This is a genomic window from Amycolatopsis heterodermiae, from assembly GCF_034929455.1.
GTDB classification, from domain to species: Bacteria; Actinomycetota; Actinomycetes; order Mycobacteriales; family Pseudonocardiaceae; genus Amycolatopsis; species Amycolatopsis heterodermiae.
The window spans coordinates 917,131-1,140,658 of record NZ_JAYFSI010000002.1 but is presented as its reverse complement, the minus strand read 5'-3'; the positions used below and the strand labels follow the sequence as shown (position 1 = coordinate 1,140,658).

The following is a 223,528-nucleotide window of genomic DNA, read 5'->3' as shown; positions in this document are numbered from 1 at the left end:
CGTGGCGGCTGACCGTCACCACCGCGTGCGGCAAAGGAGTGACACGGGCTTTCGCGGGTACCCGGAGTGTCCCAGCACCCAGGAGGATCCATGCGCCTGCCCCACCCTCGCGGCCCGGTCAGCACCGCGGTCGTCGACCGTCTCCGCCGGGTGCCGGACGACTTCACCGCCGGTCCCGCGCCGGCGGACAGCGACCGTCCCGTGCTGCACGACGATGACCTGCAGCTGACCTTGTGGATTTGTTACGAACTGGGCTACCGCGGGTTCGACGACGTCGACCCGTCTTGGGAGCACTCCCCGTTCGTCACCGGCCTCAGAGGACAGCTGGAACGGCGGTGGGAGGCCGGGCTTCGCGACCTTGTTCCCCCGATCGACGTCGAGCCGGAGGACGTGCCGAAGGCGCTCGTCGAACTGGTCCGGGCCGACGACGGGCCGTCGCTGGCGAAGTTCCTGCAACGCCGGGCTTCGACTGCGCAGTTCCGCGAGTTCGTCGTGCACCGTTCGGTGTACCACCTCAAGGAAGCCGACCCGCACAGCTGGGCCATCCCCCGGCTGTCCGGCGCGGCCAAGGTCGCGCTGCTGGAGATCCAGTCCGACGAATACGGCGAAGGCCGGCTGGACCGCATGCATTCCGAGCTCTTCCGCGCCACCATGCGCGGACTGTCCCTTGACGACGGTTACGGCCACTACGTCGACGACGTCCCGGCGGTGACGCTCGCGGTGAGCAACCTGATGTCGTTCTTCGGGTTCCACCGGCGCTGGCTCGGTGCCACACTGGGGCACCTGGCGGCGTTCGAGATGACGTCGTCGCTGCCGAACCGCCGCTACGGCAACGGATTGCGGCGCCTCGGCGGCGATGAGCCGGCGACCCGGTTCTACGACGTGCACGTCGAAGCCGACGCCGTCCACGAACAGATCGCCGCGCACGACCTCTGCGGCACGTTCGCGCGGGAAAACCCCTCAGCCGCAACCGACGTCCTCTTCGGCGCGGCGTGCGGCCTCGCCGTGGAAGCGGAGTTCGGCCGGACGCTGCTGACGCACTGGGGGAACGACCGCTCAGCGCTGGTCACCACCGGCGGCGCGGAACCCGCGGACCTTGTGGGTGCCGTCGCAGAACGGTTTGACGGCGGACAATCCGCATCGGCAGAGCGCGACCGTACCCCGGCCGGGATCGATGATCTCGCCGTCCGGTGAGCGGATTTCGAACGCGCCGCGGACCAGCGGCCCGTCTTCGTACGGGGTGATGGTCGCGGGTGCCGCCGTGGTTTCGTTCACCGGCCCCGGATACCCCGGCCGGACCGGGTTCACGCCACCGGAGCCGGTGTGACGGCCGGGCTCACCGTGGGCGTCGAGGAGGAGTTCCTCCTCGTCGACGCCCGGACGCGCCGGCCCGTCTCCCGGGCGTCGGAGGTCCTCGCCCGGGTCCCGGCCGCCGACGGTTTCAAACCCGAGCTGTACCAGTCCCAGCTCGAAACGACGACCGACGTGCTCGCGGACCTGGGCGACGTCGGCCGGGCGCTGACCGCGTCCCGCACCGTCTTGGCCGCCGCGGCGCGCGAAGCGGGCACGCTGATCGTGCCGATCGGGACCCCGCCGCTGGCCGGCGACCGGCCCCGGCTGACCGACGGCCCGCGGTACCGTGCCATCGGCGAGACCTACCGCGGTGTGCTGGCCGACTACGAGACGTGTGGCTGTCACGTCCACATCGGAGTCCCGGACCGGGCGCACGCCGTCGCCGTCGTCGACCACCTGCGGCCCTGGCTGCCGACGCTGCTCGCGCTGTCCGGCAACTCCGCCGTCCACCACGGACAGCACACCGGTTACCAGAGCTGGCGGGTGATCCAGCAGGCGCCGCTGCCCGGCGGCGGGATTCCACCGCGGTTCGGCGACCTCACCGGCTACGACCGGTGCCTGGCGCGGCTGGTGGACAGCGGCGTGCTCGTCGACGACCGGATGACGTTCTGGGCCGCCCGTCCCTCGGCGGTGTACCCGACGGTGGAGGTCCGGGTCGCCGACGTCGCCGGCACCGTCGACGAGGCGCTGCTGCAAGTCGCGCTCACCCGTGCCCTGGTCCGCACCGCGCTCGCCGACCTGGACCGCGGCGTCGAAGCACCCGACGTCGACGGCCAGCTCGCCGCGGCGGCGCTGTGGACCGCCGCCCGCCACGGCATCCACGGACCAGGCGTCGATCCCTTGACGGGACAACGAGTCTCGGCCACGACCCTGCTCGACGACCTCGTGACGCACGTCCGGCCGATGCTGGCCGCATCCGGCGACGAGGCACTCACCGAAGCCCTGCTTCTCCGCGCCCTCACCGGGGAAACCGGCGCTGAGCGCCAAATCCGCCTCGCCGAAGACGGTCTCAGCACCATAGTGGACGACGCCGTGAGCAGACTGCTAGTGCTTTCCCTTGCATCGCAACCGGATCCGGCGATCAGCTGAACAGGTCGAACGCCCGCAGGATGAAGAACGCGGCCATCCCGACGACGAGCACACCGACGATCACGAGCGCCACCACCGGAATCGTCTTCGACGGCATCGGCTGCGGGTGGGACAGCCCCGACGTCTGACCGGCATCGGGTGGGGTGTCGCCCGGGGTGACCGAGCCACCCGCTTCCACGCCCGGCACCTCGTCCGGTTCCGGCCCCGGCGCGGTCATGAGCTCGTCCCGGCGTGCTGGGTCATCGGTGTCTCCTGTCGTGGTGCGGGCCAGTGCCCGTGCACTCGTTCGTGGGCGGGCACGGGCCGGTGCACGTTGCCCGTCGTGGGACGCAGCCGCGCCCGGGTCAGGGCGGCCAGCCGGAACAACGGCCCGACCAGCCGGTCACAGGTTCGCGGCAGGAGCCGGAATCCGGCGACGACGACCGGGTTTCCCGGGCCGGTGATCACCTGGCGCGGGTCCGTTTACCCGCCTGCGGCTCCGACAAACGGGCGCACACCGGATCGGGGCGCGCCGGTTAAGCGGGGGCGCCTCGGGTACCCGCGCCGCACCGACCCCTGGGAGAGGAGCACCGTGCGTGCCCCGATCGAGGCCGAAACCCTGCGCCGCTACCGGCGAGCGGCCGATTACCTCGCCGCCGCGATGATCCACCTCAAGGACAACGTCCTGCTCACCGAGCCGTTGCGCCGCGAGCACCTGAAACCGCGCCCGCTCGGCCACTGGGGCACCTGCCCCGGGCTCACGCTCGTCTACGCCGGATTGAACCGGCTGGTCGCCGAGACCGGGCAGCGCACCCTGCTCATCACCGGACCGGGTCACGGCGCCCCGGCGATCCACGCCAACCTCTGGCTCGAAGGCACGCACGCCGAGTACGACCCGGCGCTTTCCGTGAACGGCCACGGCCTGGCCGAGCTCGTCCGCCGGTTCTCCTGGCCGGGCGGCTTCCCCAGCCACCTCTCCCCCGAAGTCCCCGGTGTCATCCACGAAGGCGGCGAACTCGGCTACGCCCTCGCCACCGCCTTCGGCGCGGCCTTCGACGACCCCGGCCTGCTGGTCGCCTGCGTCATCGGCGACGGCGAGGCCGAAACCGGCCCGACCGCGGCGTCCTGGCACAGCCCCAAGTTCACCGGCCCGGACGACGGCCGGGTGCTGCCGATCCTGCACCTCAACGGCTACAAGATCGCGTCGCCGACCATCTACGCAACGATGCCGGACGACGAGCTCACCGCCTACTTCACCGGCTGCGGCTGGACCCCGCTGATCGTCGACGTCCGTGGCACCGGCGACCCCGACACCCCGCTCGCCGACGCCCTCGCACGAGCCCACCGCCAGGACACCGGGCCGCCGCCGATGATCGTCCTGCGCAGCACGAAGGGCAGGGGCCTGCCGGCCACCTCGCCGGACGGCACCCCGCTGGAAGGCACCTTCCACGCCCACCAGGTCCCACTGCCCGGCGCGGCCGAGGACCCGGACCAGCTCGCCGAGCTGGAGCGGTGGCTGCGGTCCTACCGGCCCGAGGAGCTGTTCGACGCCGACGGCGTCCCGGCCGGCGACCTGCTCACCGTGCCGCCGGAACCGTCGCTGCGGCTCGGGCGTGTCCCGCAGGCCAACGGCGGCACGCTCCGGCGGGATCTGCCGCTGCCGGACATCGGGAAGTTCGCGGTCGCGGTCGCCGGCCGCGGTGCCGTGGAGGAAAGCCCGACGGGAGTTCTCGGCGGCTGGCTGGCCGAGCTGGTGCGGCAGGCGCCGCAGACGTTCCGCGTCGTCTGCCCGGACGAACTGGAATCCAACAACCTCGGCGCGCTGCTCGACGTCACCGACCGGCAGTTCGCCCGGGACGTCCCCGGCTACACCGAGCACCTCGGCAAGCGCGGCCGCGTGCTCGAAGTGCTGTCGGAGCACCTCTGCCAGGGCTGGCTGCAAGGGTACCTGCTCACCGGACGCCACGGCCTGTTCCCGTGCTACGAAGCCTTCGTGTCCATTGTGGACAGCATGGTGAACCAGTACGCCAAGTTCCTCAAGATGTCCGGCGAAGTGCACTGGCGGGCGCCGGTGGCGAGCCTGAACTACCTGCTCACCAGCGACGGCTGGCGCCAGGAACACAACGGCTACAGCCACCAGGGCCCCGGGTTCATCAACCAGATGCTGACGAAGAAGGCCGACACGGCCCGGATCTACTTCCCGCCGGACGCCAACACCCTGCTCGAAACCATGCACCGCTGCCTGTCCTCGACCGGCCTGATCAACGTCGTCGCCGCCGGGAAGCAGAGCGGGCCGGTGTGGCTGTCCCCCGACGAGGCCCGCGCCCACTGCCGCGCCGGCGCCGCCGTGTGGCCGTGGGCCGGTGACGAGGGCGAGCCCGACGTCGTGCTCGCGTGCGCCGGGACCACGCCAACCGTGGAGACGCTCGCCGCGGCGCAGCTGCTGGCCGACGCGGCTCCGGACCTGCGGGTGCGCGTGGTGAACGTCGTCGACCTGCTCTCGTTGTGCCCGCCCGGCCGGCACCCGAACGGCCTGTCGGAAAAAGCGTTCGCGGAGTGCTTCGGTGAGGACGTGCCGGTGGTCTTCGCCTTCCACGGCTACCCGTCGGCGGTCTACGAGGTGCTGCACGGCCGTCCCGCCACCCAGCGGTTCCACGTCCACGGTTACCGGGAGGAAGGCACGACCACCACCCCGTTCGCCCTGCTCGCGGACAACGGAATGACCCGGCACGACCTCGCCGCCGACGCCGTCGGCCGGGCCCGCGGCTGGTCCTCGGCGGGCGGCGACCTGGCCCGGGGCTTCCGGCACCGCCGCGACGAACTGCTCCGGCTGTCCTGTCGCGACGGTGAGGACCCGGCCGAGATCACCGGCTGGCGGTGGTCACGATGAAGGTGCTGACGGTCAACCCGGGCTCGGGCAGCCTGCGCCTGCACGTGGTGGACGGCGACGACGCAACCGAAGTCGGCGACGTCGAGTCCGTTGTGGACAGGCACGGCACGGTCGACGTGGTCGCCCACCGGCTCGTGCACGGTGGCGCGGACGTCGTCGAGCCGGCCGTGGTCACCTCGAAGGTCCGTGCGGCGATCGCGGCGGCCGAATCGCTCGCCCCGGAGCACGTGCCGAAGTCCGAAAAGCTGCTCGACCAGCTGACGGAACTGCTTCCCCGCGCAACGCACGTCATCTGCCCGGACACCGCGTTCCACCGCACGATCCCGGCCGTGGCCCACACGTACCCGCTGCCCGCGCGCTGGCGAGCCCGGTGGGACCTGCGCCGCTACGGCTTCCACGGCTGGTCCTTCGGCTGGGCCGGCCGGCGAGCGGCGGTACTCCTGGACCGCCCCGTCACCGAGGTGAACCTGCTCGTGGCGCACCTTTCCGGCGGCTGCTCGGTGTGCGCGGTCTCCCACGGCCGCAGCGTCGACACCTCCATGGGCTTCACGCCGCTGGAGGGCACGATGATGGCGAAACGGTCCGGCACGGTGGACCCGGGCATGCTGCTGTGGCTGCTGCGCGAAGGCAAGCTGACCGTGGACGAACTGGAAGACGGGCTCTACCACCACTCCGGGCTGCTGGGCCTGTCCGGGACGTCGGACGACACCCGCGACCTCGTGCGCGACGCCCGCGAAGGAAACGTCAAGGCCCGGTTCGCGCTGGCGGTGTTCGAGCACCGCACCCGCCGGGAACTGGCCGCGGTCGCGGCGAGCCTCCCCCGGATCGACGCGCTGGTGTTCACCGGCGACATCGGCTGGGACCAGCCGGAAACCGCCGAGGGCGTCGCCGGCGGCCTGGGCGTGCTCGGCATCACCGGCGGCCTCAGCCGGCAGCGTGCACAGGACTCGGTGATCAGCGCACCGGACGCGAAGGTGCCGGTGCTCGCGGTCCGCTCCCGGGAAGAACTCGAACTGGCGAGGGCCGCGGCGCACACCGTCCGGTGAGCGAGCCTGTCCGGCCGCGGGAGCGACGGAAGTCAGTCCACGACAGCGGTGCGAGAGTGAGCGACCCCCACGACGTCCAAGGCCGCGGCGAACCGGGGGTCGGCGGTGAGGACGCGGACGTCCTCGCGACCGGCCTCGTGCACCGCGCGAGCCAGCACCTCTACCGGAAGCGCGCACGCGGACGCGTCGAAGAAGAGGTCGTCGCGACCGTCGGCGCGGCGCAGTTCGTCGGTCACCGGCCCGGCGTCGCCGGACGGCGATCCGCCGCTGGCGACCACGAGCACCGCCGCGTCGGTGACCACTGTGTTCATCCGCAGGCGGGCCGGGACGGCGCCCTCGCGGCGGCGGCGCACGTTCAGCAACCGGTCGGCGCCGGTCAACGACAAGGGGCGCCAGGCGGCCTGTGACGGCGCGGCCACGACCATCCGGGTCGTCGTGCCGGCCAGCTGGTGCGCGGCGACCAGTACCGACACTCCCTGACACGACAGGAAGTGCACGAGGCCGAGGTCCACGACGAGCAGTGGCGGCCGTCCGGCGATCGCGCCGGCCAGCACCGTGCTGAAGAAGTCGGTGGTCGCGAGGTCGATTTCGCCGTCTGCTCCCAGCACCACCGCGGTCGCGGTGTGCTCCATGGTGATGCGCAAGGGTGCGGCAGCGGTGTGGTCCACGATCAGCTCCTGAACACGCCGGCCCACCTGCGAAGCGCGGCCGGCTGTTGATGGCGATCGTCGCGAGCGCGTGGTCTCGGCCCTCCCGGCGCTGTACCCCCACCCTAGCCCCGTGCGGCCGATCACGCCACGAACGAGCCTGCGCCGTCTGGATCACCCGCGTACGATCGGACGCCCAGCCGCACGTTTTCGGGGAGATCAGCGATCATGACCGAACCGTCGCCGGAGGCACTGGCGGAGATCCAGACCGGCCGGGAACGGCGGGTCTCCCGGGCGTTCGTGGCCCTGGCCGACACGCTCGTCGCGGACTTCGACATCGCCGACTTCCTCACGATGGTCACCACGCAGCTCGTCGACCTGCTCGGCGTCACCGCGGTCGGGGTCATCCTGCGTGCCTCGGACGGCAGGCTCCGGGTGGCGGCGACCTCGTCGCACCGGTCCGAGCTGCTGGAGCTGTTCGCGGTGGAGACCGACGACGGCCCGTGCATCGACTGCGTCCGCAGCGGTAAGGCCGTCTCGAGCCGGGACCTGCGCGCCGAATCCGGGCGCTGGCCGCGGTTCGCCGCCGCGGCCCACGAGTGCGGGTTCCGCTCCGCGCAGGCCTTGCCGATGCGGCTGCGCGCCACCGTGATCGGCGGCCTGACCCTCCTGGGCAGCGAGACCGGCGCGGTCGGCGGGGACGATCTCGCCCTCGCGCAGGCGCTGGCGGACGTGGCGACCATCGGCATCCTGCAGCAGCGCACGATCGAGCACGGCGGGGACGTCGCCGACCAGCTGCAGGCCGCGCTCGACAGCCGGGTGGTGATCGAGCAGGCCAAGGGCATCCTGGCCCAGCGCGGCCGGGTGTCGACGAACGAGGCGTTCGCCCGGCTGCGCGGGTACGCGCGGGCGCGGCGCACCCGGCTCACCGACGTCGCCGCCGCGGTCGTCGACGGCCGGACCGACCTCGCTGCCGTGCTGGGTCATCCCCATGCCTGAGCCCTCACCCCACGGCTTCACCGTCGCGGGTGAACCGCAGGGTCCGGGCCACGACCTGGCGCGCGACGACAGTCACCGTCTCACCCCGGATGAACGCCTGCCCGCGTAGCCGCAGCAGGGCCGCGTCCGCCGTGGTGCCGAGCTGGATCGAGACCATGCCCACCGCCTGGTGGACTTCCACGTGGACGTCGGCCACCCAGGTCAGATCGGTGCCGGCGTGGCCGTCGAGCCGGTCGGTCACGGCCCGGGTGGCCAGCTCGGCCAGCAGGAGCGCGTCGGCCGTCTGCTGCCGGGTCAGGGCGCCGGGGCGGTTCCGGTACAGGTCGAGCGACCCGAGCCGGGCGGCTCCGGCCTGCAGCGGGAAGGAGAAGACCGCCGCCACGCCCAGCCCGGCCGCGCCCGGGCCGAACGCGGGCCAGCGGCCGCATGCGGCGGCGAGATCGGCGATCAGGACGCGCCCGCCGGCGTAGGCGTCGTGGCACGGACCTTCCCCGACCGTGAGCTGCAGCTCCTCCAGGGCGCGCCCGGTTGCGTCGCCGGCGTGCACCAGACCGCGGAGCTGCCGGCCGCCCAGCACGCTGACCACGGTCACCGCGGCGCCGGAGACGTCGAGGACCGGTGCGCAGGCGGCGCAGATCCGCTCGACGCCCACTCCGGCGTGGCGGCCCTCGGCGAGCAGCCGGTCCAGGAGGCCGCGCCGGTCCTCGGTCACGGCGCGCTCCCCTTCGCGTCCGCGCGCAGCCACCCGAGAACCGTGTCGTAGACGGCGTCGGCGTGCTGCAGCGCGAAGTGGTTCAGCCCGCCCAGCCACGCGACGTCGGCGCTTTCGGTGGGTTCCGCCGCGGCGACCGGCGTCACCAGGAGGTCGCCGATCAGCCTGCCCCACCGGCTGCCCTCCGTGTGCGACAGCGTCGCGGACACGAACAGCCGGCGGACGCCCGGTGGCGCCCGCAGTTCCGGCCCGGCCTCGGCGCCGGCCCACTGCTCCCGGTGGATCCAGCCGTCCCCGAGGTCGCGGATGCCGTCGCTGCGCAGGGCGAGAACGCGGGTGAGGGGCGCGGTCCAGGCCGAGTTCCCGAGCAGGCTCACGAGCCGGGCGACGTGCCGTTCCAGCGGTGCGCCGCTGTGCGGGGTGCCGAGGCACACCAGCCTCGTCACGCGGGACAACCACGGCGCGCGGCGCTCTTCGGCCTGGTACAACGCACTTCGCGCCACCAGGCCGCCCATCGAGTGTCCGATGAGGACGATGTCGGTGACCGGGACCGGCCACGCCGCGACCAGCCTCGACACCAGCGTGACGAGGTCCCGGCCGTTCTCGGAGATGTGACGGCCCGAGTTGTACCGGACGTAGAGCGGGCTGGCACCGAGGTCGCCGGTCAGGCGAGCCCCGAAGTCGGCCTTGCCCCGGAACCAGCTGCGCTCGGTCTCGGTCAGGCCGTGCAGGAACACCACCAGCCGGCCGGCCGCGCCGGGGAAGGCACCGGCGAGCGACCGCCGGTCGACCCCGACCGGCCGGCGCCGTTGCCGGATCGTCATCCCGTCGGCGAAGCGCGGGCCGGCCACCGGCAGCCCGGCACCGAACAAGCCGTGCGCGACGCCGGCGGCGTAGTGCCCGACGGCGGATTCGAGGACCGTGGCGGGCACCTGGGCGACCGCCACGGTCAGGGCCGCCGCGACCGGCGATCTCGTCATCGGCTCACCGGTGAAGCCATGAATCCCGCCGGTTTCACCGGACTTTCCGGAACGTCTTCTCGGATTCGACCGCCCCGGCGCTGTCGTGGACGACGTGACCGACTTTGCGCTTGCGCGCCATCGCGCGTCCCGAGTGGAAGGCGTCGGTGCGCCGGATCGCGGTGTTGGAGGCTCGCGAGCCACCTTCGACCCGGTTCTTCCACTCGCCGTCTTCGAAGTAGGTGTGCACGTCTCCCTGGGCCACGGCAGTCCTTCCACGGGGCCCGGCCACGCCGGACCGGCGAAATCGGGTGGATCGAGCGCCAGGGTCCGGGGCGAGATCTCCAGAGTAGGGCATCCGGGCGCCCCCCGCTTGCTGCCGGTGGACGCGCTGTCGCTCGTCCCCGCAGGTTTGGCGGCCTCCGCCGATTGGTACTACAAGGTCATGACGCAGGCTGGCGGCCGGCGGGAAAGGACGTCCCCCACGTGAGCCCGGATCCCGAGCGGAGCCAGCAGGAACAGGTCGCCGCGTGTTTCCGCCGCAGCCGGCTGACCCTCGAGCAGCTGTGGACGCGCTACTTCGCGCTGGGCGGCGCCCAGACCCGGCTGGACGTCGACGCCTACCTCCACGGCCTGGTCCCCCTTCCCCGGATCGACCGGGACATGCTCGCGCACGCCGTGAACGAGCGGCTCGACGAGCTCAGCGGGCCACGCCGGGCGCCCTACAGCCGTCCGCTGCCGGCCACCAAGCCGGAGCACGGCCCGCTCCGGGCGCTCGTCGACCTGCTCGAGGGGACGCACCTGGCCCCGCCGGAACGGCTGCCCTCGGTGGTCGCCCGGGCCGGCCGGGCACTCGACCTGCGCATCCGCGTCTACCTGGCCGACTACGACCAGCGCCTGCTGGTGCCGCTCCCTTCGGCCGGCTCCGGCCCGCTCGACATCGAGACGACCGTCGCCGGTGACGTCTTCCGCCGCGCCGGCACGGCGGTCGAGAGCGGGGTTCTCTGGACGGTCCTGCTCGACGGGGTCGAACGGCTCGGCGTCCTCGAGATCGAACCCACCGCCGGCACCGACCCGGAGGACCCGGTCCTGCGCCAGCAGAGCGACTGGCTCGCCACGCTGATCGGCCACCTGGTGACCGTCATGACGCAGTACGGCGACGGCCTGGACGTCCAGCGCCGGCAGCAGCACCGCGACTCGCCCGCCGAACTGCTCTGGCAGGCTCTGCCGCCGCTGACCGGGGCGACCGAGGCCGTGGTCGTCGGCGCGAGCGTGCGCCCCGCCTACGAACTGTGCGCCACCGCGTTCGACTACGCGCTGTCCGAACACCGGGCGCACCTGGCGCTGTTCGACGCCGAACCGGGCGGCAGCACGTCCGGGCTCGCGATCGTCGCGGCCCTTTCCGCCTACCGCGCCACCCGCCGGGACGGCGCGGCCCTCGCCGGGCAGCACGAGGCCGTCGGGGAGGCCGCGGGTGCGCCGGCCATCTCGGGTGTGGTGGCCGAACTCGACGTGCGCACGGGCGATCTTCACGTGCTCGCGACCGGACCCGAAGCCCCGGTCCTGATCCACGGCGGCGAAGCCGGCGGGACACACGAGCGGCTGCGGCCCGGCGAGCTGGTCGCGTTCAGTTCCCGCTGGGCGGTCGACGGCGAGTCGGCGTTCGGGCGCGCAGGCGTGGCGGAAGTCCTGCGCCGGTACGAGGATCTGCCCGTCCCGGAGATCGCGCACCGGATCACCGAGGCGGTGGCGGGCCACTACAGCGACGAGCTGCCCCGGGACCTCGGGGTCGTGGTCGTCCGCTGGACCCCGTCGAGCTGACCGGTCCCGATCCGGTTCGGGTGGACCAGGCCGGGTAACCGGCCCGCCATGGCAGACGTGAAGCGCATCGTGGTGACCGGCGCGACGGGCAACATCGGCACCGGCGTGATCGCCGCACTGGCCGCCGACCCGCGGATCGAGGCGATCACCGGGCTGGCGCGGCGACCGGCACCGGAAAACCCGCCCAAGACCACGCTGGTGCGGGCCGACGTCGAACGCGACGACCTCGTGCCGTTGCTCCGCGGGGCCGACGCGGTCATCCACCTGGCCTGGCTGTTCCAGCCCGCGCGGCGGCCCGAGCGGACTTGGCGGGCGAACGTGCTCGGTTCGATCCGCCTGTTCGAGGCGGCTGCCGAAGCCGGCGTGCCGAAGCTCGTCCACTCGTCGTCGATCGGTGCCTACTCACCGCGGGAGACCACCGAGCCGGTCGACGAGAGCTGGCCGACCCACGGCTGGCCGGGCGCCGCCTACACCCGCGAAAAGGCGTACCTGGAACGGTGGCTCGACGCGTTCGAGCACCGGCACCCCGGCGTCGGCCTGGTCCGGATCCGGCCGGGTTTCGTCTTCCAGCGGGCCGCCGCCTCCGAGCAGCGACGCCTCTTCGGCGGGCCGTTCGTGCCCGGCAGCCTGGTGCGGCCCGGCCTCCTGCCGGTGCTGCCGCACCTGCCCCGGCTGCGCCTGCAGGTGGTGCACACCGCGGACCTCGCCGACGCGATCACCCGCGCCACGCTGCGACCGGTCACCGGCGCGTTTAACATCGCCACCGAACCGGTGATCGGCACGAAGTTCCTCGCCGGCCTGCTCGGCGCGCGCACCGTTCCCGTTCCGGCCGGCGTCGTCCACACGGCGCTCGGCGCCGCGTGGCGGCTGCACCTGGTGCCCGCGACACCGGGACTTTTCGACGCGGTGCTGCGGCTGCCGGTGCTGAGCACGGGCCGGGCGCAGGCCGAGCTGGGCTGGCGGCCGCGGCGCGACGCGGCCGAGACGATGACCGAGTTCTTCGCCGGGCTACGAGCCGGAGCCGGCGGCGAAACCGCTCCCCTGGCCCCGGACGACCAGCGCCTGCACGAGCTCGCAACCGGCGTCGGCCGCCGCCCGTGACGGGGCCCGGGCGTGGTGGCACGCCCGGGCCGGGGTTCACGCGTGCGCGCTGGCGATCTTCAGCGGGTCGTCCGGGGCTTCCGGGCGCGCGTCGAGCATGCGCTGCCCGACCTCCTGCAGGCGCTTGCGGCCGAGCGCCTTGCGCACCTCGGGGAACCACTCTTCCTCTTCTTCTTCGACGTGGTGGCGCACGTTTTCGGTGAGCACGGTGACCTTCGCGTCGAAGGTCTCGTCCTGCGGGTCCAGATCGCGCAGTTCCGCCATCAGCCACACCATCACGTGGTGCTCCTCGACGCTTTCCAGCACGTGATCGCGCGTCTCCGGGACCGCCTCCCGGGCCACCGGGTAGAAGATCTCCTCTTCGATGTAGGTGTGGGCCGTCAGCTCCCGGATGATCGCGTCGACGATGGTCCTTTTCTCGGGTAAATCCTCTTCACCGGTCTTTTCGAACTGCTTGAACAGCTTTTCGACGGTCCGGTGGTCGTTCTTCAGCAGCACGATCGCGTCGGTGGACACGGCAGCCTCCTCGGGGTTTCGGCGGGGATACCCGGCCGCGTCCGCCCCAACCGGCCGTCCGCCGACGCCGTGACACGTGATCGGCTACGGTGGAGGGAGCGGTCGAGCCAACGGCCGGCACGTGGACAACCCCCGCGCTCGGGGCATCAGTTGTCGCGCGGCCCCCACTCGCCGCGGTCTCCCTTCAGCGTTGTACCCAGGTGTGGCCGTCGAAAGCAGGCCACCATGACCACCGACGCACCGCCGTCACGCACCATTCCCCTGCCGGCCGGGCTCCGGCTGACCACGCACCGGCCCGAACGCGGCACGGCCGTGGTCGCCGCCGTCGGCGACGTCGACGCCCACACCGCCCCGCGGCTGCGCGAACTGCTCGAGAACCGCGCGTCCAGCGCGCTGGATCACCTGGTGATCGACCTTTCCGAGGTGGACTTCATGACCTCGGCCGGCCTGGCGGCCGTCGAACACGGCTACCTCCGGGCCACCGGCCGCGGGATCGCCTGCACCGTGCGCGTCGGACCGGGAAGCCGCCTGCTCCGGGTGGCCCGGCTGTTCCCGCTGCGCTTCCTCGACGCCGTGGCCGACCACCCTCACGGATGAGGGTCGACGTCGCTCCCCAGCAGCCGGTGCACCGCCTCCGCGTCGGCGTAGTGCTGCTCGGGGAGCTTGCCGAGGTGGCCCAGGACGTCTTCACCGGCGCCTTGGGCGGTCGCGCTGCGCAGCAGTTCACCCCGTTCGCACGGGTATCGGACTTCGGACAGGTACCGGCGGACATCGGGCACGGGGTATCGCCTTTCTCTCGGGTCGGCCTTCGCGTACCCGGTTCACGTCCGGGTACGCCCCCGTTTAGGCGTCATTTCCGCGGGCACCCGGTGCCTTCGCGGAAATCACGGCAACGGAGGAATTCATGCGCGTCCTGGCTCTCGTCTGCACCCTGAAACCGTCGCCGGCGAAGTCGAGCAGCGACCTGATCGCCGCCCAGCTGCTCGAACTCTTCGCCGAACAGGATGTCACCGGCGAAACCGTGCGCGTCGTCGACCACAACGTCCGCCCCGGCGTCGAGGCCGACATGGGCGACGGCGACGAATGGCCCGACATCCGCCGCAAGATCGCCGACGCCGACATCCTCCTGGTCGCCACCCCGACCTGGGTCGGGCACATGTCCAGCGTCGCCCAGCGCGTGCTGGAACGCCTCGACGCCGCACTGTCCGAAACGGACAACGAGGGACGTCCGGCGATGTTCGGCAAGGTCGCGGTCGCCGCGGCCGTCGGCAACGAAGACGGCGCCCACAAGATCATCGCCGACCTCTTCCAGGCCCTCAACGACACCGGCTTCAGCATCCCGGCCCAGGGCGGCACCTACTGGAACGGCGAAGCCATGCAGGGCGGCGACTACAACGACCTGAACGAAACCCCCAAAGCCGTCGCCTCGACGAACGCGACGCTCGTGCGCAACGCCGTCCACCTCGCACGCCTGCTCGACACCGCGCAGTACCCGGCCAGCTGACCCCTCAAAGAAAGAAGCACTCGATGAAGGCACTTGTTTACCAGGGACCGTACGACGTCACCGTCAAGGACGTCGCGGACGCGCGGATCGAGGACCCCAAGGACGCCGTCGTCCGGATCACCACGACCAACATCTGCGGCTCGGACCTGCACATGTACGAAGGCCGCACCGACGTCGAAGAGGGCAAGGTCCTCGGCCACGAGAACATGGGCGTCGTCGAGTCGGTCGGGGACGCCGTCGAGCGGATCAAGGTCGGCGACCGCGTCTCACTGCCGTTCAACATCGCGTGCGGCACCTGCGCCAACTGCTTCAAGGGCCTGACCGGCTTCTGCCTGCGCGCCAACCCCGGCAGCGCCGGCGCCGCCTACGGTTACGCCAGCATGGGCCCCTACAACGGCGGCCAAGCCGAGTACCTCCGCGTCCCGTGGGCCGACTTCAACGCGCTCGTGCTGCCCGAAGGCACCGAGCACGAACTCGACTACACGATGCTCTCGGACATCTTCCCGACCGGCTGGCACGGCGTCGAACTCGCCAAGATGCAGCCTGGCGAGACCATCGTCGTCTACGGCGCCGGGCCCGTCGGCCTGATGGCCGCGCACGCCGCGAAGATCAAGGGCGCGTCCCGCGTCTTCGTCGTCGACCAGCAGCCCGACCGGCTCAAACTCGCCGAGCAGATCGGCGCGATCCCCATCGACCGCTCCGCCGGCGACGCCGTCGAGCAGCTCACCGACCTCACCGGCGGCGGCGCCGACCGCGGCGTCGACGCCGTCGGCTACCAGGCCCACGGCGCCGACGGCGTCGAGCAGCCGGAGATCGTGCTCAACGAGCTGGTCGCCGCGGTGAAACCGACCGGCGGCATCGGCGTCGTCGGCGTCTACGTGCCGCAGGACCCCAACGCCGAAGGCGAGCTGGCCAAGCAGGGCAAGCTCGCGTTCGACTACGGCACGTTCTTCTTCAAGGGCCAGTCCATGGGCACCGGCCAGTGCAACACCAAGCAGTACAACGCCCAGCTGCGCGACCTGATCACCGAAGGCGTCGCCACCCCGGGGTTCCTGGTGTCGCACGAGCTGAACCTCGACCAGGCCGCCGAAGGCTACGACCACTTCGACAAGCGCGAAGACGGCTGGACGAAGGTCGTCCTGCACCCCTGATCACCGCACGGTGAACTCACCGTCGTCCACCAGCGCCAGGGCACGGCCGGCCACGACGTCGGCCGTGGCCTGGTCGGCGAAGACCCGGGCGCCGGTGGCGTCGTCGACGTACACGGTGTCCGTGTCGGTCGCGGTGGCCGCGACCGACACCGTCACGTCCGGGCGGTCCGCGGTGGCGGAGGCGAGCGCCTGCACCCGCAGGCCGCCTTCCGGGGCCACGCCCGCCGCGGCCACGAGATCCACGATTTCACGGGCGGCGTCGGGTTCCATCGTCAGATTCGGCATCCCGCCCGGCTACCCGTTCCGGGCGGGACTACTCCGGCCTACTGTCCTTGCATCTCCGGCTCCGGGTACCGGCCCCGGCTCCGGTCGAGGGCCGTGGTCCCGATTCCGGCGGCGACCATCGCGATGCCGAGGCCGAGGTGCAGCCAGTCGTCGGCGTCGTCCATCGGGACGAAGTTGGCCGGGCTGTCGTGGTTCATCGCCAGGCCGAAGACGAACAGCAGGACGTAGAGCCCGCCGCCGGCCATCAGGAACAGCCGGGACGCGCCGTTCGACCGGGCCACCGCCACCCCGGCCACCCCGAACGCCAGGTGGATCAGGTTGTGCAGCACGGACACGGTGAACAGGCCGAACAGGCGGGCACCCGAGTGCGGTCCGGCGACCCGCAGATCCGCGTAGCCCGCGGTGATCCCCGGGACGAACCCCAGCACGCCGACGAGCAGGAACGCCAAACCGAACAGCAGCGCGGCGGTCCGCGCCGCGCTTCGTCGTGATCGGACTTCCGTCATGACACCTCCGTACCGGTCGAGGAGGTCGGCGGCTTCCCGCGTCGATCGCGGATAAACGCGCGCTCCCGCCGGTGACACGGCGTCAGCTCCGGGCGAGCAACCGCGCGCACGCCTTTTCCAGCACCGCCCGGGCGTCGTCGCCGTCGAGCCTCGCCGCCCGTTTCAGCGCGGGCGCGATCGTGCGCTCCCCGCGGTAGGCCGCCACCAGCCGCGGGTCCACATAGGACGACCGGCAGACCGCCGGGGTGTTGCCGAGGGCGGCCGAAACCTCCTTCATCACGCGGCTTTCCGCACGCTTGCGGACGCTTTCGGACGTCGGCGGGTTCGCGGCCGCGAAGGCCGTGGCCGCGAGGACCGTCGCGTTCCAGGTGCGCAGGTCCTTCGCCGTGCAGTCCTGGCCGGCGAGCTCCTTGAACCGTTCGTTGATGTCGGCGGCGTGCACCTCGTGCCAGCTGCCCCCTTCCCGGTAGACCAGCAGCCGGTCGCTGTCCGTCCGGGCCCGCAGCAACGATTTCAGCACCTTCGCCAGCTCGGCGTCGCGGATCGACACCTCACGGTCGAGACCGCCCTTGGCGACGTAGCAGAACCGGCATTCGTCCCCGCGGACCGCGACGTGGTCACGCAGCAGCGTTGCGACACCGTGCGTGCCGTTCTCCTCCGCGTACTCCTCGCCCCCGGTGCGGAAGATCCCCCGGTCGAGCATCCGCAGCGTCGCGCCCAGCACCCGCGGCCGCGTCAGCCCGCGCCCGTTCAGATCGGCTTCGACCGCGGCCCGCCACTGCGGGAGCCGGCGAGCCATCGCCAGCACCCGATCGTGTTTCTCCTCGTCGCGGTCCCGGCGCCACTGCTCGTGGTAGAGGTACTGACGGCGACCCGCGTCGTCCGTCCCGACGGCCTGGATGTGCCCGTTCGGGTGCGGGCTGATCCAGACCTTCCGCCAAGCCGGCGGGATGACCAGAGCTTTGATCCGGGCCAGCGTCGCCGGATCGGCCAGCGGCTCGCCGTCACCGGTGGCGTACGAGAAACCCCGGCCGCGGCGGGTCCGCCGGAGACCGGGGGTGCGCAGGTCGCTGCGCCGGAGTCTGATGTGTCCCACCGCCGCGTCATACCCCTTCCGCATCAGGAAAAACCCTCCTGACGTGACACCGGATCGCCGTTTCGACGCCGGATCAGCGGGTAGCCACGCCGGGTTCCCGCCGGCCGACGAAAGGTGCACCGCGATGACCACGACCACCGCGGACCAGTCCCTGTGGCTGCACACCGTGCCGGACGCCCCCGCACACCCGCCGCTGTCCGGTGCGCACCGCGCCGACGTCGTCGTGATCGGTGCGGGCATCGCCGGTCTCACCACCGCGCTGCTGCTCGCCCGCGACGGGGCCGACGTCGTCGTCCTCGAAGCCGGTCGTATCGGCGCCGGGGTGAGCGGCAACAACACCGCGAAGGTCAGCGCGCTGCAGTCCACGATGTACTCCACGCTGGAGCGCACCCACGACGCCGAGGTGGCGGCGGGCTACGCGGCGGCGGCCACCGCCGGCGTCGACCTGGTGGCCCTGCTGGCCGAGGAGATCGACTGCGACCTGCAGCGCGCGCCCGCGGCGACCTTCGCCTACTCCGAAGCCGAGGCCGACACCGTCCGCGCCGAGGCCGACGCCGCCGTGCGGGCGGGACTGCCGGCGGAGTGGACCGACCGGCTCGACCTGCCGTTCCCGACGTTCGGCGCGGCCCGCCTGGCGGAGCAGATCGTGCTGCACCCCGCGAAGTACGTCCGCGGCCTGGCCGCGGCGTTCGTCACCGCGGGTGGGCGCGTCTTCGAGCACAGCCGGGTGGGCGACGTGTCCCTCACCGCCCCGTACGACGTCGGCACTTCGACCGGAACCGTGACCGCGGCGCAGGTCGTGGTGGCCACCCACTACCCGATCCTCGACCGGGGGCTGTTCTTCGCGCGCCTCGAGGCCCAGCGGTCCTACTGCGTCGCCGCCCGGCTCGCTTCCGGTGCTCCCCCACGGGACCTGGCCATCAGCGCGGGGAGTCCGGCCTGGTCGTTCAGCCGCCACGGCGACCTGCTGATCGTCGGCGGGCAGAGCCATCCGGCCGGTCAGCGCGACGTCGGCTTCGACCGCTACCGCACGCTGGCCGACTTCGCGCAGCGGCACTTCGACGTCGCCGAGATCACCCACCGGTGGTCGGCGCAGGACGTCGTGGCCTACGACGAGCTGCCGATGGTGGGTCCCTACCTGCCCGGGCAGCCGAGCCTCCAGCTGGCCACCGGCTTCGCCAAGTGGGGGCTGGCTATGGGCACCGTGGCCGGGCAGGTCCTGGCCGACCGCATCTCCGGCGCGGGCAGTGCGTACGCCGGCCTGTTCGGCCCGCACCGGGTCAGCCTGTCGAGCACACCGACGCTGCTGCAGCAGAACGCCAAGGTCGCGACGGACCTGATCGGCGACCGGCTGGTGCCGGCCGAGGCGGCGGACACCGACGACGTCCCGGTGGACACCGCCCGCACGCTCCCCGACGGCGTCGGCAGGAAGGGCGTGTACCGCGACCGGGAGGGCGTGGTCCACGCGGTCTCGCTGCGCTGCACCCACCTGGGCTGCCTGCTGCGGTTCAACGGTGCCGAACGCAGCTGGGACTGCTCGTGCCACGGCTCCCGCTTCGACGTCGACGGCGCGGTGCTGGAGGGGCCCGCGACCCGGCCCCTCCCCCGCCGCGACCCCTGACGCGAAGGTTTCAGCCGCCGGCGTGCTCGACCACGAACGCGGTGAGGAACCCCAGCGTGGCGATCAGGCCGGTGTACAGCTCCGTGCGTTCGAACGCCTCGGGAATCATCGTGTCGGCGATCATCGCGAGGATCGCCCCCGCGGCGACCGCGGTGATCACGGCGATCGTGGCCGACGAAGCCGTCCGCAGCGCCAGGTTCCCCAGCAGCGCGGCGAGCCCGCTCACCTGCGCGATGCCGGACCACACACCGAAGACGTAGCGCGCGCTCCGCCCGGCCGCCTTCATCCCCGCCGCGCTGGACAGCCCCTCCGGCACGTTCGAGATGAAGACCGCGGCCGCGGCGCCCACCCCGCCACCGCCGATCAGCGAGACGCCACAGGCCCGCCTCGCCCCATTCCGGCACCTCACCACACCCTTCCCCTCGATCAAGGCCGAGATCCTGTTCCGTGGCCGCCGGGCCTCATCCGCCGATCTCCGAGCTGACGCCACTCGGGCCGTCGTAGGTCCGGTCGGGCCGCGCACGCACCACCTTCAGCACGTCCTCACCGGCGTTGTTCCGCTCGGCCGCGCGCACGAGATCGGCCCGCCCCGGCCGGGTAGTCGACGCCGGCGAGGTACTTCTGCAGTTCGATCGGGTTGACCTGGCACATGGGAGTCCTTCCGTTCGGGAACCGACCGGCTGCCCGCGAATGCGGCGGACACACCCGCGTGGCACGGCCCTTTCAGCGGTCCGTAGTGCGCCGGGTCCTTGCGCACCAACGCGGACCGGTGGCTGCGACGTACCGCGTCGTCCCCCAGCCACGGCGGGAGTTCGCCGGCCGCCGCCAGCCCGGCCTGCGTCCGGGCCTCGCCGTGCGCGTACTCCTCGACGAGCTTCACCGCGCAGGTGTCGGCCGCGCCGGTGGCGCACCAGGCCGCGCACACGTCGAGACCGTAGCGGGTGAGCGCTTCGGGATAGCCGGTCCACATCTTCGCGGCCGGGTGGTGCCGCCAGCCGTAGCCCGGCACCACCAGCGCGCGCAGCACCTGCAACGCCTCGACCCGCTGCTTGCCCAGCCGCCGCCGGTCGAGCACGCGCGCACTGCCGGCGAAGTCGGGTACGGGAAGAAAGGTCTGCATTCCGGCGCGGGTACCCCGGACCGCGCGCGGCAACCCGGAGAGTCCGCCCCACCGCGCGGTTAGCCGGCTTCGGCGAGGGTAGCCCCGGCGGATGACCGAGATCACCGCCCACCACGGGCTTTTCCGCGACACCACCCTGCACGTCGACGACACCGGCGGCCCCGGCCGTCCGGTCGTGCTGATCCACGGCTGGCCACTGTCGGGCGAATCCTGGAAATACCAGGTACCCGCCCTCGCCGAGGTCGGCTACCGCGTCATCACCTACGATCGGCGCGGTTTCGGGCGCAGCGACAAACCGCTGCTCAAGTACAGCTACGACACCCTGGCCGAAGACCTGCACGTCCTGTTGACCGAACTGGACCTGCGCGACGTCACCCTCGTCGGCTTCTCCATGGGCGGCGGCGAAGTCGCCCGCTACTTCGGCACCTACGGACCCGAACGGCTGCGCAGCATCGTCTTCGCCTCCTCGGTGACGCCCTACTTGATGTACTCGGGCGACAACCCCGACGGGCCGCTGGCCAAGAAGCAGGCCGCCGACATGGGCGCATCGCTCACCAAGGACAAGGACGCCTTCTACGACGAGTTCGTCACGGAGTTCTTTTCCGCCGACGGCGAGCTGAAGGTCACCGGCACGCAGTGGCGCGAAGCCCGTGAACTCTGCGACCAGGCGGACAAAAAAGCCGCCTTGACCTGCCTGACACTGTTCGGTACCACGGATTTCCGGGACGACCTCGCCAAGATCACCGTGCCCACCCTCGTGCTGCACGGCGACACCGACGCCACCGTGCCCTTCGCCGGCTCCGGCGCCCGCACCCACGCCGCGATCCCCGGCAGCACGCTGCACCTGGTCACCGGTGGACCGCACGGGGTCAACGTCAGCCACGCCGACGAATGGAACCGGGCGCTGCTGGACTTCCTCGCCCGCTGACCGGTCACCGAGCCGGTGTGTCCTCGGCTCGGCCGGGACGGTCCCGGCCGAGCCGAGGCTCAGTTCTTCTTGCCCGGCAAGAACTCCTGAAGCTTCGTCTTGATCCCCTGGGTCACGAGGTGCATCGCGTCCGGGTCCCCTTTCAGGACGGCTTCGGTCGCCGACTTCATCTGCTCGAACGTCGCGTGCGGCGGGATCGGCGGCACCTCCGGATCACAGCGGACGTCGAGCAACGCGGGTTTCCCCGCGGTGAGCGCGGTGTCCCACGCCGTCGCCAGCCGGCCGGGCTCGTCGACGGTGATCGCGGTGAACCCGAGGGAACGCGCGAAGCCGGCGTAGTCGACCTCCGGCAGGCTCTGGGACGCCTCGAACTTCGGCGCCCCGCCCATCGCGCGCAGCTCCCAGGTCACCTGGTTCAGGTCGTTGTTGTGGAAGACGCAGACGACGCAGGTCGGGTCGCTCCACAGGCTCTGGTAATGCGCGATCGTGATCAGCTCGGCGAGGCCGTTCATCTGCATGGCACCGTCGCCGACCAGAGCGATCACCGGCCGGTCCGGGCAGGCGAACTTGGCGCCGAGCGCGTACGGCACGGCAGGACCCATCGTCGCCAGCGTGCCCGACAGCGACGCGCGGATGTCGCCGCGGATGCGGAGGTTGCGGGCGTACCAGTTCGTCGAGGAGCCCGAATCCGCCGTGACGATGGCGTTGTCCGGGATCCGCTTCGACAGCTCGGAGACCACGGCCATCGGGTTCACCGGCTTCGCTTCGACGGCGGCTTCGCGCTCGACGGTCTCCCACCACGAGACGACGTTCTTCTCGACGGTCTCGCGCCACGACCGGTCCGGCCGGTTCGTCAGCTTGGGCAGCAGCGCGCGCAGGGTGGCCGCGCTGTCGCCGACGAGGGTGACCTCGGCCGGGTAGCGCATGCCGATGAGCCGGCCGTCCAGGTCGATCTGGACCGCGCGGGCCTGCCCGAAGTCCGGCAGGAACTGCGCGTAGGGGAAATTCGACCCCACGATGAGCAGCGTGTCGCAGTCGCGCATCAGCTCGTAGCTCGGCCGGGTGCCGAGCAGCCCGATCGAGCCGGTGACGTAGGGCAGGTCGTCGGGCAGGACGTCCTTACCCAGCAACGCTTTCGCGACGCCGGCCCCGGTCACCTCGGCCACCTGCCTGACCTCTTCGGCCGCGCCGCGCGCGCCCTGACCCACCAGGATGGCGACCTTCGTACCGGCGTTGAGCACTTCGGCGGCGGCGTCGAGATCGGGCCCGGCCGGGACCGGCCGCGGCCAGGACGTGCCCGGCGGGCTGGACGGGACGTGCTTGAACGCGTGCTGCGGCGGCGAGTACGGCTCCTCCTGCAGATCGGCGGGGATGATCAGCGCGGTCGGGCAGCGGGCCGACAACGCCGTCCGGATCGCCCGGTCGAGGGCGTTCGGCAGCTGCTCGGCGACGTTGACCTCGACGAGGTATTCGCTCGCGACATCCTTGTAGAGCGACTGCAGGTCGACTTCCTGCTGGTAACTACCGCCCATCGCGCTGCGCGCGGTCTGCCCGACGATCGCGACGACCGGGACGTGGTCGAGCTTGGCGTCGTAGAGGCCGTTGAGGAGGTGGATCGCCCCGGGCCCCGAGGTGGCCAGGCAGACGCCGGGTTTACCACTGAACTTCGCGTAGCCGACGGCGGCGAAGGCGGCCATCTCCTCGTGCCGCGTCTGCACGAACCGGGGCTGGTTGCCCGCTTTGCCGAAGGAGGCGACGATCCCGTTGATGCCGTCACCCGGATAGGCGAAAACCTGCTCGACACCCCACTCACGCAGCCGCTGGAGCAGGTGGTCGCCGACCGTCTGAGCCATGAGTTCTCCCTGTTCATCGCGGATTCGCAACCCCGGTTACCCGGGAAGGGGCCGATCACACGGAAACGGTTGAACCGGCGTCTGCCGGGTAATCGCGGCCACCATGAGCATGCTGATCAAGGGACTTGCCCGGGGTGTCACCGCGGGCGCGGCCGGCACCACGGCGCTGAACGCGGCCAGCGGTCTCGACGCCTTCGTCCGCGCCCGGCCGGCCAGCGACGCGCCGCAGCGGCTGGTGGCGGAGCTCGCCGGCGACGCCGACGTGTCCGTGCCGGGAAACCGCAAGCAGCGACGCCGGCGGGTCGAGGCGCTGGGCCCGCTGTCCGGCACCGCGACCGGGCTGGCCCTCGGCGCGCTCGCCGGCGGCCTCCGGGCAGCCGGGCTGCGCCTGCCCACCGTCGTGGGCGGACCGCTGCTGGCCGTCGTGGCGATGCTGGCGACGGACGGCCCTCTCGCTCTGACCGGCGTGTCCGACCCCCGGGAGTGGACCGGGGCGGACTGGGCCGCCGACGTGCTGCCGCACCTGGCCTACGGCGTCACCACCCACCGCACGCTCGTCGCGCTGACCCCCGGCGAAGAGCGGCCCGCACGGCTCACGACGCTGGCGCGGGCGGCCGCGCTCGGTGCCGCGAGCGGCGCCCGCAGCTCGGCCGGCGTCACGGCCCTGGCCCTGACCTCCTGTCGCGACGATCCGGGCGCGGTCGCGAAGCGGCTGGGCTCATCGGCCGGGAAGGTGGCGAGCGGCGTGCTGGCCCTCGGCGAGGCGGTGGCGGACAAGCACCCGGCCACCCCGGAACGCACGGCGCCCCAGGGCACGGCCCCCCGGGTACTGCTGGGCGCCACCGCGGCGGGCGGCGTCGCCGTCCGCGAAGGCGACGACCCCGACCTGCCCGCCCTGATCGGCGCCCTCGCCGCGATCGGCGCGACGCTCGCGGGACTGCGCCTGCGCACCGCCGCGCACCACCGGTTCGGCACCGACCTGCCGGGCGCGCTGGCCGAAGACGTCGTCGCGGCGGTACTCGGCTGGCTCGGCGCTCGCCGATCCCGCTCCACGCCGGGAGAATGAGCCGGCTCGGGCACGATCACGACGCCGACGCGGCCGACGTCCCCGCAGGGCTGCCGATCGAGGGGTTGCCTGGGGATCCGTCGTGGGTACCTCCGCCGCGACGATAAGGAGATCGCATGCCGGCGAGCAGCGTGACGACCCCCGTTCCCCGCCTTTCGACGCCCATCACGGCCGATCGCCGCAGTGGGCGGAAGAGTGACGGCTATGCGCACTGCCGGCCGCTGTTCGACGAACTGGCCGCGCTTCCCGCCGGCCACCCGGACCGCCGGCGGTTGCGCGAACTGCTGATCCTCGAACACCTGCCCCTCGCCGAGAACATCGCGACGCGCTTCAACGGCCGCGGGCAGCCGCGCGACGACCTGGTGCAGGTCGCGCGGATGGGCTTGGTGAAGGCCGTCGACCGGTTCGACCCGGCCCAGGGCGCGGACTTCCTGTCCTTCGCGGTCCCGACCGTGATGGGGGAGATCCGGCGGTTCTTCCGCGACACGGGATGGGCGATGCGGGTCCCTCGCGCCCTGAAAGAGCTGCGTGGCCGGCTCAACCAGGGCACCACGGACCTGGCGCAGCTGCTCGGCCGCGCCCCGACTCCCACCGAACTCGCCGGTCACCTCGGCATCGACGTCGAAACCGTCCGCGACGGCCTCCACGCCGCGAACTGCTACGAGACGTCGTCGCTGGACCGGCCGGCAGGCGACGCCGGTGGCGCGACCGTGGCCGATTCGGTCGGCGAAGTCGACGCGCGCATCGAACTCGTCGAGGACCACCAGACCATCGCACCGTTGTTGCAGGGGCTGCCGTCGCGGGAGCGGGCGATCGTCATGATGCGGTTCTTCGACGAGATGAGCCAGTCGCAGATCGCCGCCCGCGTCGGCGTTTCGCAGATGCAGGTCTCCCGCATACTCTCGAAGGTCCTGAGCGACCTGCGCGCGCAGCTCGGCGGCCCGGCGTAGTCAGCCGGCGGCGATCTCGGCCCAGACCGTCTTGTACTCACTGCCGTGGGTGACGACGCCCCACCGGTGGCTCAGCGCGTCGACCAGGAGAAGCCCCCGGCCCCGCACCTCTCCCGGTGACGACTTCCCGGGGTGCGGGGCGAGGTCCGGACGTTCGTCGTCGACCTCCATGCGGTACGAGGACGCCGAGTCCCGGAAGATGAGCCGCATCGCCCGGACGCCTTGGGCGTGGTCCAGCGCGTTCGTCACGAGCTCCGTGGCCAGGAGCACCGCGTCGTCGGCGACGTCGGGCGAGACGCCGTCCAGTACGGACCGCATCCAGTGCCGCATAGCCGCGAGGTCGGACGGCCCGCCGACGTCGAAACGGAACTCGTGAGTGCTGCGACTGGGAGCGTTCATGAAGTCCTTCGGCCGACGATTCCGGCGCTCGAGCCGATCTGCGTAAGCTTACCCGGGCAAGCCGCTGACCACACGTGGACCGAGTCACTCGTCAACCAAGGTGTCCAGGCAAGCGGGCCAGCGCCTCGCGAGCATCGTCGTCGGCGTGATGCGACCGGGATCGTCCGTTATTCTGCCGACAACACGATCACCAGCCGGCGTGGACGACAAGGGGTGCCCGAGTGCCCGAGGACCAGCGGCCACGGGGCGACGAGGAGATCCGGCTGGCGGCGTTGCGGGACACCGGCCTGTCGGCGGTGCCCGACCCGGGCATGGAGCGGTTCGCCCGGCTGACGGCCGGCGTGCTCGGCGTCCCGCTCGCGCTGGTGTCGCTGGTGGAGTCCGACCGGCAGGTGCTCCCCGGGCTGGCCGGTCCGTGGGCCGGCACCCGCAGCGCACCCCTGACGCACGCGCTGAGCCGGCACGTCGTCCTCTCCAGGGAACCCCTGATCCTCACCGACACCCGCGACGACGAACGCCGGCGCGCTGATACCGCCGCCGGTGTTGCCTCGTATGCCGGAATGCCGCTGACCGACACCGACGGCCACGTCCTGGGCTCCCTGGACGCCATCGACACCCGGCCCCGCGCCTGGACCGGCACCGAACTGTCGTACCTGGCCGACCTGGCCGCGGCGTGCAGCGCCGAGCTCCGGCTGCGGATCGTGTCCCGGCGTTCCAGCCAGGCCCATCAGCGCGCCGATCAGCTGGCCGCGCAGGCCCGTACCGCGCTCAGCCGCTCCGAGCTGCTGCTGCGCGCCGCCGAAGACCTGGGCGGCACCTCGGGCCTGGCCGAGGTGCGCCGGCAGGTCCGGGACCTGGTCACCAGCGACCTCAAACCCAGCTACGTCGGACTCGTCCTGGTCGAAGGCCGGCGGCTGCGCCGGTTGGTGGACGTCGACCACGAAGCCGCGGCCGCCATGGAAAACACCTACGAGCACTACGGCGTGGACGACGACTGGCCCACCGCCCGCGCCGCCCGCGACAACACCACCATCGTCATCCAGGGCGCCGGTGACCTCGTCGCCGGCGGGTACACCGACGACGCGGTGGCCGCCTGGCACGACCTCGGCCTGCACACCGCGATCTGCGTTCCGCTGCCCGGCACCCACATCCCGCTCGGCACCCTGGTGATCGGCTGGGACACCGACCACGACCTCGGCGTCGTCGAGCGTGCCGTGGTCACCGCGCTGGCCGGCTACGCCGCCCGCGCGGTGGAACGGGCTCAGTTCCTCGAAGACCGGATCAGCGCCGCTCACCGGCTGCAGCAAGCCATGCTCACCGAACTGCCGGAGATCACCGGCCTCGACACCGCCGCGCTGTACCGCCCCGCGGCCGAACAGGACCTCGTCGGCGGCGACTGGTACGACGCCTACCTGCTGCCCGGCGCCGGCGACGGCGGCGAGGACTCCGCGGCCCCGGCCACGGTCGCGATCAGCATCGGCGACATCACCGGCCACAACCTCGAGGCCGCCACGCTGATGGGACAGTGGCGCAGCATGCTGCGCCAGGCCGACCTCGACCACCCCGGCGCCGGACCGGCCCGGGTCGTCTCCGCGCTCGAACACGCGAATCGCGCCCTCGGCATCAACGCCTCCGGCACGCTGATCCACGCTCACCTGCGCCCGGCCGAGGAGGGGAGCTGGCAGCTGACCTGGACCACGGCCGGGCATCCGCTGCCCTTGCTGTGCCAACCGGACGGCACGGTCGAGGAGCTCGAAGCCGGCGACGTCATGCTCTTTCCCCGCACCGCCTTTCAGGACCGGACCGAGCAACGCATCATCCTGCGGCCGGGAGCGCTGCTGCTGTGCTACACCGACGGGCTGGTCGACCAGCGCGGTCGCGACGTCAATGCCGGAATCACCCGCACCGGAGAGCTGCTCTCCGCCTTCCGCCGGCGGCCGCTGCCGGCCGTGCTGGACACCATCGCCGACAAGGTCGGCGGCTCGAACCCCGAAGACGACATAGCACTGCTGGTCATCCGGGTCCCTGCGGCGCCTTCGTTGTAGTTTCGTAAACCTGTCACCGGATCGGCCAAACCGAAGGTGGCCGGTCACCGAATCACCAGTGAACCCGATACGCCTGATCCGCCGCCCAGACCCCAGCGGCCCCTACGGGAACGCTGGAGTTCGCCATGAACAGCCCACAGAAACCACGCGGATGCAGGACGGCCGGCGCGCGCCCATCGGTGCAGCCGTCCGGTTGGGCGGATCGATGGGCCGTCGGCCTGCTTGCGCCGACGGCTCCCCGCCGTACCCGGGAACAGCGTCGCCAAGACGCGTTCGGCCGTCGTCCCGGCAGGTCCTGGTGGCGACCGATCGCCACGCTTTTCGTCAGCCGTCAGCGAATTCCCGTGCGCGCCGGACCGTCCACAGGGGACATTGCGATGACCGCCGATGTCGATCAGCTCGCACGGTCGTGCCAGAAAGCCTCCGTTCCAAACCGGGATTCCCAGCCGTAGACCCGGCGGCGCACCGCGCGGTACTCGGCCGTCGCGGATTCCACGAAGACGCGGTACCTCGCCGCGGCGCCGTCCAGCAGCACGGCAGGCACCTGGCTGCCCGTCTCGAACGCGAACGCCGCGCCGCCAGAAGACAGCGGATCGACCGCCAGCGCGGCGTCACCGACCGCGATCCAGCCCGGACCGGCGGCCGGCGTCAGGTACCGGCTGGCCGCGCTGACCACACGCAACCCGCCGAGCGGCGCGCCGGTGACCAGCGCCGCGGTGTGCTCGGTCCCGCGCAGCGCCGCCGACCAGCCGGAATCGGTGGTCAGCCGGCTCGCCGCGACGCGCCGCGAGTCGGCGAAGCGGGCCACCAGGCGACGGCCCGCGGGCAACGGCGAGACGTACCACCAGCCGTCGGCGACCGCCTCGAGGAACGTGTCGCTCGGTGGCGTGCCGTCCGGCAGGCCGAACACCCGCGCGACGCAGACCAGCCGGTCGAGGCTCTCCCGGTGAGCACCGAGGGCCCGCGCGATCCGGGCCGACCGGCCGGTCGCGTCGACGACCGCGCCCGCCCGCACCGGCTCGCCGGCGTCCACCACGAACCCGTCCGGCACCCGGCGCACGCCGTGGACCGCGGTTCCGGTGCGGACCTCGGCGCCGGCGTCCGCCGCGGCCTCGGCCAGCATCCGGTCGAACCGGGCGCGGTCGGTGTGCCAGCCGTGCCCGTGCGGGCTGAACACGAAGGACCGCTCGGCCACCTCGGTCCCGCCCCACGCGCTGGCCGTCTGGTACGACGGAACCGGCTCCAGCGCGGCGAACCGGTCCCACAGCCCCAGGGCGCGCAGCAGCGGGTTCACCGCCGGCGGGAGGGTCTCCCCCATCCGCAGTTCGCCGAAGCGCGACCGCTCGAACAGCGTCACCCTGGCGCCGCGGCGGGCGAGTTCGAGCGCGGCGACGGCGCCGGCCGGACCACCGCCGACGACCGCGACGTCACTGGTCATCGCCGACCGTCCGCCGCAGTTCGGCCACGAGCCGGCGCACCTCGTCCGGAGTTCCGGCGCCGCGGTCCGGCACGGCGCCCTGGCGAAGAAACTCCACGCACTTCAGGAAATCCTTCGGGTCGAGCCCGTATTCGCGCCACCGCTCCATCAGCCGGTCGTTGCCGGACAGGGTGAGCAGGACGCACCGCAGCAGCGCGCACCACCGCCGGTCGTGCTCGGCCAGCGCGCCCCCGACGTCGCCGGGCCCGCCGGGCGGCGGGGTGTCGCCGCCGCGCCAGACACCGGCCCAGAGCGTGCGCTCCCGGGTGTAGGTGTTCCCGCGGCCGGTTCGTCCCGCGGCACGAACCCGGATCTCGTGATCGCCGATCGTGGTCGCCACGAAGGATCCGGTGAACTCGTCGTCGCCGGGAACCAGCTGCAGCGTGCTGCGGCCGCCGCCGGGACGGGTGACCTCCGCCCAGACGGTGGCGTCCGCGGTCACCGGGATGCCGGAGTCGGCGAGCGCGGCCACCACGGTGACCGTGGCACCCGGCTCGTGACTGCTCTGCCGGACCGACGCGGTGAACGACACGTCCGACCAGGCGTGCACGAGCACCGAATAGCGCTGGGGCGGAACCCGGCCCTGCTCGTGGTCGTCCGGTCCGCGCCGCCGGTCGTAGACCAGCACGGCGTTCCAGCTGCCTTCGTGGCTCGGCCGCCCCGGATCGACCAGCAGGGGCATCGGCACGCGGTAGTAGGAAACCTGGTCGGTCACGACGAACGAGCCACCCAGCGAACGCGCGAGCACCGGGTCGATCAGCCGGCCGTACGGGGTCTCCAGCAGGAACGTCAGGCCCCGGCGATCTTCCGCGGTCAGGACGACGTCCACCAGGTTGTCCGCGTCGCACACGGAGAACTGCACCCGCACCGCCTGGCGGTAGCCGACGTACCCGGCCGGGTCCAGCACGACCTCGGCGTTGCTCACCCCAGCGAGGATCTGCAGGAAGAACTTCTTGAGCAGGAACTGGTTGTCCCCACCGAGCGCCGACCCGGTGAGCCGCAGGTAGCCGCCGTGGTTGCCGGAAATCGTCTCCAAGGCCGCGGCGCTGGTGTTCGCGGACGTGCCGAGCCCGATCGAGTAGGTGGTCTCGTCGATGGCCGCGGCGACGTCGGAGATCCAGCGCGACCGGTTCTCGACGCCGTCGGTGAGCACCACGAGCGAACGAACCTGCGTGCCGGCCGCCGACAGCGTGCCCCGGCCGGTGAAGATCCCGTCGCCGATGGAGGTGTTGCCGCCGGGGTCGAGACCGGGGCCGTAAAGAGCGGTGCGCAGGTCGCTGCGGGTGGTGTCGAACGGGTCGTCCACGGCACCGAGCGTGGTCAGTCCCTTGACCACGACGGCGTTGTCGTCGAACGCGGTGAGCGACAGGGAATCGCCGGGCAGCATCACGTCCAGGAACGTGCTCGCCGCCTCACGCAGGCTTTGGGCCTTGCTCCCGAGCCCGTCGCCGCGGTCCTCGCCCATACTGCCGGACTTGTCCAGCACGAGAGCGGCGGCCACGGTCTTGCGCGGCACCGAGTTGGCGGTGATCGGGATGGTCCAGGTCTGGCCGGTCTCGGCGCAGGAGGCGGTCAGGCTGTCGGTGACGCTGTGCGCGGTGTTCGGTGCGGCGTAGACGATCCACAGCCGCACGGTGGTGATCGCGCCGCCGGTGGGCGGCACGCTGACCGGCGTCGGGGTGTAGCGGGACAGGCTCGGGTCGGCGGGCCCGGCGGTGAAGGTCAGGGTCACCGCCGTGGCCGACTGGACTTCGAACACGACCGCGCGGGCGGCCTTGCGGGTGGTGCCGTTGGGGCCCTGAGGCACGTCGCGGAAAACGAGCGACGGCGTGACGAGGTTGACGGTGGTGTCGGCGCTGTCGCACCGGTCGGTCTCCACCAGCGTCGCACCCTGGCGGGTCACGAAGCCCATTTTGGCCCACTTGCCGGCCACGAAGTCCGCGGTGCCGGCGACCGAGCGGGCCCAGTCCTTGCTGCCCTGCCCGGCGACGTCGACCTGGTTGGGTCGCGGCACCGGCCACCAGTAGGTGCTGCACGCGTAGAAGTCCGTCTGCCACGGCACGGCCATCTGCGCGGTGATGTCCCCGGCGGCCACCTTGGCGTGGTCCAGCCGGAACGACGGGACGCCGTCGGTGGTCACCACCGGCAGGTACTTCGAGGTGTCGGCGAGGACGATGCCGCCTTCGATGCCGGGGAAGAACGCTCCGCCGACGCAGTTCTCCAGCGCCGCCTTGTCGAGACCGCCCGGGGTGACGACCGCGTCCGGTGGCGGGCTCTGCCCCCAGGCCGGGTTCCAGTCGGCGGTCACCGTGCCGGCCGCCCACTTCTGGACCAGCGCGATCTGGGAGCCGGTCAGGTTCTGGTCCCAGCTCCCGTTGTTGGACATCGAGTACAACCGGGGCATGTGGGCGGGCCCGGGTGGCGTGGTGAGCCGGTCGGCCACCCACTGCGCGCCGGCCACCGGGTGGCTGAACCCGTGGTGGCCCTTGGCGTCCGAATTCACGGCGGCCGTGTCGACGGCCGACTGCAGCACCGGGAAGATGTCGTCGGTGTAGGACGGCGACGGCGGCAGGCTCAAATGTCCGGCCTGGACGTGGGCGTCGTACACCGCGTCCCACAGTCGGATGGTGTTGTCGATCGGCGGCGCGAACTTCGGCGGCCCGACGATCACCCAGGCACCGGCCGCGGTGAACGTCTGGCCACCGATCTCGACCGTCGCCGTGACCGGCCCGTCCGCGGTGTCGTCGTACCAGCCGCTGTTGTCGGCGAAGTGCTGCAACCCGGCGTTCGACGGCGAGCCGGACTTCCCGAACCCGCCCAGGACCAGCAGGTGCCCGTCGTCGTCGGTACGCACCTCTCCCAGCGGCACGGTCACCGCCGCATTCCCGGGCACCTCGAACGTGCCGGTGTCGAACACCTGCCGCTGGTCCGGCCCGGTGAGCGTCCGCGCGCCGGGGTCGATCACCAGCTTCTGCCGCGCGGCGCCGGTCACGGCGCTGTTGCGCGGTCCCGCGACGTCGTAGCTGTCGGCGTCGGCCTTGCGGTTGACCAGCCGCACGGTCCACTCGATGGTCGCGTCGGCCGCGGTCAGCTCGGTCGGCACGCCGTTGTCGTAGCCGAAGATCCGGAACCGGGCCGCCTGCCGCTTGATCCGGCACTGCGGATCCTTGTAACCCCCCGGCGGCGCCGACCGGTCCCACCGGCGCTCCGGGCCGACGAAGAACTCCGTGTCGCTGTTGCCCACCCTGGCGACGCCGATCGCCGGATGGATGCGGACCTCGGTGATCGCCATGCTGACCCCTTCCCTCGGTGTGTGGCTCCCGTGAAGTGAGGTCAGGCCGCGGGCAGATACTTCACGGCCCGACGGGTGTTTCCGGCTGTGGAGGGCCAAAGGGCGTTAGTCACCGACGTGGTGTCCGTGTTTGTCGGCCAACCTGATGAGCACACCGATCACGACTATCCTGAGCACGTGGACCAGTCGGATCACGAGCCGGCGGACGACCGGCAGGCGATGGGTGCCCCTGAGGCGACCGCTGACGAACGCGACCGCATCGCCGACGAACGCGACCGGATCGCCGACGAACGCGATCGCATCGCGGATCGACGGGACGCGGTTGCGGATGAACGTGACCAGATAGCGGATCGACGTGACTCGATCGCCGACCACCGTGAACAGACTGCCGATGAGCGGGACGGACAACTGCTGTCGGTCGCGGAACGGCTCGAACAAGCCAAGAAACTGGGGCTGGCCACCGACGACCGGGTGAGGCGCAGCATCGAGGCGATCTGGTCGGCGCGGGAGTCCCTGAACCGAGCCCAGGCGCGGTTGGACCGGGCCGAAGCGGCGCTGGCCAGGAGCGAGCAGCGGACACAGAGGGAGCAGGCCGAGGTGGACCACGAAGTCGCGCGGACCGAGAGGGACACCGCCCGGCAAGACGGGTGAATTCCGAACCCGGCGGACAGTTGGTGCGTCCGGCGGGAGCTTGTCCTCACGCCGGGTGGATGAGGCGGCTCTCATAGGCGACCACGGCCTGGATCCGTTCGCGGAGCTCAATCCGCCCCAGGTGCGACTTCATGGTCGCCTCCGCGAGGTGCAACGTGGCCGCGATCTCGGAGTTGGACAAGCCGGCACCCACCTGGACGAGCACCTCGTGCTCGCGGGCGCCGAGCCGGCTCAGCCGCTCGTCGCATCCGGCGCTGCCGCCGGTGTTCCGCAAGCACGGGTGAGCGATCGCATGAATCAGCACCAGGAGGTACTCCGCCAGTCGCGTTAACTGCCGTCATGACGACCTCGTCCATGTCGCTGTTCGACGAACTGGCCGCGCACAGATCCGGCGGTCGCCCGGCGACGACAGCTGGAGACAACGCAGAGGAAATAGCCCCTCCGAGGAGCAACCCGAGCCTGCAACCTGCACAGATGTGCATCCAGACTGGTGAACCCGGGTGTCCCACTTCCCTGACACGGAAGAGGTCACTGGTTCAATCCCAGTATCGCGCACCACCTGAAACTGCAGGTCAGAAGTCGACAATCCGGCGACGGCACCCCCGCGCCGGAACGGACCGCCCGATACAACGACGCCAACGCTCCTGCAGGACGTCCGGGATCTGGTTCTCCATCGCCGGAGTGACGCGGGCCATGCCTTTCCTCTTCTGACCCGGCCGCGCCCGACGTGCGACCTCCGGGAGTCCGTCCTCGGTCTGCGACGTGCTGGCCTACAGAACCAGATTCGGAATCCGACCGCCGTCCGGCGTGGACAGAGCGAACGCATCCCGGTGGCTGTCCATCAGTTTCTCGTAGAGCACCGCGATCCCCGGCGGCAGTGCCACGAACCGAGTCCCTGCGGCGGTTTCGTCCGCCCCTTCCTGGGTCGGCTCTTTCCGCGCCTGGTCGGCGGCGGCCATCCGAGTAATGATCATCACTCTTCCGGTCTTTTTGCGGACCTTTCCGCCAACCTCCTTCAACGGCGTCCGGATCTCGACGCGTCGCCGTTCGGAGTCGTATTCGTGCCGCTGCCGCCCAACAAGTTCACCCCATCGGGCGCCGGTAAACACATCCATCCCGACATCCTCGACTCGTAGAGCCGCATCGCGGCACGCGGCGCCTGGGTGGCGTCGCCACCAGCCGCTCGGTGTCACGGCCCCCTGAGAATGGTGGAGAAGAGCACGATGTACGCCGACTCGGTGAACTCACGTCATCGCAGTCCTCTGCTTTCTCGTTGAAACCACCTCAGGCGGCCGACGAATACACGGCAGCACGACATCCGCTCGCGGGCCGGCGATCACGCTTACGATGTAGGCGCCCCAGGATGGAACCCGCTGACGTCAAAGCTGGCAATCCAGCGCTGCAGGTAGTACCTGCCACATCTCCAACTCCGGCAGCCAACTCTTCAGGAGACAAGCGGTGGACAGGTTTCGACCGATGAACCCACCACACAGACGGGTCAGCTCGTCATGACCAAGTTGTCGAAGTTCAGGGTAACAGCGCCGCACGGCTCTTCGGTCGCGACCGAAGAGTCGATCGTGAAGGTGACCCGGTCACTTCCCGCGAGGGGACCGATCGACGACGGCACGGCGACGCTGCTGCCGGCACCCATGCCCACGTGCAGCGTGACGAAAGTCTTGCCGGTCCCGACGAGCACGGTCAGCGGGCCGCACATCTTCGCTTTCTCGTCCACGCTCAATGTGCCTCGCAGGTATGAAGTGGCCGGCAGGGTCCCGTGCGCTCGCAAACCCATGGTCAGCTCCGGGCGAACAGCCGGGGAGCCGAGGGTGACCGGCACGTGCCGAGCCACGGTCGCTCCGGCGCTCTGCCCGTCCGGTGCACCGCCGGCTGCCCAAGCCAGCTCGTAACCGTTCTCGGGGACGACAGGGCCGTCCTCGACCGACAAGTACCAGCTCACAATGATGATCGCGACCAATCCGATGACGGACGCGACCACCAGAGCGACTCGCACCATCCGCTGGGCCCTGCTGTGCGTTCCGAGGTCTTGACGTGACAGCAACGTCGCTTTCCGCGGCCGGTCGAGGTCTCGCTGCAGATCGCGCGATGGATCCGATCGGCGCCGACCAAGGCGCCACCGAGTGCGTTTCGCCGAAGGCGACAACGGACCGGACAATGCTGCCGGCTTTTCGCTGACGTCGGCGTTCGGCGCGCCTTCCACGTCGCCACCGGCCGATTGCCGACCGGTCGGCACACCGGACAAGGCCTTTTCCCTGCTGAGCCGGACCGGCCCCGAGGTGACCGGCTCCGGCGCGGACGGCACGAGATCCCGTGCAAGTTCGTCGTTGCCCAATCTCCGCAGCGTTTCGATGGCAGTCACATCGCCGGCCGCCGCGGTCTCATGCAAGACCTGCCGTGCCTCGAAGCGGATGCTGTCGTACTTGCTGAACAGTGCCGCGCGCAGCTCGGGATCCAGCTCGTGGGGCAGCGACTGTCCCTTCCGGCTGTGCGCCAGGTAGACAGGCCCGCTGCCTCGGTCGTTCCGGGTCGGCGTCTGATGAGGGGTCCGGGACCGAACACGGTCGTAGACGTAGTTGTAGAGTTCGGCCGCTTCTATCCGACCGTCCGAATCCAGGTCCGCGTCGCCGCTGCGCAACCCCGCAACGATGGCTTCGGTGAAGATCGAGGGAACCGACGGTCCGATCGGAGAATGCTCACTTCCCGTCTCGAAGGCGTACTCGAGGTGGTTCGACGCGGTCATCACCAGGCAACCACGGCTGGGTTTCGCCGCCAGCTGGTCCACCACGTCGAAGCGAATCCCCGATTTGGGCACGTGCCCGGCGGGAAAAGCACCGCTGAAACAGCAGTCCAGCCACAACACCACCTGCCGCGCGGCACTCCGCTCCACCTCGTCACGGACGAACTCCGCTGGAAGGCCGGTAGCACTCAACAGATCGAGCCTGGTGTCGCTCGCGGCGAAATGAAGCCTGCCACCAGCGTCTTTGACGCCGTGCCCGGAGATGTGCAGCAACAGCAGATCATGCCTGGTGGCCTCACTGAACAACCGGCCGATGGCCACTCGCAGGTCCTGGGTCGACCGGTTCGCGACAACCCTCACCTCGAACGCACCGATGTCAGGATCCGCCAGCAGGTCGCGCAGTTCGTCGACTTCTCGCAGCGGCCCCCGCAGCGGCTTCAAGCCTGGGTCGGTGTAGTCACTGGTGGCGACGAGCAGGGCCAAGCGCCGTCCGTTGGGCGTCACCCGAGCACCTGCGCGGTCCGTCGCGCATGGGATATCGTGCGAAGCGTGACAGATATTTCGGTGACAGTCGTCGATGACGATCCGGCAATCGCCGACGAACAAATCCGGCAACTGCGCGAGGAACTGCTCGGGCTCGAGGTGGATTCAGTCGAGTTCGCCCCCGGCCAGGCTCCACCCGAAAGCGCGAAGGGGGTCGACGCCTCGACGTTGTCCCTGGTCGTCACCCTCAGCTCCTCCCCAGTGCTGATCATTGTCGGCCGTACCTTGCGCGATTGGGTCAACCGGGCGAAGGACCGTTCCTTGATCATCCGCAAAGACGGCCGATCGCTGGAAATCACCGGTGCCCGCACCAGCCAAGATCGCAAACTCATCGAGGCGTTCCTGCGGGACGAGCAACTCTAGCGCCCCCTGTCAGCCAAGCGCTCCCGGGGCAGCGCGACGTCCGAGACCGGACGCTGATCATGACAGCGTTGAAGCGAGACCAAGTCCGCGGCAAGGGAACTCGGAGTGCCCGCGGCGCGGTGACATGACCGTCGATGCCGACCGGACGTCAGGCCGCCGACCGGTGGCGAAGCGCGCGAGATCCGCCTCGCGGGTGCGTGCATCCTTCGTGAGCCTCGAAACCAGCGCCTGGTCCTGGGATGTGACAGCCAGGTGAATCGAGGCTCACCGGGAAGCTGCCCAGTGGATCGCGAGGTCGCATGAGCGAGTGGCGAGCACCGATCGTGGACAGCACCTGGTTCGCGAGGAAAGCGGCCCACCACCAGGAAATCAGCTCGGCGCCCGGCGTCGGGTACAGCTGCCCCGCACCGCGCGGCCGTTGGGGGTTGCTGGCGTTCCAGACGTCTCGGACGACCATCTGCGGGAACCAGAAGCCGACGATCGGCACGATCCAGCAGAGTACGGCCCACATGGGTGAGTGCCGGTGCGGCGCGGGTTCGATCACCTTGGCATTGGTGCGGGCGAGCCACAGCCACCGCATGAAGACGATCCCGGTGACGGCCTGGATCCCGAGGTAAGTCCAGTCCACGGCCAACCAGACGGAACCAGGGAAGGCACCCCACTCACCCGCGACGTCCGCAAGGCCCACCACGATGATCAAGATCGCGGACGCGCTTTGCCACCCAGCGAGCGGCCGAACTCGCGGAATCGGTCTCTGTGGAACGGGCGCGTAGAAGTGCGGTTGCACAGGTCCCCCCAGTGCATTACGTGAATCACGAGAAAAGCAAGTACCGCGATGCGTGTCAAGGGACCTCGACGGCGCGAACCTCGCAGGCGGTCTGTGCCTGTCACCTCCCGACCCTGCTCTGCCGACCATTCGGGTGGTGGCGTAGACCGCAGCTAAACGGCCCAGGCACGCCGAGCGTCGTGTGGATGGTTGATCACTCGGCTCGGATGCCGCAGGTTCGAGAGTTCTGCCTGTTCTACTACCCGGTGGGGGTATCCGGCGGTGTGGTGTCCGACTTCGCCGTCGGCGACATTCCCAATCAGGTCCGACCCAACCGACATGTTACGAGTTCCGTGGAAGCGGAACCGGCAGCGGCCTGTGCGTCTGGCAAACGCCAGGTCGGCGCGAAACCGCACGGGCCACAACGTCCGGGTGTTCACCAACGTCAACTACAAACACCTCGGACCTGTTTCTCGATGAGTTGTTCGCGGTACTCGCCGCCCACCGCACGACTCATCCGGACCGGGGCCGCAGCCGCCCGAGCGCCGCACGCCCCCTTCGTCCTGGCGTCGCCGCGTGACGATGTCCGCCGCGGCGGCTAGATCGGCCGACGTCCTCGCCCCGCGCCGGCCCCGCAGCACCTGCCGGTCAAGGCCTCATCACCCAAGACGCGGCTGGTGGACTTGGCGGCGCAGTCCGCCAAGTGAACGTGATCTTGCGGATTGTGCTGGTCGTGATGACGATCACCTGCTTCACCTCGCCTTGCGTCGACACCACCGCTCGGCGGTGGAAGACCTGGACCGTCGTAGTGCTCCAACCCATGGTCCAGCCAGGGCGGAACACCAGGCCAGGCGACGCGGCCGACGCGACACCGGTCGTCGTGGCGGCAATGACCGCCATCAACGCAATGGGCACTCCCAGCAGAGCAGCCGTTCGCAACATACCGTTCCTTTCGACGGCCGGGCAGCGCCACGGCGCTTCGCGACGCACGCATATCGGTGTAGTGCGTACGAGTTGTCCGGCGCCGGAGCCTGGACGCCGGACATCAACCTCCGGACAATCGGCAACTGACTCGGGGAGGGGTTGGGCAAGCCATGCCACGTGCAGAGCGACCGTTGGATCGAGATGGCTCGGTTCTCACACAGTTCGCCGCTGACCTGCGGAAACTGCGAGAAGCAGCGGGTGGTCCGTCGTATCGGGACCTGGCCCGGCTGGCCCATTTCTCATCGACGACGTTGTCCGATGCCGCCGGCGGTCGCCGGTTGCCGAGCCTGGCGGTCACGCTGGCGTACGTCACAGCCTGCGACGGCGACCACGTCGAATGGCAACGCCGGTGGCACCTGGTCTCGGCCGAGTTGAACAACCTCGAACTCGAGCACGCCGACCAGGTCGCCACCGCAGCTCCCTACGTCGGCTTGGCGGCGTACGGCCCCTCGGATGCCGAGCGGTTCTTCGGGCGCGAGCGGCTGGTCGACGACCTCGTCGCCCGGCTCCGGCGGCAGCGTTTCCTGGCCGTGTTCGGACCGTCCGGAGCGGGCAAGTCGTCCGTATTGCGCGCGGGACTCGTCCCGGCCCTGCAGGCGATGGAGGCCTCTGGGCCGGTCGTGCTGTTCTCCCCGGGCACGCACCCGGTGCAGGAATTCGCGCTCCGGCTCGCTCCGCTCGTGGGCACCACCACGTCGGTGATCGAGGCGGAGCTGTCCGGTGGGCCTCGTGTCCTGCCGGGTCTCGGCAACCAACTGCTGCTCGACCGGCCATCCTCCGCGGAGAACGTCATCGTCGTCGACCAGTTCGAGGAGGTCTTCACGCTCTGCGCCGACCACGAGGAACGAGCCGCGTTCCTGGACCTGCTGCTCGCCGCATCGTCTCCCGGATCGCGGTGCCGGGTCGTGCTCGGGGTGCGTGCCGACTTCTACGCCCACGTCGCGCAGCACGAAGGCCTGGTCACGGCGCTGCGGGACGCGCAGGTCACGGTCGGGCCGATGACTGCCGAAGAACTTCGCCGGGTGATCACCCGGCCCGCGACCGATTCCGGTTGTGCGGTCGAGAGCGACCTGTTGAGCGTCCTGATCGCCCATACCCACGGTCAAGCCGGTGCCCTGCCGCTGCTGTCGCACGCGTTGCGCGAGACGTGGCGCCGCCGCAAGGGCAACACGCTGACCCTCGCGGGATTCCAGGCCACCGGCGGCCTGGACGGCGCGCTCGTGCGCACCGCGGAAACCGTGTTCAGTGGGCTGACGGTTCCCCAGCAGCACCTCGCCCAGCAGCTGTTCAAGCGCCTGGTCGTCTTGGGCGAGACCACCGAGGACACCAAGCGCCGGATTCCCCGCGCCGAGCTCGACGATGATGACGACACCGCCGCCGTTCTGCAGGTTCTCGGTGACGCGCGGCTGCTGACGCTGGACCGGGAGACGGTCGAGATCACCCATGAAGCGCTCATCGGCTCGTGGCCGCGGCTGCAACGGTGGCTCAACGCGGACCGCGAGGGACATCGGATCCACCGCGAACTCGCCGAGGGAGCCACCGACTGGGAAGCCCACGGCCGGGACCCTGCCTCCCTGCTCAGGGGCAATCGCCTGACCCTCGTCGCCGACCGGATGCAGCCGAGCGAGGAGCTGACGTCCCGGGAGCGCGCCTTTCTCACCGCCTCGCTCTCCGCTCGTGACCGAGAACAATCGGCGAGCCGGCGACGGATCCGGCGTCAGCGGGCGCTGATCGCCGCGCTGGCCGTCATCGCTCTGGCTGCCTCGGCCATGCTGGTCTTCGCCCTCAACGCCCAGCACGACGCCACCCGGCAGCGCAACACCGCATTGGCACTGCGCGCGGCTGCCGCCGCGACCGATCTCCTCACCCGCGACCCGAACCTGGCCGCCCAGATAGCTCTTGCCGCCTATCGCCTGCTGCCATCCCGAGAGACCGAGGAAGCGGTCATCAGCACTGCGGGAATGGCGCACGGCAGTCAGCTCACACAATCCAGGGCGAAAATCTCGGACGACTCCCGGATGATCATTTCCGCAGACGGCGCCTCACACACGACAACAATATACAGGTTAGGCGACAAGGGGATCGCAACAACGATCACCGTTCACAACTCTGGAGCACCCAAAGATGCGACTTTGAGCCCTGATGGACGGCTTTTCGCCGTGCCTGTCACGGGAAACATGATGGAACTGTGGAAACTCGGTACCCCAGGTGGCCATCCGGTATTGGCGTCCACCCTCAAGGGCGCGTCCGAAGTACGGTCTTGGACCCCGGATGGCCGATTCGCCCTCATCGGCAATACTCCTGAGTACCCGCCCGGCCCGACCGGCTCGCCAGTGGCCTACCCGAGCAGTCCCGTGATCTGGGACCTTGCGGATCCGACCGTTCCGGTTCCCGGCAGGACCATCGACGGCGACGGAACGTTCGTCGGCAATTCGCATACGCTGGCGATGACGCCGCCACTGGAGGCCGTCGACGGCGTACAGGCCATCGAACTCGAGACCTTCGATCGACCCCAGCCGACCCGGAGGCCATGGCTGGCCGGTGACCAGAACTGGTCTTTCATGGAAATGCGTTTCCTGCATGGCGGCACTACTGCACTCCTGTCGCAAACCACGGGAGTCGGAAAGTTTGCGGTCGTCAAGTGGGATGTCTCGAACAAGGAAAAGCCGGTTCGACTCGGAAAGTTCATCCTCCCCGACGGGGCCTTTATGAGGCCGGAAGCGGCAAGTGATCTCCCTCCGGACCGGATTGTCGTCACCGAAAACGGAACTCTCACCGTCTGGGACGTCGCAGACATCACTCACCCGAAATTGGTCTCGACCATAGTGACGGATGGCACTCAAGGAGAGGCTTTTCGACTCACTCCTGACGGAACCGCTCTATTGGGTGTCGTGATCTTGGGCGGCAACACGCACACTGTGGTGCGCTGGGAGTTCGATCTGAACAAATCAGCCGCGAACGTCTGCGCAAGCGGGGACAAGTTCCCGCTTGCGTTGTGGGACCAGTACTTTCCGGAGTTGCCCTATCAGCCACCCTGCTGATGCCGAGGCCCGGCATCCACTTCGGCGCAGACCTGTCCGCACGTCGTGTTCCGCTTCTTGAGCGCTCTGGGAACGCGCGCCTTCCAGGGGGCGACAGCAAGTACGTGCTGGCCAATTCCTCAGGCTCGTGCGGATGGCGGCCGCGGGAAGAAGAATGCCACTCGTTTCTGGTAGTTGCGGTAACCCGGGCGGTCCTCCATGCGCTTCTCGGTGCGCTTGGCTCCCGTGGCGAACATCAGCAGGTAGCTCATCAATGCCGGCGCCGGCAGGGTCCACAGGCCCGGTGACGATGCGGCTGCGGTCAGCCAGGCGCCGTCCCAGACCAGGGAGTCGCCGAAGTAGTTCGGGTGGCGGGACCAGCTCCACAGGCCGGTGTCGAGGACGTCCGGACGCTTGTCCTTGTCCTGCTTGGTGTACGTCGTTTTCTGGTGGTCGGCCAGTGCCTCCACCACAGTCCCGCCCACCATGACGGCCAGGCCCGCCGGGGCCAGCCAGCGGCGTGCGCCGCGCGGGAGGGCGCTGGCGGCGGCCAATTGCACCGGGGCCGACACCAGCAGCTGGCTCAACCCCTGGGTGAGGAACACCTTGCCGACGACCGCCGGTGTCGACGCGCCGTCCAGGAACTCCGTGTAGCGCGGATCCTCCTTCTCGCTGCCGCGCAGGCGGGTGAGCATCTGACGCTCCAGCCGTGCCGCCCAACCCACGGTGAGCGCGGCCAGTGCCCAGCGTCGCCGGGCGTCGCCGCGACCGACGAGCGCGCTCGTGACGGCTACCGCCGCCAAGCCGGGGCCCCAGACGGCGTCGGCGTAGTCGCGGCGGCCCTTCCGCAGCGCGACGACCGCCGTCGCGGTCTGTGCCGCTGCCACGACGGCGGCCGACAGGCCGGCCACCTTCCGCAGGTTCGCGGTGTCCAGCGTGCGCCGTGCCATCTAGTGCGCCAGCCCGTTGAGCACGTCGGTGAGCTGCTTCTCGGTGTCGTTGCCGAGCTTTTCGAAGACCACCTTGCCCAGCGGTGCCGCGACCTTGGCCAGGCCGTGGAACTGCAGCTCGTTGGTGTAGGTGATCTCGGAGCCGGTGCCGCTGGGCGTGACCTCGATGGTCTCGGTGGAGGTGGCGGTGTCGTTGCGCCCGACCAGCACGACGCGATCGCCGGCGAGCTGCTCGAGGGTGTACGTCAGCTCGGTGCTGACCCCGGCGATCTTGGAGGTGTTGTGCCACGACGAACCGACCTCGACCGGGCCGCTGTCGTTGCGGACGCAGCGTTCGGTGCCGGGATCCCACTGCTCGGCGTGGCCGAAGTCGGCCAGGTAGGGAACGACGACGCCGGGAGCGGGGTCGACGGTGAACGTGCGGGAAACCGTGGTCATGGATCCACCCTTTCGGTCAGCTCGAAGAACTTCGATGACACCTGCAGCGTCCGGTCAGTTCAGCACGACGATCGCGGCGTTGAGCGCCGTGGCGAACACGGTCCAAGTGAGATAAGGGACCTGCAGCGCGGCGGCCACCCGCGAGCGGCGCCAGAACAGGGCCAGCGCGCCGGCCACCGCGATGTCGAGGAGCACGATCTCGACCAGCGCGAGCGTGTAGGCGCCGGCGGCGAAGAACAGTGGCGTCCACGCCGCGTTGAGCACCAACCCGACCGCGTACCAGGTGAAGCCGGCGCGGGTGCCGCCGGCGCGCCAGTACAGCCAGCCGGACACGGCGATCAGGAGGTACAGCACCGTCCACACCGGACCGAACAGCCAGGACGGCGGCGCCCAGGGCGGCTGTTCGAGCCCGGCGTACACCTCGCGCGAGGACGACGCGGCGAGGCCGCCGACAACGGCGACGACGGCCACGGCGGCCAGGAAACCGGCCAGGACGACCGGTGCCGGGGCGGAACGGTGCACCGTGGTCATACCGGTTCTCGCACGTTCGAGGTGGCCGTGCCGAGCAGGTGCGCCAGCGCGTCGCCGAGCCGGGTGTGCCGGAAGACGTGCCCGGCCGCGAGCAGCCGTTCCGGTTGCACGCGCTGATCGGCGAACGCCAGTTCGCGGGCACCGTCCCGGCCGAGCAGCAGCCGCGGGCCGAAGTGCGGCACCTTCAGCAGGGCCGGACGCTTGAGGACGCGGGCCAGGACCCGGGTGTACTCGACGTTGCGCACCGGCTCGGGGCTCACGGCGTTGACCGGCCCGTCGAGGCCGCGGTCGGTCAGCGCGCGCAGGTAGACGTCGGTCAGGTCGTCGAGGCCGATCCACGGCGTCCATTGGCGGCCCGCGCCGAGCGGCCCGCCCAGCCCGGCGGCGAACAGCGGGTACTGCAGCCGCAGCAGGCCGCCGCGCGGGCTCATCGCGAGGCCCGTGCGGACCTGCACCACCCGGATCCCGGCCGCCTCGGCGGGTTCGGTGGCCGCCTCCCACTCGGCGACGATGTCGGCCAGGGCGCCCTCCCCCGGCTTGCTGTCCTCGGTGAGGACGTCGTCGCCGCGGTCGGGGCCGTAGTAGCCGACGGCCGAGGCCGACACGAACACGCCGGGGCCGTCCGGGGTGCGGGCCGCCAGTGCGGCCAGCGCCCGGGTCGGGCCGATCCGGCTGTCCCGGACGGCGGCCAGGTGCCGGTCGTCGAACCGCCCGGCGACGGGGGTGCCGGCCAGGTGGACGACCGCGTCGACGCCGGCCAGCAGCCCGGTGGCCGGCGCGGCCGGGTCCCACGTCCGTTCGTCGCGGTGGCGCGCGGGCCGCCGCACCAGCCGGATCACCCGGTGGCCGCCGGTGGTCAGCAGCGCCGTCAGCGCGGACCCGACCAGCCCGCTCGCGCCGGTGACGGCCACGGTCAGCGGTTCGTGCCAGTACCGGTGCTGGGCGGCGAGATCGGCGGCGAGCTGACGGTGGCGGTAGGCGAACATGGACCGGAGCAGCGCCGCGGGCACCGGGGTTTCGACGAGGTCGGTGACGACCGTCCGATCAGGACCGTCGGCGGCGAAGCGGTGGGTGTGCCGCCAGGACACCAGGTTCGACAGCACGGGCGTGTCGAGCCGGTCGACGAACTGGTGCGGCGGCCGGTAGCCGTCAGGGTCGTGGGCCGCGACCCAGCGCAGGCCCGCGGGCAGGTTCAGCCGCGCCCGGCCGTCGCGCAGGGAAGCGGCTTCGGCACCGACCTTCACCGGCTGCCACGGCGGTGTCAGCCGCACGATCGCCCCGGGCAGGCCGTGCCAGGCGAACACCTCGTCGAGCGGGGCGGCCACCACCGTGGAGAACTCGAGAGCCACGCGATCACCTCCGCGACGCAACTGCAGTTCGGGTACCCGCGGAGCCTAAATCGCGTACGGAACCGTTGCACTCCGAGCGCGATGCAGATGCGATGCAAACAAGGTTCAGACTTCGGACAGGCGTGGTCGCCGCGCCACCACCGGCGGCCGTGACCACGGGGTGCGGCCCCAGGGCTTGGCGACCGACAGCCACGTCATGGCCAGGAAGGCGACGATGTTGAGCGCCGCGCCGTAGGCGAGCTGACCCGCCACCGGGCTCTCGACGCCCGCGGCGGCCGCGGTGATGCTCTGCTCGACCCACACCCCGAGGCCGAACGTGCTGTAGACGATCACGGCGACGGTCAGCACCAGCTTCACCAGCACCCACCAGAACCGGGTCAGTCCCCACTTCGTCACCGCCCCCAGCACGATCCCGCCGACCAGGGTGAGAAACGCCGCCGGGATGACCACGAAGTCGTCGATGCGCTCGATCAGCCGGTAGGCGACCTCGCGGACGCCGGGCTCGCCGGTGTACCCGGCGGTCATCGCGAGCACGACGTTCGCCGCGCCCGCCCCCAGCCAGCCGACGGACACCGCGACGTGCACGAACACCATCACCTGCCGCAGCCGCTTCCCGGCCGTCCAACGCCCCATTTCCCCATCGTGACCGACGGCGGCCGCGCCCGCAGCGCGATCCGGCGAGGACGCGCCGTGCGCGATCCAACTTCGATGCACGGGCCCGGTCTTCGTTGCGGCGGCGACGCGGCGGGGTGACGATCGCCGGGCGGGCCACCGCCGAGGAGGATCGCCGATGAGTTCACTGACCACGCCGACCAAGGGGCCGCGCGCGATCGAGCGAGCGGCAGTCTCCGCCGCGGACGACGCCGATCAGCGGTATCGCCTGGCCAAGGGCCTGCGGCACCAGATGAACAAGGTGTTCCCGACGCACTGGTCGTTCCTGCTGGGCGAGATCGCGCTCTACAGCTTCATCATCCTGCTGCTCACCGGGGTCTACCTGACGCTGTTCTTCGACCCCTCCATGCAGGAGGTCATCTACCACGGCAGCTTCAAGAACATGCAGGGCCTGGAGATGTCCCAGGCGTTCCGCACGACGCTGGACATCTCCTTCGACGTGCGTGGTGGCCTGTTCATGCGGCAGCTGCACCACTGGGCCGCGCTGATCTTCGTCGCGTCGATGGCCGTGCACATGCTGCGGGTGTTCTTCACCGGTGCGTTCCGCAAGCCGCGTGAGGCCAACTGGGTGATCGGCGGTCTGCTGCTGGTCCTGGGCTGTTTCGAGGGTTTCTTCGGGTATTCGCTGCCGGACGACCTGCTCTCGGGTACCGGGATCCGGGCGACGCTGTCGGGGATCGTGCTGTCGGTGCCGGTGATCGGGACGTGGATCCACTGGGCGTTGTTCGGTGGGGAGTTCCCCGGCGACCAGATCATCCCGCGGTTGTACACGCTGCACATCCTGCTGCTGCCGGGCATCATGCTGGCGCTGGTCGGGGCGCACCTGGCGCTGGTGTGGTACCAGAAGCACACGCAGTTCCCGGGGGTGCGCCGCAAGGAGACCAACGTCGTCGGCGTCCGGATCATGCCGTACTTCGCCCTCAAGGGCGGCGCGTTCTTCGTCATCGTGCTGGGTTTGCTGGCCCTGATGTCCGGGCTGCTCCAGATCAATCCCGTGTGGAACTTCGGGCCCTACAACCCTTCCCAGGTCTCCGCCGGGTCCCAGCCGGACTGGTACATGGGCTGGGCCGACGGCCTCCTGCGGATCTGGCCGGCCTGGGAGCTCTACCTCGGCAACCACACCGTGCCGCCGGTCTTCTTCGCCGGCGCCCTCGGCATCGGCGTGCTCGTGACGCTCCTGCTGAGCTATCCCTTCATCGAACGGAAGCTCACCGGCGACCACGCGCACCACAACCTGCTGCAGCGACCGCGGGACGTCCCGGTCCGCACGTCCATCGGCGCGATGGCCATCACGTTCTTCCTCGTGCTCACGCTCTCCAGCTTCAACGACATCCTCGCCTTCGAATTCGACATCTCGCTCAACGCCCTGACGTGGGCCGGCCGGATCGGGCTGCTCGTGGGACCCCCCTTGGCCTACTTCGCGGCCTACCGGTTGTGCGTCGGCCTGCAGCGGGCCGACCGCGAGGTGCTGGAGCACGGCGTCGAGACGGGCATCATCAAGCGGCTGCCGCACGGTGAGTTCATCGAGATCCACCAGCCCCTGTCCGCGGTCCCGCTCGAATACCAGGGCGCGCCCGTGCCGAAGAAGATGAACAAGCTGGGCACCGCCGGCCACGCCGTCCCGGGTTCCCTGCTGCGCCCGGACCCCGACGACGAAACCCGTGCCCTGCACCGAGAACGCCGGTGACCGCGAGGCCGTTCAGCTGCTGTAAACGCCCAGCGCCGCCGTGAACGACGGCGGGAGCGGCTCGCCCACCGTCGGCAGCCCGCGCCACCCCGGGCCCGCCGGGCGGACCGGCACCCCTTCGGCGCTCAACACGCGCAAGAACCGCACGTCGGCCGACTGCGCGGTCATCGACCACACCACGACGTCGCGCGGCGCGAACCGGGCGGACATCGCCCGCAGGACGTCGACCGAAACCGGCCCGCTCAGGAACGCGGCCGCGGCGCCGTCGTCGCTCAACGCCGCGCTGAGCATCTTGACCGGCAGTTCGTGCCGCTCGGTCGGGCCGCAGACGAACAGCACCGGCGCCGAGCCCGCGGGAGTGGCCGCCGGGGCCGCGTACCGGTCGATCGCCGCGGAGGCCGTGGTGGCCAGCGCCCACTCGGCGACCATCGCGTTCCGGTCGTCGTGCTCGGCCCAGCGTTCACCGATGGCGCGCAGCACCGGTGCCACGACCTCGGTCCACGTCTTGGCCACGCCCAGGCTGGTGAAGGCGTCGTCGACCAGCGCGCCGATCGTGGGCAGGTCGAAGGACTCCGCGGCTTCGGTGAGCCGCTCCCGGCGTCGCCGGACGGTCGTCCCGGCGGCCGACCGCGCCAGCACGAGCCGGGCCGCGTCCCGCGCGCTGGTCCCCTGCGCCTGCAGCGCCCGCATCCGGCGCAGCCGCTCGACGTCCTCCGGGGTGTAGCGCCGGCGGTTGTTGTCCTCCCGCTGGGCCGCGCCGATCCCGTACCGCTTCTCCCACGTCCGCAGGGTCACCTGGGACACCCCGAGCGCCCGTGCCACTTCGCTCGAGCCGAGCGAACGTGCTTCGGACGTATCGGTCACGCCGTCTCCCGGTGTTCGCCTGCTGGTCGCGCCACAGCATACTGCCCGCGAGCGAGACTGCCGCCGTCTCGCCGAATCGCATCTTCGATGCAACTGCGATGCAGATTCGGCGCACGGCCGACCTGTCCTCACTCGGGCCCACCTGCAGGAATGCGGCAACCAGGCCATGTCGTCAGGGTCTCCGCCGTGGACGGACGCCGACGGCCGCCGGATCTTCCGCCTAGATTTGCATCGTCCTTGGATCGACGGCCGGAAGGTGCCCCATGGCCGAGAGCAAGCCTCGAGCCGCCTCGCGCGGGCCACGCCCGGCGAGCAGCCGGTGCGCCGCCGCCCGGGTTCGATGAGCCGTCGCGAGCACGTCGGCCATGGCGTCCGCGACGGCCTGCGGGGTCAGGCCGTGCGGGTCGAGCACCCGGCCGGCCGGGATCCGCTCCAGGTCGTGGGCGACGGCGAACTGGTCGCTGGAAAACGGCAACGCGAGCGCCGGCACGCCCGCGGCGAGGCACTCGGTGAACGTGTTGTTGCCGCCGTGGTGCACCACGGCGGCGACCCGGGTCAGCAGCGCCCGCTGTGGCACCTGGTCTTCGACCTCGACGCGGTCGTTCCCGGCGAAAGCCGCCCGCACCGGCGCGGCGCGGTCTCCGGCCGCCACCAGGACCGCGACGTCGGGAATCCGGAGCAGGCCGGTCACGACGGTGCTGAGCACGTCGTCGCGGGCCGAGAGGAACGTGCCGAAGGAAACCAGCACGAGCCGGCGCCGGCCGTCGCCGGTCAACCGGCCGATCCGCCGCTCCCAGTCGCCGGTCAAGGGCGTCTTCCCGACGTCGCTGCAGTGCCCGGCGAACCGCAGCGCCGGGCCGCGCGGGAGGTCCGGCAGCCACGGCAGCTCGGGGTAGTTGAACAGCACGGCCTCCGCGGACGTCAGGCCGAACGCGCTGGGCGGCGCCGGCCGGTCCGGCGCGTGCTCGGCCAGGAACGCCGCGAACAGCTCGGTGAACTGCCGGTCGTTGGCCGCCGCTTCGGCGTGGAGGCGAGCCAGGTCCCCGGCGCCGGGACGGATCGCGTCCGGCCAGTACGGCGGCAGCCCGAAGAACCGCCCAGGACCCTCCAGGACGTAACTGGGGTGACCGGGACAGTAGGCCGCCCAGCGCCGGCCGAGGGCGTGGAGCGCCAGCGTGACGGCGTAGGCCAGCTGGTCGACGAGGTACCAGTCCGGCCGGAACCGGTCGTCGAACTCCCGTACCGAAGCCAGCACCGCGGCGGGATCGGGCAGCATGTCGGCCCGCCGGTGCCGAGCCTGGGCCAGCAGCGCCGGGATCGCGCCCGCCCGCGTCGCCTCGAGGAACTCGGCCAGCCGGGCCGCGCCGGCGGCTTCCTGCCGGGTGCGTTCCGCGATGCCGGTGTTGGCGTTGTCCCCGAACGCGAGAACGCCGAAGGGCAGCCCGTGTTCCTCGGCCAGGCCCGCGAACGCCGGCGCACACGCGAAAGTCACGTCGGCACCCTCGGCCGCGAGCGCGGCACCGACCGTCGCGAGCGGACGCGCGTGCGACGCGAACGGCGGGCTCACCACCGCGATCCGCGGTCTCGTGGACGCGGTCATCCGCACCTCCTTCTCCGTCCCCACCGACCCTACGGCCTGAGCACGGGAGCCCAGCTGTGACGATTTCGGCGACCACGACCACCACGCACCCCGCCGACGCGGTGGCCCGGCTGCGCGCGCTCGGCCCCGGGGCGTCCCCGGACCGGCTCGACGACGTCCGCCGCGCCTTCCACCCGTCGTTCGCCGGTCCGGCGCTGATCGAGTACGCCGGTGTCCGTCCGGCGCTGCCCGACCCGGACTCCGCGTTGGCCGCCCTGCGCGCACTCGCTCGCGCACAAGTCACCCCCGCGCCCGCCGAAGTCCTCGCGGCCATCCCGGAAACCGGCGACGAGCTGATCGACTCCCTCGCGACGGCCGTCGCCGCGGACGTCTTCGGTGACGCCGTCGCCGCCCACGGCTCGGAGGCCGCCGCGGCGGCGATCGCCGCGGCGTCACCACGCCGCCGGGTCCTGCTGCTGGACCTCGCCGAACGCCACGCACTCCGCTGTTTCGCGGTGGCCGACGTGATCGCCGACCTCGACCGTGACCGCGGCCACCGGCACGCGGCGCTGCGCTACCTGTCCCAGTGCGCCGGAGACCCGGCGGCCGCCGAAGCCATCGCGTCGGCCCGCGAGAGCACGGACGACCCCTACGAGCGTGTCCTCGCCTCGATCTGCCTGGCCCGCCTGGCCGACGTCCCCGACGGCGCTCCCTTGTGGACGGCCCCGCCGCCGGCCCGGCCGGGGCTGACCGTGGCCCAGTCGATGCTGCTGGGCTCGTTCGACCACCCGGGCGCCGGCGCCAGCGGCGGGCTGACGGTCCTGCTGCGCCACCTCGGGCACGCCCTCCCCCGCCGTCCCGGGATCGCCCGGGTGGTGACCCTGACCCTGCTGGGCCGGGACCGGCTGACCGAGCGGCCCGCGCTGGCCGAGGCCGACGGGACCGGGCACGTGGTGCTGCGGCTCCCGGTGGACGCGCCGGGAGCGCCGGCCCAGATCGACCTGTCCCGGCACCGCGCGGCGATCACGTTCCTGGCCCGGCAGCTGCTGTGGCTGTCGGGCTGCACCCCGGACGTCGTCCACGTGCGGTACTCCGACGACGGCTCCGCCGCGATCGCCCAGGCCGCCCGCGCCCTCGGTGCCCGCACCGTGTTCACCCTCACCGCCGATCCGCACCGCTCGCTCGCCGAGCGGTACGCCGCCGGTCCCGCCGATCCGGTCGCCGCCCGGTTCGACCTGCACCGGATGTACACCGCCGACCGGCTGGTCGCGACCGCGGACACCCTGCTGGGGTTGCCCGGACGGCCCGGCGGCGAACTCCCCGGGTACTTCCCGCGGCTGCGAGGGCGCGAACCGGAGTCCGTCGCCGAAGGGATCGCCCTGCTGCCGCGCGTGCCCACGGCCGAAGCCCGCCAGCAGCGGCTCGCCGAGTCCCTGTTCGCGCCGTCCCCCGGCCTGCCTCGGCTGGACGACGCCGCCCGCGGCCTGCCGGTCATCCTGTCCGTGGGGCGGCTGCACCCGGTCAAGCAGCAGGACCTGCTGGTCGAGGCCTGGCTGACGCGCGGCCTGCACCGGCACGCCGCACTTGTGCTCGTCGGCGGTGACCCGGCCGCTCCGACCGCGGAGGAAACCAGCGTCCTCGACCGGGTCCTGGCCCTGTCCGAACAGCACCCCGAAGCGGCCGGCCGGCTCGCGGTGCTGCCCGCGCTCGGCAACGACGACGTCCGCCTGCTCGAACACGGCCTCACCCGGTGGCTCCCGGCGCCGACACCCCACCTCTACGTGTGCCCGAGCCGCAAGGAGGAGTTCGGCATCGCCGTGCTCGAAGCGATGGACGCGGGCCTGCTGGTGCTCGGCCCGCGCCGCGGCGGGCTCGGCCACTACGTCGAGCACGGCCGCAACGGGATGCTGGCCGACACCGCGACGCTGAGCCGGTTCGCCGACGGGCTGACCGCGTTCGTGCGCGCCGCGGCCGGTGATCCCGTCCGGGCGCGGGCCGCGGCGGCCGCCGGCCGCGCGACCGTGGCCCGGCGGTTCGGCATCGACCGGGTCGCCGGTCGCTTCGCCGACGTCTACCAGCACAGCGTCGCCACGCCCCGGACGGTGCAGCCGTGAGGCCCGGCAGGCGCGATCACCCGGTTCGGCCTAGCGTGCCCAAGATGTCGTCCGCCACCAGCACGCTCAGCTGCACCGTCCTCGGCGGGACCGGCTTCGTCGGAACGGCGCTGGTGACCGACCTCGCCGCGGCGGGGCACCGCGTCCGCGTCCTCAGCCGCGGCCGGGAGCACCCCTTCCCCGCGGGGGTCTCGGTGGTGCGCGGAGACGCGACGGACGGCGACGCGCTCGAAGCCGCCGTGCGCGGCGCGGACGTGGTCTTCCACCTGGTCCATTCCCTGCGCGAACCGGACTTCGCCGAGCGGGACCGCGCCATCGCCGAACGCCTCGTCGCGCTGAGCGCGGCCGCCGGGGTCCGGCAGCTCGTCTACCTCGGCGGCCCGCGCCCGGGCGCGGCGACGTCGCCGCACCTGGCGTCCCGCTCCGAGGTCGCCGACATCCTGCTCGCCGGGCCGGTCCCGGCCGTGGCGCTGCAGGCGTCGATGATCCTCGGCCGCGGGTCGGCCGGGCTCGAACTGCTCTCCCGGACGGCGCGGCTGCCGATCCGGCCCCGGCCGGGCTGGACCGCCCGGCACAGCCGGCCGGTCGCACTCGCGGACGTCCGGCACTACCTGCGCGCCGCCGCCACGGCCGCGCCGGTGCGCGGCCGGCTGGACGTGAGCGGTCCCGAAATGATCAGCTACGACGACCTCGTGCGCCGCTGCGCCCGTGTCCTGCGCCGGCCCGCTGGTCTCGCCCTGCCGGCGCCGCTGTGGTCGCACGCGGCCGCCGCGCTGGTCGCGGGCCTGGCGTCACCCGTGCCCGCGTCGGTGGCGGCACCCTTGTTCGCGTCCCTCGACCACGACCTGCTCCCGGCCGACGTCCCGGTGGAGACCGTGCTGCCCGCGCCGCCCGGTGGCCCGACGAGCCTCGACAACGCGCTGCGCGCCGCGCTCGGTGCCCCGGCCGCGACGGCGCCGGCGGGGCGCTCGTACCTCGGCGAGCACACCGTGCGGACCGACGCCGGGCCCGACCGGGTGTGGCGGACCGTCACCCGCCTCGGCGGCGAGCACGGCCGGTTCGCCCCGGCACCGGCCTGGGCGCTGCGCGGCCTGCTGGACCACGCTCTGGGCGGCGTCGGGCTCTACCGCGGCCGGCCCGACTCCCCGGTGCCCGGCGACGTCATCGACTCCTGGACCGTCCGGCACCGCGACGACGCCGCCCGGGAACTGGTCTTGGGGGCCGACATGCGCCTGCCGGGCGACGCGGAGCTGACCTTGCGCGTCCAGCCCGCGGCGACCGGGACGGACCTGCGGCAACAGGTCCGGTTCACCCCGTCCGGACCACTCGGGGACGCGTACTGGTACGTGCAGAAACCGCTGCACGACCTGGTCTTCGCGGTGCTGGCCCGGTCGATCGTCCGCGAGGCGAGCCGCTCGGCGGAGTGAGCCTTCGAGACGCGCGCGAGCCCGGTCCTCCCTACACTGCAAGGGAAGCCGGGGAACGGGGGGATCGCGCGTGCGGGTGGCCGAGCTGGTGCAGTCGCCGCTGGTGCCGCCGGGCCGGCCTGTCCGGCGCTTGGGCCAGCTGCTCTACGGGCTCGTGCTCTACGGGTTCAGCGACGCGCTGGTGGTGGCCGCCGGGCTTGGGGTGGAACCGTGGGACGCGCTCGCGCAGGGGCTGACCCGCACGGCCGGGCTCAGCATCGGCGTCTGGACCAACCTGATCGGCGCCGCCGTGCTGCTGCTGTGGATCCCGCTGCGGCAGAAGCCGGGGCTGGGCACCCTGTGCAACGTCCTGCTCGTCGGCACCTCGATGGACCTCACCCTGGCGCTGCTGCCGCCGTTCGGGCAGCTGTGGCTGCGCTGGGCCGTGCTGGTCGCGGGCATCGTGCTCAACGGGTTCGCGACCGGCTGCTACATCGGCGCGCAGGCCGGGCCGGGGCCGCGGGACGGGCTGATGACCGGGCTCGCCCAGCGCGGGTACCCGATCTGGGCGGTGCGCTGGGGCATCGAGATCGCCGTGCTGGTCATCGGGTTCCTGCTCGGCGCCACCGTGGGCATCGGGACCGTGCTGTACGCCTGCGCGATCGGGCCGCTCGCTCAGCTGTTCATGCCGATGCTGGACATGGGACGGGGTAAGGGAAAGCCCTGATCCCGGCGCATGGCCGCCAGCCGGGCCGCGACACCGAACTCGTGGAAGATCGCCGTGGAGACCGGGTCCGTCCCGGCGTACCACTCCGGATGCCATTGCACGGCCAGGCAGAACCCGTCACCCGCCGAACCCGCCTCGACCACGCCGTCCGCGGCCACCGCCTCCACCCGCAGGTCCGGGGCGACCCGGTCGATCGCCTGGTGGTGCAGCGAATTGACCGGCACGTGCGGGTAGCCCAGCAGCTGCCGCAGCAGCCCGCCTTCGCTGAGGTGGACCTCGTGCACGGGCCGGTACTGCCGGTCCCGGGGCTGCGAGAGGTCCTCGCGGTGCGCGTCGTCGGGCAGGTCGCGCAGCGTGCCGCCCAAGGCGACGTTCAGCTCCTGCAGGCCGCGGCAGATCCCCAGCACCGGCACACCGGCCCGCAACGCGGCCGGCAGCACCCGCAACGCGAGTTCGTCACGGGCCGGGTCGGCGGGTCCGCCACGGGACGGGCCGCCGTAGCGGGCCGGCTCGACGTCGGTCTGGTGGCCGCCGAAGACGACGCCGTCGAACCGGCCGAGCAGCTCCGCCAGATCCGGCGCGGGCCCGCCGACGACGGCCACCGCACAGCCGGAAACCCGTTCCAGCGCCCGGACGTAGACCTCTCGCACGGCGACGTGCGGGACGCCGTCGACGAATTCCTCCGACGCGGCGAGCGCCACCAGTGGCCGCGCGCTCACCGGGCCCGCTCCAGCGCCTGGGCGAGGTCTTCGAGCAGGTCGTCGGGGTGCTCCAGGCCCAGCGACAGCCGGATCGATCCCGGCGTCACCCCCGCGGCGAGCTGGTCGGCTTCGGGGAGCTGGGCGTGGGTCGTGGACGCCGGGTGCGTGGCCATCGAGCGGACGTCGCCGATGTTGGTCACGTGCGCGAACAGGCCGAGGGCCTCGATGAACCGGCTGCCGGCTTCCTGGCCGCCGGTCAGCTCGAACTGGACCAGCGGGCCGCCGTTGCCACGCAGGTAGCGCCGCAGCAGGTCCTGCTGCTCACCGCCGGCCAGGCTCGGGTGGCGGACCGACGACACCGACGGGTGCGCGTCGAGGAAGCGCGCCACCGCGGCCGCGTTCTCCCCGTGCGCGCGCATCCGCAGCGGCAGGGTTTCGATGCCCTGGATGAGCAGGAAGGCGTTGAACGGGCTCAGGCACGGCCCGAGGTCGCGCACCACCGTCTCCCGCGCCTTGAGCAGGTAGGGGCTGCGGCCGAGCGCGCTGTCGAGCCCGGCGCCGGCCTCGGTCCACACCTCGCCGCCGTGCGCGGGGTCGGGCTCGGTCAGCAGCGGGTGCCGCTCGGCGTGGCGCGTCCAGTCGAAGGTGCCGCCGTCGACGATGAGCCCGCCCAGGGCGCTGCCGTGCCCGCCGATGTACTTCGTCGCCGAATACACCAGGATGTTCGCGCCGAAGTCCAGCGGGTTGCAGACCATCGGGAGCAGCGTGTTGTCCAGCACCAGCGGCACCCCGGCCTGCTCCGCGAGCCCGGCGACGTCTTCGATCGGGAAGATGCGCAGCTTGGGGTTGGGCAGGGTCTCCCCGAAGTAGGCGCGGGTGCGCTCGTCCGTGGCGGCGGCGAAGTTCTTCGGGTCCTCCGGGCTGACGAACCGGGTTTCGACGCCGAACCGGGCGAAGGTGTTGGCCAGCAGGTTCCACGTGCCGCCGTAGAGCTCGTCGGAGCTGACGATGTTGTCCCCGGCCTGGCACAGGTTGAGCAGCGCGACGGTGGTCGCGGCCTGGCCGGTGGACACGGCCAGCGCCGCCGGGGCACCGTCGACGGCCGCGATCCGTGCTTCGAGGACGTCGCAGGTCGGGTTGTTGAGCCGGGTGTAGGCGTGCCCGTCCTCGCTGAGGTCGAAGATGCCCGCGGCGGCCCCGGTGCCGGGCAGCTCGTAGGCCGCGGTCTGGAAGATGGGCGTGACGACCGGCGCGGTCGGGCCGGCGCGCAGCTCGGCCCCCGCGTGCATCACGGCGGACTCCGGCCGCAGGAAGGTCTTCGGTGTGCTGGCGGGCCGTTCAGTGACCGGCATGGGAAAGCTCCCTCGGTTCGGACATGGACGTGACGATCGCGCTGACGGCGCTGGGCTGGCCGTCCGGCCCGCGGGTGAACAGCCCGCCCAGCACGGCGTCGACGGCGGCGTAGTCCGGGTCGGCCAGCCGCACCCGCCTCGCCTTGGCGAGGTTCCAGAACGGCGTGCGCGGGTCGAGGTGGTGTTCCAGGTGGTAGTTGTCGTTGTGGATGCCGGTGAGGAACTTCTCCCAGCCGCGGCTCTTGCGGTTGCGCGTCATGTGCAGGTCCACCCGGGCGTCCCGGACGAGCGGGGTGTGCTCGGAGAGTTCGATGTACCAGCCCAGGATCTGGAAACTGGTCAGGTACGGCACGAACCAGAACAGCACCAGTTCGAGCGTCTGCCCCTGCGACCAGCACACGCCGGCGACGGCGGCCCAGAACAGCCAGAACCCGGCGCGGTCGAACGCCCGCCGCGGTCCGCGGACCGCGGGCCCCTCCTCGGCACGACCTTCGCGCAGCACGCGGTACCGGTTGCGCACCAGGTACTTCAGGTAGGCCCAGGTCTGCGTGCCGAACAGCGGCATCAGCACCACCCGGCGCACGTAGGCCCGCGGCGAGGCGGCCCGGTAAGCGCCCTGCTCGATGAAGAACCGCAGGTCCGGGTCGCGGTCCGGGTCGCCGAGCCGCGGGTGGTGGGTGAACACGTGCGAAACCTTGTAGGCGTAGTGCTGCTGGAAGATCGGGTACGCGGTGAGCACCGTGCCGAGCAGCATCCGCACCCGGTGGTCGGCGGCCCCGACGCCGTGGGCGCAGTCGTGCAGGATCGTGGAAAGCCCCCGCTGCCGGGCGCCGATGATCAGCACCGCGAGCGGGTAGCACCACCACGAGACCGCGACGCACAGCCAAATGCAGGCCGCGATCCAGGCGACGTCCTCGAGCCACGCCAGCCCGGCGTGCCAGTTGTCGCTGCGGTTGAGGGGTTTCATCAGGGCCCGCACGTCGGCGGGGAAGCGGTGCGTCCGGTAGCGCTTCCCGTCGTAGGCCCACTCGGTGTCGGACACGCGTACTCCCTGGAGTCAGACGAGGGCGGTCAGCGGCACGCCGATGAACGTCGGGTCGAAGCGGCTGACGCCGTCGAGCAGCTCGTCGATCTTCTGCATCACGGCCGGGTCGAGCACGACGTCCACGGCCTTGAGGTTGTCCGTGAGCTGCTCGGGCCGCGACGCGCCGGTGATCGCGGTGGCGACGTTCGGGTTCTGCAGCACCCAGGCGAGGGCCAGCTGGGCCATCGTCAGGCCGAGCTGCTCGGCGACCGGGCGCAGTTCCTGCACCCGGCGCAGCACGTCGTCCTGCAGCCAGCGGACCATGTAACCACTGCCTTCGCCGTCGGTGGCGCGGGAGCCGGCCGGCGGCTGCTCGCCCGGCAGGTACTTCCCGGTCAGCACGCCCTGGGCCATCGGCGACCAGACGAGCTGGCCCATGCCCTCGCGCTCGCACGCCGGGATGACCTGGGCCTCGATGACCCGCCACAGCATCGAGTACTGCGTCTGGCTGGAGATCAGCGGAACCCGCAGCTCCCGTGCCAGCGCGGCGGCGCGGGTGATCTGCTCGGCGGTCCACTCCGAGACGCCGACGTAGAGGATCTTCCCCTGCCGCACGAGATCGGCGAAGGCCAGCATGGTCTCCTCGAGCTCGACCGTCGGGTCGAACTGGTGGGCCTGGTACAGGTCGAGGTAGTCGGTCCCGAGCCGGCGCAGGGAGCCGTGGGCCGACTCCATGACGTGCTTGCGGCCCAGGCCCTGGTCGTTGGGGCCGCCGGGGCCGGTCGGCCAGTAGACCTTGGTGCAGATCTCCAGGCTTTCCCGCCGGTGGCCCGACAGCGCGCGCCCCAGCACCTCTTCGGCGCGGGTGTTCGCGTACATGTCGGCGGTGTCGAATGTGGTGATACCGGCGTCCAGCGCCGCTTCCACGCATTTCCTGGCTTGTTCCTCGGCCACTTGCGAACCGTGGGTGATCCAGTTGCCGTAGGAAATCCTGCTCACTGAGAGGCCGCTCCGGCCCAGTCGACGATGCTCCATGACCGAAGACACTCCAAGGAATTTTCTTCGTAGTCAACGTTTAGAACCGCGAAAAAGGGTCCCCCTGATGGGGTCATAGAAAATCTTTATGAGGCGATCAGCGGGGCCATGATCACATTTGCCCCGCGCATTTCCCGGTGAGAGCGTGAGGCATCTGCCCAGTAAATCACCGGAATCGCCACGGCCCCCACCACGGCTGGAATCCGGTTCGAGATCGGGAGAACAATGGTCGACAAGATCGTCAGTGAAGCACGCGCGGCGACCGTCGCGGCACCGCCGCTGGGCGACGAAGCCTACGGGCGTTTCTGCACCGGGCTGGCCCGGCGGCTGACCGCGGCCTGGCCCCGGATCCGCGCGGCGAACCACACCGATACGAGCCAGGCACAGGAGAAGGGGCTCCCCGCCCCGCTCGTCGACCGGCTCCGGCTGACCGAGGCGCACCTCACCGACCTGGTCGCCCTGACCTCGACGGTCGCCGGGGAGATGCGCGAGCTGACCGAACGCCCGCCGGGCACCCCGATCGGCGACTGGGGCGTGCGGCACCGCGTGCCGCGACCACTGGGCGTGGTGCTGATGATCTTCGAGGCCCGCCCGACCGTCACCGTCGAGGGCGCCCTGCTCAACGTCGCGGCCGGCAACGCCGTGATCCTGCGTGGTGGCAAGGAGATCGCGCGGACCAACGCCGCGCTCGCCGCCGCCGTCGCCGCCGCGCTGGCGGACGCCGGGCTGCCCGCGGGCCTGGTCACCGTGCTGGACGACCCCAGCCGCGCGCTGCTGCGGGACCTGCTGCACCGGCCCGACGCGATCGACGTCCTCATCCCGCGCGGCAGCCCGTCCCTCATCGACTTCTGCCACCGCGCGAGCACCATCCCGGTGCTGGCCAGCGGCGGCGGCGTCAACCACCTCTACGTGCACTCGAGCGCCGATCTGGCCCAGGCGGTCGCGATCGCGCTGGACAGCAAGCTGCCCGCGCCGGCCGGCTGCACCTCGCTGGAGATCGCGCTGGTCGACCGGCCGGTGGCCGACGAGTTCGTGGCGGCGCTGCTCGAGGGCGCCCGCCGCGACGGGCGGCCGCTGACCGTGCGGGTCGGCGAAGGCATCCACCGCCCCGAAACCACCGGGCACTGGCAGGTCGACACGCTGGCCGAGCACGACCTGGGCCGCGAGTTCCTCGACAGCACGATCGGCGTGTTGGCCGTCGACACCCCGGCCGAGGCGGTCGAGTTCATCCAGCGGCACGGCTCCGGGCACAGCGAGGCGATCGCCGCCACCGACCCGGCGGTCACCGGCGAGTTCACCGGCCGGGTCGACGCGGCCACCATCGTCGTCAACGGATCCCTGCGGCTCAACGACGGCCCCACGCTGGAGCTGGGCTCGGAGATCGCGATCAGCACCAGCAGGCTGCACGCCCGCGGGCCGATCACCCTGGCCGCGCTGGTGAACTACGGCTGGGTGATCGAGGCCAACGGCCGCCTGCGCGAGGCGAGCTGATGCCCGCCACGGCGACGGCGGCACCCCCGCTGCTGCTCCCGCTGAGCCGGCGGCCGGACGCGCCGCAGGCGGTGCTCGTGCACCCCGGCGGTGGCGGCCTGAGCCCGTACACGCCGCTGGCCCTGCGGCTGGCCCGCCGCGGCGGGGTGAGCGGGATCCGCGCCGGCGGCCTGTTCGCCGGCGAGCGGCCGGACGACGACATCGAGACGATGACCGAGCGGTACCTGCCGCTGCTGGACACCCTCCCCCGCCGCCCGGACCTGCTGGTGGGCTGGTCCATGGGCGGGGTGCTCGCCTGGGAGCTGGGCGCCCGCCTCTCCGCGACCGGGCCGGCCCCGGCGGTGGTGATGATCGACAGCTTCACCCGCCGCGACGAGTTCGGCGCGGCGCACCGGGACGTGGTCGTCGAGCGGATCATGCGCTCGGTGCACGCCAAGGTCGCGCCGCCGGACCAGCCCTGGGCCGAGGCCACCGCGCACGCGCACGTCACGGCGTCGGGCCGGCACCGGGTGACCAGCGCCCACCCCGGCCGCGCGCTGCTGATGGCCTGCGCGAGCCCGCAGCGCCGCACCCAGGTCGAGAGCTGGGCCCGGTTGTCCGGGCGGCTGCGGGTGCGCGAACTGGACTGCGGCCACTTCGACGTGTTCGACGGGAAAGCGCTTCCCGCCGTGCTGGCCCACCTCGACGACTTCCTCACCGGAGAACGCAACCGATCCCCGAAACCCCTTGGAGGGCAACGATGACGACCGGACCAGACCACACGACGGTCTCCGACTCGGTGAAGCGCGTGGTGATCGCCGAATCCCGGCTTTCGCTGGCACCGGAGGAGATCCCGGACAACGAGCCGCTCAGCGGCGACCTGCTGCGCCTCAACTCGCTCGGGTTCGTCGGGATGCTCGTGCACCTGGAGGACGCGCTCGAGGTGGAGCTGCCCGACGACCTGTTCGTCGGCCGCACGTTCAAGACGGTCAACGACCTCGTCGAGGTCGTCGCCGAAGGCGCTCGCGAGACGGAGGAACTGCGATGAGCCACACGTCCCTGCCCGCCACCTGGCGCAGCGTGCTGCCGCACCTGGACGAGCCGCTGCCGCCCGATGAGAGCCCGGAGTCGCCCGCGGGCGGCTCGGACGGCGGCGTCTCGGTGAACCTGCCGTTCGCGCTGGTGCGCCAGTCCACCCAGAACCGGGAGTTCTGGGAGATCCCCGCCGAGGTGCTCGACGCCTACCGCAGCTTCCGGCCGACCCCGCTGTGGCGGGCCCGCCGGTACGAGGAGGCGATCGGGGCGCGCGTGCCGATCTACGTCAAGTACGAGGGCGGCAACATCTCCGGCAGCCACAAGCTGAACACCGCGCTCGCGCAGGCCTACTACTACGCGAAGGCCGGGGTGAAAGAGCTGGTCACCGGGACCGGCGCCGGGCAGTGGGGCACCGCGCTCGCCGCCGCCTGCTCGATCTTCGGCCTGCGCTGCCGGGTGTTCATGGTCGGCACGAGCCTGCAGAAGAAGCCCTACCGGGGCACGCTGATGCGGACCCTCGGCGCCACCGTGCACGCCAGCCCGAGCAACCTGACCGAAGTAGCCGCCCGCACCGGTGGCGGCGTCAACAGCCTCGCCCTGGCCATCGGCGAAGCCGTCGAATACGCCGGGCGCACCGAAGGGGCCGCGTTCTGCATCGGCAGCGGCGAGACCTACAGCATCCTGCACCAGTCCGTGATCGGGCTGGAGACCATCGACCAGCTCGCCGAGCTGGAGGCCACTGTGGACAGTGTGGTCGGCTGTGTAGGCGCCGGGTCGAACTTCGGCGGCATCGCGCTGCCGTTCTTCGCCGACGCCGCGACGACCGGGGCGGAGTGCCCGCGGCTGGTGGCCGCGGAGTCCAGCACCACCCCGAAGCTCACCCGCGGCGTCTACGCCTACGACAAGACCGATGCCACCGGGGTCAGCCCGATGGAGGCGATGTACACGATCGGCAGCAGCTACCCGATCCCCGACTCGCACTCGGCCGGCCTGCGCTTCCACGGCGCCGCGAAGGTCATCTCGGCCATGCGGCACCGCGACCAGGTCACCGCCCAGGCCGTCGGCCAGGTCGAAGCGCTGGAGGCCGGTCAGACGTTCACCCGGGCGGAGATGGTGCTCCCCGCACCGGAGTCCGGGCACGCGCTGGCCGTCGCCGCCCGCCTGGCCACCGGCGGCGGGTCGTCCCGCGGTGTCGTCGCCTGCGTGAGCGGGCACGGCTACCTCGACCTCGCCGCCTACCAGCAGCTCGCCGACGGCGAGCTCACCAGCGACCCGCCCGAGGAGCAGGCGCTGACCACGGCCATGGACCGGTTGCGGCCCGTCGCCGAACTCGCGACCACCGGGAGCCGTCATGCCTTCTGAGCCGATGGACCACCGCCTCTTCGACTGCGTCCAGGTGAACCTGGCCAAGCTGGCCGACCGCCGGCACGGCGACGGCACGCACCTCGCGCTGGGCCGGGTCCTGCGCTTCTGGCCCCGGCCGGGCGTGGACGGGCTGCCGACCGTCGAGCCGCGCGTCGACGGGCACGTGGCCGAATCCGCCGCCCTGCTGGGACTGCGCGTCACCCGTCGGCAGCGGATCACCACCGCCGGCGAGCTCGAACCCGGCCCCGGCTGTTACGTCGTGGCGGACGCCTACCACCTGCCCTGGGTCCCGTACTTCGGCCGGAAGCACCTGGAGCACAGCTTCCTGGTGGAACCGGCCGAGGACGGCGTCACGATCGTCGACGGCTACCACAACGACACCGAGTGGGGCGCGGCCCGGCCGGGCCGCTGGACGCTCGGGCACGCCGAGTTCGCCGAAGCGCTCCCCGAGGGTGCGCTGACGTTCGACCTCGCCGCCGGGGACCCGCCGACCGAGCGCACGCCGCTGGTGGAGCTGGCCGACGCCGACACGTTCGTGGCGACCTACGCCGACCACCCCGACCGGGTGCGGGCGCTGCGGGGACTGACCCTGCAGACCTGGCTGCTCACCCGCAGCCGCCGCCTGCACGCCGCGGCGCTGGGCCTGGACACCGACGCGGTGTGGGCGCACCTGGCGGAGTGGGACGCGCTCGCCAAGCAGGTCTACCTGTCCGGCCGCCGGGTCGCCGCCGGCCGGGAGGAGCCACGGGCGCTGTTCCCGCGCCTCTGCGAGTGCCTCGCCGCAGACCACACGGCGTTCGGCGGCACCATCGAGATCGCGGCGAAGTCCACAGTGGACGTCGTCGACGTGCCGGTGGCGGTCCGCGACTCCGTCACCGCGGTGATCGGGACGGTCCTGGGCGCCGAGCCGCCGTCCGACGCCCGCACGCTCGGCGAGATCCCCGGCTTCAGCTCCTTCCGCATGATGGAGATCGTCGAGCGGATCGAGAGCGACCTCGGCGTCGAGTTCGCGCCCGAGGACCTGGTCCCGGAAAAGCTCACCCACGTCGACGGCCTCTGCCGCGCCGTCCTGGACGCAGGAGGAACCCGATGACCTACTCCCCCCGAGTGCTCCACGAGCTGCTCGACCACGCCGCCCGGCTGTGGCCGAACCGGACCGCGCTGACCTGCCGGGGCACCTCGGCGACCTACGCCGAGCTCGCCGACGCCGCCCGGCGCGTCGCCGCTTCGCTCGCGGCTCGCGGCGCCCGCCGCGGCGACCGGCTGCTGATCAACGCCCCGGCGAGCACGCTGCTGCCCGCCGTCGTCTTCGGCGCCGCCCGCGCCGGGGTCGCGTTTTCCCTGCTGCACGAACAGGTGCGCGGCACCAGCCTCGACCACGTGCTGGCCGACTCCGAGCCGGTGCTGATGGTGACCGGCGACGACGAGGTGCGCGGCTCGGCCGAGGCGGCCGGTGTTCCCGCCGTCTCGGTGGAGGACCTCGCGGCCGGCCCGGGCGAGGACGTCACACTGCCCGCTCCCCCGCTGCCGGTGGACGTCGTGTGCCTGATCTACACCTCGGGCACCACGTCGCTGCCCAAGGCCGTGGTGAGCACGCACCAGCAGCTGCTGTTCGCGGCGGGGGCGATCAGCTCGGTGCTGGAGTACCGCACCGAGGACGTCGTCTACAGCCCGCTGCCGCTGTCCTTCGACTACGGGCTGTACCAGGTGTTCCTGTCCGTCACGGCCGGGTCGAACCTGGTGCTGGGCGCGCCCACCGAGGTCGGGCCGTCGCTGGTCCGCAACCTGGTGCGCGCCGAGGCGACCGTGCTGCCCGCCGTCCCGGCCGTCGCGGAGGCGCTCAGCGCGCTGCTGCGGCGCCGTCCGAAGCCCGCCCCCGCGCTGCGGCTGCTCACCAACACCGGCGCGGCGATGCCCACCGGCACCCTGGAGTCCTTGCGTGAGGCCATTCCCGGCCTGCGGGTGCAGCTGATGTTCGGGCTGACCGAGTGCAAGCGCGCCACCATCATGCCGGTGGACGGCGACCTGGACCGGCCCGGTTCCAGCGGCCGCGCGCTGCCCGGCACCGAGGTCTTCGTCGTCGACGACGCCGGGGAGCGGCTGCCCGCCGGGGAGATCGGCGAGATCGTGGTGCGCGGCCCCAACGTGATGGCCGGGTACTGGCGCCGCCCGGAGCTGACCGCGCAGAAGTTCCCGCGCGTGGACGGGCTGTTCCCGGAGCTGCGCACCGGCGACTACGGCCGGCTCGACGAGCAGGGCTACCTCTACTTCGACGGCCGCCGCGACGACATCTACAAGGAGCGCGGGTTCCGCGTCAGCGCGACGGAGGTCGAAGCGGCCGCCCGCCGCGTGCCCGGCGTCCGCGAAGCCGCGGTGCTGGTCCCGAAGGACACCCGCCCGGCCTGGCTGTTCGTCACCGGCGAGCTGGCCGCCGAAGGCGTGCTCGACGGGATGCGCACCCGGATCGAGGAGTTCAAGATCCCGGCGAGCTGTCTGCGGGTCGAGACGCTTCCCCTGACCGGCAACGGAAAGGTCGACCGCAAGGCGCTGGCCTCGATCGCGGAGGGGGTGCCCGGTGGAGCTGCTCGCTGAGCGTCCCGCGCTCGCGGACCTGCCCGGCGACCTCGCCGGGATGTCCACCCCCGCCTACGTCTACGACCTCGCCGAGGTCCGCCGCAACCACCGGCGGCTCGACGGCGCCCTGCCCGCGGGCACCGGGCTGCTGTACTCGCTCAAGGCCAACCCGCACCCCGACGTCCTGAGCACGCTGCGCGAAGCCGGCGCCCGCCCGGAGGTCTGCTCCTCCGGCGAGCTGCGGGCCGCGCTCGACGCCGGCTGGGCGGGCGGGCAGGTGCTCTACACCGGCCCGGCCAAGCGGGACGCCGAGATCGTGGCCGCGCTGCGGGCCGGGGTGCGGGAGTTCTCCGTGGACTCCCCGCACGCCGTCGCCCAGCTCGACCGGCTCGCCGGCGAGGCCGGGGTCCGCGCCCGCTACCTGCTGCGCGTCAACGACGACCAGCCGGTGCCGGGCCAGGGCCTGGCGATGACCGGCGTCCCGTCGCAGTTCGGCGCCGACACCGGCTGGATCCTCGCCGAGCCGGAGCGGTTCGCCGGCGGCGAGCACGCCGAGGCGTCGGGGCTGCACCTGTACATGGGCACCAACCTGTCCGAAGTGGACGACCTGCTCGGGCAGTTCCGCCGCTCGCTGCACACCGCCGCGCGGCTGCGGGAAGCCTTGGCGCCGCACGGGGTTCGCTTCCGGACCCTCGACCTCGGCGGCGGCTTCGGTGCCCCGTTCGCGAAGGACGGCGTCGCGGGCGACCTGTCCGGCCTGTGTGAAGGGCTCGAAGCGCTGCTCGGCGAGGAACTGCCCGGCTGGCGCGAAGACGGCCCGGACGTGGTGTTCGAGTCCGGCCGGTACCTGGTCGGCACGGCGGGCACCCTGGTCACGGCGGTGCTGGACGTCAAGCGCTCGCAGGGCAAGGACATCGTCGTGCTCGAGAGCGGTATCAACCACCTCGGCGGCATGTCGGGGTTGCGGCGGCTGCCCCCGCTCGCGCCCCGCCTGCTCGGCCCGGCCGGCCCGGACGCGCTGGACGCGCTCGTCACCGGCCCGCTGTGCACGCCCCTGGACACGTGGGCGCGCAGCGCGAAACTGCCCGAACTGAGCCCCGGCGACCTGGTGGCGGTGCCGAACGTCGGCGCCTACGGGCTGTACGCCAGCCTCGTCGCCTTCCTGGGCCACCCCCTGCCGTCGGAGGTCGTCGTCGACGGCGACCGCCCCGGCACCCCCGCGCGGACCTCCCGCGTGGACCTGGTCAGGACCACTGACCGCAACGATGAGGAGTGAACCGATGGACCCCCGCATGGCCGAACTGCTCACCCCGTACCTCAAGTTCCTCAACGGCCGCGACCTCGGCCCGGACGACTCGCTGCGCGAGCGCGGGCTGGACTCGATGCAGTCGATCAACGTGCTCTTCGAGATCGAGGACGTCTTCGGCGTCTCCCTGCCGGACGAGGACATCACCGACGCCACCTTCGCCACCGGCGCCACCCTGTGGACCGCGGTGAACGCCCAGCTGGAGCGCCAGGAGGTCTCGTCGTGACCACCACCGCCGTGCCGCTCGCCGAGCTCGTCGGGCGCGTGACCAAGGTCGCCGGGGAGCACGTCCGCCGGACCGACGACGAAGCGGCGTTCCCGGTGGAGGCGCTGGACGAGCTGCGCGCGACCGGCCTGCTCGGGCTGCTCGTGCCGGCCGGGGACGGCGGGCTCGGCGGCTCGCTGGCCGACGTGCTCGAGACCAGCGCCGAGCTGGGCCGCGTCGACATGTCCCTGGCGATGATCTTCGCCATGCACTGCCAGCAGGTCGCCGCCGTGCTCGCGCACGCCGAAGGCAAGCTGCGCGCGGAGCTGCTGCCCGAGATCGCCGCGGGCCGGCTCTACCTCGGCTCGGTCACCACCGAGGCGGGCAAGGGCGGGCACCTGCTGACCGCCGAGTCCGCCGCGGCCTGGCGCGACGGCGGGCTGCTCGTCGACCGCTTCGCCCCGATCGTCACCGGGGGCAGGCACGCCGACGGGTTCCTGATCACGATGCGCGCCCCGGACGCCGACGCGGACAACCAGGTGTCGCTGGTCTACGCGGCCCGCGACCAGCTGGAGATCGAGCAGGCCGGCGGCTGGGAGCCGCTGGGCATGCGCGCCAGCGACAGCGGTGCCCTGCGGCTGCGCGGGCGCGTGCCCGCGCACCAGGTCGTCGGGCGCCACGGGGACTTCCACACGATCGTCACGACCGTGTTCGGCCCGCTGGCCCATCTCGGCTGGGCGTCCTGCTGGCTCGGCACGGCGGCCGGGGCGCTGTCTCGGGTGATCGCCTCCCTGCGCGGCAGCCGCGGCAAGACGGACCTGAGCTCGGAGCTGCTGATGACGCGGCTCTCGCGGTCACGCCAGCGGCTGGACACCGTGCACGCGCTGATCGATCGGGCCCGCCACGTCGTCGAGACCGCCGCGGACCTGAGCGTGCCGAAGGTGCAGCTGCTGATCAACGCCGTGAAGATCACCGCCGCCGAGGAGTGCTACCGGGCCGTCGACGAGCTGGTCGACGCCGTCGGGATGCGCCACGGCTACCTGCGCGACTCCCCCACGCGGCTGGAGCAGTCGCTGCGGGACCTGCGCTCGGCGGTGCTGAACTACAGCAACGACCGGCTGCACCTCGCCGACGGCCGGCTCACCCTGCTCGACCAGGAGGTGCGTTTTGCCTGAGGCAGCGCTCCTCGACGTCCCGCCGTCCACTGTGGACGCTGCACGGGTGTGGCAGTCGCTCGGCTCCGCCGGCGTGCTGCGCGAGCAGTACCGCCGTCGGACGCCGACCGGGCTGGTCGCCGACCCGGGCCGGCTCGCGGCCACCCTGCGCGCGGTCGACGCCCGCGGGGACAACGGGAGCACGCTGAGCGTGCTGGTGCAGTCGGCCAGCGCGCTGCCGATCCTGGCCGCCGGCACCGGGCCGGAGTTCGACCGGGTCGCCGACGGCGAGTGCGAGGTCGCCCTGGCCGCCACGGACGCCGCGGCGGCCGGGTCCGACCTCACCGGGCTCGGCACGGAGGTCGAGGTCGACGGCGACACCGTCCGCCTCGACGGCGGGAAGCGGTGGGTGACCACGGCGACCCGCGCCGCGTACTTCCTGGTGCTGGCCCGGCACCGGCCCGGCCGTCACTTCACGGCGTTCACCTGGGTCCTGGTCCCGGCGGACGCGGCGGGCGTCCTGGTCACCCCCGCGACGACGACCCTGCTCGCGGGCGCGGGCCTCGGGCACGTCGAGTTCACCGGCGTCCGGCTGCCCGCGTCGGCGGTGCTCGGCCGGCAGGGACGCGGCCTGGCGCTGTTCGCCCGGCACATGGGCACCGAACGGCTCGCCGGCGCCCAGTGGGCCACCGCGTTGACCAGCCGCGTGCTGGCGGAGACCCGGGAAGCGTTGCTGCGCCGGGAGATCGACGGGCGCGCGCTGTGGGACCACGACTCGGTCCGCCAGGAGTTCGCGGGCTGCCTGGTGCGGGTGCGCGAGCTGCGCGCCCTGTACGAGGCGCTGGGCGAGCGGGTCGTGGAGGACCACGACACGACGAGCGCGGCGATGCTGAAGGCCGCGGTCGGGCTCACGGCCGACGACGTGCTTGCGCGCTGCGCGCGGTGGCGGGGCGCCGACGGGTTCGCCGACGACGGCCTGCAGCTCGTGCGGGCCGAGGCCGCGGTGTTCGGCATCGGCGGCGGGGTGACCGAGCTGATGCTCGGCGCGGTCGCCGACGGCGCCGAGGCCGTGCTCGCGGAACTGCGCGCATGAGCACCCCGGCCGAGCTGGACCTCGACGGCACCGAGGTCGCGCCCGGCGTGTGGGTGGCTTCGGCCACGCACGCGGACCTCGGTGCCCCGCCGGCTCACGCGGGGGATCTCGCGGAGGCCGGGGCGCGGCCGGGCTGGCGCCGCGCGGAGTTCCTGGCCGGGCGGCAGCTGCTGCGGCGCCTGCTGCGGCGGGTGCGGCCCGGCTCGGCGGAGCTGCCGCTCGGGACGGACCCGGCGGGCAAGCCCCGCCTGGACCCCGGCGGTCCAGCGGGTCTCGCGCTCCCCGGCGTCACGATCTCCCACGACGGCGACCACATCGCGGCCGCCGTGTGCCTGCACGGCGACATCGGCGTCGACGTCCAGCTGCCGCCGGACCGGCTGGCCGACTCCACCGTCCGGCGGTGCCTCGGCTCGCACGCCCCCGCGGTCACCGCCCTGCCCCGGGCGCGGCGGGCCCGGGAGTTCGCCTGGGTGTGGACCGTGCAGGAGGCGTGCGTCAAGGCCGCCGGCACCGGTATGGCCGGGCGCCCCTGGTCGATCGACGTGCCACCCGGCGTCCTGGCCGGGCACTGGGGCGGATTCGCCTGGCTGAGCCTGCGCACCCGGTCGCCGGTGCCCCTCAGCTGTGCCTTCCAGCCCGCTCCCCGGTGACCCGGGCGCGGGACCCGACCACGACGACGGAGGTCGCCATGCACCTCATCAACGCCCCGGACGTAGTCCCGGAACTCAGCTGCTACACCACCAACCTGGTGGCCTACCTCGAACCCGGCGAGCCGGGGGTGCAGTCGCGCCTGGCGCACGCCGTGCGCCTGGCCGTCCGGCTCGACGGCGGCCCCGGGGACCTGGTGTTCTCCCAGCACGCCCGGGTCGACGCCGGCGCCGCGCTCGGCTACCGCGGCGCGGCGGACTGGGCGGCGGCGGTCGCCGACCTCCAGGCCGAGCTGACCCGCTCGGGGCGGGTGCTGGCCGTCGCCGACACCTTCCACCTGTCCTGGTCGCCCGCCCACGAGGTCGCGCACTCGCCGCACTGGCTGCTGCTGCTCGGCCGGCGCGACGGGCGCTGGCTGGTGGCCGACCACTTCCGCGCGCTGACCCCGCTCGGCGAGCAGGAACCGTTCCTGGGCTGGCTGGACGACGCCACGCTCGAGCGCGCGCTGGCCCCGCACACGCCGTGGCCGCCGGAGATCGCCAACCGCGACCGCTACGCGCTGGGCACCGCCGTCGAGCCGGTGCACGCGGACCGGTTCCGCTGGCTGGCGCCCACCACCGGCCGCGAGCCCGTGACCGACCCGGGTCCCTGGACCCGCGGCCTGCCGGAGGCGCTCGAGCGCATCAGCGCGGCGCTGGCCGAAGACGAGACCGCCGCCGCCCGGTACGGCGACGACCTGTGGGCGGCGAGCCGGCACTACACCTACCGCCTCGAAGTGCTCGCCGCGAACGGCGAGATCTGCGCGGAAGCCGCCGCCGCGGCCGCGGTGAGCTGGGGCGAGCTGCCCAAGGTCGTCCGGTTCGCCGCGGAGTCCGCCGCCCGGGGCCGGCCGCGGGCCGGCCTGCTGCGGCGGACCTTCGACGACCTGCTGCACACCCACGAGAAGACGACCACCGAGCCCGTATCGGAGGCATGAGCACGATGCACACCACCCTGTACCAGTGGTTCGAGGCGTCGGCCGGCAAGCACGCCGACGCCCCCGCGCTCGAAGTCGGAGCGCGCACCCTCACCTACGCCCAGCTGAGCGACCTCGCCGGGCACCTCGCCGCCGAGGTCGTCACCGCGGCCGGCTCGGTACCCGCCCGGATCGGCGTGCTGGCCGAGCGCAGCGTGCTGACCTACGCCGGCTACCTCGCCGCGCAACGGCTCGGCAGCACCGCCGTCCCGCTCAACCCGGCCTTTCCCGGCGAGCGCAACCGGATGATCGCCGAGGCCGCCGGCCTGGACCTGGTCCTCACCGAGGAGACCGCCGGCCTCGGCGTCCCGGAGCTGGTCATGACCGAACCCACCGGCGCCGCGCGCACGCCACCGGAGTCCCGGACCGGGGACCTGGCCTACATCCTGTTCACGTCGGGCTCGACCGGGCGGCCCAAGGGCGTCCCGATCCGGCACCGCAACGTCTGCTCCTACCTCGGCCACGTCGTCCCGCGCTACGGCATGGCGCCGGGCAGCCGCGTGTCCCAGACCTTCGACCTGACCTTCGACCTGTCGGTGTTCGACATGTTCACCGCCTGGGGCGCGGGCGCGACGCTCGTCGTCCCCAGCCGTGAGGACCTGCTGGCGCCGGTGCGGTTCGTCGCGGAGAAGGAGCTGACCCACTGGTTCGCGGTGCCCTCGATGGTGTCCTACGCCCAGCGGCTGCGCAGCCTGCGGCCCGGGAGCATGCCGACGCTGCGCTGGAGCCTGTTCTGCGGTGAGCCGCTGACCACGCACCAGGCCGAGGCCTGGCAGCGCGCCGCTCCCGGCGGGATCGTCGAAAACCTCTACGGGCCCACGGAGATGACCATCAGCTGCGCGCAGTTCCGGCTGCCGGCCGATCCGGCGGACTGGCCGGTCACCGCCAACGGGACCGTGCCGATCGGGCAGCCCCACCCCAGCGTCGGGCACGTCGTCCTCGACGACCGGGGGCGCCCGGCCACGGAAGGCGAGCTCTGCGTGCGCGGGCCCCAGCGGTTCCCCGGCTACCTCGACCCGGCCGCCGACGAGGGCCGGTTCTACCACTTCGGCCCGGGCGACGAAGCCGCGCGGCCGCACGGCCCGGGCGACGCCCTCGACGACACCGCCTGGTACCGCACCGGGGACCGGGTGTCCTGGCAGGACGGTGCGCTCGTCCACTTGGGACGGTCGGACCAGCAGGTGAAGGTGCAGGGCTACCGCGTGGAACTCGGCGAGATCGAGGCCGTGCTGCGGGACCAGGAGGCGGTGCGCGACGCGATCGTGCTCGCCCTGCCGGGCCGCGGCGGCACCACGGAGCTGGAGGCGGTGTGCACGGGTTCGGGCCTCGACGCCGACCGGCTGCTCGCCGCGGCGGCCGACCGCCTGCCCGGGTACATGGTGCCCCGGCGGCTCACCGTGCTGGACGCGATGCCCCTCAACGTCAACGGCAAGATCGACCGCTCGGCCCTCACCGCGGACGCGATCGGGCAGCGCGGATGACCACCACACCCCGGGAAGGGACGATCATGGGAAACGTTTCGCTGCACGAGGCACCCGAACTGGTGCCCACGGAAGGGTTCTGCCAAGCGATCGCGAAGCTGCCGACGGGGGTCACGGTGCTCACCACCGTCGACGACGGCTCGCCGGTCGGCTGCACGGCCAACGCGGTCATGTCGCTGTCGGCCGACACCCCGAGCGTCCTCGTGTCGCTGGGCAGCCGCAGCCGCACCCTCGACGCGATCCTCGGCACCGGGTCCTTCGCCGTCAACACGCTGTCCTGGGCCCAGCGGGCGCTGACCCGCAAGTTCGCCACGGGCAGCCCGGCCGAGCGGTTCGCCGGGGTGCCGTGGCGGCCCGAGCGCCGCGTCCCGGTGCTGTCCGCGGCGGGCATGGCGATGGTCTGCGAGGTGGGCGACACCGCGACCCTGCTGGACCACACGGTGGTCGTCGGCAAGGTGACCTGGCTGCGGGACACGAACGCGGTCCCGACCGTGTTGTACGGCCGGGAGCAGTACCCGCTCGGAGCCTGAGCCCCGAAGCGCCCGGCCCGGCGGTCCGCCGGGCCGGGCTTTTCGGCTTTTCGTTGTGGCACAGCACAACGCCCGGTCCGCGAGGCGGACCGGGCGTATCGGTAACGGCGCGAGAGCCGTGGCTCAGAACGCGGACCGGTGGGCCGGCTGCGGTCCCGCGTCCGCGACCTGTTCGGCGGTCGCGCGGGCCGCGGCGTCGAGCAGGACCGAGAAGCGGGGATCGGTGCGGATCTCGCGGTGCCAGGCGACCTGCGTGAAGACCTGGAACGGCGCGGTCCACGGCACCTCGACCAGCCGGCCCTCGGCCAGTTCGCGGGCGACGCTGAGCCGGGGCAGCAGCGAGATGCCGAGCCCGGCGGTCAGCGCGTGCTTGACCGCGTCGATCGAGCCGAAGGTCAGCGCGCGGATCCGGGTGTCGCAGGCGTCGCCCAGCGTCCGCTCGAACAGGCGCTGGTAGCCACTTCCCCGGTGCGCGCACAGCAAAGGCTGCTTCGCGAGCCGCGCGGTCGGCACCGGCTCCGGGCCGATCGGCCCGTCCCGGCCGGCGACCACCACGAGGGGTTCGGGGCACAGCAACGTCGACTCGGCCTTCGACGAGGACTCGCAGACGTCGATGAAGAAGGCGCAGTCGACGTCGGAGTCCCCGATCCGGCTCCAGGGATCGTCCTCCAGCGGCCGGATCTCCAGCGCGAGCTCGGGGTGGCGCCGGTACAGGTACTCGACGATCGGCACCAGCCGGTAGGACGTCAGCCCGCTGTCGGCACCGACGGTGAGCGCGCCACCGGGAGCGGTGGCCTCGAGCACGGTCTCCTCCGCCAGCTGGCTCAGCTTCACGATCTTGTGGGCGTAGCGCCGGAACCGCTGGCCGGCGGTGGTGAGGCGGATGAGCGCGCCGGTGCGGTTGAACAGGTCGCAGGCGAGGTCGCGCTCCAGCTTCTTGATCCGGGCGGTGACCGTCGGCTGGGCCACCCTCAGGTCGCTGGCGGCCTTGGTGAAGCTCGACTGCTCGGCCACGCTGAGGAAGGTGGTGAGGGAAGCGGTGTCCACGGCTGCGTTCACCACCCGTCCTGGCCGGTGTTCCCTTCACTGGGCGGGGTGGATTTTCGCGGTACGGCCTCCGCGCGCACGCCGTGCTGCCGGTAAACGATGTCCGAGAAGGTCCGCCGGCAGGCTCTCCGGCGGGCCGCTTTCCCGCGATGGTGGCACTCGGTCCCGTACACGAACCCTCCCAGCGGCCGGCTACTCGCGGCCGGCCCGATACCTTGCACGACGACGCTTTCCCGGTTCTTCGGTTCTGGCTCGCGGTGTGAACCATTTCGAACGGTGTGCCGGATCAGCTCAATTTCCACCCGAAAGGGTGGTAACTCCTGAATACCACCGGCCATGATCGGCAAACTGCTCCCATCGGGCGAGCAGGCAGGGTTTCCGTTCTCACCCAACGTATCCGACGCGCCGGTGTTCCTCACTCCAAGGGACCAGAGTCGCCCCGTCATCCGATTCAGCCTCTCCACGGGAGCTGCGCTCTTTCGAATCTTCGGCTATTTCCACTGGCGATTTCCGGTGCCCGGCGAGGAATCAGCCGAGCACCAGGCGCAGTAAGGCGGTCACGACCGCGGCGCCGACCATCGCGGTCAGGATGGACCGCTTTCCTGCCAGCAGCGCGACCCCGGCGGCGACCCCCGCGAGCGCGGTGAGCGTCCGCGTCGAGGACACCACGCCCGAGGCCGGCCACAGCAGGGTGACCACCAGCCCGGCGATGAGGGCCGGCGTCGCGCAGGTCAGCGCGTTGCGCAGCCACGTTGGCAGTTCCCGGCCGCCCGCCGCCAGCGGGACGGCCACGCGCAACGTGAGCGCCGTGGCGCCGAGCGCCAGCACGATCCACCACTGGTACGTCATCGCCGCACCCCCAGAATCGCGCCCGTGACGGCACCGGCGGCACCGGCCACGAGCACCGGAACGCCCGGGGGCGCCCAGAAGACCAGCGCGGCCGCGGCCACGACACCGAGCACGGCCAGGCCCCACGCACGCGCGTCCTTCAGGTGCGGGCGCAGCAGGCCGAGGAAGAACACCGGGTAGGCGGCGTCCAGCCCCAGCCGTCCCGGGTCGCCGATGGCGTCGCCGAGGACGGCACCCAACGCGGTCCCGAAGGTCCAGCCGCACAGGCACAGCCCGCCGGCCACCCGCAGGGTGCGCAGGTCGTAGTGCCCGTCTCCGCGGTGGGCGATCGCCCAGGACCCGTCGGTGACGAGCAGCGCCGTCCCGGCCCGCGACCAGGCGGACCCGGTCAGCGCCGGGGCGATCGTGGTGCCCATCAGCAGGTAACGCGCGTTGAGCGCGGCCGCGGCACCGACGACGGCCCAGACCGAGCCGTGCTGGGCGATGACCGCGACGGCGCCGTACTGCGCGCTGCCGGAGAACACCAGCAGCGACATGGCCACCGGGGCCAGCACGCCCATCCCGACCGAGGCCGCGAGCGCACCGAACGCCATGCCGTCGGCCAGATCGGCCGCGGCCACCGGCAGTACCGGCCGCAGGACCGCGGGCCGTTCAGCGGTGGTTCCGGTCACGATGTCCACCTCCTCCGGGGCTCGACCACCTAGACGTTACCAACAAAGCGCTCTGCTGGTAACCCAGCCGACCAGCAATACCCGACTTATCTTTTGCTAAACGGGATTTCACCCAGGCGCCGAAGAAAGTGGTGACCAACAGTCACCTGTGCTGGTAACCTGCGAAGATGACTCCGCGTCCGGCAGCACCGCCTCCGCTAGCCGTGCTCCAGCACCTGGTGAACACGCGCGAGCTGCTGGAGAACCACGACGACCTCACCGCCCCGGCCGGCCTGGTCGCGTGGGCGGAGGCGGAAGGCCTGCCGTGCCCGCCCCGGCCGACCCAGGCGGACCTGACCCGCGTACGCAGGTTCCGGGAGGCGCTGCGGCAACTGCTGCACCGCGGCGAGGGCGCGCCGGCGGCAGCGGCCGAGCTGAACGGCGAACTGGCCCGCACCGGCACCCGCCCGCTCCTGCACGCCGGCCCCCCGGGCACGGAGTTCACCGGCGACGCCACCACCCCTTTGGACGTGGCCATCACCAGGGTGCTCGCCACGCTGATCACCGCCAGCCTGGACGGTTCCCTGTCCCGCCTGAAGATCTGCGGCGCCGAGGACTGCCTGTGGGCCTACTACGACCGCTCCCCCAACGCGGCGAGCCGCTGGTGCGAAACCTCAGTCTGCGGCGCCCGCCACAAGATGCGCGCCTACCGAGCCCGCCAGGCCGCGGCCGCCCAGCCGAGCTGACCTGCCCAGGCGCTGGACGGCCCTCCCCGGTCGAACCAAGCCATCAGCCACACCAGCGGACTCGGGATCCGCGGCCGTGAAACCGAGGTCGAGAACGCCTCCGGCGGCGCGCGGCGTCCGCCTCCTCCACGGCACACGTCGCCGGCGCAGGCCGATGTGAGGGCGCGTTCCCGGTGTCGCCACCCGTGCCGCCGGTCGCGGTGCCTGCGACCTTGCCCGAAACGCTGCCGGCGCCGCCCTGGTTGTGACGATCCACCGTTGGCCGCCCATCTCGAGTTCCCACCGATGGTGCCGCTGGGGTGACCCGGTCGCTCCGGGATCCGCAGCCGGACGAGCCGGCGTCTCGCGCAGCCGAACGGGTGATCCAGCGGCAGCCGGCTCAACCGGGCGCCGATGCCGCGCGAGTCCCTCCGGTGAGCACCGGAACCGACCGGCGCTCGACGAGAGGGGAACCACCGTGACGTTCGCACGAAGGGCCGCCGCGGGCCTGACCACCATCGCCACCGCCGGTCTCGGGCTGAGCCTTGCGGCCGCCGGCCCGGCCGCGGCCGCCGAGACCGGCTCCTGGCACGCCTACGGCAACACGAACCCGATCACCTCCAGCGCCAGCACGTGGCACTGCGCCGGTTCCAAGGCGGTCACCACCAGCGTGGTCGCGCAGGTTTGCGCGATCAGGGCGCCGGGCGGAGGCTCCGTGCAGGGGGCGGTGATCGTGCGCAACAACCGCGCCGGCCTCTACTCCTTGTCGGCGGCGATGGACCTGTACAGCTCGTCCGGCACCAAGCTGGGCATCTGGACGTGCGCGTCGTCCGGGGTCGCGGCGAACTCGTGGTCGGTGTGCTTCGGGCGCACCCTCCCCCACGGCGGCGCCGTGGACTCGGTGGGACGGGCGGGCGACGTCGATCTCGGCGAGTCACCGCTGGTGTGAACCCGCGCCCGCCGAATCCTGCCGAGTTCCGGTCAATAGAACACCGAAGCACCCGAGCCAACGGGTAAAAGCAAGAGGGGGAACCATGAGAACAGCAGCAATCGTGACCGCGGCCGTCGCTGCGGCGGCCTTCGGGATCGTCGCGGCCGGTCCCGCGCAGGCCACGTGCCGGGCCCAGTACGCGTGCATGTACTCCAACTCCAACCTGGGCGGCCACAAGTACGAGAACTTCAACAGCCAGCCCAACTGGGGCAGCTTGCGTTACGGGGACGCCAACATCCCGCTGTGGGCGGGCGACGGTACCTACGACAACGTCAGTTCGATGGAGAACAAGGACACCAACTCCCCGATCGCCGTCTACTACAACTCGCAGTACCGGGGGTCGTGCTTCACGATCCGGTCGAGCGGCACGGTGCGGAACTTCGCCGACGTCGAGCTCTCCGGCGACAACCACGACGGCTGGGCGGCCAATGACGTGATGAACTCCCACCACTTCAACATCGCCTGCGGCACCTACTACGGGTGAGGGGCCAGCGGTGAAGGCGAAGCTGATCACTCTCGCGGTCGTCGTGGTGGCACTCGGCGGGGGCATCGCCCTGGCGTCGGCGAGCAGCGAACCCGGATCCGGGCCGCCGGCCATCGGCGTGGTGCGGGCGGTCCGGTCGGGTACGGACATCGTGCTGCCGTTCGACGCCTACCGGCACACCCCGGCCGAGATCAACGTGATCGAGCGCGCCACCGCCGTGCTGGCACGGGACTGCCTGAACCGGTTCGGCCTTCACTGGGCACCGCCGACGGTCGACGCGGTGGACACCTCGCGGCCGACGGCGGCCGGGAGGTACGGGATCGTGGACGCCGCCGAGGTCGCCCGGCTCGGTTACCACGCAGCGGAGCCACCGGACCGCCCGTCGCAGCCGCAACCCCCGCTCGACGTGCTGATGGTCTACACCGGAAAAGGCGCGTCGGACGTGGGCGGGCAGCCGGTGCCCGAGGGTGGCTGCCTGGGCGAGGCACGCCGCCGGCTGGAAGAGGGCCTGCCGGCCGCGATGCCGGGCGAGCGGTTCGCCGAGCTCGACCGGGAGCTGTACCTCACCGCGCAGGCCGACGAGCGGGTGCAGCGGGCCATGACCGGATGGCGCGAGTGCATGGCCGAGTCGGGTCTGCGGTACGCGGACGTGTGGGCGGCCAACGACGACGTCCGGTGGAGTGCTCCCGAGCCGACGCCGGAGGAGATCGCGACGGCGAAAGCCGACCTGGCGTGCCGGACGAGGAGCGGTCTGGCCGGGACGTGGCTCGCCGTCGAGACGGCCTACCAGCAGCGAGTCATCAGCGAGCGCAGAAAGGAGTTCGATGCGCTGGCGACGGCGCTACACGCGCGGCTTGCCCACGCCCGGCAGATAGTGAACCGCTAGCCCCGCAAGAGACCCTTCCGGGCCCGGCCGGTCAATACCCGGCCGGGTCCGGGATGCTCAGCGCCATCGCCACCCGGGTAGGCGGGACTCCGCGGCTGCCACCAGAAATCCGAACGGTCATCGACGGAGGAAGCGAAATGAAGTCGACAAGAGCACGAGCGCGTTCTGCCGTGGCGGGGGCGATCGCTGCGTTCCTCGCCGTTTTCGCGATCGGCGCGGCAGGGACGGCGAAGTCCCAAGCGGAGCAGTGCGGTTTCTGGGAAGGAGGCCCCTCGGCGTTCTACACCCACTGCACTTCCGACGGATCGCACATCCAGATCCGCGTCGAGCGGGAGAACGGTCTCCCCGGATACAACGACTGCGCCTACCCGGGCCGTAACTACATCGGCTTCGCTTCACAGATCAAGTTTGCCTGGTACACCGGGCGGTCGTGCCCCAGCGGCAGCTGAGTAGCACAAGGCCGGTCGGCCGCCGCTGGTTACACCGACCCGGTCGCCGACCTCGGCAAGCGTCAAGACAGCGTGACGACGACCTTCTCCGCCGAGACGCCCTTCAGCTGGATGTCCATGGCGTGCTGGAGGTCGTGGATGCCGTGCCCGGCGACCAGCGGCTTCGGCACGGCGGCGTACCGGCCTTCGGCGAGGGCGCTGGGCAGGAAATCGCGGTAGATGGCCGTGCTGACTTCGTTGGTCTTCAACGTCGTGCCGAAGATGTACTTCGTGGCGACCCTCCGGAACCTCGACCGGATCTGCAATGCCACGTTCGAAGTGATCAGCCTGAAGATCAGCCGTGGAACCTCGAGTCGCCCGTGCTCGTGGGCGAGGCCCGCGAAGGAGACCGCCGGGCTGGCGATCGACACGAAGCGGCGGCCGGTGCACGAACCGGCGATGCGCACGCACGCGGCCGCAGAAGTAGTGCCGACGGCGAGCGCGCCCGCAAGCTCGCGGCCTTGGAGGGCCGTGATTATGTCGGGCACCACGCTGGGGCTGTTGTAGTCGAAGACCTCGGCGGCCCCGAGCGAGGTGACGTAGTCGAAGTTGCGCGGTGACGCGGTGGCGATCACCCAGTAGCCCGCGGCGGCTGCCAGCTGGACGGCGTTGCTGCCGACACTGGTCGACCCGCCCCACACCAGGACGGTCTCGTCGACGGGCTCGGCGTTCGCCGACGGGTGGCGCAGGCCCAGTTGATCGGTTTGGAACAGCCCGCACGCCGCGGTCGAGACGGCCAGTGGGAGCACGGCGGCCTCGTCGGCGGAGAGCGCGTCCGGGATCGGGCAGGCCAGCCGCTCCAGGACGACGCTGTAGAGCTGGAAGGCACCTTCGGCGGCGTTGTTGACGTCTTTGTCGGTGCCGACCGCGTGCGCGAGCACCCGGTCGCCCACCCGGAAGCGGGTGACGTTCTCGCCCACCTCGACGACTTCGCCGGCAACGTCCGAGCCCAGCACGGTCGGGTAGCGAAGCCAGCGGTAGGCCAGATTGCCCGCGGCCTGGATGATCCAGTCGAGCGGGTTGATGGCGACAGCCTGGTTGCGGACGACGATCTGGCCGGTCCCCGGCGAAGGGTAGGCCGCGGGGCCCACTTCGAGCCGGGCGTGCCTGCCGGTGATCCAGGCGGCGGTGTTCGTGGTCATACGACCAGCTCCTAGGTCAGTGATTGCATCAAGTGCAATGCCCACTGTGGCACACCATTTCACCAAGTGCAATCACTGGGGTACACTGACCGGCATGGGACGGTGGGAACCGAACGCGCGGGAGCGGCTGCAGCACGCGGCGATGACCCTGTTCCTCGAGCGTGACTACGCCGAGGTGACGGTGGCCGAGATCGCCGAACGGGCTGGCGTCACCAAGCGCACGTTCTTCAACCACTTCACCGACAAGCGGGAAGTCCTTTTCGCCGGCGCGCAGGCCTTTGAGGACGGTGTCGTGCGGCACCTGGCCGAGACCGACGACGAACTCGAGGCCATCGAAGCGGCCGTCACCGCCCTGACCCGCGCCGGCGCGGACCTGCTCTCGAACTACGTCGAGTACGCCCGCCTCCGGCGCACGGTGATCGCCGCCTCACCGGAGTTGCACGAACGCGATCTGATCAAGATGAGCGCTCTCGCCACGGCCATCACGGAGGGGCTGGCCGCCCGTCGCGAACCCGGCAGGACGGCAGCGTTCGCCGCGCAGACGGCGGTCATCGTGTTCACCGCCGCCTACGACGACTGGGCCGAAGACACCACAGCGGACTTCGGCGCCCTGATGCGGCGATCGCTGGAAAGCCTGCGCAAGGCGGTTCATCCCTTGTCGGCCACCGCCGCCGGCGACCAGGCCTGAAACCGCTTCCAGGTTCTCGAGCGACAGGCTCGCGCGTGCAACTTGCAGATTCGTGTTACCACCTGGCGCCTTTTCCGGTTTCACCGTGGCTTCTCCTCCCGCAGATCCGATTCATCTCAGACACGCGGACCGGAGACTCATTTGATGCGAGCTGCAAGCCGGAAGGGAATATTTCCCCGGCGAGACCGATGTGTATACACTTCGGAGAGGAGAGCCTTACATACTGGTATATACCGCATCGAGGAGCAGGAATGGCCCAGAAGGTCCTCGTCGAGATGCTCGACGACATCGACGGAACCCCCGCCGCGCACACCATCCCGTTTTCCCTCGACGGCGTCACCTACGAAATCGACCTTTCCGAGGACAACGCGGCATCCCTGCGCGACAACCTCGCCCGCTACGTCAGCGCCGGCCGCCGCACCGGCGGGCGCAAGGTCCGCGTCGCGACCGGCCAGTCGACCACGAACGCGTCCGACCGCGAACGCAACCAGCAGATCCGCGCGTGGGCCAACGCCAACGGCTACGAGGTGTCCGAACGAGGACGTCTCTCGTCCGAGGTGATCATCGCGTTCGACGCCGCCCAGGCACCAGAAGCCGAGCCCGCCAAGGCGGCCCGCAAGCGCGCACCCCGCAAGAAGGTCGCTGCCGCCCGGAAGTGACGGCGGTGGCGGAAGACGTTTCACCTTCAGCGCGCCACCATTTCGGGCGACCATTTCCGGTTCGTCATCTTCGACGTCTTCGATGACACCACCTACGCCGAGGTCGGCACCGGATCCGCGGTGTCAGCTTTGCCGCTCCAGCCAATCCCAGAGCGCTTCTTCGCGGCCGGTGTCAACGGACGACGTCTCGAGGATGGTGTGCCTTCGAGGATCGGGATGATCCATTTCATCAGGAACGGCAACGGGCCGCCCGCTTCCTGGGCCAATCCGGTGCCGGTGACGAGGCTCGGGTTGTAGGCGAGGATGTCGATCCCGTCGGGCAGGCGACGGGCCCATTCGTGGACGAGGTAGATCGCTGCGAGCTTGCTCGTGGTGTAGGCGCGGAGGCCGCCGGAGCCGGTCCTTTCCAGCGGGGTGCGGGCATCGTGCCGCCGGTGTGCCGGAGGTCGCCGAAATGAGCGTCGCTGACGGTCACGACGATGCGCGCGGGAGCCCGCAGATGGGGCTGGAGCCGTCGGAGCAGCAGGTGGGTGGCCAGGACGTTCACGGCGAAGGTCAGTTCGTACCCGTCGTCGCTGGTGCGCAGGGCACTCGAGAGATGCACGCCGGCGTTGCAGACGATGCCGGCCAGCGCAGGCAGCTCGCCCGCGTCCAGGAGGTCCTCGATCTCCGCGGCCGCGATGCGGATGCCGGCCTTGTTGGCGAGGTCCACGCCGATGGCCGAGACGTGCGGAGAGCCCGTTCGCAGGACCGGCAGGGCTCGAGCTGCCAAGGACTCGCGTCCGAGGAGCACGAGGTGGGTTTCGAGACTGCGCCGAAGGAGGTCCTTCGCCGCTTCAAGGCCGATCCCCCGGGTGGCGCCGGTCATGACGATGGTCCGGGTTGCTGCGGTGCTGATCCTGCAGGCGAGAAGCGGTTCGGTGCCCCGTCATGAACCTGCAGGAGGCCGGATGTTCGAGGAAGACCCGCTCGAGCCTGGTATCGGCAGGGCTACGCAGCGCGGCATAAGTCGCACATGACCGAAGGCATAATGAATCGAATGGGCAGCAGCGAACGGCCGGAGTTCGGCGAATACCTGCGCCGCCGCCGCGCGGCGATGACCCCGCCACAGCCGCCAGGCAGCGCGCGAACGTCACAGCGGCTGGTCCCGGGGCTGCGACGTCAAGACCTGGCGCACGTCGCGCTGGCACGAGCGTTCGAGCTGTCGTCCGCCGAACGAGATCACTTGTTCCGACTCGGCGGCGAGTCACCACCCGGGCCCGAGTCGCCGGAGGCGGTGATCCGCCCTGGACTGCACCGCCCGGTTTCTTGTGGACAGGCGGGCGAGATCTTGCGGAATGCCCCGCCTGGGGAACTTGCCCAGCTGCGCGGTGCCGGCCCGGAGATGGGTCAGGGCGCGGCGAGCCAGGCCGGCTCAGCTACCTTGGAGCTGCTCCCGGACCGCGTCCAGGTCGATCATCGACCAGATCTCCGCGATCCTGCCGTCTCGATACCGGTAGAAGACGTGCTCCGCGAACGAAATCGGCCGGCCGGACGGCTCGATGCCGCGAAACGGCGCAGCCGGTGTGCAGTCGAAGCGGATGCGGCACGCCACCCGGTCGTCCTGGACCACGAGCTGCTCGATCGCGTAGTACAGATCCGGGATCTCCACCGCGTCACGACGCAGCATGCCCTGGAACTCGGCCATGGCGAATGACCGGCCGTTGTGCACCACGGGGTCGTGCGCGAACTCCGGCAGGTCGCCGTAGCGTCGTTCGTTCAGGCACGTGAGGTACCCGCGATAGCGCGTTTCGAAGTCGGTCGGGCTCATGAAACGGCCTTTCGCGGTGTTGCCTTCACGTCAACGGAAGAATGGCACACGGTCACGAACCACGCAGCCCCGGAGCCGCACGGTGTGGTCATCGAGCACGAGCCGCAAAAAATGCGTCAGCGATCAACACGTTCCCCTTGCTAGCTTCTGGACGTGAACCTGACCGACCTCAGCAGCCGCTTCCGTGACGCAGCACAGCGTCGACGCGCGCAAGCCGTGATCGAGGAACGGCTCGCGAACGACCGGGAACCGGATGAATGCCGATACCTCATGAGGTTCATGTGGCAGCTGGCCATGACCTACCGAGAGGTGTCTCCACGCGAACTGCAGGCACACGTGAACGCGGACAAGCTGGAAGCCGTCGAAGCGCTGATCGAGGCAGCCAGGTGTTCACCCGACCGGATTGACGCGTGGATCCTCGCGACGGAGCAATCCTTCCCTGTCATCCACGACCGGGGCTATGAAGCAGGCCTGTAACTCCCCCGGCTCAGGGCTGCTCGCCCGCGAGAGCGATCGCGCGCTTCTCCGGCACCCCCAGCATCAGCAGGCTCGTGATCGTCGCCGCTCGGGCGCCGCGGGTTCCGTTCGACAGGTCGCTGTCCGCGATCGCGAACACGACGCCGTAGGCCAGCTGGCTCAGCATGCCCGCCGGCAGGTGCCGTGCGAACACGTCGCTGTCCTGGCCCCGTTTCACCTGGTCGGCGAGGAGCTCGTCGACCGGTCCGAGCAGGCCGTGGATCGCCTCGCCGTATTCGCCGCGGCGCAGCGCCAGCAGGACTCGGTACCGGTGCGCCACCGGCCAGACTCGGGCGATGAACTCGACCCACATCGCGTCCGCTTCCGTGCCGGAGGCGTCGACGTCGGTGAGCACCGCCGTCATCTCGGCGACGGCGCGTTGCATCAGCGTCCGGACCAGGTCGAGGCGCGACGGGAAATGGCCGTAGACCGTGCGGCGGACGACGCCGGCCGCGGCGGCGATGTCGCCCATTCCGGCGTCGGGGTTCTCGCCCAGCAGGTCGAGGGCGACGTCGAGGATGCGATCGCGCGTCTCGTTCATCGAGCGCGCACGGGAGGACTCGGCAGGCACGGCAGCATCATTGCACATCGGTGTGCAATGAAGTACGTTGCACATCAGTGTGCAACGAAAGGAAGCCGATGACCACAGCGACGCCGCTCGTCCGCCCGTTCACCGTCTCGATCCCGGATGCGGAGATCGACGACCTGAAGCAGCGGCTGGCCCGAACTCGATGGCCCGACCCGGAAACGGTGGGCGACTGGTCCCAAGGGGTCCGCGTGGAGAACGCCCGATCCCTGGTCGGCTACTGGAAGGACGGCTACGACTGGCGGCGCTTCGAGTCCGGGCTCAACCGGTTCCCCCAGTTCCTGACCGAGATCGACGGGCTGGACATCCACTTCATCCACGTCAGGTCCCCGCATCCCCACGCGATGCCGCTGATCCTCACGCACGGCTGGCCGGGCTCGATCGTCGAGTTCCTGAAGCTGATCGGCCCGCTGACCGATCCGGTTTCGTACGGCGGAGACGCCGCCGACGCGTTCGACGTCGTCGTCCCGTCACTCCCCGGGTTCGGGTTCTCCCAGAAGCCCAGGGAAACCGGGTGGACCGTCGAGCGCATCGCCGGCGCGTGGGCGGAGCTGATGAAGCGTCTCGACTACTCGCAATGGGCCGCGCAGGGCGGTGATTGGGGTGCCGTCGTGACCACCGCCCTCGGGGCCATGCAGCCCGAAGGGCTTCTCGGAATCCACCTGAACACCCAGTACGCTTTTCCCGCCCGGATACCCGACACCCTGTCGCCCGAACAGCGCCACGCCGTCGAGACCCTCGCCCTCTACACCGGCGAGCTCGGCGGGTCGAACCACCTTCAGGGCACGAAGCCGGAGACCGTCGGGTTCGCCCTGGCGGACTCCCCCGCCGGCCAGGCCGCCTGGATCTACGAGAAGTTCCAGTCCAAGACCGACAACCAGGGGCTCGCCGAAGACGTCCTCGGCAGGGACGACATCCTCGACGCGATCTCCCTCTACTGGTTCACCAACAGCGCGGCGTCGTCCGCCCGCATCTACTGGGAGAACCGGTCGGGCACGCTCGCCGGCCCGAAGCTGACGCTCCCGGTCGCGGTGACGGTCTTCCCGGGTGACATCCCGCTCCTTCCGCGAAGCTGGATCGAAGACACCTACAGCACCCTGATCCACTACGGCGAAGCCGGCAAGGGCGGGCACTTCGCGGCCCTGGAACAGCCCGAGATCCTGGTCGGCGAAATCCGCGCCGGCCTGCGCAGCCTGCGTTCCTGACGCCCTTCCGTCGCCGGCCGCGCCGCGGCGCGGGAGAATGTCCCGTGACCGAACACCACCTCCCGGCGACGCGCGAGACCACCGTGGACGTCTTCGACCGGGACACCCCACCCGTGCTGACCGTGGACCCCGGCGATTCCGTCGTGGTCGGCTCGCTCGACGCCGCCGGGTACCTGGAACGCCGGATCGACGGCCCCACGATGTTCACGAACCGGCGCGGGCACTGCCTGACCGGGCCGATCGAAGTGCGCGGCGCCGAGCCGGGCGCGGTCCTGGAGGTGCACTTCACGTCGATCACCCCCGGCGGCTGGGGCTGGACCACCGCCGGGGTGAAGGACAACGCGCTCACCCGCGAATTGGGTGTCGCCGACGGCCCCGCCGCGCGCCTGACGTGGGACATCGGCGACGACACGGCCACCAGCAACCTCGGCCACACCGTCGGCATCGCGCCGTTCCTCGGCGTCACCGGCCTCCCGCCCGCCGAGCCCGGACCGCACTCGACCATCCCGCCGCGGGCAGCCGGCGGCGGCAACATCGACTGCCGCGATCTGGTGGCCGGGTCGACGTTGTTCCTGCCGGTGACCGTGCCCGGCGCGCGGCTGCACCTGGGCGACGGCCACGCCGCGCAAGGACACGGCGAAGTCGGCGGGACGGCGATCGAATGCCCGATGACCACGGGGGTGACCCTGACCCTCACGACGGATCCGGCGGTTCCCGGCATCCACGCCGTGACACCGGAAGGCCGGGTCACCTTCGGCTTCGACGCCGACCTCAACCGAGCCACCACCGACGCGCTGGGCACCATGCTCACCTGGCTGCAGCGGCTCCACGACCTCGACCGGCCGACCGCGCTGGCCCTCGCCAGCCCGGTCGTGGACCTGCGCGTCACCCAGATCGCCAACGAGACGTGGGGCGTCCACGCCGTCCTGCCGCACGGCGCGATTCGCTGACTCAGCGGGGCGGGCCCACGATGACGTTCCCGAACTTCTCCGCCGCCTCGGCCATCCGCTCCGGCGAGATCTCGAAGCCGTCCGGACGGGGCTCGGCCCGGTCGCGGCCGGCGTGGCGGAACATGCCCTCGATACCCGCCGGCGTGTTGATCACCAGCAGGTCGGCCTTGGCGGACGTGATGCGGTAAGCGTGCGGGATCTGCTTGGGCAGGAAGACGATGCCGCCCTCCGCCAGCTCCATCTCCTCCTCACCGACCCAGACCAGCGCGGTGCCCTTGATGAGCATGAAGACCTCGTCTTCCCTGGTGTGCAGGTGGAACGGCGGCGCTTCGCCCTTCTCGACGTCGAACCGGCCGACCATCAGCTGGCCGTCGGTGGCCGCGCTGTCGAGCAGGATCGACAGCGTGCCGCCGTCGAGCCACTCCAGCTTCTGCTGCTGGTCCGGTTGGGCGAGGTAGGCCATGCTCATCGGGTGGCTCCGTTCCGAGTGGACGGTCAGAGAGAACCGAGGACACGCAGGCGATCGGCGACCGCGCGGCGGGCGACGCCGGTGTCCCAGGCGAACGTTTCGAACTCGTGCGGCACCCCGGGGTGCAGGTGGAACTCCACGTCGACCCCGGCCGCGCCGAGCCGCCGGGCGTAGTCGAGGTCCTCGTCGCGGAAGATGTCGAGCTGCCCGACCTCCAGGTACGTCGGCGGCAGGCCGGAGAGGTCGGCCGCCCGCGCCGCGGCGGCGTACGGCGAGACGTCGGGGCCGCCCGCCCTCGCGCCGAGCAGCGCCGACCACCCGGTGACGTTGTCCTCGTAGGTCCACGTCGCGAACGGGACCAGCTCCGGATCGGGCGTCGTCGTGCGGTCGTCGAGCATCGGGAAGACGAGGATCTGGCGCGCCACGGCCGGTCCGCCGCGGTCGCGGGCCAGCAGCGTCACTCCGGCGGCCAGGCCGCCACCGGCGCTGTCGCCCATCACGGCGATCCGGGCCGGGTCGACGCCGAGTTCGGCAGCGTGGTCGTGCAACCACCGCAGCCCGGTGTAGACGTCCTCGACCGGTGTGGGGTCGGGGTGTTCGGGCGCGAGCCGGTAGTCGACGGCCAGCATCGGCACCCCGCTCGCGGAGACGTACCGGGCGATCGGCGCGTCGTAGAGCGCGACGCTGCCGAGGATCATCCCGCCGCCGTGCAGGTACAACACGGCCGGACCGGGGGCGGCGCCTTCCTTTGTGTACCAGCGAAGCAGCACCTTCGTGCCGTCCCCGGCGACCGCGTGGAAGTCGGTCGTCGTCACGTCGGCCGGGGTGGGCTGCAGGGCCGCGGTCTCGGCCATCATCGCTTCCAGCGCGACGCGGCGGGTCGCGACGTCGCCCACGGCGGGGTGCGGCGCGGCGGCCATCGCTTCGGCCATCGGCGCCAGGATCGCGGCGACCTGCGGGTCGACGGTGAACGTCACAGAGGTCCTTCTTCCCATCACTCGTGCGCCTTAAACGGACGATATCGTCCGACTAAGAGCGTGTCAACGACGCTCGCGGAGCGGCGAGCTGCGATGATCGGTGCCGTGACCGAGAACCAGGACAAGGTCGTCCGGCGACGAGGACCACGGAAGGACGCGGCCGACAACCGCGACCGGGTCCTGGCGGCCGCCGCCGTCGCGGTCCGCCGGGACGGGACCGCGGTCCCGATGGCCACCATCGCGGCGGACGCCGGGGTCGGCGTCGGAACCGTCTATCGCCACTACCCCTCGCGGGACGCGCTGCTCGGCGCGTTGACGCACCGGTCCTTCCAGCTCGTGCTCGAAACCGCCCGCCGGGCCGCGGCCCTCGACGGCCCGCCACTCGAGGGGATCCGGTTCTTCCTGGAACGCACCATCGAACACGGATCGGACCTCGTGCTGCCGATGCACGGCGGCCCGGCGCCCAGCGACCAGGCCACCGTCGCCCTCCGGGACGAGGCCCACCGCACGCTCGGCTCGATCCTCGAGCGAGGACAGGACGACGGCACGATCCGCGACGACGTCACCAGAGCCGACATCGTCAGCTTCGGCGCGCTGCTGGCGCAGGGCCTCCCCCACGCCCCGGACTGGACGGCCACCGCCCGCCGCCAGGCCGACATCTACCTGGACGGCCTGCACCCGGCGAGGCGCGGGAAACCGACCGGTGGCCGGTCCAGGTAGGCGATCTCGCCGGCCGATGACACGCGCTTGGCCGCGCAAGCGAGTTGCCGTCAGGCAGGCCGGACGTCCGACCTGGCGAGGATGTCCGCCGTCACCCGCTCGGGTGCTTCGATGTGCGGGCAGTGGCCGAGGTCCGGGTACTCGACGATGTCGGCGTCCGCGTTGCGGCTCCGCAGCTCCCGGGCGACCCGGGGCCCCGACACGGGATCCCGCATCCCCCACAGGAACGACAGGGGAACCGGAGTGCCGGTGAAGACCGGCTCGAGGCGGTCACGGTGGGCCGCGCGCTCGGGGATGTAGCGCAGCAGCCGCGCGGTCAAGCCGGGGTCGGGGTCCCCGGCGCGCAGCGCGCGGTAGTGCAGCCCGGCCAGTTCGGGGTCCAGGGGGTGCTCGGGAGAGAACACCCGGGACCAGGACCGGAAGAACTGCCGCTCGGTCAGGGAACGGGCGAGCAGGTTGCCGGCCACCGGCCACAACGAGGCCCGCTGGATCAGCCGGGGCCGGTACTGGTCGGCGTACAGGCCCGCGTTCAGGAACACGCACCGGTCGATCGTGAACGACCGGTCGCGGGCGAGCAGCTCCGAAGCCACGATGGCGCCGTAGTCGTAGGCCACGAGGGTGACCGCGTCGAAGCCGAGCGAGCCGATCAGCGCTTCGGCGAGGTCGGCCTGCTCGAACACGCTGTACCGGTGTCCGCGCGGCTTCTCGGATGCGCCGAAGCCGAGGAAGTCGAACGTCACGACGGTGTGCCGGCGCGCCACGAGCGGCTCCACCCGCGCCCACTCGAACGACGAGGCGGGAAAGCCGTGGAGCAGCACGAGCGGACGGCCGCTCCCCGACACCCGGTGGAACACCGCCCGGGGCACTCCCCGCACCGGCACCGTGGTCGTCGCGCCGTGCCGGTGCCACTCCGTCAACTGGTCGGTCATGGCTTTCCCCGCTAACCTAGTGATCGTTAGGTTAAGCGTCAGGCAGGAGTGACCGGATGTCAAGAGAGCCGGAGGCCGCGCCTCCGAAGCGGCGGATGTCCGCGGAGAAGCGGCGCGCGGTGATCGTCGAGAGCGCGACCGAGGTCTTCGCCGAACGCGGGTACGACGGGGCGCCGATCGACGAGATCGCCCGGCGCTCGGGGATTTCGGCGCCGGTGCTCTACGACCACTTCCCGTCGAAGCTGGCGCTGTTCCAGGAGGTGCTCGCCGCCGAGTACGCCCGGCTGCGCGCCGCCTGGGAGGTCACGTTCGCCACCGGTGAACCGCTGCGGCAGCGGTTCGCCGCCTCGCTCGACGCCTGGTTCGCCCACGTCGAGCGGCGCCGGAAGTCGATCCCCGTCCTGTTCCAGGTGGCCACGGCCGACGAAGGGGCCCGCCAGGCACAGGTCGACGCCACCCGGGCGAGCCGGTCGGCACTGGCCCCCTTCGTCACCGACGTGCTGACCACGGACGAACTCGACACCGAAATGCTGATCGAGATCATCGCCGCTTCCCTGCGCGCCCTCGCGCTCTGGTGGCACGACCACCCCGCGGTGCCTCGCGTCAGGCTGGTGGACGCGGCCCTCGACGCCCTGTGGCCGGCCATCGAGCGTCGCGTGCCGCCGTCGTCCTGACGATCACCACGGGGAGACGCCGGTGGCGTCGAGGAAGCTGCCGGTGACGTCCGCCGGCGTGAACCGCGCCGCCCGCACGATCGGCGCCGCGCCGACCTCGACGGGCTGCACGCCGGGCAGGGAGTTCATGCCGGTCGCCGTGGGCCCGGGGTCGACGGCGTTGATCCTGAGGCCCGGGAACGCCTTCGCGTACTGCACCGTCAGCATCGAGAGCGCCGCTTTCGACGCCGTGTAAGGGATTTCGACGAGGCGGGACTCCAGCCGGGACGGGTCGTGGACGCGGCCGAACGAACCGGTACCGCTGCCGACGTTGACGACGACGCCGGACCCGGACTTCTCCAGCAGCGGCAGGAAAGCGTGCATGACCCGCACCACGCCGACGACGTTGGCGCCGAACACCTTCCCAGCGTCGATGGCGGTCACTTCGGCCGCGGGCCTCGGTTCCGGTCGCAGGGCGGCGTTGTTGACGAGCACGTCGAGGCGGCCTTGTTCACGCTCGACGAGCGCGGCCGCCGCGGCCACGGAGTCGTCGTCGGTGACGTCCAGGACGAGCGGCCGCACACCCAGTTCCGCTGCCGCGGCAACGGCTTTGCCTTCGTCTCGAGCAGCGAGGTAGAGGTCGAAGCCGGCGGCGGCGAGCTGCCGGGCCGTTTCGAAGCCGAGTCCGCGGTTGGCGCCGGTCACCAGGGCGATGGGCAAGGGATTTCCTTTCGTTTCGGAAGGTGCGGCTCAGAACGCGTACGGCCCGAACCGGCCCCACGCCACCACCGCCGCCAGGACCAGCAGCACCCCGCTGGGCACCAGCGCCGGGACCTCACCGCGCCGCAGGTGCAGCGCCACGGCGCCGGCCATCACCAGGGCCAGGCCGGTCGCGGCGATCGGGACCAGGACCGGCGCGATGCCGGCCGCGGCGGGCAGGACCAGGCCGAGCGCGCCCAGCACCTCCAGCACGCCGAGCGCGCGCGGGGCCCACCGCGGCGCGTCCCCGGCCCAGGGTTGCGCCGCAACGTACTTCTCGTGCGACAGGGCGAGCTTGAACACGCCGGAGAACAGGAAGGCGGCCGCGACCAGACCGGCGACGACCCACAGACCGATATTCATGGCGGATAATCTACTCACTAGACTATCCACACGACAACCCATCCACCTTGCGAACCATCTCGGCGGCCGCCTACGATCACGGGGTGACGCCCAGAGCCTCCGGACGCAAGCCGCCGGCCGACGAACCCCTCGACCTGGACAGCGACCTCGGGTGGGCGCTGCGCGTGGTGTCGGGCGCGTTTCGCCGGACGGCCACGGGTTCCGTCGCCGCGTTGCCCGGCGGTCCCCGGGGTTACCTGGTGCTGATGGCGGCCGTCTCGGGACCACCCCGTTCCCAGCTCGCGCTCGCCCAGCAGCTGACGCTCAACAAGACCGTGATGACCTACCTGCTCGACGACCTCGAAGCCGAGGGCCTGCTCACCAGGCAGCCGGACCCCGCCGACCGCCGGGCGCGCCAGGTGCTCGTCACGGAAAAGGGCACCCACGCGCTGAACGAAGCCCGCGAACGCCTGGGCAAGGCCGAGGCGCAGCTGCTGGCCGACCTGGATCCCGCCGAACAACGGCACCTGCGCACGCTGCTGGAGCGGGTCGCACGGACCGCCCATCGCGAAGAGCACGAGTCCGAGGACTGCCGGCTCCCGGAGTGACGCCACGGACGCGCCACCGAAGGGCGGCGCGTCCGTCACCTCGGGTGCAGAACCGTCATGAACAGTTCGCGCCGGACCGCGAACCCCAGCGCTTCGTACAACCTGATCGCGTTCGTGTTGGTGGCCGCCGCGTGCAGGAAGACCCGCTCTCCCCGGCCGGCGATCCCCGCGATCAACGCCCGCACGAGACTGCCGACCAGCCCCTGACCGCGGTGTTCCGGAGCCGTGCACACGGCGCTGATCTCCACCCAGCCGGCGGGCCGCATGCGCTCCCCCGCCATCGCGGCGAGCACGCCGTCACGGCGGATTCCCAGGTATGTCCCCATTTCGACGGTCCGCGGCAGGAACGGACCGGGCTTCGTACGGCGGGCGAGGTCCAGCATCTCCGGGACGTCCGCCGCGCCGAGCCGGACCGCCCGGGCGTCCGGAGCGCCCGTCACGGCCGGCGGCGCGGTCATCTGCACGACGTCGAACCGGTCGGCGACGGTCCAGGTCGCGGGCACCGGCCCGGAATGGTGCACGTAAGCGGCCGACCCGTGGCCCACGATGCGGGCGGCGTCGGCCCAGTCCCGCCCGGTCGCGTCGTCCGGGAGGCCGAGGAAGGGTGACACGTCCGTCCGGTAGCGCAGGACGCGGCCGCGCCGCTCGGCCAGCTCGGCCAGCTCGGCCTGCGCCGGGCCGGACAGCGCCGAGTACACCGGATTGTCCAGGACGTGCTCGACGTCGGTCTTGAGCTGGTTCACCGCGGGCCTCCTCGATGCCGGGACAGGCGTATTTCCAGCATCACGACAGGCCTAAGATGAAGCAAATCGATGATGTTCATCTCCTGATCGGTGCATTCGATGAGCGTGACCCTGCGCCAGCTAGCCGTGTTCGTGGCCATCGCCGACCACGACGGCTTCGGCGCGGCCGCCGCCGCGCTGGGCCTGAGCCAGTCGTCGGTGTCGCATTCCCTCGCCTCGCTCGAAACGGCGGTGCGCGGCGAGCTGATCCGGCGAGCCACCCCGGTGCGGCCCACCCCGCTGGGCGAAGTGCTGCTCCCGCACGCGCGCGCCACGCTGTCCGCCGCCCGGTCGTTCGACGCAGCCGCGGCGGCGCACACCAGTGCCGCCGCGGCCGCGTCGATCAGCCTGTCCGTACCCCCGACCGTCGCCCGCGGGCTGCTCCCGGAGCTGCTGCGGCTGTGGCACGACCACCTGCCACACCTCGAAGTCACCGTCTTCGAGGCCGTCGACGACGAGATCGGCCAGTGGCTGGACAGCGGCACCGTCGACGCGGCGTTCCTCATCGACCCGGACCCGCTCCCCCGTGGCGCGCTGCACGTGGCGACCGACGCCTACGAAGCGGTGGTGCGCAGCGACCACCCGCTGGCCGGCGAGGACGCCGTCGAGCTGGCCGACCTGCTGGAAGATCCCTTGCTGGTCACCACATCCGGGTTCGGGCCCCCGATCGAGCGCCTGCACGCACTGGCGGGCCTGCCCTACCGGCCCGCCCGGCGCGTCCGCGAGCTGCTGACGCTGCTGTCCATGGTGGAGGCCGGCCTCGGCGTCGCGATCCTGCCGTCCCTGGCCGCGAGCATGCTGTCGGGCACCCTCACCCACCTCCCGCTCCGGCCCCACCTGGAACGCCGCCTCGTGCTCACCGGTCCGGCCACCCGGCCCTGGCACCCGAGCGTGGTCACGATCCGGGACCTCACCGCAACGCACCTCGGCCCCGGCTGACGCCGATGCCTCACCAGGTGACCGGCGCGCTGGTCCGGGTCAGCTCTCGGCGGGTTCGAGCAGGATCAGCGGCACCTCGCGGTTGCTGATCTCCACAGCTCGGGCGCGATGGCCGGCGAAGAACGGGTACAGCTCGTCCGTGTAGGCCAGCCAGCTCTCCCGCTCCGCGCCTTCGGCCACCCGGGCGGTCATCAGCCGCCGGTCGGGGCCGTCCTGCAGCTGGACCGTCGGGCAGGCGACGAGGTTGTGGAACCAGCTCGGGTTGCGGGCCTGGCCGCCGGCCGACGCGCCGACCGCGTAGACGCCGTCGCGTTCGATGCGCATCAGGGCGACCTTGCGCAGCTTGCCCGAACGAGCGCCACGCATGGTCAGCACGACCACCGGGCCGCCGCCCATCGTCGCGCCTTCGCGGCCGTCGGTGCGCTCGTAGAGCTCGACCTGGTCGCGGGTCGCCGGGTTGGCGCTCGGGGCGTACTCGCCGTCGAGCAGATCCTGTGTCACGTCAGGGAGTTCCTTTCACGAGGGGGTGGTTCACGCGGCGACCTGGATCACGGTCTTACCGATGGTCCGGCCGCTCTCGGCGAGCACATGTGCCGCCTTCATGGTTTCGGCGGTCAGGCCTTCCAACGTCGTCGTGACGATCGGGCGCAGCCGGCCCGCCACGACGTCGTCCACGGCTCGGGCGAGGATGCGGCCCTGGCTGGCGACATCACCGCCGGCCACGAGCTTGCTGAACACCATCTCGCTGTGCAGCGACAGCGACTTGGCCGTGAAGGCCTCCAGGTCGAAGGAACCGGTCAAGTCGATGGCGGCCAGGTGGCCGAAGGGGCGCAGCACCTCGACGATCGCTCCCAGGTGGCCGCTGGTGCCCGCGGTCGAGAACACCAGGTCGACGTGGTCGATCCCCGCCGCGCGCAGCTGTCCGGCCAGGTCGCCGCGGTGGTCGACGACCAGGTCGGCACCCATCGCCGTTGCCCACTTCCGCGACTCGGGCCGCGAGGCCGTGCTGATCACGAAGGCCGGTGTCGTGGTCTTGAGCAGCTGCGTGGCCATCGATCCGACGCCGCCGGCTCCGCCGAGGACGAGCACGCGGCCGACACCGGCGGGCAGCGCGTCCTGGTCGCGGAACAGCGATTCCCACGCCGTGAGGACGCCGATGGGCAGCGATGCGGCGTCGGTGAACGCGAGCCCGTCCGGGATCCTGGCGACCACCCGGTGGTCGACCGCGACACGCTCGGCCCAGCTGCCGTCGCGGGTGACGTCGCCGGTGCCCATCACCCGGTCCCCGACCGCGAACCCGGTGACCGCGGGCCCGACCGCGGCGACCACGCCGGCGAACTCCCAGCCGAGGATCACCCGGCCGCCGGGCTCGGCGCTGCGCGTCCGCCGGATCGCGGCTTCGCCCGGGTTGATGCCGATCGCGCGGATCTCGACCAGCAGGTCACCGTCGCGCGGCCGAGGCTCGGCGACGTCGGCCAGGGTGATGGCGAACGCGTCGAGCGTGTGCGCTTTCTCGTAGGCCAATGCCTTCACGGCTTCAGTCCTGCTTCAGGGCGTGCAACGCCGAGAGCGGGCCGCCGATCTGCATCAGGCGGCCACCCTCGCGCAGCGATCCGGCATCGACCGGGGCGAAGCCGATGCCTTCGGCGACCGTGTGGAAGTCCGCCTTGGCGGCCTCGTCGTCACCGGCGTAGAACAGCAGCTGCCGCCCTTCCGCGTGCCGGGGATCGGCGGCGATGTACGGGGCGTAGAGGGTGTTGAAGGCCTTGACCACGCGCGCGCCCGGCGCGCGTTCCGCGACGAACTCCCCCGCCGTCCCGACCTCGAGGTCGTCGAAGGTGTTGGTGGTGTCGACCAGGATGCGGCCGTCCCACGCGGGCAGCCCGGCCAGCGCGTCACCGACCTGCGGCCACATCACGGCGAGGAAGACCATGTCGGCGGTGGCCGCTTCGGCGGCCGTGCCCGCGCTCGCGAGCGGCCCCAGCCGGGTCACGACGTCGAGCAGCGTGTCCGGGCCGCGGCTGTTGCTGAGCGTCACCTTGTGGCCGCCCGCGACGAGGTGGCCGGCGATGGCCTGCGCGACCGTCCCGGCGCCGAGGGTTCCGAAGTTCATGACCGTCCCTTCCGCTCTTTGATGTCGATCGACATCGTTAATCATGATTGCCTCCATCATCATTGACTGTCAACCTGTGGACACTCGCTTTGATGACGACTATCATCGGAAGGATGCCTCGCATCACCCAGGAGCAGAAGCAGCTCAACCGCGAGAAGATCGTCAACGCGGCCGGCGAGGGATTCCGGCTGCGCGGCATCGACGGCGTCGGCATCGAGGAGCTGATGAAGGCGGCCGGCATGACGCACGGTGGGTTCTACAACCACTTCGCCTCGAAGGACGACCTCGCCCTCGAAGTCCTCCACCAGGGCTTCACCGACTCGCTCGCGGCGCTCGACGCCATCCGCGCCGCGCACCCCCGTTCGGCGCGCGCGGCCCTCCACGATCTGGTCGACGGGTACGTCAACGCCGAGCACCGCGACCATCCCGAGGCCGGCTGCGCCTCGGCCGCGCTGGCCTCCGACGCCGGCCGCCACGGCGCCGCCGCCCAGGCCGAGTACCGGCGCGGGCTCGACGGCTACTTCGCCACCATCGCGGACATGCTGGCCGAACGCGCCCGCCAGTCCGGCACCGAGCTCACTCCCGCCGAAGCCCGCGAGCGCGCGGTGGCGCTGTTCAGCCAGATGGTCGGCGCGCTGACCCTCTCCCGCGCGATCGCCGACGCCGCCCCGGAGCTGTCGGACGAAGTCCTGGCGGTCAACCGGAAACGGCTCAAGAAGCTGTAGCGGCGCCGCGCCGGCCTCGTCGAGGAGCGCGGCGTACGGTCAGCGTCTCGCCGGACATGCCCCTGTCCGAAGCGCCGAAGGCGTGGTAGAGCCCGTCATCGGCCTTGAGCGGCCCGGTAGGCGGCGACCCTGATCCGCAGGCCGCGCAGGTGGACCAGGTCGACGGCGAACGTCGGGGCCGGCCGGTACCCCGCGGCGGGCTCGACGGTCCGGCACGGTCCGGTGATGTAGACGAACTCGTCGTCCGCCTCGTACCGCGGCTCCGACCAGACCGTCGCGTCGCCGGCTCCGCTGTCCGCGCGCCGGGCGCGGGCCAGCCAGTAGACGGGCAGCTTCAACACCTCGCCCAGCGCCTTGTCGAACGCCGCGAGCTCGGCCTCCGCCATCGCGAGCCCGCGGCCGCTCCACACCCGCGGCGCCCAGTAACCGCCCGTGGAAGCGTGCGTGAAGGTCGCCGTGTCCCCGGACGCGGTGATAGTCCAGTCGGCCACGGTGGTGAGGGTCGGCATGGCAGCTCCCTGCGGTCGCGGCCCCCAGGTCCGGCACACCGTAATGGATCATGTCCACGCGAGGGCACCACCGATGGCACGCGGGTGTTGCGCCAACATTGTTAACCTGAGATTCACCTTTCGATCACCTGGTGAGGAAGACGAAATTGACGTCCGCGCAAGGCGAGCTCGTGCCCCGTTCGGTGGAGGACCTCGCCGCCGACCCGGCCTGGACGGTCACCCGCACCGGCACGACCGGGCGCTGGCTCACCGCCGAGCGGGCCGTCGAGCGCAAGCTCGTCGGGCTGACCCCGATCCGGGACGGGACCGTCGCGCTCATGCTGTGGTCCGACGGCGAGGTCGTCGAGCACCTCCGGACCACCGAAGCCGAAGCGTGCGCGACCGCGCACCGCTGGGTCGCCGGCCTCCTGGCCGACCAGCCGTGAACCGGACGCGCGCCGCATCGCGAACGCTGACGCCGGACGGGTGAACGGCAGTGCTTCCGGGACTGTCGACGGAATGTCGACGGGGTCCGCCACGCTGGCACAGCGGATCGAGTGAACCGCGACAAGCTGGCAAGGGAGTGTTGAGCATGAGAAAGCACATGATGATCGGTGCGGCGGCGGCCCTGGCGGTGGCCGGCGCGATGACTTCGGTGGCCACGGCTTCGGCCGCCGGCACGGCGAATACGGACACGGCGGTGGCCGCCCAGAGCACTTCGGCGGCCCAGCCCGGTGACCGCAACGTCCGCCGGACGCCGGCGGCGATCTCTTCGGCGTTCGTGTTGAGCCCGGGGTGTTCCGGTACCACGTTGCCGATCGACTGCACCATCACCGAACCGGTCGTGAACCAGCCGCAGATGACGTACCAGTTCTCGTTCCTGCCCGGTGACCACGTCACCGTGAACGCGGGCGGGTGCGTGCAGACCGGCGGCCACGGGTCGACCTGGAAGCGCTACGTCGACCCGGCCGCGGACAACGATCTCTACCACGGCCTGATCACCGTCCCCGGAGCGACCGGCAGCCTCGATCGGCTGCAGAACGTGGTCGGCAGGCCTCTGGTGGTCGGCGGCCGGGGCGGCAGCCTGATCCTCGGCTACCAGGACGACAACTACTCCGACAACGGCTACAACGCCCACGACAACGGCACCGGCAACCAGTGCCTGAACTCCGTGAACGCGTTCGTCCACATCGTCATCAGCTGAGCGACGCCCGAAGCCCGGTCAGGCCGGTGCGGGCCTACCGGGCGGGTCGCACCGTTCCCACGAACCGCCGGAAGTCGGACGCGGCGTCGTCGAACTGGTCGGGTGTGCAGGTGAGGACCAGTTCGAGCACCGTGCGCTGGTCGTGGACGTCGTCGATCGGCAGGTAGACCTGACGTTGCACGAGCCGCTTGCCCTCGTCCAGTTCGATGTCCAGCACCTGGGTCACGCCCGGGCCGAAATCCGCGCGGTCGCGCACCCGCACCGACTCGGCGACGTTCTCGACGCGCTGCACGGACTCGTCGGCGATCGTCGCCATCCGCACCGCGGGGTCGCGGGTCTCCCCCGCGATCGTCAGGTTGGTGACGAATCCGCCGGTTCCCCGGCCGGAAGAGGCCGGACGCACCGCGACGAACGCGACCTCGGGTGCGCCGACCTCGTCCGGTGGAGCCGCCTGCCAGCCGTCCGGCAGCGTGAATGCGATGCGTACGGGTAGCTCGATGGCCATCGGACCGCGCTCCTGTCGGCAGATCTCGGGTGAACGGATCGGCACGCCGGCCACTTGTCGCCGGTGCTGGTCCGGGTGTTCTTTTCAGTGCTCGTCGGGGGTCCGGCCGGCGGCGGGGTCAGTCGCCGCCACCGCCACTGCCACCGTCGCCGCCGCCGCTGGATCCGGATCCCGTGCTGGTGCCACCCGTTCCACCGCCGGAGTCACCACCGCCGGACGCACCACTGCCGGAGTCACCGCCGGAGGCACCACCGCTGGAATCACCACCGGAGGCACCACCGCTGGAATCACCACCCGAAGCGCCACTGCCAGAGTCACCACCGGCCGCACCACTTCCGGAATCACCACCGGACGCAGCACCACTTCCGGAGTCACCACCCGAAGCACCACCGCTGGAGTCACTGCCGGAAGCAGCACCGCCGGAGTCGCCACCCGAAGCGCCACTGCCAGAATCACCACCGGAGGCACCGCGTCCGGAGTCACCACCCGAAGCAGCACCGCCGGAGTCACCACCCGAAGCGCCACTGCCAGAATCACCACCGGACGCACCACTGCCGGAGTCACTACCCGAAGCACCAGTGCCGGAGTCACCGCCGGAAGCACCACTGCCGGAGTCACCACCGGACGCACCACTTCCGGAGTCACTATCCGAAGCGCCATCGCCGGAGTCACCGCCGAAGGCACCACTTCCGGAATCGTCGCCGGAAGTAGCGCTGCCGGAGTCGCTGCCCGAGGAGTCGCCGCCCGCGCCGCCGGGAGCGGCCGTTCCGGAATCACCTGTCGCGGAGTCGCCTGTTCCGGAGCCGGCCGCGTCACCGCTGGCGATTCCGCCTTCGGAGCCGCTGTTGCTGGAACCGGCCGCGGAGTCGGCGTCGTTTGCGCCGGAGGTTTCAGTGGCGTCGCCGGTGCTGCTGATCCCGGCGTCCGGGGCCGCCGGTTCGGTGTTTTCGCCCGTGGTTTCCGGGGCGGTGACCTCACCCGGTGCGTCGTTCTCACCCGTCGTGCCGGGGGTGGGGCCGGAGTAGTCCGCGTCGAAATCCGACGGCGGAGCCTGATCCGGCTCGGCGGCCTCCTCGACGCTCAGCGCCTTCGGGGTCTTGGCCGGGCTCAGCGTGATGGAGAACCCGAGCTTGCCACCGATGCCGACGGCCACTCCGGCGTCGGCGCCGATGGTGAACGAGCCGTCCGGGCCCCAGCCGAACCGGGCGCGTCCTTCCGCGCCGAGGCCGGACCAGCCCTCGGCCGTGCCGGCGACCCGCAACCCCGCCACGTCGGCGTGCCCGTCGACGCCCACCTTCGCGCCGGCAAAACCCTTCGCGCCGACGTCGACGCTTTCGAACCCCAGGGAAACGTTCGCCCCGGCTTCGGCACTGACCTCGGCCTCGCCCTTGACGCCCACCTCCGCGGGGCCGTACGTCGCCGAGCCTTCGGCGGTCGCCTCGCTGAGGTAGCCGCTCGCACCGACCTTCGCGTTGACGCCGTCCTTCGAGGTACCCGCGCTCGCGTTGGCCTCGCCACCCAGCGCCTTGGCCCCGGCCTCACCGGAGATCGTGACCCCGCCGACCTCGGTCTGCCCGGCCACGCCCACCTCGGCCGCGGGCCCCGTCTTGACGCCGGTGGCCACCGTGGGCACGTTCGAGCCGAACGCCGACAGCGCGGTTTCCTGGTCGCTGACGGTCGTCACGGTGCCGACGTCGGCCTGATCGTCAGCCGCGGTCTCCTCCGCCAGGGAGGCCGGAGTCACCCGGACGGTGTCACCCAGCGCGTCGACGGGATGAACGCCGTAGGCGTCCCGCGCGGCCAGCTCGGTGGCGTTGTACTGCGTGGCGGTTTCGTTGAACCGGGCGATCGCGGCGTCCTGTTCGGCGGGCGTCGTCGCGGTGTGGATGGCGCCGATGTCCTCGCCGAACCGGGCGCGGAAGCCGTCGCGGACGCTCGGGTCGGGCAGGTCGCTCAGCAGCGACCCGCTCATCTGCCGGTCGACCGCCCGCATGTCCAGCGAGCCGCGCACTTCCGCGGGCACGGTCGAGGCGCGCAGGGCCGGCGCCGAATACCGGCTGACGTAACCCGCGTGTTCCGCCTTGGAGACCACGTCCCGCATCGCGGCGAGCTGCGCCTGTGACAACGCAGGGGTGTCGTTGCCGGGCACCGGTGGCGCCGCGGCGGGTTCGGACGCCGGGGCCGTGTGCTCCACCGGGACGGCCTGCTCACGGGCGGGAGGCCGGTTCCCGTCCTGCTCGCCCCGCGGCGCCACGGGCGCCCGGTCGTGCGGGCCGACCAGGCTCACTCCCGGCGCCGAGCCGTACGCCACCTGGATGACCGGGCGCAGCCCGATCGGCCGCGACGACCGCCGATCGGTCCGGGCGTCGCCGTCAGGGTGGGGCTTGTCGGTCGAGCGGGTGGGGTCGTCCGGCGCGGTGTCCTGGGAGTCGGCGACCGTGTCGCCGTCGCGGTCCGACACGCCGTAGCGGATCTGGATGTTCTTTGCGGGGGTGACCTGCCCGTCGCTGTGCTGGGGCGGAGGGATCCGGAGCACCTTCGCGACGCTGTCGGCGATCGGGTTCGCGATCAGCGACGCGCCCTTGTCGTTAGGCTCGAACGGCTCCTGCCGGTCACCCTGCTCGGCGAACACCGAGTCGGGGGTGTAGATCTCGTGACCCGCGACCGCTTCGGCGAGGTCGGCGAGGGAGCCACAGCCGCAGATCCGCACGGCGCGGTCGATCGCCTTGTTCAGGTCGTAGCCGAACTTCCGCACGCTGGTCAGATCGTCCTCGCCGACCAGGCTCGTGGCGTGCGCGTTCTCCGGGTCCGCGGCCAGCGGGTAGGTGGTGACCACGATCTCGGCGTGGGGTGCGCGCGCGGCGATCCCGGCCAGCACCTGGAGCATCCGCGCGACCAGCGTGGGTGCCTGGCCGGGAGGCGACGACTTGGCCTGGCCGACGTACTCCTCGTCCGACGCCGTCCAGTCCAGCAGGGGGCCGAGGGCCCGGATCTCCTTGTCCAGGGCCGTGTTCGGCCCGCCGGTGGTGCGCTTGGCTTCGGCGAGCACCGCCGCCAGCCGGGCGTCGTCACCGCCGAAGCCGACGATCACCAGCTGGGCGTCCGGGCGGACCTGGTCGCGCTGCGGCGGGCTGACGACGCTGTCGTTGGGCCCCGTCTGGGCGAAGAAGAAGTCCGCCGTCCGCGCGCCGGCCGCGGCGACGAGGTTCGCGTCCACCCGCAGCCGCGGGTCGTCGTTCCGGACGCGCGCCAGCGCCTGCAGGGCCGGTGCGCTCGCGGACCGGTGTCTCGGGTCCGCGGGATCGGTGTCCCGGAGGCCGTCGCCCGCCATGTACGAGTCGCCGACGACGTCCACGGTCACGGACTGCTCTTGGGCGGACCGGGTGTCCGCGGACGCGGGCGGTACACCGAGACCGGCGCCGATGAAGACGGCCCCGGTGGTGGCGACCGACAGCAGCCGTGGCAGCCGCGTGCACGCCGGGACGGCACCACGCGCCTTGCGTGCCGGGTTGACCATCGCTGTTCCTCCTGTGTGCCAAGGGGTTGCGGAGAGGGTCGTTCCCGTCGATCGTGGCGCGGGCCGTTCCGTGCGGTCCATGCCGCACAGGTGCGGCATGGACCGCGGCAGCGTTCGGTGCCAGGCTGGGGGCCGGGTGCACACCCAGGACGGAAGACCGAGGTGGCGGCTGTGATGGGTCTGCATCGCCAGGTGCGCGGGATCGTCGCGGCCTCGGTGGTGTTCTTCCGGTTGGCCACCCTGGCATGGTCGCCCTGAGCGTCGTCGGCGGCGTGCAGATCCACGCCTACACCAGGGTTCCGCTGGCCGCGTCCGTGTACGCGGTGCTCGCCGGGTGGAGCGCGGTGCTGATCACGCTGGTGCTGCGCCGTGAAGCGCTTCCCGGCTGGGCGCTCGCGGTCGACGTCGCGGTCACCGCCGCCGGCGTGCTCGTGCTGCCGCTGGCGGTGTCCAACCCGCTTTTCGACACGCTCGCCAACCCGTACCTCGAGCCGCTGACGGTCAGCGTCGCGGTGGCCCTCGCGCTGGTCAGCGGTTCCCCTTGGGCCACCGCGGCCGGCTGCGCGGCGCTCGCCGCGGCGAACGTGATCGGCCAGCGGTCGCTGCTGGACCGCGGCGCGGACTTCGCCTCGATGGCCAACACGATCGGCTGGCAGGTGGGTGCCGCCGTCTGCTGCCTGGTGTTCATCCGGCGGCTGCGGCAGGTGGCCCACCACCTGACCGAGGCGACCCAGCAGGTGATCACCGCGCGGGAACGGCTCGCCGCCCAGCGCGCGCACACCGAGGAACGCACCCGGCACTTCCGCGAGCAGATCCGCCGGTACCGCGCCCTGCACGACGGCCCGCTGCGGATCCTGACCGCGATCGCGGGCCCCGGCCCCGCCGCCCACCCCGATCCCGTGGTGCGCCGGCAGTGCGCGGTCAGCGTCGACGTCCTGCGCGGTGCGGCCCCGGACGACCCCGCGGGCAACCTCACCGACCTGTCCCTGGCCCTGCTGGAGGCCGGCGGGGCCAGCGCCGCACTGGGGCTGCGCGTGGAGTACCACTTCGCCAACCTGCCCGACTCGCTCCCCAACGACGTCGTCGACGCACTGTGCCAGGCCAGCGCGGAGGCGCTCAGCAACGTCACCGCGCACGCGGGAACCACCCGCGCCCGCCTCACCGCGCTGGCCGTCGGGGACGCGGTGACCGTGGCCGTCGTCGACCAGGGCGGCGGATTCGACCAGGACGTCACCGAATTCGGCTACGGCATCCGGCACTCGATCGTCGAGCGCATGGCCGAGGTCAACGGCAAGGCCACAGTGGACAGTCACGTCGGCGAGGGCACCCGGATCGACCTGCGGTGGCCCGCGTGATCCGGATCGCCGTCATCGACAACGACAAGCTCGTCCCCGCGGGCCTGCGGGCGCTGCTCGCCGACACGGCCGACATCGCCTTCGTGCACACGGCCACCACGGTCGGCGGCTACCTGGCCGCCCGGGCCGGCACCGCCGCCGACGTGGTGCTGCTGGACCTGAGGCTGGAGGACGGCAGCGACCCCGCCGCCAACGTCGCCGTCCTGCACGCCACGGGCGCCGCCGTCCTGGTGATCTCCGTGCACGGCGACCGCCGTCACGTCCGCGCCACCATCCGCGCGGGCGCGTCCGGTTACCTCGTCAAGAACGACGACGGCGACAAGCTCGCCGAGGCCATCCGCACCGTCCACACCGGACAGCTGGCGCTCACCGCCGAGCTCATGACCCTCATCAACGACGACCCGCCCGAGCTGTCCCCGCAAGAGCTGCACGTCCTCTACCTCTACGGCACGGGAAGTACCCTCGCCGCCACCGCGCGCCGCCTCGGCATCGCCATTCCCACCGTCCGCTCCTACCTCGACCGCATCCGCGCCAAGTGGGCGGCGGCCGACGAGCCGGTGGACGACATCCGCAGCCTCGTCCACGAATACCCCCACCCCACCGGTCCGTTCCCCGGACAGGCTTGAGGTCCCGGCCGGGCCGGGTGACGGCGACGGCAGCCCGGCTTGCTCCGCACGGCGGGGCGCGGTTCGCCCGGTCGTTGGTTGTGCGGGCGGGCCCGGGCGGATAGGTATGTCTGCAGCGGATCAGTGCGGCTTCGGCGGGGGGCTCGTGTGACGGTGGAATTCCGCTTGCTCGGCGAGGTCGAGGCCGCCGTCGACGGTGTGCCGGTCGCCCTCGGCTTCGCCCAGCTGCGCTGCCTGCTGGCGGTGCTGCTGGTGGAGGCCAACCACGTCGTGTCGGCCGACCAGCTGCTCGACCGGGCCTGGCGCCCGCACCGCCTGCCCCGGCACCCGCGCGACGCCGTTCACCAGCGCATCGCCCTGGTGCGCAAGGCACTCGCCACCGTGCCGGACGTCGCCGTCACGACGCACCCGGCCGGTTACCGGCTCGCCGTCGATCCGCACCTGGTCGACCTGCACCGGTTCCGGGCGCTCGTCGAGCAGACCCGCCGGCACGACGACACCGCCGTGGCCCCGTTCGCCCAGGCGCTCGGGCTGTGGCGGGGAGATCCCCTCGCGGGCGTGACGGACACGGCCTGGATCGCTTCGGTGCGCACCACGCTCCTGCAGCAGCGCCACGCGGTCGAGCTCGACCTCACCGACATCCGGCTGCGCCGGGGGCAGCACGCCGCCCTGCTCGCCGAGCTGTCCGACCGCGTGGAGCGGCATCCGCTCGACGAACGCCTCGCCGGCCAGTTCCTGCTCGCCCTCTACCGCAGCGGACGGCAGGCCGACGCGCTGGCGCGGTACGAACAGCTCCGCCGCGACCTCGCCGACGAGCTCGGCGTGCACCCGAGCCCACCGCTGCGGCAGCTGTACCAGCAGATCCTCCACGCCGCGCCCGAGCTGGCCGTGCCGGCGTCCCGCGCCACGCCGGTGCCGCGGCAGCTGCCGGCCCCACCGCGGCTGTTCACCGGCCGCGCCGCCGAACTGGCCCGGCTGGACAGCCTCCTCGACGACCAGCCGGAGACGGGCGGCGCGGTGGTGATCTCCGCGATCGGCGGGACCGGCGGAATCGGCAAGACCTGGCTGGCGCTGCACTGGGCCCACACCCGCCTCGACCGGTTCCCGGACGGGCAGCTGCACGTCGACCTGCGGGGTTTCGACCCCGCCGGGCAGCCCGTTCCCCTGGTGACGGCGGTGCGCGGCTTCCTGGACGGCCTCGGCGTGGACCCGGCCACGATCCCGGTCGACCCGGACGCCCAGGTGCGGCTGTACCGCAGCCTGGTGGCCGGCAAGCGCATGGTGATCGTGCTGGACAACGCCCGCGACACCGCACACGTCAGCCCGCTGCTGCCCGGCAGTCCCACCTGCACGGTGCTCGTCACCAGCCGGCGCCACCTCGGCGGGCTGGTCACCACCCACGGAGCGCACTGCGTCGACCTGGACGTCATCCCCGAACACGAGGCCCGTGACCTGCTCACCCGCCACCTCGGCCACGACCGGGTCGCCGCCGAGCCGAAGGCGGTCGACGAGCTGGTGGCCTGCTGCGCGGGCCTGCCGCTGGCGCTGGGCATCGTGGCCGCCCGCGCCACCCGCCACCCCGGGTTCCCCCTGGCCGTCCTCGCGGACGAGCTGCGCGAGCGGTCCGGGCGCCTGGACGCCCTGGACCCCGGCGATCCGCAGGCGACGTTGCGCGCGGTCCTGTCCTGGTCCCACCACGCGCTGTCCGACGCGGCCGGGATCGCGTTCGGCCTGCTGAGCCTGGCCCCGGGCCCCGACATCGGCCTGCCCGCCGCCGCGGGCCTGCTGGCTCAGCCGTCCGGCGCGACCCGGGCGCTGCTCAACGAGCTGGAGAACGCGTGCCTGGTCCAGCAGCCCACCCCCGGCCGCTACCGGATGCACGACCTGGTCCGCATCTACGCCGCCGAATGCGCCACCCGGCGGCACGATCCGGCCGAACGGGACGCGGCGCTGCGGCGCGTGCTCGACTTCTACGTCCACCTCGCCCACGCCGCCGACCGGCGCCTGGACTCCAGTCGCCCGGTCGTCCGGCTCGAGGCACGTGCCCCCGGTGCGGAACCGCACGAGCCGCCGGACTTGGCGGCCGCGATGGCCTGGTTCGAGACCGAGCACGCCAACCTGGTGGCCACCCAGCGAGCGGCCCTCGACCACGGCTGGCACCTGGAGGTCTGGCGGCTGGCCTGGGTCTCGACCACCTTCCACGCCCGGCGCGGACACCGTGAAGACGATCTTTCCGCGTGGCAGGCCGCGGTCTATGCCGCCGCGCACCTGCCCGGTCTCGCCGCCGCCCGCGCACACCGCTACCTCGGTCGCGCCCAGGGTGAGCTGGACCGTCACGAAGACGCGAGCCGCCACCTGCGCCAGGCCCTCGCCCTGGCGGAGCGCCGTCGCGACACCGCCGAGCAGGCCCTCGCCCACCACCAGCTCGCCCGGGCCTGGGAACGCCGGGAGGACCACCGCCGGGCGCTGGAGCACGCCACCCGGGCGCTGGAGCTGTGCCGCGCCCTCGGCCGGCCGGCCTGGGAAGCCAACGCGCTCAACGGCGTGGGCTGGCACGCCTCCCGGCTCGGTGACCACGACACCGCCCGCGCCCACTGCCAGGCCGCGCTGGCCCTGCACCGCCGGCACCACAACACCAGCGGCGAGGCGGACACGCTGGACAGCCTCGGCTACATCGACCACCACACCGGCCACCACGACCGGGCCGTCGACCACTATCGGCAGGCGCTCACGCTCTTCCGCCGGCTGGGCAACACCTACGAGTCCGCCGCCACCCTCGACCGGCTAGGCCACCCGTACGCCGCCCTCGGCCGGCACGAGCAGGCCCGGGCGGTCTGGCGGGAGGCGGCGGAGCTGTACGAAGCACACGGACGCGACTCCGACGCCGCCCAGGTCCGGCAACGGCTCGAGACTCTCGACGACCGCGGTTCCCGGTGACCCTGGCAGAACGAGGACCCCTCGCGGCTCCCTCGCCCGTGCACCTCACCCGCCGACCGGCGCCAACCGACCCGACGCCGACGCCGCCCAAGTCCGGCAACGGCTGAAGACCCTCGACGACAGAGGTTCTCGGTGACCCGAGTCAGGCCGGAACGAGGACCGGCGCCAACGTCGCCCAAGTCCGGCAATGACTGGAGACCCTCGACGACCAGCCGTCCCGGTGACCCTGGCGGAACGAGGATCCCGCGCGGCTCGCGAGACCCTCGCCCGTTCACCCGCCGACCGGATCCCCGGCGCGGACCACTAGCTGTACGGGCGCCACATGAACTCGCCGCTCTGGGCGCAGGTCCACTGGATGACCCAGGCTCCCTTGTTCGTCCGGGCGCCGCCGACCGCCACGCACTTGCCGCTGTTGACGTTCACGAACTGGTAGGCGCCCGCGAACGCCGGCGAGGTCGCCGGCACCAGGGTGAAGATCTCCGCGGGGGTGTCGACGCAGGCGTAGATGCCGACCTGGGCGTTGTCGCCGGTGTCGCCGCGCCAGATGGACAGGCACTGGCCGTTGTGCTCGTTGACGAGCCGGTAGTTGTTGCCGCCGACGTTCGCGGCGTCCCAGAAGATGGTGTAGTCGCCGTCGTCGCAGCCCTCCTGGCGGTTCGCGCCCTTCGAGCTCACGTCGTAGGCCAGGCACAGCCCGCTGTTGGCGTTGGCCCACCGGTAGGTGCCGTCGGGAACGACACCGGCCGTCCCGGAGGTCGCCGCCGTCGCCGGAACCACGAAACCGACGGCCGCGGTGACGGCCATGGCGACCGCGGTGACGGCACGGATCAGACCACGTCTCATGCTTTCCCCTTTTCTCGACGCCCACCCGATCACCCGCAGCCGGCGCGGCCGACCCGGTGGGCTCACCGGCCCTGCCCAGCGGCAGCGGCCCGCCGATCAAGGTGCCCGGCCGAGCCGTAGAAAGCCTTTGGTGGCCCCTTAGTGCGCTGGTCACCGCGGGTGGACGGCCGGCTCGGGAACCGGGCAGCGGCTGGTTGAACCGGAGGCTGTTGCCGACCGGGTCACGGAAGCTGCAGTCGATCCCGTACGGGCGATCGTCCCGGTCAGCCCCGCGGCCGCAGCCAGGCCATGGCGAAGCAGGTCAGCACGTCCGCCACCGGTCCACGGGCCAGGGCGGCCACGTCCAGCGGCTTCGCGTAGTCCCGGTCCATGGTGTCGCGTGCGCGCAGCAGGCGGCGGTTGCTCTCCCCCACGGCCCGGCTCACACCACATCTCCGACGCCGTGCGCCGCCGGTCTCAGTGCCGGCACGCGGTCGCGCCGTGACAGGAGATCATGGCCTGCAGCGTGTCGTGCAGCTGCTTCGCCTGGTCCGGCGGCAGCTGGGCCGCGGTGTTGTGCAGCTCCTGCGGATCCGTGCCGCGGTCGTAGTACTCCTTCGTGCCGTCGGTGTACTCGACGTAGGTGAAGCCGGTGCCGCGGATCGCCTCGTAGGTCGTGGGGTTGCCGCTGTTCTTCTTCGGCTTGTCCGGGTCGGCCTTGTCGAAGTCCGGGCCGTGGTGCTCGACCAGCCCGACCGTGCGCCACGCCGGCGGTGGCGTCCCGGTGAGCAGCGGCACCAGGCTCTCGCCGTCCACCTGCGACGGCGTCGGCGCGCCGGCCAGCTGCTCGAACGTCGGCCGCAGATCGATGTTCTCCACCGGCTGGGTCACCGTCACGCCCGCCTTGACGCCGGGACCGGTGACGACCAGCGGCACGTGGACGTCGGTGTCGAAGGCGGTCTGCTTGCCGGGCGTGAGCCGGTACTCCCCCATGTGGTAACCGTTGTCCGAGGTGAAGACGATGTCGGTGGTGCCGCGCACGCCGGCTTTGTCCAGCGCGGCTTCCACTGTGCCGATCATCTTGTCCACCGATTGCACGGCCTGCGCGCGCTTGCGGAACGCCTGGTCGATGGCCTTCTTTTCCTTGTCCGTCAACGGAGTGCGGGACGCGAGCCACGACGGCGCCGCGGACGGCAGGGTGTCGAACGCGGGCCCGCGTGGCGCGGTGAGGCCGGGGAACGCGCCGGCGTCGCGCGGCGCCGGGGTGTACGGCCCGTGCGGGGCGAACGTGGCCAGCTCGATCGCGAACGGCGTGTGCGCGGCGGCCGAATCGGTGACGAACTGCGCGGCCTTGCCCGCCATCACGTCGACCAGGTAGTCCTCGGGTGCCTTGCCGTAGTGCTTGACCGTGCCGTTTTCGTTGAGGTCGTAGTTGAACTCGCCGTAGGCGTTCCCGGCGACGTCCCATTCGTTCCAGCCCGGCGGCACGCCGTTGCTCTTGGGGTCGTAGCCGTTGAGGTACTTGCCCAGCATCGCGGTGCGGTAGCCGGCCTGCTGCAACGACGTCGCGTAGGTCGACTCGTCGTCGCCGCGGCCGTGGAAAGCGCCGTAGCCACCGTCCTTGCCGCCGTTGGTGAACACGCCGGTGTCGTGCGGCAGCATGCCGGTGAACAGCGACGAGCGCGACGGGCAGCACAACGAGTCGGTGACGGTGTAATTGGCGAAGCTGGTGCCGGTGCGGGCCATCTCCTGCACGTGCGGCAGGTACGGCAGCAGGTTCATCGACAGGTCGTCGGTGAGCACGAGGACGACGTTCGGTTTGCCGCCCGGCGTGGCCGGCGACGAGCTGTCCGTGGTGCAGGCCGTGGCCGTCGCGGCCAAAGCCAAGGCCAGTACCGAGTTCAGGAGAACGCGAGCGCGACGTGACATACCCGCACGCTAAAGCCGCAACCACAGAGAACGATCTGCGTTCTGTTCGGGTTCCGTAAAGACAGGCGCGCTCACGAAGTCCACAAAGGACTCAGAGAGCCAGCTGCATTCCCGCGAGGACCACGACCAGGAGAGCGCCGATGCCGAAGCCGAGCAGCAGCGCGCCGCCGACGGCCGGGCGGAGCCGGACCGCCGCGTAGGCCATGCCCAACGTGAACATCAACCACGCCCCGACCAGGGCAACGCCCATCATCATGCCGGAGCCGAACAGCGAGACGCCCTTGGCGCCACCCGCGACCACCAGCACGTAGCCGAGGACCAACGTCCAGTGGAGCGGCCGGACTCCCGCCGGCTTCGCCACCGTCGTCCGCCAGGAATGCGTGTGGGCCATGGTGTTCCTCCAGGCTTCGAGGGACCTCCAGTGTCGCACGTCACGCCGCACATGATCCTTACCTGGCCCTTACGGCCCAAGGTCGTCAGTGGCCGATCTCGCCCCCAGGGCCGGCGTCGAGGCCGTGCGGCTCGAAACCGTCCGCACCGAACCCGTGCACCGCGCCGACGATCACCGCGGCCGTGATCAGGAGTCCGATGAGGACGGTGAGCGCGAGCAGCCACCGCCGGCGGCCGGGTGACGGCTCGGGGGTGCGGCCGAGCAGGACCGCGAGTTCCGCGGCCAGGGTCCGGCCGGCCGCGGCCATGATCGGCCGCCAGCCGCCCGGCGAATTCCGCTCCGGGCCGGGCAGGTCCGCCGTCACGCCGGTGAGTTCGTGGCGGTAGCGGGCGGCCTCGATCCGGGCCAGCCGCTCCTCCACCTCGTCCATCGTCAGGCGGCCTTCGCCGGCCGCGGTGTAGAGGACGGCCCGGACCTGCTCACGTTCCGCATCCGAGCACCGGATCCCCTCGGCCGCCGGGGAATCGGCGGGAAGGGTCGCGCCGAGCACACTCTCGCTCATGTTCTTCTCCTTGGCGTCGGTGAAATCCCTTTCCAGCGAGGCTAGCCGCGGAATCCGGCCCCGATCGCGGTCCAACGTTAATGTTCGATGAGAGTTGGGCGGCGCCACCCGGACCTCGACTACAGTCACGGTGTGTCATCAACTCCGGGCGAAGGGACGCGAGGGTGCACCTGGTGATCGTCGACGACGAAGCTGCCGTGCAGGACTCGCTTTCACGGACGCTGCGGTTCGAGGGCTACACCGTCTCCGTCGCCGGGGACGGCGTCGCCGGGCTCGAGCTGATCCGCGCCGAGGCGCCCGACGGTGTCCTGCTCGACGTCACCATGCCGCTGCTCGGCGGCCTCGAAACCTGCCGGGTGCTGCGGGCCGAGGGCAACCCGGTGCCGATCCTCATGCTGACCGCGCGCACCGCGGTCACCGACCGGGTCGCCGGCCTCGACGCCGGGGCCGACGACTACCTGGCCAAGCCGTTCGCCCTGCAGGAGCTGCTCGCCCGCGTCCGCGCGCTGCTGCGCCGCACCGAATACAACACCCCGACGGCGTCGGCCCCCTCTCCGACGGCGTTGCGGTTCACGGACGTGACCCTGGACCCGGCGACGCGGGAGGTGTTCCGCGGCGACCGGCCGGTGCACCTGACCCGGACGGAGTTCGCGATGCTCGAGACCTTCCTGCGGCACCCGCGGATCGTGCTGACCCGCACCGCGATGTTCGAGCACGTGTGGGGCTACGACTTCGGCACCGCGTCCAACGGCCTCGACGTCTACGTCAGCTACCTGCGGCGCAAGCTCGAAGCCAAAGGCGAGCCCCGGCTGCTGCACACCGTGCGCGGCGTCGGCTACGTGCTGCGCGAAGAGCCGCTGTGAAACGGGTCAGCTGGAAGCGGCTCTCGCTGCGGGCCCGGCTCGGGGTGCTCGTCGCGGCGGCGGTGGCGATCGCCGTCGTGCTGGTGTCGGCGATCTCCTGGAGCATCACCCGCGCCGATCTCTACGACCAGTTCGACGCCCGCCTGCAGTCCTACGCCCAGCTCGCCGCAAAGACGTCGTCGCCGGCCGAAGCGCTGGCCACGCTCAGGTCCACCGAAAACCACCAGGGGCCCGGCCGCGACGGCGGGCTGACCGTGCAGTTCCTGTCCCCGGCCGGCGCGGTGATCGGCACGGCGGGAGCCAAGCCCGTCATCCCGCCGCGGGCGCCGGGCGCGCCGGTGGCCCCAGGCGAGGACAGCCGCACCTCCGACGTCCGCCGGATCGACGGCGACCGGTACCGGGTGTGGACGGCCCAGCGCTCCGACGGCGGCACGGTCGAAGTCGCCCAGGACTCCGAGGACGTCGAAGACACGTTGGGCCACTTGGGTTTGTGGCTCATCGTCGTCTCACTCGCCGGGATCGTCGGGGCGACGCTGGTCGGCCGGGTGATCGCCCGGTCGGCGCTGCGCCCGGTCGACGACCTGACCGCCGCGGCCGAGAACGTCGCCCGGACCCAGGAGCTGTCCGCGGCCATCGAGGTCACGGCGGCCGGCGAGATCGGCAGGCTGGCGACGGCGTTCAACGCCATGCTGGGCGCACTGAGCCGGTCGCGGGACGAGCAGCGGCGGCTGGTCGAGGACGCCGGTCACGAGCTGCGCACCCCGTTGACGAGCCTGCGCAACAACATCGAGCTGCTCGTGCACGCCGAGGCCAACCCGCAGCGGCAGCTGTCGGCCGAGGACCGGTCGCGGCTGCTGGCCGACCTCGACACCCAGGCCGTCGAGCTGACCGCGCTCATCGGCGAGCTCGTGGACCTCTCCACCGGGGAACGGCCCAGCGAGGTCGCCGAGCGGACCGCGGTGGCCGACGTCGTCGGCTCGGCGCTGGAACGCGCCAGGTCGCGGTGGCCGAAGGTGACCTTCACCGCCGAGCTGACCGGCGCCGAGGTGCTCGCCCGGCCGGCGGCCCTGGAGCGCGCGGTGCTGAACGTGCTGGAGAACGCCGCGAAGTGGTCGCCACCCGGCGGAACCGTGCAGGTGACGACGTCGGTGACGCCGGAGGCGGTGCGCGTCCGCGTCGACGACGAAGGCCCGGGGATCGCCGACGCCGATCTGCCGCACGTGTTCGAGCGGTTCTACCGCGCCGACGCCGCCCGCGCGCTGCCCGGATCCGGGCTGGGGCTGGCCATCGTCGAGCAGGTGCTGGCGCAGCACGGCGGCCGCGCCGAAGCCGCGCGCGCCGACGGCGGGGGCGCCCGGTTCGACCTGGTGCTCCCCGCTTCTTAAGGAAACCGCGCGCGATCTTCATCGAACTCTCATGCGGGCCCAGCAGTTTTGAGGTGTGACTCCACGGTCCACGCTTTCGCCCACGCCGCTGGCGACGCTGACGCTGGTGATGGCCGCCGTCGCCCAGGCCATCATCGCCGGGCTGACCCTCGGCTTCGCCGGCCACGTCAGTCCCTGGCGCGACCCGGTCAGCGACTACGCCTGGCACCGCGGCGGCCGGCTCCTGTTCGCGGTGGCCGTCGTGCTCCTGCTCGCGTCCGCCGCGGCGCTGGCGGTCGCCGCCCACCTCGCCGCGCTGCCCCGGACGCCGCTCGCGAGTGCCCTGTTCCTGCTGTGGACGGCCGGGCTGCTGGTGGTCCTGCTGTTCCGCAGCAACCTCAGCGCCGCGGACCCGACGGCGTCCGGCGAGATCCACCGCGCCGGCGGCGCCGTGCTGTTCGCCAGCCTCCCGCTGGCCGCGTGGACGCTGAGCACGCGGCTGCGGGCCGACACCCGGTGGCTCGCCGCCGCGGCCACCCTCCGGCGCGGCGCGCTCGCGGGTGTCGTGACGGCGGCGGCGTTCGGCCTGGCGCAACTCGTCGGCTGGCTCCCGGCGGGCCTGCTCGAACGCGTCGCGCTCCTGGCCGAGTTCCTGATCATCGCCACCATGGCGACCGCGCTGCGGAGGGCTGTCCGATGACCGCCCTCGCCGTCGCCTGCGCCCTGCTTGCCGCCGACCACTTCACCACGGCGACCGCACTGCGGCGGACCGTCCGATGACCGCCCTCGCCATCACCTGCGCCCCGCTCGCCGCAGACCACTTCGCCACGGCGGCCACCCGGCAGGCCGTCCGACGACCACCTCGCCTGCGCCCTACTCGCCGCCGTCCACTTCACCACGGCGACCGCGCTACGGCGGACCGTCCGATGACCACCCTCACCATCACCTGCGCCCCGCTCACCGCAGCCCTCTTCGCCACGGCGACCGCGCTACGGCGGGCCGTCCGATGACCGCCCTCGCCGTCGCCTGCGCCCTGCTTGCCGCGGTCCTCTTCGCCGCGGCCGCCACCCGGCAGCACCACGAGGTCGCCGGCCTGGCGGTCGACGGCCCGCCCCGGCTGCGCACCCTGGCCCGGCTGCTGCGGTCGCGCGGGTGGTGGGCCGGGACGTCGCTGGCGACCGGCGGGAGCCTGCTGCACGTCGTCGCCCTGTCCCTCGCGCCGCTTCCGGTCGTCCAGCCGCTGGGCGTCTTCAGCCTCGTCCTCACGGTCGTCTTCGCGCGACGGGCCCGCGACCGCCGGGTCCTCGCCGCCGTGGTGCTGGTCCTGCTCGGCGTCGCCGGCTTCGTGGTGCTCGCGGCGTCCGCGACCACGGACACGGTGATCGGCTGGGGAACGGCCGAGTCGGTCGCGCTGGCCGGGTTCGCGGTGGCCGCGGTCGTCTGGTTCGCCCGGGCGAGCTGTGCCGTGCTCGCCGGAGCCGCGGCCGTCCTCTTCGGACTCGGCTCGGCCGTCGTGCACGCCGCCGTCACCCAGCCGCTCGCGGCGGCGGTCCTGCTCGGCGCGCAGGCCCTGCTCCTGCTGGGGGCCGGCGGGGTGGTCCTGCACCGGGCCTACGCGGCCGGTCCCGCGGCCGTCGTCGTCGGGACCACGACCGTGCTCGACCCGCTGACCGCCGTCGCCGTGGCCGCCCTGGCCTACGGCGAGGCCCCGCACCTCACCGCGGCCACCGCGGTCCTCGCGGCCATGGCCGCGATCGTCGCTCTCGCCGGCGTGCGCGTGCTCGCCGGTGCCCTTCCGCACCATCCGCCACCAGCCAAGGAGATCCCCGTGCCCTCGTCCGGCCTGCGCGTCCTGATCGGCGCCGACACCTTCCCGCCCGACATCAACGGCGCCTCGTTCTTCGCCGAGCGGTTCGCCCGCGGGCTCGCGCGCCGGGGGCACGAGGTCCACGTCGCCTGCCCGTCCGACGACGGCCCCGCGCGCACCGAGCAGCGCGACGGCTACACCGTGCACCGGATCCGGTCCCGGGCCATCCCCTTCCACGGCGAGTACCGGTTCTGCACCCCGGGGGGCGCCCGGCAGGCCGTCGGCCCGCTCCTGGACCGGCTGCGCCCCGACGTCGTGCACGTCCAGGCCCATTTCGGCGTCGGCCGCGCCCTCCTCGAAGCGGCCTCCGGACGCGGCGTCCCCGGGATGGCCACCAACCACTTCATGCCGGACAACCTGCTCGGCTACACGCCCTTCCCCAGGCGGGTGAAGGAGGCGATCACCCGCTGGGCGTGGCGGGACCTGGTGCGCGTCTACCGCGACGCGCGGACGGTGACCACACCGACCCCGCGCGCCGCCGAGGTCCTCGCCGGAATCGGGCTCGACCGGCCGGTCCAGGTCGTGTCCTGCGGGATCGACCTCGGCCACTACACCGCGGGCGGCCGCAGCTCGGACGGGCCGATGTCGGTGCTGTTCGTCGGGCGGCTGGACGCCGAGAAGAACATCGACCAGCTGCTGCGCGCCCTCGCCCCGCTGCCGCACGTACGCGCGGACCTCGTCGGCGACGGCACCCGCCGGCGCGACCTCGAAACCCTCGCCGCGGAGCTGGGTGTCGCGGACCGGGTGACGTTCCACGGCTTCGTCCCCGACGCCGAGCTCGTCCGCCGGTACGCCGCGGCCGACGTCTTCTGCATGCCCGGCACGGCCGAGCTGCAGAGCCTCGCCACGATGGAGGCGATGGCCGCCGGGCTGCCGGTCGTCGCCGCCGACGCACTCGCCCTGCCGCACCTGGTCCACCACGGCGAGAACGGCTACCTGTTCGAACCGGGCGCGATCACGACGATCTCCCGCTGGCTCGCCGACCTGGCCGCCGACCCCGCGGCCCGCGCGCGGATGGGCGAGGCGTCCCGGGCCATCGTCGCCGGCCACGACCTCGACGGCGCCCTGGACGCGTTCGAGGGCCAGTACCGGATCCTGCTGGGCATCCCCGAGCCGTCCACGGCGACCGAGCCGGCGGTGGCGCAGACCGCGTGATCGGGGCGGCGGTAAGCGCTCGGCCGACTTCGGTTGCCCGAGCGCTTACCGGCCCCGTGCCATGGATCGCCGAGGCGACGGTCCACATCGGACCCTGAACCGGTCAGCCGTGGAGCACGCCGGTGCCCAGCAGGCCCAGCAGCGCCACGCCGACGATCACCCGGTAGACGACGAACGCCGTGAACGTGTGGCCGGCCACGAACTTCAGCAGCCACGCGATGGCCCCGTACGCCACGGCGAACGACACCACGGTGCCGACCACCAGCGGCACGACGTCGAGGTTGCCGCCCAGTGCGTCCTTCAGCTCGTACAGCCCGGCGCCGGTCAGCGCGGGAATCGACAGGAAGAACGACAACCTCGTCGCAGCGACGCGGTCGAGGCCGCGCAGCAGGCCGGTCGAGATCGTGGCCCCGGACCGGGAGAACCCCGGGAAGAGCAGCGCCAGGATCTGGGACGCGCCCACGAGCATCGCGTCGGGCAGCGTGACGTCGCCTTCGGTGCGCTTGCCCGTACCCAAGCGGTCCGCGAGCCCCATGACCACGCTGCCCCCGATCAGCGAGGCCGCGACCACCCACAACGACGCCAGGGGTCCCTTGACCAGCGACTGGAACAGCAGTCCGGCCACCACGATCGGGATCGTCGCGAAAATGACCCACCACGAGAACTTGTAGTCGTGTTCCTGACGGGCCTCGGCGTTGACGAGCCCCCGGCCCCACGCCCCGGCGAACCGCGCGATGTCGCGGAAGAAGTAGACGAGCACGGCGGCGATCGCGCCGACCTGGATCACCGCGGTGAAGCCGACGACGGACTGGTCGTCGACGGGAATGCCGAGCAGTCCTTCCGTGATCTTCAGGTGTCCCGTGGACGACACGGGGAGGAATTCGGTCAGGCCTTCCACGACGCCGAGGATCACGGACTGGCCGATGTCGATCACGCTCAAGAAACTGTTCCTTCGGGAGAGGAGAGCGGTGTCCACAAAGGACCCGCGGGGAAACGGTGGTGCGGGGCTCAGCCCCGGCCGAGCTCGTGGTGGTCGAACCCTTCGTCGCCGAAGCCGTGCAGTGCGGCCAGCACGAGTGCCGTGAAGATCAGGGCCACCGCGACGGCGGCGACGAACACCGCCAAGCGGCGCCGCCGGCTCACGGCCACCTGTCCCCGGCCGACGAGCGCCGTCGCGTCGGCACTCAACTGCCGTCGTGCGGTGGCCAGGATAGGCAACCACCCGATCGCTTGCGCGCGCGGCCCTTCCGTTCGGGGAAGGTCGGCGACGACCGCGTCCAGTTCGTGGCGGAAACGCGCTTCGGCGACGAGCGCCAGACGGTCGTCCAGTTCGTCGACCGTGAGGCGCCCTTCCCCGGCGGCGTCGGCCAGGCGCGACCGGATCCGTTCGCGTTCTCCGTCCGAGCAGCGGATCGACCCGGGGGTGGTGTCGTCGCCCGGTGCGCCCGATGAGACGGGATCAGCCATCGTAGGTCCTCGAGCTGGTGGTCCGGATTCGTTGCCCCGAAGCTATAAGAGCGAAAGTTGTCGGCGCGCTAGGAGAGGGTTAACGTACGGCAAGAACGGCCGCGGTCAGCTCGGCTGCGGAACCGGCTGCTCCAGGCGGTAACCGTAACCCCGCACGGTGGTGATGACGGGCAGCGCGCCGGAGTTCGCCGCGGCGGCGGCCAGCTTGCGCCGGAGCGCGACGATGTGGACGTCCAGCGTCTTCGTCGAGCCGTGCCAGTGCGTGTCCCAGACGTCGGCCATCAGGGTGTCCCGGCTGATCGCCGCGCCCGGCTCCTGCGCGAGACGCAGCAGCAGGTCGAACTCCTTGGGCCGCAACGAAACCTCGTCACCCGCCAGCACCACGCGGCGGGCGGCGACCTGGACGACCAGCTCCCCCACCCGCAGGGGCGTCGCGTTCGAGGAGTACCCGCGGCGCAGGTGCGCGTGCAGCCGCGCCAGCAGTTCCCGCAGCCGGATCGGCTTGGTCAGGTAGTCGTCGGCGCCCACTTCCAGCCCCACGACGACGTCCATCTCCTGCGTGCGCGCCGTGATCATGATGATCAGGGCGTTCGGCGTGATCGCCCGCGCGCGCCGGCAGACCTCGATCCCGTCGAGGTCCGGCAGCCCGAGGTCGAGGAGGACGACGTGGTACTCGTCGAGCTTCATCCGGCGGAGGGCGTCACCGCCGGTGTGGGACCACATCACGTCGTAGTCGTGCATCCGCAGGGCGGATTCGAGCAGGCTGCCGATCGTTTCGTCGTCTTCTACGAGCAGAACCGCGGCCATGGGGAAATGCTACCGGAATTCGGGGCCGTCGATCATCGGCCGCACAATTTACCTCGTTGAGGTGAACGTTAACCATTCGCTAACCTTTTCCCCGGGCAGACTGCGGACATGCGCAGACGCATCATTCTGCTCGCCGTCGCCGCCGCGCTGCTGGCCACCAGTCTTTTCGGGATCCCCCTCGCGGTCGGCGTCGCGAGCTATTTCACCCAGGACGAGCGCACCGAGCTCGAGCGCACCGCCGACGCCGCGGCGCTGTCGATCGCCGACGACGTGCTCGCGCACCGCGCCCTGCCGGAGTTCCCCGGGTCCGGCGAGAACACCACCGGTCTCTACAGCCCGGCGGGCACCCTCGTGTCCGGCAGCGGCCCCGGGACCGCCGATCCCGTCGTGTCGCGCGCCGGCGACGGTGAGGTGGCCACCGGTGAGGTCGGCCCGGACCTCGTCGTCGCCGTGCCGATCCTGCAGGACGACCGGCTGACCGGCGTCGTGCGCGCCTCGACGCCCCGCGCCGAGGGCTACCAGAAGATCGCGGTCTCCTGGCTCGCCATGGCCGGGCTGGCGGCCGCCGCGGTCGCCCTGACGTGGCTGCTCGCGGCGAGGCTGGCCGCCCGGGTCGCCGGGCCGCTCGAGCACCTGTCCGCGGCGGCCGGACGGCTCGGCGACGGCGACTTCAGCATCCGCGCCCCGGTCAGCGGCATCGGCGAGATCGACCAGCTGGGCGGCGCCCTGGACCAGGCCGCGGCCCGGATCGCCGACGTGCTGGACCGTCAGCGCGCCCTGGCGGCCGACGCCTCGCACCAGCTGCGCACGCCGCTGGCCGGCCTGCGCCTGCAGTTGGAGTCGGCCCTCGACCCGCCCGGGCAGGACCTCGAGGCGGCCGTGGCGGCCGCGATCGCCACCACGGACCGCCTCGAGACGACCATCGACGACCTGGTCACCCTGGCCACCCGGCCGCCCGAGGACCGCGGGGTGATCGAGCCGGACGTGCTGCTGCGCGACGTCGTGGCCGGCTGGCGGAACCTGCTCGCCAACCAGGGACGGCGGCTGGTAACCGCGCCCGAGGCCGACGGACGGCCGCGCGCCGCCGAGGCCGCGGTGCGGCAGATCATCGGGGTCCTGCTCGACAACGCCGTCGTCCACGGCCGAGGGACCGTCACGATCGCGACCCGCGACAGCGCTGAAGCGTTCGCGATCGACGTCACCGACGAAGGCCACGGCCCGCCGGAGGGACCGGACCTGTTCACCCGCGGCCACAGCGGCGCGGGCGGCTCAGGGATCGGCCTGGCGCTGGCGCGCGACCTGGCCGAGGCCGAAGGCGGCCGGCTGTGGCTCAGCCGCCCGGCCCCGACGACGTTCACCCTGCTACTGCCCCCGGCGCCCACAGCACACCCGAACCCGCGGTGACGGCCGAGAACTCACGCCCGGCAGCGCCCGCAGCACACCCGAACTCGCAGTGACAGCCGAGAACGCACGCCCGACACCCGAGACCCCGCAGGGTGAATCGACGACAGGCCCGACCCGGTACGCACCGCGCTCCGACATGGCATGACCACGAACAAAGTCACCTGGGCACGCCGCCCGGCGAACCGAAAGGCGAAGGCACCCGCCCGCCGTCGTTCACCCCGTTGCCGCCCCCGGCGTCCGCAGGGCACCCGGGCGTGCCGTGATAGCGAAGAAATCGCGCTGGTCGGCGGACAGGTAGCGATCAGGCGCGGTGGGCATGCTCGGGACCAGCGTCCGGGGCGCCGCACCCGAGACGTCGGGGCGGAACAGGTTGCAGCTCACCATTCCGCCGTGGATGTCCAGCTCCATCCCCCGGACCACGCCCGCGGCTGTCAGCGCGTTCGACATGGCGGTCAGGGTGAGCTGGTTGCCGGCCACGTAAACCAGCCGGCCCTGTGCGTCGACCCCGAGGCCCGAGCGCCAGGTGAACTGGAACTGGTTGCGCGCGCTCCCCCACTGGCCCGCCGGGTTCCCCGATAGCCCCGGGACCGGCTTGCCGCCGTCGACGATCAGCTCGAGGTTCTGGCGCACCGCGGCGACCTGCGGGGTCATCCGGGCGTCGCGGCCCCACAGCGCGACCGTCGCCACGCCCGACCGGTCGACGACCAAGGACGCCATCCCGTTCTTCAGCGGTTTCCCGTACTGGCCGTCGGCGTAGAAACCACCGTCGGTGTCGCGGAACTTGAACCCCGAGTTGAACGTCGCGAGCAGCGACGGGCGCAGCGCGTTCGGCACCTGCGCCTGCTCGGGCCAGCTGCCGCCGGGTTCCTTCGTCCCCGCGATCAGGTGGGTGCCGGTCCACTTCTGGTCGAACGCCACCATCGCGGCCACCACGCTGGTGTGGTCGGGGTCCGGGCGGAGGAACGTCGTGTAGTCGGCCGCCTGGCCACCGGCCATCCGGGCCCCGGGCACCCACGCCCCTTCGCCGGGCAGGGCGCCGGGGAGGGTCGCCAGTGACGCGGGTGCGTTCGCCGCGTCCGCGCCGGCGGGTGCCGGTGCCGGGGCGGGCAGAGCGTCGGTGCCCGGCGCGGTGTTCGCCGGTGGATGCCTGGTGTAGTACCAGTTCTCGAACGCGTTCACGACCGGGCCGGCGCCCATCTGCCGGGCCCAGTCGGCGGTCCGGGCGGCGAAGGTCGCCGCGCCGGGTGCGGTGAGGGCCTGGACGTACGTGACGGCCGGGTAAATGATCAGGAGCAGGAACACGACGAGCACTCGCCGCAGTCGTTTTTTACGGCGTTTCCCCGGGGGACGAGAGGGATTCGGAGTTCCGGTTCGGCTCGCGATGTCGACCATATTTCACGGTAACGACGCCCCGGTTCAGCCCCGTGCAGCGAAGGGCTAAGGAATGGCTAAGAGCCACCGACCTCGTTGCGCTGCTTGCGGCTCCGGAGGAGTTCGAGGCCGAGCGGAATGAGCGAAACGATCACGACGAGCGCGATGATCGGCAGGAGGTACTGGTCGATCCCGGGAATGCTCGACCCGAGGACGTACCCGGCGAGCGTGACGCCGATCGACCAGAGCAGGCCGCCGAGCACCTGCCACACCAGGAAAGTACGGGCGGGCACGGCGAGGATGCCGGCGAGCGGGTTCAGGACCGTGCGGACCACGGGGATGAACCGCGCGAGCACGATGGCCTTGGCGTGGCCGTAGCGGCCGAAGAGTTCCTCGGCCCTGGTCAATCCTCGATGCAGGTGCTGGTTGCGAGTCCGGGCCAGGAGAGCGCGGCCCCCACGCCGTCCGATGAGGAACCCGGTCTGGGCGCCCAGGAGCGCGCCCGCGACCGAGGCGATCAGCACCAGGGGCAGCGAAAGGTGGACGGCGGCCGTCGCGCTGGTCGTGCAGAACAGGCCGGCGGTGAAGAGCAGGGAGTCGCCGGGCAGGAAGAACCCGATCAGCAGACCGGTTTCGGCGAACAGGACGAGGAACACCCCGGCCGCGCCGAGGCTCGACAACCAGGATGTCGCGCTCAACGGGTTCATCGGTCGGACCGCCTTCCATCTTCGACACGTACGTAGTATTTCTACACCCATGTCGTATTAGGCGGCCACCAGCCCAGCAGGCGGCGGCTGATCAGGTAGACCCCGCCCAGCACGGCGAGCGCGACCGATTCCCACAGCACCCCACCGAGAACCGCGGTGACGAACACCTCGGAGCCGCTCAGCGGCGGGGCAACCTGCCGTCCCATCCGATCCGTCCACACCTGAACGCTCTTCGGGACGGCCACACCGCCGCTCACCTCCACGACACCGCGCCGAGGCTGACCGTCGGGCGCACTCCAGGTCGCGGTGACCGCCTTCAGGCCGGACGCCGCCCCCGGCGCCCGGCCCGCGGGAATGTCGGGCCGGAGCTGCGCGACCACGAGGTGCCGGGCGTGCGCGTCGGCGGCGGCCGAGGACGCGAGCCTGCCGTAGTCGGCCGCGGAGAGCAGGCCGACGACCACGACGGACGCCGCCGCCAGCAGCCCCAGCACGACGAGGACCCACGCCTCCGGCCGGACGCGTCTCGACACCCGCACAACCCTCATGACCTCAGCGTGCGCCCCCGGTCAGGGCCGAGGCACGGCCGTTAACCGCCCCCTTGCCCGCCGCTGGCAGATGATTACCCGACGCCGGGCCACGACCAGGAACGTCGACGCCGATTGTCTGTTTTGTCCGCTCCTAATGTTTGGCTAACTCTTGGCCGGCGGCTTGGATTTCAGGTGAGCCTTACCTAATGCTGACGAGACCCGCCAGCCACCGGACCGCCAGGGAGTCGTGCGTTGTTGTTCTCCAGCCTCTTGATCGGACTGCGGGAGGGTCTCGAGGCCGCGCTCGTCGTGAGCATCCTCGTCGCCTTCCTGGTCAAGACCGACCGGCGGTCCGCGTTGCGCTGGGTGTGGCCCGGGGTGGCCGTCGCCGTGCTGCTGTCCGTCGCCGTGGGCGCGATCCTCACCTACACCACCGCGCACCTGACGTTCGAGCACCAGGAGCTGGTCGGCGGCGTACTGTCCATTGTGGCCGTCGCCTTCGTCACGGCGATGATCTTCTGGATGCGCACCGCCGCCCGGCACATCTCCGCGGAGCTGCGCGGGAAGATGGAGAACGCGCTGAAGCTCGGCCCGGCCGCCATCGCGCTGGTGTCGTTCCTCTCCGTCGGCCGGGAAGGCCTGGAGACCTCGGTCTTCTTCTACGCCTCGGTCCAGACCGCCCAGGGCGACACCGCCTTGCCGCTGCTCGGTTTCAGCATCGGGATCGTCGTCTCGATCGCGCTGGCCTGGCTGCTCTACCGCGGCGCGCTCCGGTTCGACCTGGGGAAGTTCTTCAAGATCACCGGCATCCTCCTGGTGTTCGTCGCGGCCGGCGTACTCGGCTACGGCCTGCACGACCTGCAGGAGGGCGGCTTCCTCCCCGGACTGTCCACTTTGGCCTTCGACGCCTCCGGCGTGCTGCCCGAGACCACCTGGTACGGCACGCTGCTCAAGGGCGTCTTCAACTACTCCCAGCAGACGACCGTGCTGCAGGCGATCGCCTGGCTGGCGTACGTCGCGATCGTCCTGCCGCTGTTCCTGCGGCCCGCGCGGAGCAAGAACCCCGGCGTCCCGGCCGCGGCCGAAGCGAAGGAGTGAGCATGTCGACAGTCCTGCGAACCGGCGCGGCGCTGGCCATCGTGGCCCTCGTCTCGGCGTGCGACGCCCAGCCACCGTCCGCCGCCCCCGGCGGGCCGATCACCGTCACCGCCTCGGACACCGCGTGCCAGGTGTCCGCGAACACCGCGCCGGCCGGCAACGTGACCTTCCAGATCGCCAACCAGGGCAGCAAGGTCACCGAGTTCTACCTCTACGGCGAGGGCGACCGGATCATGGGCGAGGTGGAGAACATCGCGCCCGGCCTGACCCGGCGGCTCATCGTGGAGGTGGCCACCGGCGGCACCTACCAGACGGCGTGCAAGCCGGGCATGGCCGGCGCGGGCATCCGCGGTGCGTTCACCGTCACCGGCGGCGCGGCCAAGGGCACCGACGCCAACACCCAGCTGGCCGACGCGGCCCGCGGTTACGCGCGTTACGTCTCCAGCCAGACCACGGCTTTCGCCGACGAGACCCGGAAGTTCGCCGACACGATCAAGGCCGGGGACGTGGCCGGCGCGAAGGCCCAGTACGCCCGCACCCGGATCTACTACGAGCGGATCGAGCCGGTCGCGGCCAAGTTCGGCGACCTCGACCCCGCCATCGACGTCCGCGAAGCCGATCTGCAGGCCGGCCAGGAGTTCACCGGCTTCCACCGGCTCGAGAAGGACCTGTGGGTCACCGGCCTGCACCCGGACTCCCCCGCGATCGCCGACCGGCTCGTCACCGACGTCACCACACTCGGCCAGAAGGCGGCCGCGTTGCAGCTGACGGCGCTGGATCTGGCCAACGGCGCCAAGAGCCTGCTCGACGAGGTGGCCACCGGGAAGATCACCGGCGAGGAGGAAGCCTTCTCCCACACCGATCTTTCGGACTTCCAGGCCAACGTCGACGGCTCCAAGGGCGCGATCCAGGCCCTGCGGCCCGTCCTCGCCGAACGGAACCCCCAGCTGGTCGCCGATCTGGACGCCCGGTTCGCCGACGTGCAGAAGCTCCTCGACGCGCAACGCACCGGCGACACCTTCAAGCTCTACACCGAGCTGTCGCCGGATCGGATCAAGCAGTTCGCGTCCGCGGTCGACGCCCTGTCCGAGCCGTTGAGCCGGGTCGCGGAGGTCGTCGCGAAGTAGTGACCAGCGCCGCGATCAGCTTCGGACCCGCACTCCTGGCGGTCCTCGTCCTGCTCACCGCCGCCGGGGCCGCCATCGTCCGCTGGGGCGAACTCGGCCAGGGCCGCGCCGTCGTGATCGCCGCCGTCCGTGCGGTCGCGCAGCTGGCCCTCGTCTCCCTGGTGATCACCGCGATCCTGCGCTCCACCCCGCTGACCGGCCTGTTCGTGCTTCTCATGTTCGGCATCGCCGCGATCACGTCCGCACGCCGCGCCGGCGGCTGGGCGAACCTGCCGTGGACGGCCCTCGCGATCGCGGCCGGCGTCGCCCCCGTGCTGGCCCTGGTGCTGGGCGCCGGCGTGGTCCCACTACGCCCGATCGCGGTCGTGCCGATCGCCGGCATCGTCATCGGCGGCGCCATGACCGCGACCTCGCAAGCCGCCCGCCGCGCCCTGGACGAACTCAAAGCCCGCCACGGCGAATACGAAGCCGCCCTCGCCCTCGGCTTCATGCCCCGCCCGGCCGCGCTGGAGATCTGCCGCCCGTCAGCCGGACACGCCCTCATCCCCGCGCTCGACCAGACCCGCACAGTGGGGCTGGTGACGTTGCCGGGCGCCTACGTCGGTGTCCTGCTCGGCGGAGCGGGCCCGATCCAGGCGGGCACGACCCAGGTGCTCGTCCTGATCGGACTGCTCGCCGCCGAAGCCGTGTCGATCCTGGTGACCGTCCAGTTCGTCGCGGCCGGGAAGCTCAGCCGGACGCGGGGTTCACGCGGCTAGCCTTTTCCCACCGCAGCGCCCGCTTTCGCCCAGTTGGCGCGCAGGTCCGACAGATACGTCTGGACCTGGGTGCCGGGCTTGGTGCCGCGCGCGAACGCCTTCATGTTGCCCGGTCCGGCGTTGTAGCCCAGCGCCAGCAGTTCGCCGGTCGTGTACTGGCCGCTGTGTTTCGCGGGCAGCTGGGCGGCCAGGTCGTGCAGGTACCAGGATTCGGCCTGGATGGCGAGGTCCGGGTCGTCGGGCAGCTCCTGCCAGTCGCGGCCGGCGAACGACCGGCCGCGACGGGTCTGCTCGTACGTCGCGCGGTGCATGTTCGCCACGCCGAACGCGGCGTCCGGCTTGAGGTTCTGCCAGGCGCGCTCGAGCTGCGGATCGTGCGGCTTGTAGTTCTCGTTGTAGAGGATGGCCAGCACCAGCTGCGGATCGACCCCGGCTTCGCGGGCGCGCGCGACGACCTGCGGCGCGAACTTCGCCGGATCGGGGTTCACCGCGCCGTCCGAGGCCGACGTGCTCGTGACGGGTGCGGTGGCGGACGTCGCGGGCGCAGCAGGCCCGGGAGTCGCGGAACACCCGGCCAGCACCAGAACGCACGCGAGCACGAGGTACCGCCGCATGAGTCCTGCCTTCGCCGGGGATACCGCTACTGTACGGCCACGGGTTGCCGGTCGGTCCCGACCAGGGGCCGGAGACCGCCGCCGCGCAAGTGATCCACGACGGCCGTCATCGGGCGTCGCAGCGGCAAGCCCAGGCACGCCACCAGCGCACCGAGGACAGCTCCGGCCAGTACGTCGTGCGGGTAGTGCGCGCCCAGGTACATCCGCGAAACCGCGACCAGCAGGGCCAGCCCGAGCGCGACCAGGCCGGTGCGGCGCGCGGCGAACAGCAGGGCGACGGCCGCGGCGACGGCGAGCGTGACGTGGTTGCTCGGGAACGAGTAGTCCGTGGCGTAGTCGCAGGTCGCCACCGTGGGCACCGCCGGGTACCGGATGCACGGCCGGGGTTCCTGGACGAGGACCTTCACGAGGTTGCTCACGCCGTAGGCCAGCGCGACGGCGAGCGGGACCCACAACGCGGCGGCCATGCGGGCCGCGTCGCGCGGGCGCATCCGCCACCACGTCACCCCCGCCAGCAGGGCGAGCAGCACCAGGCCCGCGTTGGTGTAGATCGCCATGAACCCCTGCAGCCACGGGGTTTCCCGGGCGAACCCCAGCACCGCGAGGTACCAGCTGCCGTCGATCGCCCCGCCGTCCACGCGCGTGTCCCCTTCCGTACTTCTACAGTCTTCTAGAAATTCTACTCCAGTGTAGATGTAGCCGGGGGCCCGCTTGCCCGCTGTTAATCTACAACCCTGTAGAACTTCAGCATGGCACGCATCGTGATCGTCTCCGCCCGGTTCGGCGCCGGGCACGACCGAGCCGCGTACGCCCTGGCGGACCGGCTGAACGGGCACGAGGTCGAGGTCCTCGACTTCCTGGACCTCCTGCCGCCCGCGCTGGGCGGACGGTTGTGCCGGCTGTACCGGCGCCAGCTGCAGACCGCCCCGCGCAGCTGGGACTGGACCCTGCGCGCCCTCGGCGGACCCCGCGGCGCCGCCCTCGCGAGCCGGGCGGCCGGCCTGGCCCGCCGCGGGCTGCGCGAAGCGCTCGGCGACCGGACGGACCTGGCCGTCTCCACCTACCCGCTCGCGTCCCACGCCCTGGCGCGCCTGCGCGGACGCGGTGAGCTGACCGCCCCGCTCGCGGTGTACCTGACCGACCCCGCGGTGCACCGCATCTGCGTCACCGGCGCCGCCGACCTGCACATCGCGCCGAACCACCTCGCCCGGCAGCAGGCGCGGGCCCTGGGCGCCCGCGCGGCCGCGGTCGCGGCTCCGCTGGTCGCGTCCGCGTTCCGGCCCGCGGCCCCGCCCGAGCGGCGCCAGGCCCGGGAGGCGTTCGGACTGCCCGGCGAAGGACGGCTGGCGCTGGTCACCGCCGGCTCGTGGGGCGTCGGGCAGGTCCGCCGGACCGCCCACGACGTCGCCCGGTCCGGCACGGTCACCCCGGTGGTCGCCTGCGGCAGCAACACCGCCCTGCGCGACCGGCTGCGCGCCGAGGGCCTGGCGCACGTGTTCGGCTGGGTCGAGGACATGCCCGGGCTGATGCGCGCGGTCGACGTCGTCGTCCAGAACGCCGGCGGGCTGACCAGCTCGGAAGCCCTCGCGGCCGGGCTGCCCGTGCTCACCTACCGCTGCCTGCCGGGCCACGGGCGCGCGAACGCCGCCGTCCTGGACCGGCTCGGCCTCGCCCGCTGGATCCGCGACCCGGCGGACCTGGCCGCCGCGCTGGCCTCGGAAGACCGCCCGTCCCCCGCGGCCCAGCCCGCCGAGGATCCGCTCCCCCTGCTCGAGAAGCTCCTGGACCGCGCGTGAAGGCCACGATCGGGCTCGCGGCGCTCGCCGCGGCCGGCCACCTCGCCCCCGCCGCGGCCTTCCTTCCCGGCCCCCGGCGCACCTTCCTGCCGCGGCTGGCCGGGATCGGCGTCCCCGGGCAGGTCGCCCTGACCTTCGACGACGGCCCGTCGCCGACGTCGACCCCGCAGTTCCTCCGGGCCCTCGACCGCCACGGCGTCCGGGCGACGTTCTTCCTGCTCGGCGCCCAGGCCCTGCGCGCCCCGAAGCTGACCAGGGCCATCGCCGAGGGCGGGCACGAGATCGGCGTCCACGGCTGGGACCACCGGTGCCTGCTGCGCAAGACGCCCGGCCGCACCCACCGGGAACTGCTCGGCGCCCGCGACCTGATCGAGACCCTCACCGGCGTCCGGCCCCGCTGGTTCCGGCCGCCTTACGGCGTCTTCAGCGGGGCGTCCCTGCTCTCGGCCAAGCGCCTCGGGCTCACCCCGGTGCTGTGGAGCACGTGGGGCTTCGACTGGACCGAAGGCTGCACGGCCGCGTCCGTCCACCGCAAGGTCATGCGGAACGTCGGCGACGGCGGCACGATCCTGCTGCACGACAGCGACGTCACCACCGGCAACGGCGCCTGGCGCGCCACGCTCGGCGCGCTGCCGTCGATCGTCGGCGACTGCCGGGCCCGCGGCCTCCACCTCGACCGGCTGGGTACGACACTTCTGTAGAATGCGGCCATGAGGATGCAGCGGGACGAAGGCGCGCGGCGAGCTCCCGGCGCGCTGGAGGCGGAGGTCCTGGCCATCCTGTGGGAAGCCGAAGGCCCGTTGGCGCCGGCGGACGTCCAGGAGCGGCTCGAGGGTGACCTCGCCTACACGACCGTGGTGACGATTCTCTCGCGCCTGCACGAAAAGGGCGTCGCCGCCCGCGAGAAGCAGGGCCGGTCGTTCCGCTACCACGCCGTCGAGGACGAACCCGGCCTGGCGGCGCGGCGGATGAGCAAGGTGCTCGACAACGAGCCGGACCGCCGCAGCGTGCTCGCCCGCTTCGTGTCGAACCTGTCCAAATCGGACGAACGCGAGCTGCGGAAGCTCCTGGGCAAGTCCGGTACCGGGGACTGAGCCGTGGACCTCGACGTCTGGGTCCCGTTGCTGCTGCCGCTGGCCGCGTGGCCACTGGCCCGGCTCGTCGCCCCCAGGCTCGCGCCGCGAGAAGCGAGCTGGCTGCTCACGGCCGGCTGTCTCGTGCTCGCCGCCGGCAGCACCATCACCTTGGCCCTGCAGGCTTTCGCCGGCCTGACGCTCGTCCCGGCGGTCGCGCGGGCCGGGCACTGGTCACCCGACGTGCTGCGCGGCCTGGACCCGATCAACCTCCCGGCGTCGGCCGCCTGCGGGCTGCTGCTCGCCGGGCTCACCGTCGCGTTCATCCGCACCGCGATCGGCTACACCCGCTGGATCCGCGCCCTGACCCGCGAACTCGACGACCACAGCCGCGAACCGGGCGTGGTGATCCTGCCCGGCGCCGAGCCGGTGGCGTTCGCCGCACCCGGGCGCGGCGGCCGGGTCGCGATCTCCAGCGGCATGCTCGGCGCCCTCTCCCCGCGCGAACGCACCGCCCTGCTCGCCCACGAACGCGCCCACCTTCGCCTGCGCCACCACCACTTCCTCGTCGCCGTCACGCTGGCCGGCACGCTGAACCCGGTGCTGCGCCCGCTGTGCGCGGCCGCCCGGTTCGCCCTCGAACGCTGGGCCGACGAAGCCGCCGCCGAGCACGTCGGCGACCGGACGGTGGTCGCCCACGCCGTCGCCAAGGCCGCACTGGCCGGGCGGTCCCGCCCGACGTTCGCGCTCGCCGCCACCGGCGGCCCGGTCCCCCGCCGCGTCAAGGCCCTGCTGTCGGCCCAGCGCCGCCGGCTCCCGGCCGCGGTACTCGCGGCCGCGCTGGTCTTCGGCGTCACGGCGTGGTCCGCCGAGACCGCCCTGGACTCGGTCACCGACCTGCACAGCACCATCGAATCGGCCCAGGCCGGCCACGGTTCGGACTGACCATCCGGCGGCCCGTCAGGCCAAACCGGTCTCGAGCTGGGCGATGGCCCCGTCGATCTCCGCCCGGAACACGTCGAGGCGCGGCGGATCGTGCTGCGGCACCTGGTCGAGCCAGCGATCGAGCGCGATCCTCAGCGCGGCCAGGGCCATGGCCGCGCACAACAGCGGATAGCGAGCCGTCGGCTCCGTGAGGCCCAGCCGCTCGGCGATGACGTCGGCCAGCGCGCTCTCCTGAGCGGTCAGCACGGCCATCTGCCACGGCACCAGGGAAGGGGCCCGCCGGATCAGCTGCAGGGTCTTGACGTAGTCCCGGCCGGCCTCGTCGTGACTTTCCATCGCCACGAACACGGCCTGCCGGAGCGCCTCCGGCACCGATTCCCCGGCGGGGCGCCGCCGGAACTCGGTGATCAACGCCTCCGCGCCGGCGGCGGCCACCGAGATCACGGCCTCTTCCTTGCTGGAGAAGTGGTTGAAGAACGTGCGGACGGCGATGTCGGCCTCGGCCGCGATCTGCTCCACGGTGACGTTTTCGATGCCGTGGCGGATCGCCAGGCTCAGCGCGGCATCCCGGACGGCGGCGCGGGTGGCCAGCTTCTTGCGTTCCCGGCGTCCCTGCACGGTCGCCTCGCCGGGGAGCGATACCGGGTGCACGCGCTCAGGCCCAGCCGACCGGAAGCGCGTGCACGCCGAAGATGAGCATGTCGTTGCGGAGCGGCACGGACTCGCCGGACTCGGTCAGCCGCAGGTCCGGCAGGCGCGTGATCAGCTCGGTGAACCCGACGCGCATCTCGATGCGGGCCAGCTGCTGGCCCAGGCACTGGTGCACCCCGTGGCCGAACGCGAGGTGCGGGCTGCGGTCGCGCCGGACGTCGAGCCGGTCGGGCGCCGGCCACTGCCGGTCGTCCCGGTTGACCTCGGGGGTGGCGATGACGACCGTGGAGCCGGCCGCGATGCGCACCCCGCCGACGGTGACGTCCTCGGTCGCCACCCGGGTCACCCCGAGCTGGACGATGCTCAGGTACCGCAGCAGCTCCTCGACGGCGTTGTCGATCAGCCCGGGATCCGCGCGCAGCGCCGCGAGCTGTTCGGGGTTCTCCAGCAACGCGAACGTGCCCAGCGCGAGCATGTTCGCGGTGGTCTCGTGGCCGGCGCCGAGCAGCACGAGCGAGACGTCGACGAGCTGGTTGTCGGTCAGCGGCGGGTCGGCCTCGTGGATCAGCCCGGACAGGATGTCGTCGCCCGGGTCCTTCCGCTTCACCGCGACCAGCTCCCCGATGAAGCGGTACAGCTCGCCGGCCGCCCGCGCCCGCGCGTCCTCGGAGGAGCGCAGGTTCAACGCCACCGCGGTGTTCTCCTGGAACCGGGCCCGGTCCGCGTAGTCCACCCCGAGCAGCTCGCAGATCACCAGCGACGGCAGCGGCAGCGCGTAGGCCGGGACGAGGTCGGCCTCGGTCCCCGCGGCTTTCATGGCCTCGATGTGCTCGACGGCGATCTCGGTGATCCGCGACTCCAGGGCCTTCATCCGCCGCACGGTGAACTGGCCCGTGAGCAGCCGCCGGAGCCGGGTGTGCTCCGGCGGGTCCATCCCCACGAACATCCCGTCGTCGCGGCTCTCGACCGGCACCGGGCACACCGGCTCGCCCCGCCCGGCCGCCGCGGCCCGCTCGGCGACCTCCTCGGCCGACATCTGCGTCGCGTTGCGGTGGCGCACCTGATCGGAGCTGAACCGCAGGTCGGCCAGGACCTCCCGGGCTTCCTCGAAGCCGGTCACGAGCCACGCCTGCGCGCCGTTGAGCAGCTCGAAGGGCTGGACCGGGCCCTGGCCACGCCGGCCGCTCAGGCCCGGAGCCGGGTCGAACGGACACCCGCCACCGTGTTCGAGCAGCTCCGCCGGGATGACCCGCCCGGCTCCGGCGGTCGGCCGGTCACGGTCCGGCTCGGCTTCGTTCTGGTCGCTGCTGATGCTCATCGGCACTTCCCGTTCCCAGCTCGGCAGGGCTCCCGTGGTGCGTCGACCAGGCCAGGCCGATGCACAACGTGCACTGATGCATGGTGTGCATTCACGTACCGACTTCATCATTGCACAGTGCGCCATGAATGTGCCGCGAGTCAGGAAGGCGGGTTCGGCCGGGTCAGCCCGAGGTCGTAGGCGAAGATCACCGCCTGGACGCGGTCCCGCGCCCCCAGCTTCGCCAGCACCCGGCCGACGTGGGTCTTGACCGTGGATTCCGACAGCACCAGGCGTTCGGCGATCTCGCCGTTGGTCCACCCGTTGCCGATGGCGACGAGGATCTCCTGCTCGCGCTCGGTCAGGGACAGCCAGCGGGGATCGGCCCGGGACGGCGGTTCGGCGCCGCCGTCCGGGAGCCGCTGGGCGTAGGTGTCGAGGAGCCGCCGGGTCAGCGCCGGGGCGATGACGGCGTCGCCGCCCGCGACCGCCCGGATGCCGGCGAGCAGTTCTTCGGGATGGGCGTCCTTGAGCAGGAACCCGCTCGCTCCGGCGCGCAACGCGGCGTGGGCGTACTCGTCCAGGTCGAACGTGGTCAGGACGAGGACGCGGGACCGGCCGCCGGCGGCGAGGATCTGCCGGGTGGCTTCGATGCCGTCCATGCCGGGCATGCGGATGTCCATGAGGACGACGTCGGGACGCAGCTCCGCGGTCCGGCGGACGGCTTCGGCGCCGTGCGCGGCTTCGCCGACGACGTCGGTGTCCGGCGTCGCGTCGAGCAGCATCCGGAAGCCGAACCGTTGCAGGGGCTGGTCGTCGACGATGAGCACGGTCGTCACAGCGCACCGCCGGGCGAGACTGGGATCGGGGTGAGGTCCAGGACGGCCTCCACGGCCCACCCACCGCCGGCGGTGGGGCCGACGGTGACCGTGCCGCCGTACAGGGCCGCGCGTTCCCGCATCCCGGCGATCCCGTGCCCTTCCTCGGCGGGTGGCTCGAGCGGCGTGGCGGCGTCCGGCGGACCGGTGTCCTGGACGCGGATGCGCAGCGCCGGGCCCTCGACGGCGATCAGGACGTCGACCCGGGTGCGCGGGCCGGCGTGCTTGAGCGTGTTGGTCAGTGCCTCCTGGACGATCCGGTAGGTCATCAGCTGCACCCCGCGGTCGAGCGTGTCCAGCTCACCGGCGGACCGCAGGAGGATCTCCGGCCCGGCGGCGCGGATCCTCGTGCACAGCGCGTCGAGGTCGCCGATGCCCGGCTGCGGGTTCAGCTCCGGCGCGTCCGACTTCTCCCGCAGGACACCCAGCATGCGCCGCAGTTCGCCGAGCGCCTGCCGGCCGGCGTCGCCGACCAGCTCGAGCGCTTGCTTGCTGCGTTCGGGGGTGGCGTCGGCCGCGTAGGCGCCGCCGTCGGCCAGCGTGATGATGACGGACAGGTTGTGGCCGATGATGTCGTGCATCTCGCGGGCCATCCGGGTGCGTTCGGTGACGGCGGCCAGCCGGCTGCGCTGGTCCCGTTCGATCTCCAGCTGCCGCGCGCGGTCGCGCAGGCTCGCCAGCTGGGCCCGGCGGATCCGGACGGCCAGCCCGAGCGCGACGGCCGCGGTGACGGCGGTGAGCAGGAAGAACAGCGCCTCCCAGAACGACACCGCGCGGGAGACGCGGGCCGCCACGGGGAGCAGGAGCGTGACCACCCCGGCGCCCGCCCACGGCAGGTGCCGCAGCCGGGCGTGCAGGGTGACGCTGTAGAGCGCGACGAGCAGGGCGACGTCGGCGCGCAGGAAGACCCCGAGCGACCACTGGACGACGAACACCGCCGCGGTCAGGGCCAGCGCGACGGAGGGAGCCCGGCGCCGCCAGAACAGCGGCAGCAGCAGCCCGGCCTGCAGCGCGAGAGTGCCGGCCGGCGGCAGGTGGGTGAACGCGAGCTGCAGCTCGTCGGGCCCGCGCCCGTCGTCGTGCGGCACCAGGTCGGGCACGCAGAACATCAGGAACAGCGCGGCGATCACCGCCAGGTCCAGGACCCACGGGTGGCGCCGGTCCCACTGCCGCAGCCGCTGGCCGTACGCCGTCAGGCGCGCGACCAGCGGGGATCCGGTCCACGACGGCGCCGCGGCGGGGAGGTCGTCGGGCACGGGCGTCACCTGCTCATCGTTGCGAACTGTGCCGATCCTTACCCATCCGACCACAGTCACGGCCGAATGGCTTCGTAGCAACGGTTACGTGCCGCGTGGGGGTCGGCCTGCTTTTGACCGGATGGGTAAATCGCCGGCGCGGCACCAGGGGCCGCGCCGGCGGTGGGCGTCGTCAGGCGTCGGACCGCGCCAGCCGGTAGGCGGCGCCGCCCAGCACGAGGACCGTCCAGCCGGCGAAGACCAGCATCCCGGCCGTCGGCGCCAGCGTGGTCGCGTCGTGGGTCAGGGCGAACATCGCCTGTCCGGCGTTGCTGGGCAGGTACGGGCTGATGTCGCCCTGCCACGACTTCGGCAGCAGCGAGATCAGGCCCGGGATCAGCATGAGCGCGGCGACGAGGACCGAGATGCCCCCGGCGACCGAGCGCAGGAGCGCACCGAGCGCCACCCCGATCACGCCGACCAGGCCCAGGTACAGCCCGGTGCCCAGCAGGCTGCGCAGCACGCCCGCGTCCGACAGCGACATCGCCGCGGGCGTCCCGGCCACGATGGCGTTGCCGAAGACGAAGGCGAGGAACGCGCCGACCGTGCCGACGAGCAGCGCGACGACGCCGAACACGGCCGACTTGGACCACAGCACCGGCAGCCGGCGCGGGACCCCGGTCAGCGTCGAGCGGATCATGCCGGTGGAGTACTCGCCGGCGGTCACGAGCACGCCGAGCACCCCCAGCGCCAGCTGCGCGAAGTTCGTGCCGAACAGCGACAGGCTCAGCGCGGTCGCGTCCGCGAAGTCCGGGTCGAGCGGCTGTCCCGAGCTGATGTTCGACTTGTACCGCGCGGCGGAGATCAGCCCGAACGCGACCAGGAACACCAGGCCGAGGCCCAGGGTGATCCAGGTGGAGCGCAGGGACCAGAGCTTGGTCCACTCCGAGCGCAGGACGTGGCGCCCGGTGACCCGGTAGACCGAGCGGACGGTGCGGGCGGGGGCTTCCGGGGTCAAGTCCGGGGTCAAGGTGGTCATGCCGCCCTCCCGAGCGCGTCGATGCCGGTGGTGCCGCCGTGGTACTCGACGGCGTCGCGGGTCAGGTCCATGAAGGCCTCTTCGAGGGAGACGGTCCGGGCGGTCAGCTCGAACAGGGTGATGCCGTGTTCGGCGGCCTTGGTGCCGATGGCGCGTGCCGAGAGGCCCTTCACCTGCAGCTCCTCGGAACCGGTGCGGCCCGCGATCTCGACGCCGGGGCCGGCCAGGACCTCGCGCAGGCGCGCGGGGTCCGCGGTGGCCACCTGGACGGTGTCGCCGCCGGCGTCGCGGACGAGGTCGTGCACGGTGGTGTCGGCGAGCAGGCGGCCGCGGCCGACGACGATGAGGTGCTCGGCGACCAAGGCCATCTCGCTCATCAGGTGCGACGAGACGAACACGGTGCGGCCGTCGGCCGCGAGCCCGCTGAGCAGGTTGCGGATCCAGAGGACGCCCTCGGGGTCCAGGCCGTTGACCGGCTCGTCGAGCATGATGGTGGCCGGGTCGCCGAGCAGGGCCGCGGCGATTCCGAGCCGCTGGCCCATGCCGAGGGAGAAGCTCCCCGCGCGCTTCTTCGCCACCGACTGCAGCCCGGTCATCTCGATCACCTCGTCGACCCGCCGTCGCGGGATGCCGTGGGTCTGGGCCTGGGCGAGCAGGTGGTCGAACGCCGACCGTCCGCTGTGGACGGACTTCGCCTCGAGCAGGACCCCGACCTCCTGCAGCGGCGAGGTGTGCTCGGCGTAGCGGCGGCCGTTGACCTCGACCGACCCGCTGCTCGGCGCGTCCAGCCCGACGATCATCCGCATGGTGGTGGACTTGCCCGCGCCGTTGGGCCCCAGGAACCCGGTGACGGTGCCCGGCCGGACGGTGAAGTCCAGGTGGTCGACCGCCGTCTTCTCCCCGTACCGCTTGGTCAGCTGGTGTGCCTCGATCATCGTTCATCCCCTGGATCCCGCGGACCGGTCGCCCCGGCCCGTTCTCCCCCAACGGTAGGAGCGGTTTCGGACAGCGACGTGGTACCGCGGGAGCCAATCCGGCGCGGCACGTAGTACCGCGGTACGACAGCTCACCGCCAGAGGGGTTCCGGATGCTTAGCGGGGCGCTGCCAGGGTTCGCAGCTGGGCGAACGTCTCGCGGAGGGCATCGCGGAGGTCCAGTTCTTCGGTGGCGTCCACCCAGCGCTGGAAGGCGACCCGGTACACCGCCGAGGCGGTTTCGGCGGCCAGGCCGGCCTCGGTGTCGCCGACGCCCCGGCGGCGCAGGCCGTCGGCGAGTGCGGCCGACTTGCGGGCGAGCTTGATCAGCTCCCGTTCCTGGAGTTCGGCGTTCGCCGCGATCACCGCGTGCCGCTTCCGGACGAGCTCCCGGTCGTATCCGATGATGTCGGTCGTGGTCTCGAGCGCCGCCATGACGAGGTCCAGTGGGGACGCCATGGCGGGCGCCGCCTCCAGTGCGGCCAGCGCCTTCTCCTCCAGCTCGGCTGCGGCGTCGAAGAGGACTTCGCGCTTGTCGGCGAAGTAGCGGAAGAAGGTGCGGGCTGTCACGCCGGCCCGTTCGGCGATGTCGGCCACCATGGTCTGCTCGAAGCCGCGTTCGAGGTACAGCGCCAGCGCGGCGTCACGCAGCCGGCCGCCGGCCCCCGGCTCCCATCGTCCCATGCCGCCCAGCGTAGTACTGCCGCGTCCGGATCCCCGCATTGATGTCACCTGATGACATCACCGTGCTAGAGTCATGTCATCAGATGACATCACATTGGAGGAACCCGATGACTCAGACGTTCATGGTGGTCGCCGTCCTGCGCGACGACACGAACCCCGCGGAGTTCGCCGCACTCCGCAACGACGAAGAGAAACAGCTGGAACTGCTGCGCTCGGCGGGCCGGATCGGCGCCCACTACATCTCCCGCGCCCGGGGGGCCACGTTCCTCGAGGTCATCGCCGCCGACGAGCAGGAGGTCGCGGACACGCTGGCGAGCCTGCCCTTCGGCCGGTTCTTCGACGCCGACGTCTACCCGACCGCGCCCCCGGACGCCGCGGAGCTCGCCCACCGGGCGCGAACCGCCACCGCGTAACCCAACCCAGGAGATCACATGCCCAGCCTCGGGAAACTCCCGATCGGAAAAGTACTCATCTCGTTGTCCGCGGTCGGCACCCTGGTCGGCTCGTACGCCGCCGACTGGAACGAAACGCACATCCACAATCCAACCTGGCCACCTCACGCCAAGTTCCACAACGCCCAGACCATGAGCATGGGAGCCACCCTGTCCCTGGCGAGCTTGTACCACCTGTGGAAACCGGGCCGTTCGCGTGCGGCGCTGGAAAGCGCGGCGATCATCGCGAGCCTGTACGGGCTCACCCAGCTCTCGGCCAAGTTCTACCCGGGAACGGCCAGCGTCGACCCGCCCCGTGAAGACACCTGGCCGCAGCTCAAGTACACGCTGCCCAGCCTCGGGATGGTCCTGCTCGGCTACCTGATCCAGCGCCCCCGGACCACCCGGTAGGCGAACCGGCCCTCATTCCCGTTAGGACAGTCGCCGGGCTCGGCGCGACCGTCGGCGGCACGTCAGCTGCGCCGGCGGTTCGCGCCGGTTGTCCGGCGCTTGTTGACCTCCGCGCTCCGGACTCCGTAGGTTCAAACCGAACGAGGAGGTCCGGCATGAGCCACCTGGTGCGATTCGCCGACGGGACCGGCACCGTCCGAGTGGGCCTGCTCGGCGACGAGCTGCGGCCGCTCGCGGTGACGTCGATGAGTGATCTGCTTCGCCGCCCCGTGGCGGAAATCCGTGAGCTGGCCGAGGCCGCCGGGGAGCCCGTCTCCACCGTCGGGACGCGGCTGCTGCCGCCGCTGGACGGGCGGACGGAGGTCTGGGCCGCCGGAGTGACCTACCGACGGTCGGAAGAGGCCCGCCGTGAGGAGAGCGCCGACGAGGACGTCTACGCGCGGGTGTACCGCGCGCAGCGGCCCGAGTTGTTCTTCAAGTCGCCCGCGTGGCGCGTGGTCACCGATGATGAGCCCATCGCCGTCCGCACCGACTCCGCCAACAACGTGCCGGAGCCGGAACTCGGCCTGGTGCTGACCGGGGCCGGGGAGGTCGCCGGGTACGTGGTGGTCGACGACGTCAGCTCGCGCAGCATCGAAGGCGAGAACCCGTTGTACCTCCCGCAGGCCAAGATCTACACCGGGTCGTGCGCGGTGTCGGCGCGGGTGCGGCCGGCGTGGGAGGTGCCGGACCCGCTGTCGCTCGGGATCCGCATGCGCATCCTGCGCGACGGTCACGAAGTGTTCGACGGCGAAGCCAGTACCGCCCAGCTCAACCGCACCCCGGCCGAACTGGTCGAATACCTGTGGCGGGACAACGACTTCCCCGACGGCGCCGTGCTCTCGACGGGCACGCCCGTCGTGCCGGGGCTCGACCAGGGGCTGCGGGCGGGAGACGTGGTCGAGATCGAGATCGACGAGGTCGGCTCGCTGCGCTCCCCCGTGGTGCTGGGCGCGGACGAGGTGCGCCGGGTGCTCGCCGCGCGCTGAGGACCGGCGGGAAACCGCGCAGCCATCGCGAAAGCGGGTCCGCCGGACTAGGCTCGGCATCGTCACTCTCCGACCGAGGGAGCCACCGACGTGGTCGAGACGCACGACATCGTCCGCCCGCCCGCCGAGCTCAGTGCGGCCCTCGCGGCCATCGGCAGCGCGACGGCCAGCGGCGAGCTCAGCCGCATGGGCATCCGCAGCGCGTTCATCAGCGGCCCGGTTTCGGTGACGCCCGGCGTGCGCGTGGCCGGACCGGCGCTGACGCTGCAGTTCCTGCCGAAACGGGAAGACCTCTACCCCGTCGACGAGTACGAAGAACCGGAGAAGCAGCTGCACCGGCACGTCATGTACCACGCCCAGCCCGGCGACATGATCGTCGTCGACGCGCGCGGCGACATGGGCAGCGGGGTGTTCGGCGAGATGATGCTGACCTACTTCAAGGGCCGCGGCGGTCTCGGCGTGGTGGTCGACGGCTGCCTGCGTGACACCGGCGAGGCCAAGCAGCTCGGTCTCGGGCTGTGGATCCGGGGCGCCACACCGAACTTCCACGTCCAGACCGGCATCGTCCCGGCCGCGGTCAACGTGCCGGTGGCGTGCGGTGGCACGCTCGTCGAGCCGGGCGACATCATCGTCGCCGACGACGACGGGGCCGTCGTGGTACCGGTCAAGCTCGCCCCGGCCCTGGTGGCCCACGCCCAGGAACACGCGGAGTGGGAGGAGTTCTCCCGCATCCGGCTGTCCGAAGGCGGCGACCTGCGGCGGTACTACCCGCTGTCGGACGAGGCCCGGCCCGAGTACGAACAGTGGCGCGCCGAACAGGGCCGCGCCTAGGGCCTGGTACGGGCGCGGGTGACGGAAACTCCCGATGTCCGGCACCCGATCGCCCGTCTGTGCGGCACCGGGATTGCCGCCACCGGCAAGAATACCCGTCACCACGGGCCGCGCCTAGCTCCACAGGCGGTCGTGGCTCACCTCCGTGTCCCAGTGGGTCGTTTCGGCGAAGAACACCGGGTCGCGCGGGTCGAGGTGGCGGCGCAGCAGTTCCTCGTTGAGGTCGCCGAAACCCAGGCCCGGCGTGTCCGGCACCGTGATGTGGCCGTCCCGGATCAGCGGGCCGGTGACGAGGTCGCTCCAGAACTCGACGTCGGCCGCGTGGTGTTCGAGGGCCAGGAAGTTCTCCGTGGCCGCCGCCAGGTGCACCGACGCCATCGTCGCGATCGGGGACGCCGCCAGGTGCAGTGCCATCGCGATCCCGCGCTCCTGCGCGTAGTCGCCGATGCGCTTGGTCTCCGCGATCCCGCCCGCCGTCGCCGGGTCGGGGTGCACGACGCGGACGGCGCCGGCGTCCAGCAGCGGGCGGAAGCCGTCCAGGAGGTAGATGTCCTCCCCCGTGCACGTCGGGACGGCGACGGCCTCGGTGAGCTGCCGCCACTGGTCCGTCAGCTGCCACGGGATCAGGTCCTCGATCCACGCCAGCGTGAACGGCTCCAGCGCGCGGCCGATCCGGATGCCCGAGTCGAGGGCGATGTGGCCGAAGTGGTCGGCGGCGAGCGCGACGTCGCTGCCGACGACCGAGCGGACGATGTCCACATAGGACACCAGGTGGTCGACACCCTTGGCGGTGACCTGGATGCCGGTGAACGGGTGCATCGTCGTCACGTCCTCGCGGGCACCCGGCGGCGCGATCAGCGCCCCCGGCACGTCCCACAGCAGGTCGACGCCCACGTCCATCTTCAGCATCGTGAACCCGCGCCGCCGGCGCTCCAGCAGCCGGGCGCCCATCGCGTGCGGGTCCGGCAGCGACGGAGTGTCCGCGTAGCAGCGGATTTCGTCGCGGAACCGGCCCCCGATCAGCGCGTACGCCGGCACGCCGTACGCCTTCCCGGCCAGGTCCATCAACGCCATCTCGACGCCGGAGACGCCGCCGCCCTGGCGGCCGTGGAACCCGAACTGCTTGATCCTGCGGAAGAGCTTGTCGACGTTGCAGGGGTTCTCGCCGACGAGCCGGCTCTTGAGCATGAGCGCGTAGGTGGCGCTGGCCCCGTCGCGCACCTCCCCGTAGCCGGAGAGACCCTGGTTCGTGTCGATCCGGATGATCGACGAGCGGAACGGCACGCCGGCCAGGGTGGCGACGCGCACGTCGGTGATGCGCAGCTTGCTCGGCCGGGAGGCCGTCGCGACGTACTCCTCGGTGATCCCGCTCATCCCTTGACGGCTCCCGCGGTGAGGCCCTCGGTCAGGAACCGCTGCCCGAAGCCGTACATGAGCACGACCGGGATGCTGACCAGCAGCGAGGCCGCGGCCAGCTGACCCTGCGGCACGACGTCCCCGAAGATCATCGACTGCATGCCGACGGGCAGCGTCTTGTTCTCGTCCTTGGTGATGAAGACGAAAGCGAACAGGAACTCGTTCCACGCGTTGGTGAGCGTGAACAGCGCAACCGCGAGCAGCCCCGGCTTGGCCAGCGGCAGCACGATCCGGCGGAACGCCCCGAGCCGCGTGCAGCCGTCGACCAGCGCGGCCTCCTCGAGATCGGCCGGGATCGACTTGAAGTAGCCGACGAGCAGCCACGTCGCGAACGGCAGGGTGAACGTCGGGTAGGCGAGCACCAGCGACCACAGCGAGTCGTTGAGCCCGATCCCGCTCATCAGCTGGTACAGCGGGATGAACAGCAGCGCGCCCGGCATGACGTAGGTGAGCAGGATCGTCACCGTGAAGCTCTCCGAACCCCGGAACTTCAACCGCGCCAGCGCATAACCCGCCAGTGCCGCGCAGACCAGGGCGATCACGGTGGACGCCACCGACACCAGGATCGTGTTGACGTACCAGGTGCCGAACGCCCCGGTGAACAGGTTGGTGAACTGCTCGGTGGTCCACGGGGTCGGCCAGAGGTCGTCGGTGCGCGCGACGATCTGGTCGTCGGACTTGAAGGCCGTGACCGTCATCCAGTAGAGCGGGGCGAGCACGAAACCCAGCAGGGCCACCAGCGCGACGCCCGAGCCGGTGACGCCGACCACGCGGGCGGCCAGCCGGTTGCCCCGGATGGCGAGCACCGATACGGCCCGGCCGACGGCGGCCGCGAGCACCACGAACACGCCCAGCACGAGCGCGGCCTTCCACACGATGTGCGGCGACGCCCAGACCAGCACGAGCGCCGAGCCCGCGACGATCACCCACGGCAGGGCCCGGCGCTGGGCGGGACTCAGCCGCCGTCGCCCCAGGTCCGCGGCGCCCGGCTGGTCGGTGCGCCGCATCATCCGCACGAGGATCACCACCAGGATCGCGATGATCGGCAGCATCACCAGCGTGACCGCGGCGCCCGCGCCCGGCTGCAGCTGCTGGATGGCCTTCGAGTAGGCCACCATCACGTACGGGGCGGTGGCGTCCCCCGGTCCGCCCTGGGTCATCAGCCAGATCAGGTCGAAGTTGTTGAACGTCCAGATCGACGACAGCAGCACCGTCACGATCATGACCGGCCGCAGCCCCGGCAGCGTGATGTGCACGAAGCGCTGCCACGGCGACGCGCCGTCCACCATCGCCGCCTCGTGGAGCCCGCTGTCGATGGCTTTGAGCCCGGCGAGGAACGTCACCGTGAAGAACGGGACGCCTTTCCAGACGTTGACCAGGATGACCGCCGGCAGCGCGAGCGTGGGATCGGACAGCCACTCCGCGGGCCACTTGTCCACGAGCCCGATCGCGGCGAGGGCGGGCCCGATCCCCGAGTCGGTGAGCAGGACGTTGACGCTGCCGAAGATCGGGTCGAGCAGCGACCGCCACGTGAACGCCGTGACGACCGTCGGGATCACCCACGGCAGCAGGATCACCCCGGCGATGAGCGCCCGCCCGCGCCGCATGTGGTGCAGCATCAACGCCGCGATGAGCCCGAGGACCACCTTGAAGATCTCGGCGTACGCGGTGAAGACGAACGAGTTGAGCACGCCCTTGTGGAACAGGGCGTCGCCGATGAGCGCGGTGTAGTTGCCCAGCCCGGCGAAGACCGTTTCCGCGCCGTGGCGTTCGGTGAAGCTGGTGAAGACCGAGCTGACGATCGGCACCAGGATCAGGCCGGCGACCAGCACCAGCGTCGGCCCGATGAACACCGCCGCGAGGCGCCAGTCCCGCCCGAGCCGCCGCTGCGTCGGCGTGAGCGACGACGAGCTCGGCGCCGGCCGGGCCGGCGCCGCCGGTGTCCTCTTCGGACGCAGGATGGTCACTGCTTGTAGCCCTGCTGCTCGAAGATCTGCACGATCCGGGTGTGCGTCGTGGCCACGGCGTCGGCCGGCTTGGTGCCCTGGATGACCGACTGCATCATGTCGGTCAGCACGTAGGCGGCGACGGCGGCCTGCTCGCCGGGGCTCGGGGCCTGGGGGAAGGCGTAGCCGGTCCGGGTCTTCACCGGGAGCTGGGCGCGGGTCTGCTCCCGCAGCGCGGCGAAGGCCGGGTCACCGGTGGTGTAGTACGGGTCGGAGTCCCACACCTTGTCCCACGAGGGGTTGACCAGGCACGGCGCTTCCTTCGCGACGCCGAGCAGGGCGCTCCCGCCGGCCATGAACTTCGCGACCAGCTTGGCGAGATCGGGGTTCTTCGCCCCCTTGAACACGACGAACGAATTGGACTCGCCGTAGGCCAGCGGCCGGTCGAGCGCCGGTCCGCTCGCACCGTTGAACACGTGCGTGTTGGCGTAGACCGGGTTCTTCTTGGTCTTCGAGTCGGCGTACACGCTGAACTGGTTGAGCGTGAGCCCGAGGATCTGGGCCAGCCAGTTCTCGTTGTTGCTCGAGTCGGTCCAGCTGCCGACCCCGGGCGGCAGCATCGGCTTGTACTTCGGGTTCGTGTAGATGTCGCCGATGAACGAGACGGCTTCGACGGTCTCCGGCGAGTTGAACTTCACCTTCGTGCCGGTGTTGTCCGCGATCGCCCCGCCGTAGGTGTTGATGACGTTCGTGATGAAGCCGTTGGCGTCGCCGGAGCGGTTCACCGTGAGGCCCCACCCGAAGCGCCGCTTCGCCGGGTCGGAGACGGCCAGCGCGTTGTCGCGCAGCTCTTCCCACGAGTAGTACGGCTTGAGCGGGAGACCCTTTTCCTGGTACCAGTCCTTGCGCAGGTACATCCCGGTCGCGATGAAGTGGTAGGGGATCGCGAACCAGCGGCCGTCGAACACGCAGTAGTTGTCCGCCTCCGTGGCGGGCTCGCCGTAAAGCGCTTTCATGTCGTTGACGACGTCGGTGACGTCGGTCAAGGCGCCGAGGTTGTGGAGCTGGCCGACGAACCGCCGGTCGCTCAGGAAGGCCAGGTCGCGGTTGGTCCCCGCCTTCACCTCGGCGTCCATCTTCGCGACCATGTCGCCGGCGTCGCCGGAGACCAGGTCGTTGTGGATCGTGGTGCCGGTGGCCTGCGCGAACACCTGCAGCGACTTGTCGAGCGCCTTGTTGGCGGCCTCCGAGTACAGCTTCTGCGAGAGCATCCCCGCCGACCCGCCGCGCAGGGCGGCTGCCTGGTCGAGCAGCGCCTTCGGCACCTGGACGTCGACCTGCGGCGCGGGTGCGGGAGCGCTCCCACAGCCGGCGAGACCGAGCACGCCCAGCGCGCTCACCCCCGCGCTCATCCCGAGGAACGTGCGTCTCGACAGGTCAGTTTTCTCTTCCATGACAACTCCTCGTACCGACGGGGCGACGGTGCAACCGGCGGGGCAGCGAGGCGAACGCCCCGCTGTGAGTCTTCAAAGCCGAATCTTCGAAGCTGGGTCTTTCACGCGGCGAAGGACGCCGAACTGCTGATGCGTTGTCCCGGCAGCCCGTCGAACAGCCCGGCCGAGCCGCGGGGCCGCCACAGCGGCACCGGGCCCGCGCCGGGCACGGGGTCGAGTGCCAGTACCGCCGCCCGTTCCGCGGAGTCGAGCGCCCGCTGGACGACCATCGTGTTGGCCACGCTCTGCGCGACGCTGCCGACCGGTGCGACACCGAACTGCACGGCGTCGGCGAAGTCGACGAGTTCCGCGCGGTAGCCGTTGTCGCTGCCGCGGAAGACCGTCGTGCGGGCGGTGGCGTCGGCACCGCTGAGCGTCACGCGGCACTCCGGCTCGGACCCGGCGAGCACGAGCACGCCCTCGGTGCCGTACAGCCGCATTTCGTTGGGTTCGGGCGGCACCGGGATTTCGGGGTAGGACGCGGTGTAGTTGCCGATGGCGCCTCCGGTGAAGACGAGGTTGAGCGCGAGGTCCGACGGTGCGTCGATCGTGCTGTTGGCCGTCTGCACGGCACCGTGCACCCGCGCGATGTCGCCGCAGAGCAGCCGGATCTGGGCGATGTGGTGCACGCCGAAGTCGAGGTGCACGCCGCCGCGGTACTGCGGCCGGTGCCGCCACGGCGTGCCGCTGAACCCGCCCTCGCGGGGCACCACCCGGCCGGCGTGCCGCCACGCCATCAGGTGCGGGCGGCCGATGGCGCCGCTGTCGACCAGGGCGCGGGCGTAACGCAGGTCGTCGCGGTAGAAGTAGTTCTCCCCCACCACGAACGTGCGGCCGGGGTGCCCGGCCGCCAGGGCGAGGAAGGCCGCGGCCTGCTCCGCGTCGACGCCGGCCGGCTTCTCGCAGAGCACGTCCTTGCCCGCCGCGAGCGCGTCGCGCGCCACCTCGTACAGGTGCGGGATCGGCACCGAGATCAGCACGGCGTCCACGTCGTCGCGGGCGAGCAGCGCGGCCCGGTCGGCGGTGGCCCGGGCCGGATCGGTTCCGCTGTAGCCGGCGAACCTCCGGCTCTGCTCGGCGGAGGCGTCGGTGAACGCGGTGACCACGTACCGGTCGGCGAGCGTACGCAACGCCGGCCAGTGCAGCTTTTCGACCGCGAGCCCGGTGCCGATCAGCCCCAGCCGGATCGGCGGGATCGCAGGTACGGCCATGCCTCGTCCGTCCTCGTCATCGGTTCCGGAACCAGGTCGTGCAGGGGTGCTGTGCCGATGGTCACCAATCCGACCACAGCCACGGCCGAATGACTCGTAGCCACCGCTACGTGCCGCGCGGGGGCGGCCTACTTTTGGCCGGATTGGTGACGCCGCCGCTTGGCGGCCCGCTTGCTTCGCTGCTCCTTCTCCGCGAGGAGCGTGGAGTAGTTGTTGCTCAAGTGCTTGCGCATCGCCGCGCGGGCCGCTGCCGGGTCGCGCGCCACGAGCGCCTCGTAGATCTCCGTGTGCTGGGCGGTGGCGCGGCGCAGCCCGGCCGGCGCCTCGTTGGTGAGGCGCCGGCTGGCCGTGCCCAGCCAGCGCGCGGAGTACATGATCCGGTCGAGGATGCGGTTGTCGGCCGCCCGGCAGATCTCCATGTGGAACTCGTGGTCGACCTCGAGGTAGGCCTCGGGGTCCGCTTCGAGCGCCGCCATGCGGTCGATCTCGTCCCCGAGCCGGGCCAGCGTCTCGTCGGTGATGCCGGTCGCGGCCATGGCGGCGAGCTCGGGTTCGAGCAGCACGCGCATCTGGTGCAGTTCCTGCAGCAGCTCGTCGACGATCTCCGGTGGCAGCCACTCGATCAGCAGCGGGCTCAGGTAGTCCCACTGCGCGCGGGGGCGCACGACGACGCGGCGGCCCTGCGCGACGTCGACGATGTCGAGCGAGGCGAGGATCTTGAGCGTTTCCCTGGCCACCACGCGGGAAACGCCGAACTCCTGCGAGATCTCGAGCTCCGACGGGGCCCGGCCGTCCTCGATCTCGCCGTTGACGATGCGCCGGGTCAGGTGGGCCGCCACCTGCACCGGAAGAGTCCGGACCTTGACAGCGTCCGGAGACTCTTGTCTCCTTGGCATGTCATCAGCTTATAGGACAAGTTGGACCTCGCGACAGACCGTTTCCCCAGGCACTACTCTGCGGCGGGAGAGCAATGCGGATCGTGAACGTCACGACGGCGGTGGTGGCCTACCACGGTCAGGCCACGCTGGTGCGGATCGACACCGACGAAGGCCTCAGCGGGTTCGGCGAAGCCAATCCCGACGCCGGCGCGGGCGCCGTCGTCGGGATGATCGAGTCCCTGACCCCGCTCCTGATCGGCGAGGACCCGCGCAACGTCGAGCGGTGCTGGGAGAAACTGCGCCGCAGCAAGGTTTTCGCGGGCGCCCAGAGCGGGGTGTTCGTGATCGCGCTGTCCGGGATCGAGCTCGCGCTGTGGGACCTCGCGGGCAAGGCCGCGGGCCAGCCGGTGTACCGGCTGCTCGGCGGGAAGTTCCGCGACCGGATCCGCCTCTACGCCGACTGCGGCGACGGTGACGACCCGGCGGGCTCGATCGCCGGCTGCGTCGACCGGGCGCAGCGGATGGTCGCCGAGGGCTTCACCGCCATCAAGTTCGACATCGACAACCTGCGCCACCCGGCCAAGTTCGACGATTTCAACCACACGATCAACGCCGCCGAGCTGCGTTCGATGGTCGAGCGCGTGGCCGCCGTCCGCGAAGCGATCGGGCCGGACGTCGACCTGGCCATCGACCTCCACGCGCGCTACGACGTGCCGAGCGCGTGCCGGATCTCGTGGGAGCTCGAGCCGTTCCGCCTGATGTGGCTGGAAGAACCGCTACCGGCGGAGAACGTCGACGCGCTGGTGCGGGTGCGGGAGCAGACCCGCACCCCGATCTGCGCGGGCGAGAACCTGTACCTGCGCTGGGGATTCCGCGAGCTGCTCGAACGCGGCGCGGTGGACGTCATCGAGCCGGACGTGCCGAAGTGCGGTGGTCTCGCCGAGGCCAAGAAGATCGCCAACCTCGCGGAGCTGCACTACGTCCCGTTCGCCCCGCACCTGGTGTCGACGCCGCTGGGCACGATGGCCACATCGCACCAATGTGGAGCGATCCCCAACTTCCTCGTCCAGGAGTGGCACGCCCTCGAGGAGCGCGAGGTGTGGGACAGCTACGTCCACGCCCCCGGCGGCAGCGGCTCGATCGTGAAGGACGGCTACATCACGCTTCCCGACACTCCGGGCATCGGCGTGGAACTCGACATGGACGGCGTCCGGGCCCACGCGGTCGCGGGCTACGGCGTGTTCGAGTAACCGGGGCCGAGGCGATCCCCCGCGATCGCCTCGGCCCCTGTCCTCCCCCTCGCCTCGGGCGGATCCCTAGTCCGTCCTCGGCCGTTTCGTCGGACGGTCGTCGATGGGTGACGACGGTGGCGTGTGGACCGGGGGCAGGCCGTTCGCGGGCCGTCCCGTCGTGGGCGGGTGCGGCATCGGGGTGCCGTCGGGCAGGATGTTCGACGAGTTCGGGGGCAGGCCGTTCGGGGCCTGGGGGTACGACGGCCACGGACCGCCCGTGTGGCCCGGCGCGGCCGGGTTGGTGTACCCCGGGTGGGAGCCGCGGTCGGGGCGCGGCGGGATGTACTTGTCCTCGTGCGCGCCGGTGCCCGAAGAGCTCTTCGAGTACTCGACCTGCCCGTAACTGCTGCCCTGCCGGTTGTAGTGCTTGTTGTCCTCGATCGGCAGCTTGTGCCCGGTCTCGTTGAAGTAGGTGCCCGCCGCCTTGTTGTGCCCCATGATCGCGTTCTTCTTGGGGACGATCTGGTCCGGCGTGCCGTCCTGGTGGTAGGTCTGGAACTTGCCGTGGTCCTGCATCCACTTGTTCTGCTTGGTGGTGTTGAGGCCCGGCGGCATCTGGTGCTTGTTGACCAGGGAGTCCTCGAACATCGGCCGGATGTTCTGGTGCGTCCAGCTGGGGTTGTCCATGCCCGCCGCCGGCCGGTTCTTCTTGTTCTTCATCGGCCCCGCCGGCGCCGACTCCTTGTACCAGTTGCCCCCCGGGGAGTTGCTGTACTTCCCCCCGCCCGGCGACTGCTTCATCGGCTGGTTCCCGATGTTCGTGTCGATCGACAGCTTGGGCTTGCCGCACGACTGCGGGGCGAGGCCCAGCGGGTCGATCTGCCCGAACGGGTTGTCCACGTAGGCGTACGGGTTCGGCCCCGGCGCCAGGCCGAGCGGGTCCGGGCTGAGGTAGCGCGCGGTCACCGGGTCGTAGTAGCGCTGGGCGTTGTAGTGCAACCCGGTCTCGGCGTCGAAGTACTGCCCGGGGAACCGCAGGGGCGTCGCCGACGGCGTGCCCGCGCCGGCCGGGGCGCCGAACACGCTCGTGCGCGCGCACCACGTGATCCGGCCCTGGTCGTCGACGAGCTCCGCGGGACTGCCCGTGAGGTCGGCGACGATGGCGTCGAACCGGGTGTCCACCCACGCCTGGCCCGGCCGGGCCAGGCGGCCGCGCTGCGAGAGCGGCCGGTAGTCGCCGGGCTCGTAGTCCCACACCGTGGCCTGGACGCCGTCGGGCGTGTGCCGGGCCTCCTCGACGAGCAGCTGCCCGTCCCAGGTGAACTCGACGCGTTCGAGCGGGGTCCGGCCGTCGGCGGCCAGGTGCTCCTTGGTGACGCGGCGGCCCAGCGCGTCGTAGGTGTAGCGCCAGCTGCTGCCGTCGGGCACGCCGGCCGCGACGAGCCGGTCGTCGTCGGCCCAGGTGAAGCGCCAGGTCAGCTTCGCGCCGCCCGGCATCGTGCGTTCCCGCAGGACGACCCGGCCGCGCCGGTCGTGCCCGTAACGTGTCCCGCCGGCCGCGGTGACGAGCGGGCCCGCGAACGTGCGCCGTCCCACGAGGTCCGTTTCGGCCGTGGGCCACGACGCGTCGGTGAGGTTCCCGGCTTCGTCGTAGCGGTAGGACTCGGGCCCGCGCGGGGACCGCACCTCCGTGACCCGGCCCAGCGGGTCGAGGGCGAACTCGCGCGGACCGGCCGCCTGGTCGTGCAGCGCGACCAGCTCGCCGTCGGCCCGGTAGCCGTAGGAGCGCTGCTGGCGGGTGGCGCTCGCCCGGTCGGTGATCACCTGGGACGCCAGCTGCGAGTTCGGCGTCCAGGTCTGCAGCAGGGTGGCGCCGGTGCCGAGGGTCCGGCGCACCTCGCGCCCCGCGGCGTCGTGGGTGAACCGCAGGTCCCGGCCGGCGAGCCGGGCGGCGACCGGCAGCCCGGCGGCGTCGTACTCCCACGCGCTTTCCGCGCCGGACGGCGTGACCCGGTGCGTCCGGCGGCCGGCGGCGTCGTAGGCGGAGCGCACCGTGCGGCCGTTGACCGTCTCGGCCAGGACCCGGCCCACTGCGTCCCGCTCGTAGCTGATCCGCGTGGTGCCGTCGTCGGCCGAGAGCAGCTGCCCGGTCGCGCTGATCTCGAACCGGGTGGTGCGGCTCCCGTCGGTCTGCTCGGCCAGGTGGCCGGCGAGGTCGTAGCGGAAGGTCGTGCGCTGCCCGTCGGGGCGGACGCGCTCGACGAGCCGGCCTGCCGCGTCGTAGCCGAACGTCGTCACGCCGCCGGCGAAGTCGGTCTCCCGGACCAGGTTCCCGGCCGCGTCCCGTTCGTAGCGCCAGACCCGGCCCTGCTCGTTGGTCACCGTGTCGACGCGCAGCTCGCCGTCGTAGCCGACGGAGATCCGGTTCCCGTCCGGGAGGATCTGCTCCGTCGGCTGGTCGAAACCGCCGTATTCGTAGCGGGTGACACCGCCGGCCGCGCTGGTGTGCATCCGGTTGTTGCCCTCGCCGTCGAGCACCCACCGGTCCTCGGTCCCGTCGGGGTTCCGGTGCCAGGCGAGGTTTCCGTCCACGGAGTAGCCGAAGCGCTCCACCCCGCCGACGGGGTCGGTGATCGTGACGACGCGCCCGAACTCGTCCCGTTCGTAGCGGGTGACGGCGCCCAGCGCGTCGGTCACCTCGACCGGCAGGCCGGCCGCGTCGTTGACGATGGTGGCGGTGGCCCCGGCCGGGTCGGTCAGCGCGACGGTGAACCCGTTGCCGTCGTAGCGGTAGCGGGTGGTCGCGCCGTCGGGTGCCACGACCGCGGTGAGGTTGCCCCGCTCGTCGAACTCCTGGCGGGTCGCGACGCCGGGCGCGTCGTGCCGCACCAGCGTCCGCCCGTCCGCGGCGCGTTCCCAGGTGCGTTCCGTGCCGTCCGGGCGGATTTCGGCGACGAGGTTGCCGAGCTCGTCGTAGCGGTAGCGCGTGGTGCGCCCCAGCGGGTCCGTCGTGCTCAGCAGGCGGTCGCGGGCGTCCCACTCGGAGACCGTCGCCTGTCCGAGCGGGTCGACCTGCCGGGTCACCTGGCCGGCTTCGTTGTAGTGGAACTCGGAGGTGTGGCCGAGCGCGTCGGTGGACCGGGTGACGCGGTTGGCCGGGTCGTACTCGAGCACGCAGTCCAGGAAGCCGCCCGAGCCTTCGGTGCGGACGACGCGGCCGGCCGAGTCGTAGTGGTAGCGGAACCACTCGTCGTTGCGGTCGGTCCAGCCGACGATGCGGCCCGCGCCGTCGTAGGTGTAGGTCATCGGCTGCCCGGACGGGTTGGTGACCGAGACCAGGTTCCGGCCGTCGTAGGCGTAGCGGACCAGTTCGACTTCCCCGTCGCCGGTGACCGCGAACAGCGCGGTGACCAGCCCGTCCTGGGTCTCGAAGCGCACGCGGTGCCCGGCGGTGTGCCGGATCTCCAGCGGCCGGCCGTCTTCGGCGCGCACGATCTCGAACGCGTTGTCGTTGCGGTCGGTCACCGAGGCCAGCAACGCCCGTCCGGTACCCGGCGCGAAGTAGAGCAGGCGGCCCAGTTCCTGGTCGTCGACGAGGTAGCCGCCGTCCTCCGCGCGCTTCAGCGGGCGGAACGGGCCGCTTTCGGCGACGACCCAGTCGTCCGTGCCCGGCAGCGGGTAGCGCAGCAGGGTGCCGTCTTCGGCGGCGAAGCTGACGCCGTGCTCGTCGGCCTCGATCCGCTGGTCCACAGTGGACACCCAGCCGCCGCCGAGGAAGATTCCCGCGCGGTAGCCCGAGAAGTGCGTCCGGCGGAACACCAGGGGAAGCACCCCGAGGAGGACGGCGTCGACCTCTTCCATCACCATCTGCCCGGTCGAGACGGCGACCGGGTCGGTCACGCAGACCTCGTTGCCGATCGAGCGGTTGTTCTCCCCCTGGCCGCGGATTCCCTGGGGGTTGGTGTCGTCGGGGTTGCCCCGGGAACCGTTGCCGCCCGGTCGGTTGCCCGCGTTGTCCGGGCCCTTGCCGTTGCCGTTGCCGTGCGCGCCGGCGGTGCCGGTGGAGTCGCCGTTGCCCGGGGAGCCGTTGCCCTTGTCCCCCGGGGTGCCGGTGGAGTCGCCCTTGTGGCCGTTCGGGCCGCCCCCGCTGTGGTCGCCGGCGGTGCTGGTGGAGTCGCCGCCCTTGCCCTTCGGCCCGTCGAGGCCCTTGGGGCTGCCGTTGATGTCGGCGTGCTTCGGCGGCGGCGCGGACTTGCCCGGCTTGATCTTCCGCAACGCCTTCGCCGCATCCGAAAACAGGCTGCCCGCGCGCTTCAGCAGCGGAATCAGCGCTTTCAAGGCCGTCACAAGGCGTTTGACGAGGTCCGCGATCTTCGACGCCGTTTTCGCGACCGCGCCGATCACCTGCGGCACCACCCAGGTGAGCCCGATGCCGAGGGTGAACACCACCTGCAGCGCCCAGCTGATCAGGTGCCCGATCAGCTCCGCGATGATGTCCCGCACCAGCGCCCGCACCGCGGCAACCACTTCACCGGCGGTCTTCACACCGCTGGAAGCGCCTTCACAACCCTTTTGGGCCGTGGCCAGCAAAGTGACGGTGTCATCGGCACGCTGACGGTAGGTGTCGGCGGCATTACCGGTCCAGGACACGGTGTCGGCCTTGACCATCCCGGTCAGGTCCTCACCGATGCTGCCCAGCTCGGTCGCGACGTTCTTCCACGTCTCCGCCTGCGCCGCGATCTCGTCCGCGTTGCCGGTCAAGCCGTTGAGCGCTTCCTTGAGCGGCCCTACGTGCTCCATCAGCCAGCCCACACCGGCGGCGAGGACCGCCCCGAACGGGTCCATCGCCATCGACAACGCGTCCAGCGCGGTCCCCACCGCACCCATCGCCACCGACGCCCAGTCGCCGCTCTCGATCGCCGACTTGAGGTCGGCGGCCGATTCCAGCATGGACACACCCGAATACGCCGTGGTCGAATCCTTCACCGGCGCAACCAGTGGATTGCTCACCGAGCGGGCCCCCTACTGCAAGAGTTCACGAACACGTGGTCGAAGCGCTCGACACTAGCGAACCGCCCAGGCCGGCCGCAGGAACACTGCCCGATCGACCAGCCGGAACGCCCTGACAAGCACTCTGGAAACCGGCTGAGTAGGGATGATCACGTGAAGTAGTGGCCCTGTTCGAGGTCTTCGATCAGGCCGGGCCGGGTCGGCTTCCACGCCAGCAGCTCCTGGGTGATCGTGCTGGACGCGGGCATGTCGGTGCCGAGGACGTGCGCGAACATCCCCTCGAACTCCCCGGCGGGCAACGACCGGGCCGGCAGGTCCAGGTGCCGCCCGATGGTCTCGGCGATTTCGCGGGTGGGCACGCCTTCGTCGCCGACGGCGTTGAGCACCGCACCGGCCGGAGCCTGCTCGACGGCCAGCCGGTAGAGCCGCGCGGCGTCCCGCACGTGGACGGCGGGCCAGCGGGTCGCCCCGTCGCCGACGTAACCGGACACGCCCTTGGCACGGGCCCGGGCGATGAGCTGCGGAACGAAGCCGTGGCGCTCCCCCTCGCCGTGCACCGAGCGGGGCAACATGACCAGGCAGGCGCGCACGTCCTGGTCCGCGGCCGCGAGTGCGGTGCGCATGGTCGAGATGCGGGCCGCGATGGGGCCGGCGGGGACGATCTCGTCGCGTTCGGTCGACGGCCGGCCGGGGGTGACGAGCGTGGCGCCCGAGACGACCAGCGGGTTGCCGGAGCCGGCGAGGGCCGTGACGAACGTGGCGACGGCCGCGGCGTCGGTCCGCGTCGCGGCCTCGGTGACGCTGGGCGTGACGAAGGCCAGGTGGATCACGCCGTCGCTGTCGAGCGCACCGGCGCGCAGGACGCCGGTGTCGGTCAGGTCGCCACGCAGGACGTCGGCGCCCAGGCCGGCGATCTTGGCGGCGGCGGCGTCCGAGCGGGCCAGGCCGAGGACCCGGTGGCCGGCGCCGAGGAGCTCGGGGACGACGGCCGAGCCGATCCAGCCGGAGGCGCCGGTGACGAAGATGCGCATGGCAAAGCTCCTGGGGTTGGGATCGCTCACTGATGCGATCCAGTCGCATCACCGTAGCACGCGATGCGACGCCGTCGCATCACCTTGCCTAGGTGATGCGATCCGGTCTCGTCGCCTAGACTGCGGAGGTGAGCAGATGGGCGCCGGACGCGCGCGAGCGCTTGGAGGCGGCCGCGCTGGACCTGTTCGCGGAGAACGGGTACGAGGAAACGACCGTCGCGCAGATCGCCGACCGGGCCGGCTTGAACCGCGCGACGTTCTTCCGGCACTTCGCCGACAAGCGGGAGGTCCTCTTCGGCGGCGAGGACGTGCTGGCCGGCCTGTTCGCCGACGGCATCCGGGCCGCTTCGCCGGATGCCGCGCTGATCGAGTGCCTGCAGGCGGCGTTCGTGGCCGCCGGGGTCGAGATGACTCCCCAGCAGCGCGCCAAGGCGGCCGTGCGCGTGCGGGTCGTCAGGGCGAACACCGAGGTGCAGGAACGGGGACTGCTCAAGCACACCCGGATCGCCGGGTCGATCACGGCCGCCCTGCGCGACCGGGGCGCGGACGAGCTGACGGCACGGCTGGGGGCGGAAGTGGCGCTGCTCGCGTTCTCCGTCGCCGTCGAGCGCTGGCTGGGCTCCGGCGACGACGAGCCGTTCCCGGTCCACGCCGCCGGAGCACTGAAGGATCTCCAGTCGCGCGTGGCCGAACTCGGCACCGATTAGGTTCTCGTATCGCGCCCGTCTGTACGTGGGAGATCCACTCACGAGAGGCTGGCACGATGCGGAAACTGATCTTCGGCATGAACGTGACCTTGGACGGCTACGTCGCCGCGCACGGGGACGACCTCGGCTGGAGCGGGCCGAGTGACGAGCTGTTCCAGTGGTGGCTCGAGCAGGAGCAGGCGATCGACCTGTTCCTGTACGGGCGCGGCCTGTGGGAGGCGATGAGCTCCTACTGGCCGACCGGCGACCAGCAGCCCGGTGCCACCCCGGCGCAGATCGAGTTCGCGCGGAACTGGCGGGACACGCCGAAGGTGGTGTTCTCCTCGACGGTCGCGAAGGTCGACTGGAACACCCGCCTGGTCACCGGCGACGCGGTCGCCGAGATCACCCGGCTCAAGGCCGGGGACGGCGGCCCGATGCGGGTCGGCGGCGCGACACTGGCCGGCGCGGCCGTGCGGGCCGGGCTGGTCGACGAGTACGAGATCGTCACCCATCCGGCCCTGGTCGGCGGCGGCAAGCCGTTCTTCACGGCGCTGGACAGCTGGGTGAGCCTGGACCTCGTGGAGACGCGGACGTTCCCCGGCGGCGTGACGCTGGCCCGGTACGCGACGAGGCGCTGAGCATCGAAGCCCCGCCGGCGACGTCGGCGGGGCTTCGGCGATCACAGTGCCGGGGGCAGGCCCAGCCACGGTTGGCCCGTGACGTCGAACCCGGTGAGCTCGGCGATCTTCCCGTCGGCGACGTGCAGGACCGCGAGGTTCAGCAGCCGGTACTCCGGGTCGCCGGGGGTGCGCAGGTACAGTGCGGCGGCCGGCATGCGGTTGACGGTCGTGGCGACGCAGCGCCAGTCGTCCTTACCGCGCCGGAAAAGCCCGCCGGAGACCCAGCCGTCCACCGCGTCCCGGGCCCCCACGACCACGGTGCCCGGGTCGGGCAGCATCGCGAAGCGCAGGTCGTCGCGCAGCAGGGCCGTCAGCCCGTCGAGGTCGTTGCGCTCGTGGGCGTCCATGTAGGACTTCAGCACCCGGCGCTCGTCGTCCGACAGCTCGTGGGTGCGGGGGCTGCGCCAGTCGAGGCGGCGGCCGGGCAGCTGCTCGCGCAGCGTCACCCGCGCCCGCTGCAGCGCGCTGGTCACGGACGCGACGGTCAGCTCGAGGGCGTCGGCGGCCTTCGGCGCCGGCCAGCCGAGGACGTCGCGCAGGACGAGCACCGCCCGTTGCCGCGGCGGCAGGTGCTGGACGGCGACGACGAACGCCAGCTCGATCGTCTCCCGCGCCACCACCGACTCCTGCGGGTCCTCGGGAAGCATCCCGTCGGGGTAGGGCTGCAGGTACGGCAGTTCGGAGCCCAGCAGCTCGGACGGCACGGGGGTGCGGTCGTGGCGCTTGTCCAGGAAGTCGAGGCAGGCGTTCGTCGCGATCCGGTACAGCCAGGTGCGCAGCGCGGCGTTCCCCTTGAACGTCTCCCGCTTGTGCCACGCCCGCAGGAACGTCTCCTGCGTCAGGTCCTGGGCGTCCTCGTAGTTCGCGAGCATCCGGTAGCAGTGCACCTGCAGCTCACGGCGGTGCCGCTCCGTGAGGACGGCGAACCGCGCGGCGTCGCCGGAGCGGACCGCCGCGAGGAACGTGGCCTCGTCGGCGGCCGGCGGCCCGGTGTCGGTCATGGTCGCCCATCCTGCCACCGGCACCGGACCGTTCGTCAGCGCGCGACGGCGGGCCCGGTGTACCGGGCCCCGCCGAAGGCGAGGATCAGGTAGCCGATGATGGAGAACAGGAACAGCCCGAAGAACCCGAAGACCCCGCTCTTGCCGAACGCCTTCGCGACGTCGATCGAGACGATGATCGCGACGACCAGGTTGACCAGCGGGATCAGCAGCAGGAGCAGCCACCACCCGGAGCGGCCGGCGATCTTCAGCAGGACGTAGACGTTGTAGATCGGGATGATCGCCGCCCAGCCGGGCCGCCCGGCCTTCGTGAACACCTTCCACAGCGCGATGATCGTGATGACGGCGAAGACCAGGCCCGAACCGAACCCGAGTCCGGGGCCGAAGACGGACGGCGAGTTGTCAGTGTTCATGAAAGCGGGAGTGTCCCTCCGGGAGCGGCGGCAAGATCGAGTGACCTTAGCGTCGGCCCATCCCCCTCGCCGCATTTGGGCGATCAGGTCCGGACGTGTCGCCCCTGCGCGTCAGGCTTCCTCGGCCGCGTCGGCGAGGAGGCGGGCGAGTTCGGCCGGCTGGGTGTGCATGGGCCAGTGACCGGAGCCGATGTCGACGTACTCGAGGTGCTTGACCTTCGGGAGCTCGGCCACCTCGCCGGCGTCGACCCAGTCCTGGGCCTGGGCCGGGGTGAACTCGGGGCACACGAGCACGACGGGCACGTCGAAGCGCCGCTCGTCCGTCAGCCGCACGACGCCCTTGGCCACCCCCTCGGGCACGGGGATCGCGGCGGCCGCGAGGGCGCGCCGGGCCTCCTCGTCGAGGTCGGCCGAGTCCGGTCCCTCGAACGGGCCCCAGCCGGGGAAGGGCATGGCACCGTCCCGCACCTCGAAGAAGTCGGCGTAGGGCTTCCCGTCGCCGGTCGGGAACCCGCCGATGAGGACGACCTTGGCGACCTTCTCCGGCCGCGCGTCGGCGGCCAGCCACGCCAGGGCGCAGGCGGCCGAGTGCCCGACCACCACGGGCCGGCCCGAGGCCGAGTCCACGGCGGCGAGCACGGCCGCCACCTGGTCGTCGAGCGTGGCGGACGCCGCTCCGTCGCCCTGACCCGGCAGCGTCAGCGGCACCGGGTGGTGACCCAGCGAGCGGAGCGTGGACGCGACGTCGTCCCAGGCGGATCCGTCGAGCCAGAGGCCGCCGATGAGCAGGACGTCCATGATCGGTTCTCCCTCGTTCCCGCGCGGCCGGTCGCCGCGGCGCTTCGGCCCGTCACGCTATAGCCGATTCCGGACAATCCGCTTCCGGTTCAGGAAGAGATCGTCTAGCTTGCTCGGGGTGCCGAGTGACCTCAGCCCGACCGCGCGGGCCTTGCGCGCCCTCGAAATCCTCCAGGTCCGTCCCGGCGCCACGGCCGATCAGCTCGCCGAGGCGCTGGGCGTGACCGAGCGCGCCGCCCGCCGGTACGTCGGGATCCTGCGGGAGGCCGGCATCCAGGTCGAGTCGGCCCGCGGGCCGCACGGCGGGTACCGGCTCCGGCGGGGCACGAGGCTGCCGCCGATCGTGTTCACCCAGGCCGAGGCCCTGGGGCTGGTCATGGCGGTGCTCGACGGCCAGCCGGCCGCCACCGACGTCGACGACCTCGTCGGGGCGGCGCTCGGCAAGGTCATCCAGGCGCTGCCGGAGAACGTCGGCCGGCAGGCGGCCGCGCTGCGCGAGCACGCCTCGGCCGCCCCTGACCGGCGCTCCGCCCGCCCCGATCCCGCCACCACCAACGCCCTCGTCACCGCCGTCGCGGCCCGGCGCCGGGTGCTCATCACCTACCGCGGCGAAAGCGGCGGCGAGTGGGAGTCCGAAGTGGACCCGTGGGCGGTCGTGGCCCGCCACGGGCGCTGGTACCTGCTGTGCCACTCCCACCGCGCGGACGCCGTCCGCACCTACCGCGTCGACCGGGTCCGCGCGGTCGAGCCGACCACCCGCGAGTTCGAGCCGCCCGGCGACCTCGACCCGGTGGCGGCGCTGGAGGAGAACCTGGGCACCGGCTGGAAGTTCCCCACCCGCGTCGTGTTCCACGCCCCGCTGGCCGACGTCGCGCCCTGGGTCGGGGCGCCGATGGGACAGCTCCACCCGGCGGACGACGGGTGCGTGCTCGTCGGCAGCACCAGCAACCCGGCCATGTACGCGCAGGAGTGGCTGGCGGCCATCCCGTTCGACTTCCGCGTCGAGGGCGGTGACGAGCTGCGCGCCACGGTCGCGGCCGTCGCGACGCGCTTCGCCGCCGCACTGAACCCGGGCGATCACCCAAAGTTACGGGCAACCCCCGCCGACCGGCCGCCGTATTAGGGGGCGACGAACCGAGGGGGGTGCCGGGTGCACGATCGGGACCGGGAGTTCCGGGCGTACTTCGAGGCGCGGGCGGCCGTGGTGCGGCGGACCGCCTTCCTGCTGTGCGGTGACTGGCACTGGGCCGAAGACCTGGCGCAGACCGCGCTGGCCAAGGTCTACCAGCACTGGGGGCAGCTGGACCGCAGCGGGCAGGTCGACGCGTACGTGCGCAAGGTGCTCGTGCGGACCGTCATCGACGAATCGCGGTGGCGGAGGAGACGGCCGGAGACGGTCGTCGACGTCGTGCCCGAGGTCGCCGAGGCGGTCACGGGCCTCGAGGAGGCCATGGACGTCCGGCACGCGCTGGCGGCGCTGCCGCCGAAGCAGCGGGCCGCCGTCGTGCTGCGGTACTGGGAAGACCTGCCGGTCGCGGCGACGGCGGCGGCGCTGGGGTGCAGCGAGGGAACGGTGAAGAGCCAGGTGTCCAAGGGCTTGGGAGCGTTGCGGCGAACCTTGGCCGTGCGGCGGAGCGTGTTGCGGGAGGGCTCGTGAGCGACGAGGTGCGGGACATGATCGGCACGGCGCTCGCCGGCGAACCGGCGCTCGGGCTGGAGTTCGACCAGGTCGTCGCGGACGGGCGCAAGCGGCGGACGCGGCGGCGGGCCGGCGCGCTGACGGCGGCGGCGGCCGGGATCGTCACGGTCGTCGCGGCGGCCACGGCCCTGAGCGGACAGCCGGACCGCACGCCCACGCGGCCCGCCGGCCCGGCGTCCACCGCCGCGCCGGCGGACCCGGGGTGCGTGCTGCCCGCCCGGTCGGGCGGATACCCCGACGACCCACGCGGCACCGCGAGCGCGGCGGAGCTGCGCGAGTCCGGCCGGCTGACCGAGGCGTTCCGGCGGATCACCCTGCCGCTGCCCGCCGGGGTCGAGGCGGACCCGCTGGCGCTGTGCGTGATCCGCGACAGCTGGGGCGGCAGCTTCAAGCTCACCGGTGACCAGACGATCTTCGTCTACCTCCGCTCGCGCGGTGGCCAGCCGCCAGGCGAGTGCGTGGCCCACCCGGGCACCCAGTGCTCGGCCCGGACGCTCCCGGACGGCTCGACCGCGCTCGTGACCTCGACGGACCCGACGGTGGTCGACGTCGACGTGTGGCGCGCGGACGGCACGTACGTGAGGCTCGCGGAGAACCGCGGCGACGGGTCGAAGCCCCGGGCGCTCGGCGACGACGCGCTGCTCGCCCTCGCGACGGCGCCCGAGCTCAAGGTCGAGCTGAGCGGTCCGCCGGTGCCCGCGGCACCGTCCGACCGGCGCGCGGCCGAACTGGACGCGGTGATCGCCACGGCCCTGCCCGCCGGCACGACCGCCAAGCCGACACCGGGCTCCGACCGCGGCTGGCGGTTCCGGATCAGCCAGGGTGGTTACAAGGCCTACGCCGACCTCACCGACACCAAGGGCACCGGCTCGGCGCTGGTGTACCTGGAGGCACCGGCCGAAGGCGCAGTCACGTGCGGCAACCAGCCGAACTGCGAGCCGATCGACCTGGCCGGCGGGCGCAAGGGCACGTTGACCACCACGCAGATGCCGGAAGGCGTGACCGTGCTGGCGCTCAACGCCAGGGCCGCGGACGGCACGTCGATCACCCTCCACACCTCCAACGCCGCCGGGTCGGGCAGCGGCGGCCGGTCCCGCCCCACCCCGTCGCTGACCGAGGCGGACCTGGTGCGGATCGCCGACCTGCCCGGCCTGCACTGGTGACCGCCGGGCATCGTGCTCAGCGCAGGCCAGCGAAGCTCGCCCGGACCTCGGCGACGAAGAGATCGGGCTGCTCCAGCGCCAGGAAGTGACCGCCCCGGTCGAGTTCGGCGAAGTGGACGAGATCGGGGTAACGGCGTTCGATCCAGCGCCGGGACTTCCGGACGTGTTCCCGCGGCGCCATCGTGAACCCCGCCGGGATCGTGATCGGCGCGGGCGGACCGGACGCGGCCGCGCGGGCGCGGGCCATCTCCCAGTACGTCCTGGCGGAGGACGACCCGGCGTTGGGGAGCCAGTAGAGCATGATGTCGTCGAGCAGTTCGTCGTGCGTGAACGACGCTTCCGCGTCACCCGGGGTGCCGCACGTGTCCTGGAACATCGCGTAGATCCAGGCGGCCTGGCCGGCCGGCGAGTCGGCCAGGGAGTAGCCGATGGTCTGCGGCCGGGTGGACTGTTCCTTGGCGTAGCCGGACAACGTCTCCCAGAAGTAGTCGGCGCTGTCGAGCATGGCTTGTTCCTCCGGCGTGGCCTCGGCCCGCTCCTGCGGCGTCGGGAAGAACATGGCGAAGTTCAGGTGCAGGCCGACGCAGCCCGGGGGCGCCTTCCGGCCGATCTCGTCGGTGACGCCCGCGCCGAGGTCCCCGCCCTGGGCGCCCCAGCGGTCGTAGCCGAGCCGGTCCATCAGCGTGATCCAGGCGTCGGCGGTGCGCGCGAGCGTCCAGCCCGGTTCGGTGGTCCGGCCGGAGAAGCCGAAGTTCGGCATCGTCGGGACGACGAGGTGGAACGCCGAGCGGGGGTCTCCGCCGTGGGCCGCCGGGTCGGTGAGCGGGCCGATCACCTTGCGGAACTCCAGCACCGAACCGGGCCAGCCGTGGGTCATGACCAGCGGGAGCGCGTCCGGCTCGGGCGAGCGGACGTGCAGGAAGTGGATGCCGACGCCGTCGATTTCTGTGTGGAACTGGCCGAAACCGTTGAGCAGGTCCTCGCAGCGGCGCCAGTCGTAGCCACTGCTCCAGTGGTCGCACAGGGCGCGGATCTTCGCCAGCCGCGGGCCCTGGCTCGTGTCGGACACGGTTTCGGGCTCCGGCCAGCGCGTCAGGCGCAGCCGTTCGCGGAGGTCGGCGAGCTGGGATTCGGGAACGCGGAGGGTGAAGGGTTCGATCTGCACCGCCTTACTGTACGATACGGTATCGTACAGAAGTCAAGGAGATTCGATGCCATCCGAACAGCCACCCGCGGCCGGCGAACCGTCGCCCCGGCGGGGCAAGGCCCGCGAGGACGCGATCCTGGCCGCCGCGGTCGAGCTCATCGGCGAGGTCGGCTACGACCGGATCAGCATGGACGCCATCGCCGCCCGCGCGAAGGCGTCGAAGATGACCATCTACCGCAAGTGGCCGGGAAAAGCGGAGCTGGTCGCGGAAGCACTACGACGTCGCGCCGAAGGCGAGACCCTGCACATCGCGGACACGGGCACCCTGCGCGGCGACCTGATCGCCGCGGTCGAAGGCATCGCACGCGCCCTCACCGGCGAGCGCGGCCCGTCACTGCTGGGCCTCCTGGGCGCGGTGCGCGAAGACCCCGCGCTGCGCGACCTGGTCCGCACCCAGATCGACGGCACGAGCAACGCGGTCGCGACGGCCATCGCCCACCGAGCCACCACCCGCGGCGAGCCCCTGACGGCAGCGAACCCGTCGATGGTGCTCGGCCTGGCCGTAGCCCAGCTGGTCCTGTCCACATTGCTCAACGGCACTCCCCCGGACACCGAAGCCCGGCACCGCCTCGTCGACGAGGTCGTCCTGCCGTTGCTCACCTTCGCGGCACCGTGAGCCCGGCGTGCCCCTCCCCCGTCACCGAACCCCTGGCCACGGCCCGGCCCGACGCCGGTGTCCCACCGGAACCGTCGCGACCTTCGAGGACGCCTCCCCGCGCTCAACCCAGCCGAGCGGCGCAAGGCTGCGTGGTTTCCCTTCGGAGCGACACCGATCACCATCGTGTTCGTTCAGCGCGGTCGGCACCGATCCCAACCCCCCTCTTCGCCTGGCCGCGACCAGCCTCAGAGCCAGCCGTTGGTTTCGGCGAGGCGGGCGGCTTCCGCGCGGGTACGGGCTTCGGTCTTGCCGATGGCCGAGGACAGGTGGTTCCGGACCGTTCCCGCGGTGAGGCCGAGCGTCCGCGCGATGTCGGCGACCGTGCCGCCCTCGGCTGCCGCGCGGAGTACGTCGGCTTCGCGGTCGGTGAGCGGGCTGGTGCCGGTGGCGAGGGATTCCGAGGCCAGGGCCGGGTCGATGAACCGGAGTCCCGCGTGGACCCGGCGGATCGCGTTGAGCAGCTGCTCGGGCCGGGAGTCCTTGACCACGAACCCGGCCGCGCCCGCGGACATCGCGCGGGCGAGGTAGCCGGGACGGCTGAAGGTGGTGCAGATCAGCACGCGGCACTCCGGCAAAGCGTGCCGCAGCTCGGCGGTGACCGCCAGCCCGTCGCGGCCGGGCATCTGCACGTCGAGGAGCGCGAGGTCCGGGTTCGCGCGCCGGGCGGCCGGGACGACGTCGGTGCCCGAGCCGACTTCGGCCACGACGTCGATGTCCGGCTCGAAGCGGAGCATCGACGCCAGCGCGCCGCGGAAGAGGGCCTGGTCGTCGGCCAGCAGGACGCGGATCACGCCGGCACCGCCCCGGCACGGGCGAACACCCGGTAGCCGCCGCGCGGGCCGCGGCCGTGCTCGAGGTGGCCGGAGACCGCGGCCAGGCGTTCGGCGAGGCCAGTGAGGCCGTGCCCGGCCGCGGGTTCGCCGGTGACCGTCCCGTCGTCGGTGACCTCGACCCAGCCGGGCCCGACGCGCACGCGGCACTGTCCCGCGTCGGAGTGCCGGAGCACGTTGGTGACCGCTTCCCGGACGACGTAACCGAAAACGCCGCGCAGTTCGGCCTGCACGGCGTCGGCCGAAGGCGGCAGTTCGGCCTGCACCCCCGCGGCGCGCAACGCCAGCCGGGCACCCGAAAGCTCGGCAGCCAGCGACACCTCCCGGTACCCCGAGACGGTGGCGCGCACATCCGAAAGCGATTGGTGGCACAGGGTTTCCAGGTCGCGGACCTCGGCCAGGGCCGGGGCGGGGTCCGCGCCCGACTCGAGGATCCGCCGGGCGAGGCCGAGCTTGACGGCCATCGTCGAGAGGTTGTGGCCGAGGATGTCGTGGAGTTCGCGGGCGACCCGCTCGCGTTCGGCGTCCACGGCCATCCGCCGGATCTGCGCGCGGGCGGCCTTGAGGTGACCGCTGGTGAACGTCAGCGCGAAGACGGTGCCCACCACCGCGGTGACCCCGCCGAGTGCGGCCACCTGGCTCCAGCTCACGTGCCCGGTGCCGGCCCGCATCCACGCGAGCTGCCCGGCCGCCGTGGCGAACCCGAGCGGGACGGACCAGCGCAGCGGCAGCAGCATGAGGCCGATCGCGATGGCGAAGGTCAGGTCGGTCAGGTAGTCCGGCGAGCCGAGCAGCAGGGCCGGCGTACCGCCGAAGGCGAACAGCGCCGCCACGATCACCGCCCGCTGCCGCCGTGGTGCGGCAGGCCCGAACCACAGTGCGAAGAGGTAAGCGGCGGCGTACAGGCCGATCGCGGCGAGCGCGAGAATCGTCCGCGCCGTGCCGTTCCCGCCGTGGCTGATCATGGTGACCCGGGGCAGCAGAACCAGCAGCACGAGGCCGTTCACGACGAAGGGCGCCACCCGGCGCCGCCGGTCCTCCCAGAAGCTCCAGTCCGGCCACTGCCGGACGGAAAACCGTCCGGGATCACGCTCGCTCACCGGCTCACCCTAAGCACCGAAGGCGGGAGCCGCCCCGTGACAGATGGCACGGGTCGCCGCCGCCGGCCGGTGGTGCGGTGAAGCCATGGAACGGATGAAGAAGATCTTGCCGGCGGCGCTCGCGGCGGCCGCCGTGGTGTCGGGGGTGTCCGCGACCCAAGGGACGCCGGTGGCGTGGGGACCGTGCCCGGCCGACGTCGCCAAGCCCGGCCTGCGGTGCTCGACGCTCGACGTGCCGCTGGACTACCACCACCCGGACGGACCGAAGATCACCGTCGCGCTTTCCCGGCTGGCGAGCGCGAACCCCGCGAAGCGCCGCGGCGTCCTGCTGGTCAACCAGGGCGGACCCGGCCTGACCGGGCTGGACTTCCCGGCGGCGCTGGTCGCCGCGGGCCTGCCGCAGGCGGTCCGGGACGCCTACGACGTCATCGGGTTCGACCCGCGCGGCGTCGGCCACAGCACCCCGGTGACCTGCGCCATGACGCCGGAGCAGACCAACCGGAGCGTGAACCCGCCCTTCCCGTACGGCCCGGCGGACGTGACGAAGGCGGCCGAGGCCGCGAAGACCGTCGCCCGGCAGTGCACGACGTCGGAGACGGCCGGCGTGCTGCCGTTCGTCACCACCGCGAACACCGCACGCGACATGGACCGGATCCGGATCGCCCTGAACGAGCCGAAACTGTCGTACTACGGCGACTCCTACGGGACCTACCTCGGCGCGGTGTACACGACGTTGTACCCGGAGCGCAGCGACCGGATCGTCCTGGACAGCAGCCTCGGACCGGACGGCTATGACGCCGAAGCGCTGCGGAGCCAAGGGCTGGGCTTCGAAACCCGGTTCCCCGACTTCGCGAAGCTCGCCGCGGCCGACCCGGCCCAGTACGGCCTCGGTGCCACTCCGGCGGCGGTGCGGGCGAAGTACTTCGCCCTGGCCGAGCGCCTGGACCGGGCCCCGGCACAGGGTTACGACGGCACGACGTTCCGCACGATCACCGCGGCCCTCCTCCGCTCGGACGTCACCTTGGCTCCGCTCGCGAAGCTGTGGCACGAGCTCGACGTGAACGAGCCGGTCTCCCCCGCTGCCGGCGCCGAGGCGGGCTCCGACAACTTCCCGTCGAGCTACCTCGCCGTCGTCTGCGGCGATTCACGGTGGCCGGAGGCGGTGGGGACCTACCAGCGCAACGTCGCGGCCGACCGCGTCCGCTACCCGATGTACGGCCCGTACGCGGCCAACATCCGGCCGTGCGCGTACTGGCCGTCGCCGGTGGAACCGCGGGTGCGGATCACCGGCCACGGCCCGGCGAACGTGCTGATGCTGCAGAACCTCCGCGACCCGGCCACTCCCCTGCCCGGCGCCCTCCGGATGCGCGCGGCGTTCGGCGACCGCGCCCGGCTGGTCACGGCGGACCAGGGCGGTCACGTGGCGTACCTCAACGGCGCGAACCAGTGCGGCAACAACGCCGTGAGCGATTACCTCGCCACCGGAAACCGCCCGGCGCACGACACCTTCTGCCGGGCCTGAACGAGGTCAGACACGGGTCCGCTTCTTCGCGCCGGCCCGGCGGGCGGGATCGGTCAGCCGGTGCATCATCGTGACCGTCGCCCGCCGGGGCACCAGGCGGCCGACGCTCGCGCTCACGCGGTTCGAGCGGCCGTCGATGACGCTCGGGCCGGGGTTGCGGCTTTCGAGGTGGGACAACGCGGTGGCGACGACGTCCTCGGGGGTGCGCGCCTTGGCGCCCGCGGTGGCGTCGTCGGTGCCGACGACCGCGTTGAACTCCGTGCTCGTCGCCCCCGGGGACAGCGCGAAGGCGGTGACCCCGCTGCCGCGGAGCTCGACCCAGAGCGCTTCGGTGAAGTTGAGGACGAACGCCTTCGTCGCGCCGTAGACGGCCATCCGCGGCGTCGGCGTGTAGGCGGCCATGCTGGCGACGTTGATCAGGAAGCCTTGCGCCGCCACGATGTCCGGCAGGAACGCGGAGCTCAGCTGCACCGGGGCGGCGACGTCCACCGCGATCTCCTGCGCCAGCCGGGCCGGGTCCTCGCCGGCGAACTCGCCGAACGTGCCGAACCCGGCGTTGTTGATCAGGCCGGTCGCCGTGAGACCGGCGCCGGCCACCGCCGCCTTCAGGTCCGGGCCGGCCGTGGGCGAGGTGAGGTCGAGCGCGAGTGCCGTCGCGGACACCCGGTGTTTCCGCTCCAGTTCGGCAGCCAGCTCCTGCAGGCGGTCGAGCCGGCGCGCCACCAGGATCAGGTTCGCGCCCCGGGCGGCGAGGGCGTGCGCGAACGCGGCGCCGATGCCGGAACTGGCGCCGGTGACGATGACGGTCTGGCTGCGGTAGTCCGGTCGCGGCATCGGTTCTCCCAGGGACGATCGACTGGCTGACCATTTCACCGTATGCCTCCCTGGCACTCAGTGTCAACGTGGCGCTCAGTGTATGATCAGCGTCATGGCCAAGCAGGACGACCTCTGGACCCGATCGCGCCAGGCGGCGTACGCGGAGATCACGCGCGTCGCCATGGAACTGTTCCTCGAGCAGGGGTTCGACGGGACGACGATCGACCAGATCGCGGCAACCGCGGGCATCTCGCGGCGCTCGTTCTTCCGCTATTTCGGGACGAAGGAGGACATCGTCCTCGGCGACCTGGCGAACCAGGGCGCGCTCGTGCGCGAAATCCTGGAAAGCATCCCGGTGTCGGTGCCGCCCTGGGAGGCGTTGCGGGAAGCACTCTGGCGCGTCGACGGCGAAGGGCTGCAGTCCGAGGTGGCGCTCAAGATCGCCAAGATGATGTACGAGACCCCGTCGCTGCGGGCCCGCAGCATCGAGAAACACCTCCAGTGGCAGGAACAGCTCGTCCCGAACATCCGGCTCCGGCTCGGCGTCGAGGCCGACGACGCGACCGACCCGGCGGCCGACGCGATCGTCGCCGGCGCCATCGCCTGCCTCGACGTCGCCGGCCAGATCTGGGCCCGGTCCGACGGCGCGCTCGACCTGGCCGAGTTGTACGACCGGGCGGTGCGCGCCGTCGGCCACCCCGGCTGAGGACAGGTCAGCGGCAGCCGGACTGCGACTCGGCAGTGGCCTTCAGCCGCTGCGCCCAGTCCCTGAGTCCCTGATCCAGGCTGGCCTGACTGCCCGGGACGTCGGCTTCGACGGGCGGGCCCGCCCAGGACTCCTCCGTGGTCGCGAGGACGCCGTCCTTGGTCGGCTTGAAGGTCCAGAGGTGCACCCCGGTGATGCCGTTCACGGGGGCACCCCACGCGGTGCACCGCAGTGGCGTGATCGTCTTGATCGCCGATCGGACCTGCATGTTCTGCGGGGACCAGGTGAAGACCGAGCCCGGCCGCAGCGGTCCCGGCGTCACCTTGTGCGCGGGGGCGATCTCCGGGACCCAGCTCTGCCACCGGTCGATGTCCGCGTGCAGCCGCCACACCCGCGCCAGCGGTGCCTTGACGAGCACGCTGGCGCGGCTGATCACCGGCGCGGCCTTGTCGACCGTGACGCCCCGGCACTCCTGGTGGGTCCCGGCGTTCGGGCTCGCCGCCACCGGCGACTGAGCCGACAGCACCATCACCGCGCCCAGCGCCGTGATGCCGATGCCCTGCAGGAATGCGCGTCGTGCGTTCATCGAGATCGTCCTTTTCGATGGGGTTCGTTGTAGTTACGGCCGTAACCTTACGCACGTAACCTCATCGAGCACAAGTGCTAACGACCATAAGCTTCGTGCTGTAAGCTCACGGCCGTGGACGACGAGAAGACCGCGACGCGCACCCGCAACCGCCGCGGCGAGGGCTCCCGCCTGCGCGACGAGATCGTCGCGGCGGCGGTCGAGCTGCTGGACGAGACCGGCGACGCGAGCGCCGTCACCCTGCGTTCGGTCGCGCGGCACATCGGGATCGCCGCGCCTTCGATCTACCGGCACTTCCCCGACCAGCCCGCGATCGTGCTGGCCGCCGTCCAGCACGCCTTCGCCGAACTGGACGTCGAACTCCGCGCCGCCCGCGACACCGCGACCGGCCCCCGGCAGCGGCTCTTCGCCATCTGCGACACCTACCTGGCGTTCGCCGAGGCCCACCCGGGGCGCTACCGCACGATGTTCGGCGGGCTCTGGATGCCCGACCTCACCGAGAGTTCCGTGACCGAGACCGACCTGTCCACCCTGGGCCGGGCGAGCATAGACCTGCTCCGCGACGCCCTGGCGGACTGCGTGGACACCGGCGCCGCCACCAGCACGGACATCGCGGCCGACACGGTCGCGCTGTGGCTCGGCCTGCACGGGCTGGCCCACCAGCGAGCGGTGGCCCCGAACTTCGTGTGGCCGCCGGACATCGCGGAACGCGTCGTCAGCTCACTCGCCCACCTGACCGGCACCCAGGCCTGAACCGCGGTCCGTTCAGGTCAGCAGTCTTGTCAGGCGCCGCTCGACGAAACCCGCGCCCGCGAAACCGTCTTCGGCCAGTCCGGCGATCTCGTCCTCCCCGACCCGCCTTTCGACCGGATCCGCGCCCGGGTCATCTTCCAGGTGTTCCCGCCGCGTGTACCGCCCCGGCACCAGCAAGTCCTTGTGGACGAACACCGGCATCAGCCACACGTCACGCTGCCAGTCCGGCGACTGCCCGAGTACCCGCCGAGTGCCGTCGTGCAGGCCGGCGTCGCCGAACTTCTGCACCCAGACCGCAGCACCAGGGTGCAGACCGGCCGTGTCCGCCGGCGCCGGAGCATCATCAGTCACCTTCACGGTACTTCTGCTTGGCTCCTCGACGCGTCATCCGGGTGCTCCCTTGTCAGCGATCACGCCGCGCGAGTCCAGAACCAGGTACGGGGTTTCAGCCGGTGAGGTCGCCCTCCTCTTCGTTGCGCTTCGCGTAGTACGCCACCTTTTCCTCGTCCACCGTCACGCCCAGGCCAGGCCCGGTCGGCACCTTCAGGCGGCCGTCCGCAAGCTCCAGCGGCTCCACGATGTCGTCCTCGTGCAGGTAGTACATGCTGTCGATGGCCCGCGACAGCACCGGCGTGCTCGCCACCACCGCCAGGTGGGCGGCCGTCGCGATGCCCAGCTCGCCGCCGCTGTGGAGGTTCATCCCCAGGCCGAACGTCTCGCAGTGGGCGGCCAGGGCCTTCGTCGCCGAGATGCCGCCCCACTTGTAGACGTCGCCGTGGATGACGTCCACCGCGCCGAGCCGGACCGCCGGGGCGAACTCCTCGAACCGGACCACGCACATGTTGGTGCACAACGGGATCCGCACCTTCGCCCGCACCTGGGCCATGCCCTCGATGCCGGCGCACGGGTCCTCGAGGTACTCCAGGTCGAGCTCCTCCAACGACAGCCCGGCGCGGATCGAGTCGGGCACGGACCACGCGGCGTTCGGGTCGACGCGCAGCTCGACGTCCGGGAGCGCGCGCCGCAGCTCGCGCATGATCTCGACGTCGCCGCGGACGTCCTTGGTGCCCTTGAGCTTCACGGCCGTGAAGCCGCCCTCGGCGACCACCTTCGCCGCGTGCTCCCCCAGCCCCTGGGCCAGGTCCCGGCCGGTCGCGCCGGGCGCGTCGGCGCGGGTGATCAGCGCCGTGATCGGGACCTCGTCGCGGACCGGGCCGCCGATCAGGTCGGTCACGGACTGGCCGGTGATCTTGCCCATCAGGTCCCAGCACGCGACGTCGAGCGCGGCCAGCGCCGCGTACCCGAGGTACCCGTGGAAGAACGGCACCATGTGGTGGCGCCGGTGGAACGCCTCCAGCGCGAACGGGCTCGCGCCCACCAGCTCCGCGCCGAGCTTGCGGGCCAGCTCGGCGACCGGGCGGCCCCACATGGTCTCGCCCCAGCCTTCGACGCCGGTGTCGGTGCGCAGCCGCACGACGGTGCGGGTCTCGCCCGTCTTCGTCTCGAACGAGCTGGTGAACGGGTTGGTCAACGGCAGGTTCACGACCCGCACGTCGACGTCGGTGATCTTCATGCCTCCCCTTCGGCGTGGGTTGCGCGGGTGGCCGCGTCGAACGCGCGGATCGCGTCCGCCAGCGCGGTCACCCGGTCTTCGAGCAGGTCCGCGCCGCCCTCGGCGGTCGCGGTGGTGGCGTCGTCGGTGCTGCCGCCCGCGCGGGCCCATTCGCCGTGGCGCTCCACGGTCAGCCCCGGGTACGGCGGGTAGGCGAACAGCGGCGGTGGCGTGACGTCGGCGCGTGGTTCGCGCGGCCGCACCAGGTCGCGGTGGGCGGCGAGCATCAGCGACGTCTCGAACTTCCCGGCGTGGCCCGGCGGGGAGCCGTCGCCGAGCGAGAAGTAGGAGCACGCCGCGAGCGCGACGTCGGCCCGCAGCGCGTACTCCTTGACGGCGAGCCGCATGATCTCGTCGTTGCCGCCGTGGCCGTTGACCACGAGCACGCGCCGGAACCCGCTGCCGGCGAGCGAGTCCAGGACGTCGGCGAGCACGGCCTGCAGCGTCGACGCCCGCAGCGAGACGGCGGCGGCGAACAGGTGGTGCGGGCTGTGCCCGAACGGCAGCGCGGCCAGCCGCACCACGACCGGGTCGTCCACCCGCGCCAGAGCACCGTCCACGACGGCTTCGGCGAGCATCGTGTCGGTGCCCATCGGCAGGTGGGCGGCGTGCTGCTCCTGCGAGCCGATCGGCAGCAGGGCGATCGCCGAACGACCGGCGTCGCGCACCTCCCGCCAGGTCATCCGCGTCAGTTCCGGCACGTGGTCTCCCCTCCGGAGTCCGGTCGTGGCATCGTGGCCGCATGAGCACCGGCGAACGCCCGGCCCTGCGGCTGGTCCCGGCGCCGGCCGCGCCCGAGGCCGCCGCCGGTCCGGTGCTGGGCGCCGTCGAGCTGCTGCCCGGCCGGGTCCGGGCCGCGCTGCTCGACCTGTCCGGCACCGTGCTGTGGCGCGCCGAGGCGGCCTACCCGCGCGGCACCGCCGACCGGGCCGACGTCGACGCCGCCCTGGCCGAGGTCGCCGCTTTCCCCACCCCGCCGGTGGGCGTCGGCGTGGCCGCCGCGGGGCTGGTGGACGCCGACGCGGGCGTGATCATCGAGGTCAACGAGGTGCCCGCGCTGCACGGTTACCCCGTCGCGGATGTACTCGCCGGGCTGGTGCACGCGCCGGTCCACATCGAACACCGGGCGCGCCTGCAGGTGCTGGGTGACCGCTGGTTCGGCCCGGGCCGCGGCCGCACGACCTTCGCGTCCGTGTCCACCGGCGAGGTGCTCGGTGTCGGCCTGCTCTACGACGGTGAGGTGCTGGCCCCGCCGGGCGGCCGCAGCGGCGCGCACATGACGGTGGCCGCCCGCGGCCGGCCGTGCACCTGCGGCGCGCGCGGCTGCTGGAAGACCGTGGCGACCACGCCGTGGCTGCGCGCCGAGGCCGAGCGGCGTGGCCTCGGCGCGCGTACGGTGCGGGAGCTGGCGGGCCACCCGCTGCTCGACGAGTACGCCGGCAACATCGCGCTGGGCCTGGTGAACATCCAGCAGCTCTTCGCGCCCGGCCTGTTCGTCCTGCACGGCGAAGCCGCCGAGGGTGGCGAAGCCTTCCGGGCCCGGATCGAGCAGCGGCTGCGTGAGGACTCGTCGTGGGCGCGCACCGCGGAGCCGCCGCACGTCGTGGTGAACGAGGGCCCGGCCGACGACGTCGCGCTGCTCGGCGGCGCCGGGCTCGTGCTGTCCCACCACTGACGCCCTCACGCCGGCACCCGGCGGCGGCGCGCCAGCCGCGGATCCGGGTTCGGGACCGCGTCCAGCAAGCTCCGCGTGTACTCGTGCGACGGCGACGCGAACAGCTCCTTCGAAGCCGCCAGCTCCACGATCTTCCCGGCCCGCATCACCGCGACGCGGTCGGCGATCCGCTGCACGACCGCGAGGTTGTGCGACACGAAGACGTAGGTCAGCTTCAGCCGGTCCTGCAGGTCGGCCAGCAGATCCAGGACCTGCGCCTGCACCGAGACGTCGAGGGCGCTCGTCGGCTCGTCGAGCACCACCAGCCGCGGTTCCAGGGCGAGCGCGCGGGCGATGGAGATCCGCTGCCGCTGGCCGCCGGAGAACTCGTGCGGATAGCGGTCCTGGACCTGCGGCGGCAGCCCGACGGCGTCGAGCAGGCCCGCCACCCGCTCGCGCACCTGCGCCCGGCCGCGACGGCCGCGCAGCGCCGGATCGTGCGTGACCAGCGGCTCGGCGACGATCTCCGTCACGCGCAGCCGCGGGTTCATGCTCGAGTACGGGTCCTGCAGCACCACCTGCATCTCGCGCCGCACCTTGCGCAGGTTCGCCGCGCCCAGCGCGTGCAGATCCGCGCCGTCGAAGCGGACCGTGCCCGCCGTGGGTTCGATCAGCCGCAGCAGCAACCGGGTCAGCGTCGTCTTCCCGCTGCCCGATTCGCCGACCACGGCCAGGGTCTCCCCCGAGACGACGTCGAGGTCGACACCGTCCACGGCGGACAGTCCGCCGTAGTCCTTGCGCAGCCCGCGGATCTCGACCAGGTTCGTCATACCCGCTCCAGCTTCGGTGTCGCACGCAGCAGCTCACGCGTGTAGTCCTCGCGCGGCGCCTCGAACAGCGGCACCACGTCCCCGGTTTCGACCACCCGGCCCGACTTCAGCACCACGACCCGGTCGGCGACCTCCGCGACCACGCCGAGGTCGTGCGTGATGAGCAGGACCGCCATGCCGTGCCGCCGTTGCAGGTCCACCAGCAGCTCGAGGATCTGGGCCTGCACGGTGACGTCGAGCGCGGTGGTCGGCTCGTCGGCGATGAGCACCCGAGGCCGTCCGACGAGCGCCATCGCGATCATCGCGCGCTGCCGCAGGCCGCCCGAAAGCTGGTGCGGGTACTGCGAAGCACGGCGCTCGGGGTCGGGGATCCCGGCCTCCCGCAACGCTTCCACGGCGGCCGCCCGCGCGTCGGATCGCGACGCACCCTGGTGCTTGCGGACGACCTCGGCCACCTGCGCGCCGATGCGCTTGACCGGGTTGAGGCTGGTCATCGGGTCCTGGAAGACCATGGCGACGTCGTTGCCGCGGATCCCGCGCAGGTCCTTTTCGGACAGTCGCAGCACGTCACGGCCGTCGAGCAGGATCTCGCCGCCGGCGTAGACGCACGGCGGCTCGGGGTTGAGCCGCAGCACGGACAGCGCCGTCGCCGTCTTGCCGCTGCCCGACTCCCCCACCAGGGCGACGGTCTCGCCTTCGGCCACGGACAGGCTCACCCCGTCGGCCGCGGTCACCGTGCCGGTGTCCACCCGGAACTCGATGCTCAGGTCGGTGATCTCCAGCAGGCTCATGAGCGGTACGCCTTCGGGTCCGCGACGTCGCGCAGGACGTCGCCGGTGATGTTGACGGCCAGCGCGGTGAGCATCAGCGCGACGCCGGGGAACACGGCCACCCACCACGACGTGCCGAGGTAGAGCTGGCCGTCGGCGAGCATCCCGCCCCAGGTCACGGTCCGCTTGGGCACGCCGAGGCCGAGGTAGCTCAACGACGCTTCGGCGACGATCGCCGCGGCGACGTGCAGCGTGCCGATGGTCGCCAGCGGCGCCATCACGTTGGGCAGCAGGTGCCGGCGCATGATCGTGAAGTCCGTGACGCCGATGGCGCGCGCCTCCGTCACGAACTCCCTGGTGCGCAGGGAAAGCACTTCGGAGCGGATCACGCGGGCGTAGGAGACCCAGCCGGTGAAGCCGAGCACCAGCACGACGTACCAGAGGCCGGAGCCGAGGAACCCGACGATGGCGAGCGCGAGCAGGATCGACGGGAACGCGAGCTGGATGTCGGCGATCCGCATCAGGATCCGGTCGAACCAGCCGCCGAGGAACCCGGCGACCAGGCCGATCACGGCGCCGACGACCCCGGCCAGCAACGCCGCGCACGCGCCGACGAGCAGCGAGACGCGAGCGCCGTAGAACAGGCGCGAGAGGATGTCGCGGCCCAGCTGGTCGGTGCCGAGCAGGTGCGAGGAGTCGCCGCCGGCGGCCCACGCGGGCGGGTGCAGCCGCACCAGCAGGTCCTGCGCGCCCGGGTCGTACGGCGCGATCAGCGGCGCCAGCAGGGCGACGAGCACCATCAGGGTCAGCACGGTCACGGCGACGACGCCGAGCTTGTTGCGCAGCACTCCGCGCACCACGCCCGGGCGGGCCAGGGGGACAGCTACGGCGGTCACGCGGTCACCCGCACCCTCGGGTCGAGAATCGTGTAGGACAGGTCGACGAGCAGGTTGACCACGACGAACGTCGCGGCGAAGAACAGCACCGCGGCCTGCACCAGGGGGAAGTCGCGGTTCTGGATGGCCTCGACGGTCAGCCGGCCAAGGCCGGGCCAGGAGAACACCTGCTCGGTGAGGATCGCGCCGCCGAGCAGGCTGCCGATCTCCAGGCCGACGACCGTGACGACCGGCAGCGCCGCGTTGCGCAGGCCGTGGCCCAGCACGATCCCGCCGGTGCTCAGTCCCTTGGCGCGCGCGGTGCGGATGTAGTCGGAGCCGAGCACGTCGACGAGCGAGCTGCGCAGCAGCCGCGCGATCACCGCCACCGAGTACACGGCCAGCGTGATGGCCGGGAGCACGAGGTGCGCGAACCCGCCGTAGCCCGACGCGGGCAGCACCTGCAGCTGCACGGCGAAGATGAGGATCAGCAGGATCCCGACCCAGAACGCGGGCGTCGACTGGCCGACGAGGACGCCGGTCATCACGCCGGTGTCGCCCGCGCGGCCGCGGCGCAGCGCCGCGAACGTGCCCGCCGGGACGGCGATCACCAGCGCCAGGAGCAGCGCGGCCCCGGCCAGCTCCAGCGTCGCGGGGACGCGGGAGAACAGGACTTCGGCCACCGGCTGGTCGTAGACGAGGGACGTGCCCAGGTGCAGCCGCGGCAGGCCGCCGAGGTAGTCGAGGTACTGCGTGAGCAGCGGCCGGTCCAGGCCGAGGGTCGCGCGGAGCGTGGCCTCCTGCGCCGCGGTGGCGTCGGGCGGCAGGATCAGCTTCACCGGGTCGCCGGACAGCCGGACCAGGAAGAACGCCCCGGTGGCCACGAAGAACAGCACGATGATCGCGGTCAGCACCTTGGTGACGACCACGCGCAGCACCCCGCTGCCCGGGGCGGCCGGGCGGGCCACGGCGACGGCCGGCGCGGTCACGGGGTCACCGTCGCCTTCGCCATGCCCAGCACGCCGACCACGCCCGGTGTCCACTGTGGACGCGTGTTGACCGCGTAGACGTTGTCGATCTGGTAGAGGAACACGAACGGCGCCTCCTGCTCGAGAAGTTGCTGGAGCGAGGTGAAGGCCCGCTGCCGGTCGGCGGGGGCGAGCGACTGCTCTTCGGCGTCCACCAGCCGGTCGGCCTCCGGGTTGGTCCACCGGCTCTGCCGCCGATCGTGGCGGACGTTGGACTGCACGAGGCTCTCGGCGTCGAGCGTCCAGCCGGTGCTCGCCGCCAGGTAGATCGGGCCGAGCGCGCTGCGGTTGCTGGAGGTCAGGCGGCTGGTGTACGTCCCCGCGTCGACCAGGTCGACGCGGGCCCGGACCCCGGCGCGGGCGAGCAGGCCGGAGATCGCCTCGGCGAGGTTCGAGTCGGCGGTCTGCGCGGTGATCGAGGTGTCGAACCCGTCCGCGAAGCCCGCCTCGGCGAGCAGCTGCTTCGCCAGGCCGACGTCGCGGGTGAAGGGCGTGATCGACGGGTCGAAACCGAACGACTCGCGCGGGAACATGGTCGGGACCTCGCGCGCCTTGCCGTCGAGCACCGCCTTGATCAGCAGCGGCACGTCCACGGCGTGGTTGAGCGCGCGGCGCACGCGGACGTCGCGCAGCGGGCCGGCGGTGGTGTCGAGTGAGAGGTACGACGTGCGGATGCCCGGGTAGTTTCGGATGGAGACGCCGGTGTAGCCCTTCAGCTGGAGCGCGGCGTCCGGGGTGAGCCCGGCAACGATGTCGACCTCGTCGCTCTGCAGCGAGGCGAGCGCCGAGGACGGGTCGGGCATCGGGAGGAACACCAGCTCGTCGTAGGCCGGTTTCCCGCCCCAGTACCCGGGGTTGGCGCGCATCCGCAGCTGGTGGTCGCGCTGGAACTCCCCGAAGGTGAACGGCCCGGTGCCGACCGGGTGCTTCGCGAAGCCTGCCGAGCCGACCTGCTTGAGGTAGCCCGGCGGCACGGCGACGCCGCCGAACAGCGAGACCTTCGCGGGGATGATCGGGTCCGGAGCGCTGCAGTGGAAGTCCACTGTGGACGCGTCGACCGCGACGGCCTGCTTCACGTAGCGCAGCTCGACGATCGGCGACTTGGTGGCCGGGTCGAGCAGCCGGTTGATGCTGAACGCCACGGCGTTCGCGTCGCACGGCTCGCCGTTGTGGAACTTCACACCGGGGCGGAGCTTGAACCGCCAGGTCAGCGGGTCGGGTGAGGACCACGACAGCGCGAGCCCCGGCGCCAGCCGGTTGTCCGGGCCGCGCGTGGTGAGCGTGTCGAACAGGTTGGTCAGCACGTTCATCGAGGTCAGGTCGCCCTGCTTCTGCGGGTCGAGCGTCTTGGGGTCCGACGACTGGGCGACGCGCAGCACGGTGCCGGTGGTGCCCGCGGCGCTGCCGCACGCGGAGAGGAGGCCGGGTAAGGCCAGCGCTGGGAGGGCGAGCCCGCCGAGCCGGAGGGCGTCGCGGCGCGACAGCCGGGAACGGGCCACGGTCACCACCTATCTTCCGTCTGATGAAACGCCGTTCCGTCACATGGAACGCGATTGCGCTAAGGTAGGCGGCGTGAACAACGCTGTCAACACTTCGCCCGGCAGCTCCCGGGGTGCGGTCGAGAAGGCCCTGGAGGTGCTCGCCACCCTCTCCGGCCCCGGCGGCCCGCACCGGCTCGCCGACCTCGCGCAGGCCTGCGACCTGCCGAAACCGACCGTGCACCGGATGCTGCAGACGTTCACCGAGGCCGGGTACGCGCTCGGCGCGGGCAACGGGCGCTACACGGTGGGGCCGCGGCTGCTCGGCCTTTCGGCGGCGGCTTTGACGAGCACGCGCCCGCTGCGGCCGGTGCTGGCCGAACTGCAGCGGCGCAGCGGGCACACGGTGCACTACGCGGTGCGCCACGCGGACCGCGCGGTGTACGTCGAGAAGCTCGAGCCGGAGCAGGCGTACCGGCTCAACACCCGGCCCGGCGGCGAGGTGCCGCTGTACTGCACCGCGGTGGGCCGCGCGATCCTGTCGCGCCTGCCCGAAGCCGAGGTCGCCGCGGTGCTCGCCGCGCCGCCGGCCGCCCGCACGGCCAAGACCCTGACCGACCCCGCCGCGATCCGGCGGGAACTGGCCACTGTGGACAGTGCGGGCTACGTGGTCGACGACGAGCAGTTCGAAGCGCACGTGCGCTGCCTCGGCGCGCCGGTGCTGGACGCCTCGGGTGCCGTGGTCGGCGCGGTGAGCGTCTCCGGGCTGACGTTCACGCTGCAGGAGTCGAGCTTCGACGTCCTGGGTCCCCTGGTCGCCGAGGCGGCCAACCGGCTCTCGGCGGTGCTCGCCGGGACGGCGCTGCGAGCGGTCGATGCTCGCTGAACTCCTCGCGCGGGCCCGGGAAGAGCGGGTGTTCTCCGCGGCCGCGTGGTCGGTCGGCACCGCCGACGGCGTCCTGTCCCGGGGCGTCCTGGGCACACGCTGGTGGGGCGGCCCGCCGGCCGGCGAGACGAGCCGCTGGGACCTGGCGTCGGTGACCAAACCCGTGGTGGCTGTCGTGGTGGCAGCGCTGGCCGAGCGCGGCGCGCTGTCCCTCGACGACCCGCTCCCCCGCCACCTGCCGTCCTACGCGGGCACCGACAAGGCGTCGATCACGGTGCGGCAGCTGCTCACCCACACGTCGGGCCTGCCGGGCGGCACGCCGCTGTGGCGCACCCACACCACGTCCGAGTCCCTTCTCGAAGCGATCCGGACGACGCCCCTGCCGGTCGCGCCCGGCAGCCGGGTGGAGTACTCGTCGCAGGGCTTCATCCTGCTGGGCCTCATCGCGTCGGCCGCCGCCGGGAAGCCGCTGGACGCCTTGGTCGCCGAGTACGTGACAACGCCGGCGGGCCTGCGGAACACCGGTTTCGGCCCGGCGCCCGACGCGGTGGCCACCGAAGACTGCACCTGGCGCGGCCAGGTGGTGACCGGGCAGGTGCACGACGAGAACGCGGTGGTACTGGGCGGAATCTGCGGCCACGCCGGCCTGTTCGCCCCCCTGGCCGACGTCGAGCGCCTGGGCCAGCTCCTGGCCGCGGGCGCGGCCCCGCTGCTGAAACCGGCCACCCACACCGAGATGATCACCAACCACACCGCGGGCCTGCGCCGGGGCCTGGGCTGGCAGGGCCTCGACGTACCCGGCTCCCCGGTGGGCATCGCGCTCGCCCCGGATTCGTACGGGCACACCGGGTTCACGGGCACGAGCCTCTGGGTGGAGCCGAGCCGTGGGAGGTATTACGTGCTGCTGACCAACCGCGTCCACCCGTCCCGCACGTCGAACGCCATCACGGAGGTACGCCGCCAATTCCACGACGCTGCGGCCCAGCTGCAGTGACCCAGCACCCGGCAGCGAGCCGACACTCCGAGCACGAGCGCCATCACCGGCGTACACCACCGCTTCCATGACTCACCCGGTCGGCGAGGCGCTGGACGGTAGCCCTCAGCCAGGCCTGAACGCCTGCACGATCACCAAGGTGCGCCGGCAGGTCCACGACCGCGACTCGCCCGCCGTGACTCACCGGTCGGCCAGGCGCTGGACGATAGCGCTCAGCCCGGCCTGATTGCCGGCACGATCACCGAAGTGCGCCGGCAGGTCCACGACCGCTGCCCGCCCTTCGTAACTCACCCGTCAGCCAGGCGCTGAATGGTGGCGCCCAGCCAAACCTCGCGATCACCAAGGTGCGCCGGCAGCTCCACGACCGCGACTCGCCCTCCGTAACTCACCCGTCGGCCAGCCGCTGAATGGTGGCGCCCAGCCAAACCTCGAGGTCGGCGCGATCACCAAGTTCGGCACGCAGCACCCGGCGGCGAGTCGACACCCCCAGCACGAACGCGTCGATCGCCGCCGCTCGGTTGCGGGCCTCTGCCTCGCCCAAGCCGCTGTCGCGCAGGTAGTGGTGCAGCGGCTCCAGCGAGTTGGTGTCCAGGAACTCGGCCAGCGCCTCCGCCGCCTCCGGGCGTTCGCCGGAGGCCCGTTGCAGCACCAGCAGCGGGTCCTCCCCCGGCTCGCCGAACCAGCGCTCCACGATGCTCGCCGCGAGGCGCTTGCCCAGCGCTGAACGGTCGCCGTCGAAGGAGGTCGTGACCGGGATCTCCACCTGGGTCGCCGCCAGGAAAAGGCCGTCCTTGCCGCCGAAGTAACGCGTGATGAGGTTGGGCGACACGCCGGCGGCGTCGGCCACGCCCTTGACCGTGATCGCCGTGTACCCGTGCCGGGCGAACTGGCGCCGCGCGTGCTCCAGGATGCGCTGCCTGGTGGCCGCGGCGTTGCGCGAAGTCATGTGTACGAGCATACACATCATGTGTATCGTCGTACACATGGCTGACGCACTGCGAGAACGACTCCGGCGGACACGACGTGTCCCGACCCCCTGGCACGACGACAACACCCGCGGCATCACGTGCTCCCGCCTCGACGACCTGCTCCGACACTGGGCCGGCGAGTACGACTGGGACGTCCACGAGCGCCGCATCGGCGCACTCCCCTGGACCACCGTGCGGGCCGGTGACACCGAGCTGCGGGTGATCCACCAGCGGTCCGCCGATCCCGGCGCCCCGGTCGTCGTGCTCCTGCACGGCTGGCCGGACTCGGTGCTGCGCTTCGAGCGCGTCCTGCCGCTGCTCACGGACGTGCACGTGGTGGTCCCCGCGCTGCCCGGCTTCCCGTTCGCGCCCCCGCTCACCACGCCCGGCATGTCGGTCAACCGGATCGCGGCGATCGTCGCGGACGCCCTGGCCGAGCTCGGCTACCCGCGGTACACCGTGTCCGGCGGCGACGTCGGAGGCACCGTCGCGGAGATCCTCGCCGGCGAGCACCCGGACCGGGTGACCGCCCTGCACCTCACGAACGTCGCGCCGCTGCGGGCGCTCACGGCCGACCCGGCGCAGCTCCCCCCGGACGCGGCGGCCTACCTCGCCCGGTCGGCGCAGTGGTTCCGCAGCCAGGGCGGGTACATCGCCGCGCAGTCGACACGGCCCGGCACCCTCGCCGTCGCCCTCGGCGACTCCCCCGCCGGCCTCGCGGCCTGGATCGCCGAGAAGCTCGAATCCTGGTCCGACGCGTCGGCGTTCACCCCGGACGAGCTGCTCACCTGGGTCTCCGCCTACTGGTTCACCGGCACGATCGGCACGTCGTTCGCCACGTACACCGAACCGGGCACGCTGCCGGGCCGGGTCGAGACGCCGACCGTGCTGTCGGTGTTCCCGCGCGACCTCAAGCCGGAGCCGCGCAGCTACGCCGAGACGTTCCTCAACGTGCGCGAGTACGTGGAACACCCGGCGGGCGGCCACTTCGCGGCCTGGGAACAACCCGCGGCCTACGCCGCCGACGTCCGCCTGGCGATCAAGGCCGGCGGCCCGCACGCTTGACGACCCGGATCACCGGCGCGGTCTGCACTTCACCGAGGTGCGGCAGGGCGCCGAGGCGCTCGACGAGATACCGGTACAGGTCCCGGTCGTCGCGGCAGATGACCGAGATCAGCAGGTTGGCCGGCCCGGTGGTGGCGGCGCAGAAGGCGACTTCGGGATGAGCGGCGACGGCGGCGCCGGTCTTCGCCAGGTGAGCGAGCGGCACGCCGGCCCACACGTGGGCTTGCGTGTGGAAGCCCAGCGCGACGGCGTCGACGTCGAGGTCGAACCGGAGGACGCCGGACGCGCGCAGGGCGTGGACGCGGCGGGCGACGGTCGACTCCGACCAGCCGGTCACGGCCGCGAGCGCGGGGTACGGCAGCCGCCCGTCCAAAGCGAGCGCGTCCAGTAGGGGCCGGTCGGCGTCGGTGGGATCGGCACTGTCGGCGCCGTGGTCCGGTAGGAGCGCCGCGATCTGGCCGGCGGTGAGCGGCGCCCGGCCTTCGAAACCGTGCCGGGCAGTACTGAAGACGTTCAGCACGCTGTGCGCCGTGACCGACACGACCGGCGCGGTGCGGTGCAGGCGCTGCAGGATCAGCTCGTCGCGTTCGCCGGCGGACCACGTCCGCAGGCTGGCGCTGATCTCGGTACCGCCGGACAGCAGCGCGACCCACCGGGTGTCGTCGCGCCGGGCGAGTGCCTCGCCGACCCGCAGGGCGGAGCCGGGCTCGCACTGCATGCGCACGACCCATTCGGCGCCGTCGAGCCGCTGGGGGTCGGCGAGGCCGACCAGGTTGATCACCTTGGCGTCCCGCAGCCGCGCGTAGCGCCGGGCGACGGTCCGGTCGGACACCCCGAGCACGTCGCCGATCCGGGAGAACGGCGCCCGGGCGTCGACGTGCAGGGCGTGCAGCAGCTTCCGGTCGACCTCGTCCAGCGTGACTGAATCCCGCTCCATGACTCCCACTATGTCGGATTCTTGCAATCACCGCGGATTCAGGTCGGAACACAGCACACTCCAGTGATCCTCGTACCCATGAAGGCTGTGCGATTCGCCCGCTACGGCGGGCCGGAGGTCCTGGAACTCCTCGAGGTCGACGCCCCGCACGCGCAGGCGGGCCAGGTGCGCATCGCCGTGCGCGCCGCCGGCGTGAACGGGCTGGAGTGGAAGATCCGCCAGGGCCTGCTGCGGGACGTCCGGCCGCTGCGGCTGCCGGCCGGCGTCGGCGGGGACGCCGCCGGGATCGTCGACGAGGTCGGCGCGGGCGTCACCGGCGTCCGGGTCGGCGACGCCGTGTTCGGCTCCGGGCAGGAGACCTACGCCGAGCACGCCGTGCTCACCTCCTGGACGCCGAAACCGCCGGAGGTTTCCTTCGAAGAGGCAGCCGGCTACGCCACCCCGTTCGAAACCGCGCTGCGCGTCCTCGACGACGCCGGTGTGCGCGGCGGGCAAACCGTTGTGGTCAACGGAGCCAGCGGCGGTGTCGGGTCGGCCGCGGTCCAGTTCGCCGTCGAGCGCGGCGCCACCGTCATCGGCGTCGCCGGTCCGTCCAATCAGGACTATCTCGTCTCGCTGGGCGCGGTGCCCACGACCTACGGTCCCGGCCTGGTCGAGCGGGTCCGCGCGCTCGCCCCGGCCGGGGTCGACGCCGCCGTCGACGTCGCCGGCTCCGGCGTCATCGCCGAACTCGCCGCGCTCACCGGCGATCCGGGCCGGGTCGTGTCCATCGCCGACTTCGGCGCCCCCGCGCTCGGCGCCCGGGTGTCCACGGGTTTCGGGCGGGACAAGACTCCCGCGCTCCGCGAAGGCGCGCGCCTGGCCGCCGCCGGCCGGCTCACCCTGCCCGTCACCCGGACCTTCCCGCTCGCGCACGCCGGAACGGCCCAAGCCGCGAGCGCGACCGGCCACGTCCGCGGCCGCGTGATCGTCACCGTGCCCTGACCGACCCACCAGGAGAGGATCTGCCATGACCGTCACCCTCATCAACAGCTTCACCGTGCCACCGGAAAGCGAGGAGGAGTTCCTCCGGACCTGGCGCAGCACCATCGACCACTTCGCCACCGCGCCCGGGTTCATCCAAACCCGCCTGCACCGCAACACCGGGCTGAACGACACCACGTTCCGGTTCGTCAACGTCGCGCTGTGGGAGGACGTCGAGTCCTACCGCGCCGTCTTCCGGGACTTCACCCCGCCCGGGCAGCGTGTCGCCGGCGTGAAGGCGTACCCCGGCCTGTTCGAGGTGTGCGAGGAGGTCGATCCCGCCGAGTAGCCGGGCCGAGCGGGACCGGGCCGGAGGGGCCGGGAATCATCTACCCATGCCCACCTCCTCACCTCGGGCGCGGGTCCAGCGGACCGAACGCTGGTTCCTCCGGCGCGGGACCCCGACGATGATCGCCGGGTACGGCTTCACCGAGCACGTCCTGCCCCGGATGCTGCCCGCGCTGGTCTTCGTCACGCTCGCGAGCCTCGCCTGGCTCGTCCCGCTCAAGACCGCCGGCTCGGGCCGGTGGGTCCTGCTCGGTGTCGTCGTCGCGGTGACCCTCGCGGCCTGGGTGACGATCTCCCTGTTCGTCCGGCGCCTCCCCCGGTTTTCCCCCGCCGCGACCATCGCCATCCTGGTCACCTACGCCGCGATGCCGGTCGCCGTCCCGCTGCTGCAGCTCGCCTTCGACGGCGCCATCACCCTCCCAGGCGCCCGCGCGCTGGGCGTTCTCGCCTTTCTGGTGTTCTTCGCCGCCGTCTTCGCGGCCACCTACCTCGCCACCACCTACGGCTTCGGCACCCTCGTGCGCCAAGCCGTCCAGCAAGCGATCACCGACCTCCGCAACAGCGTGCAGGTCCTCGGCCGGGCCCTGCCGGTCCTGCTGTTCGTCACCCTGTTCCTCTTCTTCACCGGCGAGCTGTGGCAGCTGATGAACCAGCTCGCCTGGTGGCGCCTCACCCTGGTCGTCGCCCTCTTCGGTGCGGTCACCGTCCTCGCCGCGGCCGCCCGCCTGCGCGAGGAGATCGGCCGGGTCGAGCAGGACTTCAGCCCGCCCATGCTGACCGCCGCCTGCGCCGGCACCCCGCTCGCCGCCGTCACCATCGACGGGCCCATCCGCGCGGTCAGCCTCAACGGGCGCCAGAAACGCAACCTGCTGCTGATGCTCGCCACCCGCCAGCTCGTCCAGGCCGCGGTCATCGGCCTCGCCCTGTTCGGGTTCTTCGTCCTGCTCGGCGTGATCATCGTGACCCCCGCCGCGGCCGAACAGTGGATCGGCAGCCCGCCGGCGATCTCGCCGCTGCTGCCCGGCGTCCCGGTCGCCCTGCTGCGCAACGCCACCCTGCTCGCGGGCTTCGGCAGCATGTACTTCGCGGTCACGTCGATGAGCGACACCGAGCACCGCAAGCAGTTCTTCGCCCCGATCATCGACGAGATCGAGCGCACCCTGGCCGTCCGCGCCGTCTACCTCACGCTCGACACGAGCGCCGTCACGCCGTGACGGCGGGACCGCAGCGTCATCGGGTCGGTGTCGCCGTCCCGATGATCAGCGGGTGCACCACCGACGGCATCCCGCGCCAGCTTGCCGTGCTCATGTCCTCGATGTCGAACCGCTGCTTGACGAGGGCGATCGTGTCGCGGTCGCATCGGCAGCCCTGGGCGAACGCCGCCCACGGACCCGCCAGGCGGGTCTGCCTTCGTGCCAGCTTCGGGTCCTCCGCGCGGACGTGCTCGCAGAACAGCAGCCGTCCGCCGGGGCGCAGCACCCGCGCCAGCTCGGCCAGCACCCGGTCGACGTCGAGGACCGTGCAGAGGACCAGCGTCGACACCACCGTGTCGACGCTGGCGTCCGCCATCGGCAGCGCGTCGGCGGCGGCCTGCACCGGCCGCATCCCGGCGTGCCCCCGCACGCGCTTTTCGAGCCGCCGGTACATCGCCGGGACGGGCTCGGTCAGCACGACCTCCGCCGTCTCCGGGTAGTGCTCGACGTTGAGCCCGGTCCCCGCCCCGATCTCGACCACCCGTCCGTGCGCGCGCCGCAGCAGCTCCGCGCGCCGGACGGCCAGGCCCTGCCGCTCCCCCCGGCGCAGGAACGGGTCGTACAGGACCGCCCCGAACCGTTCCCAGAGCCCGTCCCGCGCCCCCGTGCTGTCCCCTCCGGCCATCGTTCCTCCTCCGCATCGCTGATACGCGCAGCACATCAGCCACCGCCCGCCCGCCGCATCACCCGCCCGTGCCATTCCGCGCACTGGCCGGAACGGGCCACGGCCTAAGCTGGGGAAATGCCGGGGCAGGACCAGGTCGTGCGTTTCACAGGTGGCCCAGACGATCGCCCGGTCGCCTGGGCCGCCGTCGGCGCGGGCCCGCCGCTGGTCGTCGGCAGCTGGTGGTGCGGGCACCTCGAACTGGACGGGCGGAACCCGCTGTTCCAGCGGTTCGGCGGCCTGCTCGGCGACCGGTTCACGCTCGTGCGCTACGACCGGCCCGGCGTCGGCATGTCCGACCCCGCCGGGCCCCTGATCACCTCGCTCGCCGAGGAAGTGGCCGCGTTGAGCGCCGTCGTCGACGCGGCCGGGGAAAAGGTGAGCCTGTTCGGCGGGTCGTCCGGGGGCTGCGCCGCGATGGCCTACGCGGCGGCGCACCCGGACCGCGTGGAGCGGCTCGTCCTGTACGGCAGCTACGCCCGCGGCACCGAAATCGCCTCCCCGGAAGCGCGGGAGTCCTTGCTGGCGCTCGTGGGACGGCATTGGGGCGTGGGCTCCCGGATCCTCGCCGACCTGTTCCTCCCGACCGCGACCGCGGCGGAGCGCGACGAGTTCGTGCGTTTCCAGCGCGCCGCCCTGTCCGCGGAGAAGGCGGCGCGCTCGCTTGCGGCGGTGTACGCGTTCGACGTCCGAGACGTGCTCGCCGCGATCGAGGTCCCCACCCTCGTCCTGCACCGCCGCGACGACCGCGCGATCCCGTTCGCCCTGGGCCAGGACGTCGCCGCCCGCATCCCGGGCGCCACCTTCGTCCCGCTCGACGGCACCGACCACCTGCCCTGGCGCGGGGACGCGGACGCGCTCGTCCGTCCCGTGCGGGAGTTCCTCGGCGCCGGCCGGGCCCGCGTGCCGGGCTCGCCGCTTTCCGCCCGCGAACTCGACGTGCTCCGCCTGGTCGCGCAGGGGTTGAGCGATCAGGAGATCGCGCGCCGGCTTGGGATCAGCGCCCACACGGCGCACCGCCACGTGTCGAACATCCGCGGCAAGCTGGGGGTGTCGTCACGAGCGGCGGCCGCCGCGCACGCCGCCACCGCCGGGCTGCTCTGACCCACGGGCCACGCGATCAGAGCCGCGGGCCAGACGCCGGTTCGGGCTGCGCGTGCCGCGGCCGCAGCACGGCCCAAACGATCTTGCCGCCCGACTGCCGCGGCGACCAGCCCGCGGCGTGCGCCAGGTGCGCGACGAGCCGAAGGCCGCTTCGTGGCGCCGGCGACTTCCGGCCGGGCCGGGGCAGCGCCACCGGACGCGCGTCGTCGTCGGCGACCGCGACGGTCAGCCGTCCCAGCCGCAGCTCCAGGCGCAGCCGCGCCGGGGACCGCGCGTGTTCGGCGGCGTTCGCCACCAGTTCACCCGCTACGGTGACCGCCGGCGCCGCCATCGGCTCGATGCTCCAGTTGCCGCAGGTGTCCGCGACGAACGGGGCCGACGCGCCCACGCTGCGCGGCGACGACGGCAACCACAGCTCCGTGCGGCGACGCGGTGGCGGCTCGCCCAAGCTGGCCAGCGCGTCGAGCACGGTCGGGCGAACCGAAACGAACCGCCGCATCGGGCCGTGCCGCGACAAGGCCGCGTGCGCCGGTCCGGGCACCACCACCAGCGCCACCGTCGACCACTGCGAGATCCGCAGCCACACGGCGACGAAAACGCTCGTCAGCCGGTCCTGGGCGATCTCGAGCTCCTCGAGGTCGACGATCACCGCACGGGGCTGGTCGGCCGCGCACTTGAGCAGCACGTCACGCAGCGCCCCGTAGGCACCGATGTTCAGCACACCGGACAGGCGAACGATCGTCGTCCCCTGCAGCTCGGACAGGTCCCAGTCGAGCGGGCTGTCCGCATCCATGCCGTAGCTCGCCGCCTTTTGCCTGGTAGAGCCCGGATCGCGCGCCGCCGTGATCCCTTGTTCGCACGGCGCAAGCAGAAACCCCAACGCTACGTGCGGATCAGCCGACGGTGGCGGTGAATCCTGCGGATTCACTCGATTCGGTGGCAACGACAGTCGGGTTGCTTCTTTGCGTAACACTCGGCCGCATCAATCGGCGTAACGGCACCCGACCGCGGAGAACGTCCTTAAAGGACTACTCCGCGTGGCCGGCCGGCCGCGTCCCGCCGCGGGCGACCACGACCGGGCAGAGCGCGTGGGACATCACCGCCTGGCTGGTCGATCCCAGGGCCAGTGCGGCCAGCCCGCTGCGGCCGCGGCTGCCCACCACGAGCAGCTGCGCGCGGTCGGCCAGGTCGAGCAGGGCCTGGGCCGGGCGGCCCCGCTGGACCAGGCGCTCGACGTGGACGTCCGGGTACTGCTCCTGCCAGCCGGCCAGGCGCTCGTCGAGCAGTTCCTGCGCCGACTGCTCGATCGCGTCGCCGTCCATCGTCCGGCGGCCTTCTTCGAAGAGCCCGGCCAGGAACGTGTCGTGCCAGGCGTGGACGGCGACCAGGGGCGCACCACGCCACGACGCCTCGTCGAACGCCACCGCGATCGCGTCCTCGCTCGCCGGGGTGCCGTCGACGCCGACAATCACCGGCCCGTCGACCGGGGGCTCGTCTTCGGCGACGTGCGGGCGGATCAGCGCGACCGGGCACTTCGCGTGCGCGGCCAGAGCCAGGGACGCCGAGCCGAGCAGCACGCGCGCGGCCGCCGACTGGCCGGGCGTGCCGAGCACGATCATCGCCGCGGTCTCCGACTCGGCGAGCAGGCCCTCGGCCGGCTGTTCCGGGCGAAGGACGACTTCGGGTTTCACGTCCGGCGCGACCTCGGCCACGGCGGCCCGGGCCGCCTCGAGCAGCCGCTGCCCGCGCGCGCCGACCAGTTCGTAGAGCTCTTCGAAGTTCCCGCCGGTGTGCGGGTAGGCCACCGGCAGCTCTTCCGTGGCGTGCACCAGCCGGAGCCCGCGACGGCGCGCCGCGGCCGCACGCGCCGCCCAGCGGACCGCCGTCAGCGCCGCGTCCGATCCGTCGACTCCGACCACCAGGTCTGCCGCCGAGCTCGCCATCCGAGTGCCTGCCTCTCCGTGTCCGGGACCGACGTCCGAGCCGAGTAAAGCACCGAACGCCACCCTCGGCTGGCTACGCGTCGTCGTCGGGCAGGACGGCGTCCGGCGGGTACACCCAGGTGATGCCCAGCGATCCCAGGCCGCGTTCCACGAGGTCCTGCCGGATCTGGTGGGTGGTGCAGCCGCCGAAGACCAGGTGGGTCAGGCGCATGCTGTCCGCGTCCGGCCCGGGCACGGCGATGAGGCTGAGGACGCCGTCGCCGTGGTCGTAGTGCCGGACCTGTTCGCCGGGGCTCGCGTACTCCGCTTCGATCTTGGCTTCGTAGTCGGCGCGCCCGCCCTCGATCAAGGTCGCGAACAGCTCGTCGACGAGCGCCTTGACCTGCGGCGGGTGATCGATGTGGTGCGTGATCAGCGTGCTCCGACGCCAGCTGCCGTCGCCGTGTGCGGTCATGGGGTGTCCTTCCTGGTGCTCGTCACGGTGCGATGCCCAGCAACGCCGCCTCCAGCGCGATCAGGATCTCCGCGGTCGCCTTCGGGTCGCTCAGCGAACGGCCGGTCGCCGACTCGATCCGGCGCAGGCGGTGGCGGACCGTGTTGGGGTGGCAGAACAGCACTCCCGCCGCGCTCGACGCCGATCCCCCGTTGTCCCGCCACGCGGCCAGGGTTTCGAGGAGGACCTTGCCCTGCTCGGCGGGCAGCTCGAGGATCGGGCCGAGCACGGCCTGCCGGACCCGCTGCATCGCGTCGGGCGCGCTGACCGCCGCCACGGCGAGGGGGAAGTCGTCGAACATCGTGACGTGCGGGGCGCCGGCGACGGTGCTCGCCAGGGCGATGCGCGCGAAGCGCAGCGCGGCCGCCGTCTCCGTCAGGGCCGGGTACGGCGGGCTGACGCCGATCCGGCTGCGCGCCGACGCCGCCAAGGTCGCCTTGAGCGGACCCAGGTCGGCGTCGTGCTCGAACCGGACGATGCCGATCTGCGCGTCCGGCAGCAGCCGCCAGGCCGACCCGATCCGGCGGGTCCGCAAGCGGTTCTCGATGCCGGGCAACGCTTCCTGGGCCAGCTGCACCGATTCCGCCGCGACCACGACGAACGGCCCGCGTTTGGGCAGGCGAAGGACGTCGGCGACATCCCAGACGGACGTCTCGTGCAGCGGCCGTCCCTCCAGCAGGGCGCCGACCAGCGCCGACCGCTCGCCCTCGTTCCGCAGCACCAGGGCCATCGTCGTCTCGCGGTGCGCGGCGGCCATCTCCTCGGCGAAGGTGTCGTGTGCGGACCACAGGTCGGAGGCCGCGTCCACCAGCGCCTGGTTCGAGACCTGCTGCTGCGCCCGGGCGTGCAGCACGAGGCTGTGCCAGATCTGGCTGAACAGGACGCGGAACGCCGCCATGACGACCGCCAGCGGCACCCCCTGCTCGGCTCGCCGGGCACCGGTCGTCCGGGCCGCGGCGACGTCGGCGAACCGGTCCTCGCGCAACGACCGGAGGACGTATTCGAGGTTGCCCCGCACGGACTGCCTGAGGTCCTCGGCCGAAACGACGCCGCGCGTGGAGTAGAACTCGACGCGGGCCTCGATCGCGGACGCGATCTCGTCCGCGAACTCGTCGATGGTGCCGAGCAGCCGGCCGGCGAGGGCCACGAGCGCCGGATCCGGCGCGCCCGTGGCCTCGCGTCCCGTCACCAGGTCAGCCTAATGCTTCTCGCGCTTCGGCCGCGGCGACGATCAGCTCGATCGTCTCGGCCGGTTTGCTGATCATCGCGACGTGCGAACTGGCGACCTCCACCGTGTGCGCACCGGCGCGCTTCGCCATGACCCGCTCGGCCTCCGGCGGGATCGTGGCGTCGTCGGCGGCCACGAGGTACCAGCTCGGGATGGCGCGCCAGCCGGGCACCCCGGACGGCGTGGACAGGCAGGACAGCGCGAACCCGCGCTGGGCGACCCCCATGAAGGCGGCGAGGTCGGCGTCCAGGTCGGCGCAGAACAGCCGGTGGAAGAACTCGAGGTCCAGGTAGCCGTCGGCGTCACCGTCGGGCGCACCCGGGTAGGGACGCCGGACCAGGTGCTCACCCAGCTCGGTCGTCCCGCCGCCCAGCGCGAGGGACTCCAGCAACGTCTCGCCCTCGTCCGGCGCGAACGCGGCGACGTAGACCAGCGCCCGCACGCTCGGGTTGCCCGTGCTCGCGTTGGTGATCACGCAGCCGCCGTACGAGTGGCCGACGAGCACGACGTCGCCCTCGATCGCCGACACGAAGTCCCGGACGTACGCGGCGTCGGCGGCGACCCCGCGCAGCGGGTTGGCCGGGGCGAGGACCGGGTAGCCGCGCTCGCGCAGGCCGTCGGCCACAGCCTGCCAGCCCGAAGCGTCGGCGAACGCGCCGTGGACCAGGACGACGGTGGGGAGTGCGGGAGCGGTCATGACGAGCCTCGTTCCGGTTCGGGTGAAAGGGTTGCCGCGCTCCACGGTGCGGCAGGCCGCCCGTTCGCGCGATGTTCCCGATCACCCGGAATGAGCCCGTTCGTTGTCCGCCCGGACAAGGGGACGGCTACCTGGTCGCGGCGTCGAAGAAGTTCTCCAGCTCGGCCCGGACGTCGGGTCCGCAGGGCTGGAACACGATCTCGGTGACGCCCCGGGCCGCGACCTCGTCGAGCCGCTGCCGGAGCTCGGCGCGCGTGCCGCTCATCGTGACGTCCCGCAGCATCGTGTGGCCACCGGCCTTCCACGCCGCCTGGTCGGCCTCCCCCAGGTCCACGCAGTGTCCGGAGTGGACAGTCAGGTGCCGGCGCTCCGGCACCGTCCGCTCCACCACGTCCATCCACTCCGCGCCGCCCGGGAGGGCGCGCACGGCGTCGGCGCCACCGAACTCGTAGGCACCGTGGTAGGCCAGCGCCCAGCCGGGTCCCGCGGCCTGGCGCGCGTGCTCGCTGTCGGTGCCTTCGCCCTCGCCGAGCACCGTGCCCCACACGAGGTAGGGCACCCACGAGTACTGGCTCACGAACTCGGGTAGCTGCAACGTGACGTACAGCCCGTCGCCGAGTTCCTGGGCCACGCGGTGTCCCTTGGGTCCCAGCGCCCCGATCAGGACGGGGACGTCGATGGGCCGGGCGGGGGCGTGGCCGTCCGGGTGCAGCATCTGCATCTGCGCGCCCTCCCACTCGACGACGTCGCCGCGCAGAAGGCCGCGGTAGGCCCGGATGTAAGCCTCCATGTAGGACCAGGTGATCGCGCGGTAGCCCATGGCGCGGCGGCCGGTGAACCCGGTGCCGAAGGAGACCGCGACGCGGCCGGGCGCCAGCGCGGCGAGGGTGGCGGTCGCCGCGGCGTTGACCATCGGGTGCCGCAGGCTCGGCACGAGGACGCCAGGGGCGAGCCCGATTCGCTCGGTCCGCTCGGCGGCCAGCGCGAGCGTCATCCACACGTCGGTGCTCTGCTGCGGGGTGTCGTAGACCCACGCCCGGGTGTAGCCCAGCTCTTCGGCCAGTGCGATGTGGTCCGGGGAGTCGAGTGCGGTCGGGAAAGCGCAGGAGACGTCCATGACGACCCTCCAGGTGCTCGTCGGATCAGGGCAGGCCGGCGTGCGGGACCTCGACGTCGACCGACAGGAGCTGGGCCTCGCGGACCGGACGGCGTTCGTGCTCGGGGAAGGACGGCGCCGCGCAGAGGAACAGCGTCCGGCCGTCTTCGCCGCCGAGCATGCAGGCGAAGACCCCGGTGCCGGGGCTGATCTCGTCGAGGATCTTGCCGCCCTCCTGGACCCGGATGACGCGGTTGTGGACGGCGTCGGCCACCCAGATCGCGCCCTCGGCGTCGGCGCAGATGCCGTCGGGGGCCACCTCGAGCTGCTGCACCGCTTCGCCGACGTCGTCGGTCTGCGGGGTCTCCCCGAACTGCGCCCAGACGCGCCGGCCGCTCAGCTCGCCGTCCTCGCCGATGTCGAAGGCGGTCAGCCGCCCGGCGAAGGTCTCGGCGACGACCAGGACGTTGCCGGGCAGGAGCACCATGCCGTTGGGGAACCCGAGGTCCTCGGCGGCGACGGAGACGCTCCCGTCCGGGTCGACGCGGGTGAGCGTGGTGTAGCGGACCGCGGCGCCGCCCATGAGGTCGAAGCCGAAGTTGCCCACCCAGGCGCGTCCGCGCTCGTCGACGACCATGTCGTTGAGCACCCCGGAGACCACGCCGGACAGGTCGGCGTACTCCGTCAGCTCCCCGGATTCGTCGCGCACGAGGAGACGGTGGTCGCGCATCGACACCACGAGCAGGCGCCCGTCGGGCAGGAACCCGAGGCCCGAGGGCTGCGCGGGGACCTCGGCGACGACGTCGGTGTCGCCGTGGCCGTCGATCGCCACGACCTTCTCGGTGTAGAAGTCCGACACCCACAGCCGCCCGTCGTGCCACCTCGGGCACTCAAGGTAGGAAAAGCCTTCGGCGACAACCGTCGGCTGCCTGGTCGCGGACTGTCCCATCGCGACACTCCTCACGTCTTCGTCGACGTCTTGGTTCCGGCTAACTGAGCGCCCAGTTACCATGACTCCGAGGCCGGGAGGTGTCAAGTGGCGAAAGAGCGCCGCCGGGGCGGCGGCAGGCACCCGGCGTCGGCCGCGATGGAGCTCACGACCAACCTCGGTCCCGAGACGGTCCCCGGCGAGTTCTGGGGCGAGCACACCTCCCCGGTGGCCCGCGCACTGCTGTCGTCAGCCGTGCAGTGCTTCGCCCGCAAGGGTTTCCACGCCACCACCACCCGCGACATCACCGCCGTCGTCGGCCTCAGTCCCGGTTCGCTGTACGTGCACTTCGCTTCGAAGGAAGCCGTGCTGTTCCACATCGCACGGACCGGTCACGAGCGTGCCCTCGCGGCGCTGACGGCTGAGCACGACGACGGCGAACCCCGGCGTCACCTCCGGCGCCTGGTGGCCGGGCACGTGTCCTGGCACGCCCGCCACCACACCGTCGCGCGGGTCTGCCAGTACGAACTGGCGGCGCTCGAACCGGATCACCTCGGCGAGGTGCTCGACCTCAGGCAGCAGTTCTCCGCGTTGGTGCAGGCCGCTGTGGAACGCGGAGTCCACGAAGGCGTTTTCGACGTGCCCGACGTCGACCGGACGGTGCGCGCGATCCTGTCGCTCGGCATCGACCTGGTGCGCTGGTACCGCCTCGACGGCGCGGACTCCCCCGACACCCTCGGCGAGTCCTACGCCGAGCTGGCCGCCCGGATGGTCGGCTCCTCCTCTAAAGGCTGACGCCGCGGTTTCACCGCCAGGGCATGTGCTGCAGGCACCAGGTGTTGCCGTCCGGGTCGGCGAAGTACGCGTAGAACACGCCACCCATGTCCTCGACGGCACCGACCTCGACACCACGCTCGACCAGCTGGGCGCGGGCCTGCTCGATGTCGGCGACCACCAGGTGCAGCCCCCGCACGGTGCCCGGGGACATGACCATGGCCTGCACGCCCTCGGTGAGGGAGATCGAGCAGGCCGAGCCGGGCGGGGTGAGCTGGACGATGCGCACGCCGTCCACCGGGCGGACGTCCACGTCGAGAACGAAACCGAGGGCGTCGCGGTAGAACCCGATGGCACGGTCGATGTCCGTGACCGGCACGGGGACGAGTTCGAGCAGGTACGCGCCGGGAAGCACGGGCGGGTGGGCGGGGTCGCCGACGACGGCCGTGGGGTCGGCGGGGATCTCGGTGACGGGGTCAGGCATGAGCGTCTCGTTTCTCTTGGTCCAGTACGGAAGCGAGGCGGTCGTACGCCTCGCCGGCGCCGCGCCGCATCGGGGTGCGCACGACCTGGTCGCGGATTTCCGGTGACGGGTACTGCGCGGTGACGGTCATGGTGGTGCGGCCGCCGGTTTCGGCCAGCACGGTCGTGACGAGCGCGGCGCCTTCGGGCCAGCTGCGGTGGATCTCGGTCTGCACGAGCCGCCCGGGTGGCTCGACGTCGCGGAACTCGCCGTACATCTCCATTTCCGCGCCGCCGGGCCCGAGGCTGACGAACCGCCACGCGCCCCTGGGCCGCAGGTCGACGTCGCAGGCGGTCAGGTGCCAGCCGTGGGCGCCGTGCCAGCGGCGCAGCAGTTCGGGCCGGGTGAGGGCGGCGAAGACGAGGCTGGCCGGCGCGGCGAAGTCCCGGGTGAGCACGAGCCCGGCGGTGCCCGTCTCGGTGACCCGGAGTCCCGGGAGCGTCATGGCTGCAGGTCCTTCAGGAGGTCGTCGAGCTGCCGGTAGCTGGCTTCCCAGTAGTCGCGGTAGCCGGCCAGCCAGGCCGTGGCCGCCTTGAGCGGCTCGGCCACCAGGTGGCACGGCCGCCGCTGGGCGTCCCGGCCGCGCTGCACCAGCCCGGCCCGTTCGAGCACCCGGAGGTGTTTCGACACGGCGGGCTGGCTCATCGCGAAGGGGGCCGCGAGCTCGGTGACGGTCGCGTCGCCGGTCGCGAGCCGGGCGAGGATGGCCCGCCGCGTGGGGTCCGCGAGGGCCGCGAAGGTCGCGTCCAAGGTGCTGCTGGTGCCCATTGATAACCTCTCGGTTCCATAACCAAGTGGTTTTATATCCGGGCGGCGCGGGGTTGTCAACGGGCACCGGCGGCGCGGGCGGCGCGACGGGACAGCTCGGCGAACGCCGCACGCAGCTCCGGCGGCCCGATCACCTCGATCTCGGCGTCGAAGCGGGCCAGCCCCGCCGCGAGCGCGGCCCAGGACCAGGCCCCCGACGTCAGCCTGGTCCGGGCCGGGCCGAGTGCCTCGACGACGCCGTCGCCGGCGAACGGCGCCACCTCCGCCGCCGGCAGGCCGAGGATCACCTCGCCGCGGCAGGGCCAGGTGTCGGCGCTCTCGGAACCCTTGAACCGGGCCGAAAGGAACGCGGCCACGTCACCGCCCGGAACTTCGCGGGGACCGAACCGCGGCCCGTTCGGCACCCGCGGGGTCATCCGGTCGGCGCGGTAGGTCCGCCAGTCGTCGCGGTCGGGATCCCAGCCGACGACGTACCAGCGCCCGCCCCGCACCACCAGGTGGTGGGGCTGCACCCGGCGGGGCGGGCCCGGCTCGGCGTCCTCGGGCCGCCCCGGCGAGCGGTAGTCGAACCGCAGCTCCTCCCCCGCGCGGACCGCGGCGCTCAGCGTGAGCAGCACCCCGGTGTCGACCTGGGGATCGGCGGCGCGCCCGGCCGCGGCGACCTCGAGGGCGTCGACGCGCTGCCGCAGCCTCGACGGCAGCACCTGCCGCACCGTGGCCAGGGCCCGCGCGGCCGCCTCCTCGATGCCCGCGCCCGTCCCGACCGCGATCCGCAGCGCCACGGTGAGCGCGACCGCCTGCTCCTCGTCGAACAGCAACGGCGGCATCTGGCTGCCGGCCTCGAGCCGGTAGCCGCCGTCGGGGCCCTTGACCGCATGGACCGGATAACCCAGCTCGCGCAACCGGTCGACGTCGCGGCGCACGGTCCGCTCGCTGACGCCCAGCCGCTCGGCGAGCAGGCCACCCGGCCAGTCACGGCGGGCCTGCAGCATGGACAGCAGCGACAGCAGCCGGCTGGACGTGGTGGTCGAAGCGGCGATCGGCATGGTTCCACCATGACACAAGTAGCGGACGTTCCCTGTCCGCTACTGCTGACATCGTCGGTCTCAACGCCGGAGACCTCCGGCACCACGAACCACTCGCGAAGGACCGGAACCCATGTCGCTCAACGCTGTCACCCACCTGAACTTCCACGGCCAGGCCCGCGAAGCCCTGGAGTTCTACCAGTCGGTGTTCGGCGGGCAACTCACCGTCGCCACCTACGCCGACTTCGGGATGCCCGCCGAGGTGCCCGGCGCCGACCACGTCGTGTTCGGCCAGGTCGTCGCCGACAACGGCTTCCGGGTCATGGCCTACGACGTGCCCGGCGCGCACACGCCGGCCACCCCGGGTGCGCCCACGACGTACCGCGAAAACGGCACCACGATCACGAAGGAGCCGTTCTTCCTCTCCGTCCGCGGCGAGAGCGTCGACGAGGTCACCCCCGTGTGGGAGGGCCTCGCCAAGGGCGCGAACGTGATCGAGGCGTTCGGCCCCGCCCCGTGGGCGCCCGGCTTCGGGATGCTCGCCGACCGCTTCGGCGTCACCTGGATCGTCGACGTCGCGGCCTGACCTTCCCCCGGGGAGTGCGGCCGGCCCCGGCCGCACTCCTCCCCTCCCCCGAAGGAACCCCCATGCAGACCCGCCCGCTCGGCCGGACCGGCATCCAGGTCAGCGCCTACGCGCTGGGCACGATGATGTTCGGCCCGTACGGCAATCCCGACCCCGACGACTGCGTCCGCATCGTCCACCGCGCTATCGACGGCGGCGTCAATGTCATCGACACCGCCGACGTCTACGGCGGCGACGGCGAGTCCGAGAAGATCGTCGGGAAGGCCCTGCGGGGCCGCCGCGACGACGTCGTTCTCGCCACGAAGTTCAACGGCCCCATGGGATCCGGCCCCAACCGGCGCGGCAGCTCCCGCCGGTGGATCGTCACCGCTGTCGAAGGATCGCTGCGCCGGCTGGGTGTCGACCACATCGACCTCTACCAGGCCCACCACCCCGAACCCGGCACCGACGTCGAGGAAACCCTTGCCGCGCTGACGGATCTGCTGCGCGCGGGCAAGGTCCGCGCGATCGGCCACTCCAACCTGCCCGCGTCGGACATCGTCGAAGCGCAGTGGGTGGCCGAGCGGCGCGGGCTGGCGCGCTTCCGGTCCGAGCAGCCGCACTACTCGATCCTCAACCGCGGCGTCGAACGCGAGATCCTGCCGGTCTGCGAGCGCTACGGGCTGGGTGTCCTGGTGTGGAGCCCGCTCGCGATGGGCCTGCTGGCCGGCCGCCTCCGCAGGGGCAGCACCGAAACGGCGTCGGCCGGCCGGCTGCACTGGGCGCGGCAGCACATGACCGACGAACGCAAACTCGACGCCGTCGAGGCCCTCGCCGGGATCGCCGACCAGGCCGGGCTGTCATTGCCCCACCTCGCGCTGGCGTTCGTGACCGCCCACCCCGCGGTGACGTCGGCGATCATCGGCCCGCGCACACCCGAGCAGCTGGACGACCTGCTCGCCGGAGCCGGCACGCACCTCGATGACGATTTGCTCGACCGCATCGACGAAATCGTGGCACCGGGAACCGACGTCGGCCCAATCGACGTCGCGTACGTCCCGCCGGCGCTCGCACAACCGGAACTCCGCCGCCGAATAATGCGTTGACTCGGGAATTGACCTGAGCGATGATACGTCTACACACAAACCGAGGAGCAGCCATGAGGACCATGCGAACGCGACGGATGTATTGTCTCGTCGCCGAGCTGGAAACCTCGGCCACCGTTGGCTCCCCGCCATGACGTGAGACGCGTCAAGGCCCTTGGGAGCCGCCCGTCGGGAAACCGATCCGGGCGGCTTTCGCTATTTCGTGCGCCCGGAAATTGTTTTCCGACGCTGTTTCTTTGGCATCTACACAGTTTCGACTCCCCCTCCACAACAATGGCGCGTTGGTCAGGGTTCGACTCCCGGACGCGCCACGCGGCTCTAGCCCAACGGCAGAGGCACCTGGTTCAGAACCAGGCCAGTCGGGGTTCGAATCCCCGGGGCCGCACGCGAAACACCCGGCAAGGAGACCGGGGCGCCACGCGCGCGGTTCGGCAACCAGCCCGGACTCATAACCCGGGCCCGACGTGGGTCGGCACCACGGCGCGCGACCACGGACCAGGCCCCGCCTGGTCCCCCGGCCCATCGCACGACGGTCGTGACGCGGCCTGCAAAGCCGCGGTGAACACCGGGTTCGACTCCCGGGTGGGCCTCTCCCCCACGTCCGCACCACCGTGCGGATCAACCGGTACTAATCTTGCGCCATGGCCACCTCGCCGCTCCCCGTTCAGAAGCGGGCCTGGGACACGCGTGAACGCATTCTGGCCGCCGCCGTCACCTGCCTCGCCGAGGACGGCTACGCCGCCACCACCACTTCGCGCATCCAGGAACGCGCCGGGGTCTCGCGCGGGAGCCTGCTGCACCAGTTCCCGTCCCGCGACGACCTGCTGATCGCCGCGGTGCAGCACCTGGCCATCCAGCGCTCCGGCCAGGTCGGCGTGCCCGAGGCGGCCGGGACGATCGACGACGCGATCGAGCAGATCTGGCTCACCTTCCACGGCCCGCTCTTCAAGGCCGCCCTGCAGCTGTGGGCCGCGGCGCAGCACAACCCGCAACTCGCGGCCGCACTGCGACCCCCGGAGCACGAGCTGGGCCGGCACATCCGCGAGCTGATCACCGGCCTGTTCGGGCCGGAGGTCGTCGCGCATCCCGCCTTCCCCGACTTCGCGCCCGTGCTGCTGGCGAGCATGCGCGGCGTCGCCCTGACCTACACCTTCGAGCCGCGCGACCACCGGAGCGACCCGAACCTCGCCGCGTGGAAGCGGCTGGCCCACCGCCTTCTCGACCCGCAAAACTAGTACGCCTTGACTATTTAAGTCCGACCCAGCAGGCTGCGGACATGACAAGCGTCGCCTTCCCGCGCGTCCGCACCGAGAACGACGTGGTCCAGGGCCTCGAGATCGACGGCCTGCACCACTTCCGCAACATCCCCTACGCCGCCCCGCCGTTCGGGCCGCGCCGGTTCCGGCCGCCGCAGCCCGCCGCGGACTGGGACGGCGTCCGCGACGCCACCGAGCCCGGGCCCGCCCCGCCGCAGGTGGCGGAGGAGAACCCGCTCGGCGCGATCTACGCGGTGCCCGAGACCGGCGAGGACTGCCTGACCCTCGAGGTGTGGACGCCCGATCCCGGCAGCGCGAGCCTGCCCGTGATGGTGCACATACACGGCGGCGGCTACATCTACGGCGCCGGCTCCCTGCCCGGCTACAGCGGCAAGAACTTCGCGCGCGACGGCGTCGTGCACGTCGGCATCAACTACCGGCTGGGCATCGACGGCTTCCTGTACCTCGGCGACGGGCACGACAACCTCGGGCTGCGCGACCAGTCCGCGGCGCTCGCCTGGGTGCAGCGCAACATCGCCGCGTTCGGCGGGGACCCCGCGCGGGTGACGATCTTCGGGCAGTCCGCCGGTGGTGTCAGCGTGATGAACCAGCTCGCACTGCCCGCCTCCCGCGGCACGTTCGCCGGCGCGATCGCCCAGAGCGGGTGTTCGATGGCGTCCGTGGACGCCGACGAGGCGTGGCGCGTGACCCGCCAGGTGGCACGCGACCTCGGGGTCGCGCCAACCGTGGCCGGCCTGTCGTCGGTCAGCCTGGAGCGCACGGCGACGGCGTCGTTCAAGGCGTTGAAGCGGTACGCGCTGGGCCTGGTCCGGGGCGATCGCCGGGCGCTGCTGCTCAGCCCGTTCCGCGGGGTGCACGGCACGGAGTTCCTGCCGGCGAACCCGGTCCGGAGCGCCGGCGGCACGCCCGGGGTGCCCCTGCTCGCCGGAACCGCGGGCAACGAGGCCGCGCCGCTGATCGACGGCATCGCGAGCGTCGCGGGGCCGGTGGCGCCGTTGATCCGCCTGGGCCTGCGCCGCACGCTCGGGATGGACGGCCCGACCGTGCGCGCCTACCGCGAAGGCCGCCGCCGCGTCCGCGGGCTGGCCGCACTCGTCGAGGCCGGCTGGTCGGACTGGGGCTTCCGGATCCCGACGATCCGGCTGCTCGAAGCGCGCCCCGAGCCGTCGTGGCTGTACGAGTTCCGTTGGCAGCGCGAAGGAATCCCGCCCGGCTCCGGCGCGTTCCACGCCGTCGACCTGCCGTTCGTGCGCGACGACCTCGAGACGGTCATGGCGCTGGGCGAGCCGGCGATCGCCCTGTTCGGCACGCACCCGCCGCGGGAGCTGGCGCGGCGCGTGCACGCCGACTTCGTCCGCTTCGCCACGACGGGCGATCCCGGCTGGCCCCGGTACGAGCGGAACGACCGGCAGACCATGGTCTACGACCGGGAATCCCAGGTCGTCCCGGACGCCGCGGGCGCCGAGCGAGCCGCCTGGGACGGCCGGCGGTAGAGCTGGGTGTTCCCTTTTGAGTGATTCTGAGCGATAGTGGTCGAGTCTGAGTTTTACAACGTTGTAAACCTGCGGGAGGACCCGATGCGCGGGCGACTGTCCTGGGGAAGTCTCTGGCTGGCCGCGGCGGCCCTGCTCGCGCAGGCGGCGCTCGGCGGGGTCGCGGACGCGGCCGAAGACACCGCCCGTCCGGCACCCGGGGGCGGGACGCACTTCCTCGACCACTCCGCCGCCCTCGCCGGGTACGCCGATCCGGCCTGGTACGAGGCGAACATCCCGTTCGTCGACCTGCCCGACGCCACGATGCAGAGCGTTTACTACTACCGCTGGCGCGTCTTCAAGGAGCACCTGCGCTACACCGACCCCGCCGACGGCTGGATCTCGACGGAGTTCCTCGACTGCTGCGGTTACGCCGCGCCCTACCAGGCGATCAACGCGGCCGCCGGGCACCAGCTGACCGAAGGGCGCTGGCTGCGCGACCCGGGCTACGGCCAGGACTACCTCAAGTTCTGGCTCACCGGTCCCGGCGCCGGCCCCAAGCCGGCCACCGACGACGTCAACGCCGACACCACCGACTGGGCGCACGAGTACAGCGTCTGGCTGGCCACCTCGGCCTACGGCCAGGCCCAGGTGAGCGGGGACTTCGCGCCGCTGCGCGAGCTGCTTCCGGCTCTGGTGCGCCAATATCGCGGCTGGGACAAGCAGTTCAACGCCGACCTGGGCCTCTACTGGTCGGTGCCGGTGTGGGACGCCATGGAGTTCTCGGCCTCGTCGTACGAGTCGCCCGAGCCGTACCACGGCGGCGCCGGCTACCGCCCGACGCTCAACTCCTACCAGTACGGCGACGCCGTCGCGATCAGCCGCATCGCGGACTCGCTCGGCGACCACAGGCTCGCCGGCGAGTACGCCCAGCGCGCCGCCAAGCTGAAGGGGGCGTTGCAGAAGTGGCTGTGGGACCCGAAACGCGGCTTCTACTACGCGATGGCCCGTGACGACAACCCGGACCACCGGCTGTCCGGCAGCCGCGAGCAGATCGGGTACCTCCCGTGGATGTTCGGCGCCGCCCAGCCGGCCGACGCGACGGCGTGGTCCCAGCTGCTCGACCCCAGCGGGTTCGCGAGCGCCTTCGGGCCGACCACCGCCGAGCGCCGCAGCCCGTTCTTCATGAAGGACGCCGGCTCGTGTTGCCGCTGGGACGGACCCAGCTGGCCCTTCGCCACCTCCCAGACCTTGACTGGTCTCGCCAACCTGCTCGACGACTACCCGGCCCAGCGCACGGTGTCCAAAGAGGACTACGCCGCGGCACTGGCCACCTACGCCCGGACGCAGACCAAGAACGGCAAGCCGTACGTCGCCGAGGCGCACGACCCCGACCGCGACGCGTGGATCTACGACGGCCAGAACCACAGCGAGGACTACAACCACTCCACCTACACCGACCTGGTCCTGTCCGGGCTGATCGGCCTGCGCCCGCAAACCGATGACACGCTGCAGGTCCGGCCGCTCACACCGTCCACATGGGACCACTTCGCCGCCGAAAACGTGCCGTACCACGGGCACAACGTGACCGTGCTGTGGGACCGCGACGGCAAGCACTACGGCCAGGGCGCCGGGATGCGCCTCTACGTCGACGGACGGCTCGTCCAGCGCTCCGCGACGCTGCGGAACACCACCATCGACGTCGGCCGCACGCGGGTCGCGCCGGGGAACGACCTCGTCAACGACGCCGCCAACCCGCTGCGCACCGGGTATCCCCGGCCGATCACCTCGTACACGTTCCCCAACGACAACGCGTGGAACGCCGTGGACGGCAAGGTCTGGTACAACGAGGTGCCCGAGAACACCCGTTGGACGAACTACGCCTCACCGAACGCGAACGACTTCTACGGCGTCGACTTCGGCGCGCCCACCCCCGTCGGCGACCTCCGCTGGAACGGCTACGACGACGGTGGCGGCGTCAAACCGGCCGCCGCGTACCGCCTGGAGTACTGGACGGGGTCGGCCTGGCAGGAGGTCCGCGAGCAGGCGAGCCCGGCAGGCAACGGCGTCAACCGGATCACCTTCCCCACCGTGACCACCAGCAAGGTCCGGCTCGTGTTCACCAACCCGCCGGGTGCCTTCGTCGGCGTCACCGAGTTCCAGTCCTGGACGCCGTCGAGCCCGGACGCGCGGATCACCGCCGGGCCCGCCAACGCGAACGGCGTCATCACGGTCAGCCGGAGCACGCCGCTGACCGTCACGGTCCGCAACACGACGTCGAGCCCGCTCATTTCGCCACGGGTGAGCCTCGCCGTGCCGGACGGCTGGTCGGCGGTGCCGGCCGGACGGCCCGCCGCCACGATCCCGCCCGGCCAGTCGCGAACGTGGGCGTTCACCTTGACGGCACCGGCGGGAGCCGAGCCGGGCAGCGCCGCGGCGTTGACCGCGACGGCGTCCTACCGCGGGCCGGGTGGCCGCGCGGAAAGCACGCACCAGCGCCAGAACCTCCAGATCGCCCACCCGGCCGGGCAGCAGAACCCGGTCGGCGCCTGGACCTTCGACGAAGGCGCCGGCATCGTCGCCCACGACAGCGCAGGCACCCACGACGCCACGTTGGTCGGCACGCCCGGGTGGGTCCCCGGCCAGGCCGGCACGGCCCTGCAGCTCGACGGGTCGAGCCAGTACGCGGAGACGAGCGGTCCGGTCCTAGACACCACCGGGAACTACTCGGCGGGTGCCTGGGTCCGCCTGGACCACACGGGTTCGTGGGCCACGGCGGTCAGCCAGGACGGCAACCCGAGCAGCGCGTTCTACCTGCAGTACTCGGCGGCCGACGACCGGCTGGCGTTTTCGACCAGCTCGGGCCGGGCCCTGTCGGACGCCGCCCCGCAGCCGGGCCGCTGGTACCACCTGGTCGGAGTCCACGACGCGGACGCGGGCACGTACGTCCTGTACGTCGACGGCGTGGCGCAGGCCAAGACCTGGAGCCAGCCGGCCGGCGACGCCGCCCCGGGCCCGCTGGCCATCGGCCGCGCGGTATCGGGTGGTAACCACAGCGACTTCTGGCCCGGCAGTGTCGACGGTGTCCAGGTGTGGAACCGGGCCCTGACCGCGAGCGAGGTCAAGGCGGCGGGGTAGCGCAGAACAAGACCGGGAGCCAGCCGACTGGGGACGCCACCCCCGGCCCGCTGGCCATCGGCCGCGCCATCGCCGGCCGCGAACCACAGCGACTTCTGGCCTCGCAGAGGCGTGACTTTGCGAGGCGCCTCAGCGGCGCCGGGCCCGCACGAATCTCATCGGGTGGGCCAGCCAGTAGATGTTCACGTCGTAACCCCAGCCGAACGTCTTCGGGGTGAAGAACCGTGGGTCGTCGGCGTTCCACAGCCGGGCGGCCAGCCGCTCGGTCGTGGGCGGCCGCCAGTCGTACGGCATGCCCGCCGCGTGTCCTTGCGGCTCGATCGGCCGCTTGCCGTCCTCGGGGGTACCGGCCATGACCATCACCTTCCCTGTTTCGGAGTACCCGGCGCCGGCGGCGGGCGAAACTCCGCCAGCCGCGCGGCTCGGGTCAGGAGGTGGCGCCGCTCGACCGCTGTGAAGCACCCAGCGCTCGCGGCCGCCGAAACCGGTCAGCCGCGCGGCGCGTCAGGAGGTGGCGCCGCTCAGGTTGCGCCGGGCCGCGGTGAATCACCCGGCGCGCGGCCGCCGAAACCACCAAGCCACCAAGCACGGTCCAAGAGGTGGCGCCGCCCGGGTGGGCAGGCCGCCGTGAAGCACCCGGCGCTCGCGACCTCCAAACCCCTCAACCGCCCAGCCGTGCGGCGTGGGTCAGGAGGTGGCGCCGGCGCGCGGCCGCCGAAACCGGTCGGCCACCCAGCACGGACCAGGAGGTGGCGCCGGGCCGCTGTGAAGCACCCGGCGCGCGCAGCCGCCGAAACCGGTCAGCCACGCAGCGCGGGCCAAGAGGGTTGCGCCCGGCCGCCGAAACCCCTCAACCGCCCAGCCGCGCGGCGCGGGTCAGCAGGTGGCGCCGCTCGGGTTGCGCCAGGCCGCCCTCGCGGCCGCCGAACCCCTCAACCGCCCAGCCGCGCAGCGCGACCCAGCAGGTGGCGCCGCTCGGGTTCGCTTGTGGTGCGCCGGGCCGCCTCCTGGTAGCCGGCGCGGGCGGCGTTGTGGTTGCCGGCCAGCTCCAGCAGGTGGGCTCGGACCGACACCAGGTGGTGGGACGCGGCGATGCGGTCGTCGGCCGAGACGGCCTCCAGCAGGGCCAGCCCGGCCGCCGGTCCGTGGACCTCGGCCACCGCCACCGCCCGGTTGAGTGTCACCGCCGGGTTGGGGGCCACCTTCTCGAGCACCGTGTAGAGCGCCAGGATCTGCGGCCAGTCGGTCGCTTCGGCGGCGGGCGCCTCGTCGTGGACGGCGGCGATCGCCGCCTGCAGCTGGTACGGCCCGATCGGGCCGCTCGACAGGGCGCCGGTCACCAGCGACACGCCCTCGGCGACGGCTTCGGCATTCCACAGGGTCCGGTCCTGCTCGCTCAGCGGCACCAGCGACCCGTCCGGGGCCGTGCGGGCCTCGCGGCGGGCGTCGGTCAGCAGCAGCAGGGCCAGGAGCCCGGCGACCTCGCCGTCGCCCGGGACCAGCCGGTACAGCTCGCGGGCCAGCCGGATGGCCTCCGCCGTCAGCTCGGCCCGCACCAGGCGCGTCCCCGACGTGGCCGTGTAACCCTCGTTGAACACCAGGTAGACGACCTGGAGCACCACACCGAGCCGCCGCGCCTGCTCGGCCGGCGGTGGCAGGGCGAACCCCGCCCCGGCCGCCTTGATGCGTTGCTTCGCGCGGCTGATGCGCTGCGCCATGGTCGCCTCGGGCACGAGGAACGCCCGGGCGATCTCGGCGGTCGACAGGCCGCCGACGGCCCGCAGGGTCAGCGCGATCTGCGACGACGGGGTCAGCGCCGGGTGGCAGCACAGGAACAGCAGCGTCAACGTGTCGTCGTCGGCGTACGCCTCGCCGCCCGCGGGAGTGCGGAGGGCGTCCGCCTCCTCCCGCCGGCGGCGGGCGACGTCGCTGCGGACCTGGTCGGCGAGGCGGCGCGTCGCCACCGTCACCAACCAGGCCCGCGGGCTGTCCGGCCAGCCTTCGACCGGCCACTGGGCCGCGGCCGCCACGAGCGCCTCCTGGACGGCGTCCTCGCAGGCGTCGAACTGGCCGTAGCGGCGCACCAGCGCGCCGAGCACCTCCGGCACCAGCCGCCGGACGGCCTGCCACCCGGTCACGGCTCGACGTTGGCCTCGTGCATGAGCGGCCGGACCTCGACACCCCAGTGGCGCGCCGACGGGTTGCGCGCGGCGATCTCCAGGGCCCGTTCCAGGCTGTCGCAGTCGAGGATCGTGAAGCTGCCCAGGTACTCCTTGGCCTCGGCGAAGGGGCCGTCGGTCACCACCGGCGTCCCGTCGGCGACCCGGACCATCTTGGAGTTCATCTGGTCGGCCATGCCGTACGCGCCGACCAGCTCCCCGGACTCGAACAGCTCCTGGTTGAGGGCGTCGGTCTCCCGGATGAGCTCGGCGAGGTTCTCCGCGCCGATCGAGGTGAAGGCCTCCTCGTTGCCGTAGATCAGCAGCATGTACTTCACAGCGCGCTCCTCTGCTCCGATGCGGCCGGTCCGACCAGCTCGCCGCTGGCACCGCGGTCGTCCAGCACCAGCTTCGACCGCCCGGTGACGGTATAGCGGATGTGGGTGACCCCCGGCGAGTCGACGACCCGGTCGGGGACCAGCTCGATGCCGTCGTCCGCGCCGAGGCCCAGACCCGGGCCGAACAGGTGCTGCCCCTCCCCCAGCAGCACCGGGGCGATGTGCAGGTCGAGCTGGTCGAGCAGCCCCGCGGCCAGCACCTGGCGCAGCAGCTCCCCGCCGCCGGACACCGCGACGTCTTTGCCGCCGGCCGCGTCCCGGGCCAGCTCGATGGCCCGTTCGAGCCCTTCGGTGACGAAGGTGAAGGACGTGCCGCCCTGGCGTTCGAGCACCTCCCGGGGCCGGTGGGTGACGACGAACACCGGGGCGTGGAACGGCGGTTCGTCACCCCAGGGGAACTCGCCCGCGTCGAACATGCGCCGGCCCATGACGTAGGCCCCGGCCGCCGCGAACGTCTCCTCGACGATCTCCGAGTCGACCGACCGCTCGCCGCCCGCAAAGCCCTGCCGCTCGCGCCAGGCCGCGGCGTCGACGGCCCAGCGGGTGACCCGGAAGAACCCGGGCGCCTCGGGACCGCGCATCCAGCCCTTCGTGTCTTTGGCGGCCCGTGGCCCGGTGTAGAAGCCGTCGAGGGACACCGACATCTGGGCGGTCACCTTGGTCATCGTGTGTGCTCCGTCTCGTGGTGGCGGCCCTCTTCCGGCCGCCGCTGCCCACTGGTCGGAGCCGAGCGCCCGTTCTCGACACGCACCGGCGAGAAATTTCCAGGAGCCCTGGCCCGTTGACGTAGGACCATGCCTGAACTGCCCGAGGTGGAATTCGCCCGTTCGGTGCTCGAACGCGCGGCGCTGGGCCGCCGGATCACCGACGTCGACGACTCCGACGGTTACGTCTGCCGGCCGCATCAGCCCGGCCAGATCCGTGACGCGCTCGTCGGGCGGCAGCTCGTGGCCGCCCATCGGCGGGGCAAGTCCATGTGGTGCGAGTCCGACGGCGGGCCCGTGCTCGGCCTGCACCTGGGCATGTCCGGGAAGATCGTGGTGGCGGATCCGGACGGGACGGAGATCGACGGCGGCGACTACTGGGAAGGCCGGCGCGTCCCCGGCGACTACCGCTGGTCGCGCTTCTCCCTCACGTTCGAAGACGGCGGCCGCCTGCTGCTGGTCGACCCCCGCCGGCTGGGCCGGGTCGTGCTCGATCCCGCGCTGGACGCCCTCGGCCCGGACGCCGCGACCGTCAGCGCCGCCGAGTTCCGCGCCGCCGTCACCAAGGGCACCGCTCCGCTGAAGGCCCGCCTGCTGGACCAGAGCGCGATCGCCGGGATCGGCAACCTGCTCGCGGACGAAATCCTGTGGCGTGCCCGGCTTCACCCCCTCCTCCCGGTCGACGCACTCGATCGCCCGGACGTCGATCGGCTCCTGCGGGCCACCCGTGGTGCGGTGTCCGCCGCGCTGAAACACGGTGGTGTGCACACGCTCGACGTCATCCCGTTCCGGAAGCCCGGGGCGCGGTGCCCGCGCGACGGCGCGCCGATGGTGCGGGGCAAGGCCGGCGGGCGCACCAGCTGGTGGTGCGACGCGGAACAGGTGATTTCCCGCGAGAAGTGAACTGAACCGGCCGATTCAGCACTACGGTCGCTGAATGGAGCTGAGGCAGGTCGAGCACTTCCTCGCCGTGACGCGGTGCGGGAGCTTCACCGCGGCGGCGCAGGAGGTGCACGTGGTGCAGTCGGCGCTGAGCGCGTCGATCCGCAAGCTCGAGGCCGAACTGCGGACGCCGCTGTTCGAGCGCACCACGCGCCGGGTGGCGCTGACCGAGGCGGGACGGGCGCTGGTGCCGCTGGCGCACCGGATCGTCGCGGACGTCGTGGCCGCGCAGGGCGAGGTCGCGGCGGTGGCCGGGCTGGCGACCGGCCGGGTGTCGATCGGGACGATCCAGGCGCTGAGCGTGGTGGACCTGCCGGCGAAGCTCGGCGAGTTCCGCGTCCGCTACCCCGGGATCCGGCTGCACGTGCGCGACGGCACCGTTCCCGTCCTGACGGCCGCCGTCGCGAGCGGGGAGCTCGACCTGGCGTTCGTCGCCGGCGACCAGCCGCTGGCCGACGAGCTGTTCGCCTTCCGGGAATGGAGCCAGCAGCTCGTGCTGCTGTGCCACCCGGGCCACCGCCTCGAACGCCGTCGCCGCGTCCGGCTCGCCGAGCTGGACGGCGAGCCGTTCCTCGACTTCAGCGGCAGCGGCATCCAGGCGATGGTCGCCCGCCGGTTCGCCGAGGCGGGGGTGCGCCAGAACCGCGTCTGCGAGGCGACGCACATGCCGTTGCTGGTCGAGCTGGTGACGGCCGGGCTGGGCGTGACGATCGTGCCGCAGCCCGTCGCGGAGAAGTCCGGCCTGCCGTTCGCGCGTCTCGAACAGCCCGGTTTCAGCCGGGCGATCCACCTCGCGGGCCGCGGTCCGGAGCCGTCGAACCCGGCGGCCCGGGCGCTGCTGGCCCACCTGCTGGCGTGACCCGCCGCCGCCCGACGGGCGCGAACAGCAACCCGCAGCCGACGAACCCCAGCGCCATCGCCACGGTGGTGAGCCCGGCCGGCACGCAGACCGCGGCCAGCACGAGCGCGCGCACGGCGAGCCGGTCGAGCAGCCGGACGAGGTCGGCGGTCTCGGTGTCGGTCATGCTTCGAGTGTCGGCCTTGAGACGCGGGGCGTCCAACGCCCGGTTTCGCTGGGATTCAGCTCTCGCAGCGCTGAATCACGCCGGCTGGTTACTTGAGGACGCTGACCGCGCGGGCGATGACCAGCAACGACGTCAACAGCGCGGCGACGCTCTGCACCGCCATCAGTACCTTGGCCCGTGACGACAGCGGCATCGTGTCGGTGGGGCTGAACGCCGTCGAGTTGGTCACCGACACGTACAGGTAGTCCACCAGCGTCGGCACCCAGTCGGCCTTGACGCTGGAGCCGTCGGCGACCTCCTCGACCGTGTCGGCGTTTTCGTCCTGGGAGAACCGGAAGTCGGCCAGGGGCAGGTCGGCGCGGCCGGACTGGGTGCGCTTGACCGGGCCGCCGCGGTCCAGCTCCCAGTAGGCCAGGCCGAACGCGATCACGTTGGTCAGCCACACCTGCAACGCGCCCAGCAGCAGGGCCTGGCCGCTGTCGCCCGCGCCGGCGACCAGGTCGTGGACGAGCAGTGCCAGGGCGCCGAGGTTGGTGACCGCGATGACCAGGACCAGCGACAGGGACAGGATCCGGGACAGCCGGGTCTGCCGCGTGACGCGCCGCGGGTTGATCGCGATCAGCGGCACCAGCAGCACGAACTCCAGCGCGGGCACCACGAACCGGGGACCGACCAGCAGCTGTTCCGGCAGGGCCAGGTAGAGCGCGATGGCCACGACGGTCGCGACGGCGGCCGGCAGGCGGGCCTCCCCGCGGCGCTGGTGCCGGGGGTGACGGGTCGATGCGGCGGTACGGTCGGCTGGCACGGCGGCGGCTCCTCGCGGACGGCCGCTGATCGGCCCAAGGTCCGGCAGCCTAGCGCCCGCGCGCCGCCCCGGCAGAACGCCAAGATCACCCGTCCGGCGAACAACCCCGTCGGCGGGCGGACGTCCACCGGATATGACCACAATGCCACGCCGTGCCCTTTTCCTGGCCGCCGCTTTGCTGGCTTTGGTGGCCGCACCGGCGACCGCGAGCGCGAGCGATCAGGTGGTGACCCGGGTGAGCGCGGCGGACCGGGCCGCGGCGCTGGCCTATTGGACGCCGGAGCGGATGCGGCAGTGGGCGGGCGACGACTCCCTGCCCCCGGCCGAGAAGATCGGCCGGCTGTGGGAGGGCCCGGTACCCGCGGGGGTCGGGCGGTTGTTCTTCACCGCCGTCCCCGGGGTCGACGAGTCCTGCACCGCGACCGTGGTTCCCAGCGCCACCAACGACGTCGCGCTCACCGCCGGGCACTGCGTCAACGGTGGTCTGGACCGGTTCGACAACCCGATCAAGATCGTCGACGTCGTGTTCGTCCCCGGCTACGACCACGGCGCGGCGCCGCACGGGGTGTTCCCGGTCCGGGCCTTCGCCTGGTCCGCCACCTACAGCGGTCCCACCAGCGGGACCGACGACGACGCGGTGCTCGCCCTCGACCCGGTCGACGGCCGGCACGTCGCCGACGTCGCGGGCACCCAGGACATTTCGTTCGAAAAGCCACCGTCCCCTGTGGACACCACGATCCTCGGCTACCCCGTGTCGCGGCTGGCGGGCGGCGAAGCGCTGCTCTCCTGCGCGAGGCCGGCCACCCTCGAAACCAACTCGGTCGTGTCCGCCTGGCGGACGGACTGCGATCTGGCCGGCGGCTCCAGCGGCGGCCCGTGGCTGCGCGACTTCGACCCCGTCACCGGCAAGGGGACCGTTTTCGGTGCCACCAGCCGGGGAACGATGAACGAAGACGGCGTCACGCTCGACCTCACGAGCGCCGCGTTCACCGACCCCGTGCGGGCACTGTACGAGCGAGCCGGAGACCTCTGAAGTCCGCTATAGACTCCCCTTCATGACTGGTAGCGCCGAAGTGGAGACCACGGAGGTCGTGATCGCGGGCGGCGGCCCGGTCGGCCTGACCCTCGCCCACGAACTCGGCTCGCGGGGCATCGACTGCGTCCTGCTGGAACCGCGGCCGCAGCCGAGCCTGGCGTCGCCGCGGTGCAAGCAGATGAACCCCCGGTCGATGGAGATCTTCCGGCGCCTGGGCATCGCCGGCGCGGTGCGGGAGCACGCGCGCCTGCCGTTCGGGTGGTCCGATTCGGCGGTTTTCTGCACTTCGCTCACCGGTCATCAGCTGGAACGTTTCGACGGCGTCTTCGCCCTCAGCGACGTCCAGCGGGCGGAGCTGGCCGAACCCGCGCTGTGGAGCGCGCAGAACCACGTCGAGTCGGCCCTGCGCGACACCCTCACCCGGCGGGAGACGGTCAGCGCGCACTGGGGCTGGACGCTGACCGGCGCCGAGCAGGACGCCACCGGCGTCACCGCCACCGCGACGGACGAGGCGGGACGCGAGCGCGTGGTGCGGGGCCGGTACCTCGTCGGCGCCGACGGTGCCCGCAGCGCCGTCCGGCGGGCGTGCGGCATCCCGCTGACCGGGCGGAGCCACGAGATCCGGAACGTGCAGGTCATCTTCGACGCGCCGGGCCTGTCCGCCCGCCACGACCTGGGCCGCGCCGTGCAGTACTGGGTGGTCGAACCCGAGGTCAACGGCCTGATGGGCACGCTGGACACCGAAGACCTGTGGTGGGCGATCATCATCAACGCCCCGGACGGCGCCGACGCCGCGTGGTGCGCAGGGGCGGTGCACCGGATGATCGGCGCGGAAGTACCCGTCACCGTGAAGGCGACCGATCCCTGGACGGCCCGGATGCTGGTCGCCGACCACTACCGGGCGGGGCGGTGTTTCCTGGCCGGGGACGCCGCGCACCAGAACCCGCCGTGGGGTGGGTTCGGCGCCAACACCGGCATCGGGGACGCCGCCGACCTCGGCTGGAAGCTCGCGGCCGCGCTGCGCGGCTGGGCCGGCCCCGAGCTGCTCGACTCCTACGAGATCGAACGCCGTCCCGTCGCGCAGCGGGCCATCGCCGAAGCCGAGCGGAACATGCGGGTGCTGACCGGCGAACTGGCCGTGCCGGGGCTGGACGACGACGGACCGGACGGCCGCGCCGTGCGCGCCAAGACCGCGGACCAGATCCGGCAGGCCAAGACGGCCGAGATGTACACCCTCGGTTTCGTGCTCGGCACGGCGTACCCCGACTCGCCGCTGGTCATCCCGGACGACGGACCCGCCCCGGTCTCCCCCGGTTCGGACTACCGGCCGTCCGCCGCGCCGGGCAACCGGCTGCCGCACCAGTGGCTCGACCGGCACAGGTCGCTGCAGGACGAACTCGGCCCCGGCTTCACGCTCCTGGAGGTCGCCGCCCCGCCCGCGCCCGAATGGGAAACCGCCGCGGCGGACGTGCCGTTGAAACGCTTCCGGCTCAACCGCCCGGACCTGCACGGTCTTTACGGCGCCCGCTACGTCCTGGTCCGGCCGGACGGATACGTGGCGTGGCGAGGCGAAACCACGCCGGGCAACCCGCGGGCGGTCCTGGACCACGCGCGGGGGCAGCGCGGCTGACCGCTCAGGGAACCTGGTGCGGACCGCGGACCGCCCACACCGAACGAGACGTGGCAAACCACCCCGACGACCGGCGGGCAGTCCTGGACCACGCACGGGGCAACGGACCTAGACCGGTCAGGGATCCTGGTGCGGACGAGCAGCGGACCGCCCACACCCGAACGAGACGCGGCAAACTGCCCCCGACGACCCGCGAGCGATCCCGAATTGCGCGCGGGGCACCAACACCGAAGGTCCAGGCGAGGTGCAAGCCGGAGCGCACCCAAGCGGGAACGCCGCGATCGCGTTGCGCGACAACCCGCCACGGGCGAACCGGAAACCACGCGCGGGCAACAGAACCGACGGTCCCGGCATCTGTCCCGCCCGCGCCCGAGCGGGAGACCGCCGCCGCGTAGGGCAATCCCGAACCACGTGCGGGGCACCGCCGCGGTCGCGTGAGGCGCCCCGGGACCACGCGGGGCCTCCGAAATCGGTCAGGAGGCGGCGCGGCTTCCGGCCGTGAGGACCGGCACCGCCAGGTCGTCCACCACGTGGTCGAGGAAACCCGCGTCCATCGGCAGGCGCCACATCCAGCGCATGAACAGCACCGACGCGACCACCTCCTCGAACAGGCCCGCGTCGACCGGGCCGGATAGCTCGCCGCGGGCGACGGCTCGCTCGATCACCTCGGGCGGCAGCCGTGCGCCGCTGGAGAAGCGGGTCTCCAGCTCGTCCAGCAGTTCCGGGTCGGACGCGCGGGCCTGGACCAGGCCGACCGCGAGCCGGCCGTCGAAGCCGTTGAGCACTTCGGCGAAGCGGCGGGTGTGCGCGGCCAGGTCGCCGCGGAAGGTTCCGGTGTCGACCGACCACGACGTGTGCCGCCCGTGGTAGCGGGTCATGGCGGCCAGGGCGATCTCGTGCTTGTTGCGCCACCGCCGGTAGATGGTGGCTTTCGACGTCCCGGACCGGGCCGCCACCGCGTCGATCGTCATCGACACGTACCCCGCCTCGGCGATCAGCTCCAGGACCGCGTCGAGGATCCGGGCGTCACGGGTGGGGTCCAGCGGGCGCGTACTCATCGTCTGATCATAGCATCGACGCTGTTCAGAGGCTTGAACGAAACGACACGGTTTCGTACTGTACGGTGGTGGTCTCACCGGCAGGAAGGGACACCATGCTCGTCACCTCGTACGCGGCGCCCTCCGCGGGCGCCCGCCTCGAACCCTGCGAACGGGACTCCGGCGCTCTCGGCGCCCTGGAAGCCGACGTCCGCGTGACGCACTGCGGCGTCTGCCACAGCGACGTCGGGCAGATCGACAACGAGTACGGCATCACGCGTTTCCCCTGCGTGGCCGGGCACGAAGCCGTCGGCGTGGTCGAAGCCGTCGGCGACGCCGTCGACACCGAGCTGCTGCCGATCGGCACCCGGGTGGGGGTCGGCGCGATCGCCGGCGCGTGTTTCCGCTGCCCACTCTGCCTGAGCGGACGCCACAACCTCTGCCCACGGCGGGACGACACCGTGATGCGCGGCGACCGGGGCGCCTTCACCGAACTCCTGCGCGTCTCGGACTGGCGCACGGCCTACCCGATCCCCGACGCGATCCCGTCCGAACAGGCGGCGCCGATGATGTGCGCCGGCGTCACGGTCTTCGCGCCGCTGATCCGCCACGGGGTCCGGCCCGTCGACCGCGCGGCCGTCGTCGGCATCGGCGGGCTCGGGCACCTCGCGCTGCAGTTCCTCTCCCGCTGGGGTTGCGACGTCACCGCGATCTCCACCTCACGGTCCAAAGAGGACGATGCCCGCCGCTTCGGCGCGACGTCCTTCCTCGCCACGGGCGAAGAAGGCGCGCTTGCCGACGCGGCCGGGTCGTTCGACTTCATCCTGTCCACGGTCTCGGCGAACCTGCCGTGGGACGACTACCTCGACCTGCTCGTCCCCCAGGGGCGGCTCAGCGTCGTCGGGGTGCCGCCCGAGGCGATCACCGTGCAGCCGATGCACCTGCTCCCGGCCGAGAAGATGATCTCCGGCGGCGTACCGGCCTCCCCGACCGAAACCCGGCTGATGCTCGACTTCGCCGCGCGTCACGGCATCGGACCGCAGGTCGAGACGTTCCCGGTGGCGGAGATCAACGCCGCGGTGGACCTCGTCCGCAGCGGCCGGGCTCGCTACCGGGCGGTGCTCGCGATGTCGTGAGGCGGGCGATGCCCCCCTCCCCCAGGAAGGGGGGCACACGCGCCCATCGAGTGGTGCACCTGCCCCGACTCCGAAGGTAGCCACCGCCGCGCGCCGTGACGAGTGCCGGAGTGCACAGTGAGCGGCCGCGGCGGTTTCCCGATGACCAGTGATCCGCCGTTCGGCCGACTGGCCTACCCGGCTCCGGCATCCGCCCGCCCGCCACGACCGGCGTCCGGAATCGCTTAATCCCGGGCCCGCTTGGGTATTCCTCCCGTATGCGTGCATGGGGCAAGAAGCTCGTCATCCTGGCTGTGGCAGTGGTGGTCCTGGCGGGCGCGGTCCTCGTCGGATCGGCGGTACACCTGTTGCCCCAGCTGCGCAATCCGTTCGCCGAACACACCGAAGAGCACTCCGGTCCGGTGCTGCTGCAGTCGATCGTCGAACTGTCGCGCTACGAGGCCGCCAGCGGTTCGTTCCAGGTGGTCGTCGACATCACGACCAGCTCGGCCCTGCCCAGTTTCCTCGTGGGCAGCGACACGCTGTTCATCGGTGTCGGCACGGACAACGCCTTCGTCGACTTCTCGAAGCTGAAGGGCGACGCGGTCAAGGTCTCCGACGACCGCCAGTCCGCCACGATCACCCTGGGCCACGCGCAGCTGGAGCCGGCGACCCTGGACGTGCACGAGTCCCACGTGTACGCGCAGCAGCAGGGCCTGTTCACCAAGATCAACGATTTCCTCAGCGGGAACCCGAACTCGCAGCAGGCGCTCTACGAGCTCGCCCAGAAGCAGATCCAGGCCGCGGCCGCGAAGAGCACGCTGCTGGCCGACGCGGAGCGCAACACCAAGACGATGCTGGTCGGCCTGCTGCAGTCCCTCGGGTTCAAGAACATCACCGTGAACTACGCGGAGAACCCCGCCGGCTGACGAACCGCTTGCCGGGCAACGGTTCTCCCGTCCAGCGTTGACAGTCGACCCCGGACTCTGCTTACCATGGTTTCCCAGGAGCAATCATTTTTGGGGGGCGACTGGAGCATGGTAGTGATGCGCGAACTCACGAGATCCGAAGTACGGCAGCAGCTCGACGCCGGTTTTCCCCGGCTGGCGCCACCTCGGTCGGTGGTCGTCGTCGGAGCCGGGCTCGCCGGGCTGGCCGCGGCGCACGAACTGCACCGCGCCGGGTGCGACGTCACCGTGCTGGAGGCGTCCGAACGCCCCGGCGGCCGCGCGTTCACGCTGCGCGCTCCGTTCGCCGACGGCCTGCGCGCCGAGGCCGGCGCGATGACCGTGACCCCGCACTGCGACTACGTGACGCACTACCGGAAGCTGCTCGGGGTCGAGCTGGACCGGTCGGACCTGCTGGACCAGGACTTCTCCTACTTCGTCAACGGCCGGTTCGTGCGCGCCGACCCGGCGTCGCTGGCCGAGGCGGGACTGCCGCTCGCCGAGCACGAACGCGGCATGAGCGTCACGGACATGATCGAGCGGTACGTGACCGCGGTGGCCGAAGAACTCGGCCCCGACCTGGCCGCCCCGGACTGGGCGCCGGCCGCCGAATTGGAGCACCTCGACCGGGCGTCGGTGCAGGAGGTGCTGCGCGGACGGGGCGCGTCGCAGGCGGCGATCGACCTGATGGAGCCGCTGTTCCTGGAGATGCGCGGCGGTGATCTCCGTTCGGCGTCGGCGTTGTCGTGGTTGCGGCACGAAAGCGGGCACCGGTCACTGCTGGGCGAAGTGGACGGCTGGGGCAAGATCGCGGGCGGCACCGACGTCCTCCCCCAGGCCTTCGCCGGCGGCCTGCGCGACCGGATCCGGTACCGCAGCCCGGTCGTGCGGCTGGAACAGGACGACGACACCGTAACGGTCACCTACCTCGACCACGGCCGGCTCGCCACGGTGACCGCGGACCGGGTCGTCGTCACCGTGCCCTTCAGCGCGATGCGCCACGTCGACGTCAGCCACGCCCGGCTCTCGGAAGCGAAGACCGACGTGATGCGGCGGCTGCGGTACTCGTCGATCGTGCGCGTCTACCTCCAGATGCGGCGGCAGTTCTGGGAGGGGCACAACGTGAGCGTGTCGACCGACCTCCCGGTGCGCTGGGTCCGCGACGCGACGGCGAGCCAGCCCGGCCCGCGCCGCATCCTCGAGGTGCTGATGACCGGCTGGCGGTCGAAGGCGGTGGCGGCGATGTCCGAAGAGGAGCGCCTGAACTTCGTGCTGGGGCACGTCGAGACGATGTTCCCCGGCGCCCGCGAGCACTACGAGCTCGGCCTTTCCGTGGCGTGGGACCACCAGCCGTGGATCGAGGGCTCGTACGTGCTGCCCGAACGCGGCCACGGCAAGCTCATGCCCGCGATCCGCGCGCCCGAGGGACGGATCCACTTCGCCGGCGAGCACACCAGCTACGAGCCCAACGGCGGTTCGATGAGCTACGCGCTCGAGTCCGGCGTGCGGGCCTTCGTGGAGCTGGCGGTGGCCTGAACCACCCAGTGGTGCTTGCCGATCCGGCGGTCGCGGGTGAAACCGTGCCGCTCGAAGAGGGCGAGGGTGCCGTTGTTGAGGAAGGACGCGGACACCTTGCGGCCTTCGGTGTCCTCGGGGAAGCTCTCGACGGTCCCGCCGCCGAGCCGGGCGATCTCCGCCAGCGCGCCGCCGAGCGCGGCGTCGGCGACCCCGGCCCGGCGGCGGGTCTTGTCGACGTAGAAGCAGGTGATCCGCCAGTCCGGCGGCGTTCCCGCTTCGGCCTCGTAAGCCCGCCGGTGCTTGATGCGCGGGAGTTCCGCCGGTGGCCCGAACTGGCACCAGCCGACGCAGTCGTCACCGTCGTAGACCAGGGCGGCGTGGGCCCGGCCTTCGCGCACGCGGGTTTCCTTCGCGGCGCGGTTCCCCTCCGGCGTGTGGCCGCGGCCGACGCCTTCGACGTGGAAGCCCATGCACCAGCAGCCACCCCAGACGCCGTTGTTGCGCTCGACGAGCGCGGCGAAGTCCGGCCAGGTCGTTTCGTCGAGCGGTTTCACCCGCAGGTCCGCCATGGTCCGCTCCGGTCGGGAAGGGTCCTGCTCGGACCGGCCAGAGTAGCCGACGGCGTGCGGCGGCGCAGGGTGTCGCGACCGCTCGGGACGGGACCGCCGGGCGGCCCGACCAGGTCGGCCGAGCCGTGTGGCGGCGCGGGGTGACCGGGCCGCCCGGGAGCCGCGCGCCCCCGGGCGGCCCGGGGCTCAGCCCACCTGCAGGTCGATGCAGGAGTAGAACGCGTTCGCCGTGTCGGCGATGTTCCACACCGCCAGCACCGTCTGGCGTCCGGTGTGGCCGCTCAGATCCACTTGGTGCGAAACGGTTTCCGGCGGCTGCTGGTTGTTGCCGGGGATGCTGGCGACCTTCTCGCTGCCGATGTAGTAGTCGTAGCTGGCCGTGCTGTGGCGGGCGGTGAAGGTCCAGGTGAACGTCACCGTGGTGCCGACCGGCGCGGCGTTCCAGCCCTTGTTGTTGTCGTTCAGCTCGGCGAACTGGGCGTTGCCTCCATTACAGGATGTCAGTCCCTTAGGGCCTTCGACGCTCTGCGGTTCGTACTTGATGTCCCCGCAGGACACCGTGCCCTGGGCGCACTGCGCCTGCCGGCTGGCCGGAGAGTTGACGTAGCCGTGCGCACTCGCGATACCGGCGGGGTTGACCAGCACCAGCACCGGCGCCAGCAGCACACCCGCGGCGGCCGCGACCAGTTTGCGGTTCGCTTTCATTCCAGCTCCTTCGGGGACGGGCTCGTCTTCCCACCGCGCCGGGAAGTGGTCGAGCGAAGGAAATTTGTGGTCTAGACCATAAAGCCAAACCGGACATTGGTCAACAGGTCGCAAGGTGTCGGCTCATGTTGGTCAGTCGCCAACCATCGGTTGCTGTTCCGGTGAGCGGGACTCACCCGATCGTGGCGAGCCGGACCGGGCGACGGCGCGCGGAGCGCCTACCCCTAGGATTGCGCCCGTGACCACCTACGACGTCGATCCGTTCGAGCACCTGGACGCCACCACCCTGCCCGAGCGGCAGCAACGGATCCTGGTCGCGATCCGGGACTGCGTGGTCCACCACGGGTATTCGCCGAGCAGCCGGGAGATCGCGGAGATCGTCGGGCTGCGGTCCTCGTCGTCGGTGTCGAAGCACCTGGCGGCGCTGGAGGACAAGGGCTACCTGAGCCGCGGCGGCTCGGTCGCGCGCCAGCTCGACGTGCGCGCGTTCCTGCGCGACAACGGGCCCCGGCCCGACGGCGACTCGGTCGCCGTGCCGGTGGTCGGCGACATCGCGGCCGGCACCCCGATCGCGGCCCAGGAGCACGTCGACGACGTGCTGAACCTGCCGCGCGACCTCACCGGCCGCGGCACCGTCTTCGGCCTGCGCGTCCGCGGCGACTCGATGATCGACGCCGCCATCTGCGACGGCGACATCGTCGTGGTCAAGCAGCAGTCGGAGGCGCACTCGGGCCAGATCGTCGCCGCGATGATCGACGAGGAGGCGACGGTCAAGGTCTACCGCCGCCGCGACGGCCACGTCTACCTCGAGCCCCGCAACCCGGCCTACGACGTCATCGACGGCGACCGCGCGGTCATCCTCGGCACGGTCGTCTCGGTGCTGCGCAGCTTCTGACCACCGGCCATGATGGCGGGCATGGACCCGTCCGACGACGTCCGGATCGTGCCGGCCAACGAGGCCTCCTGGGCCGACGTGGAGCGGATCTTCGACAGCGGTGACGCCCGGCGGTGCCGGTGCCAGCGCTTCAAGGTCACCGAGTGGATCTGGCGCGACTCCACCCTGGACGAACGCCTCGCCGCCCAGGAGGCGCAGACCGGCTGCGGCACCCCGGGCCCCACCAGCGGGCTCGTCGCCTACCTGGCCGGGGAACCCGCGGGCTGGGCCGCGGTCGAGCCGCGGACCGCCTTCCCGAAGCTGCGGACCTCACGGATCCCGTGGAAGGGCCGCGACGAGGACAAGGACGACCCGGACGTCTGGGCCGTCACCTGCCTCGTCGTCCGCAAGGGCTTCCGCGGCCGTGGCCTCACCTATCCCCTGGCCCGCGCCACCGTCGCCTTCGCGCGCGAACGCGGCGCCCGCGCGCTCGAGGCGTACCCGATGGTCACCCAGCCCGGGAAGACCGTCACCTGGGGCGAGCTGCACGTCGGCGCCCGGCAGGTCTTCGAGGACGCCGGGTTCGCCCAGGTCACCCACCCCAGCCCGCGGCGGTTCGTGATGCGCGTCGACCTCACCAGGTGACGGGCAGCTCGTAGACGCCGTAGACCGACCCGTCGTGCTTGAACGGGACCTTGCCGACCTCGGTGGCCAGCGCCAGCGTCGGGATCCGGCGGTACAGCGTGCTGTACACGACCTGCAGCTCCAGCCGGGCCAGCGGCTGGCCGAGGCACTGGTGGACGCCGAACCCGAACGCGATGTGGCGGTGCGCGTCGCGGTTCAGGTCGAGGCGGTCGCCTTCCGGGAAGACGTCCGGGTCGCGGTTGGCGATGTCGTTCGCCATGATCAGGCCCTCGCCCGCGCGCACGGTCTCGCCGGCGATCTCGATGTCCTCCAGTGCGAGGCGGCGGCGTCCGTTGTGCGTGATGTTCAGGTAGCGCAACAGTTCCTCGACCGCCGACTTGACCAGCGCGGGATCATCGTTCTCCCGCAGCAGCTTCAGCTGGTCCGGGTGCTCCAGCAGCGCCAGCGTGCCGAGTGCGATCATGTTCGCCGTGGTCTCGTGCCCGGCGATGAGCAGCAGGACGCCCATCTGGGCCGCCTCCACCCGGGTCAGCTCCCCCGCGTTGACGCGCGTGGCGAGCCCCGAGAGCAGGTCGTCGGCCGGTTCGGCCAGCTTCTGGCCCATCAGCTCGTCCAGGTAGCCGATGAGCGCCTGGTGCCCGGCGGCGCGTTCCTCGGGCTTCGCGTCCCGCCGGATGATGACCTTGCTGTTCTCCTGGAAGAAGTCGTGGTCGGCATACGGCACGCCGAGCAGCTCGCAGATCACCAGCGACGGCACCGGCAGCGCGAACGCCTCGACGAGGTCGGCCGGGTTGGGGCCGGCCAGCAGCGCGTCGATCCGGTCGTCGACGATCTTCTGCACCGCCGGGCGCATCCGCTCGGTGCGCCGGATGGTGAACGGCGCGGTGACCATCCGCCGCAGCCGCGCGTGCTCCGGGTTGTCCATCAGGATGAAGCTGATGCCGCTGCTCCCGCCCTTCGGCAGCGGCGCGGGGCTCGGGTAGCCGGGCCGGGAGATGTCGGCGCTGATCCGCGGGTCGGCCAGCAGCGCGCGCTGCTCGGCGTAGCGGGTCACGAGCCACGGGGTGCTGCCGTCCCACAGTTTCACCCGCTTGAGCGGGGCTTCCTCCTGCAACGCGCGCGCGGCGGGCGGCGGGTCGAACGGGCAGCCCGCGGCGCGGGTCATCGGGAACTCGGGGATGCCGAGGGTGCTGGTCATGCGGTTCCTCCACAGTGGACGCGGGTCACGAGAGTGAGATGGCCCCGGCCGGGCAGACGTTCGCGGCTTCGCGGACCGTGGTGTGCAGCTCCTCGCCGGGGTGCTCCTCAAGGAGGACGACGATGCCGTCGTCCTCGCCCTGGTCGAACACGTCCGGGGCGAGCATCACGCAAGTTCCCGCGCCGCAGCACTTTTCGGTGTCGACGGCTACCTTCATCAACGTTCTCCTTCATCCGTGGTGGTGACCGGGGCGAGCCAGAGACCGACGAGCGCGTCGATCAGGCCGGTCCCGGCGGCGTGCCAGTCGGCTCGCGGGGTGGGAGTTCCTTCGGCCAACGCTCGCTCGCGTTCGGCGCAGGTGTGGACCATCAGCTGACGCGCCATGTCCGCACGCTCGGCCCGTACGTCGGCGGGCAGGGCGGGCAGGCAGCCGTGGAGGCCGCGCAGGGTCCGGTGCAGCGACGGGACGGCCAGCGCCTCTTCGACCATGATCCCGCGCAGCGCGGGGTCCGTCATGACCTGCGCGCCGAACCGGGCGAACCACGTCGGGCCGGGCAGCGCGCCCAGGTGGTCGGTCACCGGGCGGACCAGGCACGCGACCCAGGCCCGCACCGGCGCGCCGGCGGGCACCTCGGCGACCATCCGCGTCCGGGTCACCTCGATCTCCTCGGTGTGCCGCCGGGCGATCGCGCGGACCAGGTCGGCCTTGGCGCCGAAGTGGTACCCGACCGCGGTGTTGTTGCCCTGCCCGGCGGCCTCGCTGATCTGCCGGTTGGACACCGCGTAGACGCCGTGTTCGGCGAACAGCCGCTCGGCGGTCGTCAGGATCCGCTCGCGGGTGGCGTCCGCGCGGGCGGTCTTCACCACCGCACCGGCAGCTCGCGCAGGCCGCCGACGGCGAGGCCTTCGACGCGCCGCAGCTCCCCCGGCTCGACGGCGAGCGCGAGCGACGGCAGCTTGCGCACCAGCACTTCCAGGACGACCTGCAGCTCGGTGCGCGCGAGGGCCTGGCCGAGGCACGAGTGCGAGCCCGCGCCGAAGGCCAGGTGCGGGTTGGGGCTGCGGGTCAGGTCCATCTCGCCGGCGGTGTCGAACGCGCCTTCGTCGCGGTTGGCCGCCGCCATGCTGCACAGCACGGTGGTGCCGCGCGGCAGCACCTCCCCGCCGAGCTCGACCTCTTCGCCGAGGTAGCGGGGCATGCCGATGCCGGGGTTGGCGTCGAACCGCAGCGCCTCCTCCACCGCCGTGCGGACCAGCGACGGGTCGGCCAGCAGCTGCTCCCAGCGCCGCCGGTCCGACAGCAGCAGGCCGAGCATCTTGCCGATCATGTTCGCCGTCGTCTCGTGCCCGGCGACGAGCAGCGCCTGGCCGGTGGCCACCAGGATCGCGTCCGGCAGCGGCTCGGCGGCGCCGGTGATCAGGTCGCTGAGCAGGTCGTCACCCGGCTCCGCGCGCTTGGCCGTGACGTGGGCGAGCATGTAGGCGCCGAACTCGGCCTGGGCGGCGTCGGTCTCGGCCTGCGTGTAGCGCGTCAGGTTGAGCAGGTTGTCCGACCAGTGCGCGAACTTCGCGCGGTCGGCGTCGGGCACGCCGAGCAGGTCGCAGATCACCCAGACGGGCAGCGGGAACCCGACGCCCGCCTTGAGGTCGGCCGGCGCGCCCGACGCGACCATCTCGTCGACGAGCTGCTCGGCCATCGCGACGACACCCGGGCGCAGCGCCGCCATCCGCTTGGCGGTGAACCACTTGCCGATCATCCGGCGCCAGCGCTGGTGGCCGTCCCCCTCCTGCGGCAGCGTGTTCGCCATCTCGCTGTTGAACACCCCGCCCGAGTCGGAGTCGGTGAGGCGCGCGGCGTCGGAGGCGTTGAGCAGGCGGGTGAAGCGCGGGTCGGACAGCACCTGCTTGACGTCGTCGTAGCGGGTCAGCAGGGACGCCTGGTCGCCGCTGGGCAGCCGGACGGCGGCGACGGGGCACTGCCGGCGCAGGCGCTCCCACTCGGCGGGCGGTTCCAGCGCCGCGGGCGCGGGCATCGGATAGCTCAGGACCTCGTCGGTCACCGTGCATCCTCCTCGTGGTGGGCCGTCAGTTCGTCAGCAGTCAACCGAAGGCTGCTAGGCTAAGTCAAGCGGTTGATTTAATTCGACCCGAACGCCCGATGCGTCCCCCCGTTGGAGGATCCCCCGTGTCCAGAACTTCCGCTCCCGCCGGGGAAACAGCGCCGAGAGCGAGCCTCGTCGTGGGCGTCCTCGCGTTCGCCGGCATCGTCGTCTCGCTGATGCAGACGCTCGTGATCCCCCTGATCCCGGCGCTGCCCGGACTGCTGCACGCGTCCGCCTCCGACGCGACCTGGGCCATCACGGCGACGCTGCTGGCGGGCGCGGTCGCGACGCCGACGGTCGGCCGCCTCGGCGACATGTACGGCAAGCGGCGGATGCTGCTGATCAGCCTCGGTGCGCTGGTCGCCGGCTCCGCGATCGGCGCGTTGTCGGACACCCTGGTGCCGATGGTCGCCGGGCGGACGCTGCAGGGCCTCGCGGCGGGCGTCATCCCGCTCGGGATCAGCATCATGCGCGACGAGCTCCCGGCCGAACGGCTCGGCTCGGCGACGGCGCTGATGAGCGCGTCCCTCGGCGTCGGCGGCGCGCTGGGCCTGCCCGCGGCGGCGCTGCTGGCCGAGCACGCGGACTGGCACGTGCTGTTCTGGACGTCGGCCGGGCTCGGCCTGGTCGTCACCGGACTCGTCGTCGCGCTGGTGCCCGAGTCGCCGGTGCGCACCGGCGGCCGCTTCGACGTGCCGGGCGCGGCCGGGCTGTCGATCGCCCTGGTGTGCCTGCTGCTGGCCATCTCCAAGGGCGCCGACTGGGGCTGGGGCAGCGCGGCGACGCTCGGCCTGTTCGCCGCCGCGGTCGTCGTGCTCCTGCTGTGGGGCCGGTGGGAGCTGCGGACCCGGCAGCCGCTGGTCGACCTGCGCACCACCGCGCGGCGCCAGGTGCTGCTGACCAACCTCGCGTCCGCGGTGTTCGGCTTCGCGATGTTCGCGATGTCGCTGGTCCTGCCCCAGCTGCTGCAGCTGCCGGCGGCCACCGGCTACGGCCTCGGCCGGTCGATGCTGGTGGTCGGCCTGGTGATGGCGCCGTCCGGCCTGGTGATGATGGCGCTCGCGCCGGTGTCCGCGCGGATCTCCCGCACGCGCGGCCCGAAGACGACGCTGATGCTCGGCGCGGTCGTCGTCGCCATCGGGTACGCGATCGGCATCGTGCTGATGAGCCAGGTCTGGCACCTGGTCCTGATCTCGTGCGTCATCGGCGGCGGCATCGGCCTCGCCTACGGCGCGATGCCGGGCCTGGTGATGGCGGCGGTCCCGGTGTCGGAAACGGCGGCGGCAAACAGCTTGAACACGCTGATGCGTTCGATCGGCACGTCGATCTCGAGCGCGACGGCGGGTTTGGTGCTCGCCCAGCTGACCGTCCACTTCGGACCGGTGGTGCTGCCCGCACAGAGCGGTTTCCGCGTGGTGCTGGCGATGGGCTCGGGCGCGGCGCTGATCGCGTTGTCCATCGCGGCGTTCCTGCCCCGCCATGTTCCGGCCGTTTCGGTGACCCGGAAGCCGGAACCCGCGGCGGTGGCCGGAAGCTGAGCCGGAGCCGCCGCGACGCTCATCCGTCGCGGCGGTCTCGGCCGACCAGAATGCCCGCGCACAGCGGGTTCTTTGGTGTGCCCGCGATGTCCGCCAAAGCCGAGCCGGTCAGTCGGCGCGTGCGTAGCGACCTGGCTCGGCCGTGCTGACCGCGTAGTGCACCGCGTCGGCCCGGTTGTGGAAGCCTGCCTTGGCGAAGAGGTTGTTGATGTGCGTCTTCACCGTTGCCTCACTGATCACCAGCCGGGCGGCGATCTCCGGGTTGCGCAGGCCCTCGCCGATCAGGTCGAGGATCTCGGTCTCGCGGCCGGTCATCGGGACCTTCGTCGTGACAGGCCAGTGTTTGCCGATGACGGGTGCTTCACGCAGACTCACAGACCCGACATCGGCGCGTGCACGCCCGCCGTTACACCTCATCCCGAACAGCGCGCGCCCGGACGTCGAAACCGTCGAACGCGCACCGTCCACATGGGACTCTCGTCACGGCACCAGGATCAGCCGGATCGGGTTGCCCGACTTCTCGGCCAGCTGCTTCACCGCGCGGTCGGCCTCCGCCAGGGGGATGTGCGCGCTGATCGAGCGGGACAGGTCGAGCCGGCCGTAGCGGGCGAGCGTGACCAGCTCGAGCACGTGCTCCCCCGACGAGCCGAAGTGCCCGAGGATCCGCTGGCCGCGCACGCTCAGGCCGGTGCTGTCCGGCAGGTGCAGCGGGGCATCGGTGAGCCCGGTCAGCACCATCGCGCCGTGCGCGGCGAGGACGCCGGCCGCCTGCTCGCGCACCGCCGCGTAGCCCGCGAAGTCGAACGCGAAATCCAGGCCGCGGCCGTCGGTCCACGCGCCGATCCGCTCGCCGAAGTCCGCCGCGGCCGGGTCTAGCGCGAAGTCCGCGCCGAACGACAGCGCCCGCTCGCGGGCCGCCGGCAGCGGGTCGATCGCGACGATCGGGGCCGCGCCCGCGAGGCGCAGCACCTGCAGGCCGTGGACGCCGAGGCCGCCAGCGCCCCACACGCCCGCCGAGCTCGCCGGGCGGACCCGGGCCGTCGCGACGACCGCCGCGTA

228 protein-coding genes, 1 tRNA gene and 4 pseudogenes (1 of these 233 cut by a window edge) are annotated in these 223,528 nt (G+C 72.0%); 107 read left to right on the top strand and 126 right to left on the bottom strand.

Annotated features, from left to right (window positions below):
* Positions 1-90: 90 nt before the first annotated feature.
* A pseudogene (locus VA596_RS15740) lies at positions 91-951 on the top strand (iron-containing redox enzyme family protein); the annotation flags it as partial.
* 105 nt (positions 952-1,056) lie between these two features.
* Here the strand turns inward: VA596_RS15740 and VA596_RS50660 are convergent.
* Positions 1,057-1,275 (bottom strand): CDGSH iron-sulfur domain-containing protein, encoded by a 219-nt coding sequence (locus VA596_RS50660; protein WP_410171883.1) that lies wholly within the window; start codon positions 1,273-1,275, stop codon positions 1,057-1,059.
* 48 nt (positions 1,276-1,323) lie between these two features.
* Between VA596_RS50660 and VA596_RS15730 the strand changes: the two genes are divergently transcribed.
* On the top strand, positions 1,324-2,442 hold the full coding sequence (locus tag VA596_RS15730) for a carboxylate-amine ligase (protein WP_323327625.1): 1,119 nt from the start codon (positions 1,324-1,326) through the stop codon (positions 2,440-2,442).
* On the opposite strand, the gene VA596_RS15725 is transcribed toward VA596_RS15730, so the two are convergent.
* Both VA596_RS15725 and VA596_RS15720 read right to left on the bottom strand, forming a co-directional pair.
* A complete protein-coding gene (locus VA596_RS15725) occupies positions 2,435-2,659 on the bottom strand; it encodes a DUF6480 family protein (RefSeq protein WP_323327623.1) in 225 nt (74 codons plus the stop codon). The two genes, VA596_RS15730 and VA596_RS15725, sit on opposite strands and share 8 nt — an antisense overlap.
* Positions 2,656-2,889, bottom strand: coding sequence for a hypothetical protein (locus VA596_RS15720; protein ID WP_323327621.1), 234 nt, complete (start codon positions 2,887-2,889; stop codon positions 2,656-2,658). The genes VA596_RS15725 and VA596_RS15720 overlap by 4 nt, the downstream gene beginning before the upstream one ends.
* 124 nt (positions 2,890-3,013) lie before the next feature.
* On the opposite strand from VA596_RS15720, the gene VA596_RS15715 reads away from it, so the two are divergent.
* Both VA596_RS15715 and VA596_RS15710 read left to right on the top strand, forming a co-directional pair.
* Positions 3,014-5,311: a phosphoketolase family protein gene (locus VA596_RS15715; RefSeq protein ID WP_323327619.1), complete on the top strand. Its 2,298-nt coding sequence runs from the start codon at positions 3,014-3,016 to the stop codon at positions 5,309-5,311.
* Positions 5,308-6,357 (top strand): acetate/propionate family kinase, encoded by a 1,050-nt coding sequence (locus tag VA596_RS15710; RefSeq protein ID WP_323327617.1) that lies wholly within the window; start codon positions 5,308-5,310, stop codon positions 6,355-6,357. Before VA596_RS15715 ends, VA596_RS15710 begins: the two co-directional genes overlap by 4 nt.
* Positions 6,358-6,389: 32 nt before the next feature.
* Here the strand turns inward: VA596_RS15710 and VA596_RS15705 are convergent, their stop codons facing one another.
* Complete coding sequence (locus VA596_RS15705; RefSeq protein WP_323327615.1) at positions 6,390-7,025, bottom strand: STAS domain-containing protein; 636 nt, start codon at positions 7,023-7,025, stop codon at positions 6,390-6,392.
* A gap of 207 nt (positions 7,026-7,232) precedes the next feature.
* Between VA596_RS15705 and VA596_RS15700 the strand changes: the two genes are divergently transcribed.
* Complete coding sequence (locus tag VA596_RS15700) at positions 7,233-8,003, top strand: GAF and ANTAR domain-containing protein (protein ID WP_323327613.1); 771 nt, start codon at positions 7,233-7,235, stop codon at positions 8,001-8,003.
* 4 nt (positions 8,004-8,007) lie between these two features.
* On the opposite strand, the gene VA596_RS15695 is transcribed toward VA596_RS15700, so the two are convergent.
* Genes VA596_RS15695 through VA596_RS15685 form a run of 3 tightly spaced genes read right to left on the bottom strand, consistent with a single transcriptional unit; the run spans position 8,008 to position 9,939 of the window.
* The gene (locus VA596_RS15695) at positions 8,008-8,715 is read right to left on the bottom strand and encodes a GAF and ANTAR domain-containing protein (protein WP_323327612.1); all 708 of its coding nucleotides are present in this window, start codon (positions 8,713-8,715) and stop codon (positions 8,008-8,010) included.
* Positions 8,712-9,695, bottom strand: a complete 984-nt coding sequence (locus tag VA596_RS15690) for an alpha/beta fold hydrolase (RefSeq protein ID WP_323327610.1) — start codon at positions 9,693-9,695, stop codon at positions 8,712-8,714. The genes VA596_RS15695 and VA596_RS15690 overlap by 4 nt, the downstream gene beginning before the upstream one ends.
* A 34-nt stretch (positions 9,696-9,729) precedes the next feature.
* Entirely contained in the window at positions 9,730-9,939 is a 210-nt protein-coding gene (locus VA596_RS15685) for a DUF2188 domain-containing protein (protein ID WP_323327608.1), read from the bottom strand.
* Between the two features lie 221 nt (positions 9,940-10,160).
* Here VA596_RS15685 and VA596_RS15680 point away from each other — a divergent pair, with 221 nt between their 5' ends.
* Both VA596_RS15680 and VA596_RS15675 read left to right on the top strand, forming a co-directional pair.
* On the top strand, positions 10,161-11,495 hold the full coding sequence (locus tag VA596_RS15680; protein ID WP_323327606.1) for a serine/threonine-protein phosphatase: 1,335 nt from the start codon (positions 10,161-10,163) through the stop codon (positions 11,493-11,495).
* Between the two features lie 48 nt (positions 11,496-11,543).
* Positions 11,544-12,596 carry an NAD-dependent epimerase/dehydratase family protein gene (locus tag VA596_RS15675; protein ID WP_323327604.1) on the top strand — a complete coding sequence of 351 codons (1,053 nt, stop codon included), beginning with the start codon at positions 11,544-11,546 and terminating at the stop codon, positions 12,594-12,596.
* A gap of 36 nt (positions 12,597-12,632) precedes the next feature.
* Here VA596_RS15675 and VA596_RS15670 read toward each other — a convergent pair whose 3' ends face one another.
* Complete coding sequence (locus tag VA596_RS15670; RefSeq protein ID WP_323327602.1) at positions 12,633-13,112, bottom strand: hemerythrin domain-containing protein; 480 nt, start codon at positions 13,110-13,112, stop codon at positions 12,633-12,635.
* A gap of 225 nt (positions 13,113-13,337) precedes the next feature.
* Between VA596_RS15670 and VA596_RS15665 the strand changes: the two genes are divergently transcribed.
* On the top strand, positions 13,338-13,709 hold the full coding sequence (locus VA596_RS15665; RefSeq protein ID WP_323327599.1) for an STAS domain-containing protein: 372 nt from the start codon (positions 13,338-13,340) through the stop codon (positions 13,707-13,709).
* Here the strand turns inward: VA596_RS15665 and VA596_RS15660 are convergent.
* Entirely contained in the window at positions 13,700-13,891 is a 192-nt protein-coding gene (locus VA596_RS15660) for a DUF2795 domain-containing protein (protein WP_323327597.1), read from the bottom strand. The two genes, VA596_RS15665 and VA596_RS15660, sit on opposite strands and share 10 nt — an antisense overlap.
* Positions 13,892-14,016: 125 nt before the next feature.
* On the opposite strand from VA596_RS15660, the gene VA596_RS15655 reads away from it, so the two are divergent.
* Both VA596_RS15655 and VA596_RS15650 read left to right on the top strand, forming a co-directional pair.
* Complete coding sequence (locus VA596_RS15655; protein ID WP_323327595.1) at positions 14,017-14,616, top strand: flavodoxin family protein; 600 nt, start codon at positions 14,017-14,019, stop codon at positions 14,614-14,616.
* 23 nt (positions 14,617-14,639) lie between these two features.
* Positions 14,640-15,767 carry a glutathione-independent formaldehyde dehydrogenase gene (locus VA596_RS15650; RefSeq protein WP_323327593.1) on the top strand — a complete coding sequence of 376 codons (1,128 nt, stop codon included), beginning with the start codon at positions 14,640-14,642 and terminating at the stop codon, positions 15,765-15,767.
* On the opposite strand, the gene VA596_RS15645 is transcribed toward VA596_RS15650, so the two are convergent.
* The 3 genes from VA596_RS15645 to VA596_RS15635 form a co-directional block, all read right to left on the bottom strand.
* Positions 15,768-16,052, bottom strand: coding sequence for a hypothetical protein (locus VA596_RS15645; protein WP_323327591.1), 285 nt, complete (start codon positions 16,050-16,052; stop codon positions 15,768-15,770).
* Between the two features lie 38 nt (positions 16,053-16,090).
* Positions 16,091-16,558, bottom strand: coding sequence for a DUF4383 domain-containing protein (locus tag VA596_RS15640; RefSeq protein WP_323327590.1), 468 nt, complete (start codon positions 16,556-16,558; stop codon positions 16,091-16,093).
* An 82-nt stretch (positions 16,559-16,640) separates the two neighbouring features.
* Positions 16,641-17,654 carry a DNA topoisomerase IB gene (locus VA596_RS15635; RefSeq protein ID WP_323327588.1) on the bottom strand — a complete coding sequence of 338 codons (1,014 nt, stop codon included), beginning with the start codon at positions 17,652-17,654 and terminating at the stop codon, positions 16,641-16,643.
* 124 nt (positions 17,655-17,778) lie between these two features.
* Between VA596_RS15635 and VA596_RS15630 the strand changes: the two genes are divergently transcribed.
* Complete coding sequence (locus tag VA596_RS15630; protein WP_323327586.1) at positions 17,779-19,275, top strand: FAD-dependent oxidoreductase; 1,497 nt, start codon at positions 17,779-17,781, stop codon at positions 19,273-19,275.
* Positions 19,276-19,285: 10 nt separating this feature from the next.
* Here the strand turns inward: VA596_RS15630 and VA596_RS15625 are convergent.
* From VA596_RS15625 to VA596_RS15615, 3 genes and pseudogenes are all read right to left on the bottom strand, one after another.
* Positions 19,286-19,651: pseudogene (locus VA596_RS15625) on the bottom strand (ZIP family zinc transporter); the annotation flags it as partial.
* A gap of 85 nt (positions 19,652-19,736) precedes the next feature.
* A complete protein-coding gene (locus VA596_RS15620; protein WP_323327768.1) occupies positions 19,737-19,814 on the bottom strand; it encodes a hypothetical protein in 78 nt (25 codons plus the stop codon).
* Positions 19,808-20,395 carry an MSMEG_6728 family protein gene (locus VA596_RS15615; protein WP_410171882.1) on the bottom strand — a complete coding sequence of 196 codons (588 nt, stop codon included), beginning with the start codon at positions 20,393-20,395 and terminating at the stop codon, positions 19,808-19,810. The genes VA596_RS15620 and VA596_RS15615 overlap by 7 nt, the downstream gene beginning before the upstream one ends.
* Positions 20,396-20,486: 91 nt before the next feature.
* Between VA596_RS15615 and VA596_RS15610 the strand changes: the two genes are divergently transcribed.
* On the top strand, positions 20,487-21,323 hold the full coding sequence (locus VA596_RS15610; RefSeq protein ID WP_323327584.1) for an alpha/beta fold hydrolase: 837 nt from the start codon (positions 20,487-20,489) through the stop codon (positions 21,321-21,323).
* 59 nt (positions 21,324-21,382) lie between these two features.
* On the opposite strand, the gene VA596_RS15605 is transcribed toward VA596_RS15610, so the two are convergent.
* Positions 21,383-23,176 carry a thiamine pyrophosphate-requiring protein gene (locus VA596_RS15605; RefSeq protein ID WP_323327582.1) on the bottom strand — a complete coding sequence of 598 codons (1,794 nt, stop codon included), beginning with the start codon at positions 23,174-23,176 and terminating at the stop codon, positions 21,383-21,385.
* Positions 23,177-23,279: 103 nt separating this feature from the next.
* Between VA596_RS15605 and VA596_RS15600 the strand changes: the two genes are divergently transcribed.
* Both VA596_RS15600 and VA596_RS15595 read left to right on the top strand, forming a co-directional pair.
* Positions 23,280-24,242, top strand: a complete 963-nt coding sequence (locus VA596_RS15600) for a hypothetical protein (RefSeq protein WP_323327580.1) — start codon at positions 23,280-23,282, stop codon at positions 24,240-24,242.
* Positions 24,243-24,406: 164 nt separating this feature from the next.
* Positions 24,407-25,192 carry a SigB/SigF/SigG family RNA polymerase sigma factor gene (locus tag VA596_RS15595; RefSeq protein ID WP_323327766.1) on the top strand — a complete coding sequence of 262 codons (786 nt, stop codon included), beginning with the start codon at positions 24,407-24,409 and terminating at the stop codon, positions 25,190-25,192.
* On the opposite strand, the gene VA596_RS15590 is transcribed toward VA596_RS15595, so the two are convergent.
* Positions 25,193-25,591: an ATP-binding protein gene (locus VA596_RS15590; RefSeq protein WP_323327578.1), complete on the bottom strand. Its 399-nt coding sequence runs from the start codon at positions 25,589-25,591 to the stop codon at positions 25,193-25,195.
* 221 nt (positions 25,592-25,812) lie between these two features.
* On the opposite strand from VA596_RS15590, the gene VA596_RS15585 reads away from it, so the two are divergent.
* Positions 25,813-27,636 carry a GAF domain-containing SpoIIE family protein phosphatase gene (locus tag VA596_RS15585; protein ID WP_323327576.1) on the top strand — a complete coding sequence of 608 codons (1,824 nt, stop codon included), beginning with the start codon at positions 25,813-25,815 and terminating at the stop codon, positions 27,634-27,636.
* 394 nt (positions 27,637-28,030) lie between these two features.
* Here the strand turns inward: VA596_RS15585 and VA596_RS15580 are convergent, their stop codons facing one another.
* Together VA596_RS15580 and VA596_RS15575 are read right to left on the bottom strand one after the other, a co-directional pair.
* Entirely contained in the window at positions 28,031-29,074 is a 1,044-nt protein-coding gene (locus VA596_RS15580) for an NAD(P)/FAD-dependent oxidoreductase (protein ID WP_323327575.1), read from the bottom strand.
* The gene (locus tag VA596_RS15575; RefSeq protein ID WP_323327573.1) at positions 29,064-32,405 is read right to left on the bottom strand and encodes a LodA/GoxA family CTQ-dependent oxidase; all 3,342 of its coding nucleotides are present in this window, start codon (positions 32,403-32,405) and stop codon (positions 29,064-29,066) included. Before VA596_RS15575 ends, VA596_RS15580 begins: the two co-directional genes overlap by 11 nt.
* 177 nt (positions 32,406-32,582) lie before the next feature.
* On the opposite strand from VA596_RS15575, the gene VA596_RS15570 reads away from it, so the two are divergent.
* On the top strand, positions 32,583-33,056 hold the full coding sequence (locus VA596_RS15570) for a hypothetical protein (protein ID WP_323327571.1): 474 nt from the start codon (positions 32,583-32,585) through the stop codon (positions 33,054-33,056).
* 46 nt (positions 33,057-33,102) lie between these two features.
* Here VA596_RS15570 and VA596_RS15565 read toward each other — a convergent pair whose 3' ends face one another.
* From VA596_RS15565 to VA596_RS15555, 3 genes are all read right to left on the bottom strand, one after another.
* Positions 33,103-33,330: a response regulator transcription factor gene (locus VA596_RS15565; protein WP_410171881.1), complete on the bottom strand. Its 228-nt coding sequence runs from the start codon at positions 33,328-33,330 to the stop codon at positions 33,103-33,105.
* Positions 33,331-33,826: 496 nt separating this feature from the next.
* A complete protein-coding gene (locus VA596_RS15560) occupies positions 33,827-34,171 on the bottom strand; it encodes a hypothetical protein (protein WP_323327569.1) in 345 nt (114 codons plus the stop codon).
* Positions 34,172-34,554: 383 nt separating this feature from the next.
* Entirely contained in the window at positions 34,555-36,294 is a 1,740-nt protein-coding gene (locus tag VA596_RS15555; RefSeq protein ID WP_323327566.1) for a caspase family protein, read from the bottom strand.
* Between the two features lie 66 nt (positions 36,295-36,360).
* On the opposite strand from VA596_RS15555, the gene VA596_RS15550 reads away from it, so the two are divergent.
* Positions 36,361-36,717, top strand: a complete 357-nt coding sequence (locus VA596_RS15550; protein ID WP_323327564.1) for a hypothetical protein — start codon at positions 36,361-36,363, stop codon at positions 36,715-36,717.
* 148 nt (positions 36,718-36,865) lie between these two features.
* Here VA596_RS15550 and VA596_RS15545 read toward each other — a convergent pair whose 3' ends face one another.
* Positions 36,866-37,408 (bottom strand): DUF4328 domain-containing protein, encoded by a 543-nt coding sequence (locus VA596_RS15545; RefSeq protein ID WP_323327765.1) that lies wholly within the window; start codon positions 37,406-37,408, stop codon positions 36,866-36,868.
* A gap of 723 nt (positions 37,409-38,131) precedes the next feature.
* Positions 38,132-38,473, bottom strand: a complete 342-nt coding sequence (locus tag VA596_RS15540) for a hypothetical protein (protein WP_323327562.1) — start codon at positions 38,471-38,473, stop codon at positions 38,132-38,134.
* 104 nt (positions 38,474-38,577) lie between these two features.
* Here VA596_RS15540 and VA596_RS15535 point away from each other — a divergent pair, with 104 nt between their 5' ends.
* Positions 38,578-41,508: an nSTAND1 domain-containing NTPase gene (locus VA596_RS15535; RefSeq protein ID WP_323327560.1), complete on the top strand. Its 2,931-nt coding sequence runs from the start codon at positions 38,578-38,580 to the stop codon at positions 41,506-41,508.
* Positions 41,509-41,627: 119 nt separating this feature from the next.
* Here the strand turns inward: VA596_RS15535 and VA596_RS15530 are convergent, their stop codons facing one another.
* From VA596_RS15530 to VA596_RS15510, 5 genes are all read right to left on the bottom strand, one after another.
* Positions 41,628-42,437, bottom strand: a complete 810-nt coding sequence (locus tag VA596_RS15530) for a DUF1295 domain-containing protein (protein ID WP_323327558.1) — start codon at positions 42,435-42,437, stop codon at positions 41,628-41,630.
* Positions 42,438-42,875: an SRPBCC family protein gene (locus tag VA596_RS15525; RefSeq protein WP_323327556.1), complete on the bottom strand. Its 438-nt coding sequence runs from the start codon at positions 42,873-42,875 to the stop codon at positions 42,438-42,440. It lies immediately after the preceding gene.
* Between the two features lie 54 nt (positions 42,876-42,929).
* Complete coding sequence (locus VA596_RS15520; protein ID WP_323327554.1) at positions 42,930-43,406, bottom strand: TspO/MBR family protein; 477 nt, start codon at positions 43,404-43,406, stop codon at positions 42,930-42,932.
* Positions 43,403-44,755: a TIGR01777 family oxidoreductase gene (locus VA596_RS15515; RefSeq protein WP_323327552.1), complete on the bottom strand. Its 1,353-nt coding sequence runs from the start codon at positions 44,753-44,755 to the stop codon at positions 43,403-43,405. Before VA596_RS15515 ends, VA596_RS15520 begins: the two co-directional genes overlap by 4 nt.
* Positions 44,756-44,860: 105 nt before the next feature.
* Positions 44,861-45,388 carry a DUF2269 family protein gene (locus tag VA596_RS15510; RefSeq protein WP_323327550.1) on the bottom strand — a complete coding sequence of 176 codons (528 nt, stop codon included), beginning with the start codon at positions 45,386-45,388 and terminating at the stop codon, positions 44,861-44,863.
* A 157-nt stretch (positions 45,389-45,545) separates the two neighbouring features.
* Between VA596_RS15510 and qcrB the strand changes: the two genes are divergently transcribed.
* Positions 45,546-47,114 (top strand): cytochrome bc1 complex cytochrome b subunit, encoded by a 1,569-nt coding sequence (qcrB, locus tag VA596_RS15505; protein ID WP_323327548.1) that lies wholly within the window; start codon positions 45,546-45,548, stop codon positions 47,112-47,114.
* A 12-nt stretch (positions 47,115-47,126) separates the two neighbouring features.
* Here qcrB and VA596_RS15500 read toward each other — a convergent pair whose 3' ends face one another.
* Together VA596_RS15500 and VA596_RS15495 are read right to left on the bottom strand one after the other, a co-directional pair.
* On the bottom strand, positions 47,127-47,978 hold the full coding sequence (locus tag VA596_RS15500) for a MerR family transcriptional regulator (protein ID WP_323327546.1): 852 nt from the start codon (positions 47,976-47,978) through the stop codon (positions 47,127-47,129).
* 220 nt (positions 47,979-48,198) lie between these two features.
* Positions 48,199-49,578, bottom strand: a complete 1,380-nt coding sequence (locus VA596_RS15495; RefSeq protein ID WP_323327543.1) for a glycosyltransferase — start codon at positions 49,576-49,578, stop codon at positions 48,199-48,201.
* A gap of 56 nt (positions 49,579-49,634) precedes the next feature.
* On the opposite strand from VA596_RS15495, the gene VA596_RS15490 reads away from it, so the two are divergent.
* From VA596_RS15490 to yczE, 3 genes are all read left to right on the top strand, one after another.
* Positions 49,635-51,671, top strand: a complete 2,037-nt coding sequence (locus tag VA596_RS15490; protein ID WP_323327541.1) for a glycosyltransferase family 4 protein — start codon at positions 49,635-49,637, stop codon at positions 51,669-51,671.
* A 44-nt stretch (positions 51,672-51,715) separates the two neighbouring features.
* Positions 51,716-53,098 carry a DUF2867 domain-containing protein gene (locus VA596_RS15485; RefSeq protein ID WP_323327539.1) on the top strand — a complete coding sequence of 461 codons (1,383 nt, stop codon included), beginning with the start codon at positions 51,716-51,718 and terminating at the stop codon, positions 53,096-53,098.
* Positions 53,099-53,174: 76 nt separating this feature from the next.
* Positions 53,175-53,804, top strand: a complete 630-nt coding sequence (gene yczE, locus VA596_RS15480) for a membrane protein YczE (RefSeq protein ID WP_410171887.1) — start codon at positions 53,175-53,177, stop codon at positions 53,802-53,804.
* Here the strand turns inward: yczE and VA596_RS15475 are convergent.
* From VA596_RS15475 to VA596_RS15460, 4 genes are read right to left on the bottom strand one after another with little or no spacing between them, the layout of a single operon-like run.
* On the bottom strand, positions 53,753-54,523 hold the full coding sequence (locus tag VA596_RS15475; RefSeq protein WP_323327535.1) for a gamma-glutamyl-gamma-aminobutyrate hydrolase family protein: 771 nt from the start codon (positions 54,521-54,523) through the stop codon (positions 53,753-53,755). The two genes, yczE and VA596_RS15475, sit on opposite strands and share 52 nt — an antisense overlap.
* Entirely contained in the window at positions 54,520-55,857 is a 1,338-nt protein-coding gene (locus tag VA596_RS15470) for an O-acetylhomoserine aminocarboxypropyltransferase/cysteine synthase family protein (RefSeq protein WP_323327533.1), read from the bottom strand. The genes VA596_RS15475 and VA596_RS15470 overlap by 4 nt, the downstream gene beginning before the upstream one ends.
* A complete protein-coding gene (locus VA596_RS15465; protein WP_323327531.1) occupies positions 55,844-56,899 on the bottom strand; it encodes a fatty acid desaturase family protein in 1,056 nt (351 codons plus the stop codon). Before VA596_RS15465 ends, VA596_RS15470 begins: the two co-directional genes overlap by 14 nt.
* Positions 56,900-56,914: 15 nt before the next feature.
* Positions 56,915-57,916: an aldo/keto reductase family protein gene (locus VA596_RS15460; protein WP_323327529.1), complete on the bottom strand. Its 1,002-nt coding sequence runs from the start codon at positions 57,914-57,916 to the stop codon at positions 56,915-56,917.
* A 225-nt stretch (positions 57,917-58,141) separates the two neighbouring features.
* Between VA596_RS15460 and VA596_RS15455 the strand changes: the two genes are divergently transcribed.
* The 14 genes from VA596_RS15455 to VA596_RS15390 are packed head-to-tail and all read left to right on the top strand — an operon-like array spanning position 58,142 to position 71,792.
* The gene (locus tag VA596_RS15455; protein WP_323327527.1) at positions 58,142-59,407 is read left to right on the top strand and encodes a glutamate-5-semialdehyde dehydrogenase; all 1,266 of its coding nucleotides are present in this window, start codon (positions 58,142-58,144) and stop codon (positions 59,405-59,407) included.
* Positions 59,407-60,150, top strand: a complete 744-nt coding sequence (locus VA596_RS15450) for an alpha/beta fold hydrolase (RefSeq protein ID WP_323327525.1) — start codon at positions 59,407-59,409, stop codon at positions 60,148-60,150. The genes VA596_RS15455 and VA596_RS15450 overlap by 1 nt, the downstream gene beginning before the upstream one ends.
* Positions 60,147-60,434 carry an acyl carrier protein gene (locus VA596_RS15445; RefSeq protein ID WP_323327523.1) on the top strand — a complete coding sequence of 96 codons (288 nt, stop codon included), beginning with the start codon at positions 60,147-60,149 and terminating at the stop codon, positions 60,432-60,434. Before VA596_RS15450 ends, VA596_RS15445 begins: the two co-directional genes overlap by 4 nt.
* Entirely contained in the window at positions 60,431-61,783 is a 1,353-nt protein-coding gene (locus VA596_RS15440; RefSeq protein ID WP_323327521.1) for a TrpB-like pyridoxal phosphate-dependent enzyme, read from the top strand. The genes VA596_RS15445 and VA596_RS15440 overlap by 4 nt, the downstream gene beginning before the upstream one ends.
* Positions 61,773-62,879, top strand: a complete 1,107-nt coding sequence (locus tag VA596_RS15435; protein WP_323327519.1) for an acyl carrier protein — start codon at positions 61,773-61,775, stop codon at positions 62,877-62,879. The genes VA596_RS15440 and VA596_RS15435 overlap by 11 nt, the downstream gene beginning before the upstream one ends.
* Positions 62,876-64,378: a class I adenylate-forming enzyme family protein gene (locus VA596_RS15430; protein WP_323327517.1), complete on the top strand. Its 1,503-nt coding sequence runs from the start codon at positions 62,876-62,878 to the stop codon at positions 64,376-64,378. Before VA596_RS15435 ends, VA596_RS15430 begins: the two co-directional genes overlap by 4 nt.
* Entirely contained in the window at positions 64,362-65,636 is a 1,275-nt protein-coding gene (locus VA596_RS15425; protein WP_323327515.1) for a type III PLP-dependent enzyme domain-containing protein, read from the top strand. Before VA596_RS15430 ends, VA596_RS15425 begins: the two co-directional genes overlap by 17 nt.
* Positions 65,637-65,640: 4 nt before the next feature.
* Entirely contained in the window at positions 65,641-65,892 is a 252-nt protein-coding gene (locus tag VA596_RS15420; protein ID WP_323327513.1) for a phosphopantetheine-binding protein, read from the top strand.
* Positions 65,889-67,046 carry an acyl-CoA dehydrogenase family protein gene (locus VA596_RS15415; RefSeq protein WP_323327512.1) on the top strand — a complete coding sequence of 386 codons (1,158 nt, stop codon included), beginning with the start codon at positions 65,889-65,891 and terminating at the stop codon, positions 67,044-67,046. Before VA596_RS15420 ends, VA596_RS15415 begins: the two co-directional genes overlap by 4 nt.
* Positions 67,039-68,118, top strand: a complete 1,080-nt coding sequence (locus VA596_RS15410) for an acyl-CoA dehydrogenase family protein (protein WP_323327510.1) — start codon at positions 67,039-67,041, stop codon at positions 68,116-68,118. Before VA596_RS15415 ends, VA596_RS15410 begins: the two co-directional genes overlap by 8 nt.
* Positions 68,115-68,768: a 4'-phosphopantetheinyl transferase family protein gene (locus VA596_RS15405; RefSeq protein ID WP_323327508.1), complete on the top strand. Its 654-nt coding sequence runs from the start codon at positions 68,115-68,117 to the stop codon at positions 68,766-68,768. Before VA596_RS15410 ends, VA596_RS15405 begins: the two co-directional genes overlap by 4 nt.
* 38 nt (positions 68,769-68,806) lie before the next feature.
* Positions 68,807-69,742 carry a hypothetical protein gene (locus tag VA596_RS15400; protein WP_323327507.1) on the top strand — a complete coding sequence of 312 codons (936 nt, stop codon included), beginning with the start codon at positions 68,807-68,809 and terminating at the stop codon, positions 69,740-69,742.
* Positions 69,739-71,262, top strand: a complete 1,524-nt coding sequence (locus VA596_RS15395; protein WP_323327505.1) for an amino acid adenylation domain-containing protein — start codon at positions 69,739-69,741, stop codon at positions 71,260-71,262. The genes VA596_RS15400 and VA596_RS15395 overlap by 4 nt, the downstream gene beginning before the upstream one ends.
* Before the next feature lie 26 nt (positions 71,263-71,288).
* Positions 71,289-71,792 (top strand): flavin reductase family protein, encoded by a 504-nt coding sequence (locus VA596_RS15390; RefSeq protein WP_323327502.1) that lies wholly within the window; start codon positions 71,289-71,291, stop codon positions 71,790-71,792.
* A 123-nt stretch (positions 71,793-71,915) separates the two neighbouring features.
* Here VA596_RS15390 and VA596_RS15385 read toward each other — a convergent pair whose 3' ends face one another.
* The 3 genes from VA596_RS15385 to VA596_RS15375 all read right to left on the bottom strand — a co-directional run bounded on the left by VA596_RS15385 (position 71,916) and on the right by VA596_RS15375 (position 74,359).
* A complete protein-coding gene (locus VA596_RS15385) occupies positions 71,916-72,851 on the bottom strand; it encodes a LysR family transcriptional regulator (RefSeq protein WP_323327500.1) in 936 nt (311 codons plus the stop codon).
* Between the two features lie 516 nt (positions 72,852-73,367).
* Positions 73,368-73,688, bottom strand: a complete 321-nt coding sequence (locus VA596_RS15380; protein ID WP_323327498.1) for an AzlD domain-containing protein — start codon at positions 73,686-73,688, stop codon at positions 73,368-73,370.
* The gene (locus VA596_RS15375; protein WP_323327496.1) at positions 73,685-74,359 is read right to left on the bottom strand and encodes an AzlC family ABC transporter permease; all 675 of its coding nucleotides are present in this window, start codon (positions 74,357-74,359) and stop codon (positions 73,685-73,687) included. The genes VA596_RS15380 and VA596_RS15375 overlap by 4 nt, the downstream gene beginning before the upstream one ends.
* Positions 74,360-74,526: 167 nt before the next feature.
* Between VA596_RS15375 and VA596_RS15370 the strand changes: the two genes are divergently transcribed.
* From VA596_RS15370 to VA596_RS15350, 5 genes are all read left to right on the top strand, one after another.
* The gene (locus VA596_RS15370; protein ID WP_323327494.1) at positions 74,527-75,084 is read left to right on the top strand and encodes a CGNR zinc finger domain-containing protein; all 558 of its coding nucleotides are present in this window, start codon (positions 74,527-74,529) and stop codon (positions 75,082-75,084) included.
* A gap of 457 nt (positions 75,085-75,541) precedes the next feature.
* Entirely contained in the window at positions 75,542-76,012 is a 471-nt protein-coding gene (locus VA596_RS15365) for a hypothetical protein (protein ID WP_323327493.1), read from the top strand.
* An 85-nt stretch (positions 76,013-76,097) separates the two neighbouring features.
* Positions 76,098-76,538: a peptidase inhibitor family I36 protein gene (locus tag VA596_RS15360; protein ID WP_323327491.1), complete on the top strand. Its 441-nt coding sequence runs from the start codon at positions 76,098-76,100 to the stop codon at positions 76,536-76,538.
* Positions 76,539-76,548: 10 nt separating this feature from the next.
* A complete protein-coding gene (locus VA596_RS15355) occupies positions 76,549-77,424 on the top strand; it encodes a hypothetical protein (protein ID WP_323327490.1) in 876 nt (291 codons plus the stop codon).
* A 137-nt stretch (positions 77,425-77,561) separates the two neighbouring features.
* The gene (locus tag VA596_RS15350) at positions 77,562-77,873 is read left to right on the top strand and encodes a DUF6355 family natural product biosynthesis protein (RefSeq protein ID WP_323327488.1); all 312 of its coding nucleotides are present in this window, start codon (positions 77,562-77,564) and stop codon (positions 77,871-77,873) included.
* Positions 77,874-77,935: 62 nt separating this feature from the next.
* Here VA596_RS15350 and VA596_RS15345 read toward each other — a convergent pair whose 3' ends face one another.
* Positions 77,936-79,054 (bottom strand): zinc-binding alcohol dehydrogenase family protein, encoded by a 1,119-nt coding sequence (locus VA596_RS15345; protein ID WP_323327487.1) that lies wholly within the window; start codon positions 79,052-79,054, stop codon positions 77,936-77,938.
* Positions 79,055-79,148: 94 nt separating this feature from the next.
* On the opposite strand from VA596_RS15345, the gene VA596_RS15340 reads away from it, so the two are divergent.
* The gene (locus VA596_RS15340) at positions 79,149-79,742 is read left to right on the top strand and encodes a TetR/AcrR family transcriptional regulator (protein WP_323327485.1); all 594 of its coding nucleotides are present in this window, start codon (positions 79,149-79,151) and stop codon (positions 79,740-79,742) included.
* Between the two features lie 251 nt (positions 79,743-79,993).
* On the top strand, positions 79,994-80,401 hold the full coding sequence (locus VA596_RS15335) for a histone-like nucleoid-structuring protein Lsr2 (RefSeq protein WP_323327483.1): 408 nt from the start codon (positions 79,994-79,996) through the stop codon (positions 80,399-80,401).
* Positions 80,402-80,630: 229 nt separating this feature from the next.
* Here VA596_RS15335 and VA596_RS15330 read toward each other — a convergent pair whose 3' ends face one another.
* Both VA596_RS15330 and VA596_RS15325 read right to left on the bottom strand, forming a co-directional pair.
* A complete protein-coding gene (locus VA596_RS15330) occupies positions 80,631-81,269 on the bottom strand; it encodes an SDR family NAD(P)-dependent oxidoreductase (RefSeq protein ID WP_323327482.1) in 639 nt (212 codons plus the stop codon).
* Between the two features lie 546 nt (positions 81,270-81,815).
* Complete coding sequence (locus tag VA596_RS15325; RefSeq protein ID WP_323327481.1) at positions 81,816-82,211, bottom strand: ester cyclase; 396 nt, start codon at positions 82,209-82,211, stop codon at positions 81,816-81,818.
* Positions 82,212-82,364: 153 nt separating this feature from the next.
* Here VA596_RS15325 and VA596_RS15320 point away from each other — a divergent pair, with 153 nt between their 5' ends.
* Positions 82,365-82,688: a hypothetical protein gene (locus VA596_RS15320; RefSeq protein WP_323327479.1), complete on the top strand. Its 324-nt coding sequence runs from the start codon at positions 82,365-82,367 to the stop codon at positions 82,686-82,688.
* A 10-nt stretch (positions 82,689-82,698) separates the two neighbouring features.
* On the opposite strand, the gene VA596_RS15315 is transcribed toward VA596_RS15320, so the two are convergent.
* Positions 82,699-83,298 carry a TetR/AcrR family transcriptional regulator gene (locus VA596_RS15315; RefSeq protein ID WP_323327477.1) on the bottom strand — a complete coding sequence of 200 codons (600 nt, stop codon included), beginning with the start codon at positions 83,296-83,298 and terminating at the stop codon, positions 82,699-82,701.
* Positions 83,299-83,366: 68 nt separating this feature from the next.
* Here VA596_RS15315 and VA596_RS15310 point away from each other — a divergent pair, with 68 nt between their 5' ends.
* Both VA596_RS15310 and VA596_RS15305 read left to right on the top strand, forming a co-directional pair.
* On the top strand, positions 83,367-84,518 hold the full coding sequence (locus VA596_RS15310) for an epoxide hydrolase family protein (protein WP_323327475.1): 1,152 nt from the start codon (positions 83,367-83,369) through the stop codon (positions 84,516-84,518).
* Between the two features lie 44 nt (positions 84,519-84,562).
* Complete coding sequence (locus VA596_RS15305; protein WP_323327473.1) at positions 84,563-85,468, top strand: acetamidase/formamidase family protein; 906 nt, start codon at positions 84,563-84,565, stop codon at positions 85,466-85,468.
* A gap of 1 nt (position 85,469) precedes the next feature.
* Here the strand turns inward: VA596_RS15305 and VA596_RS15300 are convergent, their stop codons facing one another.
* Together VA596_RS15300 and VA596_RS15295 are read right to left on the bottom strand one after the other, a co-directional pair.
* Positions 85,470-85,937 (bottom strand): cupin domain-containing protein, encoded by a 468-nt coding sequence (locus VA596_RS15300; RefSeq protein WP_323327471.1) that lies wholly within the window; start codon positions 85,935-85,937, stop codon positions 85,470-85,472.
* A gap of 26 nt (positions 85,938-85,963) precedes the next feature.
* A complete protein-coding gene (locus tag VA596_RS15295; RefSeq protein ID WP_323327469.1) occupies positions 85,964-86,914 on the bottom strand; it encodes an alpha/beta hydrolase in 951 nt (316 codons plus the stop codon).
* A 105-nt stretch (positions 86,915-87,019) separates the two neighbouring features.
* On the opposite strand from VA596_RS15295, the gene VA596_RS15290 reads away from it, so the two are divergent.
* The gene (locus VA596_RS15290; protein ID WP_323327467.1) at positions 87,020-87,634 is read left to right on the top strand and encodes a TetR/AcrR family transcriptional regulator; all 615 of its coding nucleotides are present in this window, start codon (positions 87,020-87,022) and stop codon (positions 87,632-87,634) included.
* Positions 87,635-87,684: 50 nt separating this feature from the next.
* Here the strand turns inward: VA596_RS15290 and VA596_RS15285 are convergent, their stop codons facing one another.
* Complete coding sequence (locus tag VA596_RS15285; RefSeq protein ID WP_323327465.1) at positions 87,685-88,563, bottom strand: alpha/beta fold hydrolase; 879 nt, start codon at positions 88,561-88,563, stop codon at positions 87,685-87,687.
* 56 nt (positions 88,564-88,619) lie between these two features.
* Here VA596_RS15285 and VA596_RS15280 point away from each other — a divergent pair, with 56 nt between their 5' ends.
* Positions 88,620-89,237 carry a TetR/AcrR family transcriptional regulator gene (locus VA596_RS15280; RefSeq protein ID WP_323327463.1) on the top strand — a complete coding sequence of 206 codons (618 nt, stop codon included), beginning with the start codon at positions 88,620-88,622 and terminating at the stop codon, positions 89,235-89,237.
* A gap of 3 nt (positions 89,238-89,240) precedes the next feature.
* Here VA596_RS15280 and VA596_RS15275 read toward each other — a convergent pair whose 3' ends face one another.
* Positions 89,241-89,936 (bottom strand): SDR family NAD(P)-dependent oxidoreductase, encoded by a 696-nt coding sequence (locus tag VA596_RS15275; RefSeq protein WP_323327461.1) that lies wholly within the window; start codon positions 89,934-89,936, stop codon positions 89,241-89,243.
* 30 nt (positions 89,937-89,966) lie between these two features.
* A complete protein-coding gene (locus tag VA596_RS15270) occupies positions 89,967-90,338 on the bottom strand; it encodes a DoxX family protein (RefSeq protein WP_323327459.1) in 372 nt (123 codons plus the stop codon).
* An 83-nt stretch (positions 90,339-90,421) separates the two neighbouring features.
* Between VA596_RS15270 and VA596_RS15265 the strand changes: the two genes are divergently transcribed.
* Positions 90,422-90,925, top strand: a complete 504-nt coding sequence (locus VA596_RS15265) for a MarR family winged helix-turn-helix transcriptional regulator (RefSeq protein ID WP_323327457.1) — start codon at positions 90,422-90,424, stop codon at positions 90,923-90,925.
* A gap of 35 nt (positions 90,926-90,960) precedes the next feature.
* On the opposite strand, the gene VA596_RS15260 is transcribed toward VA596_RS15265, so the two are convergent.
* Positions 90,961-91,668, bottom strand: a complete 708-nt coding sequence (locus VA596_RS15260) for a GNAT family N-acetyltransferase (RefSeq protein WP_323327455.1) — start codon at positions 91,666-91,668, stop codon at positions 90,961-90,963.
* Between the two features lie 99 nt (positions 91,669-91,767).
* Here VA596_RS15260 and VA596_RS15255 point away from each other — a divergent pair, with 99 nt between their 5' ends.
* A complete protein-coding gene (locus tag VA596_RS15255; protein WP_323327453.1) occupies positions 91,768-92,646 on the top strand; it encodes a LysR family transcriptional regulator in 879 nt (292 codons plus the stop codon).
* A 39-nt stretch (positions 92,647-92,685) separates the two neighbouring features.
* Here VA596_RS15255 and VA596_RS15250 read toward each other — a convergent pair whose 3' ends face one another.
* Genes VA596_RS15250 through VA596_RS15240 form a run of 3 tightly spaced genes read right to left on the bottom strand, consistent with a single transcriptional unit; the run spans position 92,686 to position 94,759 of the window.
* Positions 92,686-93,147 carry a nitroreductase/quinone reductase family protein gene (locus VA596_RS15250; RefSeq protein ID WP_323327451.1) on the bottom strand — a complete coding sequence of 154 codons (462 nt, stop codon included), beginning with the start codon at positions 93,145-93,147 and terminating at the stop codon, positions 92,686-92,688.
* Between the two features lie 30 nt (positions 93,148-93,177).
* Entirely contained in the window at positions 93,178-94,179 is a 1,002-nt protein-coding gene (locus tag VA596_RS15245) for a zinc-binding alcohol dehydrogenase family protein (RefSeq protein ID WP_323327449.1), read from the bottom strand.
* 4 nt (positions 94,180-94,183) lie between these two features.
* On the bottom strand, positions 94,184-94,759 hold the full coding sequence (locus VA596_RS15240) for an NADPH-dependent F420 reductase (RefSeq protein WP_323327447.1): 576 nt from the start codon (positions 94,757-94,759) through the stop codon (positions 94,184-94,186).
* A gap of 113 nt (positions 94,760-94,872) precedes the next feature.
* Between VA596_RS15240 and VA596_RS15235 the strand changes: the two genes are divergently transcribed.
* Positions 94,873-95,484: a TetR/AcrR family transcriptional regulator gene (locus VA596_RS15235; RefSeq protein ID WP_323327445.1), complete on the top strand. Its 612-nt coding sequence runs from the start codon at positions 94,873-94,875 to the stop codon at positions 95,482-95,484.
* Positions 95,485-95,579: 95 nt separating this feature from the next.
* On the opposite strand, the gene VA596_RS15230 is transcribed toward VA596_RS15235, so the two are convergent.
* Positions 95,580-95,993 carry a hypothetical protein gene (locus tag VA596_RS15230; protein WP_323327443.1) on the bottom strand — a complete coding sequence of 138 codons (414 nt, stop codon included), beginning with the start codon at positions 95,991-95,993 and terminating at the stop codon, positions 95,580-95,582.
* A gap of 131 nt (positions 95,994-96,124) precedes the next feature.
* Between VA596_RS15230 and VA596_RS15225 the strand changes: the two genes are divergently transcribed.
* Both VA596_RS15225 and VA596_RS15220 read left to right on the top strand, forming a co-directional pair.
* Positions 96,125-96,418 (top strand): hypothetical protein, encoded by a 294-nt coding sequence (locus VA596_RS15225; protein WP_323327441.1) that lies wholly within the window; start codon positions 96,125-96,127, stop codon positions 96,416-96,418.
* Between the two features lie 146 nt (positions 96,419-96,564).
* The gene (locus tag VA596_RS15220) at positions 96,565-97,176 is read left to right on the top strand and encodes a hypothetical protein (protein ID WP_323327439.1); all 612 of its coding nucleotides are present in this window, start codon (positions 96,565-96,567) and stop codon (positions 97,174-97,176) included.
* Positions 97,177-97,210: 34 nt separating this feature from the next.
* On the opposite strand, the gene VA596_RS15215 is transcribed toward VA596_RS15220, so the two are convergent.
* Both VA596_RS15215 and VA596_RS15210 read right to left on the bottom strand, forming a co-directional pair.
* On the bottom strand, positions 97,211-97,681 hold the full coding sequence (locus tag VA596_RS15215) for a hypothetical protein (protein ID WP_323327437.1): 471 nt from the start codon (positions 97,679-97,681) through the stop codon (positions 97,211-97,213).
* 118 nt (positions 97,682-97,799) lie between these two features.
* Positions 97,800-101,198: an SGNH/GDSL hydrolase family protein gene (locus tag VA596_RS15210; RefSeq protein ID WP_323327435.1), complete on the bottom strand. Its 3,399-nt coding sequence runs from the start codon at positions 101,196-101,198 to the stop codon at positions 97,800-97,802.
* A gap of 245 nt (positions 101,199-101,443) precedes the next feature.
* Here VA596_RS15210 and VA596_RS15205 point away from each other — a divergent pair, with 245 nt between their 5' ends.
* From VA596_RS15205 to VA596_RS15195, 3 genes are all read left to right on the top strand, one after another.
* A complete protein-coding gene (locus VA596_RS15205; RefSeq protein ID WP_323327433.1) occupies positions 101,444-102,553 on the top strand; it encodes a sensor histidine kinase in 1,110 nt (369 codons plus the stop codon).
* Complete coding sequence (locus VA596_RS15200; RefSeq protein WP_323327431.1) at positions 102,550-103,179, top strand: response regulator transcription factor; 630 nt, start codon at positions 102,550-102,552, stop codon at positions 103,177-103,179. The genes VA596_RS15205 and VA596_RS15200 overlap by 4 nt, the downstream gene beginning before the upstream one ends.
* A gap of 147 nt (positions 103,180-103,326) precedes the next feature.
* Positions 103,327-106,116 carry an AfsR/SARP family transcriptional regulator gene (locus VA596_RS15195; protein ID WP_323327430.1) on the top strand — a complete coding sequence of 930 codons (2,790 nt, stop codon included), beginning with the start codon at positions 103,327-103,329 and terminating at the stop codon, positions 106,114-106,116.
* 303 nt (positions 106,117-106,419) lie between these two features.
* Here the strand turns inward: VA596_RS15195 and VA596_RS15190 are convergent, their stop codons facing one another.
* The 5 genes and pseudogenes from VA596_RS15190 to VA596_RS15170 all read right to left on the bottom strand — a co-directional run bounded on the left by VA596_RS15190 (position 106,420) and on the right by VA596_RS15170 (position 109,820).
* On the bottom strand, positions 106,420-106,959 hold the full coding sequence (locus VA596_RS15190) for an RICIN domain-containing protein (protein ID WP_323327428.1): 540 nt from the start codon (positions 106,957-106,959) through the stop codon (positions 106,420-106,422).
* Between the two features lie 323 nt (positions 106,960-107,282).
* A pseudogene (locus tag VA596_RS50655) lies at positions 107,283-107,384 on the bottom strand (AraC family transcriptional regulator); the annotation flags it as partial.
* Between the two features lie 31 nt (positions 107,385-107,415).
* A complete protein-coding gene (locus VA596_RS15180) occupies positions 107,416-108,867 on the bottom strand; it encodes a sulfatase family protein (RefSeq protein ID WP_323327424.1) in 1,452 nt (483 codons plus the stop codon).
* Positions 108,868-108,958: 91 nt separating this feature from the next.
* A complete protein-coding gene (locus VA596_RS15175) occupies positions 108,959-109,258 on the bottom strand; it encodes a hypothetical protein (protein ID WP_323327422.1) in 300 nt (99 codons plus the stop codon).
* An 85-nt stretch (positions 109,259-109,343) separates the two neighbouring features.
* Positions 109,344-109,820 carry a DUF1707 SHOCT-like domain-containing protein gene (locus tag VA596_RS15170; RefSeq protein WP_323327420.1) on the bottom strand — a complete coding sequence of 159 codons (477 nt, stop codon included), beginning with the start codon at positions 109,818-109,820 and terminating at the stop codon, positions 109,344-109,346.
* Between the two features lie 164 nt (positions 109,821-109,984).
* Here VA596_RS15170 and VA596_RS15165 point away from each other — a divergent pair, with 164 nt between their 5' ends.
* The 4 genes from VA596_RS15165 (at position 109,985) to VA596_RS15150 (ending at position 115,069) form a co-directional block, all read left to right on the top strand.
* Positions 109,985-110,683 (top strand): response regulator transcription factor, encoded by a 699-nt coding sequence (locus VA596_RS15165; RefSeq protein ID WP_323327418.1) that lies wholly within the window; start codon positions 109,985-109,987, stop codon positions 110,681-110,683.
* Positions 110,680-112,068, top strand: a complete 1,389-nt coding sequence (locus tag VA596_RS15160) for a HAMP domain-containing sensor histidine kinase (RefSeq protein WP_323327416.1) — start codon at positions 110,680-110,682, stop codon at positions 112,066-112,068. Before VA596_RS15165 ends, VA596_RS15160 begins: the two co-directional genes overlap by 4 nt.
* 55 nt (positions 112,069-112,123) lie before the next feature.
* The gene (locus tag VA596_RS15155; protein WP_323327413.1) at positions 112,124-112,747 is read left to right on the top strand and encodes a DUF998 domain-containing protein; all 624 of its coding nucleotides are present in this window, start codon (positions 112,124-112,126) and stop codon (positions 112,745-112,747) included.
* Between the two features lie 306 nt (positions 112,748-113,053).
* A complete protein-coding gene (locus VA596_RS15150; RefSeq protein WP_323327411.1) occupies positions 113,054-115,069 on the top strand; it encodes a glycosyltransferase family 4 protein in 2,016 nt (671 codons plus the stop codon).
* Between the two features lie 103 nt (positions 115,070-115,172).
* Here VA596_RS15150 and VA596_RS15145 read toward each other — a convergent pair whose 3' ends face one another.
* The 3 genes from VA596_RS15145 to VA596_RS15135 form a co-directional block, all read right to left on the bottom strand.
* Positions 115,173-116,003 carry an undecaprenyl-diphosphate phosphatase gene (locus VA596_RS15145; protein WP_323327763.1) on the bottom strand — a complete coding sequence of 277 codons (831 nt, stop codon included), beginning with the start codon at positions 116,001-116,003 and terminating at the stop codon, positions 115,173-115,175.
* A 74-nt stretch (positions 116,004-116,077) separates the two neighbouring features.
* The gene (locus VA596_RS15140; RefSeq protein WP_323327409.1) at positions 116,078-116,536 is read right to left on the bottom strand and encodes a DUF1707 SHOCT-like domain-containing protein; all 459 of its coding nucleotides are present in this window, start codon (positions 116,534-116,536) and stop codon (positions 116,078-116,080) included.
* Between the two features lie 105 nt (positions 116,537-116,641).
* Positions 116,642-117,343, bottom strand: coding sequence for a response regulator transcription factor (locus VA596_RS15135; RefSeq protein ID WP_323327406.1), 702 nt, complete (start codon positions 117,341-117,343; stop codon positions 116,642-116,644).
* Positions 117,344-117,451: 108 nt separating this feature from the next.
* Here VA596_RS15135 and VA596_RS15130 point away from each other — a divergent pair, with 108 nt between their 5' ends.
* Entirely contained in the window at positions 117,452-118,747 is a 1,296-nt protein-coding gene (locus tag VA596_RS15130) for a HAMP domain-containing sensor histidine kinase (protein WP_323327404.1), read from the top strand.
* A gap of 213 nt (positions 118,748-118,960) precedes the next feature.
* On the opposite strand, the gene VA596_RS15125 is transcribed toward VA596_RS15130, so the two are convergent.
* The 3 genes from VA596_RS15125 to VA596_RS15115 form a co-directional block, all read right to left on the bottom strand.
* Positions 118,961-120,058, bottom strand: a complete 1,098-nt coding sequence (locus tag VA596_RS15125; RefSeq protein WP_323327402.1) for a hypothetical protein — start codon at positions 120,056-120,058, stop codon at positions 118,961-118,963.
* A gap of 137 nt (positions 120,059-120,195) precedes the next feature.
* The gene (locus VA596_RS15120) at positions 120,196-120,825 is read right to left on the bottom strand and encodes a DedA family protein (protein WP_323327400.1); all 630 of its coding nucleotides are present in this window, start codon (positions 120,823-120,825) and stop codon (positions 120,196-120,198) included.
* 41 nt (positions 120,826-120,866) lie between these two features.
* A complete protein-coding gene (locus VA596_RS15115) occupies positions 120,867-121,370 on the bottom strand; it encodes an Rv1733c family protein (protein WP_323327398.1) in 504 nt (167 codons plus the stop codon).
* A 234-nt stretch (positions 121,371-121,604) separates the two neighbouring features.
* Here VA596_RS15115 and efeU point away from each other — a divergent pair, with 234 nt between their 5' ends.
* From efeU to VA596_RS15100, 3 genes are read left to right on the top strand one after another with little or no spacing between them, the layout of a single operon-like run.
* Positions 121,605-122,450, top strand: coding sequence for an iron uptake transporter permease EfeU (gene efeU / locus VA596_RS15110; RefSeq protein WP_323327397.1), 846 nt, complete (start codon positions 121,605-121,607; stop codon positions 122,448-122,450).
* A 2-nt stretch (positions 122,451-122,452) separates the two neighbouring features.
* The gene (efeO, locus tag VA596_RS15105) at positions 122,453-123,577 is read left to right on the top strand and encodes an iron uptake system protein EfeO (protein ID WP_323327396.1); all 1,125 of its coding nucleotides are present in this window, start codon (positions 122,453-122,455) and stop codon (positions 123,575-123,577) included.
* On the top strand, positions 123,577-124,335 hold the full coding sequence (locus tag VA596_RS15100; RefSeq protein ID WP_323327395.1) for an ABC transporter permease: 759 nt from the start codon (positions 123,577-123,579) through the stop codon (positions 124,333-124,335). The genes efeO and VA596_RS15100 overlap by 1 nt, the downstream gene beginning before the upstream one ends.
* On the opposite strand, the gene VA596_RS15095 is transcribed toward VA596_RS15100, so the two are convergent.
* Both VA596_RS15095 and VA596_RS15090 read right to left on the bottom strand, forming a co-directional pair.
* Positions 124,332-124,949, bottom strand: coding sequence for a transglycosylase SLT domain-containing protein (locus tag VA596_RS15095; RefSeq protein ID WP_323327394.1), 618 nt, complete (start codon positions 124,947-124,949; stop codon positions 124,332-124,334). The genes VA596_RS15100 and VA596_RS15095 overlap by 4 nt on opposite strands.
* Positions 124,950-124,975: 26 nt before the next feature.
* Positions 124,976-125,587 carry a phosphatase PAP2 family protein gene (locus tag VA596_RS15090; protein ID WP_323327392.1) on the bottom strand — a complete coding sequence of 204 codons (612 nt, stop codon included), beginning with the start codon at positions 125,585-125,587 and terminating at the stop codon, positions 124,976-124,978.
* A gap of 111 nt (positions 125,588-125,698) precedes the next feature.
* Between VA596_RS15090 and VA596_RS15085 the strand changes: the two genes are divergently transcribed.
* Genes VA596_RS15085 through VA596_RS15070 form a run of 4 tightly spaced genes read left to right on the top strand, consistent with a single transcriptional unit; the run spans position 125,699 to position 128,763 of the window.
* Complete coding sequence (locus tag VA596_RS15085; protein ID WP_323327390.1) at positions 125,699-126,745, top strand: MGDG synthase family glycosyltransferase; 1,047 nt, start codon at positions 125,699-125,701, stop codon at positions 126,743-126,745.
* Positions 126,742-127,446: a polysaccharide deacetylase family protein gene (locus VA596_RS15080; protein WP_323327388.1), complete on the top strand. Its 705-nt coding sequence runs from the start codon at positions 126,742-126,744 to the stop codon at positions 127,444-127,446. Before VA596_RS15085 ends, VA596_RS15080 begins: the two co-directional genes overlap by 4 nt.
* Positions 127,447-127,455: 9 nt before the next feature.
* Positions 127,456-127,839: a BlaI/MecI/CopY family transcriptional regulator gene (locus VA596_RS15075; RefSeq protein WP_323327386.1), complete on the top strand. Its 384-nt coding sequence runs from the start codon at positions 127,456-127,458 to the stop codon at positions 127,837-127,839.
* Between the two features lie 3 nt (positions 127,840-127,842).
* Complete coding sequence (locus tag VA596_RS15070; RefSeq protein WP_323327384.1) at positions 127,843-128,763, top strand: M56 family metallopeptidase; 921 nt, start codon at positions 127,843-127,845, stop codon at positions 128,761-128,763.
* 15 nt (positions 128,764-128,778) lie between these two features.
* On the opposite strand, the gene VA596_RS15065 is transcribed toward VA596_RS15070, so the two are convergent.
* From VA596_RS15065 to VA596_RS15035, 7 genes are all read right to left on the bottom strand, one after another.
* On the bottom strand, positions 128,779-129,414 hold the full coding sequence (locus VA596_RS15065) for a TetR/AcrR family transcriptional regulator (RefSeq protein ID WP_323327382.1): 636 nt from the start codon (positions 129,412-129,414) through the stop codon (positions 128,779-128,781).
* A 4-nt stretch (positions 129,415-129,418) separates the two neighbouring features.
* Positions 129,419-130,732, bottom strand: coding sequence for a cytochrome P450 (locus VA596_RS15060; RefSeq protein WP_323327381.1), 1,314 nt, complete (start codon positions 130,730-130,732; stop codon positions 129,419-129,421).
* A gap of 140 nt (positions 130,733-130,872) precedes the next feature.
* Positions 130,873-131,550 carry a response regulator transcription factor gene (locus VA596_RS15055; RefSeq protein ID WP_323327379.1) on the bottom strand — a complete coding sequence of 226 codons (678 nt, stop codon included), beginning with the start codon at positions 131,548-131,550 and terminating at the stop codon, positions 130,873-130,875.
* Positions 131,547-132,845: a sensor histidine kinase gene (locus VA596_RS15050; RefSeq protein ID WP_323327377.1), complete on the bottom strand. Its 1,299-nt coding sequence runs from the start codon at positions 132,843-132,845 to the stop codon at positions 131,547-131,549. Before VA596_RS15050 ends, VA596_RS15055 begins: the two co-directional genes overlap by 4 nt.
* A 172-nt stretch (positions 132,846-133,017) precedes the next feature.
* Complete coding sequence (locus VA596_RS15045; protein ID WP_323327375.1) at positions 133,018-133,863, bottom strand: ABC transporter permease; 846 nt, start codon at positions 133,861-133,863, stop codon at positions 133,018-133,020.
* Positions 133,860-134,798, bottom strand: coding sequence for an ABC transporter ATP-binding protein (locus VA596_RS15040; protein ID WP_323327373.1), 939 nt, complete (start codon positions 134,796-134,798; stop codon positions 133,860-133,862). The genes VA596_RS15045 and VA596_RS15040 overlap by 4 nt, the downstream gene beginning before the upstream one ends.
* A 156-nt stretch (positions 134,799-134,954) precedes the next feature.
* Positions 134,955-135,521, bottom strand: coding sequence for a TetR family transcriptional regulator (locus VA596_RS15035; RefSeq protein ID WP_323327371.1), 567 nt, complete (start codon positions 135,519-135,521; stop codon positions 134,955-134,957).
* A 107-nt stretch (positions 135,522-135,628) separates the two neighbouring features.
* Here VA596_RS15035 and VA596_RS15030 point away from each other — a divergent pair, with 107 nt between their 5' ends.
* The 4 genes from VA596_RS15030 to VA596_RS15015 all read left to right on the top strand — a co-directional run bounded on the left by VA596_RS15030 (position 135,629) and on the right by VA596_RS15015 (position 138,222).
* On the top strand, positions 135,629-135,934 hold the full coding sequence (locus VA596_RS15030; protein WP_323327369.1) for a hypothetical protein: 306 nt from the start codon (positions 135,629-135,631) through the stop codon (positions 135,932-135,934).
* A gap of 18 nt (positions 135,935-135,952) precedes the next feature.
* Positions 135,953-136,363 (top strand): DUF6640 family protein, encoded by a 411-nt coding sequence (locus tag VA596_RS15025; protein WP_323327367.1) that lies wholly within the window; start codon positions 135,953-135,955, stop codon positions 136,361-136,363.
* Positions 136,364-136,518: 155 nt separating this feature from the next.
* Positions 136,519-137,391, top strand: coding sequence for a fumarylacetoacetate hydrolase family protein (locus VA596_RS15020; RefSeq protein ID WP_323327365.1), 873 nt, complete (start codon positions 136,519-136,521; stop codon positions 137,389-137,391).
* Between the two features lie 90 nt (positions 137,392-137,481).
* A complete protein-coding gene (locus VA596_RS15015) occupies positions 137,482-138,222 on the top strand; it encodes a ribonuclease activity regulator RraA (protein WP_323327363.1) in 741 nt (246 codons plus the stop codon).
* Between the two features lie 114 nt (positions 138,223-138,336).
* Here VA596_RS15015 and VA596_RS15010 read toward each other — a convergent pair whose 3' ends face one another.
* The 5 genes from VA596_RS15010 to VA596_RS14990 all read right to left on the bottom strand — a co-directional run bounded on the left by VA596_RS15010 (position 138,337) and on the right by VA596_RS14990 (position 145,184).
* A complete protein-coding gene (locus VA596_RS15010) occupies positions 138,337-139,596 on the bottom strand; it encodes a mandelate racemase/muconate lactonizing enzyme family protein (protein ID WP_323327361.1) in 1,260 nt (419 codons plus the stop codon).
* Positions 139,593-141,605 (bottom strand): ABC transporter permease, encoded by a 2,013-nt coding sequence (locus VA596_RS15005; protein WP_323327359.1) that lies wholly within the window; start codon positions 141,603-141,605, stop codon positions 139,593-139,595. Before VA596_RS15005 ends, VA596_RS15010 begins: the two co-directional genes overlap by 4 nt.
* Entirely contained in the window at positions 141,602-143,038 is a 1,437-nt protein-coding gene (locus VA596_RS15000; RefSeq protein WP_323327357.1) for an extracellular solute-binding protein, read from the bottom strand. Before VA596_RS15000 ends, VA596_RS15005 begins: the two co-directional genes overlap by 4 nt.
* Before the next feature lie 101 nt (positions 143,039-143,139).
* On the bottom strand, positions 143,140-144,288 hold the full coding sequence (locus tag VA596_RS14995) for a Gfo/Idh/MocA family protein (RefSeq protein ID WP_323327355.1): 1,149 nt from the start codon (positions 144,286-144,288) through the stop codon (positions 143,140-143,142).
* A 128-nt stretch (positions 144,289-144,416) separates the two neighbouring features.
* On the bottom strand, positions 144,417-145,184 hold the full coding sequence (locus tag VA596_RS14990) for a FadR/GntR family transcriptional regulator (protein WP_323327353.1): 768 nt from the start codon (positions 145,182-145,184) through the stop codon (positions 144,417-144,419).
* Between the two features lie 74 nt (positions 145,185-145,258).
* Here VA596_RS14990 and VA596_RS14985 point away from each other — a divergent pair, with 74 nt between their 5' ends.
* A complete protein-coding gene (locus tag VA596_RS14985; protein WP_323327351.1) occupies positions 145,259-146,416 on the top strand; it encodes a mandelate racemase/muconate lactonizing enzyme family protein in 1,158 nt (385 codons plus the stop codon).
* Positions 146,417-146,482: 66 nt separating this feature from the next.
* Here the strand turns inward: VA596_RS14985 and VA596_RS14980 are convergent, their stop codons facing one another.
* Together VA596_RS14980 and VA596_RS14975 are read right to left on the bottom strand one after the other, a co-directional pair.
* Positions 146,483-151,348: an RHS repeat-associated core domain-containing protein gene (locus VA596_RS14980; RefSeq protein WP_323327349.1), complete on the bottom strand. Its 4,866-nt coding sequence runs from the start codon at positions 151,346-151,348 to the stop codon at positions 146,483-146,485.
* 209 nt (positions 151,349-151,557) lie between these two features.
* The gene (locus VA596_RS14975) at positions 151,558-152,439 is read right to left on the bottom strand and encodes an SDR family oxidoreductase (protein WP_323327347.1); all 882 of its coding nucleotides are present in this window, start codon (positions 152,437-152,439) and stop codon (positions 151,558-151,560) included.
* Positions 152,440-152,567: 128 nt separating this feature from the next.
* On the opposite strand from VA596_RS14975, the gene VA596_RS14970 reads away from it, so the two are divergent.
* On the top strand, positions 152,568-153,146 hold the full coding sequence (locus tag VA596_RS14970; RefSeq protein ID WP_323327346.1) for a TetR/AcrR family transcriptional regulator: 579 nt from the start codon (positions 152,568-152,570) through the stop codon (positions 153,144-153,146).
* Between the two features lie 56 nt (positions 153,147-153,202).
* Entirely contained in the window at positions 153,203-153,766 is a 564-nt protein-coding gene (locus VA596_RS14965) for a dihydrofolate reductase family protein (protein ID WP_323327344.1), read from the top strand.
* Positions 153,767-153,807: 41 nt separating this feature from the next.
* Here VA596_RS14965 and VA596_RS14960 read toward each other — a convergent pair whose 3' ends face one another.
* From VA596_RS14960 to VA596_RS14950, 3 genes are all read right to left on the bottom strand, one after another.
* Positions 153,808-154,809 carry an RNA polymerase subunit sigma-70 gene (locus VA596_RS14960; RefSeq protein WP_323327342.1) on the bottom strand — a complete coding sequence of 334 codons (1,002 nt, stop codon included), beginning with the start codon at positions 154,807-154,809 and terminating at the stop codon, positions 153,808-153,810.
* A 35-nt stretch (positions 154,810-154,844) separates the two neighbouring features.
* Entirely contained in the window at positions 154,845-155,222 is a 378-nt protein-coding gene (locus VA596_RS14955; RefSeq protein WP_323327340.1) for a DUF5684 domain-containing protein, read from the bottom strand.
* 111 nt (positions 155,223-155,333) lie between these two features.
* Complete coding sequence (locus tag VA596_RS14950; RefSeq protein WP_323327339.1) at positions 155,334-156,020, bottom strand: alpha/beta fold hydrolase; 687 nt, start codon at positions 156,018-156,020, stop codon at positions 155,334-155,336.
* A 118-nt stretch (positions 156,021-156,138) separates the two neighbouring features.
* Between VA596_RS14950 and VA596_RS14945 the strand changes: the two genes are divergently transcribed.
* Genes VA596_RS14945 through VA596_RS14935 form a run of 3 tightly spaced genes read left to right on the top strand, consistent with a single transcriptional unit; the run spans position 156,139 to position 158,882 of the window.
* Positions 156,139-157,143, top strand: a complete 1,005-nt coding sequence (locus tag VA596_RS14945) for a helix-turn-helix transcriptional regulator (RefSeq protein ID WP_323327337.1) — start codon at positions 156,139-156,141, stop codon at positions 157,141-157,143.
* Between the two features lie 27 nt (positions 157,144-157,170).
* On the top strand, positions 157,171-157,677 hold the full coding sequence (locus tag VA596_RS14940; RefSeq protein ID WP_323327335.1) for a SigE family RNA polymerase sigma factor: 507 nt from the start codon (positions 157,171-157,173) through the stop codon (positions 157,675-157,677).
* On the top strand, positions 157,674-158,882 hold the full coding sequence (locus tag VA596_RS14935; RefSeq protein WP_323327333.1) for a hypothetical protein: 1,209 nt from the start codon (positions 157,674-157,676) through the stop codon (positions 158,880-158,882). The genes VA596_RS14940 and VA596_RS14935 overlap by 4 nt, the downstream gene beginning before the upstream one ends.
* A gap of 16 nt (positions 158,883-158,898) precedes the next feature.
* On the opposite strand, the gene VA596_RS14930 is transcribed toward VA596_RS14935, so the two are convergent.
* Positions 158,899-160,047 carry an epoxide hydrolase family protein gene (locus tag VA596_RS14930; RefSeq protein WP_323327331.1) on the bottom strand — a complete coding sequence of 383 codons (1,149 nt, stop codon included), beginning with the start codon at positions 160,045-160,047 and terminating at the stop codon, positions 158,899-158,901.
* Positions 160,048-160,093: 46 nt separating this feature from the next.
* Between VA596_RS14930 and VA596_RS14925 the strand changes: the two genes are divergently transcribed.
* Positions 160,094-160,705, top strand: a complete 612-nt coding sequence (locus VA596_RS14925) for a TetR/AcrR family transcriptional regulator (RefSeq protein WP_323327329.1) — start codon at positions 160,094-160,096, stop codon at positions 160,703-160,705.
* 227 nt (positions 160,706-160,932) lie between these two features.
* Here VA596_RS14925 and VA596_RS14920 read toward each other — a convergent pair whose 3' ends face one another.
* Together VA596_RS14920 and VA596_RS14915 are read right to left on the bottom strand one after the other, a co-directional pair.
* The gene (locus VA596_RS14920; protein WP_323327328.1) at positions 160,933-161,538 is read right to left on the bottom strand and encodes a response regulator transcription factor; all 606 of its coding nucleotides are present in this window, start codon (positions 161,536-161,538) and stop codon (positions 160,933-160,935) included.
* Complete coding sequence (locus VA596_RS14915) at positions 161,535-162,677, bottom strand: sensor histidine kinase (RefSeq protein WP_323327326.1); 1,143 nt, start codon at positions 162,675-162,677, stop codon at positions 161,535-161,537. Before VA596_RS14915 ends, VA596_RS14920 begins: the two co-directional genes overlap by 4 nt.
* Before the next feature lie 85 nt (positions 162,678-162,762).
* Here VA596_RS14915 and VA596_RS14910 point away from each other — a divergent pair, with 85 nt between their 5' ends.
* Positions 162,763-164,199, top strand: a complete 1,437-nt coding sequence (locus VA596_RS14910) for an alpha/beta hydrolase (protein ID WP_323327325.1) — start codon at positions 162,763-162,765, stop codon at positions 164,197-164,199.
* A 6-nt stretch (positions 164,200-164,205) separates the two neighbouring features.
* Here VA596_RS14910 and VA596_RS14905 read toward each other — a convergent pair whose 3' ends face one another.
* On the bottom strand, positions 164,206-165,033 hold the full coding sequence (locus VA596_RS14905) for an SDR family NAD(P)-dependent oxidoreductase (protein ID WP_323327323.1): 828 nt from the start codon (positions 165,031-165,033) through the stop codon (positions 164,206-164,208).
* A gap of 94 nt (positions 165,034-165,127) precedes the next feature.
* Here VA596_RS14905 and VA596_RS14900 point away from each other — a divergent pair, with 94 nt between their 5' ends.
* The gene (locus VA596_RS14900) at positions 165,128-165,721 is read left to right on the top strand and encodes a TetR family transcriptional regulator (RefSeq protein WP_323327321.1); all 594 of its coding nucleotides are present in this window, start codon (positions 165,128-165,130) and stop codon (positions 165,719-165,721) included.
* Between the two features lie 7 nt (positions 165,722-165,728).
* Here the strand turns inward: VA596_RS14900 and VA596_RS14895 are convergent, their stop codons facing one another.
* Positions 165,729-166,307: an SRPBCC family protein gene (locus VA596_RS14895; protein WP_323327319.1), complete on the bottom strand. Its 579-nt coding sequence runs from the start codon at positions 166,305-166,307 to the stop codon at positions 165,729-165,731.
* A gap of 114 nt (positions 166,308-166,421) precedes the next feature.
* Here VA596_RS14895 and VA596_RS14890 point away from each other — a divergent pair, with 114 nt between their 5' ends.
* Entirely contained in the window at positions 166,422-167,060 is a 639-nt protein-coding gene (locus tag VA596_RS14890) for a TetR/AcrR family transcriptional regulator (RefSeq protein ID WP_323327317.1), read from the top strand.
* A 12-nt stretch (positions 167,061-167,072) separates the two neighbouring features.
* Here the strand turns inward: VA596_RS14890 and VA596_RS14885 are convergent, their stop codons facing one another.
* From VA596_RS14885 to VA596_RS14875, 3 genes are all read right to left on the bottom strand, one after another.
* Positions 167,073-167,411 (bottom strand): hypothetical protein, encoded by a 339-nt coding sequence (locus VA596_RS14885; protein ID WP_323327315.1) that lies wholly within the window; start codon positions 167,409-167,411, stop codon positions 167,073-167,075.
* Positions 167,412-167,505: 94 nt separating this feature from the next.
* Entirely contained in the window at positions 167,506-168,633 is a 1,128-nt protein-coding gene (locus tag VA596_RS14880) for a mandelate racemase/muconate lactonizing enzyme family protein (protein ID WP_323327313.1), read from the bottom strand.
* Positions 168,630-169,373 (bottom strand): creatininase family protein, encoded by a 744-nt coding sequence (locus VA596_RS14875; RefSeq protein WP_323327311.1) that lies wholly within the window; start codon positions 169,371-169,373, stop codon positions 168,630-168,632. The genes VA596_RS14880 and VA596_RS14875 overlap by 4 nt, the downstream gene beginning before the upstream one ends.
* 41 nt (positions 169,374-169,414) lie before the next feature.
* Here VA596_RS14875 and VA596_RS14870 point away from each other — a divergent pair, with 41 nt between their 5' ends.
* Positions 169,415-170,347 (top strand): ROK family protein, encoded by a 933-nt coding sequence (locus tag VA596_RS14870; protein WP_323327309.1) that lies wholly within the window; start codon positions 169,415-169,417, stop codon positions 170,345-170,347.
* Positions 170,348-170,352: 5 nt separating this feature from the next.
* Here the strand turns inward: VA596_RS14870 and VA596_RS14865 are convergent, their stop codons facing one another.
* Genes VA596_RS14865 through VA596_RS14845 form a run of 5 tightly spaced genes read right to left on the bottom strand, consistent with a single transcriptional unit; the run spans position 170,353 to position 175,328 of the window.
* The gene (locus VA596_RS14865) at positions 170,353-171,156 is read right to left on the bottom strand and encodes an ATP-binding cassette domain-containing protein (RefSeq protein ID WP_323327307.1); all 804 of its coding nucleotides are present in this window, start codon (positions 171,154-171,156) and stop codon (positions 170,353-170,355) included.
* Positions 171,153-171,947 (bottom strand): ABC transporter ATP-binding protein, encoded by a 795-nt coding sequence (locus tag VA596_RS14860; RefSeq protein ID WP_323327305.1) that lies wholly within the window; start codon positions 171,945-171,947, stop codon positions 171,153-171,155. The genes VA596_RS14865 and VA596_RS14860 overlap by 4 nt, the downstream gene beginning before the upstream one ends.
* Positions 171,944-172,822 (bottom strand): ABC transporter permease, encoded by an 879-nt coding sequence (locus VA596_RS14855; protein WP_323327303.1) that lies wholly within the window; start codon positions 172,820-172,822, stop codon positions 171,944-171,946. Before VA596_RS14855 ends, VA596_RS14860 begins: the two co-directional genes overlap by 4 nt.
* On the bottom strand, positions 172,819-173,790 hold the full coding sequence (locus tag VA596_RS14850; protein ID WP_323327301.1) for an ABC transporter permease: 972 nt from the start codon (positions 173,788-173,790) through the stop codon (positions 172,819-172,821). Before VA596_RS14850 ends, VA596_RS14855 begins: the two co-directional genes overlap by 4 nt.
* Positions 173,787-175,328 (bottom strand): ABC transporter substrate-binding protein, encoded by a 1,542-nt coding sequence (locus tag VA596_RS14845; protein ID WP_323327299.1) that lies wholly within the window; start codon positions 175,326-175,328, stop codon positions 173,787-173,789. The genes VA596_RS14850 and VA596_RS14845 overlap by 4 nt, the downstream gene beginning before the upstream one ends.
* Before the next feature lie 73 nt (positions 175,329-175,401).
* On the opposite strand from VA596_RS14845, the gene VA596_RS14840 reads away from it, so the two are divergent.
* Positions 175,402-176,193 (top strand): IclR family transcriptional regulator, encoded by a 792-nt coding sequence (locus VA596_RS14840; protein ID WP_323327297.1) that lies wholly within the window; start codon positions 175,402-175,404, stop codon positions 176,191-176,193.
* Positions 176,183-177,187 (top strand): serine hydrolase domain-containing protein, encoded by a 1,005-nt coding sequence (locus VA596_RS14835; protein WP_323327295.1) that lies wholly within the window; start codon positions 176,183-176,185, stop codon positions 177,185-177,187. Before VA596_RS14840 ends, VA596_RS14835 begins: the two co-directional genes overlap by 11 nt.
* A 385-nt stretch (positions 177,188-177,572) precedes the next feature.
* Here the strand turns inward: VA596_RS14835 and VA596_RS14830 are convergent, their stop codons facing one another.
* Positions 177,573-178,133 carry a TetR family transcriptional regulator gene (locus tag VA596_RS14830; protein WP_323327293.1) on the bottom strand — a complete coding sequence of 187 codons (561 nt, stop codon included), beginning with the start codon at positions 178,131-178,133 and terminating at the stop codon, positions 177,573-177,575.
* A gap of 37 nt (positions 178,134-178,170) precedes the next feature.
* On the opposite strand from VA596_RS14830, the gene VA596_RS14825 reads away from it, so the two are divergent.
* Positions 178,171-179,220: an alpha/beta fold hydrolase gene (locus VA596_RS14825; protein ID WP_323327292.1), complete on the top strand. Its 1,050-nt coding sequence runs from the start codon at positions 178,171-178,173 to the stop codon at positions 179,218-179,220.
* Here VA596_RS14825 and VA596_RS14820 read toward each other — a convergent pair.
* On the bottom strand, positions 179,195-180,157 hold the full coding sequence (locus tag VA596_RS14820) for an Lrp/AsnC family transcriptional regulator (protein WP_323327290.1): 963 nt from the start codon (positions 180,155-180,157) through the stop codon (positions 179,195-179,197). The two genes, VA596_RS14825 and VA596_RS14820, sit on opposite strands and share 26 nt — an antisense overlap.
* Before the next feature lie 78 nt (positions 180,158-180,235).
* Between VA596_RS14820 and VA596_RS14815 the strand changes: the two genes are divergently transcribed.
* Genes VA596_RS14815 through VA596_RS14805 form a run of 3 tightly spaced genes read left to right on the top strand, consistent with a single transcriptional unit; the run spans position 180,236 to position 182,682 of the window.
* A complete protein-coding gene (locus VA596_RS14815) occupies positions 180,236-181,141 on the top strand; it encodes an NADP-dependent oxidoreductase (protein ID WP_323327288.1) in 906 nt (301 codons plus the stop codon).
* Between the two features lie 25 nt (positions 181,142-181,166).
* Entirely contained in the window at positions 181,167-181,469 is a 303-nt protein-coding gene (locus tag VA596_RS14810; protein WP_323327286.1) for an antibiotic biosynthesis monooxygenase family protein, read from the top strand.
* A gap of 46 nt (positions 181,470-181,515) precedes the next feature.
* Positions 181,516-182,682 (top strand): hypothetical protein, encoded by a 1,167-nt coding sequence (locus VA596_RS14805; protein WP_323327285.1) that lies wholly within the window; start codon positions 181,516-181,518, stop codon positions 182,680-182,682.
* A gap of 16 nt (positions 182,683-182,698) precedes the next feature.
* Here the strand turns inward: VA596_RS14805 and VA596_RS14800 are convergent, their stop codons facing one another.
* Positions 182,699-183,346, bottom strand: a complete 648-nt coding sequence (locus VA596_RS14800) for a class I SAM-dependent methyltransferase (RefSeq protein WP_323327283.1) — start codon at positions 183,344-183,346, stop codon at positions 182,699-182,701.
* Positions 183,347-183,484: 138 nt separating this feature from the next.
* Between VA596_RS14800 and VA596_RS14795 the strand changes: the two genes are divergently transcribed.
* The gene (locus VA596_RS14795) at positions 183,485-184,489 is read left to right on the top strand and encodes an alpha/beta fold hydrolase (RefSeq protein ID WP_323327281.1); all 1,005 of its coding nucleotides are present in this window, start codon (positions 183,485-183,487) and stop codon (positions 184,487-184,489) included.
* 16 nt (positions 184,490-184,505) lie between these two features.
* Here the strand turns inward: VA596_RS14795 and VA596_RS14790 are convergent, their stop codons facing one another.
* From VA596_RS14790 to VA596_RS14760, 7 genes are all read right to left on the bottom strand, one after another.
* Positions 184,506-185,282: a hypothetical protein gene (locus VA596_RS14790; RefSeq protein ID WP_323327279.1), complete on the bottom strand. Its 777-nt coding sequence runs from the start codon at positions 185,280-185,282 to the stop codon at positions 184,506-184,508.
* Between the two features lie 235 nt (positions 185,283-185,517).
* The gene (locus VA596_RS14785) at positions 185,518-186,432 is read right to left on the bottom strand and encodes a universal stress protein (protein WP_323327277.1); all 915 of its coding nucleotides are present in this window, start codon (positions 186,430-186,432) and stop codon (positions 185,518-185,520) included.
* Between the two features lie 73 nt (positions 186,433-186,505).
* Entirely contained in the window at positions 186,506-186,886 is a 381-nt protein-coding gene (locus tag VA596_RS14780; protein ID WP_323327275.1) for a hypothetical protein, read from the bottom strand.
* 22 nt (positions 186,887-186,908) lie between these two features.
* Positions 186,909-188,114, bottom strand: a complete 1,206-nt coding sequence (locus tag VA596_RS14775) for a PucR family transcriptional regulator (protein WP_323327273.1) — start codon at positions 188,112-188,114, stop codon at positions 186,909-186,911.
* Positions 188,115-188,118: 4 nt separating this feature from the next.
* Positions 188,119-188,850, bottom strand: a complete 732-nt coding sequence (locus VA596_RS14770) for an alpha/beta fold hydrolase (RefSeq protein ID WP_323327271.1) — start codon at positions 188,848-188,850, stop codon at positions 188,119-188,121.
* A gap of 127 nt (positions 188,851-188,977) precedes the next feature.
* A complete protein-coding gene (locus VA596_RS14765) occupies positions 188,978-189,967 on the bottom strand; it encodes an LLM class flavin-dependent oxidoreductase (protein ID WP_323327270.1) in 990 nt (329 codons plus the stop codon).
* A gap of 25 nt (positions 189,968-189,992) precedes the next feature.
* Positions 189,993-190,895 carry an SMP-30/gluconolactonase/LRE family protein gene (locus tag VA596_RS14760; protein WP_323327268.1) on the bottom strand — a complete coding sequence of 301 codons (903 nt, stop codon included), beginning with the start codon at positions 190,893-190,895 and terminating at the stop codon, positions 189,993-189,995.
* 87 nt (positions 190,896-190,982) lie between these two features.
* Between VA596_RS14760 and VA596_RS14755 the strand changes: the two genes are divergently transcribed.
* Positions 190,983-191,669: a TetR/AcrR family transcriptional regulator gene (locus tag VA596_RS14755; RefSeq protein ID WP_323327266.1), complete on the top strand. Its 687-nt coding sequence runs from the start codon at positions 190,983-190,985 to the stop codon at positions 191,667-191,669.
* Between the two features lie 10 nt (positions 191,670-191,679).
* Here the strand turns inward: VA596_RS14755 and VA596_RS14750 are convergent, their stop codons facing one another.
* Genes VA596_RS14750 through VA596_RS14735 form a run of 4 tightly spaced genes read right to left on the bottom strand, consistent with a single transcriptional unit; the run spans position 191,680 to position 193,985 of the window.
* Complete coding sequence (locus VA596_RS14750; protein ID WP_323327264.1) at positions 191,680-192,132, bottom strand: VOC family protein; 453 nt, start codon at positions 192,130-192,132, stop codon at positions 191,680-191,682.
* Complete coding sequence (locus tag VA596_RS14745) at positions 192,125-192,616, bottom strand: SRPBCC family protein (protein WP_323327262.1); 492 nt, start codon at positions 192,614-192,616, stop codon at positions 192,125-192,127. Before VA596_RS14745 ends, VA596_RS14750 begins: the two co-directional genes overlap by 8 nt.
* On the bottom strand, positions 192,613-192,939 hold the full coding sequence (locus tag VA596_RS14740) for an ArsR/SmtB family transcription factor (protein ID WP_323327260.1): 327 nt from the start codon (positions 192,937-192,939) through the stop codon (positions 192,613-192,615). Before VA596_RS14740 ends, VA596_RS14745 begins: the two co-directional genes overlap by 4 nt.
* A 56-nt stretch (positions 192,940-192,995) precedes the next feature.
* The gene (locus VA596_RS14735) at positions 192,996-193,985 is read right to left on the bottom strand and encodes a helix-turn-helix transcriptional regulator (protein WP_323327257.1); all 990 of its coding nucleotides are present in this window, start codon (positions 193,983-193,985) and stop codon (positions 192,996-192,998) included.
* A gap of 112 nt (positions 193,986-194,097) precedes the next feature.
* On the opposite strand from VA596_RS14735, the gene VA596_RS14730 reads away from it, so the two are divergent.
* The 6 genes from VA596_RS14730 (at position 194,098) to VA596_RS14705 (ending at position 201,522) form a co-directional block, all read left to right on the top strand.
* A complete protein-coding gene (locus tag VA596_RS14730; RefSeq protein ID WP_323327256.1) occupies positions 194,098-194,550 on the top strand; it encodes a VOC family protein in 453 nt (150 codons plus the stop codon).
* A 62-nt stretch (positions 194,551-194,612) separates the two neighbouring features.
* Positions 194,613-195,635: an aldo/keto reductase gene (locus tag VA596_RS14725; protein ID WP_323327254.1), complete on the top strand. Its 1,023-nt coding sequence runs from the start codon at positions 194,613-194,615 to the stop codon at positions 195,633-195,635.
* 312 nt (positions 195,636-195,947) lie between these two features.
* Positions 195,948-196,020: transfer RNA gene (locus tag VA596_RS14720), tRNA-Leu, on the top strand.
* Between the two features lie 256 nt (positions 196,021-196,276).
* Complete coding sequence (locus VA596_RS14715; RefSeq protein WP_323327252.1) at positions 196,277-196,870, top strand: TetR/AcrR family transcriptional regulator; 594 nt, start codon at positions 196,277-196,279, stop codon at positions 196,868-196,870.
* A gap of 41 nt (positions 196,871-196,911) precedes the next feature.
* The gene (locus tag VA596_RS14710; protein WP_323327250.1) at positions 196,912-198,405 is read left to right on the top strand and encodes a carboxylesterase/lipase family protein; all 1,494 of its coding nucleotides are present in this window, start codon (positions 196,912-196,914) and stop codon (positions 198,403-198,405) included.
* 84 nt (positions 198,406-198,489) lie between these two features.
* A complete protein-coding gene (locus VA596_RS14705) occupies positions 198,490-201,522 on the top strand; it encodes an MGH1-like glycoside hydrolase domain-containing protein (protein WP_323327249.1) in 3,033 nt (1,010 codons plus the stop codon).
* Positions 201,523-201,651: 129 nt separating this feature from the next.
* On the opposite strand, the gene VA596_RS14700 is transcribed toward VA596_RS14705, so the two are convergent.
* The 4 genes from VA596_RS14700 to VA596_RS14685 form a co-directional block, all read right to left on the bottom strand.
* Complete coding sequence (locus tag VA596_RS14700; protein ID WP_323327247.1) at positions 201,652-201,876, bottom strand: DUF5808 domain-containing protein; 225 nt, start codon at positions 201,874-201,876, stop codon at positions 201,652-201,654.
* Positions 201,877-202,454: 578 nt separating this feature from the next.
* The gene (locus VA596_RS14695; protein WP_323327245.1) at positions 202,455-203,660 is read right to left on the bottom strand and encodes an RNA polymerase sigma factor; all 1,206 of its coding nucleotides are present in this window, start codon (positions 203,658-203,660) and stop codon (positions 202,455-202,457) included.
* Complete coding sequence (locus VA596_RS14690; RefSeq protein WP_323327761.1) at positions 203,657-204,010, bottom strand: YciI family protein; 354 nt, start codon at positions 204,008-204,010, stop codon at positions 203,657-203,659. Before VA596_RS14690 ends, VA596_RS14695 begins: the two co-directional genes overlap by 4 nt.
* A 5-nt stretch (positions 204,011-204,015) precedes the next feature.
* Positions 204,016-204,744: a dihydrofolate reductase family protein gene (locus VA596_RS14685; protein ID WP_323327243.1), complete on the bottom strand. Its 729-nt coding sequence runs from the start codon at positions 204,742-204,744 to the stop codon at positions 204,016-204,018.
* A gap of 129 nt (positions 204,745-204,873) precedes the next feature.
* On the opposite strand from VA596_RS14685, the gene VA596_RS14680 reads away from it, so the two are divergent.
* Positions 204,874-205,686 carry an Fpg/Nei family DNA glycosylase gene (locus VA596_RS14680; RefSeq protein ID WP_323327241.1) on the top strand — a complete coding sequence of 271 codons (813 nt, stop codon included), beginning with the start codon at positions 204,874-204,876 and terminating at the stop codon, positions 205,684-205,686.
* Positions 205,687-205,720: 34 nt separating this feature from the next.
* Positions 205,721-206,584, top strand: coding sequence for a LysR family transcriptional regulator (locus VA596_RS14675; protein ID WP_323327239.1), 864 nt, complete (start codon positions 205,721-205,723; stop codon positions 206,582-206,584).
* Here the strand turns inward: VA596_RS14675 and VA596_RS14670 are convergent.
* Positions 206,499-206,750 carry a hypothetical protein gene (locus VA596_RS14670; protein WP_323327237.1) on the bottom strand — a complete coding sequence of 84 codons (252 nt, stop codon included), beginning with the start codon at positions 206,748-206,750 and terminating at the stop codon, positions 206,499-206,501. The genes VA596_RS14675 and VA596_RS14670 overlap by 86 nt on opposite strands.
* 88 nt (positions 206,751-206,838) lie before the next feature.
* On the bottom strand, positions 206,839-207,555 hold the full coding sequence (locus VA596_RS14665; RefSeq protein WP_323327235.1) for a hypothetical protein: 717 nt from the start codon (positions 207,553-207,555) through the stop codon (positions 206,839-206,841).
* 187 nt (positions 207,556-207,742) lie between these two features.
* Between VA596_RS14665 and VA596_RS14660 the strand changes: the two genes are divergently transcribed.
* On the top strand, positions 207,743-208,588 hold the full coding sequence (locus tag VA596_RS14660; RefSeq protein ID WP_323327233.1) for a trypsin-like serine peptidase: 846 nt from the start codon (positions 207,743-207,745) through the stop codon (positions 208,586-208,588).
* Between the two features lie 22 nt (positions 208,589-208,610).
* Positions 208,611-210,221, top strand: coding sequence for an FAD-dependent monooxygenase (locus VA596_RS14655; RefSeq protein WP_323327231.1), 1,611 nt, complete (start codon positions 208,611-208,613; stop codon positions 210,219-210,221).
* A gap of 473 nt (positions 210,222-210,694) precedes the next feature.
* On the opposite strand, the gene VA596_RS14650 is transcribed toward VA596_RS14655, so the two are convergent.
* Entirely contained in the window at positions 210,695-211,279 is a 585-nt protein-coding gene (locus VA596_RS14650; protein WP_323327229.1) for a TetR/AcrR family transcriptional regulator, read from the bottom strand.
* A gap of 95 nt (positions 211,280-211,374) precedes the next feature.
* Between VA596_RS14650 and VA596_RS14645 the strand changes: the two genes are divergently transcribed.
* From VA596_RS14645 to VA596_RS14635, 3 genes are all read left to right on the top strand, one after another.
* Positions 211,375-212,394 carry an NAD(P)-dependent alcohol dehydrogenase gene (locus VA596_RS14645; RefSeq protein ID WP_323327227.1) on the top strand — a complete coding sequence of 340 codons (1,020 nt, stop codon included), beginning with the start codon at positions 211,375-211,377 and terminating at the stop codon, positions 212,392-212,394.
* Positions 212,395-212,651: 257 nt separating this feature from the next.
* Complete coding sequence (locus VA596_RS14640; RefSeq protein ID WP_323327225.1) at positions 212,652-213,302, top strand: DUF4230 domain-containing protein; 651 nt, start codon at positions 212,652-212,654, stop codon at positions 213,300-213,302.
* A gap of 117 nt (positions 213,303-213,419) precedes the next feature.
* The gene (locus VA596_RS14635; RefSeq protein WP_323327223.1) at positions 213,420-214,856 is read left to right on the top strand and encodes a flavin monoamine oxidase family protein; all 1,437 of its coding nucleotides are present in this window, start codon (positions 213,420-213,422) and stop codon (positions 214,854-214,856) included.
* Here VA596_RS14635 and VA596_RS14630 read toward each other — a convergent pair.
* A complete protein-coding gene (locus tag VA596_RS14630; RefSeq protein ID WP_323327221.1) occupies positions 214,805-215,407 on the bottom strand; it encodes a GNAT family N-acetyltransferase in 603 nt (200 codons plus the stop codon). The two genes, VA596_RS14635 and VA596_RS14630, sit on opposite strands and share 52 nt — an antisense overlap.
* Before the next feature lie 186 nt (positions 215,408-215,593).
* Positions 215,594-216,112, bottom strand: coding sequence for a lytic polysaccharide monooxygenase auxiliary activity family 9 protein (locus tag VA596_RS14625; RefSeq protein ID WP_323327219.1), 519 nt, complete (start codon positions 216,110-216,112; stop codon positions 215,594-215,596).
* Between the two features lie 238 nt (positions 216,113-216,350).
* Here VA596_RS14625 and lexA point away from each other — a divergent pair, with 238 nt between their 5' ends.
* A complete protein-coding gene (gene lexA, locus VA596_RS14620) occupies positions 216,351-217,007 on the top strand; it encodes a transcriptional repressor LexA (protein WP_323327217.1) in 657 nt (218 codons plus the stop codon).
* 21 nt (positions 217,008-217,028) lie between these two features.
* Positions 217,029-217,631 carry a GNAT family N-acetyltransferase gene (locus VA596_RS14615; RefSeq protein WP_323327215.1) on the top strand — a complete coding sequence of 201 codons (603 nt, stop codon included), beginning with the start codon at positions 217,029-217,031 and terminating at the stop codon, positions 217,629-217,631.
* Here the strand turns inward: VA596_RS14615 and VA596_RS14610 are convergent.
* From VA596_RS14610 to VA596_RS14595, 4 genes are read right to left on the bottom strand one after another with little or no spacing between them, the layout of a single operon-like run.
* Entirely contained in the window at positions 217,621-218,829 is a 1,209-nt protein-coding gene (locus tag VA596_RS14610) for a cytochrome P450 (RefSeq protein ID WP_323327213.1), read from the bottom strand. The two genes, VA596_RS14615 and VA596_RS14610, sit on opposite strands and share 11 nt — an antisense overlap.
* Before the next feature lie 25 nt (positions 218,830-218,854).
* Positions 218,855-219,046, bottom strand: a complete 192-nt coding sequence (locus VA596_RS14605) for a ferredoxin (protein ID WP_323327211.1) — start codon at positions 219,044-219,046, stop codon at positions 218,855-218,857.
* Positions 219,046-219,693 (bottom strand): TetR/AcrR family transcriptional regulator, encoded by a 648-nt coding sequence (locus VA596_RS14600; protein ID WP_323327209.1) that lies wholly within the window; start codon positions 219,691-219,693, stop codon positions 219,046-219,048. Before VA596_RS14600 ends, VA596_RS14605 begins: the two co-directional genes overlap by 1 nt.
* The gene (locus VA596_RS14595) at positions 219,690-220,862 is read right to left on the bottom strand and encodes a cytochrome P450 (protein WP_323327759.1); all 1,173 of its coding nucleotides are present in this window, start codon (positions 220,860-220,862) and stop codon (positions 219,690-219,692) included. Before VA596_RS14595 ends, VA596_RS14600 begins: the two co-directional genes overlap by 4 nt.
* Before the next feature lie 125 nt (positions 220,863-220,987).
* Here VA596_RS14595 and VA596_RS14590 point away from each other — a divergent pair, with 125 nt between their 5' ends.
* Complete coding sequence (locus tag VA596_RS14590; RefSeq protein WP_323327207.1) at positions 220,988-222,469, top strand: MFS transporter; 1,482 nt, start codon at positions 220,988-220,990, stop codon at positions 222,467-222,469.
* 108 nt (positions 222,470-222,577) lie between these two features.
* Here the strand turns inward: VA596_RS14590 and VA596_RS14585 are convergent.
* Positions 222,578-222,781, bottom strand: a pseudogene (locus VA596_RS14585) (response regulator transcription factor); the annotation flags it as partial.
* Positions 222,782-222,949: 168 nt separating this feature from the next.
* A protein-coding gene (locus tag VA596_RS14580; protein ID WP_323327205.1) for a zinc-binding dehydrogenase crosses the window boundary here: on the bottom strand, positions 222,950-223,528 show its 3' portion. It continues 471 nt past the right edge of the window; the window shows 579 of its 1,050 coding nt (coding positions 472-1,050); the start codon falls outside the window, past its right edge; the stop codon is at positions 222,950-222,952.

Coding starts and splice junctions, on each gene's coding strand:
- VA596_RS14730 (WP_323327256.1), top strand. CDS start 194,098: ATGTCGCTCAACGCTGTCACCCACCTGAACTTCCACGGCCAGGCCCGC.
- VA596_RS15035 (WP_323327371.1), bottom strand. CDS start 135,521: ATGGGACGATGGGAGCCGGGGGCCGGCGGCCGGCTGCGTGACGCCGCG.
- VA596_RS14815 (WP_323327288.1), top strand. CDS start 180,236: ATGAAGGCTGTGCGATTCGCCCGCTACGGCGGGCCGGAGGTCCTGGAA.
- VA596_RS14630 (WP_323327221.1), bottom strand. CDS start 215,407: ATGGCGGACCTGCGGGTGAAACCGCTCGACGAAACGACCTGGCCGGAC.
- VA596_RS14955 (WP_323327340.1), bottom strand. CDS start 155,222: ATGAACACTGACAACTCGCCGTCCGTCTTCGGCCCCGGACTCGGGTTC.
- VA596_RS15645 (WP_323327591.1), bottom strand. CDS start 16,052: ATGCCGAATCTGACGATGGAACCCGACGCCGCCCGTGAAATCGTGGAT.
- VA596_RS14685 (WP_323327243.1), bottom strand. CDS start 204,744: ATGACCAAGGTGACCGCCCAGATGTCGGTGTCCCTCGACGGCTTCTAC.
- VA596_RS14800 (WP_323327283.1), bottom strand. CDS start 183,346: ATGGCCGGAGGGGACAGCACGGGGGCGCGGGACGGGCTCTGGGAACGG.
- VA596_RS14760 (WP_323327268.1), bottom strand. CDS start 190,895: ATGGGACAGTCCGCGACCAGGCAGCCGACGGTTGTCGCCGAAGGCTTT.
- VA596_RS15460 (WP_323327529.1), bottom strand. CDS start 57,916: ATGGAGCATCGTCGACTGGGCCGGAGCGGCCTCTCAGTGAGCAGGATT.
- VA596_RS15025 (WP_323327367.1), top strand. CDS start 135,953: ATGCCCAGCCTCGGGAAACTCCCGATCGGAAAAGTACTCATCTCGTTG.
- VA596_RS15135 (WP_323327406.1), bottom strand. CDS start 117,343: ATGGCCGCGGTTCTGCTCGTAGAAGACGACGAAACGATCGGCAGCCTG.
- VA596_RS14590 (WP_323327207.1), top strand. CDS start 220,988: ATGCGTCCCCCCGTTGGAGGATCCCCCGTGTCCAGAACTTCCGCTCCC.
- VA596_RS15455 (WP_323327527.1), top strand. CDS start 58,142: ATGGTCGACAAGATCGTCAGTGAAGCACGCGCGGCGACCGTCGCGGCA.
- VA596_RS15580 (WP_323327575.1), bottom strand. CDS start 29,074: ATGACCAGTGACGTCGCGGTCGTCGGCGGTGGTCCGGCCGGCGCCGTC.
- VA596_RS14605 (WP_323327211.1), bottom strand. CDS start 219,046: ATGAAGGTAGCCGTCGACACCGAAAAGTGCTGCGGCGCGGGAACTTGC.
- VA596_RS15240 (WP_323327447.1), bottom strand. CDS start 94,759: ATGAACTTCGGAACCCTCGGCGCCGGGACGGTCGCGCAGGCCATCGCC.
- VA596_RS15640 (WP_323327590.1), bottom strand. CDS start 16,558: ATGACGGAAGTCCGATCACGACGAAGCGCGGCGCGGACCGCCGCGCTG.
- VA596_RS14835 (WP_323327295.1), top strand. CDS start 176,183: ATGCTCGCTGAACTCCTCGCGCGGGCCCGGGAAGAGCGGGTGTTCTCC.
- VA596_RS15495 (WP_323327543.1), bottom strand. CDS start 49,578: ATGACCGCGTCCACGAGACCGCGGATCGCGGTGGTGAGCCCGCCGTTC.
- VA596_RS14820 (WP_323327290.1), bottom strand. CDS start 180,157: ATGGAGCGGGATTCAGTCACGCTGGACGAGGTCGACCGGAAGCTGCTG.
- VA596_RS15060 (WP_323327381.1), bottom strand. CDS start 130,732: ATGAGCATCAGCAGCGACCAGAACGAAGCCGAGCCGGACCGTGACCGG.
- VA596_RS15650 (WP_323327593.1), top strand. CDS start 14,640: ATGAAGGCACTTGTTTACCAGGGACCGTACGACGTCACCGTCAAGGAC.
- VA596_RS15085 (WP_323327390.1), top strand. CDS start 125,699: ATGGCACGCATCGTGATCGTCTCCGCCCGGTTCGGCGCCGGGCACGAC.
- VA596_RS15700 (WP_323327613.1), top strand. CDS start 7,233: ATGACCGAACCGTCGCCGGAGGCACTGGCGGAGATCCAGACCGGCCGG.
- VA596_RS15300 (WP_323327471.1), bottom strand. CDS start 85,937: ATGAGCATGGCCTACCTCGCCCAACCGGACCAGCAGCAGAAGCTGGAG.
- VA596_RS15400 (WP_323327507.1), top strand. CDS start 68,807: ATGCACCTCATCAACGCCCCGGACGTAGTCCCGGAACTCAGCTGCTAC.
- VA596_RS14725 (WP_323327254.1), top strand. CDS start 194,613: ATGCAGACCCGCCCGCTCGGCCGGACCGGCATCCAGGTCAGCGCCTAC.
- VA596_RS15345 (WP_323327487.1), bottom strand. CDS start 79,054: ATGACCACGAACACCGCCGCCTGGATCACCGGCAGGCACGCCCGGCTC.
- VA596_RS14805 (WP_323327285.1), top strand. CDS start 181,516: ATGCCCACCTCCTCACCTCGGGCGCGGGTCCAGCGGACCGAACGCTGG.
- VA596_RS15325 (WP_323327481.1), bottom strand. CDS start 82,211: ATGAGCCCGACCGACTTCGAAACGCGCTATCGCGGGTACCTCACGTGC.
- VA596_RS15095 (WP_323327394.1), bottom strand. CDS start 124,949: ATGCGGCGGTACCTCGTGCTCGCGTGCGTTCTGGTGCTGGCCGGGTGT.
- VA596_RS15270 (WP_323327459.1), bottom strand. CDS start 90,338: ATGAATATCGGTCTGTGGGTCGTCGCCGGTCTGGTCGCGGCCGCCTTC.
- VA596_RS15180 (WP_323327424.1), bottom strand. CDS start 108,867: ATGTCACGTCGCGCTCGCGTTCTCCTGAACTCGGTACTGGCCTTGGCT.
- VA596_RS15575 (WP_323327573.1), bottom strand. CDS start 32,405: ATGGCGATCACCGAGGTCCGCATCCATCCGGCGATCGGCGTCGCCAGG.
- VA596_RS14785 (WP_323327277.1), bottom strand. CDS start 186,432: ATGGCGAGCTCGGCGGCAGACCTGGTGGTCGGAGTCGACGGATCGGAC.
- VA596_RS14710 (WP_323327250.1), top strand. CDS start 196,912: ATGACAAGCGTCGCCTTCCCGCGCGTCCGCACCGAGAACGACGTGGTC.
- VA596_RS15450 (WP_323327525.1), top strand. CDS start 59,407: ATGCCCGCCACGGCGACGGCGGCACCCCCGCTGCTGCTCCCGCTGAGC.
- VA596_RS14705 (WP_323327249.1), top strand. CDS start 198,490: ATGCGCGGGCGACTGTCCTGGGGAAGTCTCTGGCTGGCCGCGGCGGCC.
- VA596_RS14905 (WP_323327323.1), bottom strand. CDS start 165,033: ATGCCGCGACCGGACTACCGCAGCCAGACCGTCATCGTCACCGGCGCC.
- VA596_RS14950 (WP_323327339.1), bottom strand. CDS start 156,020: ATGGACGTCCTGCTCATCGGCGGCCTCTGGCTCGACGGATCCGCCTGG.
- VA596_RS15335 (WP_323327483.1), top strand. CDS start 79,994: ATGGCCCAGAAGGTCCTCGTCGAGATGCTCGACGACATCGACGGAACC.
- VA596_RS15340 (WP_323327485.1), top strand. CDS start 79,149: ATGGGACGGTGGGAACCGAACGCGCGGGAGCGGCTGCAGCACGCGGCG.
- VA596_RS14750 (WP_323327264.1), bottom strand. CDS start 192,132: ATGCCTGACCCCGTCACCGAGATCCCCGCCGACCCCACGGCCGTCGTC.
- VA596_RS15605 (WP_323327582.1), bottom strand. CDS start 23,176: ATGGCTCAGACGGTCGGCGACCACCTGCTCCAGCGGCTGCGTGAGTGG.
- VA596_RS14830 (WP_323327293.1), bottom strand. CDS start 178,133: ATGACTTCGCGCAACGCCGCGGCCACCAGGCAGCGCATCCTGGAGCAC.
- VA596_RS15435 (WP_323327519.1), top strand. CDS start 61,773: ATGCCTTCTGAGCCGATGGACCACCGCCTCTTCGACTGCGTCCAGGTG.
- VA596_RS14740 (WP_323327260.1), bottom strand. CDS start 192,939: ATGGGCACCAGCAGCACCTTGGACGCGACCTTCGCGGCCCTCGCGGAC.
- VA596_RS14745 (WP_323327262.1), bottom strand. CDS start 192,616: ATGACGCTCCCGGGACTCCGGGTCACCGAGACGGGCACCGCCGGGCTC.
- VA596_RS15220 (WP_323327439.1), top strand. CDS start 96,565: ATGAGAAAGCACATGATGATCGGTGCGGCGGCGGCCCTGGCGGTGGCC.
- VA596_RS15230 (WP_323327443.1), bottom strand. CDS start 95,993: ATGCCGACCCTCACCACCGTGGCCGACTGGACTATCACCGCGTCCGGG.
- VA596_RS14900 (WP_323327321.1), top strand. CDS start 165,128: ATGGCCAAGCAGGACGACCTCTGGACCCGATCGCGCCAGGCGGCGTAC.
- VA596_RS14655 (WP_323327231.1), top strand. CDS start 208,611: ATGACTGGTAGCGCCGAAGTGGAGACCACGGAGGTCGTGATCGCGGGC.
- VA596_RS15710 (WP_323327617.1), top strand. CDS start 5,308: ATGAAGGTGCTGACGGTCAACCCGGGCTCGGGCAGCCTGCGCCTGCAC.
- VA596_RS14925 (WP_323327329.1), top strand. CDS start 160,094: ATGCCATCCGAACAGCCACCCGCGGCCGGCGAACCGTCGCCCCGGCGG.
- VA596_RS14860 (WP_323327305.1), bottom strand. CDS start 171,947: ATGAGCCTGCTGGAGATCACCGACCTGAGCATCGAGTTCCGGGTGGAC.
- VA596_RS15350 (WP_323327488.1), top strand. CDS start 77,562: ATGAAGTCGACAAGAGCACGAGCGCGTTCTGCCGTGGCGGGGGCGATC.
- VA596_RS15075 (WP_323327386.1), top strand. CDS start 127,456: ATGAGGATGCAGCGGGACGAAGGCGCGCGGCGAGCTCCCGGCGCGCTG.
- VA596_RS15370 (WP_323327494.1), top strand. CDS start 74,527: ATGACTCCGCGTCCGGCAGCACCGCCTCCGCTAGCCGTGCTCCAGCAC.
- VA596_RS15665 (WP_323327599.1), top strand. CDS start 13,338: ATGACCACCGACGCACCGCCGTCACGCACCATTCCCCTGCCGGCCGGG.
- VA596_RS15170 (WP_323327420.1), bottom strand. CDS start 109,820: ATGAGCGAGAGTGTGCTCGGCGCGACCCTTCCCGCCGATTCCCCGGCG.
- VA596_RS15530 (WP_323327558.1), bottom strand. CDS start 42,437: ATGGCACGGCGCACGCTGGACACCGCGAACCTGCGGAAGGTGGCCGGC.
- VA596_RS14670 (WP_323327237.1), bottom strand. CDS start 206,750: ATGACCGACACCGAGACCGCCGACCTCGTCCGGCTGCTCGACCGGCTC.
- VA596_RS15630 (WP_323327586.1), top strand. CDS start 17,779: ATGACCACGACCACCGCGGACCAGTCCCTGTGGCTGCACACCGTGCCG.
- VA596_RS15285 (WP_323327465.1), bottom strand. CDS start 88,563: ATGACCGACCAGTTGACGGAGTGGCACCGGCACGGCGCGACGACCACG.
- VA596_RS15380 (WP_323327498.1), bottom strand. CDS start 73,688: ATGACGTACCAGTGGTGGATCGTGCTGGCGCTCGGCGCCACGGCGCTC.
- VA596_RS14625 (WP_323327219.1), bottom strand. CDS start 216,112: ATGAAAGCGAACCGCAAACTGGTCGCGGCCGCCGCGGGTGTGCTGCTG.
- VA596_RS14780 (WP_323327275.1), bottom strand. CDS start 186,886: ATGACCGCACACGGCGACGGCAGCTGGCGTCGGAGCACGCTGATCACG.
- VA596_RS15280 (WP_323327463.1), top strand. CDS start 88,620: ATGTCAAGAGAGCCGGAGGCCGCGCCTCCGAAGCGGCGGATGTCCGCG.
- VA596_RS15360 (WP_323327491.1), top strand. CDS start 76,098: ATGAGAACAGCAGCAATCGTGACCGCGGCCGTCGCTGCGGCGGCCTTC.
- VA596_RS15175 (WP_323327422.1), bottom strand. CDS start 109,258: ATGGCCCACACGCATTCCTGGCGGACGACGGTGGCGAAGCCGGCGGGA.
- VA596_RS15590 (WP_323327578.1), bottom strand. CDS start 25,591: ATGAACGCTCCCAGTCGCAGCACTCACGAGTTCCGTTTCGACGTCGGC.
- VA596_RS15235 (WP_323327445.1), top strand. CDS start 94,873: ATGCCTCGCATCACCCAGGAGCAGAAGCAGCTCAACCGCGAGAAGATC.
- VA596_RS14635 (WP_323327223.1), top strand. CDS start 213,420: ATGCGCGAACTCACGAGATCCGAAGTACGGCAGCAGCTCGACGCCGGT.
- VA596_RS14715 (WP_323327252.1), top strand. CDS start 196,277: ATGGCCACCTCGCCGCTCCCCGTTCAGAAGCGGGCCTGGGACACGCGT.
- VA596_RS15430 (WP_323327517.1), top strand. CDS start 62,876: ATGACCTACTCCCCCCGAGTGCTCCACGAGCTGCTCGACCACGCCGCC.
- VA596_RS15675 (WP_323327604.1), top strand. CDS start 11,544: ATGGCAGACGTGAAGCGCATCGTGGTGACCGGCGCGACGGGCAACATC.
- VA596_RS14865 (WP_323327307.1), bottom strand. CDS start 171,156: ATGACGAACCTGGTCGAGATCCGCGGGCTGCGCAAGGACTACGGCGGA.
- VA596_RS15330 (WP_323327482.1), bottom strand. CDS start 81,269: ATGACCGGCGCCACCCGGGGGATCGGCCTTGAAGCGGCGAAGGACCTC.
- VA596_RS14640 (WP_323327225.1), top strand. CDS start 212,652: ATGCGTGCATGGGGCAAGAAGCTCGTCATCCTGGCTGTGGCAGTGGTG.
- VA596_RS15690 (WP_323327610.1), bottom strand. CDS start 9,695: ATGACGAGATCGCCGGTCGCGGCGGCCCTGACCGTGGCGGTCGCCCAG.
- VA596_RS14975 (WP_323327347.1), bottom strand. CDS start 152,439: ATGCGCATCTTCGTCACCGGCGCCTCCGGCTGGATCGGCTCGGCCGTC.
- VA596_RS14810 (WP_323327286.1), top strand. CDS start 181,167: ATGACCGTCACCCTCATCAACAGCTTCACCGTGCCACCGGAAAGCGAG.
- VA596_RS15390 (WP_323327502.1), top strand. CDS start 71,289: ATGGGAAACGTTTCGCTGCACGAGGCACCCGAACTGGTGCCCACGGAA.
- VA596_RS15040 (WP_323327373.1), bottom strand. CDS start 134,798: ATGATCGAGGCACACCAGCTGACCAAGCGGTACGGGGAGAAGACGGCG.
- VA596_RS15535 (WP_323327560.1), top strand. CDS start 38,578: ATGCCACGTGCAGAGCGACCGTTGGATCGAGATGGCTCGGTTCTCACA.
- VA596_RS14615 (WP_323327215.1), top strand. CDS start 217,029: ATGGACCCGTCCGACGACGTCCGGATCGTGCCGGCCAACGAGGCCTCC.
- VA596_RS14690 (WP_323327761.1), bottom strand. CDS start 204,010: ATGCTGCTGATCTACGGCAACGAGGAGGCCTTCACCTCGATCGGCGCG.
- VA596_RS15600 (WP_323327580.1), top strand. CDS start 23,280: ATGAGCATGCTGATCAAGGGACTTGCCCGGGGTGTCACCGCGGGCGCG.
- VA596_RS15445 (WP_323327523.1), top strand. CDS start 60,147: ATGACGACCGGACCAGACCACACGACGGTCTCCGACTCGGTGAAGCGC.
- VA596_RS15115 (WP_323327398.1), bottom strand. CDS start 121,370: ATGAGGGTTGTGCGGGTGTCGAGACGCGTCCGGCCGGAGGCGTGGGTC.
- VA596_RS15420 (WP_323327513.1), top strand. CDS start 65,641: ATGGACCCCCGCATGGCCGAACTGCTCACCCCGTACCTCAAGTTCCTC.
- VA596_RS14995 (WP_323327355.1), bottom strand. CDS start 144,288: ATGGCCGTACCTGCGATCCCGCCGATCCGGCTGGGGCTGATCGGCACC.
- VA596_RS15560 (WP_323327569.1), bottom strand. CDS start 34,171: ATGGATGTGTTTACCGGCGCCCGATGGGGTGAACTTGTTGGGCGGCAG.
- VA596_RS15255 (WP_323327453.1), top strand. CDS start 91,768: ATGAGCGTGACCCTGCGCCAGCTAGCCGTGTTCGTGGCCATCGCCGAC.
- VA596_RS15215 (WP_323327437.1), bottom strand. CDS start 97,681: ATGGCCATCGAGCTACCCGTACGCATCGCATTCACGCTGCCGGACGGC.
- VA596_RS15510 (WP_323327550.1), bottom strand. CDS start 45,388: ATGGGGCGTTGGACGGCCGGGAAGCGGCTGCGGCAGGTGATGGTGTTC.
- VA596_RS15470 (WP_323327533.1), bottom strand. CDS start 55,857: ATGCCGGTCACTGAACGGCCCGCCAGCACACCGAAGACCTTCCTGCGG.
- VA596_RS14700 (WP_323327247.1), bottom strand. CDS start 201,876: ATGGCCGGTACCCCCGAGGACGGCAAGCGGCCGATCGAGCCGCAAGGA.
- VA596_RS14985 (WP_323327351.1), top strand. CDS start 145,259: ATGCGGATCGTGAACGTCACGACGGCGGTGGTGGCCTACCACGGTCAG.
- VA596_RS15000 (WP_323327357.1), bottom strand. CDS start 143,038: ATGGAAGAGAAAACTGACCTGTCGAGACGCACGTTCCTCGGGATGAGC.
- VA596_RS14960 (WP_323327342.1), bottom strand. CDS start 154,809: ATGACCGACACCGGGCCGCCGGCCGCCGACGAGGCCACGTTCCTCGCG.
- VA596_RS14770 (WP_323327271.1), bottom strand. CDS start 188,850: ATGACCGCTCCCGCACTCCCCACCGTCGTCCTGGTCCACGGCGCGTTC.
- VA596_RS15140 (WP_323327409.1), bottom strand. CDS start 116,536: ATGGCTGATCCCGTCTCATCGGGCGCACCGGGCGACGACACCACCCCC.
- VA596_RS15120 (WP_323327400.1), bottom strand. CDS start 120,825: ATGAACCCGTTGAGCGCGACATCCTGGTTGTCGAGCCTCGGCGCGGCC.
- VA596_RS15190 (WP_323327428.1), bottom strand. CDS start 106,959: ATGAGACGTGGTCTGATCCGTGCCGTCACCGCGGTCGCCATGGCCGTC.
- VA596_RS15130 (WP_323327404.1), top strand. CDS start 117,452: ATGCGCAGACGCATCATTCTGCTCGCCGTCGCCGCCGCGCTGCTGGCC.
- VA596_RS15210 (WP_323327435.1), bottom strand. CDS start 101,198: ATGGTCAACCCGGCACGCAAGGCGCGTGGTGCCGTCCCGGCGTGCACG.
- VA596_RS15205 (WP_323327433.1), top strand. CDS start 101,444: ATGGTCGCCCTGAGCGTCGTCGGCGGCGTGCAGATCCACGCCTACACC.
- VA596_RS14965 (WP_323327344.1), top strand. CDS start 153,203: ATGCGGAAACTGATCTTCGGCATGAACGTGACCTTGGACGGCTACGTC.
- VA596_RS14895 (WP_323327319.1), bottom strand. CDS start 166,307: ATGAACGCACGACGCGCATTCCTGCAGGGCATCGGCATCACGGCGCTG.
- efeO (WP_323327396.1), top strand. CDS start 122,453: ATGTCGACAGTCCTGCGAACCGGCGCGGCGCTGGCCATCGTGGCCCTC.
- VA596_RS14870 (WP_323327309.1), top strand. CDS start 169,415: ATGAGCACCGGCGAACGCCCGGCCCTGCGGCTGGTCCCGGCGCCGGCC.
- VA596_RS15525 (WP_323327556.1), bottom strand. CDS start 42,875: ATGACCACGGTTTCCCGCACGTTCACCGTCGACCCCGCTCCCGGCGTC.
- VA596_RS14825 (WP_323327292.1), top strand. CDS start 178,171: ATGGCTGACGCACTGCGAGAACGACTCCGGCGGACACGACGTGTCCCG.
- VA596_RS15520 (WP_323327554.1), bottom strand. CDS start 43,406: ATGACCACGGTGCACCGTTCCGCCCCGGCACCGGTCGTCCTGGCCGGT.
- VA596_RS14990 (WP_323327353.1), bottom strand. CDS start 145,184: ATGCCAAGGAGACAAGAGTCTCCGGACGCTGTCAAGGTCCGGACTCTT.
- VA596_RS15310 (WP_323327475.1), top strand. CDS start 83,367: ATGACCACAGCGACGCCGCTCGTCCGCCCGTTCACCGTCTCGATCCCG.
- VA596_RS15405 (WP_323327508.1), top strand. CDS start 68,115: ATGAGCACCCCGGCCGAGCTGGACCTCGACGGCACCGAGGTCGCGCCC.
- VA596_RS14595 (WP_323327759.1), bottom strand. CDS start 220,862: ATGCCCGCGCCCGCGGCGCTGGAACCGCCCGCCGAGTGGGAGCGCCTG.
- VA596_RS14790 (WP_323327279.1), bottom strand. CDS start 185,282: ATGGATGCGGACAGCCCGCTCGACTGGGACCTGTCCGAGCTGCAGGGG.
- VA596_RS15725 (WP_323327623.1), bottom strand. CDS start 2,659: ATGACCGCGCCGGGGCCGGAACCGGACGAGGTGCCGGGCGTGGAAGCG.
- VA596_RS15045 (WP_323327375.1), bottom strand. CDS start 133,863: ATGACCACCTTGACCCCGGACTTGACCCCGGAAGCCCCCGCCCGCACC.
- VA596_RS14680 (WP_323327241.1), top strand. CDS start 204,874: ATGCCTGAACTGCCCGAGGTGGAATTCGCCCGTTCGGTGCTCGAACGC.
- VA596_RS14645 (WP_323327227.1), top strand. CDS start 211,375: ATGCTCGTCACCTCGTACGCGGCGCCCTCCGCGGGCGCCCGCCTCGAA.
- VA596_RS15150 (WP_323327411.1), top strand. CDS start 113,054: ATGACCGCCCTCGCCGTCGCCTGCGCCCTGCTTGCCGCGGTCCTCTTC.
- VA596_RS14610 (WP_323327213.1), bottom strand. CDS start 218,829: ATGACCAGCACCCTCGGCATCCCCGAGTTCCCGATGACCCGCGCCGCG.
- VA596_RS15010 (WP_323327361.1), bottom strand. CDS start 139,596: ATGAGCGGGATCACCGAGGAGTACGTCGCGACGGCCTCCCGGCCGAGC.
- VA596_RS15440 (WP_323327521.1), top strand. CDS start 60,431: ATGAGCCACACGTCCCTGCCCGCCACCTGGCGCAGCGTGCTGCCGCAC.
- VA596_RS14980 (WP_323327349.1), bottom strand. CDS start 151,348: ATGCTGGAATCGGCCGCCGACCTCAAGTCGGCGATCGAGAGCGGCGAC.
- qcrB (WP_323327548.1), top strand. CDS start 45,546: ATGAGTTCACTGACCACGCCGACCAAGGGGCCGCGCGCGATCGAGCGA.
- VA596_RS15485 (WP_323327539.1), top strand. CDS start 51,716: ATGTCGTCCGCCACCAGCACGCTCAGCTGCACCGTCCTCGGCGGGACC.
- VA596_RS14735 (WP_323327257.1), bottom strand. CDS start 193,985: ATGCCGATCGCCGCTTCGACCACCACGTCCAGCCGGCTGCTGTCGCTG.
- VA596_RS14650 (WP_323327229.1), bottom strand. CDS start 211,279: ATGAGTACGCGCCCGCTGGACCCCACCCGTGACGCCCGGATCCTCGAC.
- VA596_RS15395 (WP_323327505.1), top strand. CDS start 69,739: ATGAGCACGATGCACACCACCCTGTACCAGTGGTTCGAGGCGTCGGCC.
- VA596_RS14910 (WP_323327325.1), top strand. CDS start 162,763: ATGGAACGGATGAAGAAGATCTTGCCGGCGGCGCTCGCGGCGGCCGCC.
- VA596_RS15615 (WP_410171882.1), bottom strand. CDS start 20,395: ATGCAGACCTTTCTTCCCGTACCCGACTTCGCCGGCAGTGCGCGCGTG.
- VA596_RS15030 (WP_323327369.1), top strand. CDS start 135,629: ATGACTCAGACGTTCATGGTGGTCGCCGTCCTGCGCGACGACACGAAC.
- VA596_RS15610 (WP_323327584.1), top strand. CDS start 20,487: ATGACCGAGATCACCGCCCACCACGGGCTTTTCCGCGACACCACCCTG.
- VA596_RS14675 (WP_323327239.1), top strand. CDS start 205,721: ATGGAGCTGAGGCAGGTCGAGCACTTCCTCGCCGTGACGCGGTGCGGG.
- VA596_RS15020 (WP_323327365.1), top strand. CDS start 136,519: ATGAGCCACCTGGTGCGATTCGCCGACGGGACCGGCACCGTCCGAGTG.
- VA596_RS14765 (WP_323327270.1), bottom strand. CDS start 189,967: ATGGACGTCTCCTGCGCTTTCCCGACCGCACTCGACTCCCCGGACCAC.
- VA596_RS14880 (WP_323327313.1), bottom strand. CDS start 168,633: ATGAAGATCACCGACGTCGACGTGCGGGTCGTGAACCTGCCGTTGACC.
- VA596_RS15655 (WP_323327595.1), top strand. CDS start 14,017: ATGCGCGTCCTGGCTCTCGTCTGCACCCTGAAACCGTCGCCGGCGAAG.